This is a genomic window from Ruegeria sp. CDSC051 (assembly GCF_059610665.1).
This window is the reverse complement of sequence record NZ_JBXWOC010000007.1, coordinates 1-188,878: the sequence shown is the minus strand read 5'-3', so window position 1 is coordinate 188,878 and position 188,878 is coordinate 1. Positions and strand designations below refer to the sequence as shown.

Annotated in this window: 199 protein-coding genes; 90 read left to right on the top strand and 109 right to left on the bottom strand. The window is 57.9% G+C overall.

Annotated features, from left to right (window positions below; all coding sequences use genetic code 11):
• Positions 1 to 306: 306 nt before the first annotated feature.
• The 5 genes from AC2FH0_RS16625 to AC2FH0_RS16605 are packed head-to-tail and all read left to right on the top strand — an operon-like array spanning position 307 to position 4,081.
• Positions 307 to 957, top strand: a complete 651-nt coding sequence (locus AC2FH0_RS16625) for a histidine phosphatase family protein (protein WP_142640087.1) — start codon at positions 307 to 309, stop codon at positions 955 to 957.
• A gap of 21 nt (positions 958 to 978) precedes the next feature.
• Positions 979 to 1,593 (top strand): glutathione S-transferase family protein, encoded by a 615-nt coding sequence (locus AC2FH0_RS16620; protein WP_271952162.1) that lies wholly within the window; start codon positions 979 to 981, stop codon positions 1,591 to 1,593.
• 15 nt (positions 1,594 to 1,608) lie between these two features.
• Positions 1,609 to 2,655 (top strand): saccharopine dehydrogenase, encoded by a 1,047-nt coding sequence (locus AC2FH0_RS16615; RefSeq protein WP_496709484.1) that lies wholly within the window; start codon positions 1,609 to 1,611, stop codon positions 2,653 to 2,655.
• A gap of 12 nt (positions 2,656 to 2,667) precedes the next feature.
• Positions 2,668 to 2,916, top strand: coding sequence for a SemiSWEET family sugar transporter (locus tag AC2FH0_RS16610; RefSeq protein WP_496709483.1), 249 nt, complete (start codon positions 2,668 to 2,670; stop codon positions 2,914 to 2,916).
• Between the two features lie 22 nt (positions 2,917 to 2,938).
• Positions 2,939 to 4,081, top strand: coding sequence for a saccharopine dehydrogenase family protein (locus AC2FH0_RS16605; protein WP_496693138.1), 1,143 nt, complete (start codon positions 2,939 to 2,941; stop codon positions 4,079 to 4,081).
• A 41-nt stretch (positions 4,082 to 4,122) separates the two neighbouring features.
• On the opposite strand, the gene AC2FH0_RS16600 is transcribed toward AC2FH0_RS16605, so the two are convergent.
• The 3 genes from AC2FH0_RS16600 to AC2FH0_RS16590 all read right to left on the bottom strand — a co-directional run bounded on the left by AC2FH0_RS16600 (position 4,123) and on the right by AC2FH0_RS16590 (position 6,501).
• Positions 4,123 to 5,070 carry a tetratricopeptide repeat protein gene (locus AC2FH0_RS16600; protein WP_496789871.1) on the bottom strand — a complete coding sequence of 316 codons (948 nt, stop codon included), beginning with the start codon at positions 5,068 to 5,070 and terminating at the stop codon, positions 4,123 to 4,125.
• 257 nt (positions 5,071 to 5,327) lie between these two features.
• Entirely contained in the window at positions 5,328 to 5,645 is a 318-nt protein-coding gene (locus AC2FH0_RS16595; RefSeq protein WP_142640076.1) for a DUF3775 domain-containing protein, read from the bottom strand.
• Positions 5,646 to 5,724: 79 nt separating this feature from the next.
• Positions 5,725 to 6,501 carry a DUF1365 domain-containing protein gene (locus AC2FH0_RS16590; RefSeq protein WP_496693140.1) on the bottom strand — a complete coding sequence of 259 codons (777 nt, stop codon included), beginning with the start codon at positions 6,499 to 6,501 and terminating at the stop codon, positions 5,725 to 5,727.
• 147 nt (positions 6,502 to 6,648) lie between these two features.
• Between AC2FH0_RS16590 and AC2FH0_RS16585 the strand changes: the two genes are divergently transcribed.
• Positions 6,649 to 7,305 carry a sigma-70 family RNA polymerase sigma factor gene (locus AC2FH0_RS16585; RefSeq protein ID WP_496789869.1) on the top strand — a complete coding sequence of 219 codons (657 nt, stop codon included), beginning with the start codon at positions 6,649 to 6,651 and terminating at the stop codon, positions 7,303 to 7,305.
• Positions 7,306 to 7,315: 10 nt separating this feature from the next.
• A complete protein-coding gene (locus tag AC2FH0_RS16580) occupies positions 7,316 to 7,966 on the top strand; it encodes a ChrR family anti-sigma-E factor (protein ID WP_496789866.1) in 651 nt (216 codons plus the stop codon).
• A 60-nt stretch (positions 7,967 to 8,026) separates the two neighbouring features.
• Here the strand turns inward: AC2FH0_RS16580 and AC2FH0_RS16575 are convergent, their stop codons facing one another.
• The 6 genes from AC2FH0_RS16575 to AC2FH0_RS16550 all read right to left on the bottom strand — a co-directional run bounded on the left by AC2FH0_RS16575 (position 8,027) and on the right by AC2FH0_RS16550 (position 15,337).
• On the bottom strand, positions 8,027 to 9,256 hold the full coding sequence (locus AC2FH0_RS16575; protein WP_142640068.1) for a DNA recombination protein RmuC: 1,230 nt from the start codon (positions 9,254 to 9,256) through the stop codon (positions 8,027 to 8,029).
• Between the two features lie 52 nt (positions 9,257 to 9,308).
• Positions 9,309 to 11,159 (bottom strand): DNA mismatch repair endonuclease MutL, encoded by a 1,851-nt coding sequence (mutL, locus tag AC2FH0_RS16570; protein WP_496789864.1) that lies wholly within the window; start codon positions 11,157 to 11,159, stop codon positions 9,309 to 9,311.
• 282 nt (positions 11,160 to 11,441) lie between these two features.
• Positions 11,442 to 12,371, bottom strand: coding sequence for a metal ABC transporter permease (locus AC2FH0_RS16565; protein WP_496709479.1), 930 nt, complete (start codon positions 12,369 to 12,371; stop codon positions 11,442 to 11,444).
• Complete coding sequence (locus AC2FH0_RS16560; RefSeq protein WP_281973767.1) at positions 12,368 to 13,573, bottom strand: metal ABC transporter permease; 1,206 nt, start codon at positions 13,571 to 13,573, stop codon at positions 12,368 to 12,370. The genes AC2FH0_RS16565 and AC2FH0_RS16560 overlap by 4 nt, the downstream gene beginning before the upstream one ends.
• A 3-nt stretch (positions 13,574 to 13,576) precedes the next feature.
• The gene (locus AC2FH0_RS16555; RefSeq protein ID WP_496789862.1) at positions 13,577 to 14,380 is read right to left on the bottom strand and encodes a metal ABC transporter ATP-binding protein; all 804 of its coding nucleotides are present in this window, start codon (positions 14,378 to 14,380) and stop codon (positions 13,577 to 13,579) included.
• A 3-nt stretch (positions 14,381 to 14,383) separates the two neighbouring features.
• Positions 14,384 to 15,337 carry a metal ABC transporter solute-binding protein, Zn/Mn family gene (locus AC2FH0_RS16550; RefSeq protein WP_271952144.1) on the bottom strand — a complete coding sequence of 318 codons (954 nt, stop codon included), beginning with the start codon at positions 15,335 to 15,337 and terminating at the stop codon, positions 14,384 to 14,386.
• 198 nt (positions 15,338 to 15,535) lie between these two features.
• On the opposite strand from AC2FH0_RS16550, the gene deoC reads away from it, so the two are divergent.
• From deoC to AC2FH0_RS16535, 3 genes are all read left to right on the top strand, one after another.
• Positions 15,536 to 16,534, top strand: a complete 999-nt coding sequence (gene deoC, locus AC2FH0_RS16545; protein ID WP_281973768.1) for a deoxyribose-phosphate aldolase — start codon at positions 15,536 to 15,538, stop codon at positions 16,532 to 16,534.
• An 11-nt stretch (positions 16,535 to 16,545) separates the two neighbouring features.
• On the top strand, positions 16,546 to 18,879 hold the full coding sequence (locus tag AC2FH0_RS16540) for an aldehyde dehydrogenase family protein (protein WP_496789860.1): 2,334 nt from the start codon (positions 16,546 to 16,548) through the stop codon (positions 18,877 to 18,879).
• Between the two features lie 176 nt (positions 18,880 to 19,055).
• Complete coding sequence (locus AC2FH0_RS16535) at positions 19,056 to 19,787, top strand: Crp/Fnr family transcriptional regulator (RefSeq protein WP_281996041.1); 732 nt, start codon at positions 19,056 to 19,058, stop codon at positions 19,785 to 19,787.
• Positions 19,788 to 19,790: 3 nt separating this feature from the next.
• Here AC2FH0_RS16535 and AC2FH0_RS16530 read toward each other — a convergent pair whose 3' ends face one another.
• From AC2FH0_RS16530 to AC2FH0_RS16500, 7 genes are all read right to left on the bottom strand, one after another.
• The gene (locus AC2FH0_RS16530; RefSeq protein ID WP_496789858.1) at positions 19,791 to 21,095 is read right to left on the bottom strand and encodes a M16 family metallopeptidase; all 1,305 of its coding nucleotides are present in this window, start codon (positions 21,093 to 21,095) and stop codon (positions 19,791 to 19,793) included.
• Complete coding sequence (locus AC2FH0_RS16525) at positions 21,092 to 22,432, bottom strand: M16 family metallopeptidase (RefSeq protein ID WP_142640049.1); 1,341 nt, start codon at positions 22,430 to 22,432, stop codon at positions 21,092 to 21,094. The genes AC2FH0_RS16530 and AC2FH0_RS16525 overlap by 4 nt, the downstream gene beginning before the upstream one ends.
• A gap of 81 nt (positions 22,433 to 22,513) precedes the next feature.
• Positions 22,514 to 23,032, bottom strand: coding sequence for a DUF3035 domain-containing protein (locus AC2FH0_RS16520; protein ID WP_496709476.1), 519 nt, complete (start codon positions 23,030 to 23,032; stop codon positions 22,514 to 22,516).
• A gap of 50 nt (positions 23,033 to 23,082) precedes the next feature.
• On the bottom strand, positions 23,083 to 23,553 hold the full coding sequence (gene lspA, locus AC2FH0_RS16515) for a signal peptidase II (RefSeq protein ID WP_496709475.1): 471 nt from the start codon (positions 23,551 to 23,553) through the stop codon (positions 23,083 to 23,085).
• Entirely contained in the window at positions 23,553 to 25,142 is a 1,590-nt protein-coding gene (gene purH, locus AC2FH0_RS16510) for a bifunctional phosphoribosylaminoimidazolecarboxamide formyltransferase/IMP cyclohydrolase (RefSeq protein ID WP_496789856.1), read from the bottom strand. The genes lspA and purH overlap by 1 nt, the downstream gene beginning before the upstream one ends.
• A 22-nt stretch (positions 25,143 to 25,164) precedes the next feature.
• Entirely contained in the window at positions 25,165 to 26,904 is a 1,740-nt protein-coding gene (locus AC2FH0_RS16505; protein WP_496693042.1) for a heparinase II/III family protein, read from the bottom strand.
• A 90-nt stretch (positions 26,905 to 26,994) separates the two neighbouring features.
• Complete coding sequence (locus tag AC2FH0_RS16500; RefSeq protein WP_496789855.1) at positions 26,995 to 28,251, bottom strand: RsmB/NOP family class I SAM-dependent RNA methyltransferase; 1,257 nt, start codon at positions 28,249 to 28,251, stop codon at positions 26,995 to 26,997.
• 89 nt (positions 28,252 to 28,340) lie between these two features.
• Here AC2FH0_RS16500 and AC2FH0_RS16495 point away from each other — a divergent pair, with 89 nt between their 5' ends.
• Positions 28,341 to 28,523 (top strand): DUF1674 domain-containing protein, encoded by a 183-nt coding sequence (locus AC2FH0_RS16495; protein WP_496787002.1) that lies wholly within the window; start codon positions 28,341 to 28,343, stop codon positions 28,521 to 28,523.
• Here the strand turns inward: AC2FH0_RS16495 and AC2FH0_RS16490 are convergent, their stop codons facing one another.
• Positions 28,524 to 29,381, bottom strand: a complete 858-nt coding sequence (locus tag AC2FH0_RS16490) for a LysR family transcriptional regulator (RefSeq protein ID WP_496787001.1) — start codon at positions 29,379 to 29,381, stop codon at positions 28,524 to 28,526.
• 98 nt (positions 29,382 to 29,479) lie between these two features.
• Here AC2FH0_RS16490 and tmpA point away from each other — a divergent pair, with 98 nt between their 5' ends.
• The 3 genes from tmpA to AC2FH0_RS16475 are packed head-to-tail and all read left to right on the top strand — an operon-like array spanning position 29,480 to position 31,868.
• Complete coding sequence (gene tmpA, locus AC2FH0_RS16485) at positions 29,480 to 30,616, top strand: 2-trimethylaminoethylphosphonate dioxygenase (RefSeq protein WP_282022384.1); 1,137 nt, start codon at positions 29,480 to 29,482, stop codon at positions 30,614 to 30,616.
• Entirely contained in the window at positions 30,613 to 31,203 is a 591-nt protein-coding gene (gene tmpB, locus AC2FH0_RS16480; protein ID WP_142640030.1) for a (R)-1-hydroxy-2-trimethylaminoethylphosphonate oxygenase, read from the top strand. Before tmpA ends, tmpB begins: the two co-directional genes overlap by 4 nt.
• Positions 31,200 to 31,868, top strand: a complete 669-nt coding sequence (locus tag AC2FH0_RS16475) for an ureidoglycolate lyase (protein WP_496789853.1) — start codon at positions 31,200 to 31,202, stop codon at positions 31,866 to 31,868. The genes tmpB and AC2FH0_RS16475 overlap by 4 nt, the downstream gene beginning before the upstream one ends.
• A gap of 25 nt (positions 31,869 to 31,893) precedes the next feature.
• Here the strand turns inward: AC2FH0_RS16475 and dapB are convergent, their stop codons facing one another.
• Complete coding sequence (dapB, locus tag AC2FH0_RS16470) at positions 31,894 to 32,703, bottom strand: 4-hydroxy-tetrahydrodipicolinate reductase (protein WP_142640026.1); 810 nt, start codon at positions 32,701 to 32,703, stop codon at positions 31,894 to 31,896.
• Between the two features lie 91 nt (positions 32,704 to 32,794).
• On the opposite strand from dapB, the gene rbfA reads away from it, so the two are divergent.
• From rbfA to AC2FH0_RS16400, 14 genes are all read left to right on the top strand, one after another.
• Complete coding sequence (gene rbfA / locus AC2FH0_RS16465) at positions 32,795 to 33,190, top strand: 30S ribosome-binding factor RbfA (RefSeq protein WP_142640024.1); 396 nt, start codon at positions 32,795 to 32,797, stop codon at positions 33,188 to 33,190.
• Positions 33,187 to 33,924, top strand: coding sequence for a phosphodiester glycosidase family protein (locus AC2FH0_RS16460; RefSeq protein WP_496789851.1), 738 nt, complete (start codon positions 33,187 to 33,189; stop codon positions 33,922 to 33,924). Before rbfA ends, AC2FH0_RS16460 begins: the two co-directional genes overlap by 4 nt.
• Before the next feature lie 60 nt (positions 33,925 to 33,984).
• Positions 33,985 to 34,890 carry a tRNA pseudouridine(55) synthase TruB gene (gene truB / locus AC2FH0_RS16455; RefSeq protein ID WP_496789850.1) on the top strand — a complete coding sequence of 302 codons (906 nt, stop codon included), beginning with the start codon at positions 33,985 to 33,987 and terminating at the stop codon, positions 34,888 to 34,890.
• 21 nt (positions 34,891 to 34,911) lie between these two features.
• Entirely contained in the window at positions 34,912 to 35,415 is a 504-nt protein-coding gene (locus AC2FH0_RS16450) for a DUF1643 domain-containing protein (RefSeq protein WP_496707055.1), read from the top strand.
• Between the two features lie 94 nt (positions 35,416 to 35,509).
• Positions 35,510 to 36,523, top strand: a complete 1,014-nt coding sequence (locus AC2FH0_RS16445) for a calcium-binding protein (RefSeq protein ID WP_496789848.1) — start codon at positions 35,510 to 35,512, stop codon at positions 36,521 to 36,523.
• Positions 36,524 to 36,668: 145 nt separating this feature from the next.
• Complete coding sequence (gene rpsO / locus AC2FH0_RS16440; protein ID WP_142640015.1) at positions 36,669 to 36,938, top strand: 30S ribosomal protein S15; 270 nt, start codon at positions 36,669 to 36,671, stop codon at positions 36,936 to 36,938.
• A gap of 689 nt (positions 36,939 to 37,627) precedes the next feature.
• Entirely contained in the window at positions 37,628 to 37,837 is a 210-nt protein-coding gene (locus AC2FH0_RS16435; RefSeq protein WP_142640013.1) for a hypothetical protein, read from the top strand.
• Positions 37,838 to 38,153: 316 nt separating this feature from the next.
• A complete protein-coding gene (locus tag AC2FH0_RS16430) occupies positions 38,154 to 38,507 on the top strand; it encodes an ArsR/SmtB family transcription factor (RefSeq protein WP_142640011.1) in 354 nt (117 codons plus the stop codon).
• Positions 38,488 to 38,910, top strand: a complete 423-nt coding sequence (locus AC2FH0_RS16425) for an SRPBCC family protein (RefSeq protein WP_496789846.1) — start codon at positions 38,488 to 38,490, stop codon at positions 38,908 to 38,910. Before AC2FH0_RS16430 ends, AC2FH0_RS16425 begins: the two co-directional genes overlap by 20 nt.
• Positions 38,907 to 39,275, top strand: coding sequence for a DUF1761 family protein (locus AC2FH0_RS16420; RefSeq protein WP_142640007.1), 369 nt, complete (start codon positions 38,907 to 38,909; stop codon positions 39,273 to 39,275). Before AC2FH0_RS16425 ends, AC2FH0_RS16420 begins: the two co-directional genes overlap by 4 nt.
• A gap of 236 nt (positions 39,276 to 39,511) precedes the next feature.
• Positions 39,512 to 41,662: a polyribonucleotide nucleotidyltransferase gene (gene pnp, locus AC2FH0_RS16415; RefSeq protein WP_281973783.1), complete on the top strand. Its 2,151-nt coding sequence runs from the start codon at positions 39,512 to 39,514 to the stop codon at positions 41,660 to 41,662.
• A 175-nt stretch (positions 41,663 to 41,837) separates the two neighbouring features.
• The gene (locus AC2FH0_RS16410; RefSeq protein WP_496789844.1) at positions 41,838 to 42,110 is read left to right on the top strand and encodes a PepSY domain-containing protein; all 273 of its coding nucleotides are present in this window, start codon (positions 41,838 to 41,840) and stop codon (positions 42,108 to 42,110) included.
• 23 nt (positions 42,111 to 42,133) lie between these two features.
• A complete protein-coding gene (locus AC2FH0_RS16405) occupies positions 42,134 to 42,664 on the top strand; it encodes a helix-turn-helix transcriptional regulator (protein ID WP_282027883.1) in 531 nt (176 codons plus the stop codon).
• A gap of 48 nt (positions 42,665 to 42,712) precedes the next feature.
• Positions 42,713 to 43,444, top strand: a complete 732-nt coding sequence (locus tag AC2FH0_RS16400) for a glycosyltransferase family 25 protein (RefSeq protein ID WP_282027884.1) — start codon at positions 42,713 to 42,715, stop codon at positions 43,442 to 43,444.
• Positions 43,445 to 43,515: 71 nt separating this feature from the next.
• Here AC2FH0_RS16400 and AC2FH0_RS16395 read toward each other — a convergent pair whose 3' ends face one another.
• Entirely contained in the window at positions 43,516 to 44,166 is a 651-nt protein-coding gene (locus AC2FH0_RS16395; RefSeq protein ID WP_142639998.1) for a peroxiredoxin, read from the bottom strand.
• A 207-nt stretch (positions 44,167 to 44,373) separates the two neighbouring features.
• Here AC2FH0_RS16395 and AC2FH0_RS16390 point away from each other — a divergent pair, with 207 nt between their 5' ends.
• Complete coding sequence (locus AC2FH0_RS16390; RefSeq protein ID WP_496702571.1) at positions 44,374 to 45,813, top strand: aldehyde dehydrogenase family protein; 1,440 nt, start codon at positions 44,374 to 44,376, stop codon at positions 45,811 to 45,813.
• 12 nt (positions 45,814 to 45,825) lie between these two features.
• Here AC2FH0_RS16390 and AC2FH0_RS16385 read toward each other — a convergent pair whose 3' ends face one another.
• From AC2FH0_RS16385 to AC2FH0_RS16375, 3 genes are all read right to left on the bottom strand, one after another.
• On the bottom strand, positions 45,826 to 46,725 hold the full coding sequence (locus AC2FH0_RS16385; RefSeq protein WP_142639994.1) for a cation diffusion facilitator family transporter: 900 nt from the start codon (positions 46,723 to 46,725) through the stop codon (positions 45,826 to 45,828).
• 76 nt (positions 46,726 to 46,801) lie between these two features.
• Complete coding sequence (locus AC2FH0_RS16380) at positions 46,802 to 47,653, bottom strand: bifunctional helix-turn-helix domain-containing protein/methylated-DNA--[protein]-cysteine S-methyltransferase (RefSeq protein WP_281973788.1); 852 nt, start codon at positions 47,651 to 47,653, stop codon at positions 46,802 to 46,804.
• Between the two features lie 76 nt (positions 47,654 to 47,729).
• Positions 47,730 to 48,746 carry a heme-binding protein gene (locus tag AC2FH0_RS16375; RefSeq protein ID WP_496789843.1) on the bottom strand — a complete coding sequence of 339 codons (1,017 nt, stop codon included), beginning with the start codon at positions 48,744 to 48,746 and terminating at the stop codon, positions 47,730 to 47,732.
• A 237-nt stretch (positions 48,747 to 48,983) separates the two neighbouring features.
• Here AC2FH0_RS16375 and nth point away from each other — a divergent pair, with 237 nt between their 5' ends.
• Both nth and AC2FH0_RS16365 read left to right on the top strand, forming a co-directional pair.
• Positions 48,984 to 49,628 (top strand): endonuclease III, encoded by a 645-nt coding sequence (gene nth / locus AC2FH0_RS16370; protein WP_271952085.1) that lies wholly within the window; start codon positions 48,984 to 48,986, stop codon positions 49,626 to 49,628.
• Entirely contained in the window at positions 49,625 to 50,614 is a 990-nt protein-coding gene (locus AC2FH0_RS16365; RefSeq protein ID WP_496789840.1) for an adenosine kinase, read from the top strand. Before nth ends, AC2FH0_RS16365 begins: the two co-directional genes overlap by 4 nt.
• Before the next feature lie 56 nt (positions 50,615 to 50,670).
• Here the strand turns inward: AC2FH0_RS16365 and trhA are convergent, their stop codons facing one another.
• Together trhA and AC2FH0_RS16355 are read right to left on the bottom strand one after the other, a co-directional pair.
• A complete protein-coding gene (gene trhA / locus AC2FH0_RS16360; protein ID WP_496693056.1) occupies positions 50,671 to 51,318 on the bottom strand; it encodes a PAQR family membrane homeostasis protein TrhA in 648 nt (215 codons plus the stop codon).
• Between the two features lies 1 nt (position 51,319).
• Positions 51,320 to 51,805 carry an RNA pyrophosphohydrolase gene (locus tag AC2FH0_RS16355; protein ID WP_496789838.1) on the bottom strand — a complete coding sequence of 162 codons (486 nt, stop codon included), beginning with the start codon at positions 51,803 to 51,805 and terminating at the stop codon, positions 51,320 to 51,322.
• Between the two features lie 138 nt (positions 51,806 to 51,943).
• Between AC2FH0_RS16355 and AC2FH0_RS16350 the strand changes: the two genes are divergently transcribed.
• Positions 51,944 to 53,971, top strand: coding sequence for an NADPH-dependent 2,4-dienoyl-CoA reductase (locus AC2FH0_RS16350; protein ID WP_142639981.1), 2,028 nt, complete (start codon positions 51,944 to 51,946; stop codon positions 53,969 to 53,971).
• Between the two features lie 51 nt (positions 53,972 to 54,022).
• Here AC2FH0_RS16350 and AC2FH0_RS16345 read toward each other — a convergent pair whose 3' ends face one another.
• Both AC2FH0_RS16345 and AC2FH0_RS16340 read right to left on the bottom strand, forming a co-directional pair.
• A complete protein-coding gene (locus tag AC2FH0_RS16345; RefSeq protein WP_142639979.1) occupies positions 54,023 to 54,631 on the bottom strand; it encodes a LysE family translocator in 609 nt (202 codons plus the stop codon).
• A 127-nt stretch (positions 54,632 to 54,758) separates the two neighbouring features.
• Positions 54,759 to 55,199 carry a DUF4399 domain-containing protein gene (locus tag AC2FH0_RS16340; RefSeq protein ID WP_281973795.1) on the bottom strand — a complete coding sequence of 147 codons (441 nt, stop codon included), beginning with the start codon at positions 55,197 to 55,199 and terminating at the stop codon, positions 54,759 to 54,761.
• Positions 55,200 to 55,427: 228 nt separating this feature from the next.
• Between AC2FH0_RS16340 and AC2FH0_RS16335 the strand changes: the two genes are divergently transcribed.
• Positions 55,428 to 56,333: a LysR family transcriptional regulator gene (locus AC2FH0_RS16335; RefSeq protein ID WP_496789836.1), complete on the top strand. Its 906-nt coding sequence runs from the start codon at positions 55,428 to 55,430 to the stop codon at positions 56,331 to 56,333.
• Between the two features lie 50 nt (positions 56,334 to 56,383).
• On the opposite strand, the gene AC2FH0_RS16330 is transcribed toward AC2FH0_RS16335, so the two are convergent.
• Complete coding sequence (locus AC2FH0_RS16330; RefSeq protein ID WP_271952069.1) at positions 56,384 to 57,301, bottom strand: hydrogen peroxide-inducible genes activator; 918 nt, start codon at positions 57,299 to 57,301, stop codon at positions 56,384 to 56,386.
• Positions 57,302 to 57,398: 97 nt separating this feature from the next.
• Here AC2FH0_RS16330 and AC2FH0_RS16325 point away from each other — a divergent pair, with 97 nt between their 5' ends.
• Complete coding sequence (locus tag AC2FH0_RS16325) at positions 57,399 to 58,361, top strand: sodium-dependent bicarbonate transport family permease (RefSeq protein ID WP_496707036.1); 963 nt, start codon at positions 57,399 to 57,401, stop codon at positions 58,359 to 58,361.
• Between the two features lie 3 nt (positions 58,362 to 58,364).
• On the opposite strand, the gene AC2FH0_RS16320 is transcribed toward AC2FH0_RS16325, so the two are convergent.
• From AC2FH0_RS16320 to AC2FH0_RS16305, 4 genes are read right to left on the bottom strand one after another with little or no spacing between them, the layout of a single operon-like run.
• On the bottom strand, positions 58,365 to 59,234 hold the full coding sequence (locus tag AC2FH0_RS16320) for an OmpA family protein (protein WP_496789834.1): 870 nt from the start codon (positions 59,232 to 59,234) through the stop codon (positions 58,365 to 58,367).
• A gap of 29 nt (positions 59,235 to 59,263) precedes the next feature.
• On the bottom strand, positions 59,264 to 59,836 hold the full coding sequence (locus tag AC2FH0_RS16315) for a peroxidase-related enzyme (RefSeq protein ID WP_496692746.1): 573 nt from the start codon (positions 59,834 to 59,836) through the stop codon (positions 59,264 to 59,266).
• Positions 59,833 to 60,561, bottom strand: coding sequence for a GNAT family N-acetyltransferase (locus AC2FH0_RS16310; RefSeq protein ID WP_496714243.1), 729 nt, complete (start codon positions 60,559 to 60,561; stop codon positions 59,833 to 59,835). Before AC2FH0_RS16310 ends, AC2FH0_RS16315 begins: the two co-directional genes overlap by 4 nt.
• Complete coding sequence (locus AC2FH0_RS16305; RefSeq protein ID WP_496703584.1) at positions 60,558 to 61,280, bottom strand: competence/damage-inducible protein A; 723 nt, start codon at positions 61,278 to 61,280, stop codon at positions 60,558 to 60,560. Before AC2FH0_RS16305 ends, AC2FH0_RS16310 begins: the two co-directional genes overlap by 4 nt.
• 49 nt (positions 61,281 to 61,329) lie before the next feature.
• Between AC2FH0_RS16305 and sfsA the strand changes: the two genes are divergently transcribed.
• Complete coding sequence (gene sfsA / locus AC2FH0_RS16300) at positions 61,330 to 62,046, top strand: DNA/RNA nuclease SfsA (protein ID WP_496789833.1); 717 nt, start codon at positions 61,330 to 61,332, stop codon at positions 62,044 to 62,046.
• On the opposite strand, the gene AC2FH0_RS16295 is transcribed toward sfsA, so the two are convergent.
• The 4 genes from AC2FH0_RS16295 to AC2FH0_RS16280 form a co-directional block, all read right to left on the bottom strand.
• A complete protein-coding gene (locus AC2FH0_RS16295) occupies positions 61,971 to 62,273 on the bottom strand; it encodes a GFA family protein (protein ID WP_496789830.1) in 303 nt (100 codons plus the stop codon). The genes sfsA and AC2FH0_RS16295 overlap by 76 nt on opposite strands.
• Before the next feature lie 64 nt (positions 62,274 to 62,337).
• Positions 62,338 to 62,874, bottom strand: a complete 537-nt coding sequence (locus AC2FH0_RS16290) for a GNAT family N-acetyltransferase (protein ID WP_496692751.1) — start codon at positions 62,872 to 62,874, stop codon at positions 62,338 to 62,340.
• A complete protein-coding gene (locus AC2FH0_RS16285; RefSeq protein ID WP_496789829.1) occupies positions 62,871 to 63,278 on the bottom strand; it encodes a DUF6632 domain-containing protein in 408 nt (135 codons plus the stop codon). Before AC2FH0_RS16285 ends, AC2FH0_RS16290 begins: the two co-directional genes overlap by 4 nt.
• The gene (locus AC2FH0_RS16280; protein WP_496789828.1) at positions 63,275 to 63,835 is read right to left on the bottom strand and encodes a carboxymuconolactone decarboxylase family protein; all 561 of its coding nucleotides are present in this window, start codon (positions 63,833 to 63,835) and stop codon (positions 63,275 to 63,277) included. The genes AC2FH0_RS16285 and AC2FH0_RS16280 overlap by 4 nt, the downstream gene beginning before the upstream one ends.
• Positions 63,836 to 63,980: 145 nt before the next feature.
• Between AC2FH0_RS16280 and AC2FH0_RS16275 the strand changes: the two genes are divergently transcribed.
• The gene (locus AC2FH0_RS16275; protein WP_496703513.1) at positions 63,981 to 64,682 is read left to right on the top strand and encodes a winged helix-turn-helix transcriptional regulator; all 702 of its coding nucleotides are present in this window, start codon (positions 63,981 to 63,983) and stop codon (positions 64,680 to 64,682) included.
• On the opposite strand, the gene AC2FH0_RS16270 is transcribed toward AC2FH0_RS16275, so the two are convergent.
• From AC2FH0_RS16270 to AC2FH0_RS16255, 4 genes are all read right to left on the bottom strand, one after another.
• Positions 64,679 to 65,686, bottom strand: coding sequence for an NAD(P)H-dependent flavin oxidoreductase (locus AC2FH0_RS16270; protein ID WP_496789827.1), 1,008 nt, complete (start codon positions 65,684 to 65,686; stop codon positions 64,679 to 64,681). The two genes, AC2FH0_RS16275 and AC2FH0_RS16270, sit on opposite strands and share 4 nt — an antisense overlap.
• Positions 65,687 to 65,698: 12 nt before the next feature.
• A complete protein-coding gene (locus AC2FH0_RS16265; RefSeq protein ID WP_496709454.1) occupies positions 65,699 to 66,934 on the bottom strand; it encodes an NAD(P)-binding domain-containing protein in 1,236 nt (411 codons plus the stop codon).
• A 27-nt stretch (positions 66,935 to 66,961) separates the two neighbouring features.
• The gene (locus AC2FH0_RS16260; RefSeq protein ID WP_496692757.1) at positions 66,962 to 67,528 is read right to left on the bottom strand and encodes an OsmC family protein; all 567 of its coding nucleotides are present in this window, start codon (positions 67,526 to 67,528) and stop codon (positions 66,962 to 66,964) included.
• Between the two features lie 1,061 nt (positions 67,529 to 68,589).
• Positions 68,590 to 69,117: a hypothetical protein gene (locus tag AC2FH0_RS16255; protein ID WP_496789825.1), complete on the bottom strand. Its 528-nt coding sequence runs from the start codon at positions 69,115 to 69,117 to the stop codon at positions 68,590 to 68,592.
• A gap of 46 nt (positions 69,118 to 69,163) precedes the next feature.
• On the opposite strand from AC2FH0_RS16255, the gene AC2FH0_RS16250 reads away from it, so the two are divergent.
• The gene (locus AC2FH0_RS16250) at positions 69,164 to 69,313 is read left to right on the top strand and encodes a hypothetical protein (protein ID WP_496692760.1); all 150 of its coding nucleotides are present in this window, start codon (positions 69,164 to 69,166) and stop codon (positions 69,311 to 69,313) included.
• A 221-nt stretch (positions 69,314 to 69,534) separates the two neighbouring features.
• Here the strand turns inward: AC2FH0_RS16250 and AC2FH0_RS16245 are convergent, their stop codons facing one another.
• Positions 69,535 to 70,194, bottom strand: a complete 660-nt coding sequence (locus AC2FH0_RS16245; protein ID WP_496692761.1) for a sulfotransferase family 2 domain-containing protein — start codon at positions 70,192 to 70,194, stop codon at positions 69,535 to 69,537.
• A gap of 590 nt (positions 70,195 to 70,784) precedes the next feature.
• Between AC2FH0_RS16245 and map the strand changes: the two genes are divergently transcribed.
• A complete protein-coding gene (gene map, locus AC2FH0_RS16240; RefSeq protein ID WP_271952408.1) occupies positions 70,785 to 71,597 on the top strand; it encodes a type I methionyl aminopeptidase in 813 nt (270 codons plus the stop codon).
• Here the strand turns inward: map and AC2FH0_RS16235 are convergent.
• Genes AC2FH0_RS16235 through AC2FH0_RS16220 form a run of 4 tightly spaced genes read right to left on the bottom strand, consistent with a single transcriptional unit; the run spans position 71,585 to position 74,185 of the window.
• Positions 71,585 to 71,764, bottom strand: a complete 180-nt coding sequence (locus AC2FH0_RS16235; RefSeq protein WP_496678387.1) for a hypothetical protein — start codon at positions 71,762 to 71,764, stop codon at positions 71,585 to 71,587. The two genes, map and AC2FH0_RS16235, sit on opposite strands and share 13 nt — an antisense overlap.
• A 24-nt stretch (positions 71,765 to 71,788) precedes the next feature.
• Positions 71,789 to 72,436 carry an HAD family hydrolase gene (locus AC2FH0_RS16230; RefSeq protein WP_496678389.1) on the bottom strand — a complete coding sequence of 216 codons (648 nt, stop codon included), beginning with the start codon at positions 72,434 to 72,436 and terminating at the stop codon, positions 71,789 to 71,791.
• Entirely contained in the window at positions 72,417 to 72,977 is a 561-nt protein-coding gene (gene rsmD / locus AC2FH0_RS16225) for a 16S rRNA (guanine(966)-N(2))-methyltransferase RsmD (protein ID WP_496692762.1), read from the bottom strand. The genes AC2FH0_RS16230 and rsmD overlap by 20 nt, the downstream gene beginning before the upstream one ends.
• Positions 72,974 to 74,185 carry an NAD(P)/FAD-dependent oxidoreductase gene (locus tag AC2FH0_RS16220; RefSeq protein WP_496692763.1) on the bottom strand — a complete coding sequence of 404 codons (1,212 nt, stop codon included), beginning with the start codon at positions 74,183 to 74,185 and terminating at the stop codon, positions 72,974 to 72,976. The genes rsmD and AC2FH0_RS16220 overlap by 4 nt, the downstream gene beginning before the upstream one ends.
• 99 nt (positions 74,186 to 74,284) lie before the next feature.
• Between AC2FH0_RS16220 and AC2FH0_RS16215 the strand changes: the two genes are divergently transcribed.
• From AC2FH0_RS16215 to AC2FH0_RS16200, 4 genes are all read left to right on the top strand, one after another.
• Positions 74,285 to 74,770 (top strand): peroxiredoxin, encoded by a 486-nt coding sequence (locus AC2FH0_RS16215; protein WP_142638675.1) that lies wholly within the window; start codon positions 74,285 to 74,287, stop codon positions 74,768 to 74,770.
• A gap of 102 nt (positions 74,771 to 74,872) precedes the next feature.
• Positions 74,873 to 75,118, top strand: a complete 246-nt coding sequence (locus AC2FH0_RS16210) for a glycine zipper 2TM domain-containing protein (protein WP_271952399.1) — start codon at positions 74,873 to 74,875, stop codon at positions 75,116 to 75,118.
• An 11-nt stretch (positions 75,119 to 75,129) separates the two neighbouring features.
• Positions 75,130 to 75,474 carry an EF-hand domain-containing protein gene (locus AC2FH0_RS16205; RefSeq protein WP_142638671.1) on the top strand — a complete coding sequence of 115 codons (345 nt, stop codon included), beginning with the start codon at positions 75,130 to 75,132 and terminating at the stop codon, positions 75,472 to 75,474.
• A gap of 33 nt (positions 75,475 to 75,507) precedes the next feature.
• Entirely contained in the window at positions 75,508 to 75,819 is a 312-nt protein-coding gene (locus AC2FH0_RS16200; RefSeq protein WP_281973287.1) for a hypothetical protein, read from the top strand.
• Here AC2FH0_RS16200 and AC2FH0_RS16195 read toward each other — a convergent pair.
• From AC2FH0_RS16195 to AC2FH0_RS16180, 4 genes are read right to left on the bottom strand one after another with little or no spacing between them, the layout of a single operon-like run.
• Entirely contained in the window at positions 75,816 to 76,109 is a 294-nt protein-coding gene (locus AC2FH0_RS16195; protein ID WP_142638667.1) for a 4a-hydroxytetrahydrobiopterin dehydratase, read from the bottom strand. The two genes, AC2FH0_RS16200 and AC2FH0_RS16195, sit on opposite strands and share 4 nt — an antisense overlap.
• Entirely contained in the window at positions 76,106 to 77,293 is a 1,188-nt protein-coding gene (locus tag AC2FH0_RS16190) for a GNAT family N-acetyltransferase (RefSeq protein ID WP_496789823.1), read from the bottom strand. The genes AC2FH0_RS16195 and AC2FH0_RS16190 overlap by 4 nt, the downstream gene beginning before the upstream one ends.
• 45 nt (positions 77,294 to 77,338) lie before the next feature.
• A complete protein-coding gene (locus AC2FH0_RS16185; RefSeq protein ID WP_496789821.1) occupies positions 77,339 to 78,106 on the bottom strand; it encodes a glycerophosphodiester phosphodiesterase family protein in 768 nt (255 codons plus the stop codon).
• Complete coding sequence (locus AC2FH0_RS16180) at positions 78,103 to 78,558, bottom strand: RidA family protein (protein WP_142638661.1); 456 nt, start codon at positions 78,556 to 78,558, stop codon at positions 78,103 to 78,105. Before AC2FH0_RS16180 ends, AC2FH0_RS16185 begins: the two co-directional genes overlap by 4 nt.
• A gap of 345 nt (positions 78,559 to 78,903) precedes the next feature.
• Here AC2FH0_RS16180 and AC2FH0_RS16175 point away from each other — a divergent pair, with 345 nt between their 5' ends.
• On the top strand, positions 78,904 to 79,674 hold the full coding sequence (locus AC2FH0_RS16175; protein ID WP_142638706.1) for an MlaA family lipoprotein: 771 nt from the start codon (positions 78,904 to 78,906) through the stop codon (positions 79,672 to 79,674).
• Positions 79,664 to 80,272: an MlaC/ttg2D family ABC transporter substrate-binding protein gene (locus tag AC2FH0_RS16170; RefSeq protein WP_271952395.1), complete on the top strand. Its 609-nt coding sequence runs from the start codon at positions 79,664 to 79,666 to the stop codon at positions 80,270 to 80,272. Before AC2FH0_RS16175 ends, AC2FH0_RS16170 begins: the two co-directional genes overlap by 11 nt.
• Before the next feature lie 2 nt (positions 80,273 to 80,274).
• On the opposite strand, the gene AC2FH0_RS16165 is transcribed toward AC2FH0_RS16170, so the two are convergent.
• The 5 genes from AC2FH0_RS16165 to AC2FH0_RS16145 all read right to left on the bottom strand — a co-directional run bounded on the left by AC2FH0_RS16165 (position 80,275) and on the right by AC2FH0_RS16145 (position 84,868).
• Positions 80,275 to 80,607, bottom strand: coding sequence for a putative quinol monooxygenase (locus tag AC2FH0_RS16165; RefSeq protein ID WP_271952393.1), 333 nt, complete (start codon positions 80,605 to 80,607; stop codon positions 80,275 to 80,277).
• A 92-nt stretch (positions 80,608 to 80,699) separates the two neighbouring features.
• Entirely contained in the window at positions 80,700 to 81,797 is a 1,098-nt protein-coding gene (locus tag AC2FH0_RS16160; protein ID WP_496703496.1) for an ABC transporter ATP-binding protein, read from the bottom strand.
• Positions 81,798 to 81,801: 4 nt separating this feature from the next.
• A complete protein-coding gene (locus AC2FH0_RS16155; RefSeq protein ID WP_142638654.1) occupies positions 81,802 to 82,701 on the bottom strand; it encodes a carbohydrate ABC transporter permease in 900 nt (299 codons plus the stop codon).
• Complete coding sequence (locus AC2FH0_RS16150; protein ID WP_142638652.1) at positions 82,694 to 83,566, bottom strand: carbohydrate ABC transporter permease; 873 nt, start codon at positions 83,564 to 83,566, stop codon at positions 82,694 to 82,696. The genes AC2FH0_RS16155 and AC2FH0_RS16150 overlap by 8 nt, the downstream gene beginning before the upstream one ends.
• Positions 83,567 to 83,623: 57 nt before the next feature.
• Positions 83,624 to 84,868, bottom strand: a complete 1,245-nt coding sequence (locus AC2FH0_RS16145) for an ABC transporter substrate-binding protein (protein WP_496703494.1) — start codon at positions 84,866 to 84,868, stop codon at positions 83,624 to 83,626.
• A 214-nt stretch (positions 84,869 to 85,082) separates the two neighbouring features.
• Between AC2FH0_RS16145 and AC2FH0_RS16140 the strand changes: the two genes are divergently transcribed.
• Together AC2FH0_RS16140 and AC2FH0_RS16135 are read left to right on the top strand one after the other, a co-directional pair.
• Entirely contained in the window at positions 85,083 to 85,820 is a 738-nt protein-coding gene (locus AC2FH0_RS16140; protein WP_496702522.1) for a response regulator transcription factor, read from the top strand.
• Positions 85,817 to 87,268 (top strand): sensor histidine kinase, encoded by a 1,452-nt coding sequence (locus AC2FH0_RS16135; RefSeq protein WP_496789820.1) that lies wholly within the window; start codon positions 85,817 to 85,819, stop codon positions 87,266 to 87,268. Before AC2FH0_RS16140 ends, AC2FH0_RS16135 begins: the two co-directional genes overlap by 4 nt.
• Before the next feature lie 4 nt (positions 87,269 to 87,272).
• Here AC2FH0_RS16135 and fliP read toward each other — a convergent pair whose 3' ends face one another.
• From fliP to fliF, 4 genes are read right to left on the bottom strand one after another with little or no spacing between them, the layout of a single operon-like run.
• A complete protein-coding gene (gene fliP / locus AC2FH0_RS16130; protein ID WP_496692770.1) occupies positions 87,273 to 88,001 on the bottom strand; it encodes a flagellar type III secretion system pore protein FliP in 729 nt (242 codons plus the stop codon).
• Positions 88,001 to 88,288 carry a FliM/FliN family flagellar motor switch protein gene (locus tag AC2FH0_RS16125; RefSeq protein WP_496750640.1) on the bottom strand — a complete coding sequence of 96 codons (288 nt, stop codon included), beginning with the start codon at positions 88,286 to 88,288 and terminating at the stop codon, positions 88,001 to 88,003. The genes fliP and AC2FH0_RS16125 overlap by 1 nt, the downstream gene beginning before the upstream one ends.
• A complete protein-coding gene (locus AC2FH0_RS16120; protein ID WP_496789818.1) occupies positions 88,281 to 88,877 on the bottom strand; it encodes a FliH/SctL family protein in 597 nt (198 codons plus the stop codon). Before AC2FH0_RS16120 ends, AC2FH0_RS16125 begins: the two co-directional genes overlap by 8 nt.
• The gene (gene fliF, locus AC2FH0_RS16115) at positions 88,877 to 90,463 is read right to left on the bottom strand and encodes a flagellar basal-body MS-ring/collar protein FliF (RefSeq protein ID WP_496789816.1); all 1,587 of its coding nucleotides are present in this window, start codon (positions 90,461 to 90,463) and stop codon (positions 88,877 to 88,879) included. The genes AC2FH0_RS16120 and fliF overlap by 1 nt, the downstream gene beginning before the upstream one ends.
• A 119-nt stretch (positions 90,464 to 90,582) precedes the next feature.
• On the opposite strand from fliF, the gene AC2FH0_RS16110 reads away from it, so the two are divergent.
• The 5 genes from AC2FH0_RS16110 to AC2FH0_RS16090 are packed head-to-tail and all read left to right on the top strand — an operon-like array spanning position 90,583 to position 95,216.
• Entirely contained in the window at positions 90,583 to 91,080 is a 498-nt protein-coding gene (locus tag AC2FH0_RS16110; protein ID WP_496789814.1) for a flagellar basal body-associated FliL family protein, read from the top strand.
• A 9-nt stretch (positions 91,081 to 91,089) separates the two neighbouring features.
• On the top strand, positions 91,090 to 91,596 hold the full coding sequence (locus AC2FH0_RS16105; protein WP_496789812.1) for a hypothetical protein: 507 nt from the start codon (positions 91,090 to 91,092) through the stop codon (positions 91,594 to 91,596).
• Positions 91,593 to 92,168, top strand: a complete 576-nt coding sequence (locus AC2FH0_RS16100; RefSeq protein ID WP_496692775.1) for a MotE family protein — start codon at positions 91,593 to 91,595, stop codon at positions 92,166 to 92,168. Before AC2FH0_RS16105 ends, AC2FH0_RS16100 begins: the two co-directional genes overlap by 4 nt.
• Positions 92,169 to 92,214: 46 nt before the next feature.
• Positions 92,215 to 93,084: a flagellar motor stator protein MotA gene (gene motA / locus AC2FH0_RS16095; RefSeq protein WP_496678419.1), complete on the top strand. Its 870-nt coding sequence runs from the start codon at positions 92,215 to 92,217 to the stop codon at positions 93,082 to 93,084.
• A complete protein-coding gene (locus AC2FH0_RS16090) occupies positions 93,081 to 95,216 on the top strand; it encodes a hypothetical protein (RefSeq protein ID WP_496789810.1) in 2,136 nt (711 codons plus the stop codon). Before motA ends, AC2FH0_RS16090 begins: the two co-directional genes overlap by 4 nt.
• Before the next feature lie 122 nt (positions 95,217 to 95,338).
• Here AC2FH0_RS16090 and betB read toward each other — a convergent pair whose 3' ends face one another.
• A complete protein-coding gene (gene betB, locus AC2FH0_RS16085) occupies positions 95,339 to 96,793 on the bottom strand; it encodes a betaine-aldehyde dehydrogenase (protein ID WP_281995702.1) in 1,455 nt (484 codons plus the stop codon).
• Positions 96,794 to 96,959: 166 nt separating this feature from the next.
• Here betB and AC2FH0_RS16080 point away from each other — a divergent pair, with 166 nt between their 5' ends.
• Positions 96,960 to 97,289 carry a hypothetical protein gene (locus tag AC2FH0_RS16080; protein ID WP_496789809.1) on the top strand — a complete coding sequence of 110 codons (330 nt, stop codon included), beginning with the start codon at positions 96,960 to 96,962 and terminating at the stop codon, positions 97,287 to 97,289.
• A gap of 13 nt (positions 97,290 to 97,302) precedes the next feature.
• Here AC2FH0_RS16080 and AC2FH0_RS16075 read toward each other — a convergent pair whose 3' ends face one another.
• Together AC2FH0_RS16075 and trhO are read right to left on the bottom strand one after the other, a co-directional pair.
• Positions 97,303 to 97,806 carry a potassium channel family protein gene (locus AC2FH0_RS16075; protein ID WP_281973307.1) on the bottom strand — a complete coding sequence of 168 codons (504 nt, stop codon included), beginning with the start codon at positions 97,804 to 97,806 and terminating at the stop codon, positions 97,303 to 97,305.
• Between the two features lie 73 nt (positions 97,807 to 97,879).
• Positions 97,880 to 98,785: an oxygen-dependent tRNA uridine(34) hydroxylase TrhO gene (gene trhO, locus AC2FH0_RS16070; RefSeq protein ID WP_496789807.1), complete on the bottom strand. Its 906-nt coding sequence runs from the start codon at positions 98,783 to 98,785 to the stop codon at positions 97,880 to 97,882.
• A 96-nt stretch (positions 98,786 to 98,881) separates the two neighbouring features.
• Between trhO and pncA the strand changes: the two genes are divergently transcribed.
• Positions 98,882 to 99,475 (top strand): bifunctional nicotinamidase/pyrazinamidase, encoded by a 594-nt coding sequence (pncA, locus tag AC2FH0_RS16065; protein WP_496789806.1) that lies wholly within the window; start codon positions 98,882 to 98,884, stop codon positions 99,473 to 99,475.
• On the opposite strand, the gene AC2FH0_RS16060 is transcribed toward pncA, so the two are convergent.
• Complete coding sequence (locus AC2FH0_RS16060; protein WP_281973310.1) at positions 99,472 to 100,005, bottom strand: hypothetical protein; 534 nt, start codon at positions 100,003 to 100,005, stop codon at positions 99,472 to 99,474. The genes pncA and AC2FH0_RS16060 overlap by 4 nt on opposite strands.
• A gap of 165 nt (positions 100,006 to 100,170) precedes the next feature.
• Between AC2FH0_RS16060 and pncB the strand changes: the two genes are divergently transcribed.
• Complete coding sequence (pncB, locus tag AC2FH0_RS16055; RefSeq protein WP_496789804.1) at positions 100,171 to 101,463, top strand: nicotinate phosphoribosyltransferase; 1,293 nt, start codon at positions 100,171 to 100,173, stop codon at positions 101,461 to 101,463.
• A 3-nt stretch (positions 101,464 to 101,466) separates the two neighbouring features.
• On the opposite strand, the gene AC2FH0_RS16050 is transcribed toward pncB, so the two are convergent.
• From AC2FH0_RS16050 to AC2FH0_RS16025, 6 genes are read right to left on the bottom strand one after another with little or no spacing between them, the layout of a single operon-like run.
• Positions 101,467 to 102,918, bottom strand: a complete 1,452-nt coding sequence (locus tag AC2FH0_RS16050; protein WP_496789803.1) for an aldehyde dehydrogenase family protein — start codon at positions 102,916 to 102,918, stop codon at positions 101,467 to 101,469.
• Between the two features lie 32 nt (positions 102,919 to 102,950).
• Entirely contained in the window at positions 102,951 to 104,549 is a 1,599-nt protein-coding gene (locus tag AC2FH0_RS16045; protein WP_496789802.1) for an ABC transporter ATP-binding protein, read from the bottom strand.
• Positions 104,546 to 105,361, bottom strand: coding sequence for an ABC transporter permease (locus tag AC2FH0_RS16040; RefSeq protein WP_496690260.1), 816 nt, complete (start codon positions 105,359 to 105,361; stop codon positions 104,546 to 104,548). The genes AC2FH0_RS16045 and AC2FH0_RS16040 overlap by 4 nt, the downstream gene beginning before the upstream one ends.
• Positions 105,358 to 106,305 (bottom strand): ABC transporter permease, encoded by a 948-nt coding sequence (locus AC2FH0_RS16035; protein WP_496697863.1) that lies wholly within the window; start codon positions 106,303 to 106,305, stop codon positions 105,358 to 105,360. Before AC2FH0_RS16035 ends, AC2FH0_RS16040 begins: the two co-directional genes overlap by 4 nt.
• A 40-nt stretch (positions 106,306 to 106,345) precedes the next feature.
• Entirely contained in the window at positions 106,346 to 107,365 is a 1,020-nt protein-coding gene (locus AC2FH0_RS16030) for a hypothetical protein (RefSeq protein WP_142638606.1), read from the bottom strand.
• Positions 107,366 to 107,392: 27 nt separating this feature from the next.
• Positions 107,393 to 108,880, bottom strand: a complete 1,488-nt coding sequence (locus AC2FH0_RS16025) for an ABC transporter substrate-binding protein (protein ID WP_142638604.1) — start codon at positions 108,878 to 108,880, stop codon at positions 107,393 to 107,395.
• A gap of 170 nt (positions 108,881 to 109,050) precedes the next feature.
• On the opposite strand from AC2FH0_RS16025, the gene panB reads away from it, so the two are divergent.
• From panB to glpK, 3 genes are all read left to right on the top strand, one after another.
• Positions 109,051 to 109,890, top strand: a complete 840-nt coding sequence (gene panB / locus AC2FH0_RS16020) for a 3-methyl-2-oxobutanoate hydroxymethyltransferase (RefSeq protein ID WP_496789801.1) — start codon at positions 109,051 to 109,053, stop codon at positions 109,888 to 109,890.
• Positions 109,887 to 110,729, top strand: a complete 843-nt coding sequence (panC, locus tag AC2FH0_RS16015) for a pantoate--beta-alanine ligase (RefSeq protein ID WP_496789799.1) — start codon at positions 109,887 to 109,889, stop codon at positions 110,727 to 110,729. Before panB ends, panC begins: the two co-directional genes overlap by 4 nt.
• A gap of 69 nt (positions 110,730 to 110,798) precedes the next feature.
• Positions 110,799 to 112,277: a glycerol kinase GlpK gene (gene glpK, locus AC2FH0_RS16010; protein ID WP_496789798.1), complete on the top strand. Its 1,479-nt coding sequence runs from the start codon at positions 110,799 to 110,801 to the stop codon at positions 112,275 to 112,277.
• Between the two features lie 180 nt (positions 112,278 to 112,457).
• Here glpK and AC2FH0_RS16005 read toward each other — a convergent pair whose 3' ends face one another.
• From AC2FH0_RS16005 to AC2FH0_RS15995, 3 genes are all read right to left on the bottom strand, one after another.
• The gene (locus AC2FH0_RS16005) at positions 112,458 to 113,303 is read right to left on the bottom strand and encodes an enoyl-CoA hydratase/isomerase family protein (protein WP_142640334.1); all 846 of its coding nucleotides are present in this window, start codon (positions 113,301 to 113,303) and stop codon (positions 112,458 to 112,460) included.
• 99 nt (positions 113,304 to 113,402) lie between these two features.
• Positions 113,403 to 114,191 carry an SDR family NAD(P)-dependent oxidoreductase gene (locus AC2FH0_RS16000; protein ID WP_496789797.1) on the bottom strand — a complete coding sequence of 263 codons (789 nt, stop codon included), beginning with the start codon at positions 114,189 to 114,191 and terminating at the stop codon, positions 113,403 to 113,405.
• Positions 114,192 to 114,238: 47 nt separating this feature from the next.
• Positions 114,239 to 115,021 (bottom strand): CmcJ/NvfI family oxidoreductase, encoded by a 783-nt coding sequence (locus AC2FH0_RS15995; RefSeq protein ID WP_496692789.1) that lies wholly within the window; start codon positions 115,019 to 115,021, stop codon positions 114,239 to 114,241.
• A 96-nt stretch (positions 115,022 to 115,117) separates the two neighbouring features.
• Here AC2FH0_RS15995 and AC2FH0_RS15990 point away from each other — a divergent pair, with 96 nt between their 5' ends.
• Positions 115,118 to 116,026: a LysR family transcriptional regulator gene (locus tag AC2FH0_RS15990; RefSeq protein ID WP_271951652.1), complete on the top strand. Its 909-nt coding sequence runs from the start codon at positions 115,118 to 115,120 to the stop codon at positions 116,024 to 116,026.
• A 130-nt stretch (positions 116,027 to 116,156) separates the two neighbouring features.
• The gene (locus tag AC2FH0_RS15985) at positions 116,157 to 117,059 is read left to right on the top strand and encodes a 2OG-Fe(II) oxygenase family protein (RefSeq protein WP_496692791.1); all 903 of its coding nucleotides are present in this window, start codon (positions 116,157 to 116,159) and stop codon (positions 117,057 to 117,059) included.
• Between the two features lie 221 nt (positions 117,060 to 117,280).
• Here the strand turns inward: AC2FH0_RS15985 and smpB are convergent, their stop codons facing one another.
• From smpB to AC2FH0_RS15935, 10 genes are all read right to left on the bottom strand, one after another.
• Complete coding sequence (smpB, locus tag AC2FH0_RS15980) at positions 117,281 to 117,757, bottom strand: SsrA-binding protein SmpB (protein ID WP_496692792.1); 477 nt, start codon at positions 117,755 to 117,757, stop codon at positions 117,281 to 117,283.
• Between the two features lie 46 nt (positions 117,758 to 117,803).
• On the bottom strand, positions 117,804 to 118,346 hold the full coding sequence (gene idi, locus AC2FH0_RS15975; RefSeq protein ID WP_271951847.1) for an isopentenyl-diphosphate Delta-isomerase: 543 nt from the start codon (positions 118,344 to 118,346) through the stop codon (positions 117,804 to 117,806).
• Between the two features lie 199 nt (positions 118,347 to 118,545).
• Positions 118,546 to 118,959, bottom strand: a complete 414-nt coding sequence (locus tag AC2FH0_RS15970) for a c-type cytochrome (protein ID WP_142638581.1) — start codon at positions 118,957 to 118,959, stop codon at positions 118,546 to 118,548.
• 113 nt (positions 118,960 to 119,072) lie between these two features.
• Positions 119,073 to 120,086: a P1 family peptidase gene (locus AC2FH0_RS15965; protein WP_496692793.1), complete on the bottom strand. Its 1,014-nt coding sequence runs from the start codon at positions 120,084 to 120,086 to the stop codon at positions 119,073 to 119,075.
• An 82-nt stretch (positions 120,087 to 120,168) separates the two neighbouring features.
• On the bottom strand, positions 120,169 to 120,915 hold the full coding sequence (locus tag AC2FH0_RS15960) for an SDR family oxidoreductase (RefSeq protein ID WP_496789796.1): 747 nt from the start codon (positions 120,913 to 120,915) through the stop codon (positions 120,169 to 120,171).
• Between the two features lie 59 nt (positions 120,916 to 120,974).
• A complete protein-coding gene (gene arfB, locus AC2FH0_RS15955; RefSeq protein WP_142638575.1) occupies positions 120,975 to 121,394 on the bottom strand; it encodes an alternative ribosome rescue aminoacyl-tRNA hydrolase ArfB in 420 nt (139 codons plus the stop codon).
• 262 nt (positions 121,395 to 121,656) lie between these two features.
• On the bottom strand, positions 121,657 to 122,301 hold the full coding sequence (locus AC2FH0_RS15950; protein WP_496789794.1) for a queuosine precursor transporter: 645 nt from the start codon (positions 122,299 to 122,301) through the stop codon (positions 121,657 to 121,659).
• A 91-nt stretch (positions 122,302 to 122,392) separates the two neighbouring features.
• On the bottom strand, positions 122,393 to 123,277 hold the full coding sequence (locus AC2FH0_RS15945) for an esterase-like activity of phytase family protein (RefSeq protein ID WP_496789793.1): 885 nt from the start codon (positions 123,275 to 123,277) through the stop codon (positions 122,393 to 122,395).
• Entirely contained in the window at positions 123,250 to 124,113 is an 864-nt protein-coding gene (mepA, locus tag AC2FH0_RS15940; RefSeq protein ID WP_271951836.1) for a penicillin-insensitive murein endopeptidase, read from the bottom strand. Before mepA ends, AC2FH0_RS15945 begins: the two co-directional genes overlap by 28 nt.
• Entirely contained in the window at positions 124,110 to 125,477 is a 1,368-nt protein-coding gene (locus AC2FH0_RS15935) for an MFS transporter (protein WP_496789876.1), read from the bottom strand. The genes mepA and AC2FH0_RS15935 overlap by 4 nt, the downstream gene beginning before the upstream one ends.
• Before the next feature lie 132 nt (positions 125,478 to 125,609).
• Here AC2FH0_RS15935 and AC2FH0_RS15930 point away from each other — a divergent pair, with 132 nt between their 5' ends.
• The 3 genes from AC2FH0_RS15930 to yaaA all read left to right on the top strand — a co-directional run bounded on the left by AC2FH0_RS15930 (position 125,610) and on the right by yaaA (position 128,840).
• The gene (locus tag AC2FH0_RS15930; RefSeq protein ID WP_271951835.1) at positions 125,610 to 125,897 is read left to right on the top strand and encodes a YggT family protein; all 288 of its coding nucleotides are present in this window, start codon (positions 125,610 to 125,612) and stop codon (positions 125,895 to 125,897) included.
• A gap of 78 nt (positions 125,898 to 125,975) precedes the next feature.
• Positions 125,976 to 128,015, top strand: a complete 2,040-nt coding sequence (gene recQ / locus AC2FH0_RS15925; protein ID WP_496692798.1) for a DNA helicase RecQ — start codon at positions 125,976 to 125,978, stop codon at positions 128,013 to 128,015.
• A 33-nt stretch (positions 128,016 to 128,048) separates the two neighbouring features.
• Positions 128,049 to 128,840, top strand: coding sequence for a peroxide stress protein YaaA (yaaA, locus tag AC2FH0_RS15920; RefSeq protein WP_496789792.1), 792 nt, complete (start codon positions 128,049 to 128,051; stop codon positions 128,838 to 128,840).
• Here the strand turns inward: yaaA and AC2FH0_RS15915 are convergent.
• The 6 genes from AC2FH0_RS15915 to AC2FH0_RS15890 form a co-directional block, all read right to left on the bottom strand.
• Complete coding sequence (locus AC2FH0_RS15915; protein WP_496709434.1) at positions 128,810 to 129,271, bottom strand: VOC family protein; 462 nt, start codon at positions 129,269 to 129,271, stop codon at positions 128,810 to 128,812. The two genes, yaaA and AC2FH0_RS15915, sit on opposite strands and share 31 nt — an antisense overlap.
• 9 nt (positions 129,272 to 129,280) lie before the next feature.
• Positions 129,281 to 131,497, bottom strand: a complete 2,217-nt coding sequence (locus AC2FH0_RS15910) for a response regulator (protein WP_496789791.1) — start codon at positions 131,495 to 131,497, stop codon at positions 129,281 to 129,283.
• Positions 131,498 to 131,810: 313 nt separating this feature from the next.
• Positions 131,811 to 133,853, bottom strand: a complete 2,043-nt coding sequence (locus AC2FH0_RS15905; RefSeq protein ID WP_496789789.1) for a hypothetical protein — start codon at positions 133,851 to 133,853, stop codon at positions 131,811 to 131,813.
• Positions 133,850 to 136,612, bottom strand: coding sequence for a DUF4159 domain-containing protein (locus tag AC2FH0_RS15900; RefSeq protein WP_496789788.1), 2,763 nt, complete (start codon positions 136,610 to 136,612; stop codon positions 133,850 to 133,852). The genes AC2FH0_RS15905 and AC2FH0_RS15900 overlap by 4 nt, the downstream gene beginning before the upstream one ends.
• Complete coding sequence (locus AC2FH0_RS15895) at positions 136,609 to 137,484, bottom strand: DUF58 domain-containing protein (RefSeq protein WP_496697902.1); 876 nt, start codon at positions 137,482 to 137,484, stop codon at positions 136,609 to 136,611. Before AC2FH0_RS15895 ends, AC2FH0_RS15900 begins: the two co-directional genes overlap by 4 nt.
• The gene (locus tag AC2FH0_RS15890; RefSeq protein WP_271951824.1) at positions 137,481 to 138,488 is read right to left on the bottom strand and encodes an AAA family ATPase; all 1,008 of its coding nucleotides are present in this window, start codon (positions 138,486 to 138,488) and stop codon (positions 137,481 to 137,483) included. The genes AC2FH0_RS15895 and AC2FH0_RS15890 overlap by 4 nt, the downstream gene beginning before the upstream one ends.
• 64 nt (positions 138,489 to 138,552) lie before the next feature.
• Here AC2FH0_RS15890 and AC2FH0_RS15885 point away from each other — a divergent pair, with 64 nt between their 5' ends.
• A complete protein-coding gene (locus tag AC2FH0_RS15885; RefSeq protein ID WP_496789786.1) occupies positions 138,553 to 139,128 on the top strand; it encodes a DUF1285 domain-containing protein in 576 nt (191 codons plus the stop codon).
• Here the strand turns inward: AC2FH0_RS15885 and AC2FH0_RS15880 are convergent.
• A complete protein-coding gene (locus AC2FH0_RS15880; protein WP_496789785.1) occupies positions 139,111 to 140,055 on the bottom strand; it encodes a DMT family transporter in 945 nt (314 codons plus the stop codon). The two genes, AC2FH0_RS15885 and AC2FH0_RS15880, sit on opposite strands and share 18 nt — an antisense overlap.
• Before the next feature lie 178 nt (positions 140,056 to 140,233).
• Here AC2FH0_RS15880 and AC2FH0_RS15875 point away from each other — a divergent pair, with 178 nt between their 5' ends.
• Positions 140,234 to 140,989, top strand: coding sequence for a hydroxypyruvate isomerase family protein (locus tag AC2FH0_RS15875; RefSeq protein WP_496789784.1), 756 nt, complete (start codon positions 140,234 to 140,236; stop codon positions 140,987 to 140,989).
• 71 nt (positions 140,990 to 141,060) lie between these two features.
• Positions 141,061 to 141,291 (top strand): DUF2798 domain-containing protein, encoded by a 231-nt coding sequence (locus AC2FH0_RS15870; RefSeq protein ID WP_496789783.1) that lies wholly within the window; start codon positions 141,061 to 141,063, stop codon positions 141,289 to 141,291.
• A gap of 42 nt (positions 141,292 to 141,333) precedes the next feature.
• Here AC2FH0_RS15870 and polA read toward each other — a convergent pair whose 3' ends face one another.
• The 3 genes from polA to AC2FH0_RS15855 form a co-directional block, all read right to left on the bottom strand.
• Entirely contained in the window at positions 141,334 to 144,132 is a 2,799-nt protein-coding gene (polA, locus tag AC2FH0_RS15865) for a DNA polymerase I (RefSeq protein WP_496789781.1), read from the bottom strand.
• A 70-nt stretch (positions 144,133 to 144,202) separates the two neighbouring features.
• Positions 144,203 to 144,670: a hypothetical protein gene (locus tag AC2FH0_RS15860; protein ID WP_281973333.1), complete on the bottom strand. Its 468-nt coding sequence runs from the start codon at positions 144,668 to 144,670 to the stop codon at positions 144,203 to 144,205.
• A gap of 411 nt (positions 144,671 to 145,081) precedes the next feature.
• Positions 145,082 to 145,261 carry a zinc-finger domain-containing protein gene (locus AC2FH0_RS15855; RefSeq protein WP_142638543.1) on the bottom strand — a complete coding sequence of 60 codons (180 nt, stop codon included), beginning with the start codon at positions 145,259 to 145,261 and terminating at the stop codon, positions 145,082 to 145,084.
• Positions 145,262 to 145,348: 87 nt separating this feature from the next.
• Between AC2FH0_RS15855 and AC2FH0_RS15850 the strand changes: the two genes are divergently transcribed.
• Positions 145,349 to 146,341, top strand: coding sequence for an ABC transporter ATP-binding protein (locus AC2FH0_RS15850; protein WP_142638697.1), 993 nt, complete (start codon positions 145,349 to 145,351; stop codon positions 146,339 to 146,341).
• Here the strand turns inward: AC2FH0_RS15850 and AC2FH0_RS15845 are convergent.
• Positions 146,338 to 146,805: a DUF1203 domain-containing protein gene (locus AC2FH0_RS15845; RefSeq protein WP_142638541.1), complete on the bottom strand. Its 468-nt coding sequence runs from the start codon at positions 146,803 to 146,805 to the stop codon at positions 146,338 to 146,340. The two genes, AC2FH0_RS15850 and AC2FH0_RS15845, sit on opposite strands and share 4 nt — an antisense overlap.
• Positions 146,806 to 146,970: 165 nt before the next feature.
• Here AC2FH0_RS15845 and AC2FH0_RS15840 point away from each other — a divergent pair, with 165 nt between their 5' ends.
• Entirely contained in the window at positions 146,971 to 147,402 is a 432-nt protein-coding gene (locus AC2FH0_RS15840) for a group III truncated hemoglobin (RefSeq protein ID WP_142638539.1), read from the top strand.
• Positions 147,403 to 147,514: 112 nt separating this feature from the next.
• Positions 147,515 to 148,453, top strand: a complete 939-nt coding sequence (locus AC2FH0_RS15835; protein ID WP_496706935.1) for a DMT family transporter — start codon at positions 147,515 to 147,517, stop codon at positions 148,451 to 148,453.
• Between the two features lie 9 nt (positions 148,454 to 148,462).
• Here AC2FH0_RS15835 and AC2FH0_RS15830 read toward each other — a convergent pair whose 3' ends face one another.
• Together AC2FH0_RS15830 and AC2FH0_RS15825 are read right to left on the bottom strand one after the other, a co-directional pair.
• A complete protein-coding gene (locus tag AC2FH0_RS15830; protein ID WP_496692811.1) occupies positions 148,463 to 149,188 on the bottom strand; it encodes an NYN domain-containing protein in 726 nt (241 codons plus the stop codon).
• A gap of 95 nt (positions 149,189 to 149,283) precedes the next feature.
• Positions 149,284 to 150,396, bottom strand: coding sequence for an S-(hydroxymethyl)glutathione dehydrogenase/class III alcohol dehydrogenase (locus AC2FH0_RS15825; protein ID WP_496697919.1), 1,113 nt, complete (start codon positions 150,394 to 150,396; stop codon positions 149,284 to 149,286).
• Between the two features lie 130 nt (positions 150,397 to 150,526).
• Here AC2FH0_RS15825 and AC2FH0_RS15820 point away from each other — a divergent pair, with 130 nt between their 5' ends.
• Complete coding sequence (locus tag AC2FH0_RS15820) at positions 150,527 to 150,814, top strand: I78 family peptidase inhibitor (RefSeq protein ID WP_496678465.1); 288 nt, start codon at positions 150,527 to 150,529, stop codon at positions 150,812 to 150,814.
• 34 nt (positions 150,815 to 150,848) lie between these two features.
• Here the strand turns inward: AC2FH0_RS15820 and AC2FH0_RS15815 are convergent, their stop codons facing one another.
• Positions 150,849 to 151,574: an SDR family NAD(P)-dependent oxidoreductase gene (locus tag AC2FH0_RS15815; protein WP_496789874.1), complete on the bottom strand. Its 726-nt coding sequence runs from the start codon at positions 151,572 to 151,574 to the stop codon at positions 150,849 to 150,851.
• Between the two features lie 178 nt (positions 151,575 to 151,752).
• On the opposite strand from AC2FH0_RS15815, the gene AC2FH0_RS15810 reads away from it, so the two are divergent.
• The 5 genes from AC2FH0_RS15810 to AC2FH0_RS15790 are packed head-to-tail and all read left to right on the top strand — an operon-like array spanning position 151,753 to position 155,959.
• The gene (locus AC2FH0_RS15810; protein ID WP_496789779.1) at positions 151,753 to 153,087 is read left to right on the top strand and encodes an NAD(P)/FAD-dependent oxidoreductase; all 1,335 of its coding nucleotides are present in this window, start codon (positions 151,753 to 151,755) and stop codon (positions 153,085 to 153,087) included.
• On the top strand, positions 153,038 to 153,583 hold the full coding sequence (locus AC2FH0_RS15805) for a hypothetical protein (RefSeq protein ID WP_496789778.1): 546 nt from the start codon (positions 153,038 to 153,040) through the stop codon (positions 153,581 to 153,583). Before AC2FH0_RS15810 ends, AC2FH0_RS15805 begins: the two co-directional genes overlap by 50 nt.
• On the top strand, positions 153,583 to 154,806 hold the full coding sequence (locus AC2FH0_RS15800; RefSeq protein WP_496692816.1) for an MFS transporter: 1,224 nt from the start codon (positions 153,583 to 153,585) through the stop codon (positions 154,804 to 154,806). Before AC2FH0_RS15805 ends, AC2FH0_RS15800 begins: the two co-directional genes overlap by 1 nt.
• On the top strand, positions 154,803 to 155,420 hold the full coding sequence (locus tag AC2FH0_RS15795) for a DUF3833 domain-containing protein (protein ID WP_496706926.1): 618 nt from the start codon (positions 154,803 to 154,805) through the stop codon (positions 155,418 to 155,420). The genes AC2FH0_RS15800 and AC2FH0_RS15795 overlap by 4 nt, the downstream gene beginning before the upstream one ends.
• Positions 155,417 to 155,959 carry a DUF3833 domain-containing protein gene (locus AC2FH0_RS15790; RefSeq protein ID WP_496706924.1) on the top strand — a complete coding sequence of 181 codons (543 nt, stop codon included), beginning with the start codon at positions 155,417 to 155,419 and terminating at the stop codon, positions 155,957 to 155,959. The genes AC2FH0_RS15795 and AC2FH0_RS15790 overlap by 4 nt, the downstream gene beginning before the upstream one ends.
• A 60-nt stretch (positions 155,960 to 156,019) precedes the next feature.
• Here AC2FH0_RS15790 and AC2FH0_RS15785 read toward each other — a convergent pair whose 3' ends face one another.
• From AC2FH0_RS15785 to AC2FH0_RS15760, 6 genes are all read right to left on the bottom strand, one after another.
• Complete coding sequence (locus AC2FH0_RS15785) at positions 156,020 to 157,027, bottom strand: porin (RefSeq protein ID WP_496678480.1); 1,008 nt, start codon at positions 157,025 to 157,027, stop codon at positions 156,020 to 156,022.
• A 442-nt stretch (positions 157,028 to 157,469) separates the two neighbouring features.
• A complete protein-coding gene (locus AC2FH0_RS15780) occupies positions 157,470 to 158,603 on the bottom strand; it encodes an energy transducer TonB family protein (protein WP_496706922.1) in 1,134 nt (377 codons plus the stop codon).
• Positions 158,600 to 158,977 (bottom strand): ExbD/TolR family protein, encoded by a 378-nt coding sequence (locus tag AC2FH0_RS15775; RefSeq protein WP_271951792.1) that lies wholly within the window; start codon positions 158,975 to 158,977, stop codon positions 158,600 to 158,602. Before AC2FH0_RS15775 ends, AC2FH0_RS15780 begins: the two co-directional genes overlap by 4 nt.
• 4 nt (positions 158,978 to 158,981) lie before the next feature.
• The gene (locus AC2FH0_RS15770) at positions 158,982 to 159,347 is read right to left on the bottom strand and encodes a biopolymer transporter ExbD (RefSeq protein WP_496692820.1); all 366 of its coding nucleotides are present in this window, start codon (positions 159,345 to 159,347) and stop codon (positions 158,982 to 158,984) included.
• Complete coding sequence (locus AC2FH0_RS15765) at positions 159,340 to 160,005, bottom strand: MotA/TolQ/ExbB proton channel family protein (RefSeq protein WP_496692821.1); 666 nt, start codon at positions 160,003 to 160,005, stop codon at positions 159,340 to 159,342. The genes AC2FH0_RS15770 and AC2FH0_RS15765 overlap by 8 nt, the downstream gene beginning before the upstream one ends.
• Positions 160,002 to 160,436, bottom strand: a complete 435-nt coding sequence (locus AC2FH0_RS15760) for a hypothetical protein (protein ID WP_496692822.1) — start codon at positions 160,434 to 160,436, stop codon at positions 160,002 to 160,004. The genes AC2FH0_RS15765 and AC2FH0_RS15760 overlap by 4 nt, the downstream gene beginning before the upstream one ends.
• A gap of 448 nt (positions 160,437 to 160,884) precedes the next feature.
• Between AC2FH0_RS15760 and AC2FH0_RS15755 the strand changes: the two genes are divergently transcribed.
• The 6 genes from AC2FH0_RS15755 to AC2FH0_RS15730 all read left to right on the top strand — a co-directional run bounded on the left by AC2FH0_RS15755 (position 160,885) and on the right by AC2FH0_RS15730 (position 169,565).
• Positions 160,885 to 164,088, top strand: a complete 3,204-nt coding sequence (locus AC2FH0_RS15755; protein ID WP_496789774.1) for an adenylate/guanylate cyclase domain-containing protein — start codon at positions 160,885 to 160,887, stop codon at positions 164,086 to 164,088.
• A gap of 53 nt (positions 164,089 to 164,141) precedes the next feature.
• The gene (locus AC2FH0_RS15750) at positions 164,142 to 165,023 is read left to right on the top strand and encodes an encapsulin (protein ID WP_271951782.1); all 882 of its coding nucleotides are present in this window, start codon (positions 164,142 to 164,144) and stop codon (positions 165,021 to 165,023) included.
• A 14-nt stretch (positions 165,024 to 165,037) separates the two neighbouring features.
• Positions 165,038 to 165,865, top strand: a complete 828-nt coding sequence (locus AC2FH0_RS15745; RefSeq protein ID WP_496692824.1) for a DUF3237 domain-containing protein — start codon at positions 165,038 to 165,040, stop codon at positions 165,863 to 165,865.
• A complete protein-coding gene (locus AC2FH0_RS15740) occupies positions 165,858 to 167,906 on the top strand; it encodes a hydroxysqualene dehydroxylase (protein WP_142638506.1) in 2,049 nt (682 codons plus the stop codon). The genes AC2FH0_RS15745 and AC2FH0_RS15740 overlap by 8 nt, the downstream gene beginning before the upstream one ends.
• A 3-nt stretch (positions 167,907 to 167,909) precedes the next feature.
• Positions 167,910 to 168,980, top strand: a complete 1,071-nt coding sequence (locus tag AC2FH0_RS15735) for a polyprenyl synthetase family protein (RefSeq protein WP_496789772.1) — start codon at positions 167,910 to 167,912, stop codon at positions 168,978 to 168,980.
• Positions 168,981 to 169,100: 120 nt separating this feature from the next.
• Positions 169,101 to 169,565: a hypothetical protein gene (locus tag AC2FH0_RS15730; RefSeq protein ID WP_496789770.1), complete on the top strand. Its 465-nt coding sequence runs from the start codon at positions 169,101 to 169,103 to the stop codon at positions 169,563 to 169,565.
• A gap of 498 nt (positions 169,566 to 170,063) precedes the next feature.
• Here the strand turns inward: AC2FH0_RS15730 and AC2FH0_RS15725 are convergent, their stop codons facing one another.
• The gene (locus AC2FH0_RS15725) at positions 170,064 to 170,960 is read right to left on the bottom strand and encodes an alpha/beta fold hydrolase (protein WP_496789769.1); all 897 of its coding nucleotides are present in this window, start codon (positions 170,958 to 170,960) and stop codon (positions 170,064 to 170,066) included.
• A 23-nt stretch (positions 170,961 to 170,983) separates the two neighbouring features.
• Positions 170,984 to 172,234 carry an MFS transporter gene (locus AC2FH0_RS15720; protein WP_496789767.1) on the bottom strand — a complete coding sequence of 417 codons (1,251 nt, stop codon included), beginning with the start codon at positions 172,232 to 172,234 and terminating at the stop codon, positions 170,984 to 170,986.
• A 70-nt stretch (positions 172,235 to 172,304) separates the two neighbouring features.
• Here AC2FH0_RS15720 and AC2FH0_RS15715 point away from each other — a divergent pair, with 70 nt between their 5' ends.
• Positions 172,305 to 172,721, top strand: a complete 417-nt coding sequence (locus tag AC2FH0_RS15715; protein WP_496789766.1) for a helix-turn-helix domain-containing protein — start codon at positions 172,305 to 172,307, stop codon at positions 172,719 to 172,721.
• Positions 172,722 to 172,816: 95 nt separating this feature from the next.
• Here the strand turns inward: AC2FH0_RS15715 and AC2FH0_RS15710 are convergent, their stop codons facing one another.
• The gene (locus tag AC2FH0_RS15710) at positions 172,817 to 173,839 is read right to left on the bottom strand and encodes an alpha/beta hydrolase family protein (protein ID WP_496789765.1); all 1,023 of its coding nucleotides are present in this window, start codon (positions 173,837 to 173,839) and stop codon (positions 172,817 to 172,819) included.
• A gap of 138 nt (positions 173,840 to 173,977) precedes the next feature.
• Between AC2FH0_RS15710 and AC2FH0_RS15705 the strand changes: the two genes are divergently transcribed.
• Together AC2FH0_RS15705 and AC2FH0_RS15700 are read left to right on the top strand one after the other, a co-directional pair.
• Positions 173,978 to 175,000 (top strand): helix-turn-helix domain-containing protein, encoded by a 1,023-nt coding sequence (locus tag AC2FH0_RS15705; RefSeq protein ID WP_496692830.1) that lies wholly within the window; start codon positions 173,978 to 173,980, stop codon positions 174,998 to 175,000.
• A gap of 237 nt (positions 175,001 to 175,237) precedes the next feature.
• Positions 175,238 to 175,894, top strand: coding sequence for a helix-turn-helix domain-containing protein (locus tag AC2FH0_RS15700; protein ID WP_496692831.1), 657 nt, complete (start codon positions 175,238 to 175,240; stop codon positions 175,892 to 175,894).
• Here the strand turns inward: AC2FH0_RS15700 and AC2FH0_RS15695 are convergent.
• Genes AC2FH0_RS15695 through AC2FH0_RS15675 form a run of 5 tightly spaced genes read right to left on the bottom strand, consistent with a single transcriptional unit; the run spans position 175,872 to position 180,234 of the window.
• Positions 175,872 to 176,369, bottom strand: a complete 498-nt coding sequence (locus tag AC2FH0_RS15695; RefSeq protein ID WP_496692832.1) for a GNAT family N-acetyltransferase — start codon at positions 176,367 to 176,369, stop codon at positions 175,872 to 175,874. The two genes, AC2FH0_RS15700 and AC2FH0_RS15695, sit on opposite strands and share 23 nt — an antisense overlap.
• A gap of 28 nt (positions 176,370 to 176,397) precedes the next feature.
• Positions 176,398 to 177,465: a heme-dependent oxidative N-demethylase family protein gene (locus tag AC2FH0_RS15690; protein ID WP_142638490.1), complete on the bottom strand. Its 1,068-nt coding sequence runs from the start codon at positions 177,463 to 177,465 to the stop codon at positions 176,398 to 176,400.
• Between the two features lie 13 nt (positions 177,466 to 177,478).
• Positions 177,479 to 178,441, bottom strand: coding sequence for a PDR/VanB family oxidoreductase (locus tag AC2FH0_RS15685; protein WP_281973362.1), 963 nt, complete (start codon positions 178,439 to 178,441; stop codon positions 177,479 to 177,481).
• Entirely contained in the window at positions 178,438 to 179,034 is a 597-nt protein-coding gene (locus tag AC2FH0_RS15680) for a dimethylamine monooxygenase subunit DmmA family protein (protein ID WP_496692834.1), read from the bottom strand. Before AC2FH0_RS15680 ends, AC2FH0_RS15685 begins: the two co-directional genes overlap by 4 nt.
• A 54-nt stretch (positions 179,035 to 179,088) precedes the next feature.
• Positions 179,089 to 180,234, bottom strand: coding sequence for an aminomethyl transferase family protein (locus AC2FH0_RS15675; RefSeq protein ID WP_496703398.1), 1,146 nt, complete (start codon positions 180,232 to 180,234; stop codon positions 179,089 to 179,091).
• A gap of 339 nt (positions 180,235 to 180,573) precedes the next feature.
• On the opposite strand from AC2FH0_RS15675, the gene AC2FH0_RS15670 reads away from it, so the two are divergent.
• The 6 genes from AC2FH0_RS15670 to glnT all read left to right on the top strand — a co-directional run bounded on the left by AC2FH0_RS15670 (position 180,574) and on the right by glnT (position 186,695).
• Entirely contained in the window at positions 180,574 to 181,947 is a 1,374-nt protein-coding gene (locus tag AC2FH0_RS15670) for an ammonium transporter (protein WP_271951763.1), read from the top strand.
• A gap of 11 nt (positions 181,948 to 181,958) precedes the next feature.
• Positions 181,959 to 182,174 (top strand): hypothetical protein, encoded by a 216-nt coding sequence (locus tag AC2FH0_RS15665; RefSeq protein WP_142638480.1) that lies wholly within the window; start codon positions 181,959 to 181,961, stop codon positions 182,172 to 182,174.
• A 148-nt stretch (positions 182,175 to 182,322) separates the two neighbouring features.
• A complete protein-coding gene (locus AC2FH0_RS15660; protein ID WP_496789763.1) occupies positions 182,323 to 183,252 on the top strand; it encodes a class II glutamine amidotransferase in 930 nt (309 codons plus the stop codon).
• 1 nt (position 183,253) lies between these two features.
• A complete protein-coding gene (locus tag AC2FH0_RS15655) occupies positions 183,254 to 183,937 on the top strand; it encodes a protein GlxC (RefSeq protein WP_496678512.1) in 684 nt (227 codons plus the stop codon).
• A gap of 20 nt (positions 183,938 to 183,957) precedes the next feature.
• Entirely contained in the window at positions 183,958 to 185,286 is a 1,329-nt protein-coding gene (locus tag AC2FH0_RS15650) for an FMN-binding glutamate synthase family protein (protein ID WP_496678521.1), read from the top strand.
• Between the two features lie 80 nt (positions 185,287 to 185,366).
• Positions 185,367 to 186,695, top strand: a complete 1,329-nt coding sequence (gene glnT / locus AC2FH0_RS15645) for a type III glutamate--ammonia ligase (RefSeq protein ID WP_142638474.1) — start codon at positions 185,367 to 185,369, stop codon at positions 186,693 to 186,695.
• A gap of 431 nt (positions 186,696 to 187,126) precedes the next feature.
• On the opposite strand, the gene AC2FH0_RS15640 is transcribed toward glnT, so the two are convergent.
• The gene (locus tag AC2FH0_RS15640; RefSeq protein WP_496708238.1) at positions 187,127 to 187,561 is read right to left on the bottom strand and encodes a group II truncated hemoglobin; all 435 of its coding nucleotides are present in this window, start codon (positions 187,559 to 187,561) and stop codon (positions 187,127 to 187,129) included.
• Positions 187,562 to 187,700: 139 nt separating this feature from the next.
• Between AC2FH0_RS15640 and AC2FH0_RS15635 the strand changes: the two genes are divergently transcribed.
• On the top strand, positions 187,701 to 188,546 hold the full coding sequence (locus AC2FH0_RS15635) for an EamA family transporter (protein ID WP_142638470.1): 846 nt from the start codon (positions 187,701 to 187,703) through the stop codon (positions 188,544 to 188,546).
• The last annotated feature ends 332 nt before the right edge of the window (positions 188,547 to 188,878 follow it).

Below are 188,878 nucleotides of genomic sequence, written 5' to 3'. Positions count from 1 at the left end.
CAGCCCGCAAAATCAACCAACTTCCCACCCAACTCAACATGCAAACCATGCAAAGGCGTGCGCTTAATATCCGTCATAAATAAACCCTTTCCCAAGCTAGTTTTCCGAGGTCATCGAATAGCTTGCAACGATGAATTTGCAGGACAGTCTGATATCACCAAGGTTCCTGTGGACGGTCTTGCGAGTCAACAACAATACCGCCCGGCCAGATTCGGGGGTGTGCGAGAATAATTTCCAAACCGCAACGAACGGCTCTGGCCCCGGACCTAGACCTGTCCTAAGACTTGCCACGCAAGAGGGACCGACATGTCACATATCACACTGGTGCGTCACGGGCAGGCCAACACCACCGCGCGCGACGAAAAGAACTATGACAAGCTCAGCGATCTGGGACATCAGCAGGCCCGCTGGCTGGGGGCGCATCTGCAGGACACACGCAGCCATTTTCCCCGGGTCTATTGCGGCACCCTGATCCGCCACGCCGAGACCACCGCCAGCATGGGGCTGACTGATCCGATCCGCGATCCGCGGCTGAACGAGATCGAGTATTTCACCATCGCGCAGCTGTTCGAGGAACAGCACGGAGTGAAAGTGCCCACTGATCGCGAAGGTTTTGTCGAGCATCTGCCCCGCACCTTTGCCGCCTGGGCCGATGGCGCCATCAAAAACACACCGGAAACCTTCGAGGAATTCGAAACCCGGGTGCGCGACGCGCTGACCGATATCGGAACCGAAGGCGGCCCTGCCATCGTTGTGACCTCGGGCGGGTTGATTTCGATGGTTGTCCGGCAGGCGATGGGGCTGGATATCCCGGCCATGGCGCGGGTGGCTCTTGCCATCATGAACACGTCAATGCACCGTTTATACCCGATAGGTACACAGCTCAGCCCGGTTCTGTTCAATGCCGTTCCGCATCTGGAAGCACCAGACCGGCAGTTTGCACAGACCCACTTGTAACCCCAAACCAGAGGCTTTGTGATGCAACTTTACTATGCCCCTCGCACGATTTCGGTCGCCGTTGCGATTGCACTGGAAGAGGCCGGGCTGGACTATGAAGCGATCCAACTGGACTTTGCCGGTGGAGAGCAAACCAAATCCGCCTACAAGCAGATCAACCCAAAAGGCCGGGTTCCGGCGCTGGTGGTAGACGGTGGGATTTTGACCGAAACCGGGGCACTTTTGGAGTTCATCGCAGCAATGGCTCCGAAGGCCGGGCTGGTGCCTGCGGACCCGATCATGGCCGCCCGGATGCGCGAGGTGATGTATTACCTTGCCTCGACCATGCATGTGAACCACGCCCATAAGCTGCGCGGCGCGCGGTGGGCCGACAAGAAATCCAGCTGGAAGGATATGACGGCAAAAGTCGCGCAGACCATGGCAGCGTCCTGCGACTATATCTGTTCGAACGGTCTGCGTGGACCGTTTGTGCTGGGCGAGGCGTTCTCGCTGGCCGATGCCTATTTGTATGTGGTTTGCAGTTGGTTGGAAGGCGACGGCGTCGACGTTGCAACCTACCCCAAGATCGTCGCCTTTCGTGAGGCGGCAGAGGCGCGCGCTTCACTGAAAGCCGTGCGTGCCGCCGGAATGCTCTGATAAAGGGGACAAAATATGACGCATCTATGGGTCCGGGCCGAACAGCGCCCGAACGAAGAACGGGTCGGGCTGACCCCTGAAGGCGCTTTGGCGTTGATCGCTGCTGGCATCCGCGTAACGGTCGAGGTAAGCCATGTTCGCGCCATCCCCATCGACGGTTACAAGGCTGCTGGCTGCGAGATCGCGCCCGAGAATTCCTGGCCAGATGCACCTAAGGACGCGATCATCTTTGGCCTCAAGGAACTGCCCGAGGATGGCACGCCCCTGCCTCACCGCCACATCATGTTCGGCCATGCCTATAAGGGTCAGCATTCCGGCCGGGCGCTGCTAGAACGGTTCAAGGCCGGGGGCGGAACGCTGTATGATCTGGAATATCTAGTCGACGAAAACGACCGCCGAGTCGCCGCCTTTGGCTATTGGGCCGGCTATGCCGGGGCTGCGGTGACACTCAAGACTTGGGCCGCGCAGCAGCGGGGCGCGGAATGCCCTCCGGTTGGTGTCTATCCCAGCAAGGACGCGTTGAATTCCGAGCTTCTGGCTGAACTAGATGCCATCGTGGCCAATAGACCAAGGGCCATCGTCATCGGTGCTCTTGGCCGCGTGGGTACCGGCGCCAGCGACCTTTGCACGGCGATGGGTGTCAGTGTCACCAAGTGGGACATGGCCGAAACCGCCAGCGGCGGGCCGTTCCCTGAAATCCTCGACCACGACCTGTTCCTGAACTGTATCTTCGCGCGCCCAGGTACGCCGATTTTTGTCCCGCAAAAGGCACTGGCCGCTGACCGCAAGCTGACCGCCATCGGCGATGTCGCCTGTGACCCTGACAGCGATTATAACCCTGTTCCGGTTTATGACCGAGCAACCACTTGGGACGCACCTGCCCTGCGCGTGGCGACCAATCCGGTTCTTGATGTAGTTGCAATCGACAATCTGCCGTCGATGCTACCGGTCGAAAGCTCGGAAGATTATGCAGCACAGCTTTTGCCTTCTCTGCTGACCTTGACCGATCTGGACAGCGGCGTCTGGGGCCGGGCCCGCGAGACGTTCGACAACCATGTCTAGGAGTAGCCACGCATGGAACACCTGATCGGAGGCGCGGCAGCAGTTCTAGGCACTGTATGTTGGCTTCCTCAAACCCTAAAGACCTGGCGCTCCCGCGAGACCAAGGATCTGTCTATGCCAGCGAACCTGTTGATTCTGGCCACGTTGAGCATGTGGCTGATTTACGGAGTGATGATTGCGGCATGGCCGCTGATATTGGGTAATGTGATCTCGATCCTGCTTGTCAGCGCGATCGTGATTGCAAAACTGAGGTTTGGCTGAACAGCCGTAAAGGAGTTTTCACATGACGATTCACTGGTGTGGCACCGGCCTGTCGGCCATTCCCGGCTTACGCCGCCTGATCGAAGGCGGGCAAAAGGTCACAGTCTGGAACCGGACAATCGAAAAGGCCAAGGCCGAAGTTGGTGATCTGACCAGCGATATCCGCGTTTTTGATATCGACGCCTTGGCGGCGGTGCTGGAACAGGGCGATGTCATCGTTTCGATGTTGCCCGGCGATTGGCACGTGCCCTTGGCCGAGCTTGCAATCGCGAAACAGGCGAATTTCGTCTCATCCTCCTATATCGCCCCCGAGATGCGCGCGTTGGACGGCGCGGCCCGCGAAGCCGGGGTGGCGCTGGTCAACGAGGTCGGGCTGGACCCGGGCATCGATCACCTGATGGCTCATGCACTGATCGACGACTATCGCGCTTCGGACGCCTTCGACCCGCAGAACCACCTGAGTTTCATCTCTTATTGCGGTGGTATCCCCAAGCATCCGAACCCGTTCCGGTACAAGTTCAGCTGGTCACCGCTGGGTGTGCTCAAGGCGTTGCGTTCACCATCGAAATCAATTCGCAATTATGCTCCGCTGGACGTGGCGCGCCCATGGGATGCGATTACCAGCTATATCGCACCCCTGCCCACACCCGAAAGCTTTGAGGTCTACCCGAACCGCGACTCGATCCCGTTCATGGCGCAGTACCATTTCGAGGATCACTGGCCGGTCAAGGAATTCGTCCGCGGTACCCTGCGCCTGAACGGTTGGGCCGGCGCCTGGTCGGGTGTGTTTTCCGAAATCGAAACCCTGTCCGGGCCCGAAGGCGATGCACGCCTGAAGGAGATGTCGGACCAGTTCTGGGCCGAAAACGCCTATGACGAGGGTGAGCCGGACCGTGTGGTTCTGTGTGTGGGCCTGAAGGCGGAAAAAGACGGCGTTCCGGTCTGGCACAAAACCTATGTGATGGATGCCTGGGGTGACGACCGCGGCACGGCGATGGCGCGGCTGGTCTCGGTCCCGGTTTCACTGGCTGTCGAAGCCGTCTTGAACCGCGCTATCCCGGCAGGCGTTCATGCGGCCCCCAATGATCCAAAGCTGGTGCAGAGTTGGATGGCTGAAATTGACCGGCTGGCGCAGCATCTGCAGGTGGTGGATCATGCGGGCTGAAAACTAAGCCCGCACCAACCTGGATTGGCCGGGTTGGTACATCAATTCAGATGCGTATACGCGAGATCGACAAGGTTTCTACGCAATTCCGGTCCAAACAAGTGTTCAGCTGCATAGCGGTGTTCTTCGGAGCCCTTATCCGAGCCCGAAAAGTAATATTCGCCACCCGAAACACACTCAAACATGGCGCTGTCTACTATCAACCTATTTGCATATTCTTTTGACGCAGTCTGTTCGAATCCGATTGCTGTGCCGAGGTAAACAACCTGCACCAGGACCTTTGCACGCCAATCACCTTGGTCGATCAGGTCATACGGCGTATCAAAACCAGCTCCGCTGTCAAAACCTGGATATTGCTCTGCAAACTGCAATGCAATGTCTTCGCAGCTAAGCTCAGCATAGCTCGCGCGTTTTTCAGGAAACAGAGGCGGGCAATCTGGGCCAGCAAGTCGGCAGGCCTCAAGGAACTTGCGGCGATCATATGCATTGTGTGGATCGGCATGTAACGCTTCGGAAAAGGCCAAAGCCGAGGGTCTATACTCCTTTGCCCGCAATCTGAAATAGCCAGCATAGCTCCAGGCCCACGGGCCCACTTTATGGTTGGCTATGGCGTCTTCAACCAGAGGCTCAACCTCTGACAACCGATCCATCCGGCGCAAGAGTTTGGCTTTTGTCTCTAGCGAATAGTCATTACCCGGGGCAATCTCCAGCGCGGCCTCAATTGCCTCCATCGCCGCTGGGTATTCTTCGGCGCGGGCGTGGGCCAGCGCCTTCCACTGCCACGGCACGCGGCTTTCAGGGTCTTCTGCAATAGCCAGATCAGCCTCGCTTTGGGCAGCCTCCCAGTCTCTATTCCACATATGTGCCCGCATCTTGTGTCGATGGATCAGCGACCGGGTTGACGGGTTATATGCCGCCCATATCAACAACGTATCACAGGCGGCCAACTTGTCTTCCAAGTCAGCCTTACTGAAGTTGCAGGTAGCCATCAGCTTTTTACGTTCTTGGCCTAGCACCAAAACCCCAGCGATTGCGATCAAGACAATACCGGTTAGAACACGGGCGAGCTTCGATTTTCTGTGTCGCAAAGAAGCTGGGGTATCGGATGTCATTCATTCAACCAAAAGTAGTTCACCCGAACCTAAATCAAACCTGGCTGAAATTGTCCACGACCATCCCTTTATCCGATTAAACCGCCAGACAAGAAGGTGTGGAAAACTCTGTCCTCGATCCGTTGCGCAATCGCCTACATCAGATCGTTTTCCACATCTTCCGCCGATACCCCCAGCGCATCCAAACCATTTTCCAGATGATCTGACATGTGCGGCGTGCCGATCAGGTAATCAGCGCAGGGGGTTGAGGCTTCGGCCCTTGCGGTGGCGATGGCTTCGACCAGATCCTCGGCGAAGAAGCTTTCACGCCCGATCCACATGATAGCCACCAGTTCGGCCTGTTCGTCCTCGCTCATGTGATCAATGAACGCGCGCAACTCGCCCTCGGCCCGATTCAGCTCGCGCCCCATCAGCGCAACCTGAGCAACTTTTCTTGCTGAAATTTCCAACATGACCCGACTCCTGTGTTCGCGGCTTTCGAATGAAACAACCACTAGGCAGAGCCCGAGTCTTTGATCTTGAACAAACGCGTTAGCGCAGGCGCACACGCGAAACCGGCTGATCCGGCACCGGTGCGGTTCTGAACGGGCGAAAGGTGGCTTTTTTCACCCAAAGTTTAAGTGCCTGCCAGATGATCAGCGCAAAGGTCCGCCGCGCACCAAATGGGCGGCGCAGCAGCGACCACAGGATCACCCGGTTGGTCAGCGGACGGCGTGTCCCGGTTAACGTCGCGATCAAACCGCCCTCGGGGCGGGCATAGTCGATCCACACGCCAACACGTTCGGGGCGATAGTCAAAACGGAAGGTGTAACTTCCTTCGATTTTCTGGAAGGGCGAGACATGCAGCAGCTTGTCAGCCACCATCCTGTCGGTTGCCTTGATGGGTGAAAAGCCGGGATTGTGGCACAGATAGCTGTGGCGCGTGCCAAAGGTGTTGGTCACCTCGGCCACCACCGCATTAAGCACATCCTGTCCATCAAAACAGAACCAGAAGCTGACCGGGTTGAACACATGCCCCAGAACCCGAGGCTGGGTCAGCAACATCAGGCGCGCCGGTTGCGCCACCTGCAACTGATCAAACCGCGCGCGCAGCCAGGCGGCACCGTCGCCCTGGCCCGGCTCACCCCCGTGATCCTGCGACCGCCAGTTGGCAAGATTGGCCCGGTTCACCGAAAATAGCGCCGGAGTGGTCAGATCGCTTTCAGGGTTCAGAAGAATGTAGTCGACCGAATAGCGGAAGGCGTTTTCGATCGCCCCCTTGCGCCCGTGAAAGGTATGGCCCGCAACATGATCAACGGTTTGTGTCATTCAGTATGGTCCGGCCCGCTTGTAACCGCCCGGAGGGGCGTGGTTTTCTGAAGGTTTCTGTTACTTAGAATACGGCATCCAGCCAGGATTGGATCAAAAATATCGCTTCAGAGTGATCCGGCTTGGGACACCAACCGTATTGTGGTTATGTTTACCGAGATAGACACCGTGACCTTGGACGAGCTGGCGGCTACACCCGCCGTCCTCAAGCCATGGCGCGCAAGAAAACGCATCAAGGGTAAACAGGTGAACGGAACACAAAGCAGTTGCGACACCAGGATTGAGTGGGTGGACCATGTCAGGCGCATTCGGGATGCGCAGGATCAGGCGGCTTTTGCCGAGCTGTTCCAGCATTTTGCGCCGCGGATCAAGGCGTTCCTGATGAAGTCAGGCTCGGACGCGACTATGTCCGAGGAATGTGCGCAAGAGGTGATGGCGACCTTGTGGCACAAGGCCCATCTGTTCGATCCGACCCGGGCAACGGTGGCCACATGGGTGTTCACCATCGCACGGAACAAACGCATCGACGCCCTGCGCAAGCAACGGCGCCCCGAACCGGAAGAACTGGGCTGGGGCCCCGAGTCCGAACCTGATCAGGACGACGTGATCGTCTTGCAACAAGAAACCGCGCAGCTACGCACTGCCTTGATGGCGTTGCCTGACGCGCAAAGAGACTTGATCGAAAAGGCCTATTTCGGAGACCTGAGTCACCGGGAAATTGCATCTCAGACTGGGTTGCCTCTGGGAACGATCAAATCAAGAATTAGGCTGGCGCTGGATCGCCTGCGCCACGCAATGAACTGAGACAGAGACGATGAGCAAACAGATTAAGCATCACCTGACGGAAGATCTGCTGATGGCATATGCCGCCGGCAGCCTGCCCGAAGCGTTCGATCTGATGGTCGCGACCCATCTGTCGCTGTGTGACCATTGCCGCGCGCAGGCTGAAAGCTTTGATGCGGTTGGCGGACAGATACTGGACGAGCTGCCCTATCCTGCCCAAATGAGCGACAGCGCGCTGGCTGCGACGATGGCGCTGATCGCCCAAGGCGCACCGACCCCCAAGCCAGTGAACAAGAGCTGCGCCGTCCTACCTGCCCCCCTGCAGGGCTACGTCGGCGGCACTGTCAATGACATCCGATGGCGTCCCATCGGAATGGGCGTCAGACAAGCTATCTTGCCGACGAGCGGCGACGCTTCGGCACGTCTGCTGTTCATTCCGGCCGGAACCGCAGTTCCGGATCACAGCCATAACGGTATGGAATTGACCATGGTTCTGCAGGGTGCGTTCTCGGATGAGGTTGATCACTTTGCACGCGGCGATGTCGAGATTGCCGATGAAGATCTGCATCACACCCCGACCGCAGACATTACCGCAGATTGCATCTGTCTGGCCGTTACCGACGCGCCGCTGAAATTCACCAAGCTCATGCCCCGCTTGTTCCAGCCCTTCCTGCGTATCTGATCTCTGGGACCTGACGCGGTGCGCTGGCCAATTCCGGCCAATGTCGCATCGAACGGCTTGTCAGATTTCGTGCCGCGCCAGCGGTACAACGCCCGGTGTGTCGTCAGGTGCGATCTCTTCGAAATCGAAATTGTCCAGCCGCTGCGCCCGGCGCCCTGCCTTTTCAGCGCTGATCTTGATTTCCGAGATATCCTTGGCCGCCTGCCCGAAATGACGGTCCAGATTGGAAACCCGATCGCCCAGGCGATCTACATCCTTGTGCAGCAGACCCAGCTCTTTGCGGATAGCACCCGCCTGTTCCCGCATCCTTGCGTCCTTCAGGATCGCGCGCATCGTGTTCAGCGTTGCCATGCAGGTGGTGGGCGAGACGATCCAAACGCGTTTGGTAAAGCTCTCCTGCACCAATTCGGGAAACTTGGCGTGCAACTCGGCATAAACCGCTTCGGAAGGTAGGAACATCAACGCGCCATCGGCGGTTTCCCCGTCCAGAATGTACTTCTCGGAGATGTCGTTGATATGCTTGCGCACAGTTGTTCGGAACATCTGCACCGCCGCTTTCAGCTCCGTATCATTGGTCGACCCGATCAGCGCCTCATACGCTTCCAACGGGAATTTGCTGTCGATCACAATGGGGCCAGGTGGGTTGGGCAGGTGGATCAAGCAATCCGCCCGACGCCCGTTCGACAAGGTCGCCTGCAGCTTGAAACTGTCCGAGGGCAACGCCTTGGAGACGATATCGTTCAACTGAATCTCTCCGAACGCACCGCGCGTCTGTTTGTTCGACAGAATATCCTGAAGCGACAGCACATCGCCCGACAGTTTGGTGATGTTATCCTGCGCCTTGTCGATGGCCGCCAGGCGCTCCTGCAACTGGGTCAGTGACGTCGCCGTCTGTTTCGACGAGCCGTGCAGCGATTCCTTCATCCGCTCCTGCATCTCGGCCAGCGCACGTGCGGATTTCATCGCATTATCTGCCAGCCGATCGTTCATCTGCTGCTGCACCGAAGACAGGCGGGATTCAACCGTCTGGATCACCTGCAGCTGCGCATTGGCCTGCGTGTCCGAGACATGCTGCAGTCCACCGCGCAGCTGCTCTTGTCCTTGTCCCAACTGCTGAACATGCTGACCCAGATGCGCCATTTGCCGCGACAGTGGCTCGGCCATCCTGGCTGACCGGTTGGCCGCTCGCAAAGACAGGAACAGCAGCAACAGGATCAATGCCACCACCCCGCCAACGATCAGAATCACGGGGTCGTTCAATGCAAATTGGGTTCCTGCAATCTCGATCATATCGCCTCGGGTGTTCTTGTTTTATTCTTCATAGCCCGCGCACCCCGCGGGATCAACTGCGTCCGAACAATCGTTCGATATCGGCCAGTTTCAGTTCCACGTAGGTTGGCCGCCCGTGGTTGCATTGGCCGGAATGGGGTGTCGCCTCCATCTCGCGCAGCAGGGCGTTCATCTCTTCGGCCCGCATTCGGCGGCCCGAGCGGATCGAACCATGACAGGCGACACGGCTGAGGATCGCCTCAATCCGCGCCTGCACCATCTGGCTTTCACCCTGATCGGACAGCTCATCCAGAATATCCAGAATCATTGCGCGGGCGTTGACCTCACCCAGAATGGCCGGGGTTTCACGCACGGCAACCGCACCGCCGCCGAAGGGCTCGAGCGTCAGGCCAAAGCGAGAAAGGTCATCTGCCACCGCCATAAGTCGCGCGCAGTCGCCTTCAGACAACTCTACGATCTCGGGGATCAGCAGCGCCTGCGCCGCCACGCCGTTCGCCGCCATCTGGGCTTTCAGCTTTTCATAGACCAACCGCTCATGCGCGGCGTGCTGATCGACAATCACCATACCATCAGCGGTCTGGGCGATAATGTAGTTTTCATGCACCTGCCCGCGTGCAGCCCCCAAAGGCAGGTCTTCTACCGGCGCCTCGGAAACAGATTCCGCGACCGGCTCGACCACGCTGCCGCTGTAATCGCGGGTCAGTTCAGCAAAGCCCGGTGCCTGCGCCTGATAGGCCATCTGGCGCGCGGCGGGTGAAGGGCGGTCCATCTGGTAGACCCGCGCCGGGGTGGAGTGAGACGGCTCGGGTCGCATCGCGCCAAGCGTCGCGTTTGCGACGGTCGAGGACGCCCGGTGCCCCGCTTCGGCCAGTGCGTGCCGCAGGGCCGAGACGATCAGCCCGCGTGCGACGCCGGGATCGCGGAACCGGACCTCGGATTTCGCGGGGTGCACGTTCACATCCACCAGCGTCGGATCACAGTCGATGAACAGAGCCGCCGCCGGATGTCGATCACGGCTGAGAAAGTCGAAATAGGCCGCCCGCAATGCACCGGTCAGCATCTTGTCACGCACAGGCCGTCCATTGACGAACAGGTACTGCGCCACCGCTGCGCCCCGAGAATAGGTCGGCAGAGCGGCATAGCCATACAACCGGATACCCTCACGCGTTGCGTCAATTTGCAACGCGTTCTCGGCAAACTCGCGCCCGATCACGCGGGCCAGTCGGGCATGCAACGCGTCAAACAGATCACCATTCTCGCGGTCAGCACGGAAGGTTACGCGCCCCTCGCCGCCGCCCGAGACATCGCGCAGGGTAAAGGTGACCGAGGGCTCGGCCATGGCCAGACGTTTAACCGTATCGGCGATGGCCTGCGTCTCGGCGCGGTCGGTACGCATGAATTTCAAACGCGCAGGCGTGGCAAAGAACAGATCGCGCAACTCGACCACGGTACCCGCGCGCAGAGCCGCGGGTTTCACCGCGGACATTGTGCCACCAGCGACCTGAATCTGCGCCGCATCCGCCCCCGGAACACGACTGGTTATGGTCAAACGCCCGACCGCGCCCAGCGACGGCAACGCCTCACCGCGAAAGCCGAAAGTATGAATGTTCAGCAGATCCGACCCGTCGATTTTCGAGGTTGCGTGGCGGGACAAAGCCAACGGCAAGTCCGCCGCCGCAATACCACAGCCGTCATCGGTGACGCGAATCAGCGTCTTGCCCCCATCGGCGATCTCTATCGCAACCCGCGTGGCACCTGCATCAATGGCGTTCTCGATCAATTCCTTGACCGCAGAGGCCGGTCGCTCGACCACTTCGCCGGCTGCGATCCGGTTGATTGCAGCATCGTCCAACTGCCGAATTACCGGTCGAAACTCGTTGATATTGGGGTTTGCCTGCTCCATACCCCTAGACCTAGCACATGCGCACACGATTCTGCCACTGCTATGGTATTCAGATTTTGTGCAAGAGGGGGGCGTTCGGACAATCGCGCCGTGTCGGCCCGCAAGGCGACGACCTTGATCACGATTGCCCGAACAAGCCGGGGTGAGTGGTGGTCAGTTGCTTAACAATACAACAACCTTAGCACGATCTGCAGATTAAGGCTCATTAACTCTGGTCGTGCTGTTCGCGTTGGCAAAGTTCAGCCGAAATACGGCATCAGCCAACAGCAGGAATATGCCGGATCAAACAGTGCCTGGAGCACCCGCGCGGGTCCGGCAGGGGCCGAAAACAGCCGCAAGCGCCAGAATCACACCAGATACCGTTGCGATCATTCCGGCGGCACTCACGGCATCGCGGGCACCCAGCCATAATGGGCCATAACCCGCCAGAACATAGCCCATCACCGCCGAAACCACGGCAAATACAACGCTCCATGCGATTTGAGATTCCAATCGGTTGGTCATCAACCGCGCCGCAGCGGGGGGGCAGATGAACATGGCAATCACGATGATCGAGCCAACCGCGTCGAAGGATGCGACGGCAGCTATCGCCGCTGTGATCACCAGCGCAAACCCCAAAGGACCGGTCCGAATACCAACCGTGCTGGCAAAACCTTCGTCAAAGGTCGAAATCTTCAATGGTCGCCAGAATATCCAGGTAAACAGGGAAACCCCCGCAAGCGTCAGCGCGATACGCGGCAATTCCGGGGGCAACCCCGCAAGCGCGGCCGGGTTCCACAGCGAGACCCATCCCGTTGCGTCCAGCCAGATCAGACTTTCGAGATTGCCATACAGCGCGTGTTCCACATCCAGATGCACGGTCGAGGTGTCCGTCTGCTCCAACAAAAGAACACCCGCCGCAAATAGGGTAGTAAAGACCACGCCCATTGCCGCACCGGGTTCGATCTGACCCAGCCTGCGGATCGCTTCGATCATCACAACGGCAACCACGGCAGCACCCGCCGCGCCCAGCATCATCGGCCAGGTCGAGATCGCGCCGGTCAGCAGAAAGGCCACCACGATGCCCGGCAACACTACATGGCTGATGGCATCCCCGATCAGCGCCTGTTTGCGCAGAACCAGAAAGTTCCCCGGAAGGGCGCAGGCGATGGCGGCAAATGTCCCGATCAGCAGCGGTGTCAGTGACAGGGGAACGAATTCTTCGCCGCTCATGGTGCTATCCCCTGCGGGCCGCCGATCTGGCGGTCGATCTCGGTAATCTGGTCGCGGGTCAGCACGGTTTCGATATCGCGCAGCCCGTCATAAAGCGCCGCCGTTGCTTCGTGGGCCTGGTCCGTGCGAACGACCTCCCACCGCTTTTCGTCGCGCAGGGCTTTGGCGGCGCGGGCCTTGCCAGCCTCGGTTGCCACGCCGTCGGGGCGTGCCAACCCGGCCCGGCGCAACAAACGCAGGGTCAGCGGCTCATAGATTTTCTGCCCTTGTGCCAACGCAAGCAAGCCCTGCCGGATATGAACCCGACGCTGGAATTGCAGGTGCCGCAACACCGCCGCCAGAACACCGCGAACCGGCGCCAACAGCAACGACAGGACAAACACGGCAAAACTGACAAGAACGATAAGCGGACCCGTCGGCAGATTGGGAGCCGCCGCCGACAGTGCCGCACCGATATAACCCGAGACGCCCCCGATCAGACCCGCCAGCAACACTACTCTTTCGGACCGCTCAGTCCAAAACCGGGCTGTCACCGGCGGAATGATCAAAAGCGCAACGATCAGGATCAACCCGACAACTTTCAGGCCAACCACTGTGACGGCCATAACCAGACCCATCATTGCAAGGTCAATGCGATGCACCGGCAGGCCCCTGGCTGCTGCAAATTCAGGGTCAAAGGCCACGATCGTCATTGGACGGCGGATAATCATGACAAGCGCCAGCGTTGCCGCGCCTCCGATCGCAATGATCATCGCATCTGTCCAAAGCATTCCTGCGGTCGAGCCCAGCAGAAACCCTTCGAGCCCCGCCTGTCGGCCCACACCCATGGTCTGGATCACCGTCAGCAGCACAATGCCGAAACCAAAGAATACAGATAGGACCGCTCCGATCGCGGCATCCTCGGCCAGCCGCGTGTGCCGCGTCAGCCAGTTCATACACAAAAGGCCGATCCAAGCGGATATTGCCGACCCGACGAGCAGGCCGATCAGGTTTCTGCCGTCCCCACCGAGGGCCACAAGTACCATAAAGGCCAGACACACACCCGGCAATGTCGCATGGCTGATCGCATCGCTGACCAGTGCACGTTTGCGCAAGAACAGAAATGTGCCGGTTACCCCGGCGGAAATGCCCAGCAGGCTGGCGCCGATTGCGACCAGCGTGGCGTTATAGCCAAGCTGAAGGGTCAGAGCATCCCAATGCATGACTCACCCCAGCGCGCGTGAGATCTGGTCGATCTGCGCCGTAGCCAGACGGCCGCCATAGGCAGATTGCAATGTCTTGGCCGTAAAAGCCTCGGCCACGGGCCCCTCGGCGACTTTGCGCGTGTTGATCAGGAAAACATGGTCGAAATAGTCGGTGACGGTCGCCAGGTCATGATGCACCGCAACCACAGTCTTGCCCGCCTCTTTCAGCGATTTCAGGACGGAAATGATGGCCTTTTCCGTTGCCGCATCAACCCCGGCAAAAGGTTCGTCCAGCAGATACAGATCGGCGGCCTGCGCCAAGGCGCGCGCCAGAAAGACCCTCTGCTGCTGGCCGCCTGACAACTGGCCGATCTGCCGGTCGGCAAAGTCACGCATCCCTACACGGTGCAGACAATCCATCGCCTGCGCCTTATGCCGGGCGCGCACCCGTCCCAACAGCCCCAGTTCGCGCGACAAGCCCATCAGAACCACGTCAATCACGCGCGTCGGGAAGTCCCAGTCCACGCTGGCCCGCTGCGGCACATATGCGATCCGGGACCGCTGTCGATCCAGCCGATCGCCAAACACCGTCACCTGACCGGACAGGGGTGAGACAATCCCCAAAGCCGCCTTCAACAGGGTCGATTTACCTGCACCGTTTGGCCCGATGATCGCTGTCATGGCACCCGGTTGCACGGTCATATCAACCGAGAAAACCGCCGGCTTCTGCCCGTACGAGACGGTCAGGCCACGAATGGCCAGCGGACTTTCTCCAATGTCGTTTTCCGGAAGGGGGATGCCCTGATGTGCCGCCAGTTCCAGCATCTCTTAAAACCCCGCCGACAGATTGCCGCTCATGCCAGTTTTGGGAATATCAGCCCCCAGAGCGCCTGCGATTACTGTGATATTGTGATCCAGCATCCCGATGTAGGTACCCTCATAGGTGCCGGGCTCGCCCATCGCGTCCGAATAAAGCTGTCCACCGACTTCGACCTGATGTCCCCTGGCCGCTGCGCCCTCGATCAGCGCACGCATCGACCGATCCGAGACCGAGCTTTCCACGAAAACTGCCGTCAGTTGCCGGTCAACCAGCGTATCGACCAATTCGCTAATCCGGTTCAGTCCCGCCTCGGATTGGGTTGAAATACCCTGAATTCCAAGCACATCGTACCCGTATTCAGCACCGAAATACCCAAAGGCATCATGTGCCGTCACCAGAACACGGTTGTTTTCCGGGACCGCTGCAAGCACTTGCTTGCCATAAGTCTCCAGTTCCGCGATCTGCGCAAGAAAGGCCTCTGCGTTTGCCGCAAAGGTGTCCGCGGCCTCGGGGCGCGCTTGTGTCAGGGCTTTTTGCACCTCGACCACGACATCGCGCCACAGGGCCGGGCTCATCCAAAGATGGGGATCGTATTTGTCAGCATAATTGTCATGCGCGTGCAGCTTTGACTTATCAACGCCTTCGGCTACCGCAACGACCATGCGTTTACGCCCTAGGTCATGGAAGAACTCTTCCATCTGCGCCTCAAGATACAGACCATGCCACAGGATCAGATCGGACCTGGTCATAGCGACGATATCACTGCGGGTCTGACGATAGGCATGCGGGTCGACGCCGGGGCCCATAAGGCCCTTCACCTCGACCTGATCACCTCCGACCTGACGGGCGGCATCGGCAATCATACCGGTCGTGGCCACCACTTTCAGCGGCGCATCGGCCCAGGCCGAGAATGGGAATACAGCGGCGAATGCCAGCGCTGCAAGGAAACTACGACGAATCATATCAGACCCCGGAAATGGTATCTTGCTAAGATGAATATGAGAACCGCTCGCAACTAAGTCAATGCTATTGAGAATTATTCGCAAGAAAACGCCTATTTTGTCCATTTGGTCAAAAAATTTACCCTTCCAATGCCGGATGGCCTTCCATTTGCATCTTACCCGTGCGAATTTGATACAAACCTCCCAAAGGATGTGAAAATGGAAACGCAGAGCTCAGAAAGCCCCGTGCGCACCGCGCATCTGCCGCAAGTGACCGAGCCCCGGAACCCTGGAATGGAGCTTGATCTGGATTGGGTGCGGGCCGTACAGGTCAACACCTCGGCCGTTGAGCGCCGCGCAGCCACCCTGCCGGGTCGGCGCTCGGTGAAAAAGGACTACCAGGCGGCGTGGCTGCTCAAGGCGATCACCCTGATCGACCTGACCACCCTATCGGGAGACGATACCGTCGGCCGTGTCCGGCGCCTGTGCGCCAAAGCGCGGCAACCCGTGGCTTCTGCAACACTTCAGGCGTTGGACATGCCACCGATCACCACCGGCGCGGTCTGTGTCTATCACGACATGATCGAAACCGCTGTGGATGCGCTGAAGGGCACCGGGATTCCGGTGGCCGCCGTATCGACCGGATTCCCTGCAGGCTTGTCCCCGTTCCACCTGCGCGTGGCAGAGATCGAAGAAAGCGTCAAAGCCGGAGCCGAGGAAATCGACATCGTAATCTCTCGGCGTCATGTGCTGTCGGGCGACTGGCAGGCCTTGTATGACGAGATGAAAGCGTTCCGCGTGGCTTGTGGCGACGCGCATGTCAAAGCCATCCTTGCAACCGGCGAACTGGGCAGCCTACGCAACGTGGCGCGCGCCTCGCTGGTCTGCATGATGGCGGGGGCGGATTTCATCAAGACTTCGACCGGTAAGGAAAGCGTCAACGCCACGCTGCCCGTGTCGCTGGTGATGATCCGGGCGATCCGCGATTACTATGACCGCACCGGGTATCGTGTCGGATATAAACCCGCAGGCGGGATTTCCAAAGCCAAGGACGCACTAGTTTACCTGTCGCTGATCAAGGATGAGTTGGGCGACCGTTGGCTGGAGCCGGACCTGTTTCGCTTTGGCGCGTCGTCGCTGTTGGGCGATATCGAACGGCAGCTAGAACATTTCGTAACGGGTGCTTATTCCGCCGGTTACAGGCACTCGATGGGCTGAGGACGAAAACAATGACAGTCAAAGAGATTTTCGAGACCATGGATTACGGCCCTGCCCCCGAAAGCTCAGCCGAAGCGCTGGCCTGGCTGGTCGATCAGGGTGACAAATTTGGTCACTATATCGACGGGGCCTTCACCAAACCGGGCAAGGGGTTCGACAGCCGCAACCCGGCGACCGGAGAGGTTTTGGCCAAGCTGACCCAAGCCAAGCAAGCCGATGTCGACGCCGCCGTATCCGCCGCCCGCAAGGCGCAGCCAAAATGGGAGAAGATGGGCGGTGCGGGTCGTGCGCGCTACCTCTATGCCATCGCGCGCCTGCTGCAAAAGCACTCGCGCCTGTTTGCAGTGCTGGAAAGCTTGGATAACGGCAAGCCGATCCGTGAATCGCGCGACATCGACATCCCTCTGGTACAGCGCCATTTTTACTACCACGCCGGCATGGCGCAGTTGATGGAAAGCGAACTACCCAACGCCGAAGCGCTGGGAGTGTGTGGACAAATCGTTCCTTGGAACTTCCCGCTGCTGATGCTGGCTTGGAAGATTGCTCCGGCGCTGGCCATGGGTAACACGGTCGTTCTGAAACCTGCCGAATATACCTCTCTGACCGCGCTGCTGTTTGCCGATATCTGCTCACAGGCCGGGCTGCCCAAGGGTGTGGTCAACATCGTCACGGGCGATGGCGCGGTGGGTGAGATGATCGTGGCCTCGGACGTGGACAAGATCGCCTTTACCGGCTCAACCGCAGTGGGTCGGCGCATCCGTGAGGCGACCGCCGGTTCGGGTAAGGCGCTGACTTTGGAGCTGGGCGGCAAGTCCGCCTATATCGTCTTTGACGACGCCGATATCGATTCCGCCATCGAAGGGCTGGTCGACGCGATCTGGTTCAATCAGGGTCAGGTTTGTTGCGCAGGTTCGCGTCTGTTGGTTCAGGAAGGCATCGCCGATCGGTTCCACGAGAAACTGCGCGCCCGAATGGACACTCTGCGCATCGGTGATCCATTGGACAAATGCATCGACGTGGGTGCTGTGGTCGACCCGGTCCAGTTGCAGACCATCAAGAGCATGGTCGACAGCAACTCCGCGGGTCACGTTTATCAGGCGGCTGGCGCGCTGCCCGAAAATGGCTGTTTCTACCCGCCAACGCTGATCTCGGGCCTCGAAACCTCCGATCAACTGATGCAGGAGGAAATTTTCGGTCCGGTGCTGGTGTCCTCGACCTTCCGTACTCCGGAAGAGGCGGTTGAGCTGGCCAACAACACCCGTTACGGGCTGGCGGCGACGGTATGGACCGAGAACGTGAACCTTGCACTGGATATCGCACCGAAGCTGGTCGCGGGCGTTGTCTGGGTGAATGCCACCAATCTGTTCGATGCCGCAGCCGGGTTCGGCGGTGTGCGCGAAAGCGGCTTTGGCCGCGAAGGTGGCTGGGAAGGTCTGACCGCTTACACCAAGCATAAAGGCAAAGGCAAGCCATTGGCCAAGGCCGAGGCCGCGATGGGCGAAGGTGCCCCGGTCGATCCGATTGACCGTACTGCCAAAATGTATGTCGGCGGCAAACAGGCCCGTCCTGACAGCGGATATTCGAAACCCGTCTGGGGCAAGTCTGGACTGCTGGGCCATGTGGGTCTGGCCAACCGCAAAGACGTCCGCAACGCGGTCGAGGCCGCAGCGGGGGCCAAGGGTTGGTCCAAGACCACCGGCCATCTGCGGGCACAGATCCTGTATTACATCGGCGAAAACCTCTCGGCCCGCGCGGGTGAATTCGCTGCGCGCCTTGATGCCATGACCGGCAGGAAAGACGGTGCGAAAGAGGTCGAAGCCGCGATCCAGCGCCTGTTCACCGCCGCTGCCTGGGCCGACAAGTATGACGGCCAGGTGCACGGCGTTCCGATCCGGGGCGTGGCCATTGCCATGAAAGAACCTGTCGGCGTGATCGGCGCGCTCTGTGCTGACGAGGCGCCGCTGCTGGGTCTGGTCTCGGCCATGGCGCCTGCTGTTGCGATGGGCAACCGGGTGGTTCTTGCGGCAAGCGAGCCTTACCCGCTGGCGGCGACGGATTTCTACCAAATCCTCGAAACCTCGGACGTGCCCGCTGGCGTGGTCAACATCCTGACTGGCAGCCACACGGAACTGGCGAAGCCGCTGGCTTCGCATCTGAATGTGGATGCGATCTGGTCATTCTCGTCTACCGATCTGTCGGCCGAGATCGAGCGGGCTTCGGCCGGGAACCTGAAACGGAGTTGGGTTAATAACGCCATGGCAACCGACTGGCACGAGGATCAGACTCGCCGCTTCCTGCAGGCTGCGACCGAGGTTAAAAACATCTGGGTGCCCTACGGCGAGTAGGGCCCCAGCCCTGGAAAACCCAGGGTGCAAACAGTTTGTTCGGGTACAGATGGCGCGCTGCTGCATAGAGTGATCATTGAATGAACATAACGATGATTAACATGTGACATTGTTCATATACAGCGCCGCCACTATCCCTCAGCTTGGACCCAGTCTTAACAAGGTTGGATCGGTCCATGCTGAGTTTTCCATACGAGTTTCCTGAACTGGTACAGGTCGCCACGATGATCGGCGTCTTTGGCGCGGGCCTCTACATCACCAGCTACTTTCTGCTGCAGATGGGGATCATCCGGGGCAACGGCAGCCTCTACCCCCTGCTTGTGATCGCCGCAGCCGGATGTGTTCTATTCAGCATGTCGGAAGAGTTCAATCTGGCGGGCTCGATCATTCAGCTGGCCTATATCTCGATCTCGATCCTGGGCCTGCTGCGCGGGTTTCTGTCCCGGCATCTGCTTCGGTTTTCAGATGACGAACGTCAGTTCATCGCCCTGCACCTTGAATCGCTGAAACCCCACCAGGCCCGGAAACTGTTGAACACCGCCGCCGTCAAGACCTATGAAAACGGTGACATCCTGATCGAAGAAGGCAAGACAACCGACTTTTTGGGCTTTGTCCTGAAGGGGCGGACCACGATCCTGAAAAACGGCCGGGTCATCAACCAATGTGGAGAAGATGAGATTTTGGGAGAGCTGACCTTTGGCCTTGGGCTGCCTGCCACAGCCACGGTAATAGCCACCGAACCCACCAAATGCCTGGTCTTCGACAATATCAGCCTGATGCGCTTGCTGCGGCGGAGCCGCCATATCGACGATGCATTGAAAGCAGCGCATTTCCGACATACACGGCAAAAGCTGTTGAACAGCAACAAGCACACGCTGCAGGCCCAGAGAAGACCTGCAGCGGCCTAAGGGTCAGCCGTCCAGACCTTCGGGTTTGCCAACGATGGTAAAGTGTAAACCATCTGGGTCCAGCAGTTCGGACGCCACCCGGTTCACATCCTCAAGCGTCACTGCATTCACCTTGTCATTGCGTGTGGCGATATAGTCGATAGGCAAATCCTCCATCTGCATACCCACCATGATCCCGGCGATCTGGCTGTTGCCATCAAAGCGCAGCGGATAGGCACCGGTCAGATAGGTCTTGGCGTCGTCCAACTCCTTCTGAGTGACCCCTTCGGATGCGGCGCGCGCCCATTCGTTGCGGATCACATCAACGGCTTCGGCGATACGGTCATTGGCCGAGGACACCGACCCAAGATACACAGAGGCCAGATCCTTTGGCACCAGATAGGTCGCCACGCCATAGGTCAGACCGCGTTTTTCGCGCACTTCCTGCATCAGGCGACTTTCGAAACCCCCGCCGCCAAGAATGTGGTTCAACAGATAGGCGGAAAAGAAATCCGGGTCGTCGCGGTCGATCCCGGCATGGCCGAACAGAGCCACCGATTGCGGCGTATCGAACTCGATCACGCTCACTCCGCCAGTGATCGTCACATCGGCCCGCTTAGGGATCGGTTTGCCGGTATCCGGCAGATCAAGCAAGAGCTCGTCCAGCACCGCGCCCAGTTCCTCTGGGGTGATATCGCCGACCGCGCCTACATACAGTCGATCCTTGGTAAACACGTTCTCATATGCCGTGACCACATCATCGCGGGTCAAGGCGCTGACACTCTCGATCGTGCCCTTGCCTTCGGAGCCGTAGGGATGATCGCCATAGGCCATTTCCGCAAAGCTGCGCCCGGCAATGTCACTGGGGCTGGTCTGATCTGACCGCAGACCCGACAGAACCTGAGCGCGAACACGGTCTACTGCATCCTGATCGAAACGCGGTTCGTGAATCGTGGTCCGCAGCAGGTCAATCACCTCATCCCTGTTTTCGGTCAGAAACTGTGCCGAGATCGACACTGAATCGTCCGAGGCGCTATACCCGAACGACGCGGCCAGAGATTCCAGCTCGCGCGCATAGGTGCGGGCATCCATCTCGCCTGCGCCTTCTTCGATCAGGCCGCTCATCAGATACACCGCGCCGCGCTTTGTCGGGTCGTCCAGCGACGTGCCACCGCGGAACCGCAGCTCCAGGGCGGTGAAGGGGATCGAGTGATCCTCGACCAGCCATGCGGTGATGCCACCCGGCGAGGTGACTTCTTCAATCTTGATCTCGGCCCATGCAGGAACTGCGATGACCAAAGCAATCAGAGTTACAAATATCCGCTTCATTGCGTTACCTCATCGTCTCGCATCAGCCAGCCCGTGACCGAGGTTTCAGGCTGCAGCACCTCGCGCGCGGCGGCGATGATCTGATCACCGGTCACCGCCTGCAGGACATCAGGCCAAGCCTGTACATCTTCGACCGTCAGCCCGCTGGTCAGGGCACGGCCATAGCGATTGCCGATCCCGTCCACATTGTCACGCGCATAGGTCTGCGCGGCGCGCAGCTGCATCTTGATCCGATCCAGATCCTCTTCGTTCACACCTTCGGCGATGAAATCGGTCACGGCCTGATCCATCGCATCCTCGGCCTCTTGCAGCGACACGCCTTCGGCCGGAACAACCAGCAGATCAAATGTGGTATCGTCAAGCGACACGCCTCGGTAGAACGCACCGGTATAGACGACCTTTTGCTGCTCGAACTGCAGTTTTTCATTCAGGTACGACGTCGTGCTGCCTCCCAGTAATTCAGCCAGAAGGAACAGGGCGGCGGCTTTTTCCTGCGCACCTGCGTCCCGTTCGGGTGCAAGATAGCTGCGCTGAACATAGGGCTGCGATACGCGCGCATCCTTAAAGGTCAGACGGCGTTCAGCGGTTTGTGGCGGCTCCTGTGATCGCACCCGTTCGGGCAGGTCCGGGTTTGCCGGGATTACCCCGTAATATTGCTCGGCCAGGGATTTGACCTCGTCTGGCTCAACATCGCCGGTCACCACCAGGATGGCGTTATTTGGCGAATAGTGGATCTGATAGAAGGACAGTGCATCGTCCAGGTCCAGCGTTTCCATCTCATGTTTCCAACCGATAACGGGGACACCATAGCGGTGGTTGAGGTATTGCGCCGCGCTGACCTGTTCACCGAACAGGGCGCGCGGGTTGTTTTCGGTACGCTGGTTACGCTCTTCCAGGATCACGTCGCGCTCGGTGGCGATGTCGTCATCGGACAGGCGGATATTGCGCATCCTGTCTGACTCCATCCGCATCATCAACTCAAGCCGGTCGGCAGCAACACGCTGAAAATAGGCGGTGTAATCATACGAGGTGAACGCGTTGTCATTGCCGCCATTGGCCGCGACGGTGGCAGAAAACTCGCCCGCCTCCAGCGTGTCGGTGGCCTTGAACAACAGGTGTTCCAGAAAATGCGCCACACCGGACGAACCAACCGGCTCATCCGCCGATCCGGCGCGATACCAGACCATGTGCTGCACGACTGGGGCGCGGTGATCCTCGATCACGACAACGTCCATACCGTTATCCAGCGTAAAGGTGGTGACCGCCTCGTGCCCATCTTCGGCAAAAACCGGGGTGGCGGCGATCAGAGCAGCCGACAGTGCCAGAGCCCGAACCATGGGGCATCCTCCGTTTCGTTTCTGGTGTTCAAACTACGGTGGTGCCGCGCGGGTTCAACCCCGATGACGGAAAGTTAAGAATTATTCATTGACCGGCGGCGCCGATGGCGTTTCGATCCCAGCGTTCCGCGCAGCCTGGGTTTGCTTGTTCGGGTCGATAGCCCAGCGACGGTAAACCTGCGAATATCGGTCTACGTTGAACAGCCGCAAACGGGTCCAGCGCCCCTGACGCTTGCGGAAATCCGCATCTTCTTGGTTGACGACCTGCCGTGTGTTTGACGGAACGCCATATCGGCTGGAGGCCGTGACAAGCGCGCCATCAGAGGCAGGCACAGCGGTATTTGGATTCGAAGCAGCCGGATTCCCGCCCAGCGCGGCAATAGCATCCCCTGTGGGATTGGCATCGGTCAGGTTTGTGCCACCCGGTGTCGGTGCGGGCAAGGAGTTGTAGTTCTCGGGCTGGGTCAGAGGTTTGACCGGCAAAATCGCAAACTCGTCCGGGCCCGGGCCCGGCGGCTCGAGGTGGCGCAGACCGATATCCGAACATCCCGCAACCGCAAGACTCAAAGTCACAACAAATATGGAACGCGGCAACCGCATGAAAGTCTCCAGCCTGTTTCAGGCGCTTTTATCGTATTTCCAAACCCGCGTCACGAGGGCTTTTTCCTATCAAACAGCACCAACCCGAACGCACCTGCGAATATGAATACATCGGCCAGATTGAACACATAGGGGTTGTCGAAACCACAGCAGGACATGTTCAGAAAATCCAGCACATATCCGTACAACACGCGGTCCACCACATTGCCAAGCGCACCGCCGATCAGCAGGCCGCCACAGACCAACATGAGCTTTGAGGGGGCCGAGCGCATCAACCAAATCAACACGCCCACTGAAATCACCAGTGAAACTCCGATCAGAGCCCAGCGCGCGGCGTCGCCATTGCCCTGAAACAGGCCGAAATTGATGCCGCGATTCTCGCCATATCTGAACACCAGAAAGGGCGGTAGAACGCTGATCGGCCCTTCGGCCACGCGCATCACATGAACGACCAGGTACTTGCTGATCTGGTCGATCAGAAACGCGGTCAGCGCCGCCCAGAGGAGCAATCGGGCACGCATCAGTGACGGAAATGCCGCATGCCGGTAAAGACCATGGCCAGACCGGCCTCATTTGCGGCGGCGATCACGTCGTCATCCCGCATCGAGCCGCCAGGCTGAATCACGCAGGTGGCCCCGGCCTCTGCGGCCTCCATCAAACCGTCGGGAAAGGGGAAGAACGCGTCCGAAGCCACCGCTGAGCCGATGGTCAGCGGCTGTGGCAGGCCCAGAACATCGGCCATGCGCTCGGCCTTCTTGGCCGCGATCAGCGCCGAATCCACGCGGCTCATCTGGCCAGCGCCGACACCCACGGTCGCGCCGTCCTTAACATAGACGATGGCGTTGGATTTCACGTGCTTTGCCACCTTCCAGGCAAACAGAAGGTCGCGCATCTGTTCATCCGTCGGGGCCTTCTTGGTGACAACCGTCAGGTCATCCATGCCGACGAAACCGTTATCCTTGTCTTGTACCAACAGACCGCCCGCGACCTGACGCACGGTTTTGCCACCGGCGGTCACATCCGGCAGGCCTTCGGTCGTCAGAAGGCGCAGGTTTTTCTTGGCGGCAAAGATCGCCTTGGCCTCATCCGAGGCGCCAGGCGCGATCACAACCTCGGTGAAAATCCCTGTGATTTCCTGCGCAGTTTCAGCGTCCAGCGGCTGATTCAGGGCCACGATCCCGCCAAAGGCCGAGGTACGATCACAGTCGAACGCGGCCTTATAGGCGTCCAGCAGCGTGCCTCCTGTCGCAACGCCACACGGGTTGGCATGTTTGATGATGGCACAGGCCGCACTCTTGACGGGATCGAATTCCGCCACCAGCTCAAACGCCGCATCGGTGTCGTTAATGTTGTTATAGCTCAGTTCCTTGCCCTGATGCTGAAGGGCGGTCGCCACACCGGGTCGGTTGGTACCGTCGGTATAAAATGCAGCGGTCTGATGGCTGTTCTCGCCATAGCGCAGTGTCTGTTTCAACTCGCCAGCAAAAGCGCGGCGTTTGGGGGCCTCAAGCTGCAGCGCATCGGCCATCCAGTTCGACACGGCGGTATCGTAAGCAGCGGTGCGGGCATAGGCCTTTTGGGCCAACCACTGACGGAAACCATATGCGGTCTTGCCGTAATTCTCGTCCAGCTGATCCAACAGCGACGAGTAATCCTCGACATCGACCACGACATTGACAAACGCGTGGTTCTTGGAGGCGGCGCGGATCATCGCTGGGCCGCCGATGTCGATATTCTCGATACATTCGTCATAGCCAGCGCCTTTAGCCACGGTCGCCTCGAACGGATAGAGGTTCACCACCAGCAAGTCGATCGCGTCGATGCCGTGTTCGTTCATCGCGGCGATATGGGTGTCATTGTCACGCAAGGCCAGCAAGCCGCCATGCACCATAGGGTGCAGCGTCTTGACCCGGCCATCCATCATCTCGGGGAAACCGGTGATCTCGCTGACATCCTTCACCTCCAACCCCGCATCGCGCAACGCTTTTGCTGTGCCGCCGGTCGACAACAGCTCGACCCCGCGGTCGGCTAGCGCCTTACCCAGCTCGATCAGCCCGGTCTTGTCGGATACGGAAAGCAACGCGCGGCGCACGGGGTGAAGATCGGTCATGGGTCCAAAGGTCCTTTTGGCGTCAGTCAAACTCGGGCTCGTCCCGGTGCAAGTCGCGCACGGCAAAGGCTGTATCCTGCGCCTTGCTCAACGTCCACCGGATGCGCGTCGCATACTCCATTGCGCGGCCAGATAGAACGATCTGTTTTGTCGCGCGTGGCTTCAAACGGCCCTTTTCAAGATAAACACTTGGCTCGATTGACAATTTCCCCACACCATCATGGCGGAACACCCAAATCTCACCGCTTTTGAGCGCCATGGACACCGCCGCACCGCCCAAATCTATCGCCGCATCCACGTCCGGATGCAGATGGAACCGTATGTCAAAGCCGATACCAGTCAGGTTCGACGCATCCAGCGCCTTGTCAAATTGCCGCTTGGCCCTGTCACTTGTGGTAAGCAGAATATCTTCGCCGGTCAGCTCCCGCCCGTCAAAGCGCAGCTCGAACGTTCGGGCGTGGGTCAGGCCGAACACTTTGGTATAGCCATCGTGCCCGGCCATGAACCGGGTTCCCTCGAACGCGTCTTCGAACTCGACCGGAACATCCTTTGGCGCGTCGACCAGCCCTTCACGTTCCGTACCAGGAACAGCTGAGGTCAGACGCGCACTTGAAAAGCCGTCAAGACAAAGTGTCGAATGCGACGGCGTGGCGCGCCCGGCCCGACGCCATTCCAGCCCAAAGGTTTCCCCAGACCCACAATTCACAATCAGAGGTCGGCGGCCCGAGGTCAGCTCGAACGCCAAGGTCGACGCATGTGCGTTATATGACGCATCCCCTTTGGGCGGCGAACTGGCGTCAATTATCACACTGGTCCGTGCCGCATAGAGACGGGCAAATCCCATGGACAGGCCGTTCTCGCTCTGCGGTCTGACGCCGCTTTGCGCCAGAGCCTGATCCAGACGACCCTCGACCCCGCGCCCGCCCCCGTGGAAACGGGCCAGTGCACCATCCGAATGACGCAGATTACGCATGGTCGGGGCCATCCGTTTAATCGCATTCGCCTGCGCCCCAGGTGTACCCCGCCCCAAATCGCTAAGTGCTGCCGATGTCCAGGCGAGCAGCGTGAAGACTTCCAGCAGCTCCTCGGGGTTGCGCGTGGAGATACCACCTTTTTGATCTATCTGACTGTCACATTCCCGCGCCAGAGCGCGCAGGGCGGGCTCTGCCATCTGCTCAAGCCCTTCCAAAGCCAAACCAGCCTGCACCAGACCGGCTAGCGCCTCGAACCGGGGCAGGCCAGGCGTCGCAGCATGCCAGCGTTTCGACAGGAACCAGGCCTGCTGAGATAGCGAACTGAAAAAGACCTTGCTTTGTTGCTCATCCACACCGCGCAGCAAAAAGATCGCGTGATTGATCCAACGCATCACTCGCCGGCCTGTCAGATCAGGTGCCCAACCGGGCCCGTGCCCGCGCCCATGTGCTTCGATCCAGCCCCAGACCCAGCGTTGCGCCTTTTCGCGCGCCCGGATGTCGCCAACAGCCGCCAGATCATCCAGCCAGGCAAAACCGTGGCGTTCATCATCGAATCCGGTGCTGGGCGCGGTGACATCCCATAAGCCTGTATCCTGCGCCTCAACCAGATAGCCCGAGAACAGCAGGTTCCCAGCCACCAACTGACGCCCGCGCGCAAATGATCCAACCGTGCGTGGTTCCGGATCGCCCACAAATCCGGTAACGGCCTTGCGCCGCTGACTGAGCCGCGCATAAAGCCGGTTCTGAAACCGCGACCATCGGTTTGCCATGGTGTCCGAATTTGACATGACGCTTGTTACTCTGCCCCTTGCGCTCTGCTGGCGCCTGAGACCCAACGATAGACCGGAGCAATCGTCAAGTCATCGAAAAGCGTGCCTTTAGGTCGATTTCGTCAGACAGGCGATATAGAACCCGTCCATGCCGCCCGTGCCCGGCCAATAGTCAGGCCGCAGACGCAAACCGCCCTCTTCCGTGATCCAGCTGGTTTCGATCCCTGCGACCTGCAAAGCGGCCCGGTCCACCTGCATGTCCGGATACATCTGCAGCGCCTCTTCGACCTGCACCTCGCCCTCATCCGGCAGCAGGGAACAGGTGCAGTATACCAGCCGCCCGCCGGGTTTCAGCAAGGTCCAGGCATGGGCAAGCATCTGCGTTTGCAGCTCGATCAGTGCGCCGAATTCCGACCCGTCCTTGGCAAAGGGCAGATCGGGATGGCGGCGGATCGTGCCGGTGGCGGAACAGGGCGCATCCAGCAGGATGGCGTCATACTGACCCTGGTGTTCCAGCGCGTCAGCCGCGATGACCGTAGCCATCAGGCCCGTCCGCGTCAGGTTCTCGCGGACTCGTTCCAGCCGCGATTCCGAGATATCCAGCGCAGTCACATCGGCCCCCGCAGCCGCCAGCTGCAACGACTTGCCACCGGGCGCAGCGCACAGGTCCAGAATTTTCTCTCCGGCCTTGGGCGCCAGTACACGGGCGGGCAGCGCGGCGGCGGCATCCTGAACCCACCAGTCACCGCGATCATATCCCGGCAGAGCGGACACCTGCCCCGCATCCCGAACCCGCATCGAACCGGTCGGAAGCATCTCACCCGGCGCTGTTGCCCCGGGCTTGACCGAAAGATCCAGCGGCGCGCCCTCGAAATGCGCCAGCTCCATGCCGGTCACGGCCTCGGCACCCCAGGCCATGATCAACGGATCGCGCAGCCACTCGGGTAGGCGCGGCACGCGCATTTTCGGCCAAGCCTCTGGCCCTTCTGCCGCGACCTTGCGCAGAACCGCGTTCACCAACCCCTTAAGCCGCCCATGCTTGCGCGAGCGACCGACAATCTCAACCATGGAATTTACGACGCCATGCGCTGCCTCGCCATGGCACAGCTCAACCGCTCCCAGACGCAGGGCATTATGCACGGTCAGGGCGGGGGTGCGGTTCAGGTGATTGTCCAACAGACGGTCGGCGCGTTCGAGCCCACGCAGCGTTTGCAACGCCAGCCGCTGTGCCCGCGCCCGGTCTTCTGGTGCCAATCGCTCCAGCGCACCTGCAGCCAGACATTCTGACATCAGCCGCCCCTCACCCAAGATCTGATCCAGAAGGTAGATTGCGCTGCGTCGCGCGGCCGTTGCGTTATCGGACATTGAATCGCCTTTGATGTGACCCTCGTCCGCATTGCCAAGGGCGGACGGGGGCGTATATCAAGCCAATGCACTGAAAGGAACCCGATGTCATGAATGACGAGCCCAAAGACCTGCCGCCTGCCGCACAACGCGCGCTGGCCGAGGCGGAGGACCGCCACCGCAAGGCCGAAGCCGACGCAAAAGCGCGACCCAAAGAGCTGGGCGGACGCGACGGCCCCGATCCTGCACGTTATGGCGATTGGGAAAAGAAAGGCATCGCGATAGATTTCTGATCAGTCCCCGCGCAGGGCCTGCAGAAAATCCGCGATGAGCGCCCGTTGCTTATTGGATTTCGCACGCTCTTCGGGCCAGGTCAGCCAATAGCCATCTTTTGCGTTCAATTCGGGCAAATCCAGTCGACGCAACCGCCCCGCTCGCAAGTCCGATTGCGCCAAGGGCATGGATCCCAACACAACGCCCAAACCCTGCCGAGCCGCCGAAATCGCATGTTCCATCGAATCGAAGCTCATTTTCGAGGGCGGCAGGTCGGTCTGAGTGGTGTTTTTCGCCCAATCACGCCAGCCGGGCCTTTCACCGCGCAGATCAATCAAGGGCGCGGACCAATCCACACCCGGCGCGGCCATCGGCACCAGCACTTCGGCGGCAATCAGTTCGGAATCTCGCCCGGGCCACGCCCCACGCCCATAGCGGATTTGAAGCCAAGTCCTTTCTTCATCCAGCGAAGACCGTCGCGCCACAGAATCTGTCAGCACCCGAACTTTGGGGCGCAGGTCGTGAAAACGTGCAAGAGCGGGTATGACGAGGGCCTTAATATGGGAAGACAGGCCAGCCACCCGCAATTCGCGCGGGGATTTTCCGAAAAGGTCTTCGGTATTGCGCTCGAGCGCTTGCAAGCTGTCCTGAACCAGCGGTAGATAGCTTTCGCCCTCGACGGTCAGCGATACACCGCGCGCCTCGCGCACAAACAGCGTGCGGCCCAACCAGGCCTCAAGGTTGCCGATGCGCTGACTGACGGCAGCCTGTGTTAGCCCAAACTCGCGCGCCGCTGCCGAGAATCCACCCAACCGCCCCGCCGCTTCGAATACGCGCAACCAGTCTAGCGGGGGCAAGCCGATCTTCTTTTTATCCATAAGTTTTTCCAGGCCTCAGCAGCAACAAGGATTAATTGTCGTAATGCCATAGGGGGCGTATATCCTCAAGCAAAGCCCGCGCGAACAGGAGAAACCCCATGCTGCGCTCTGCCACCCATACTCCGTCAATCGTCACCGTGGAATTCGATACAGGCCCAAGTGCCCGCTTTCACGCCATCTGGCTACGCGACAACGCGCTTGATCCTGACACACGGGCACCGGGCAACGGACAGCGCCTGATCACCATTGGCGATATCCCCGCCGATACCATGGTCAGCGCTGCCTCAGTGGCCAACGGCGACCTCACTGTCACATTTCAACCCGAAAACAAGACTGTCACTTTCCCCGCCGATTGGCTGGCTGCGCATAGCTATGACCAAGAGGACAGCCGCACCTTTGGCCGCACCGCGCCCGGGATCACCACCTGGGAGCAAGGGCTCGACGCGCCCAGCGCCGACTGGAGCGACGTCCACGCCAACCCCGCAGCCAAGCGCGGCTGGCTGGCAATGGTCGCCGAATACGGGTTTGCCAAACTGACCAGTGGCCCGACCGAACCGGAATCCCTGTTGAAGGTGGCTGATCTGTTCGGATACGTCCGTCAGACCAACTATGGCCCCTATTTCGAGGTTCGAACCGAGGTGAACCCGACCAACCTGGCCTTTACAGGGCTTGGCCTGCAGGCGCACACGGACAACCCTTATCGCGACCCGGTACCGACATTGCAGATCCTGTACTGCCTGGAGAACAGCGCCGAGGGTGGAGATTCCATTGTTGTGGACGGGTTCCGGGCGGCGGAGAAACTGCGCGATCAGAACCCCGATGGATTTGCCCTGTTGGCAGGTTTCCCGGCCCGGTTCGAATACAAGGGCTCGGACGGGGTCTGCCTGCGGTCGCGCCGCCCAATGATTGAGCTATCGCCCGATGGCGAGTTGATCGGTATCCGCTTTAACAACCGCTCGTCGGCTCCGTTTGTGGACATCCCTTTCGACCTGATGGAGGCCTATTACGCCGCCTATCGCCAGTTGGGTGAGATAATCGACGATCCGGCCATGGGCGTGTCGTTCAAGCTGGAGCCGGGCGAAAGCTTCATCGTTGACAACACCCGCGTCCTGCACGCGCGTCTGGGCTATTCCGGCGCCGGGTCGCGGTGGTTGCAAGGCTGCTATGCCGACAAGGACGGCTTACTGTCAACGCTGGCGGCGATGGAACTGGCGACACTGGAGGCGGCGGAATGAAACCTGATTTCTCGACCCTGACCCCCGACAATATCGTGGCCTTCATCGGGGATATCTTTGACCGCCGCGGCGGCGAGGAATATCTGGGCGAACCCGTCACCATGGCAGAACACATGCTGCAGGGCGCGACCATTGCCGAACAGAACGGCATGCCCGAAGAGATCATCGTAGGGGCATTGCTGCATGATATCGGTCATTTCACATCCGAATTCGGCACGTACCACCCTGACGACACCGAAGACCGCCATCACGAAGATGCAGGCGCCGAGGTGCTGGAACAGTTCTTCCCGTCAGTTATCACCGATTGCTGCCGCTATCACGTGGCGGCCAAACGGTATCTTTGCGCTACCAAGCCCGAATATTTCAACCGCCTGTCCACGGCTTCGGTTCATACACTGGAACTGCAAGGCGGGCCGATGAGTGCCAGAGAAGTTGCCGAATTCGAGCAGAACCCGAACCTGAAAGAGATCATTCAGGTGCGTTATCTGGACGAAGCAGGTAAACGTGCAGACATGGAAACCCCCGATTTCAACCATTTTGCGCCGATGGTGCAGCGAATGGTCGAAAAATATCAGGAGCTCACATGAACGCCCCAGAATACATTTTTGAGGCCAACACCAAACCCTCCCTGCCTTGGCACGAGGTCCCCTTGATCCGTGCTACAGACAAGTCGGTCAAGGACTATGGCTGTCTGGTCGACGACCCCGAAGAATTCGAAATTGAAATCGTCCGTTGGCCGCAACAGGGTTGGCGGTCCATCGACGAAGGTACCGGTGATGAGGCCGGTTGGGTCGAAGGCACATTTCATGGTGAGTGGAAAGGGGACGTCCTTTACGGTGAGAACGAAGCGGTCAACGGCCACTATGTCCTCGGCTGGTCCACTGATCCGCAACAGGCCAACGCCAACCGGCAAACTGCTCCGCGTGATCAAGTTCTGCTTTGGCACATGAACTATCACCCCGATGGCGGACAGATGTTCTGGCCGATCGACAACAAGCCTTTCATCATCCCTGCCGCATTGCCGGGCGACAATCTGACACCGGAAAAGGTGGTGGCCTTTTGGTGTGATGGGTCACGCGGGCTGTATATCCATCCTGGCATCTGGCACGAGGGGATATTCCCGGTTGAGGACAATCAGCGTTTTCTTGATCGGCAGGGCAAGGTTCACGCGCGGGTCAGTGCGGATATCGGCAAAGAATTCGGCGTCTATCTCGCCTGCCCTTTGCGCGCAGATAAGATCCGAGAGTTGTAGTCGGTCTGTCGGCTCCCGGGTGGTGTCAAAGCCCCAGAACGTCCACCATGTCATATTGGCCAGGCGCTTTACCCTGCCCCCAAAGTGCGGCTTTCAGGGCGCCGCGCGCGAAAATGGCGCGGTCAGTGGCCAGGTGGCGCAACACGATGCGTTCGCCCGGTGCCGCGAATAGCACGTCATGCTCACCCACGATGTCGCCGCCGCGAATGGCATGGAACCCGATATCGCCCCGTTTGCGCGCGCCGGTCATACCATCGCGGCCCCGATCGGACACCTCAGCCAGATCTACACCACGCCCTTCGGCAGCGGCCTCGCCCAGCATCAGCGCGGTGCCCGAGGGCGCATCGACCTTGTGGTGGTGATGCCCTTCGATCACCTCGATATCGAAATCTTCATCCAACGCGGCAGCGACCTTTTTGGTCAGCTGTACCAGCAGGTTCACACCCAGGCTCATATTTCCCGCCCGCACGATCACCGCATGACGTGAGGCCGGCTCCAAAGCGGCAATCTGCTCGTCACTCATCCCGGTAGTGCCGATCACATGCACACAGCGCGCCTGCGCCGCCAACGCGGCGAATTCCAGCGTCGCCTCGGGTGCGGTGAAATCAATCACGGCCTGCGCCTGGGCAAAGGCCTCCAGCGGATCGTCGGTCACCGTAACGCCCAGCGCTGCACCGCCCATGGCCACGCCCACATCCTGCCCAACCCAATCATGACCCGTGCGCTCGACCACGCCGACCAGGCGGGCCTGATCACTGTCGGTCACGGTCCTGATCAACATCTGACCCATACGGCCCGAAGCCCCTGTGATGACGATCCCCGGAATATGGGTCATTGCGCTGGTCCTTTCGCATTGATTGGCTCAAAGCCTCCTACCCGGTTCGCACCCGCTTGGCAAAGCCCCGCTTTGCGCTTAGATCGGGGATATGGCTAAGAACAAATTCCACGATGGCCCCGGCCCGTCCCAACGACAGCTGCGTGTCGGCGAACTGATCCGCCGCACCCTGTCCGAGGTTCTGGCGCGCGGAGATGTCCACGATCCCGACCTGAATCGCATGTCAATCACCGTGGGTGAGGTGCGCACCTCACCCGATCTGAAGATCGCCACCGCCTTTGTGCTGCCCCTGGGCGGCAAAGGGCAGGAGGATGTAATCGAACTGCTGGCCCGCAACAAACACGAGCTGCGGCGCATGGTTGGTAAAAAGGTCGGGCTAAAATTCTCCCCCGATCTGCGATTCCGGCTGGATGACACATTCGACCGTTTGGATGACACCCGCCGCATGTTCGATCAGGACGCGGTGCGCCGCGATCTCGACGAGTGATCCGGGCATTTGCCACTTTGGGCGCTTTCCTGTGGGCGGCGCAAGCCGGGGCAGTGACATGCGAAAAGGTCACGCATAGTGACAAACGCTACACTGTCTGCGAGGTGGATGCCGCGAATGAGGACATGCGCTTGTTCCTCAATGACGAGAATGGCGACCTGCTAGGGCATTTCTCGGCGGTGAATGAGGCGCTGGAGCCCGTTGGCAAGCGTCTGGCCTTTGCGATGAACGCAGGCATGTATCACGACGACCGCTCTCCCGTTGGCCATTATGTCGAAGACGGGCAGGAGCAGATGCGTGTGATCCCGAACCCCGGTCCCGGAAACTTCGGCCTTCTGCCCAACGGGGTGTTCTGCATCCGCGAGGGCCGCGCCGACGTGTTCGAGACGCTGGACTTTATAGATCAAGCCCCGGATTGCCGCTTTGCCAGCCAATCCGGCCCGATGCTGGTGATCGACGGAGAGCTGCACCCAAGGTTCCTGCCTGATTCGACGTCGGTTTACGTCCGCAATGGCGTGGGCACCAGCGATGATGGCACCCGCGCGGTGTTTGCCATTTCCGAAGATTACGTAACCTTCCACCAATTCGGCAGCCTGTTCCGCGACGTACTGGAAACTCCGAATGCGCTGTTCTTTGATGGCAATATCTCACGTATGTATGACCGGGCGAATAATCGATCCGATGTCGGGTTTTCACTGGGGCCGATTGTTGGTGTGGTCGAAGACACGCCCTGAAATTGACAGGGCCCGACCGATCCGCTAACTCGCGCGCCTCAGCAAAGAACAAGGTGCACAATGGGACGCAAACGCAAGGGTCGCGACATTTCCGGTTGGCTGGTGGTGGACAAGCCCGCGGGCATGACCTCGACCGCCGTGGTCAACAAGGTGCGCTGGGCAATGGACGCAAAGAAGGCGGGCCATGCGGGCACGCTGGACCCCGAGGCCACCGGCGTTCTGGCCGTGGCTTTGGGTGAGGCGACCAAAACCGTTCCCTATATCACCGACGCACTCAAGGCCTATACCTTCACCGTGCGACTGGGTCAGGCCACCAATACCGATGACGCCGAGGGCGAGGTAATCGCAAGCAGCGATGCGCGCCCTTCGGATGATGACATCAAAGAGGCCCTCGCGCCCTTTATTGGTGAAATCATGCAAGTCCCGCCGAAATTCTCGGCGGTGAAGATCGACGGGCAACGTGCCTATAAGCTGGCCCGCGATGGCGAGGATGTGGAACTCGCTGCGCGCCCTCTGTGGGTCGAGGAACTGGTTCTGGTTGATCGCCCAGATGCCGACCACGTCATGCTGGAAATGACCTGCGGCAAGGGTGGTTATGTCCGATCGATCGCGCGTGATCTGGGCGCGGCGCTGGGATGCTACGGCCATGTCCGCGAGCTGCGCCGTATCTGGTCCGGCCCGTTCGAGACCAAAGACGGACTGAGCATTGAACAGATCGACGAGATGGCCAAAACCACCGCGCTGGATGATTACCTGCACCCGCTGGAAACTGGCCTATCGGACCTGCCCGAACTGAAATGCACCCCCGAAGGTGCGACCCGTCTGCGTAACGGCAACCCTGGTATGGTTCTGGCGTCCGATGTGGAATACGGGGATGAGGCCTGGGCCTCGCTGGATGGTCAGGCTGTGGCGGTCGGCATCTATAAATCCGGCGAATTGCATCCCAGCCGGGTGTTCGTCAGGTAATCTGCGTGCTAGTCGAAACCCATGATCACGCGCACACATACCAAGGGCGACGCGCCCTCGACCGCTGTTTATTCAGATTGCGAGAGATACCGCTATAGCCTGACGCGCATCTGGGATCCGGCCGGGCGCAAGGCGCTGTTTGTGATGCTGAATCCCTCCACCGCGACCGAGGTGCAGAACGATCCCACGGTTGAACGCTGCGAACGCCGGGCGCGCGCGCTGGGGTTCGGCGCGTTTCAGGTCACCAATATCTTTGCATGGCGCGATACTGATCCACGCAAGATGCGGGCCGCCGCCGATCCAGTGGGGCCAGAGAATGACATGGCCATTCTGAATGGCGTGGGCTGGGCCGATCACGTCATCGCTGCCTGGGGCACCCATGGCGCGCATTTGGATCGAGGCACCGCCGTCGAAACCCTGCTGCGCGGCACCGGTCAGCCGGTGTACCACCTTGGGCTTACCAAGGACGGCCACCCCAAGCATCCGCTCTATATCGCTTACACCCAAAACCCCGAACCCTGGTGACAAAGGGTTAACCACAAGCTCAGCTAAGCTTTGACCAAAGCCCTGATTGCATGAGACATTTCACCCTCGAAGCAATGCGTTCAAGGAGGTTGTCATGTTTCTGATCGGATTGCTGAGTCTGGCGGCTGTCGGCGGGGCCGCCTATGCCATCGGCGATGTCTTTGACATAGATGAAGATCCTGGTGAGGACGATGTCGTCGACGACCAGCCTCCTGCGGTCGAAACCGGCGAATTCCTTGACGTCGGTGAGAATGTCGAGGAACCCGAAGCGCCCGAGATTTCGACCGGGACGGTGATCTCGGAAATTGAGGGCGACATGATCATCGCGGGTACAGAGGATCTGGACATCCTGACCGGCCAGGACGGCGACGATCAGATCAATGGATATGCGGGGGATGACACGATTTATGGTGGCGAAGGCGATGACACCCTGCATGGGGGAGGAGGCGCTGATACGATCTTTGGCGGCACTGGCCAGGATTTCCTTCACGGAGAGGCGGGCGACGATCAAATCTCGGGCGATGAGGGGGATGATGCACTATACGGGCATTTCGGCGCAGATCACCTGGACGGCGGGATGGGCGAGGATGAGCTGTATGGCGGGCAGGATGACGACATTCTGACCGGCGGTGAGGGCGATGACGCACTGCATGGCGGGTTTGGTGATGACCGGTTGAGCGGTGGCGAAGGCGAGGACGTGCTGTTCGGCGGTGATGGCGACGATATTCTGGACGGTCAGGATGGAGAGCACCCCGACGCGGTGGATTTCCTGAACGGTGGCGCCGGGGATGATACGATCATTGCTGAAAGCGGGGATATCGTAACCGGAGGCGAAGGCGATGATGACATCGCTGTTTCGCCCGAACCGGATGACGACGCCGTAACCGTCATGGATTTTCAGCCCGGTCAAGACAAGCTGCTGATCTCATGGGAAGGTCAGGAAAACCCGGACATCCAGATCGAGACAGACACCGAAGACGAGAACCTGACCCATGTAATTGTCGACGGGCAGAACGTGGTGCAGCTGATCGGGGCAGACGGAATCAGCGCCGATGACATTCAACTGATATCCTCAGGCGATCTGGCGCAGCTCTGCGCGCTGGGCTGAATTTCCAGAATCCCTTTGCCATTGACCGCAAATGCGCCTATACGCGCGCATCCGTGTCGGAATCGATGCGGTTTTCTCCATGGGCCTGCGCTGGACGACATCCCGGCCTGTGCCATCAACCCTAACCTTTTCAAAGGAGACCCCGATGTCGATTACTGCCGCTGAAAAAGATCGCGTCATGAAAGAATTCGCAACCAAGGACGGCGATACCGGTTCGCCAGAAGTCCAGGTTGCCATCCTGACCTCGCGTATCACCACCCTGACCGAGCACTTCAAGACCCACAAGAAAGACAACCACGGTCGCCGTGGTCTTCTGAAGATGGTTGCCCAGCGCCGTAAGCTGCTGGACTATCTGAAAGGCAAAGAAGAAGCACGGTACCAGGACCTGATCAAAAAGCTGGGCATCCGCCGCTAAGCGCGCGCTGCTGTTTTTGATACAGACGCTGAAAAGCCAATAGATCATGATACGCTCGCCATTCGGCGGGCGTATTTGGTTTTGGGGTTCTCTCCGACCTTGAAGCAAAGCCTTTCGCTGCCTTCTCGATGACCGATCACGACAACATCTAGGACGATGGAAACTTTTTTCGCGCCGTGTGATCCACTTCACCGACAAGCTGCTCAAATCGCTGCAGTCTAGGAACTGTAGTGAGTAGGCGCTTATTTTTTTTCGAGCGTTAGGTTTTTCATAGTCCTCCCTTTTCAAGGCGCGCCCACAATGGGCGCGCCCGTTTTTATTGGGAGCCACGGTTCCGCCTGCTTGCACGATAGAATCGCCCCTAAAGACGGCCGCTTTTTTGCCTTCAGGACCGTTGAATTTGCCCGTGATGAACAGGTGTCAAATTGTGACGTTGCGTCGCAGAATCTCAGCGCTGGTTTAGAAAGTTGACGTAAACGTAAGCAACGTCGTGTTTTTTTATCAGAGAGTCAAAAAATGACGCGAAAGGCCAATATCTTCCCCCTTTGCACAGGATCGGTCGGTTCCTAAATGCCGCCTGTCGCTGCGGGTACACACTCACGGCAAACGGTCTTTGAGCCCTCCCACCCTCGTGGTTCGGACTGGCCCGCAGCGACAGTGTCTGACGACTATTTTACTGGAGTTTAACAATGCCTCTAAAATCAGTTTTGAACCGCGTTTTTGCAGCTAATCTTTCCCAGGCTCCTAAATCAGAAAAAAAGTCAACAATGGTCTCTGGCACAGATGGCATCGTAAAAAGAATGTCCGAGGTGGAAACTGCCGCAATCCTCCGCGGCATACTGAAAGAAGAAGAACTGGGGTCTCCCCAACCGCGTAGCAAAGAAGATTCGTTGCAATAGGCCCAGACCCGCTTTGATCCCGGATATATGAAAACCGCTTTCTGCACGATCATAATAGAATGGATCTTCTTCTTTAAGCTGGAGACGGGGCCAATACGGTCCGATCTCACCCGTAATCAGTGGCTCCACCAACATCGTTAGCCACACAAGTCCTCCCCAAATTTTACCTGACTCAGACTGTATTCGGCCACATCTGCACCGATCAGGGCCAAACCCTTATCCAACAGGGTGCATTTGGCGACTGGTCAATCAGGGTTTCAACATGTTATTCACCCAAATGGTTGACTGAAGCAGAATAAGGTTGTAATTCATCCAAATGGTTGAACGAGAGAGTCGATATGACCTCAATGCAATATTGAAGGCCGCGTCCGACCCGACCCGCCGCGCTATTCTGACGATGCTTGCGCAGCAGGGACCATTGCGGGTGACGGACATTGCGCGGCAATTCGATATGAGCCTCAACTCGGTCTCCAAGCACATCAAGGTGCTGGAAAACGCCGAGCTGGTGCAGCGCCGGACCGAATGGCGCGAACATCTGATCGAGGTTCAGATGGCTCCTTTATCAGCCGTTGATTCTTGGTTTGCCGGGTTGCGTTCGATTTGGGCGCTTCGGCTGGACGCCTTGGAAACTGCTTTGGAGGACCCAGAAGATGACGGACCTGTCACTTGAAATAACGCGCGCCATTCCACATCCACCCGAAAAGGTGTTTGATGCCTGGCTCAACCCCGAGATGCTGGCAAAATTCATGCTGCCGGCACCGGGCATGACCGTGCCCGAAGCGCATTCCGACGCCAAGGTCGGCGGCCGGTTCAAAATCATCATGCGCGCGCCCGAGTCTGGCGATTTGCCGCATGAGGGCGAATACAAGATCATCGACCGCCCCAACCGGCTGCAATTCACCTGGAATTCGCCCTACAGCCAAGACGATTCCACGGTCACACTGGATTTCACACCCACCGAAAAGGGTACCGAGCTGCGGCTGCACCACATCCGCTTTCCCTCGCAGGAAAGCCGGGACAATCACGAGGGCGGCTGGTCCGCTATCCTTGCGGCGCTGGAGACGGCACTATGATCAACTGGCTGGCCCTCGGTGCAGGGGTGGTCGCTGCCTTTTTGTTGGGCTGGCTGGTCTACGGCCCTATGGGCTTTCAGAAACGCTGGGCCGAGGGCACCCGCATCGACCCGACGCCGCCCGAAACCCCGCCACTGGGCGCGATGGCCACACAGATCGTGTTCCTGATCCTGCTGGCTGCGGTAATCGCGGTGACCGAGACCACCAATAGCCTGGGCGTCGCCCTGCTTGCGATCCTTGCGGTGGCGGCGCAGACAGCCTCGGTCGGGACATGGGCGCAAAAAAGCGGCTTCGCCATTGCGGTCGACACCGGCTATGCGCTGGGCTGTGGTATCGTCATGATCCTGGCCCACGCGATCCTGTAGGATCGCAGCGCATGCCCGATCCTCGATGGATCGGGCATGCGCCCTTTATACCCTTACTCTTCCTCGGAACTCCTGCCTTTCCAAAGCCCCCAAACTGCTGTATGGGCGGTCCATCTGAGACGTTGTGCTCTGACTCCGGCACTCGAATGGAAGATAAAGTGGGGTCGGCGGCAATGGGGCCGCCACGCAAACGGGAGACCCGCAGGGGCGGGAGTGCTCCCTTCTAGGATACGCAAATGTTTGATGTAACAAAGAAATCAATTCAGTGGGGCGAAGAGACGCTGACACTGGAAACCGGCAAGGTTGCCCGTCAGGCGGACGGCAGTGTGATTGCCACGCTGGGCGAGACCAGCGTGATGGCAAACGTGACCTTTGCGCGGAAGCAAAAACCCGGTCAGGACTTTTTCCCGCTGACCGTCCACTACCAAGAGAAATATTATGCCGCCGGTAAAGTTCCGGGTGGCTTTTTCAAGCGCGAGGCGCGCCCGACTGAAAAAGAGACGCTGACCGCGCGTCTGATCGACCGGCCGATCCGCCCGCTGTTTGTTGACGGCTTCAAAAACGAAGTTCTGGTGATGTGCACCGTCCTCAGCCACGATCTGGTCAACGACCCCGACATGGTTGCGATGATCGCAGCCTCTGCCGCGCTGACCATTTCCGGCGCACCGTTCAGAGGCCCGATTGCTGGGTGCCGCGTTGGTTTCGAGGATGGCGAATACATTCTGAACCCGACTGTGGACGACATGCAGGACCTGCGCCTGAACCCTGAACAGCGTCTGGATCTGGTTGTTGCCGGCACCAAAGACGCCGTGATGATGGTTGAATCGGAAGCCTACGAACTGTCCGAGGCCGAGATGCTGGGTGCGGTCAAATTCGCACACGAGCAGATTCAGCCGGTGATCGACCTGATCATCTCGTTGGCCGAAGACGCGGCAAAAGAGCCGTTTGATTTCCAAGCGCCCGATTATTCTGAGCTTTCCGCTGCCGTTAAGGCCGCAGGTGAAGAGCAGATGCGCGCAGCCTTCGCGATCACCGACAAGCAAGAGCGCACTGCCGCTGTTTCCGCTGCCCGCGACGCAATCAAGGAAGCCCTGACCGAGGAACAGCTGGAAGACGCGAACCTTGGCTCGGCGATGAAAAAGCTGGAAGCAGGCATCCTGCGCGGCGACGTCGTCAAAGGCGGCAAGCGGATCGACGGTCGTTCGACCACCGATATCCGTTCGATCGTTGCAGAAACCTCGATGCTGCCGCGGACACACGGCTCGGCCCTGTTCACCCGTGGTGAAACACAGGCGCTGGCCGTAACCACGCTGGGCACCGGTGATGATGAGCAGTTCATCGACGCCCTGCACGGCAACTTCAAATCGAACTTCCTGCTGCATTACAACTTCCCTCCTTATTCGGTTGGTGAAGCGGGTCGCGTGGGCCCTCCGGGACGTCGTGAGATTGGTCACGGCAAACTGGCATGGCGCGCGTTGCAGGCGGTTCTGCCTGCGGCAACCGACTTCCCCTACACGATCCGCATCGTGTCCGAGATCACCGAATCCAACGGATCAAGCTCGATGGCTTCTGTTTGCGGCGGTTCGCTGTCGATGATGGATGCGGGCGTTCCGCTGAAAGCACCGGTTGCCGGTGTTGCCATGGGTCTGATCCTGGAAGATGACGGCGATTACGCGATCCTGTCGGACATTCTGGGTGACGAAGACCACCTGGGCGACATGGACTTCAAGGTTGCGGGTACCGAAAACGGCATCACCTCTCTGCAGATGGACATCAAGGTTGCGGGCATCACGCCCGAGATCATGGAGAAAGCCCTGGCGCAAGCCAAGGACGGCCGGATGCACATCCTGGGCGAGATGGGCAAAGCCCTGTCCGAGACCAATGATTTCTCGGTCCACGCACCGCGCATCGAAACCATGAACATCCCGACCGACAAGATCCGTGAAGTGATCGGTTCCGGCGGCAAGGTCATCCGCGAAATCGTCGAAGTTTCGGGTGCCAAGGTCGACATCAACGACGATGGCGTGATCAAGATCGCCTCGCCCGATGGTGAATCGATCAAGAAGGCATACGAGATGATCCATTCGATCGTTGCCGAACCCGAAGAAGGCCAGATCTACACCGGTAAAGTGGTCAAGATCGTCGACTTCGGCGCCTTCGTGAACTTCTTTGGCAAGCGCGACGGTCTGGTCCATGTGTCCCAGATCGAAAACCGTCGCCTGAACCATCCGTCGGATGTTCTGAAGGAAGGCCAGGAAGTGAAGGTCAAGCTGCTGGGCTTTGACGATCGCGGCAAGGTGCGCCTGTCGATGAAAATCGTCGATCAGGAAACCGGCGAAGAGATCGCACCTGAGAAGAAAGAAAAGAAAGAGGAAGGCGCAGAATAATCTGCTCGCCCCTTTGATTTCTCGAAAGACCCCGGCTTTGTCCGGGGTCTTTTTTTTTGTTCAGTCAGCATAAACCTTGGGCCAATTCCGCCCAATTCAACCGAAATCCAATCGCACCACCGGCCAGGCGAACCCACGTCTCCTACATCGACGCAACAAATCTAGGAGATGCGAAATGGAGACTTTCAAAATGCTGACTCTGACCGGACTGATCGCGACCGCCCCGGTGCTGGCTTTTGCCAACGTGACAGTCGGGGACAAGCTGGGCACCACCGAGACCGATATCCGCACCACTCTCGAGGCGCAGGGATACCAGATCAAAGAGATCGAATTCGAAGATGGCGAGATCGAGGTTGAACTCGTCAAGGATGGCGTGGAAACTGAACTGGTCCTGAACAAGACCGATGGCGTTGTCACCGCGATCGAGCTTGAAGATGACGACGACTGACCAGAAAACTTTAAAGGAGCGCTATGAAGATTTCACAGACGTCTTTACTTTGGCTCCTTCTGGTGGTGCAGGCTGTCTGCGCCACCTTTTTCCTGACCGATGCGGCGCTTGACTGGTTTGGTGGCGAAACTGCCGGGTTCCGGCATCTGCACGAGTTCGAGCTGTTCCTGTCCCTGGCTCTGATTGGTGGTCTGATTGCAACAATCACGCTGATCCGGGCGCAAGGCCTGCGCGTACAGGACATGCAGCGTCAATTGGGCGTGGCGCAGGGCGCGTTTTCGCAGGTCATCGAAAATCAATTCACGCAGTGGCAGCTCAGCAATGCGGAACGCGATGTCGCAATCTTGTCTATCAAAGGTCTGTCGATCGCAGAAATCGCCGAGCTGAGACAGACGAAAGAAGGGACTATCAAGGCACAAAGCGCTGCGATTTACCGCAAGGCGGGTGTCTCGGGACGGCTTCAACTGCTCAGCTTTTTTGTCGAAGAGCTTTTGTCCGAACCCCTAGTCAACACGTCCTCATCGTCAGAACCCGCCGACCAGAGCCAGGCTTAATCCACGGTTGCTCTTTCCCCGCCTGACGCGGTGTTCTATGCACGGGGCATGCGATCCTTTGTCATCCATATGTCCTCGAGCACCGCGCGCCGTCCCAATGCTGATCAGCTCTGCGCGGCCCTGCCCAATGCTGAACTGTTTGAGGCCGTAAATGGCCGCGACCCTGACCAGATTTCCGGTGTCGAACTGCATTCCGGAAATCTGCACCGCCCGCATTACCCATTCCCCTTGCGACCCGCAGAAATCGGCGTGTTCGAAAGCCATCGACGCATCTGGCGCAAGCTGGTCGAGGACGATATCGACCTGGCCATCATCACCGAGGATGACCTGCGCATAGATCGGGCGCGAATGGAACAGGCGCTTGGGTTGCTGGCCTCAATCGCCACCCCCGATCACTATATCCGCATCCCCGTAAAACAGCGCGAAGTACCGGCAGAGGTCTTGGCAGAACAAGATGGCCTGCGGCTGATCCTACCCAAGGTGATCGGCCTGCAATGCGTATGTCAGATGGTGGGGAAAAACGCCGCCGAACGCCTTTTGGCGACCACCGACCAAATCGACCGCCCTGTCGATACCTTCTTGCAGATGCACTGGCTGACAGACCAGCCGGTTCACGCCTTGCAAGGCAGCGGAAATCAGGAAGTGGCACAGGAAATCGGCGGCTCGACCATTCAGACAAAACCGCCCCTGTCAGACAAATTAACCCGAGAGTTCAAGCGCGCAGCCTACCGCGCCAAGCTGCACCTGCACCCGCAGCGCCCGCCTGCTTCATCTGGCTGAAAATACCTTCCGGGGGGAATCGCGCCGCGAGGCGCGATGGGGGGCAGACAGCCCCCCTGACCTTGGCCGTCTTACGACGGCGCCTTGGTCTTGCGCAGATAGGGGAAGATGGTCTCGAACTCGCCAAACTTTGCTTTGGCGTCGTCGTTTGAGACAGCAGGCGGAATGATTACGTCTTCGCCAGGCACCCAGTTCGCCGGGGTAGCCACGCCTTTCGACGACATCTGCAACCCGTCCAGTGCACGCAAAATCTCGGCAAAGTTACGTCCCACAGTCATAGGATAGGTCATCGACAGCTTCAGTTGCTTGTCCGGCCCGATGATAAAGACCGACCGCACGGTCGCGCTGTCGGCCGGGGTACGCCCGTCCGGCAAATAGGCCTCGGCGGGCAGCATGTCGAAGGCCTTTGAAACGGCCAGTCCATCATCGGCAATGATTGGAAAACCGGGATGCGCGTTGCCATAGGCCTCGATATCCTTTTTCCACTTCTTGTGGTCTTCGACGCCGTCAACCGAAACGCCCAGGACCTTGGTGTTGCGCGCGGCCCACTCATCGCTTAGCTGCGCGACGGCCGAAAACTCGGTGGTGCAGACAGGAGTGAAATCCTTTGGGTGCGAGAACAGAATGGCCCAGCTATCCCCAATCCAGTCGTGGAACTGAATGGTGCCCTGATCCGTTTCTGCAGTGAAATTGGGGACTGTGTCGTTGATGCGCAAACCCATGAAGCATCTCCTTTGCTAATTACAAAACCGAGTTGGTTGTTCAGAACCTAATCACTTTGCGCCGATGTTAAACAGTCAGCAAGTCACTTTAGCCCTAGGCCAGACCTCAAAATCTCATTTGATCAAATCGCGCTTGCCGGTTTCCTGAAGGCCTGACACAGTGGCGCCGAACCAAGAATCCCCGTCGCATGGTCAGGAGGATGCACCATGATCGAGAAACGCAATTTTTACATCAACGGTCAGTGGGTTGCCCCATCGGTTACGCATGATTTTCAGGTCATCAACCCCTCGACCGAAGAACCATGTGCCGTGATTTCGCTGGGCGATCAGGCCGATACGGACGCGGCTGTTGCAGCGGCCAAGGCGGCGTTGCCCGGCTGGATGGAAACCCCGGCGGAAACCCGCATCGCGATGGTCGAAAAGCTGATCGCGCTTTATGCCGAACGGTCCGAGGATCTGGCCCAGGCAATGTCGTTAGAGATGGGCGCCCCGATCGACATGGCGCGTAGCCAGCAAGTCGGAGCAGGCAGTTGGCACCTGGCAAATTTCATCCGCGCCGCCAAAGCGTTTCCTTTTGAGCGGCCGCTGGGCGATCACGCTCCCAACGACCAAATCATCTATGAGGCCGTCGGTGTCGCCGCCCTGATCACACCGTGGAATTGGCCAATGAACCAGGTCACGCTGAAGGTCGGTGCGGCTGCGATTGCGGGCTGCACAATGGTTCTGAAACCCTCGGAGCAAAGCCCGCTGAACGCGATGATCTTTGCTGAGCTGATGGATGAGGCCGGATTCCCGCCCGGTGTCTTCAACCTTGTCAACGGTGACGGGGTTGGCGTCGGATCTCAGCTGTCCACGCACCCCGATGTGGATATGGTCAGCTTTACGGGATCCACCCGCGCGGGCACGGCGATTTCCAAAGCCGCAGCCGATACACTGAAGAAGGTGCATTTGGAACTGGGCGGCAAGGGTGCAAATGTGGTCTTTGCCGATGCGGATGAAAAGGCCGTCAAACGTGGCGTGCTGCACATGATGAACAACACCGGTCAAAGCTGTAACGCCCCTAGCCGGATGCTGGTTCAGCGTCCCATCTATGACGCGGCGGTGGAAACCGCAGCTGAGATTGCCAAAGGTGTCACCGTTGGCCCGGCGATGGAAGAAGGTCGCCATATCGGCCCGGTTGTGAACGAGCTGCAATGGAGCAAGATTCAGGACCTGATCCAAAAGGGTATCGACGAAGGCGCGCGCCTTGTCGCTGGTGGCACTGGCAGGCCCGAAGGGCTGAACAAGGGCTATTACGTGCGGCCCACGGTCTTTGCCGACGTCAACAACCAGATGACCGTCGCCCGCGAAGAGATCTTTGGACCGGTTCTGACCATGATCCCTTTCGATACCGAGGAAGAGGCCATCGAAATCGCCAATGACACACCTTATGGGCTGACCAACTATGTCCAGACGCAGGATAACGTCCGTGCCAACCGCATGGCCCGCGCTCTGCGGTCGGGTATGGTCGAGATGAATGGCAAATCCCGCAGCGCGGGTTCCCCGTTCGGCGGCATGAAACAATCCGGCAACGGGCGCGAAGGCGGCGTCTGGGGGCTGGAGGATTTCCTTGAGGTCAAGGCCGTCGGCGGCTGGGCTGCCGAGTAACCCACCTGCCGTCTAACCTGTTTTCGGGGCCCGTGCGCTATCTGCGCCGGGCCCTTTAGACTCTGAATCCGGCTCGAGATGAATCACAAAAACCGATCCGGGGAACTGATCGGTCAAAGCGTCTTCGATATCGTCACAGATATCATGGGCCGTCGCCACGCTCATGCCACCGTCAACGACCAGATGGAACTCGACAAAGATCATGCTGGCGGATCGACGGCCCCGCAGGTCGTGATATTCCAGCGCCCGGCCCAGATTCGCATCGATGATGCTCCGCACCTCATCCAGTTCGGGATCAGTAAGGGACACGTCCATCAGACCGTCAATCGACTTGCGAATGACCTTCCATCCCTCCCACAGAATGTTCAGGGCGACCAGAATGGCCAGGATCGGGTCCAGGATCAGCCAGCCGGTGGCAAGGGCCAAAACCAATCCGATGACAACGCCCACCGAGGTGAACACATCGGTAAAGATATGCTTTGCGCTGGCCTCAAGCGCCGGAGAGGCGTACTGCCGCCCGACCCGCAGCAACATATAGGCCCAGGCACCGTTCAAAGCGGTTGCCAGCACATTGATTGCCACCCCGGTCAGCGGGGCCTGGTCCAGATGCGACGATGACAGCGCGGCAACGGCCTCTCGCAGGATTAGAAGCGCCGCCAGCACGATCAGCACACCTTCGACAACAGCAGACAGGTATTCGGCTTTCTTGTGCCCAAAGGGGTGATTATCGTCAGGAGGTTTGCCGCCGATCGAAACCGCAAAGAACGCCAGCAAGGCCGCGACCACATTGACCACGGATTCCATCGCATCGGACAACAAGGCGACCGAGCCCGTCAGCCACCAGGCCAACAGTTTCAAGGCCAGAACCGCGATGGAAATCGGGATCGACCACAGGGCAAATTTCTGGATCATCGCTTTGGTGTCCTGCAACCTTGGGACAGGTCTATCACTTTGTTCGATGATCCCTATGGCTTTTTCTGATCAGAAATCAAGCGTCTGCTTGTGCCGCCTCATAGGCCAGCATGGCGCGTTTCACCGGCAGGCCCCAATGATACCCACCCAGCCCCCCGGATTTTCGCAGCGCGCGGTGGCAAGGGATCAGCCAACTGACCGGGTTTCGACCCACGGCCGTCCCGACGGCGCGCACAGCTTGCGGTGATCCCACCCGTTGCGCGATCTCGGAATAGGTTGTGACCTGGCCCGAAGGGATATGCATCAGCGCTTCCCACACTTTGATCTGCAGGGGCGAGCCTATCAGATACAGAGGCGTTGGTTCCAATCGGTCGCTCACCGCGCCAAATGCACTGAGCGCCCAGGGCCGCAGGCGCATCGGGTCCTCGACGAAATTGGCATTGGGCCAACGCGACAACATATCCGCCATGGCATTTTCTTCGCCGGTTTCGGCCCCAAAGGCCATTCCGCAGATGCCCTTGTCGGTGCCCATCACCAAAGCAGGACCAAAAGGACATTCAAACCATCCCCAATAGATGGTCAAACCGGCACCCCTACGGGCATATTCGCCGGGGCTCATGGATTCCCATTTCAGGAACAGATCATGCAGGCGACCGCTGCCGGACAGGCCAACATTCAGAGCGGTTTCCAGTGTCGTGAACCGCTCGCGCAGCAACGCCTTGGCATGGCCTAGCGTCAGATATTGCTGATACCGCTTGGGCGATACCCCGGTCCAACGTGAGAACAGGCGCTGGAAATGCGCGGGGCTCATATCCATCTGCTGTGCCAGTTCCTCAAGACTCAGGGCCTCTCCACCCTGATCAATCAGGTCAATCGCCCGGCGCATGACATTATAATGATAGCCGCTTTCTGGGGTCTGGACATTCATGGTCGCACTCCTTCGATAGACAGAAGATGGCCTGTTACCGACCAGAGTGCGACCCGATTCTTGCGCTATCTGCCCCTCAGACCTGCGGGATAACGGTATAGGGTGCCGCCTCTTCCGGGGGTGCAACCTTTTCCATGACGTTGATGCTGACATGCGGCCAGCGGATCAGACCGGGCTTCCCGTCAAAGCGTGGGAAGAAATCCAGACCGACATTCTGCAGATACATCATCAGCAGCTTGGGTTCACCGCCAATTCCCGGCTCGTCCAGCTCCATGATCCAAAAGATCGAATCCATAACCGCCGCGTTGGCTTGTTTGACAACAAACGGAATGTTGACGATCCCGGCATCCTCAAGCGCGGTGTTGAACGGCAATATCGTAGTTTTTTTCACATTGTTCGGTATTCCAGCTGCCAGCAATAGATGCGGGTGCACAGGATCGAAGCCTGGGAACCCCGGGGCGGTCACAACGCCGTTGAACGGATTATCGTGATAATGTTTGTAGGGCGAAAGATATCCGCTGTTCAGGTCTTTTGTGGCCCCTTCGGGCAGCCCGTCGACCACCGGAATCGTTGGCGGTCCATCGATCTCGCTCGCTTCTCCAAGACCTAACAACGAGTCGCCATGTGGCACCGTTCCCAAACGTGCAACGTTCAGATTGTTTGTGGTCAGATTGGTCATATGCAGAAACAGACCGGGCTCGTGATGGATGGCCAGATCGGCAGGTCCCGCCAGTCCGCTGTCGGGGCGATCTTCAGCCGAGAGCTGCGCGATGGACTGCTGATAATCCAGCGTAACCACAAACTGATCGGTGTTAATGGTCGGGTCTCCTGAGGCCGGGTTCGGACGCTCAATCCCGCGGTTTGGAACCGCTTTGTCAACGGTCGTGAATTGAAGCGTTTCCTCGAATTGATTAACCAGCAGACGATAGTTGAGACGGCTGCTAGGCTCGGTCGCAAACGGAAGCGCGATCATGTTCCAGCCACGTCCGCGCGTGCTGTCGCCGTTCTTCCAAACTCCGGGCAGTAATTTCAGGGGGCCGAGGTCTTCGTCGCCTTGATGGGCCAGCTCAACAGACCGATAACGGGACTGCATTTTTGCGGCAAGATCTGGGTTCGCCATGGATCAACCTTTCAATAATTAAATAAAATATCCGCCAATGCGGGAAAAATGCGCTGAAATAAGAATTGGCTGCGCATCGCGAGAATAACACGAATCAGGCTTACCCTACGTAATCCAAAACCCACAGCTATCCGCTAAGCAGATTCTTGCTTGTGTGGTTACCCGAGCCATCGGCTTGCCCTGCGCCGCAATACGTGCATACGTCGCCGCATGGCCAAGCAACTTGATTACCACACTATCCGAGAGATTTTTACCCGCTTTCAGCAGGCTGACCCGGAACCTGAGGGTGAGCTAGAGCATGTGAATGTCTATACTCTGGTCGTAGCGGTGGCGCTGTCTGCACAGGCCACCGATGTCGGCGTCAACAAGGCTACGCGCGCCCTTTTCAAAACCGCCGACACCCCGCAAAAGATGCTGGACCTGGGCGAAGATGGCCTGATCGAGCATATCAAAACCATCGGTCTATTCCGCCAAAAGGCAAAGAACGTCATCAAGCTCAGCCGTATTCTGGTCGAAGAGTATGACGGCGAAGTTCCCAATTCCCGCGCCGCGTTGCAATCGCTGCCGGGCGTCGGGCGTAAGACCGCCAATGTGGTGTTGAACATGTGGTGGCGCTATCCGGCGCAGGCCGTGGATACGCATATTTTCCGTGTCGGAAACCGAACAGGCATCTGTCCGGGAAAACATGTGGATGCGGTTGAACGCGCAATCGAAGATAACATCCCGACCGACTTCCAACTGCACGCACATCACTGGCTTATCTTGCATGGCCGGTATCACTGCAAAGCACGCAAACCTATGTGCGGAACCTGTATCATCCGCGATCTCTGCCAATTCGAGGACAAGAACCTATGAAAACCTACCAGCTCACCGGTATTGGAAACGCCGTTGTGGACGTGATCTCTCAGGCCGATGACAGTTTTCTGGAACTGATGGGCATCGAGAAGGGCATCATGCAGCTGATAGAACAGGAGCGGGGTGAACTTCTTTACGCCGCTATGGAAGGCCGCGTGCAAACGCCGGGCGGATCCGTTGCTAACACGATTGCCGGTGCCGGCGCACTGGGACTGAGCGCAGCCTTTATCGGACGCGTACATGATGATGCGTTGGGACGATTCTACGCAGAGGCGATGCACGAGGACGGTGTGGATTTCGTGAATCCGCCCGTACCGGGTGGAGAGCTTCCGACTTCGCGCTCGATGATTTTTGTCTCACCCGACGGTGAACGGTCGATGAACACCTATCTGGGGATTTCCTCGGAGCTTTCCTCGGCGGATGTGTCAGCCGGGGTCGCGGGTAACAGCCAGATCATGTTCCTTGAAGGCTATTTGTTCGACAAGGAAAAAGGCAAAGCTGCGTTCCTTCAGGCCGCACGGGATTGCCACAAGGGCGGCGGCAAGGCCGGGATCGCCATTTCTGACCCGTTCTGTGTTGAACGGCACCGGGTCGATTTCCTACTGCTGATCGAAAATGAACTGGATTTTGTGATCGGCAACGAGGCCGAGATCAAATCCCTGTTCGAAACCGACGATCTTGAGGATGCACTGGCGAAAACCGCCGATATCTGCCATCTGGTGGTCTGCACCCGGTCAGGCGACGGGGTAACTGTGCTGAATGAAGGTCAGCGCTTTGACATTCCGGTGGAAAAAATCGTTCCCGTCGACGCCACCGGCGCAGGCGACCAATTCGCAGCCGGGTTCCTGTTTGGCATGGCCACTGGGCGCGACTATGAGACCTGCGCCAAGATGGGCAATGTCTGCGCCCGTGAGGTGATCAGCCATATCGGCCCGCGCCCCAAGGCGGATATGATCGATTTGCTCAAGCAGGGCGGCTTGCTTTAATCGGATCAGGACTGGCCTATAATATGTGGGAGGGGGCAGAGCCCCTCCCCTCACAGTTATCCCTGCACGAACATGGCGATCCAGATGCCTACGAACATGAATATGCCGCCAAGATTGACCCAAGCGTGCCAAATCGCATAGCGGAAAGGCAGTGTCTTGCGGGCATAAAAGACTGTTCCGATCACATAGCTTGCCGCCCCGGCCAGAATGCACCACAGGACTGAAACGGGGACATCTTTCAGATCGGGTATGGCGCACAGCCCCAGCGCGCCCAAACCCAGATAAGATGCTGTTGACCATCGGGACTTGACCGTCTTGTTGGCGATCTTGTTCCAGATGGCCACCACAGTCAGCCCCCAGCACAACCAGAGCAAAGTCATGGTCCAGCCGGTACCGGCCAGCAGGAAAAAGGGTGTGAAGGTGCCGCAGATACTGGAATAGATTGCGGCATGGTCTATGCGTCGCAGCAGCTGCCGACGCTGGTGCCAGCGGGAAAAGTGATAAAAACACGAGGCCAGATTAGAGCCCAACGCACAGGCTACATAAACCAGAACCGCAAGAATAAGCCCGCTGTCGAGCATCAGGTACGATTTGCGGATCAGCGCTCCGCCAGCGGTCAAAATCAACGCCAGACCGATAAGATGCACGACCAGATCGGCGCGGCGGTGGCATGGGTCCGGACTGGGATAGGTCTGTGGGATCATGTCAGTTCAGGTGATCCGAAAACGCTGCAACCACGTGTTCATACACGTCGCGTTTGAACGGCACGATTTCGGCAACCAGCTGGCCCGGTTTCTGCCATTTCCAGTGGGTGAATTCGGGATGCTCAGTCTGAATGTCGATCTGATCGTCGCGGCCAGAGAACCGCATCAGATACCATTTCTGCTCTTGACCCCGATACCGACCTTTCCAGATCTTCGGCACGATGTCATGCGGCAGATCATAGGGCAACCACCCCTCGGTCTCGGCGATGATCTCGACCAGATCTGCCGTGACGCCGGTTTCTTCCCACAGCTCGCGCAGCGCCGCATCGCGCGGGTCTTCACCCTGGTCCACACCCCCCTGAGGCATCTGCCAGGCGTCCTTGTGGCGGTCGTTGCGCTGGCCGACGAATATCTTACCCTCGGCATTCATCAACATCAGCCCGACGCAGGGGCGGTAGGGCAGTTTGGCAATCTCTTCGGGGGTCATACGCGGCCTCGTAAACATGCTTTGGAGCGTCTGTAACAAGCAGCGGGCCCAAGGCAAAGGGTATGACGTTAGGTTTCGCGTGACAAAGATGACGCGAAGGTCAATCTGGCAGCCAAATTCTATAAGGGAGAGTTCTGGATGACTGCATACCCAAACATGCTGGCCCCGCTGGATCTGGGCTTTACCACGCTGAAGAACCGCGTGCTGATGGGCTCGATGCATACCGGGCTTGAGGAGACCGGCGATTGGAATCGGGTGGCCGAGTTCTATGCCGACCGCGCGCGCGGTGGCGTGGCGCTGATGGTGACTGGTGGGATCGGACCAAATCTTGAAGGTTCGGTACTGCCGGGGGCATCAATGATGACCAACGACAAAGAAGTGGCAAACCACTCCATCGTCACCCAACGGGTGCATGAGGCCGGTGGCAAGATCGCGATGCAGATCCTGCATGCGGGGCGCTATGCCTACGGGCCGAAATGTGTCGCACCCAGCCCAGTGAAATCTCCGATCTCTCCTTTCCCGCCGACCGAGCTGGACGAAGAGGGTATCGAGAAACAGATCAGCGATATCGTGAACGCCGCGGTCCTGGCCCAGAAAGCGGGCTATGACGGGGTCGAGATCATGGGGTCCGAAGGGTATTTCCTCAACCAGTTTCTGGTGACTCACACCAACAAGCGCGAGGACCGTTGGGGTGGCTCTTACGAGAACCGGATGCGCCTGCCGATCGAGGTCGTGCGCCGCACGCGCGAGGCCGTCGGCACGGAATTCATCATCATCTACCGCTTGTCGATGATTGACCTGGTTCCCAACGGATCTACTCATGATGAGGTTGTGGAACTGGCGCAGCGGATCGAACAGGCCGGCGCCACGATCATCAACACCGGCATCGGCTGGCACGAGGCGCGGATTCCCACCATTGCCACCAGCGTTCCGCGCGCGGCCTTTGCTTGGGTGACCAAAAAGCTGATGGGCAAGGTCTCGATCCCGGTCATTACGTCAAACCGGATTAACACGCCGGAGGTCGCCGAAGAAGTTCTTGCCACGGGGTGCGCCGACATGGTCTCGCTGGCCCGCCCGATGCTGGCAGATGCGGATTTCGTCAACAAAGCCATCGCTGCTGAGGCGGCGACGATTGCACCCTGCATCGCTTGCAACCAGGCCTGTCTGGATCACACATTCCAGGGCAAACTGACCTCGTGCCTGGTAAACCCGCGCGCTTGTCACGAAACCGAACTGGTGATCACACAGGCCGACAGCGTGAAGAAAATCGCCATCGTAGGGGCGGGCCCGGCAGGCCTGTCCACCGCAATGACCGCCGCGCAGCGTGGCCATGACGTGACCATTTTTGACCGTGCCCGTGAGATCGGCGGCCAGTTGAACATGGCCAAGCAGGTTCCGGGCAAAGAGGAATTCTGGGGTCTGGTCGAATGGTACCGCACCATGATTGCCGATTTGGGCATTAAGGTAGTGCTTGAGCGCGAAGTGGGCGCCGACGATCTGACTGGTTATGACGAGGTGGTAATTGCCACCGGTGTCGTTCCGCGTGATCCGAAAATCCCTGGTCAGGACCGAGACAATGTCGTCGATTATATCGACGTCCTGCGCCACAAGACCCCGGTTGGCAAATCAGTGGCCGTGATCGGAGCAGGTGGGATTGGCTTTGACGTGTCCGAATTCCTGCTGGAAGAAGGCCACAGCATCACCACCGACTTGCCTGCCTGGATGAAGGAATGGGGCGTTACCGACCCGGCCGAGCATCGCTCGGGGCTGGCACCTGAAGGGCCACAACCTGCCGCCCCCGCGCGCCAGGTGACTTTGCTGCAGCGCAAGGCGCAAGCCCATGGCAAAGGGTTGGGCAAGACCACCGGCTGGATTCATCGCGCAACGCTGAAGATGAAAAACGTCAATTTCGTCGGTGGCGTGAATTATGAGCGGATCGACGATGACGGGCTGCATGTGAGTTTCGGCGAAGCACGCGAGAACCCGACAGTAATTGCGGTGGATACGATTGTTCTGTGCTCGGGCCAGATCTCGGACCGCAGCCTGGCCGATACGTTGATCGAACGTGGCATCACCCCACATGTGATCGGCGGCGCGGATGTTGCAGCCGAATTGGACGCCAAACGGGCCATCAATCAGGGCACGCGGCTGGCAACCACTTTCTGATTTGCCTTGGCCCGGTCCAGAACCGGGCCAATCGCTCTGCTGGTATTGGGGTCAGTCGGCCAGCGCCAGCTTTGCACCCAATGCCCCAAAGGCCCCGGCGAAACAGCGCCTGACCCAAGCCATGACAGTGGGCCGCTGGATCACATAGTCGCGTGCCACCGCAGCGAAAGCGCCATAGCCAACAAAGACGACAAAGGTCATGGCCATGAAGGACAAGGCCAACTTGATCAGCTCTGCTTCGGCGGCACCTGTACCGGCGGGAATGAATTGCGGCAGAAAGGCCAGAAAGAACAAAGATAGCTTGGGGTTCAACACATTGATCAAGGTGCCCGTGATTGCAATCTTCACATACCCTTTTGCGGGTTTCTGGCTCTGTACATCCAATGCTCCGCCTTGCCGGACGATCCCCCAGGCCATGTAAAACAGATACAGCACCCCAAGGTATTTTAGCACCAGAAAGGCCAGCGCGCTGGTATGCAGCAGGGCCGCAAGACCGACGATACTGGCCAGCGCAGCAGGTACGATCCCTATGGTACAGCCAATCGCCGCCGCAAAACTGGCCCAAAAGCCACGCCCCAACCCAACCGCAAGCGTATAGATCACGCCGGTGCCCGGTAAAAGCACAACGATCAGAGACGTCAGTAGGAACTCTGTCGACATCCCAGCCCTCCCTTTCCTAGCACGCAGAATTTCCGGTTCGAAAGGAAAAGTAAACGCCATACATCACTGTGGCCCGGCGATATTCCTGAAAGCCCGCCGGATACCAACAGCAGAAGTCTCTTATCGCTTATTCAACGGTTATCGTAATCACCTCAGACACGATGGGCGTGGAATGCGGTACATGACCTGCATCGCCCAGCACTAGCTGAAGCGTATGTTCGCCTGCAGCCATTTCCAGCGTCACCTCGGTCTGACCGCCGCCAAAATGGATATGATTGTCATCCGCGGGCAGACCATAAGACAACTCATCCGCACCGTCCTCTCCCTGCCCCAAAGGCGGTCGGTCGATCAGCAGATGATGATGCCCGGTGTTTTCCTTTTCAGTACCCGCCGGCGCGACCCCCATGCCGCTGAGGCCAAAGACCACGGTGACCGGAGATTGGACAACGTCGCCGTCAGACAATTTCACAAAATAGACCTGCGCTTCGGGGTTTGATGGTGTTTCACCCCCGGCCAGAGCAAATGTCGCCGACAGGCAGGTTGCGGCAATAGCTAAAACAGCTTTCATAATCTTCTCCGTTGTCACAAATTTGCCATCCTCATGGTAGCATGTTTCGGCCCGAAATCGAGGATACCCGTTGTCAAAAGGCTTGTGGCCCATATGGAAACCACTGTTTCAGAGTTTCCCAAGCGCAAACGATCCGATTCAAATCCCTGATATTATCCCATGTCCGCCCTGTTTCCGCCCAGATTTGACGTAAAGATCAGTTAAAGAACCTACACCTGGGGAACAAGAATGGACCGACTGACCGAAATGGAAGCCTTCGCCAACGTGGTGGACCAAGGCGGTTTCACCGACGCGGCCAAGAAAATGGGCATCTCAAAATCGGCTGTGTCCAAGCACGTTTCCAGCCTGGAAGCACGCCTGGGCGCAAGACTGCTGAACCGCACGACGCGCCGCGTGTCACCAACCGAAATCGGGCTGGCCTATTATGACCGGGCCCGCCGCGTTCTGAATGACGCGGGCGAGGCTGATGCGCTGGTCACCTCGATGCAATCTGCCCCCTCTGGTCTGCTGCGGATCAGTGTAGCGACAGATTTCGGCGTGAATCACCTGTCTCCGGTTCTGTCGGGATTTCTAGCTGCCTATCCCGACATCACGGTGAATATGGTGCTGAACAATCGCTATGTTGAGCTGATCTCGGAAGGGTTCGACGTTGCCGTGCGGATTGGTGAGCTGGAAGACAGCACATTGCGCGCCCGCAAGCTGACCGAAACCGTCAAGCGGATGGTCGCCGCGCCCACCTATATCGAGAAATTCGGGCGTCCGCAAAAGATCGACGACCTGAACGAACACAAGCTGTTACATTATTCCAGCCAGTCTTCGGGCAATGTGTGGAAACTGACCGCGCCTTCGGGTGAAAAACGTCAGGTCCGCACCGCCGGGTGGCTCAGCGTGAATGATGGGCAATCCTTGTTGAACGCTGCGGTCTCGGGGCTTGGGATCGCGCATCTGCCCAGCTATCTCTATGCCGACGCGCTGAAGTCGGGCGAAGTTGTCGACGCAATGCCGTCGCTGCCCGATGAAGTGCAAGGCGTTTATGCCGTCTACCCGCCCGGTCGCTTTACGCAGCCCAAGGTGCGGGCATTCATTGATTTCCTCGTCGATGCCTTCAACGAAAAAGGCCCGATGGACTGGTAATTTCTCCCGGTGGAAACTGAACGGCCCGCACAAGTAGTGTGGGCCTTTTTTTATTCGCTTAACACGGCCAGCCCCATACTCTGCGCGACCGTACGCAAGGATTGGATCAGGATATTCTGTCCGGGCAGATCAGCTTCTTTTCTGCGGGAAAGAAGCGCGATATCGCGGTTGGCATTTGTTATGGTCAACGGGCGCAAATGGACTTCATCGCGGTAAATCCCCTGACGTCTTGCATACAGGTCCGGCAACACCGCAACCCCAACCCCCGAAGCCGCCATCAGCACGATGGAATCAAGCGTGGTGCCCTCGTATTCATCCGACACCACCCCGCCGCATTCCGCCGCAAGCGCATAGACGATCCGGGACAAACGGTGGCTTTGGTCCAGGGTCAGGATCAGCCGGTCGCGCAAATCCTGGGCGGTGACACCCTGGGTATCACCCGCCAGCACATCATCCACAGCGACCCCGATCCACAGGGATTCGTTGAACAGGCGCTGCTGGATTGTGTTCGGATGGTCCTCGGGCGTGGACAGGATCAGATCGAACCGACCGGATTTCAGCCCTTGTTCCAGATCACGGGTGTTTTCCTCGCGCACGACAATGCGCAGACCGGGGCGGTCCTGATGGACCTTTTTGATGACCTGAGGCAGCAGGTAGGGCCCGATTGAGGGCAACACGCCCAGCCTTAGCCGTCCTGAGACCGGTGTCTCGCTGCTCATCGCGTGGCGCAGATCCCGGACATCGGCAAGGATCTTCTGGGCGCGCTCGATGAACTCTTGGCCTTTGGCAGTCACCTGAACACCACCCCGGTTACGATCAAAGATGCGCAGGCCAAGTTCTTGTTCTACAGAGGCAATTTGCGCCGAGAGGCTGGGCTGGCTGACATTCAGAACCTCAGCTGCCAATCCAAATCGACCCAGTCGGCTGACCGTAACGATATATTCCAGTTGCCTTAGTGTTGGGCGCATTTCATAGCTTTAAACTATCCAAAATTTAGAAAGATAATATTTGGATAACAAATATAGGCAAGGCACTTAGCCCGCACTACCGGGACAGGAGCCAAAAATGCCCAGCGTGATCGAAACCCTTTCCAGCAACCTGCTGGTCCCAACCATCCTTTTCTTCGTCCTCGGGCTGCTAGCAGCTCTTGCCCGCAGCGATCTGTCGATCCCCGGTGGGGCAGCCAAGTTCATGTCGCTGTATCTGCTGTTGGCCATCGGCTTCAAAGGCGGCAGCAGCCTGGCCGAGCATGGCATCCACATGGATCTGTTCCTGACTTTGCTAGGCGGTGTGGCGTTGTCTTTTGTCATCCCCTTTGTGGCATTCGGCCTGCTCCGGGTCATGACACGGCTGGACGCGTTGAATGCGGCGGCTGTTGCCGGGCATTATGGATCAATCTCAATCGTGACCTTCGTCACCGCAACCAGCCTGCTGGATTTGGTGGGTCTTGATCATGACGGCTTCATGGTTGCTGTCGCCGCCGCGATGGAGGTTCCCGCCATCCTTTCGGCCCTTTGGCTGGCGCATAAAACCAGCAGCAAGGGCGTCAATGACAATGGGCTGTGGCGCGATCTGTTGGCAAACGGGTCGATTGTCCTGCTGACCGGGGCTTTCCTGATCGGCGCGGTCACGGGTGGCGAAGGGATGCAGATGATTGCGCCCTTCATCGTCACACCCTTCACCGGCATCCTGTGCCTTTTCCTGCTGGATATGGGCATTTCCGCGGGGCGCAGCCTGATCAAGAACCGCGACAAGCTCTCGCTGGGTCTGTTTGCCTTTGGAATGCTGATGCCCCTGATCGGCGCTGCGATGGCCTGGGTGGTCGGGGCGGTGATCGGCCTGCCCGAAGGCAGCCTGTTCCTGTTCATGGTCCTGTCTGCATCCGCCTCGTATATCGCTGTGCCCGCGGCGATGAAGATCGCGCTGCCAAAGGCCGAGGCCGGGATCTATCTGACCCTGTCGCTGGGTGTGTCCTTCCCGTTCAACATCACGATCGGGCTGCCGCTGTACCTGTGGTGGGTGATGTAGGGATCAGTTGATCAGCAGAACCGCCTCGACCCGGCGGTTCAAATCGCGACCTTCGGCCGTTGCATTCGAGGTGATCGGAGCCAGATAGCCGATCCCCCGCGCCTCGACCCGGTCGGAGGCCACGCCGTATTTCTCGATCAGCCGGGCGCGCACGGTCTGCGCCCGGCCGGTGCTGACCGAAATATTGGCCTCGAGTGCGCCAGTATCATCCGTGTGCCCGACCAGAGCCAGCCGCGTTCCGGGATTGTCCGACAAATACTGCGCAATCTCCTTCAGAGAGCCGAAAGGCCCCTCACCCAAGGTTATTTCGCCCGTGCGAAAATGCAGATCACCCAGAATCACATGGCCCTCCTGTGTAAGCTCTGCCAACAGCCCCTGCGCCTGATCGACCTCTTCTTCGATCACCAACGGAGGCGCGGCTTCGGCCCCTTCAGGTGACACGCGGATCATCTGCACATAGCCATCGGGCGGGTTTCGGCTGACCAACAGGCTCAGGACTTCGTCGCCCTTGGCAGCGGACAAAAAGCGATAGTCCTGGATAGCCACATACATGTCAGGCGTGGGGACAACTTCGGTTCCAAAGCGAAAATCGAAGCCGCCGCAGCTGCGGGCTTCGCAGTCAAAGAGAACCTCAAACCCCTGGGCTTTGATCTGCTCCCTCAGAGGGGCCAGCAGCTGTAAAGTAGTGCTCGCCCCGGCCTGCAGCCGCCAGGTATAGCGCTCGACACGTCCTTCAACCCGGCGCGCCGGTACCGTCCCGTCAGTATAGGAGCCAGTGGGCAGGTCATAGCTGTCCAACGGGCTTGTGCGGTCGCTGACCAAACGCGTACCCGAAGGAAGCGTCAGCTCCTGCCCGACAACAGGTGATGCCATGAGCAACAAGAATATAACGAGACGGCGGATCATCTTGATTGGGCGTGATACTCGGGGTTGGGGGACATCGCGGTCGCGCTTGCAACACGGTTCGACATGTTGAAAAAGCCGGTCACGTTGGCAATGTCCCAGATATCGCGGTCGCTAAACCCGGCATCCCGCAGGACCTGTCGGTCGGGCTCTTCGATCTTGGTGCTTTCGGTGGTCATTTTGGCCGCGAAATCCAGCATGGCACGCTGCCGCTGATCCAAAGGCGCAACCCGGTAGTTCATGACCAGCATTTCGCCCAGTTGCGGATCACCCGACAACTGCCTGACAGCCGCCCCATGTGCGACAAGGCAATAGAAACACTTGTTTATTGCCGACACGACCACCGCGATCATCTCGCGTTCAAGCTTGGACAACCCACTATCCGCTAGCATCAGATCATTATACATCGCGGTGAACGCGTTCAGCTTGTCGATGTCAAAGGCATAGGCCCGCAGAACGTTGGGCACAAAACCCAGCTTTTCGACGCAAATGTCGAAATATTTCTGCGTCTCCGGCGGCAGCGGATCCACCATCGGAAGGTTCAGCGCGGTGGGTAGGGTAAGATCGGTCACTTTGGGTTCTCTCCTTCAGCCAGCTGACGGTAATGGTATTCTCCGGCAAGCTCCATCCCAAGCGCGCGATAAAGGCCATTGGCACCCGCATTCGCCTTGGTGCAAATCACGCTGAGCGTCCCGGCGCCCTGATCCTGTGCCCAGAGCGCAGCCGCGCGCATCGCCCATTGGCCCAGGCCCTGACGGCGATGAGCGGGCAAAATCTCAAGTGCGTGGACCATGGCCACGTCCCCGTGCATCGCAACAAACCCGGTACCAGCAGGTTGGTCACTATGGCGAAGCAGCAGGCCGGTCTTGGGACCCGGGGCTCGCGCCATCACGGCCAGCCGCTCTGGGCCAATCCCGCCCTCGGCCCAGATCTCACGCATGATTGCCAGCGGCTCCCATATCGAGAACACCGTTACGCGGGGGAGCGGAAGATCAGTCAGATGCTCAACCGGGCAGGTGTAAATATTGACCGGATCCAACACGGAATAGCCCCGGCCTTCAAGCTGCGCATCCAGCGCCTCGTCCCCTGGCCACAGGCAAAAGATGCGCTTTTGTCCCAGTGCCTGCATCGCGACCTCGGCCGCCGCAATATCCTCATCCGAGGCAGGCCCCAGCGCATTGGCCGCACTTACCCGCGATCCGCCGCCCAGACCCTGACGCACCAGAAACGGCCCCAGCTTTTGGCGCTGCGCAGATGGCCATGTACCCTCGACGACGTCAGGCCAGGTAACGCTCACAGACCAAGCTCTTTCGCCAACCGGGTTGAGGCCGCGTCGATCCGGGCACCTTCGGTTCCGCGAATGACCACATTGGCGCCAAACACACCGTTGATCTGAAACGGATAACACCCGATGGACAAATCCTGAAAATCCGCTGCTAGTGCCGCAAGGGGGGCGGCGATATCGCCTTCGCCGCGATCCACCCGCAAGGTCTGGGACAGCAGAGGAACACCGCCGGTCAGACCCGGCAATACACTCGCTACCATCGCCTGAAAGACCGAGGGCACTCCAGCCATCACATGAACATTGCCGATGGTAAAGCCTGGCGCGGTCGAAACCGGATTGTCGATCAGCGCGGCACCATCAGGGATGCGCGCCATGCGCAAACGGGCAGCGTTCAGTTCCAGCCCGGATTTCTCGTAATGCGCTTCAAGCAAAGCGCGGGCATCGTCGCGGATGTCGATATGCGCGCCAAAGGCACGGGCGATGCAATCGGCGGTGATATCATCATGGGTCGGTCCAATCCCGCCGCTGGTGAAGACATGATCAAAATTTTCCGACAACGCCTGAACGGCGGCTTCGATTGCAGCGGCGTCATCGCTGACCACACGGACCTCTTTCAGGTCGATCCCTTGCTTGGTCAGCTCCTGCGCGAGATAATGCATGTTTGCGTCGCGGGTGCGACCCGACAGGATTTCATCCCCGATCACCAGCATGGCTGCGGTTGGATTTTGCATGGCCTGCGCCCCCTTGATCGACCCTTTCGGCAGGTATAGGCCCTGAAGCATGCGATTTGAAACCCCTCTTGTCCCCGCCCACCTGATCCGCCGCTATAAACGCTTTCTAGCCGATTGCAGGCTTGAGGACGGGCGCGAGGTGACAGCGCATTGCGCCAATCCCGGCTCGATGATGGGACTGGCCGAACCGGGCGAGAAAATATGGTTGGAGCCCAATGACGACCCGAAGAAAAAGCTGAAATACGGATGGCGGCTGGTCGATCACGAAAACGGGCATTTCACCGGCGTGGATACATCCGTCCCGAACCGGGCGTTGCGCGCGGCATTGATCGCGCGGGAGATCCCTGAACTGGCAATCTATGAAACTGTGCGCCCCGAGGTGAAATACGGCGAGAACAGCCGCGTTGATTTCCTGCTGACCCAGCCGGGCCTTCAGGACGCTTATGTCGAGGTCAAATGCGTGACCCTGTCTCGCGAACCCGGTCTGGCCGAATTCCCCGACAGCGTCACAGCGCGCGGAACCAAACATCTAAGGGAACTGACAGCTATGGTGGACGAGGGGCATCGCGCAATCCTGCTGTATCTGGTCCAGCGCACCGATTGTGAGCGAATTGCATTGGCCGCAGATATCGACCCGACCTATGCAGCGGCGTTCGAGGCGGCCCAAGCTAGGGGTGTCGAGAAACTGGTCTACGGCACACGGATATCGCCTGAAGGGGTTTGGGTAAACGTGACCGAAAGCCAATCGTTCATGCAGAAGCGTTGAAAAGGCCCTTTGATCCCATCCTGTGAATTCGACCTTCTAGCAACGTGGGATTCTCTGCGTGAGCAAGAAAACCGGGGCGCTGGCCCATCCTGATCTGAACACCCATTGTCTGCCGTAAGAAGTGGGATTGCGGCGAATGCGCTGCCTGTTTGCCGCTGGCACATCCGGCAATGACAACAATGTACGATCATTGGGTCTGCAGTCACGACCAGGCAGATATCTTCCATGAGTATCTGAGAAATGCGTCATTACACGCAGTGCTGTCATAGTCAGTCCCCAACCTTGATCCAGTCATTGTGGGTCGAGTTGCAGGACCATGAAGGTTAGCCAATCCGCCATTTCCTCGCTGACATCATAATAGGGTTTGATCGGCTTAAAACCGAGCTTTTGATACAATCCTCGTGCCTCAATTTGTTCTGGCCCGGTATCAAGATACATTCTTGAGTACCCAAATTCGCGGGCACGGTGGGTAAGATGCGTTGCAAGAGCCTGACCTACGCCTTGCCCGTGAAATTTCGGATCGACGAACATGCGCTTCATTTCGCAATTTTCTGAATCGAGTGCGCGCAGTCCGACACACCCAACGAATTCCTTATCAATGGTTGCGATTAACAGCGTTCCTGTGGGCGCTCCATATATGCGATGCAGGTCTGAGAGCTCTCGTTCAAATTCAACCGGGTCGAAATAACGAGCGACAAGATCGCGATAGGCGTGATGGCGCACGAACAACCAATCAACCAAGGCGCGCATCATGTTTTGTATGGCGGCGATTTCAGCGGGTGTCTGGGCGGTCTTGACGGCCACGCGCTGCAGAGCTGCGGTTTTCATTTGGGTGTTCCTTCGCTGGTTCTGTGTGTCTCTGATCGGCATGGCGACAGATACCAAAGCACCGCAGCCATAATGATCAAGGCTGGGATATCGCCCACCAAATGACCGATCTCCATATGGTCCCGGCTGACTTGAGCGGCCATAATCGCTGCGTGGACGACACTTGACCAAATGGCAAAACTGATCAGACTCATATGGTTTTGCGGGGCTGAGGATGCCCGGATCAGGAACCATCCCAGAACCGCGTAAATACCGCAGATCATCTGGAAATAGTGCTGACCTCCGCCACCATACCAGACCCAACCCGAAGGCCAAACAAGGGCCAGTGGATAGATCAGAAAACAGATGGACCCAAACAGGACCAAGGCGATCTTTAATCCCTTTGCGCGGTTTTGAGGGCTCATGCTGCGTCCGCCTTAGGAATCCATGCATAGGGCGCAAATTCCGCGTCTAGCGGCAGGTCCAGTAAGTTGGCTGTCATGTTGCTTAGCGTCTTGTTTGCAACGCCTATGATTACCTCCAACGCCTGCTCTGGGTGATACCCCGCCGCCAAAAACCCCGCGTATTCTGCGGTGCAGTCGCGACCACGGTCTGTTGTGAGTTTCCGGGAAAACCGTGCCAGAGCACCAAGACGATCGTCTTCAGGGTCGCGCCCCGCACGCATCGCTTGAACATGGCTGTCACTCAGTTCGGCATCAGCAGCAAAAGCTGTGTGACCCGCGACGCAGTAGCGGCACTTGTTGGCCACGCTAACCGCAAGTTGGATCACCTCGCGTTCGGCGGGCGACAGGCTGCTGTTCCCAAAGGCGCCGGTCAGCCCGGCAAACCCGGTCATCGCATCAGGAAGACCGCCATAGACGGCATAAACGTTAGGAACAAAGCCACGTGCCTGCGTGATCGCGTTGAATATCGGACGTGATTGTGGGGCCGCTGTCTGGGGCGTGTGTATGGATAGGGACATAAGCACTCTCTGTTTTGCAGATCCGCAGTTGGGCTGCTTGATGTCATGAGATCTATCTGACGGCGTCCCTACGCGATGCTTTACAGATTGGAGCAAAGCACTATACCGATTGGAGTGCCTTACTACACTTTCTGGAGTAACTTTGATGTCGCACAGCTATGGCCAATGGTGCCCCATCGCCAAATCAACTGAAATCTTGGGCGAAAAATGGACCATGCTGATTGTACGCGAACTGTTGATGGGCAGCACACGTTTTTCAGAGCTCCAGCGTGGGTTGGGCGCGATCTCTCCCACGCTTTTGACGCGCAGATTGGTCACGCTCGAGGAATATGACCTTGTCTATAAGCGTCGTATTCAAGGCGGTCGGGGGCACGAATACCTACCAACCGCAAGCTGCCGGCAGCTGCAGCCAATCCTACTGGCACTTGGAAGTTGGGGCATGGAATGGTCAAAGGCGTTTATGAGCGACGCGGATTACGACGTCGAGCTTTTGATGCTTTATCTTCAACGAAGTATTGTTCCCGAGAACCTGCCCGGCAGCAGGACGGTCGTGTTGTTCCAGTTTACGGATTTCGCTGAGCAACCTAAATGGTGGATCACGGTTGAAGGTGGCAATGTTGATGTCTGCACAACCGACCCCGGTCTGGACGTGGACGTATTCATCACAACCAAGGTGCGCGCGATGGCGGATGCATGGTTGGGTCACACGACCTATAAGGCTGCCAAAGCCTCTGGCGCGATGGAGATCATCGGACCGGCGGCTCTGACACGTAATATATCAAGCTGGCTTTCCGATTGCATTTTCGCAAGCTTGCCGAATGCCGAAGAGATTTTGGCGGCACGTTAGGACAATCTTAGCGCAGCGCCGGCCTGTGCCGTAATACTGTCGATAATCGTTCCAGCGGGTTCAGTGCTGTTAACCAGGCCAACGCTTTGACCTGCCCACATCGATAACGCTTCAATCTCACCGGTCATCGAATGATGGGGTGTCGTGGATTGATAGGCCTTGATTGGTGCGATGCCTCGCATTGCAACCGTTTCACCGGACCGGTGACGTGCCCGATTGCCGGGGCGACCCTCTGCTAGCCAACGATCCGCTATGGCGTTACGCAGCACGCGATGTGCAGCATTTGACCATCCAACATTATAAAGATCGGTCTCATGGACTGTGTCTGAATGCTGGGCCGCTAAAAGCTGTGCGATGTATTCGGAATGCGCCGCACTTTCTGGGGTTGCCAGAAAACGAGTTCCCATGACAACGCCGCTGGCCCCCAAACAGAGGACCGCAGCCAACCCGCGCCCGTCCGAGATACCTCCGGCCGCCAGAACTGGCACCGATCCTGCCACATCCACGACGGCCGGGATCAGCGGCAGGGTCGCAACGGTCCCACGAACATGCCCTCCTGCTTCCCAACCCTGCGCGACCAATACATCAACGCCCGCATCAACGGCGCGTTTTGCCTCATTCGCAGACGAGACGGTTTGGATTACCAATGCCCCGCTGGCATGCACTTGTTTTACGAAGGGCGCTGCATCCCCCCAGAAGAAATGCACAGCATGAGGGCGATGCGATAGGCAAAGCTCTAATCGGGCTTCTTGCGGCATGTCGAGGCAAAGGTTTACGGCAAATGGCGCGCCGGTCTTTGCCCGCAGGTTTGTAAGTTCAGCCTCAATAGTCTCTCTGCTGCTCCACGAGAAGGGCATGATCGGATAGCCGCCTGCATTGCCAACAGCAGCAGCCAAGTCGCTTTCCACGGCGCCGGCCATGGGGGCCAGCGCGATAGGGTGATCAACCGCAACCAGATCTGTAAACGCCGTCGAAATTGCGCGGGTTTTGATCGCCTTGTTCATGATTGAACTCCTTCAAGCCGCGTGGCGGTTTCGATTGGCAATAAGGTGATCGGAAAGGGCCTGCGCATCACCGCCCACGCCATCAATCAGCGCCGACTTCCGACGCCGCATGAAGGGCAATCCCAGGACGTATAGACCGGGTGCAACGATGCCCTGATCGTGGACCAAAATGCTCTTCCGGTCGAACACAGGAAGCTTCAGCCAACTGAATTCGGGGGAATAACCCGTTGCCCAGATGATGGTGCAGATCGCTCCGTTTCTCAGATTGGACATGAGGTGTGGCGGGTTGGACAATAACGTCGGGGGCAACAGCTGCGCCTCGGGAAGGCCTGTAATGTTCACGCGTTCGGCCCAGTCGTCGAAATGCTTAAGAAGGCGGCCGATCTTCAAGTCCGACATGGCACAGTGATTGGCAACTGAGCCGGAAAACTGCGCCATACCGTTTTGAATGCCGACCAGTCGACCCGTTACTGCAACCCCCATCGCCTGAAGCGTATTCAGGTCAATGGAGCCTATTCCAGAATCACCCATCAGTTGGAACGAGGGCACGCGGCGGGCGCGTTCGATATCGTCCACATCCTTGACGCGGACGTCCAGAATGCCGCTACGATCCATCCACCATTGAATATCCCGCCCACGATAACGCCGCGGCGCACGGATATGCTCCCCAACGGCAAGGGTCACAGCATGCCCCGCTTTGCAGAGTTCAGCGGCAACCTGCACGCCGCTGGCTGACCCTCCAACCACCAGCACACCGCCCTTTGCAACTTGATCAGGCGATTTATACGTTCCGAGCGACAGCTGCGTGACGCCTTCCGGAACAGCGCCCGCCAACTGAGGCAGTTTAGGCCGTGCGCAAGCCCCACTGGCGACAACGACATGGTCGCAGATCCAATCGCCCTTGTTGGTGCGAACCAGATAGTTGTTCCCGTGAGAGGTCACAGAATGAACAGCTGTGTGCTCTTCGACCGGGGCATCGATCGCATGGGCATAGTCACGCAGATAACCAGTGATCTGGGGCATGTTCATATACCCGTCCAGATCAGGTCCTTTATACCCATACCCCGGCAACCTTGACTGCCAATTTGGAGTAAGCAGCCGCAGGCTGTCCCACCTGTCTTTCATCCAGGACTGCGCCACCTCGCCCCGCTCCACCACAACATGCGCAACGGAACGGTCCGAAAGACACTTGCTCATTGCGAGCCCGGCTTGCCCGGCGCCAATGATGACAGTCGAAATATGTCGCATGACGCTCGCTCCTGTAGCAATCGCGGCCTAGGCGACGACCACATGTACGTTGGTCGGATTGGTCATAAGATCAAAAACAGTGGATCGTTTTTGTGACTGTGCGACCAAAGCGCGAATGTCATCGTCGCTTGCGTCAGCATCGATATCAAAGGTCACACGGACTGCACTGAAGCCGTTGCGAATGTCGGGGTCCATGCCCAATATCCCGCGCATATCCATATCACCCTCGACAACGCATTGTACGTCATGCAGTTGGATGCCCCGATGTTGCGCGACTGCAGCGATGCCACCGGTCAGGCAGCTCGCCAATGCGGACAATGCGATTTCCGGGGGGGTCGGCGCGCTGTCACGAGCAGCGAAAACTTCTGGATGGTCCGAGCAAATTGAAAAAGTTTCTTTGCGTGTGTGTTCTTCACCCAGGCCAAAATAGCCATTGATGGTATTGCGGCTTTCACTGCCGTCGACCCAGTCGCAAGTGCTGCGGAATGTGAAGGACGCAGCTTTTGGCATCTCGGCAAATGCGCCCCGTGCCCCGATCAGGGCCTCGGTATTTACGCCATTTGAAACGGGCTTGTCTTGGGGTTGCGTGGTCATTGTGTTGTTCCTTTAGAAGTGTGTGAGCTGTCGGTGCGGCTCGATACGACGACTTCTAGGGAACACGCGCTCTGCGTGATACTTCACGGTCGAAAGCAATCCACTACATATTTGATAGTAAGAAAAAGAAGCTAACGCCGCTAGCATTGCGAAGGATGGATCTGGCGAAATTGGCTATTTGCCTAAGCCGATTTGTTCTGTGCCTTTTTGCCTGTTTTGGTAGGCCGCTCCCCATGTTGTCCGGCAGTACCGTTGAGCGCTTGATGCCAAGCAGGCTTCTTGACAGGGTTTGCACCCGGGCGCCTCGCCTTGGGCTTTTTGGATTTAGGCATTGGGTGTCCTCTCTTGGTTGCAGGCAGGCATATTAGGTTTGCAACCGGATTGATACCACCGAGTTCAGGCTTGGACATGATGTTAGGCAACTGGAATCAAATCAATCCGATCGTACCCTTAAGTAGAAACGCATCAGGGATTGATTTGCCCCAACAACAAAACTGATCCTTTGTGAATGCTGCGCCATGTATCAACGGTGGCAATGGCGGGCTGCGACGCAGCATGACAGGGCCGGATCGAGTGGCTGCTCTAGGCTGTCCTCATCCAAGTAAATGTGTCTGAACCCCGAATTTCCTTCTGCCTCCGAGGTCTGGTCCAGCCCTACAAAGTCGAAAGCAATTTCTATACTTAAGTTCAACTGGGCAAACCGGCTGCGCCTAGGCCAGCAGCAAGGTGTTCGAAATCATCTGGTTGCCGCCACATCGTCTGAAACCCATGAGCGAGAGTGGAAACGGTTTCTTCATTCACTCGGATACCTCGGCTCATGAGTTCGTCGCGACGCTCGGCTGTAAAATTCAACGAGGGCTGCTTCGGCCTCTGCCTGACGATCTAGCTTTGCGTAGGAGGCCGCCGCCAGTGCCGTCGCCAAGGAATTGAGCCGAGCCTCTCCCATCAACAAACCGAGTGCCGCTTAGAAGTCTTCGCAGAAGAATTGTATCTGTCCCATAATCCAATCGATGGCCGGGGGGGGGTGCAAAGGATCCAACTGCATTGCCTCAGATACGACGTCACGAAAGGTACATGAACGATCGCGCGATTGTCGTGTCGAGGATTACTGCCCGTTCTAGCAGGGCCCGTGCCTTTGCCGTATCTCGGGCATTCAGGCCCTCGCGAAGGGCTTTGCCCTTTAGTATTAGCTCGTAAGCCTTCATTTCCTTTTCTGGCTTTCGGGTCGAACGATCGTCAACATCGTGCTGAACCCGCCCGGGGAGGACCGCCACGATGCTTCGTGTCACATCGTCTTGAACCTCCAAAATATCCTCTAATTCACGATCATTTCGATCCGACCACAACTGCGATCCCGAAATTGAGTCGGAGAGCTGCACCGAAACTCTGACCCGGCTCCCTGCTTTTCGCACACTACCTTCGACAAGATAATCCGCGCCCAAAGTCGCTGCAATTTCAGCTGGATCGGCTTCCTTGCCTCGGAAGCGAAAAGAGGCGTTCCTTGAGACCAACTGAAGCGTGCAAAAGCGCGACAATCCTGTGATGATGTCTTCTGTAATACCATCACTGAAAAAACTGTTCTGGATCATCGCTCAGGTTGTGGAATGGCAAAACGGCGATTGTGGACGAATTGCCATGGCCGCAGATATCGACCCGACCTATGCAGCGGCGTTCGAGGCGGCGCAGCTAGGGGTGTCGAGAAACTGGTCTACGGCACGCGGATATCGCCTGAGGGCGATTTGGGTGAACTTAGCCGAAAAACTATCGTTCATGCAGAAGCGTTGAAGGGGTAGTTTGAGCCCTGGGTGACCAATTTTGCATGACGAACGGACTGGCGCAATGCGCGGAAGGCCGCCTCCTCGTTTCATTAGTACGGTCCAATCCAAACGCACAGATCTGCTATTTTCGCCGCGATGCAGCTTTCGCATTCCTGCCGTTCGTCCCATCTCCTGTAATATTGCGTCGGTAATGACTCGGTCGTGGACTGAGCTGAGTCTCTGGGCGGCTTAGTCAACGGCGCGTGTTTCAAACTCGTACTCAAATCGTTCAATGTCGAGTTTATAAACTTGGTCGACTATCTCTCTTTCACGGGGGCCGTAGTAGCTTGAATAGTGAACTTTCTCAGTGCTGCTCTTATTAAGGTGCGGTGGTGTGCTTCTCACATCGAAAAGACCATATTCGAGCGCAACTTGTTCAACGACCTCGAAGTCGGATGCGAAGTTCTCCAGTTTCCCTAAGAAATCCAACTCCAAAGGTACGTAAAGAGATTGAGGAAGCCAATGATGATTGACCTTCTCTTTCGAGAATTGAAGGAACTGCAGAAAGTCCATGTCTTCTCGCCCACCCATAGAACGCAGTTGATTCACGCGAAAAGGCTGCGTCGTAAACATCTTCCAATTCGACACAGCTCTGGACCAAGGGTTCCGGACAAAAGAAAATCGAAAAAGGTTCTTTGAAAAAAGGGGCAGATGACGAAGGCTTTTGCTTTCATCTTCTCCAAAGAAAGATCTGCGGATAGAACTAGAAGCACTCTTGGGGACGTCAAAATAGACCAAAGGTGCGTTTACATACCGAAAAGTATAGTTTCCTCGTCCTCCGGAACCTGGGCAGCCGCACGTCGGACAGTCGCATTTGATGCGTCTTGCCGTAAAAAAGCTAAGTAACATATGGGCTTCCCTCCCGTGTCGATAGCGCCGCGTTTTCTAGCAAGATCGTTGATAGAGAGAAAGCAATAACTTTGTTTCGCCTATTGAAGAGACCGCGAATGAGGGCGGTTTTGCACTCCCGATTAACTGGGTCGAACACCTTGCAAGAAGCTTCGGTTGTCGCTTTAGTCAGGCTAGCAGACGGTTGTGCTTTTTGCGGGATTAGTCAAAAACGGGGCCACCCGGCGCAGTAAGTTTGAAAATGTGAGTTTGAACGACCGCTCTCGGATCTGCCCTATGTGTCCTTTCGCATCCGCAGCAATCCATAGTTCGTTGCATCGGGTCTTTTTCGAGATGGGCACAGAAAGCAACCACCAGCCGCTCACCAAGGGAGGATGACCCGCAAGATGTCTGCCAAGCCGACATTGGCGGAACCTCTCTGGCTGGGCATAGAGCTCAGAAAAAGGATCCGCCCAAACAAAGGCGATCCGACCAATCCTTGAAGCCACGGCATTGATCCCCATCTTAACCCGCGACCGTGCGCCCTCTGGTACTTTCTGCACAAGCAGCGTAAAAAGGGTGCTGCGCGAAATATTTGGAGCCTCGCATCGATGAAAGAACATCGTGGCCGTCTGACCAAGGACGGTATCCGTATCTATGAACAGGGTGACTTTGCCGGCATGCAGGCGGCAGGGGCTTTGGCTGCGCGGATATTGGATGATATTGCCGATCATGTGTTCGTCGGCCAGACCACTGGCGCGATTGACGGGCTCATCACGCAGATGGTCGAGGATGCGGGCGCAACTTCGGCCACGATTGGATATAAGGGCTATCAGCATGCCAGCTGTATCAGCGTCAATCATGTGGTCTGCCACGGCATTCCCGGCGACAAAAAGCTGAAGGATGGCGATATCCTGAATATCGACGTGACCGTTATTGTCGACGGCTGGTTCGGGGATACCTCGCGCATGTATGTAGCGGGAAAGCTGCCGCGCAAAGCCGAACGGTTGATCCAGATCACTCATGATGCCCTGTTCAAGGGCATCGAGATGGTCAAACCCGGCAACACGTTCGGCGATATCGGCCACGCGATTCAATCATTTGTCGAGGCACACCGGATGAGCGTAGTCCGCGATTTTTGCGGCCACGGGCTGGGCCGGGTCTTCCATGCACCGCCAAACGTTCTGCACTATGGCCGTCCGGGCACTGGTGCGGTTCTGGAAGAGGGCATGTTCTTTACCATCGAGCCGATGGTCAATCTGGGCCGCCCCGAGACCAAGACGTTGGCCGATGACTGGACCGCCGTGACGCGCGACAAGTCACTGTCGGCACAGTTTGAGCACTCGGTCGGTGTAACGGCAGATGGGGTCGAGATCTTTACCCTGTCGCCAGGCGGCAAGTACCACCCGACCTATTCTTCCTGATCCGCCGCCTGATCCCGTAGCAGCTTTAGCAGCAGGGTTTCCTGCCCCCATGGCGTGACCGCATCATGGATGAAAACCGGCGCGCGCAGAGGCGTGCGCTGGGGATCGGTTGCGGTGTCAGCCTCTTGCGGAAGTGACCAATTCGACGGGGTCAGTGCACGGTCCATGCCCCGCAGGGTAACATGACCGGGTCAAATCCCCAAAAGCGCCGGAACCTGCGCCATGTCAGAGAAGACTTCGCCCCCCGCAGCGGCCAGTTTTTTACCGCCACCATGCGGTGCATAGGCCAAACAGCGCATATGTGCCCTGCTTGCTGCGGTCACGCCGCTGAGGCTGTCCTCGATCACCAGAGGGTTTGACGCGTTGAAGCGTTCAGCCGCAGTCAGAAACAATGTCGGGTCCGGCTTGGCCGTTCTCAGGACATGGGCCGAAAAGGCGACATCGCGAAACCGATCCCATAACCCGTTCTGACCCAAAGTGATCTGCATCTTGTCCGGGCTGCCGTTCGAGGCGACACAGAAGGGCAGCCCGTTTGCCTCGAGAACCGCCAGCAGGTCCGCCACGCCGGGCATCAGCTGCACGCCAAGTCGGAGCCGGTCATAGGTTTCCGCATAGACCTCATCAACCCAGCCTGTGGGCAGCTCCGCGCCCAGCGCCCGGGCTTTGTCCCGCACCCCGGTCATGGTGCCCCCAACGAACAGCTTCATACTGTCTTCGATTGTCAGGTTCAGGCCATAACGGGCAAGATTGTCGACCAGTACCTGATTGGACAGCGGCTCACTGTCGACCAGGACTCCGTCGCAATCAAAGATCACCAGATCATGCATCCGGATCGCCATTCCACATCAGGGTGATATGCGTGTCGCCATATTTGCGGCTGTTATGCAACACGAACCCGTCGGGCGGCTGCATGGGCGCGTTTTCCTCCCAGACGACAAGGGCGCCTTGTGCGAACCAGCCGTCAGAAAGAGCCGCAATCGCCTTTTGCCCAAGGGATTTGCCATAGGGCGGGTCCAGGAAGATCAGGTCATAAGGCGCGTCGGGATTGGCCCCCAGCCGCGTTGCGTCGCGACGGATCAGCTCGGTACAGTCAGAGCTGCGGGTCAGGTCGATATTCTTGCGGATCAGGCCCTGTGACACGCGGCCATCATCGACAAAGCTCACATGTGCCGCACCGCGCGACAAGGCCTCAAGCCCCAGCGCACCGGTGCCTGCGAACAGGTCCAACACGCGCAGCCCGTCAAAATCAATCTGATGGGCCAGTACGTTGAACAGGCTTTCGCGTACCCGGTCTGTGGTCGGGCGCAGATGCGCGCCGGCGTCCCCCTTGCCGACCGAGGCCAAAGCCCGACCTCGGAAGGCTCCGGCGATGATCCTCACGCTCTGAGCAGCGGTTTCAGGTCCGCATCCGGGTCGGCCACAATAGCAGGATCAGCTGTTTTTCCGCTTTCAATCAGACGCTTACCAACCATATAGGCACGCGGATCGTTCATCGCGTCGACCGCGATCAGCTGATCGCCCTTATAGTACCAGAAGGACACGGTCTGCCCGTCACCATTGCGGGTCACCACCCGGTCATACCCGGTGTTCAAGCCCGCGATCTGCAGTTTGACGTCATACTGATCCGACCAGAACCACGGGGTCGCGGTATAATCCTTTGCCGCGCCCAACATGTTCTGGGCAACAATCTCGGCCTGATCAATCGCGTTTGGCACGCTTTCCAGACGGATACGCCCGCCAGCATGCGGGAATGAGGCGCAATCGCCCGCCGCCCAGATCGACGGATCAGAGGTGCGCCCATGCGCATCGGTCTTGATGCCATTGTCCAGCTCAAGCCCGGCCATCTCGGCCAGTTGGGTTGCAGGAGCGATGCCAACGCCGACAACAACGAAATCGACCGCCAGTTCTGTTCCATCGGTCAGCACCGCGCCGGTGACCTTGCCGTTTTCACCCAGCAGTCGGTCCAACCCGACACCTTCGCGGATATCGGCGCCATATTCGGAATGCAGCGTTCTGAAATAGTCACTGGTTTCAGGGGCGGCGACCCGTTGCAGAATGCGGTTGGCCATTTCAACCAGGGTCACCTTGACCCCGCGCTTGGCGCAAACGGCTGCGGCCTCAAGCCCGATGTATCCTCCGCCCACGATCAGCGCACGCGCGCCTTCGGACACATAGGGTTCCATTTCGTCCACATGGGCCAGATCACGCACCACATGCACCCCGTCCAGATCGCCACCGATAGCAGCAGGAAGGCGGCGCGGGTCCGATCCAGTGGTCAGGGCCAGCTCATCATAAGAAACAACCTCATCACCCAGCGTCACCGTCTTGGCCTGCGGGTCAATACCGGTCACACGCTGACCAAGGCGCAGGGTGATGTTGTTTTCGGCATAGAAATTCTCGGGGCGCAGGAAGAGGCGCTCTAGCCCCATCTCACCCAAAAGATAGGCCTTGGACAAAGGCGGTCTCTGATAGGGCAAATGCGGCTCTGCGCCGATCAGAGTAATCTCGCCGTCGAACCCATCTTTGCGCAGCCGGGCGACAAGCGAAGCACCTGCCTGGCCAGCGCCAATCACGACAATATGGCTCATATTCCCCTCACCCTGTCGAATTCCCGTGGTCACTTTTGTTAGCTCACCTATATTGCGGCTAGGCCCGACTCTGCAAATCCAAATGACAGGAGCGAAAAAATGATTTCAACAGGTGACACTCTGCCCGACGCCACATTGACCCAAATGGGGGCAAATGGCCCTGAAGAGGTCCGCGTTTCGGACAAGACCAAAGGGCGCAAGGTTGTCATTTTCGCCGTGCCCGGCGCCTATACCGGCACGTGCACAACGGCGCATGTTCCAAGCTTTATGCGTACCAAAGACCAGTTCGATGCAAAAGGCGTGGAAGAAATCATCTGCATCTCGGTCAACGATCCCTTTGTCATGAGCGCCTGGGGTGAGTCCACCGGCGCAACTGCGACTGGCCTAACCATGTTGGCCGATGCGGCGTCAGAATTCACCAAAGCCATCGGGATGGATTTCGACGCCCCGCCCGTTGGTCTGATCGGCAGGTCCAAGCGCTATGCGATGCTGGTCGAAGACGGCAAAGTGGTCGCCATGAACCTGGAGGAAAATCCCGGCGTCTGCGAGATTTCCGCAGGTGAAGGGCTGTTAGAGGTTATCTGACTTGATCTGGCCCCAGTGCTGCTGGGGCCATTTTCGCAATTTAACTTGCGGCACTCTCATGATGGGCGAATACTTGGTACATATTCATCAGGGAGTTTGTTTATGAACCTAAAGACATTTACCTTTCTTTTAGGTCTGACCGGCGCACTTGGCGCTTGTGGACCGGCCCCTACCCCGCAGCAACAGGCCGCACGACAGCATGAGATCGCCTGCCTGAGCGGCACAGTGGGTGGTGCCTTGCTGGGCGGCGTCATCGGCAATCAGTTTGGCGGCGGTTCCGGGAAAACCATCCTGACGGCAGCGGGTGCTGCGGTCGGCGGCGTTGAAGGTCAGAGGTTCGCATGTTGAGAGGGATGAAGATGAAAACCGCAATCGTCCTGTCGATGTTGTCCCTGGCGGGTGCCGCAACGGCCGAAACCGTGGCAGAGCTGCATGAGAATGAGCTTAAGGCCATCGACACCAATAATGACGGCTTCCTGTCGAAAGATGAGTTCGACGCCTTTTCCGACTATGCGTTCCAGACGATGGATGAGGACAAGAACGGCACATTGGGCCTGGATGAAGCCAAGCCGTTTCTGGATATAAAGCAATTCCAAAAGGTTGACCGGGACCGGGATAGTAATATTTCAAGAACGGAATACGATCAGCATATGACCGAAGATTTTATTTCTGCTGATCAGAACAGCAACGGTCAACTGGATTAGGCTCTGCGGCCTTGGGCCAGACAGGAGTATGCAATGACCAAATGGAGCGCTCTTTTTGCGTTGGGGTTGCTTGCGGCATGTGATGTGCCGCAGGCCCCTATTGTGACCGGCCCTGATGGCCAACCGAGGATAGAGATCAGTACCAATGGCCTGACCTGCTATGACCGGCGTTGTCTCGACATCAACCCCGCAGCACGGTCCGTGCGCATGATCGGCAACAGAACTACCCGGATACCTGCCGAAATCGATGTTAGTGACAACCTGGTCACCCCAGCCGAGTTCAGGCGGCTGGGTCAGGTTGCCAGCCTTGCCGGTGGTGTCGGATCACGCGGTGACAGCGGCTAGACCAGGCTGTCCATCTTGCGGGCCAGTTTGGCGTCCAGCGCCGAAAGCCCGCCGACATCATGGGTGGACAGCGTCACCTCGACCGTGCGGTAGACATTGAACCATTCGGGATGATGGTTCCATTTCTCGGCAAACATAGACACTTGGGTCATCCAACCAAAGGCGTGGACGAAGTCCTCGAACATAAAGGTTTTGGTGATCGCATCCCGGTCCTTGACCATGGTCCAGCCGCTTTTGAACAGCGGGTCCAGCAAGGGGCCACGGGTCTCGGTCGACAGAAGTTCAGTCATTGGTGTTCCTCCGGGTTCGACTTTCTGAACGGGCCATAATCAGTCAGAATCTCGATTTCTTCTCCCACTGCTTGGGCCTCGGCGTCCAGATATTTTTTGATCGCATCGGCAAAGCTTGGGTCATTGACCCAGTGCAGGCTGTGCGTGCGCGTGGGAAGATAGCCGCGCGCCAGCTTGTGTTCGCCCTGCGCCCCAGCCTCGACCCGAGCCAGGCCTTGCGCAATAGCAAAGTCGATTGCCCTATAATAGCACAGTTCGAAATGCAGGCAGGCATGATGTTCGACGCAGCCCCAGTAACGGCCATAAAGCGTCTCGCGCCCGATAAAGTTCAGCGCGCCCGCAATCGGATACCCGCCGCGCTCGGCCAGAACCAATGCCATGTCATCCGCCATGGTTTCCTGAGCGATATCAAAGAATTGCCGCGTCAGATAGGGCACGCCCCATTTCCGAGCGCCGGTATCCTGATAGAACTCCCAGAACGCATCCCAATGTTCAGGGCGCAGGTCATCACCCGTCAACGCGCGGATTTCACCGCCAAAGGCGCAGGCCTGCGCGCGTTCCTTGCGAATGTTCTTGCGTTTGCGCGAGGACAAAGCGGCCAGAAATCCATCGAAATTCGCATACCCGTCGTTCAGCCAGTGAAATTGCTGGGAATGGCGCAGCATCAGGCCCATCTGCGCGCCCGCCAACGCCTCATCTTCAGTGCAAAAGGTCGCATGGACCGACGATACCTGATTATCCACCGCCAGCTGCACCGCCCCCTGCACCAAGGCGGACATGCCCACCGCCTGATATCCCGGCCGCAGCAGAAAGCGGCGCCCGGTGGCCGGGGTGAACGGCACGGCAATCTGCAGTTTGGGATAATACCGCCCGCCGGCGTTTTCATAGGCATGCGCCCAGTTGTGGTCGAAGATATATTCACCCTGACTATGCGATTTTGCGTACATCGGGGCGGCCCCGATCAACATTCCGTCCAGATAAACCGTCAGGTATTGCGGCTGCCAACCGGTACCCGGCCCGACCGATCCGCTTTCCTCCAAAGCCAAAAGAAAGCGATGAGTGGTAAAGGGATCAAGCGGACGGCCCCCATCCGCAGCCTCGGGGCAGGCACAGCTGTCCCACTCTGCCGCAGTAATCTGCGAGAGCGATCCAAGTACCCGAACCTCGATTTGTGCCTGATCCATGTGCCCTCTGCGTTTGATCTTTATCTGTGACGGAAGGGGCGCGGTTCAACCCGGATGCGCGGCTAAGTACCCTTCGAAAGTCACATTATCGGCAATCTTGCGAGCCTCGGCCTCTTGCGCAGCCGAGCGAACGGTCCAGCACAGGACCGGAACACCCTGCGCCTTCAGCTCGGCAACCCTTGGGCGGGACAAGTCTTCGGCTTCGTGGCTGATGAAACTGGCCCCGACCCTTGCGAAATCCGGGATGTCCCGCAGGTAATCGCACACCGCCGCAGGCAAAAGTTCGACTTTGGGCTGATACGAACAGGTCGTGATCCCCCTGGGCAAATGCGGCGCCAACCGCGCCAGTTCAGCCACCGAATTGGGGTTGAACGACATCAGCGCCACCGGACCTTCATAACCCTCAAGGGCTCGTACAGTATCACGCTCGAGCGGGCCCACATTCAGGCCCATCACACCGTCCTGATCCTTAAGCTCGATCAGCAGGGGTACCTTGCCCGCCACGATTTCCAGCACATCATCCAGTGTCGGAATGCCGTCATCAGCGTGCAACAGCTGTGTCTCGGACGCTACCTGCGCCGAAATCTGCCGAACTGGCCCCGGTCGCCCGGTCAGTCGCCCCAGGTCATAGTCGTGAAAGACCAAAGCCCGGTTGTCGGCGCTCAACTGCAGATCAATCTCAATCCCGTAACCGGCCTTAACAGCGGCACGAACCGCCGCCCGGCTGTTTTCCGGGCGGTTGTCCAATTTGTCGTGCAGGGCCCGATGCGTGATCGGGGCCTGTAGGAACGTAGCGGGCAGTACCGGGGTCATGCGATCTCGAAGATGCCTTCGATCTCAACCGCGACGCCCAACGGCAACGACGCTGCACTCACGGCCGAGCGCGAATGGCGACCAGCCTCGCCCAGCGCCTCGACCAGAAAGTCCGACGCACCATTGATCACCTGCGGCTGGTCGGTGAAATCGGCGGTTGAATTCACAAACCCTGTCAGTTTGATCACACGCACCAGCTTTTCTATATCGCCACCGCAAGCGGCCTTGACCTGCGCCAGAAGATTGATCGCGCAGACCTTGGCAGCCGCAGCACCGGCTGCAACATCCATGTTATCACCCAGCTTGCCGGTGATCAGTTCCGCATCCTTGGAAATCTGTCCTGAAACGTAGACGATATTGCCGACCCGCACGAAAGGCACATAGTTGGCGGCGGGCGCCGGCCCGTCCGGCAGACTGATTCCCAAGCTTTCCAGTTTTGCTGCGATACTCATCTGTTGATCCTCACCTGATATAGACTCGGCGGGACGCTATCCGGGATCGTTCGGCTGGAAAAGTGTGAAACCAGTAAAACTGCGGTCAGTGGCGTATTAAGCGTAACTTCTCTTATCCCGAGGTGTTGAACTTGTGTCACTTTACCAGATGCAGTCGGCCGGGTTAAACGCGAACTGTTTCAAAATGGGCCCAAAACCTTTATGTGACGACAGATTGAGCCGCAAAATGGCCGCAGGCATTATTGATTGAGCGTCCAGCCCCACTCACAAAACGGCTGGCGCGTTTGGAGTTGAAATACCGTGTTGAGCAAGATCAGATTCAAGCCCCTGATTGTCGTGACCCTGATGACCGTTCTTGGCGCTTGTGCGTCCCAACCCGCCGATCAGGCCGCGCGCGGCGATACTTTCGATCCCTACGAGAATACAAACCGCGGCATTCACAAGTTCAATCTGGGCGTCGACCGGTTCCTGTTCCGTCCGGCCTCGAAGGGCTATGTGAAGATCGTGCCCGATCCGATGGTGACCAGTTTCAACCATTTTGCCGAAAACCTGACTATGCCGGGTCAGGCTCTGGATTATCTGCTGCAGGGCAATCTGAAGCAGTCGGGCAATGCCCTACTGCGGTTCCTCATCAATACGACCGTTGGTGGCGCGGGTCTGTCTGACCCGGCCAGCGAATTGAACCTGCCGCCCGTGGATACCGATTTCGGTGAAACCCTGCACGTCTGGGGTTTTGGCGAAGGCGCCTATGTGGAATTGCCTTTCTATGGCCCCTCAACATCCAGGGATGCGGTCGGCGTCGTCGTCAACCTGTTTTCGAACCCGATCAACTTCACACCGGTGCGCCCGGTCGAGAATATCGGCGTCTACGCCGAAATCGTAAGGCGGATGGGCGACCGTGGACGGTTCTCGGACACAGTCGATTCCATCCTCTATGAAAGTGCTGACAGCTATAAGCAGGCACAAACAATTTACCTGCAAAATCGACGTTTCGAACTGGCACGCGATGATGAGGACGCCTATCTGGGATTGTATGACGATCCCTATGCAGATATCGGGACCGACCCTGTCAGAGACCCCTACCTTGACCCCTACGAGGATCCATATGCCGAGTAATTATTTGAAGAGAAGAGAGTTTATTGCATCTGGCATCGCCGGCCTGGCGCTAGCCACCCTCCCCTTGCCAGGCTTTGCCCAGACAGAGGCCAGTGCAAAAGCGTTGGTCGTTAGCGTTGTGGATGACATCAACCGCGTCATCAGTTCAGGAAAATCCGAAAAGAGCATGATCCGCGATTTTGAAAAGATCTTCGTGCAATATGCTGACGTTCCGATCATGGCCCGCTATGTGCTGGGGGCCGATGGCCGCTCGGCCAGTGCGTCACAGATAAAGCAGTTCACCGACGCGTTTCAGGGCTATATCTCGAACAAATACGGACGTCGCTTTCGCGAGTTCATTGGCGGCGAGGTGACCGTTCGAAATGCGCGCAAGATCAAAGCCGGATACGAGGTGCGTACCTCGGTCAAGCTGCAAGGCTCCTCGCCCTTCGAGGTGACCTTCCTGGTGTCCGATAAATCCGGCCGCGACAAATTCTTCAACATGTTTATCGAAGGCGTGAACATGCTGCTGACCGAACGTACCGAGATTGGCGCCATGCTGGACGCGCGCGGCGGTGATCTGAACCGTCTGATCAAGGATATGAAGCGAACCGGGTGAATTCACAGCGATTTGCTGCAGTCAAAACTCTCAAATCCGCTCGTAGTTTCGACCAGTTCGGCCTCATAGTGTGCGATCATTGGCATTGCAATGGGTTCGATCTGGTCATTCCAGACCGCCTCACCATAGAAGCTGTCCTTTATCCTGTCGCGTTCTTCCAACGAAGAGAACGCGCGCATCCAATGCACTTTGTCAGGATTTTCCAGATCTCTGAGCGGCCCAAACACAAGCATTCCTGCATCCCGCAACGCAGCGCGATTGTGTTTCTCAAAGAATTCTATGAACGCTTCTCGGCGGCCCGGTTTTAGTGTGTAATGTCGAATTTCCAGTATCATCGATATTCCCCGGGCAATCTCGTTGGCCTGACATGGCGTCAGTACTTGGCGAAATTGCCCGAGTTTAGCAAGAACAAGTCCTGCGCAGTGCGCTAGTTCAACCGCTCGCCGGTTTCCTTGGCAAAATAGGACACTTTGCTCATGTCAAAGGCCAGGTTCAGCTCTTGCCCGGCCTGGGCGCTGGTTTCCGCGTGCAGGCGCGCAGTGACCTGTTTGCCGCCCAGTTCGGACACTACATAGGTGTCAGCTCCGGCAGGTTCGACCATGTCGACCATGCAAACCGCTTCCTGCACGCCGTCCCCGGCGCGGAAACCGGCTTCGGCGATATCCTCGGGGCGCAGGCCCAGAATGACATCCTGCGGCAGTGACAGATCACGGGCATCCTTCAGGACTAGCGTTTCACCGGATGACCGCTCAATGGCGATTTCGGTGCCCGTGCCGTTCTTGGTGGCCTTTGCAGGGATCAGGTTCATCGCAGGTGAGCCCATGAAATCAGCCACGAACAGGTTGGCGGGGTTGTTATAGATCTCGGCCGGGCTGCCGATCTGTTGCACGATCCCGCCTTTCAGAACCACAATCTTGGTGGCCAGCGTCATCGCCTCGATCTGGTCGTGGGTCACATAAACGATAGAGGCATCCAGAGTCTGGTGCAGCTTCTTGATTTCTGTCCGCATCTCGACCCGCAGCTTGGCGTCGAGATTCGACAGCGGCTCGTCAAACAGGAACAGTTTGGGGTCGCGCACCAGCGCCCGTCCCATCGCCACCCGCTGACGCTGACCACCGGACAGCTGGCTGGGACGACGGTTCAGCAAGGGTTCAATCTGCAGCAGGGACGCGACCTCTTTCAGCTTGGCGTCCTGCGTGGGCTGATCAACCCCGCGCACCTTCATGCCAAAGGTGATGTTCTTGGCCACCGACATGGTCGGGTACAGAGCATAGGACTGGAACACCATGGCAATGTCGCGATCCTTGGGGCTGACATGGGTCATGTCCTTGCCGCCAATGGCCAGCGTGCCGCCGGTGATCGGTTCAAGCCCGGCAATACAGTTCAGCAAGGTGGATTTGCCACAACCCGAGGGGCCAACCAGCACCAGAAAGTCGCCCGGTTCGATCGAGATATTGATATCTTTCAGGATCTCGGTTGCGCCGTAATTCTTGTACAGCTTGTTGATATCAAGGATGGGAGCCATCATTCTATCCCTTCACAGAGCCAGCGGTCAGGCCGCGGATGAAATACTTACCGGCAACGACATAGACGAGCAGCGTCGGCAGACCCGCGATGATCGCGGCGGCCATGTCGACATTGTATTCTTTGACACCGGTGGTGGAGTTTACGATGTTGTTAAGCGCCACGGTCACAGGCTGTGTGCCCGCCTGGCTGAACGACACGCCGAACAAGAAATCATTCCAGATCTGCGTGAATTGCCAGATCACGGTTACCACGATGATCGGCAGTGACAGTGGCAGGAAGATCGACCAGAAAATCCGCAGGAACCCGGCCCCATCGACGCGGGCGGCCTTGGTTAGCTCGGCCGGGATAGAGACATAATAGTTGCGGAAAAACAGCGTGGTGAAGCCAAGACCATAGATTACGTGGACAAAGATCAGGCCCGGAATGGTTCCGGCAATACCCATCATGCCCAGAAGGCGCGCCATCGGCAGCAGGACGACCTGAAACGGAATGAAGCAACCAAACAGCATCAGCGAGAAGATGATGTTAGCCCCTTTGAACCGCCACTGCGCGACAACATAACCATTCAGCGCGCCCAGCAGGGTCGAGATGGCCACCGCAGGCACCGCAATCAGGACCGAGTTCCAGAAGTAAGGCCGCAGACCTTCGCATTGGATACCCGTGCAGGCGCCCGACCAAGCGGTTTGCCAGGCTTCGAAACTCACCTCACGCGGTAACGATATCAGGCTACCGGTACGGATTTCCTCGAGGCTTTTCAGCGATGTCGTCAACATCACAAATAATGGCATCAGATAGTACAGCGCGAACAGGCACAGCACCACGTAAAGCAGCCAGCGCAGGGCGATTTTGCTCATGTTACTTTGGCTGCGGGTTTGGGTGTGGGGCATCGACAGATCAGTCATTTTTAGCCCTCAATTCTGAGTAGAGATAAGGAACCACGATGGCAAAGACGACCAGCATCATGATCATTGCAGACGACGCCGCCTGACCGATATCGCCGCGCGAAAAGGCCATCGCATACATGTAGGTGGCGGGCAGATCGGTCGCATAGCCCGGACCGCCTCCGGTCAGGGCAATGACAAGGTCAAAGCTCTTGATTGCCAGATGCGCCAACACGATGAAAGCGGACAGGAAAATCGGGGCCATCGACGGGATGATGATCGCGGTATAGATACGCCATGTTGGAATACCATCGACCTGTGCGGCCTTGATGATCTCGCCATCAACCGAGCGCAGACCGGCCAGAAACAGCGCCATCACAAAGCCCGAGCTTTGCCAGAGTGCGGCAATGACGATGGTGTAGATCGCGTAATCGGGATTCACAAGCCAATCGAATTCGAAGTTGGGAAAGCCCCAACCCTGCACCATGGACTCAATCCCCAGACCGGGGTTCAGGATCCACTTCCACGCCGTGCCCGTGACGATCATCGACAGCGCCATGGGGTAGAGATAGATTGTTCGGATCGCTCCTTCGACGCGGATTTTCTGATCCAGCAGGATGGCCAGCAGCAGGCCCAGCAGCATCGCGATCACGATGAACAGAGTACCAAAGATATACAGGTTGCCAATCGCCGTATCCCAGCGAGGAGAGTCGAACAGGCGCTCATATTGGATGAAGCCATGGATCTCGTATTTCGGCAGCAGTTTTGAGCGTGTAAGCGACACCCATGCGGTCCATCCGATAAATCCGTAGACAAAGATCAATACGGCGATGAACGACGGTGCCAGCACCACCTTGGGCAGGTGGTTTTCCAGCCATTCGGACATGTTTTCCTCCGGGGAAAGATGCTCTGCCCCACACCTTGGGGGGCAGAGCGTTTTGGATCAGTAGCTGTTGGCCACCGCGTCCGCCAGTTGCTGAACCGCGTCAGCCGAGGACATATCCGAGTTGAAATGCGCGGTCACAACATCTGTGATCGCACCAGCCTGCGACCCGCGCAGCGCCATGCCATGGGCATAAGATGGCAGCAGCGAACCACCTGCCGAGGTCGAGCCCATGTCTTCGGCCGAGATTTGCGCACAGATGTCAAAGGCATCCAGCGACACATCGGTCCGGGCCGGGATCGAACCCTTGTTCAGGTTGAACACTTCCTGAAAGTTCGGTGCAACAATCAGCTTGGCCAGCAATTCCTGACCGGCGCGATTGTCGTCGCCCTCAACCTCGAACATGGCAAAGCTGTCGACATTGTACAGATATCCATCGCCGGGGGTCGAGGCGCACAGGAAATCCTCACCAGGCTTTTTGCCCGCTGCCAGGAATTCGCCCTTGGCCCAGTCACCCATGATCTGAAAGGCCGCTTCGCCGTTCATCACCATCGCGGTGGCCAGGTTCCAGTCGCGGCCCGAGAAATTCTCGTCCACATAACCACGCAGGGTGCGCATCTGGTCAAAGACCTGGATCATTGTGTCCGAGGTCAACGCCTCGGGGTCCAGATCGACCAGGGCTTTCTGATAGAACTCGGGTCCGCCAAGACCCAGTGCAACGGCTTCGAAAACCGTGGCGTCCTGCCAGGCCTGACCGCCATGGGCCAGTGGGATCACACCGGCGGCCTGCAGTTTCTCGGCAGCGGCGTTGAACTCATCCCATGTGGTGGGCATTTCGATGCCATTCGCAGCCAGCACATCGGCATTGGCCCAGATCCAGTCGATGCGGTGAACGTTCACAGGCGCCGCGCACCAAGTGCCTTCGCACATCATGTGACCAGCGATCGACGCGGGCAGAACGTCGGCCCAGCCTTCGGCGGCGGCCACGTTCGAGATATCGGCCAGAACGCCCTCTTCATACCATTCCTGAATCGCCGGGCCTTTCAGCTGAACCGCTGTCGGCGCGTTGCCTGCCAGAACCCGCGCCCGCAGCGCCGTCATGGCTGCATCACCGCCGCCGCCTGCGACAGGCATATCGGTCCATGTGCCCCCGTTCGAGGCAAACTCTTCCTGAAGCACGGCCACCGATTTGGCCTCGCCACCGGATGTCCACCAATGCAAGACCTCCGCCTGTGGTTCGGCCACCACAGATGATCCGGCCGCGACGGCCAATGCGGACACAGTCGCAAAAGAAAATCGTTTCATGTTTTCTCCTCCCTGAGAATTCGGTGCCAGTCAAATTGGCAATGCCGCAATACTGTGCCCCTATCTGAGTCTGACAACGCTTAATCCGGGCCAATACCCGGGAAAGGCGCAAATTTTCACCGCTTTTGTTACAGCGTGTTACGTTAGCATTGAATCTGTTTCCGTTCGTTACAATGGACGAAGTTTGGGGCCAGAGAACAGGAGGAAGAACACTGTGAGCATTCCGCGGCTGTTGGTGGTGGATGACGACCCTGAAATGCGGTCGATGATGACCCAGTTCCTGCAACAGAATGGCTTCATTGCGCTGCCCGCCAGTTCCGAAAGCGAAATCCGCGCCCATCTCAAGTCGGGTCGGATCGACCTGATTCTATTGGATGTGATGCTGGGGGATGAAAACGGCGTTGATATCTGTGCCCGCCTGCGGGCCGAACAGGACGTGCCGATCATTCTGGTCTCGGCCTTGTCCGCCGATCATCAACGCATGGCCGGGTATGAGGTAGGCGCCGACGATTACATCGCCAAGCCTTTTAATCCGCAACTGATGCTGGCTCGCGTACGCGCCGTCATGCAACGGGCGCGTCGTACACCTTCGCTTGCCTATCGCCGTCGGACAAAAAGCTTTCGCTTTGACGGCTGGCTCTATGATGGCAAGCGCGACGAAGTGCATTCGCCGGACGGATATCTGGTTTCCCTGTCCCAACGCGAAACGGCGATGCTCAAGGTGTTTCTGGCCAACCCGCATATTCCGCTGACCCGGGATGAAATCGCCGCCGCCCTGGATGTAACCGGCGCGGCTGACAAGACCGAAAGCCAGGGACGCGCCATCGACATGCTGGTCGGGCGGCTGCGGTCCAAGATCGAAGCCAACCCCAAAGACCCGCAAATGCTGAAAACCGAACGCGGGGTGGGGTATATATTTGCCGCAGAGGTCTCTGTGGATGAAACCGCATGACAGCCCGCGCGACGCGCCTGCGCAGCCTGGGCTGGATCTGGACCTGCGCCGCTTTTACCTCGGGGTTGCTGGCCGCAGGGCTTTGGTTCGCCTCGGCCCGCGCATGGCAGGAATTCCAGACACGCGCCTATGTTGCCGGGTTCGCGGTCTATGAGGATTTGCGCATCGGTAAATCCCCACCGCCGGGCATCACCATTACTCCATTGCCACCCAAATCCGCCAGCCTGGCGGACGCCGGGCAGTTCGAACAACTCCCCGGGTTTTCGGATCGCAGCTTTGTCACCAACCTGTCGATCCTGACCGACAGCTCGGCACCGGTTTCGGGCCGAGAGTTGACGCTGGCTGTGATGTCAGACCGGCTGGTTTACCCGGTGTCCGACATCCTCTCCGGCATCGACCAGACCGGCCCAGAGAAAATGGGCAACCTGACCCGGCTTTTGGCGACCTATTGCAGCGAACCGATACTGATCGCCCGCTATGGGCGCGGCGCATGGCAACAGGTGGACGGGACAGATATCTGGGGATGCCGTGCAGCCCCAACCGACCTGCGTCTGCCTACGATTCTGGTCGCTATTGTCGCGCTGGCGGTGATCCTTACCTCGGTCGGCAATGTATCGGACAGTTTCACCCGCTTCTCTACTGCCTTGCGCGACCGCAAAAGACGGGGCGGGCCGAACAGCTATGAGGCCGATGGCCCGGCCGAGTTGCGCGACATCGTCTCGGCCGTGAACGAGCATCTGGACGCCGAGCGCATGCAGCTGGAAAAGCGCGCCACTGTCTTGTCGGGTGTCAGCCACGATCTGGGCACCCCGGCCACCCGCGTCCGGTTGCGTGCCGCTTTGATCCCGGATGTAGAGCTGCGCGAAAAGCTTGAGGCCGATGTCGATCAGATGACCGGCATGATCGAAAGCGTTCTGACCTACACAAGGTCCGAGCTGAGCATCGAAGAACCGCGCCAGATTTCACTGACATCGCTGGTCGAAGCCTTGGTGGCGGATTATCAGGATATGGATCTGCCGGTGACCCTGAAAAAGCTGACCCCGGTGGCGGTTCAGGGGGGCACCTCCGTTTTCATGTCGCGCCGAGGGCATGGATCCCTGCCCGAGACCCGGAGAATGCTGGTCGTCGGCAGGCCAATTTCGCTGAAGCGCGCCCTGACCAACCTGATCGACAATGCGCTGAAATATGGTCGCCATGCCGAGGTTCAGCTGGAAACCGATGCCAAAATAGCAACCATCACCGTCGAGGACAAAGGGGCCGATCTGTCCGTCTCGGATATCGAAGCCCTGATGGCCCCGTTCCGGCGCGGGTCAAACACCGGGTCTTCGGATGGGTTTGGTCTGGGTCTGACAATCGCGGCGACAATCGCGGAACAGCATGGCGGCACCCTCAGCTTCGAAGCCGGAGAGCAAGGCCTGCGCGCACGTCTGCAGATCACCAGGCAGTGACGATTCATGTCATATAGCTACGCACCAGCGCGCTTGCGATCAGCGACCAGCCGTCGGCAATGACAAAGAAGGCTAGTTTGAACGGCAGCGACACTGTTGCAGGCGGAACCATCATCATCCCCATCGACATCAGCACAGCGGCCACCACAAGATCAATGATCAGAAACGGCAGGAAGATCAGAAACCCGATCTGAAAGGCCCGCGCTATCTCAGAGAGCATGAAAGACGGCATCAAGATCGACAAGGGTGCCTCGGCCGACAAGGAAACCGTATCACCCCCGGGTCGCAATGCTGCCATGGCGTGGAAAGTATCCGGATCAACTCGCCCTGCCATAAAGGCACGAAACGGCTGCAACGCGCGCTCCAACGCTGGTTCGACCTCCATCGTTTCTTCGACCATGGGGCGAATACCTGTGGTCCAGGCCTCCGAAAAGACCGGCTCCATGATGAAATAGGTCAGAAACAGTGCGAGGCTGACGATCAGCATGTTGGGGGGGGATTGCTGCAATCCGATCCCTTGCCGCAAGATGGCCAGAACGGTGATCAGGAACGGGAAACAGGTGATCATGATCGCCAGCCCAGGCGCGAGGCTGAGCACGGTAATAAGCAAAATCAACTGAATGGTGCGCGCGGAAATCGACCCGCCTTCGCCCAGTGACAGCGACACCTCTTGCGCGGCGGCCAGAGACGGCGTCAGCGTCAGCAGCACCGCCACCCAAAACAGGAAACGCATTACCCGATCCCGTTCTGCAGATCCGCGATTTCGGTTAGGCGCACGGCCAGTTGCCCGGCTTGATCACCCTCCATCTCTTCCAGCAGACCGCGTGCCACCAGTTGATCGCCAACATATAGGTCCACAGGATCTTCGATCCGTTTGTCCAGGGTGAGAACAGCGTTTTCCCCCATATTCAGCAGATCTCGGATTAGCGGGCGCGCCCGACCGACTGACACGGTTACCTCGATCGGAACGGTATCAAACGGGCTGGCTTTTTCGGGTTTGGGGGATTGCGGGTCACTCATTGTTCAATGCCTCTTTTGCCTCATACACGTAAGCGTCAAATGCTGAACGGATCGTCTCAAGCAGGGCGCTGCAATCGACCTCTCGCTGCGAAGTACCAACCTGCAGACGTGCCTGACCGGCCCCAAGAGACGGGTCCTCGACAACGCGGGTCGGGGTGGTCAATTCAGGGGGCAACAGCCCTTCGACAACACTCGCGCACCCCGAAGGCACAAAGATTTGCATCGGTTGGCCAATCTGTTCACCGGCCATTTCTGTAAGCTGTTCGACCAGCCGCGTGGCCTGCCCCCGATCCAGGGTGTTCGGCAACACCAGATTGACGAGGCTCTGGAACATGGGCTCCAACGACATTGTCATCCGGCTCGTCGCCTCATGATAAGTAAAGGACATATCCTCGAGCGCGCGGGCGAGGTTGGCCGATACCTGTCCACGACCCTGTTCCAGGGCCTGAAGGGCATCGTCCCATCCGGCGCTATAGCCGTGTTCGAAGGCGCCTAGCCGCTGTTCCTCCAGCGCCTCTTCGTCCAGCAAATGAACTTTGCCGCCGCCTGCCTGTACGGTGAAATCCTCAAGAAGATGGGCTATCGACATCACGCACGCTCCTCACTTTCTTCAAGCCAACTGCGCAGGATTTCCACGGTCTCCTCCTGCTTGTCGCCGATCATGGCCCGCAGCCGATCAACCGGATCAGCGCCCGGATTTGCCGCCAGCGCGGGTACATCCACCGGGGTATGTCCCGGAATAGCGGCGAATTGCCCGCCCTCTTCGGTCGCGATCTCACCGGTCAGAACCGCCTCGGGCTCTGGCGGTGTTCCCGCCGGCAAAAGGGCGGGGGCAAGGGCCGGTTTCATCAGGATCGGACGGATCACGAACAATCCCAGCACCAGCATCACAATCGCCAGAACCGCCATTTGAACCAGCGACATGGCGTCGAAATGAATCTGCTGCCAGATCGAAGCGGAAACCACAGTTCCACCAGGCTCTACTGCGGGCAGATCCAGCGATTTAAGGGTGATGACATCACCTCGTTCTGCATCGAACCCAACGGCCGAGGCCACAAGCTCACCCAATGCATCAAGCTCGGTCTGGGGCAAGGGCGTAAAGCTTTCGGCACCCGAGGCATCAACCGTCCGCGTTCCATTCACCAGAACTGCAACGGTCAGGCGCTTGATCGCACCGGGTGCGGTATGAACCTCTAGCTCCGTCTCGGACACCTCATAATTGACCCGTTCCCGTGTCTGTGTGGCATTCGAATTGGATGCATCCCCACCTGCGCCGTCGCCATCGGGCAGGTTCGACGCCACCGTGACATCGGACGATTGGTTCCGGGCGCTGTCAGACCGTTCCTCGACATCGGTGCTGATGGCCACGCGTCCCTTAGGATCAAAGCGCCTTTCGCGGATGGATTCGGTTTTGGTGACCGTATCAACACTGACCTCAACGACTGCATTTCCGGCCCCCACTCGGGCCTCAATCAGACGCAGGACCCGTTCGCGCAGCTGGCGCGACTTGTCATCCGCGGTATCTGCTGCCACCGCAGTCTCTTTTGCGCCAATGACCGCACCATTGGAATCAATCACCGCCACATTCTCGGGTGCGAGGCCACTGACGGCGGAAGAGACCAGAAACCGGATCGCCTTGGCCTGATCCGAAGTGATATCCGCACCCGAGGACACCAGATAGACCGACGCCGTCGGCGCGACGCTGCGCTGAAACGGATTCGTCGACTCGTTGGCAATATGCACGCGCGCCTGGCTTATATGAGGGCTGCCGACAATCGTGCGCGCAAGCTCACCCTCTTTCGCACGCCAATAGGCCGCATCGAACATTTGCGAGGTGGTGCCAAACCCGCTGAGTGAATCCAAAAGCTCATACCCGCGGTTTCCGTTCGCAGGCAGGCCTTCGCTGGCCAGAGTCATGCGCAATTCGTCCCGCTGCGAGCCGGGCACGTAAATCGAACCGCCCCGAATCTCATACTGTACGCCGCGCTGATCCAGTGATCGAACGATATCCCCCGCCGCGCCGCTTTCCAGCCCGGCATAGAGTAGGGTCATCGACGGCGCCGTCGCCAACCGCGACATCGCTAGGACCCCCAAAAACACCAGCACGACTGCACCGGCGACAATGATTTGCTTTCGCCTGTCCAAACTTGCCCAGACAGTTCCGATCTGCTGCACGCTCACCTCCGACTCACCGACATTCTGCCCGGCGCACCCCCTGTTTGGACGATTGCCCTTAACAATCGGTTAGTCCCTGCCGGGTTATGACATCCCCAGACTGAATGAATGAGGACGTCATGACTGACGCGACTGCAGAACAGGCAGAAGCCTCGGAAAAATCGGGGAAAAAAGGATTGGTCATTGGGGTGATTCTGGCCGTTGCCGGGGCTGCGGGCGGGTATTTCCTGACCACTTCGGGGCTACTGCCATTTGGCGGGCAACCAGCCGCGGAAGACGCCAAGGAAAAAGACAAAGGGACCGAGGTTAAAGCCCTGCCTGAGGTTGGTTTTATCGACCTGCCGGCGGTGATCGTCTCGGTCAATGCCGGCGATTCGCGGCACCTGAAATTCCATGCCCAGCTTGAGGTGAACAGCAGCTACGCCTCGGATGTCGAGAAGATGAAGCCGCGAATCATGGATGTTCTGAACGGGTATCTGCGGGCGGTCGAAGTGTCGGATCTGGAGGATTCGCTCGCACTGATGCGCATCCGCGGTCACCTTTTGCGCCGCATTGAAATCGTCGTCGGGGAAGGACGCGTGCGCGATGTCCTCGTGATGGAATTCGTATTGAATTAGGAGGCCGAGATGGAGCTGATTGCAGATATTTTGCTGGTCGCAGGTGCGCTGGGTGCGGGTCTTTACTGTTTCGTGCTGTCCCGTCGGTTAAAGCGGTTCACTAATCTGGAACAAGGTGTCGGTGGCGCGGTCGCTGTCCTGTCATCTCAGGCGGATGAGTTGAAGAAATCGCTTGATTCGGCACGAACTGCTTCGGACCAGTCGGGCCTTGTACTTGAGGCACTGACCCAAAGGGCGGAATCGGTTGCTCAGCGGCTCGAACTGATGATGGCTTCGATGCATGATGTCATTCCGGCCGAAGAACCCGCCAATGACATCAAGGTTGAAGATCCCAAGCCGCAAGAACCCAAGGCCGAGGAACCAACGACGGATCGTGTGCCTGAAGAGGTTCCAATCGAGGCGGTGGAAAAGCCAGAGGATCCTACGGCGTCCAAATTTGAGGACACTCAGGAAAAACGCCCGGGCGGGCTGATGTTTTTCCGCCACGACCGCAATAGCGGAGAGGCCGCGACATGAGCGGACACATTGAAGAGAAACGACCAAGAAGCGGTGTCCTGACAGTTATTTCACTGTTGATGCTTGGGTCAGCCGCGATTCGGCTGGGGTTTGAGGCTGCACCAGCCCTGGCAAAAGGGGCCGAGCAGGCAGAAGCAAAACCGAAAGAGACCCCAGCAGAGCTGCCCGGAGCCCGGATACTGCTGACCGAATTGCTGCGGCGCGAAGAAGCGTTGAAAAAACGCGAAGCCACAGCCATTGATCGGGAAAAGGCGCTGGCCATTGCCGATGAGGCCATCGAGACCCGCCTGGCCGCCCTGCAGCAGGCAGAAGAGGCGCTGCGTGAGACGTTGGCCATTGCAGAAAAAGCGGCTGAGACAGACCTTACGCGCCTGACGGATGTCTATCAGAACATGAAGCCGAAAGATGCGGCCGCCCTGTTTGAAACGATGGACCCGACCTTTGCCGCCGGATTCCTGTCACGGATGCCGCCCGATGCCGCAGCCGGTGTTTTGGCAGGCCTGAACCCCGAGGCTGCCTATACAATCAGCGTGATTATGGCCGGGCGAAACGCTTCGGCTCCGCAGGAGTAGCCCCCATGATTTTCAACCCTGCATCGGAATTCGCCGGAGACCTCTTATGATCGGAATTGTCGGAATTGTCGTTATTTTCGTCATGGTGTTCGGCGGCTATTTGGCGGCTGGCGGGAAAATGACCATCATCATGAAATCCCTGCCGTTTGAAATGATGATGATTGGTGGCGCTGCGGTCGGCGCATTTATGATCAGCAATGACCTGAGCGCCGTGAAGCACACGATCAAGGATATGGCAAAAGTATTCAAAGGGCCGAAGTGGAAACCAGATGACTACCGTGACCTGCTGTGCCTGTTGTTTTCGCTGATCCGTATCGCCAAGGCCAACCCGGTCGAGGTTGAACAACATATTGAAGACCCCGAAAACTCGCCTCTGTTTTCGACATATCCGAAAATTCAGGCCGACAAAGAAGCCGTCGACTTGATCTGCGACACGATGCGGGCGGCCTCTTTGAATTATGACGATCCCCACCAGGTCGAAGAGGTGCTGGAAAAGCGGATGGAGGCGAATTTTCACCACGCCATGCACTCTAGCCACGCGCTACAGACTGTTGCTGACGGCCTGCCCGCACTTGGAATTGTTGCGGCAGTTCTGGGCGTTATCAAAACGATGGGCTCGATTGATCAACCCCCAGAAGTGTTGGGAAAGCTGATCGGTGGCGCTTTGGTCGGGACGTTCCTGGGGGTCTTTCTGGCTTATGGGCTGGTCGGCCCATTTGCAGGAAAACTCAAATCCGTGGTGGAGGAAGACAATCATTTCTATCAGTTGATCAAAGAGGTTCTGGTTGCCAACCTGCACAACCACAACCCTGCCATGTGCATCGAAGTCGGACGGCAGAACACTCCCACCCATAACAGGCCGGGTTTCTCAGAACTTGAAGAGGCCTTGAAAGAGCTAAAGCAGGCAGCGGCATGATCCGATACGCCCTAATGGTTTCAGCGGCGCTTACGGCCGCTGGACAGGCTGGCGCGCGCGACATTTCTGTGCGATCGGGCGAGCATGACGGATATACGCGTCTTGTTGTGCAGGTGCCCCCGGGTACGGAATGGGGTCTGAAGCAAACGAAGAATGGCGCAAGACTCGACATAGCGCTTTTTGATGCCGAATTTCAGACCGGGGCAGTGTTTCAGCGGCTGTCGCAGAACCGTCTGTCTGCGATCTCACAGACCAACCCGGGTGATGCGTTAGAGATGGAATTCGGCTGCGACTGCTTTGCCACCGCATTTCTGCATCAAAACACGATGATCGTTGTGGATATTGCGCCGGGGGCAGCCCTTCCACCGATCAGCAGCGACATTCCACCCCCAACGCTGCCCAAAACGGCAGTGGTAAACGCCCCGCTGCCCGGGCCACAGGCGCTTGATCCTTTGGTATTGCCGCTTTTGAATCTCAATGCGCAGGTAATTGAGGACCAGCTATCGACGCGATTGTTGCAGGGCGCTGACCGAGATCTGGTTGATCTTGAACTGTCCCAGATCGGCCCACGAGATTCGAACGGCAATCAATCACTGAACATGCCGCCACGCATGGACCTGAACATCGCGGTCACTTCGGTACTGGATGATCTGGATGGCTTGCTGGGACCATCCATTCCACAACTGGAAAAGAAACCAGCCTGCATTTCCAGCGCCGAGCTAGGCTTTGACAGCTGGTCCGATGGGCGCCTGTTCCCCGAACAGGTGGCAGAGCTGCGCACTGGCCTGTTTCAGGAGTTCGATCGCGTCGACAAAGAACGGGCCATGAAGCTTGCCAAGCTCTATGCGTATTTCGGCTTCGGTGCCGAGGCGGTTCGCAGCCTTGGCTGGATTGGTGAAGAGACGCCGGAAACGAACCGGATTTCTGCGATTGCCGCTGTTCTGGACGACCGGCCACTGAAAGGGTCAAATCCATTCCGCGACCTACAGCGTTGCGAAAGTGACGCCGCAATCTGGGCCGCTCTGACCGAGGGTAAGCTCGCCGAAGATGCCCAGATAAGGGTTATGGAACAATCGTTTGCGCGACTACCGGATCATCTGCGCCGGCAAGTCGGACCTATGCTGTCCGACATTTTCGTTGCAGCCCAAAAACTTGAAGCCGCGCGGCGCGTCTTGCGGGCTGTTGATCGCATCGAAACCAAACCCAGCCCCGGCGCGATTCAGGCCGAGGCCGGTGTTGCAAAGGCCGAAGGTAATCAGGAAAAATCCGAAACCTTGCTGAAAGACGTGGTGGGCAGCTCGGAAGCGGGGCTCGAAGCGCCTCTGGCACTGGCGCGACTGATTGAACAGCGGTGGGCGGAACGCGGGTCAGCCTCCGCCCGGGAGCTCGAACTTGCCGCATCTTACACCGTCGAATTGCGCCGATCTGAGATCGGCCCACTTATGCAACGGACATATGCGCTGGCGCTAAGTTTGGGCCAAGAGTTCGACCAGTCTTTTGATCTGTTAGAAGATATTCCGAATTCAGCTGAAACGCTGGACCGGGCCGTTCAAGTACTGACTGCGCGCGCCGACGACGATACTTTTTTGCGGCGCATCTTCAACCTGCCCGAACCGATGGCACAATCGCTGAAAACCGAAACCGCAATCTCCATTGCCGAAAGGTTGGCATCGCTGGGGTTTGCCCGTCCAACGCTATTTTGGTCCAACCGACCTCAGGACACTATCAGGCGAAAGGACCGAGCCCTTTTGCGCGCGCAGGCGGCATTGTTGTCCGGCCAGCCACACAAAGCCTTGCTGGAGTTAGGGGATGACCCCTCGGACAAGGCCATGTCACTGCGGGCGCAGGCCGATCTGGATATAGGTGAGTTTGAAAATGCAGGGCGGGTATTGTTGCAGTTTGACAGGGTGAACGAAGCAGAAAGATTGTTCTGGCTTTCTGATATGGAAGACGTCCCGCAGCCTGAGGTCGACCAAAAATTCGGACAGGTCAGGCGGGCGACTCTGGCATTGGCAGAACCTGTAACCAGGATTGAAGAACGACCATTGGCGGATGCAACTGCCCTGCTTGAAAACACGGCCAACGCCCGAGAGAACATCGCTCAGCTTCTCGCACTTGTGAGGGCGGACTGAAACGTCTGGGAAAAACTCAGGGTGGCCACTTAGTCAGGGCTGATCTCCTGACGAACCGCGGCATTCAATGCCCTGTTCCCGAGGGAAAACCCCATGAACAGAGCCTGAATTGGTGGATTTAGTCAGTAAGGCGCCTCGACGTCATTCATCGAGACATAGACCGTTTTCATCTCGCTGAAATGATTGATTGCCAATTTCGAGTTTTCCCGCCCGACCCCAGACATTTTTGACCCGCCAAACGGGGCTTCAACCGGTGCGAGGTTGTAGGTGTTGATATAGCAGGTGCCCGCCTCGAACGCGGCCACGATACGATGGGCTCGGGTCAGATCTTTGGTGAACACACCGGCTGCCAGACCGAATTCGGTGTTATTGGCGCGGGCCATCACCTCTTCCTCGGTTTCGAAATCCAACACTGACATAACCGGGCCGAAGATTTCCTCGCGCGCGATGGCCATGTCATCGGTCACATCGGCAAAGACGGCGGGCTGAATGTAGAACCCGTCGCCTTCGATACGCGCACCGCCATAGACCAAACGCGCACCTTCTGCCTTGCCTTTTTCAACATAACCCAGAGCGATATTCATCTGGTTTTCGCTAACCATCGGACCGAAATTAACCTCTTCATCCATCGGGTCGCCGATTTTCACATTCGCCAGACGCTGGGACAGGCGATCGAGGAAGGCTTCTTTGATGCCTTTGTGTACAAAAACGCGGGTGCCGTTGGAACAGACCTGACCCGAGGAGTAGAAATTCCCCAAAATGGCGCCAGACACGGCGTTTTCGATATCTGCATCGTCGAACACGATCATGGGGGACTTGCCGCCTAGTTCCATCGTGACATGCTTCATGCCATCGGCTGCTGCGGCATAAACCTTGCGCCCTGTCGGTACCGATCCGGTCAGCGAGACCTTGGCAACACGGGGGTCCGTCACAAGTGATGCGCCCACATCGCCATAACCCTGAATTACGTTATAGACACCCTTTGGTGCCCCGGCCTCGACCAGGATTTCGGCCACTTGCAGAGCAGACAAGGGCGTGGTCTCGGAAGGCTTGAATACCATCGTGTTGCCGCAGGCCAAAGCCGGCGCGCCTTTCCAGCAGGCAATCTGGGTTGGATAGTTCCACGCGCCGATTCCGACGCAAACCCCAAGCGCCTCACGGATCGTATAGACGAAATCCCCACCACCCAGCGGGATATGCTCGCCGGTCAGCGAGGCCGCCAAACCTCCGAAATACTCCAACGCATCAGCCCCGCTAGTAGCGTCGGCAACCAAAGTTTCCTGCAGCGGTTTTCCAGTATCGTGGGTTTCGATGATCGACAGATCACGATTGCGTTCGCGCATGATGTCCGCGGCGCGGCGCAGAACACGGCCCCTTTCGGTCCCAGACATCGCGGCCCAGTCTGCCTGTGCCGATTTTGCACTGTTTAGAGCCTGATCTATGATCTGCGGAGTAGCAGAATGCAGCCGTGCGATCACTTCCCCTGTTGCGGGGTAGATCACGTCTATGGGTGCTCCGGTCGTGTCGTCGACATATTCACCGTTGATGAAATGGCTCGCCTTGGGCTGAAATCTCATTGTGGGGATTCCCTGATCAGAAGCTGTTTCCTCCGCGTTTATATTTTATTGACTCAGCAGTCAATAAAACTGATCCAGAGCGATTTCCTGCCAATTCCAACAGGCCACGGCTTGAAATTTTCGGTTAATGTTCTATTTATGTTCTACATAGTCAGAGGATCAACCGATGGCCCATTCATTGCCAAACACCGCCCCGCACGGCCCGACAAACGACTATCACCTGCTGCCCGCCACCGATCGGCAGATACGCTATGCCCGCGCCATTGCGGAGCAAACTGCACTTGAGATTCCGGTCGAGGCGCAGCGCGACCGTCAGTCCATGTCTGCCTGGATTTCCAAACACAAACCTGATGATCCCTCACCATTTGCAAATTACCCGACCGGCAAGCAGGTTGCCTTTGCCGAACGTATCTCGCGCAGCAAACGCCGCCCAATCCCGTCGGAGTGCTTTCGCGACAAACAGATGATGTCGCGTTGGATAGATCAAAACAAATAGACAAAATCAGAGCCTAATCCGGACTATGATTGCGGGCATACAACGCCACCGCCGCCGCGACGAACAGGCCCAGTAGGATATAGCCGGTCACCGCCTCGGCCACGGCCAGGGCGCGGCACAGCCCGGTTGGGGACATATCGCCGTACCCAACGGTGGTGAAGGTAACATAAGAAAAATACAGGATATCAGCGGGCCCTTGCGCCCCGATGACGCAATTATCCTGGTACCCGAATGCGCCATAGGCAGCGGCGAACAGGAACGGAACGACCTGAATAAAGGACACACCCATCAAAAACAGAATGCGGCGCGGTGATTTCACCTGAGTCATATAGAACCAGGATTGAGACACCATCCACACAACCAGCCCCACAGAGGCGATCGTACCGATCGTGTCACCTGCGGTGCCCTCGCTCAGACGGGACAGACCGAACCAAGCGAGGAAACTGGCAACCACCATTGCGGCTGCCGCCAGCAGCGTTGATTTCCATTCTTCCAAAGTCGTGGGTTTTCGGGACATGGAACCTCCAACGCGCTGAAATCTCCGGGATTATCCGGTGGACTGTCCTGCGTGGCAACCAGATTTCAGAAAATCAGTCCGTGCCCAGATGTTCCTGTCCCCGCTGACGTGCCAGCAGGATCTGTTTTTCACGTTCCCGGAACCGGGTTTTGTCGACCTCAGAGGTTTCCTCTATGCATTGATGGCAGGACACGCCGTGTTCGTATTCGGCACGTTTCACATCCTCAGGCAGGATCGGGCGACGGCAGCCATGGCACAGGTTGTGCGGCCCTTCGACCAGCCCATGCCCAACGGATACGCGGTTGTCGAACACAAAGCATTCACCCTGCCAGGTGCTGTTCTCGACGGGCATTTCCTCGAGATACCGCAGGATGCCACCTTTCAGGTGATAGACATCCTCGACCCCCTGACCCAACAGGTAATTGGTGGATTTCTCACACCGGATGCCACCCGTGCAGAACATCGCCACACGCTTATTGTGGAACCGGTCCTTGTTTTCTTCCCACCAGGTGGGGAATTCACGAAAACTGCTTGTTTCAGGGTCTAACGCGCCCTCAAACGTACCGATTGCCACCTCGTAATCATTTCGGGTGTCGATCACCACCACATCATCCGAGCGGATCAGATCATTCCAGTCTTCGGGCTCGACATAATTGCCGACACGGGCTCGCGGATCGATATCCGGTTGGCCCATGGTCACGATCTCTTTTTTCAGGCGTACCTTGATCTTGCCAAATGGCGGTTGGTCAGACGTGGCCTCTTTCCACTCCAGATCAGCACAGCCGGGCAGCGCACGGATATGGGCCAGAACCGCGTTAATGCCAGCGCTGGGTCCGGCAATAGTGCCATTGATCCCTTCCTGTGCCAGCAAGAGCGTCCCTTTGACCGATTGCGCGCGGCACAGCTCAAGCAAGGGCGCACGAAGGGCTTCGTGGTTGGCGAACCGGGTGAAATGATAGAGAGCAGCGATCGTATACATGCGCGCGGTCTAAACCCGCGCGGACAGAGTCGCAAGAGACCGGATTGACGCCCCTTGTCGCGCCCACTACCGATAACGCAATCGAAGGAGGTCCCCATGACCCATGCCCTTATTGTGATCGATGTTCAGAACGATTTCTGTCCCGGCGGTGCGTTGGCGGTTCCCGGCGGGGATGAGATCGTGGCTCCGATCAACGCGATGATGCCAGATTTTGACACGGTGATCCTGACTCAAGACTGGCACCCTGCGGGGCATTCGTCCTTTGCCAGCAGCCATGCGGGCAAAAACCCCTATGACATGACCGAGATGCCTTATGGGCCTCAGGTTTTGTGGCCCGATCACTGCGTGCAGGGAACAAATGGGGCAGCATTTCATGCGAACCTGCGTACGGATGGCGATCTGATCCTGCGCAAAGGGTTCCGCAGCAAAATCGATAGCTATTCGGCGTTCTTTGAGAACGACCAGACCACGCCCACCGGGTTGGAAGGGTATCTGCGCACCCGTGAAATCGAGAGACTGACACTCGTCGGGCTGGCCACGGATTTCTGCGTCTACTACTCTGCGGTTGACGCAGCGCGGCTGGGTTTCGACGTGTCAGTTCAGATGAGAGCCTGCAGGGCAATTAACCTGGATGGGTCATTGGCCTCGGCAGAGACCGCGATGAAAGATGCTGGCGTTCGGCTGATTTAAGGGGTTGCCCCCGCAGCCGCCAGATACTTGAGCAGCGCAAAGATAATCACCGCCAACCCCAAAGCAAACCCAACCCGGCCTGGTACAGTTCGGCGATTTGGTCCGGCCGATTCCGCCTGCTGTGGCCTGGGTTTCCACATCGGAACCTCTTTGGGCAACCCGGCGCGCGGCTTGGCGGCTTTTACATCGTTCATGAACTTCAGGAAATCAAACTCGCCGCAATATTCGCCTTTGACTCCCGTCGTCCGGATATTGTGAAACAAGGCTCGCAGAATGCGATCCCTGTCCGCCGTATCCTGTGGACGGTAATATCCATGGGTAATCTCGCTGCGCGTCGAATCCAGACCAAAACCGGCATCATGAAAAATTTTGCGTATTTTGGGTGACGCTGCCCGCAATGCATCGGCTGTTTTCACATTCCGAAACAGCGCACGCACTTTGCGTCCGTTTTGCGCCCCTGACGGGGTCGCCTCCGGATCGTTTTCCCCCGAAGCGATCGTTACAATATCAAAGTCGTACTCGAGAACCATTCACTAACTAAACCTCGACTATCCATCCCCCTCTTTCCACTAACCGGTGAAAAGACCCCACAATATGCTCGCATTGTGACTTGACCTTGTCATTGTCATCAATTTAGCGACTCTTGCCATTCCACGCACCTATTGATCTAACAACGGAAATCGCAGGAGTTCCCAATGGTCGATATTGCGACGCGAGTATACAATCACAAATGGAAGATTGACCCGATTGTCCGGTCTTTAATCGACACAGACTTCTACAAACTGCTGATGTGCCAGTCAGTGTTTCGAAATAAGCCCCAAACGGATGTGGTGTTTTCACTAATTAACCGGTCGAATCACATTCCATTGGCTGAATTGATTGATGAGGGGGAGCTGCGCGAACAGCTGGACCACATTCGGTCACTCAGCCTGAGCCGGGGGGAAAGCACTTGGCTGCGCGGCAATACCTTTTATGGCAAACGTCAGATGTTCCGTTCGGATTTCATGGGGTGGTTCGAGAACCTGCGACTGCCGCCCTATCACCTTGAACGCAAAGGTGATCAGTACGAATTGACCTTTGAAGGCAAATGGCACGAGGTCATGCTGTGGGAAATTCCCGCATTGGCAGTCCTGATGGAGCTGCGATCCCGCTCGGTGCTGAATGCGATGCGGCGGTTCGAGCTACAAATTCTCTATGCTCGTGCGATGACCCGTGTATGGGAGAAAATCGAACATCTACGAGGGATTCAGGGGCTGGGCATCGCCGATTTCGGCACCAGACGGCGGCATTCCTTTCTATGGCAGGACTGGTGCGTCCAAGCCATGATCGAAGGTCTGGGCCCTGCATTTACCGGCACCTCGAACTGCCTGATCGCCATGCGGCGCGAGGTCGAGGCCATCGGCACCAATGCCCACGAGTTGCCCATGGTTTACTCTGCGCTGGCTGATACTGATGAGAAACTGGCGCAGGCACCCTATGACGTGCTTAGCGATTGGCACGAGGAACATGACGGCAACCTACGGATCATCCTGCCTGATACCTATGGCACCAAGGGTTTTCTGGACGACGCGCCAGATTGGTTGGCGGGATGGACTGGCATCAGAATCGACAGCGGTGATCCGGCAACCGGTGCAGAAACTGCGATCAAATGGTGGCAATCACGCGGTGAGGATCCCAAACAGAAACGCGTGATCTTTTCTGACGGTCTGGATGTCGACAAAATCCGCGAACTGCAAAGTCAGTTTGCAGGCCGCACCAAAGTATCCTTCGGCTGGGGCACGCTACTGACCAATGATTTCAGAGGGCTGGTTCCCGATGACGCGCTGGCACCCTTCTCGTTGGTCTGCAAGGCGGTTTCGGCCAATGGTCGCCCGACGGTCAAACTGTCGGACAACCCGGAAAAAGCGATGGGTCCGGCGGATCAGATCGAGCGCTACAAACGTGTCTTTGGCGTTGGCGTGCAACAGCCAATCGAGGTCATCGTTTAGGCCCTAACCATGGAACGCGGCTACGGTTTTCACCTGTGAGAATCCGTACAGCGCCTCGAACCCTTTTTCGCGACCATGGCCGGATTTCCCGACACCGCCAAAGGGCAGCTCCACACCGCCGCCAGCGCCGTAATTGTTGATAAACACCTGCCCCGACCGCAACTTCTTCGCCAGCCGCATCTGCCGCGCGCCATCGCGTGTCCAAATGCTGGCAACCAGCCCGTAATCGGTGGAGTTGGCGATCTGCAGGGCCTCTTCCTCGGTCTCAAAGGGGATCAGCACTTGGACTGGGCCGAAAATCTCATCCTGTGCCAAAACATGATCAGGGGGTACGTCGGCAAACAGGGTTGGTTGCACATAGGCGCCAGCCTCGGGTGCGTGGCCAACAATCGGCCCCTGGCCCACGATATTCAGATCTGCGCCTTTGTTGATAAATCCGGTCACGATGTCCTTCTGGCGTGCTGAAATCAGGGGCCCCAGGCGCAAATCTTCGGACGCGGGCCCAACGGTCAACTCGGAATAGGCCGAGGCCATGCGCGATTTGACCTGCTCATACACTGCGCGTTGCACCAGAACGCGGGAGGAGGCCGAACAGGTCTGCCCTGCGTTCTGAACGCCCGCATTCACCAGAAACGGCAGGGCCGCATCCAGATCTGCATCGTCGAACACCAGCTGCGGGGATTTCCCGCCCAGCTCCAGCGTCACTGGCACCACGTTATGCCCAGCGGCCTGTTGCACCAACGCGCCGGTGGCAACGGAGCCGGTGAAGGATACAAGCTGAATCCCCGGATGCGCCGACAGCGCCGCCCCGGCCTCGGCCCCCAGCCCCGGAACCACGTTCAAAGCGCCCGCCGGCAACCCGGCCTGCTGCGCCAGATGGGCAAAGGCAAGCGCGGTCAAACAGGCCTCTTCCGCTGGTTTCAGCACACAGGCATTGCCCATTGCCAAAGCCGCCCCGACAGAACGGCCGATGATCTGCATAGGATAATTCCACGGCACAATGTGGCCCGTCACACCATGCGGTTCGCGCAGCGTGTAGACGGTATAGCCATCCAGATAAGGGATCGTTTCGCCCATCACCTTATCCGCCGCGCCTCCGTAAAACTCACAATACCGCGCCAGTGCCACCGCATCGGCGCGCGCCTGTGTCAGGGGTTTGCCGACATCCATCGCCTCCAACGCAGCCAGATCATCGACACGTTCCAGCACCATCTGGCCCAATCGGGTCAGAATGCGGCCCCTCTCCAGTGCGGTTTTGCGGCCCCAGTCCCCATCCAGCGCCTTTTGCGCCGCGTTCACCGCAGCATCGATGTCATCAGCATCCCCGCGCGCGATCCGACATAGCTCGGACCCGTCCGACGGGTTGATCAGCGGCAAATCGGCCTGAGACGCAGGCCGCTGCCACGCGCCGCCAATCAGGCACAAGCTGGGATCGAACCACAGGGGATTGGTCATGTCAGGCTCCATTTCGTCTCTAACATTGAAGTTTACGCCACATCTTGACCGACATCCGGCAGGATAGGTGCAGCGGCAATCAGGGTTTGGGTATAAACGTGCTGCGGGTTGGAAAAGACCTGTTCGGTTTCACCCTGTTCGACAATCTGCCCCGCCTGCATCACCAAAACCCGGTCGGTAATGGTGCGCACGACGCTTAGATCGTGGCTGATGAACAGATAGGTGAGGTCATAAGCAGCGCAGAGCTCGGCCATCAGATCCAAGATCTGCGCCCGGACAGAAACATCAAGGGCCGAGACCGCCTCATCAAACAGGATCAGTTCGGGCCGGATGATCAGGGCACGGGCGATGGCAATACGCTGCCTTTGCCCGCCCGAGAATTCGTGAATGTACCGACCCGCGTCATCGGGGCTGAGACCTACGGCTGTCAGAATCTCGGCGATCCGATCCTGCTGCTCGGACCCGGTTGGGGGATGTTCGAGCAGGTGAAACGGCTCGGTGATCAGGCGCGTGACCCGGTGTCGGGGGTTGAAGCTGCCATAGGGGTCCTGGAACACAACCTGCATCTTACGCCGGACGGCCAGATTGGGTTTGTGCCCGGTGAATACTGGCTGCCCGTCCAGCAGAATCTGGCCGCTCTGCACCTCTTCCAGCCCCAGGATAGCCCGTGTTAGGGTCGTTTTTCCGCACCCGGACTCTCCGACTAGGCCCAAGCGCTCGCCTTTGTTCAGTGTAAAGCTGACCCCAGCCACAGCCCTGTGGTGTCGCGGCGCATCAAACAAGCCCTTTCGGGGCAAACGGTAATCCCGGACCACCTGTGCAACCTCAAGCAAAGGCTGTGCCTGTTTGGGTTCCGGCAGGTCAACCTGATGGCCCGAGGCCCGGAACAGCATGCGTGTATAGGGATGCTGCATGTTCCGCAGCAAGGGTTCGGTGGCGCCGGCCTCGACGACTTCGCCATAGCGCATGACGATGATCCGGTCGGCCATATCGGCCACAACCGCCAGATCATGGGTGATCATTAGCAATCCCATGTCATATTCGCGCACCAACCCCGTGAGCAGGTCTAAAATCTGCGCCTGCGTAGTGACGTCCAGCGCCGTCGTAGGTTCGTCCGCGATCAGCAACCTTGGGCGCAACGCGATGGCCATGGCGATCACCACGCGCTGACGCTGACCACCGGACAGCTCATGCGGATACCGGGACAGAGGGAACCTTTCGGGCGGAAGGCCGACGCGCGTCAGCACTTCTTCGGCACGGGACCCGGCCTGTGCAGTAGGCATGGCTTTGTGGATCAGGATTGTCTCCATCACCTGATCCCCGATGGTTTTGACTGGGTTGAGCGCGGTCATGGGTTCCTGAAACACCATTCCGACCGAGGCGCCACGCAGGGCGCACATCTCATCCTCGGAACAGTTCAGCAGGTCCAGCCCGTCCAACCGGATCGCGCCCGCGGCATCCGCACCGTTTGGCAGCAGTTGCATCACCGCCAACGCCGTCATGGACTTGCCCGAACCGCTTTCACCGGTGACGGCGACGATCTCACCCGACGCAACAGACAGGCTGACCTGTTTGAGGATGTCCATGCCATGAATCGACAGGTTGAGATTTTCGATTTCCAGCAAGCTCATGCACGCGCCACCCGTATTCGGGGGTCCAGCCAATCCCGCAAACCGTCGCCCAGCAGGTTCAGCCCCAAAACAGTGACAATGATTGCGAGCCCCGGAATCAGAGCCAAATGCGGGGCAAAACTGACCATCGTCTGCGCATCTGCCAACATCCGGCCCCAACTGGGCGTAGGCGGTTGCGCACCCAACCCGACATAGGACAGGCCTGCCTCGGCAAGAATGCCAAGGCTGAACTGGATGGTGCCCTGTACGATCAGCAAGTTCGCCACATTCGGCAGGATATGTTCCGCCGATATCCGCGCCGCGCCCTTGCCCGAGACCCGGGCGGCCAGGATGAACTCTCGCTCCCACAGGGACAGCGCAGCGCCACGGGTGATACGGGCAAAGACCGGAATGTTGAAGATACCGATGGCAATGATGGCGTTGACCGCCCCGGCACCGAAAACGGCAGTGATCAGGATGGCGATGACCAACGACGGGAAAGCAAAAACCAGATCGTTGCCGCGCATGATCACCTCATCCAGCCACGTGCCTTTGCGCGCCGCTGCCGCCAGACCAAGTGGCACGCCCAATGTCATGCCGATCCCCACCGCCACCAAGGCCACAGCGATTGAAGTGCGCGCACCCACCATGATCATTGAGAACATGTCCCGCCCAAAATGATCGGTGCCAAACCAGTGCTGCGCGTTGGGTGGTTGCAGCTTGGCGGGAATATTCAGCGCGGCGTGCGCGTAGGGCGTCCAGACAAAGGAAAGTGCAGCCGCCAAGACCACCAGCGAGGAGAGTACTGCACCAAGGATGAGGTTACGGCTCATGTCCTGCTCCTCAGACGGGGGTCAACGGCGGCATAGGCGAGGTCAACTAGAAAATTCACCGTGATCACTGCAAAAACCAGCAGCATGACCACCGATTCCACCACGATCAGATCGCGGGCAGAAATCGCTTGAAACACCAGCCGCCCGAGGCCGGGCAGGTAAAACACCTGTTCGATAATGATGGACCCGGCCAGAAGAAAGGAAAACTGCAGCCCGATGATAGTCAGCACCGGGATCAGCGCATTGCGCACCCCGTGACGCCACAGCGCCTGTCGGCGGGACAGGCCCTTGGCCCGTGCGGTGCGCATGAAATCCTCACCCAGAATATCCAGCAGGGCCGACCGCATGACCCTTGCAAGAATCGCCGCCTGTGGCAGAGCCAGCGCTATGGCTGGCAGGGTCAGCGAGTGCAGACCGGTCCAAAACCCGCCGTCCCAGCCTGCGAACCCTCCAGCGTTGAACCAGCGCAGATTGATGGCAAAGACCAGCACCAGCATCATGGCGAACCAGAAATTGGGCACGGCGATGCCGAGCTGTGTGGCCCCCATGACCGCCACATCGCCGGGCCGCCCCCGGCGCGCAGCAGCGTAAATCCCTGCGGGAAAGGCGATCAGGGTCGATAGGGTCAGTGCATAAAGCGCCAGCGGCAGCGACACCCAAAGTCGGTCCGCAATCATCTGAGACACCGGCGTGCGATAGGTGTATGAAGTGCCGAAATCCCCGACCAGCATTCCGCTGACCCAGTTGAAATATCGCTGCGGTTTGGACACATCCAACCCCAGCTCGACCCGCAGCGCGGCCAGCGTGTCAGCCTGCACGTTGACGCCAAGCATGAAGGATGCCGGATCGCCCGGCGCGACCTCGATCACTGCAAAAATGACCACCGAGGCGATAGCCAGGCTGATCACCAGTGAAATCAGACGTTTGAGGGCATAGCGTAGCATTACAAACAGGTTACGGGTGCGAGCCGCGCATACGCAACAGCTACTTGTAGGACTGCTGCTCTTGCCGGACCAAATCAGTCGCGCAGGTCGAAAGCTTCGCCGCGGGTGCGCTGTCCACCAGCGTTTCCAGATTTGTCTCGGTCCGGGCCAGTGCCGCCCGACGAAGGACCATCAGGCGCGCGCGAGGGCTGTCCAGAAACTGCTCCTGCGGGATCAGCGTTTCCAGCGGGCTGTCGATGCGGATGACCTCGAAATAGCCGCCAAACAGGGCAAGGAAGGCAAAGGCGCAGTTTGGTGCCTCGGCCCCGCATTGGTCAGAACAGAGCCGCGCGATGGGGCGGGTCGACTGGGATGTCATTAACCAGTTTTCCACCGCCGGGCGCCAGCTATTGTCCACAGACAGATCGCCATATCCCAGCCCCAGGGCCAGCAACCCCGCCATGCCCAGCGCCTGATCGGAATTCATGTCAACTGGATCAGGCTGAATGTGGCGCAGCGCGGCCAGACCGTCGCCACGCGGCTCGGGATTGACCGTCAGATAACTCAGGTAAGGTTTGAGGTCCTGCATCAGCTGCCCATCCGCCAAAAGATCGCCGCGCATTTCTGGATCGCCATAGAGCGCCACAATTCGCGTCGGGTAGTCCGTAGCTTGATGTTCTCCCAACGCATTGAGCTGTGCAATCAGCTTCGGGTCTGGTGTGGGGCGTTTGGCATCCAACAGCGCTTGGGCAAGCTCATTTCCACCTTTCGCCTCAACCAACAGCCAGGATCGGCCAAAGGCCGTCAGGTCTTTTTGACGAAACAGCTTGCGCGAACCCTTTCGGCCCAGCGATTGGCGGAACGGAGATGGTCCAAGATCGGCGGTTTCAATTCGCCCCAACAGCAGACGTGCCTGCGCGTCACCATCAGCCGCCAGTTCTGCCAGCAGTGGCAGAGCGCGTTCATCATCGCCCTCCAGCCACAGTGTCACCGCCTGTTCAAGCGGCGTATCCCCTTTGGCGACCGGCGCAATCACGGCTAAAACCGCGATCATCAACGCAACGAGGGTTGATCTTCTCATGCGCCGGTCTCCTCTCTGGAACTGGTCTTATTCCGCCCAACTGATGGCGGTCAGGTCGATGGCCGCTGTGGGTGCGTTTTCCCAAAGGCCCTGAACGCCAGCCTTGGCAACGCCAAGCTTGGCCAGCTGGAACAGATACCCGTTGACGTAATCATTTGCGATCAGACGCTGCGCTTCGCCCAACAGGCGGGTACGCTCATCAGGGTCGGTGGTGGCGTTCAACGTCTCCATCAGCGTCTGAAAGTCGATGCTGTCATACTGGAAATAATAGTCGGGCCGCGCATAGATGCCGATATCCATCGGCTCGGTATGGCTGACGATAGTCAGACCAAAATCCTTGCCCTTGAACACCGATTCCAGCCACTGCGCCCATTCGACATTGATGATTTCAGCCTCGATCCCGACCTCGGCCAGTTGCGCGGCGATGATCTCGCCTCCGCGGCGAGCATAAGAAGGCGGCGGCAGGTGCAGAGTGGTCTTGAACCCTTCGGCATAGCCCGCATCGGCCAGCAACTGCGCGGCCTTCTTGGGGTCATACGCCGAATTGCCGGTCAGATCGACATAGGCCGGGTTGTGCGGGGCAAAATGCGTTCCGATGGGCGTGCCATAGCCGAACATCGCGCCGTCAATAATTGCCTGACGGTCGATGGCATGGGCCAGCGCCTGCCGCACCCGGATGTCGTCAAAGGGCGGCTGTTTGTTGTTGGTGGACAGAATCGTCTCACCCTCGGTCGAGCCGACAAGCACCTGAAAGCGCGGATCAGCCTCGAACTGCGGCATGTTCTCAGGCGCCGGGAAAATGTCGAACACATCCACATCCTCGGCCATCATGGCGGCAAAGGCGGCGGTCGGGTCCGAGATGAACTTGAATGTAGCAGACTCTAACGCGGGCTGATCACCCCAATAGTCGGGGTTTCGCGTCAGCGTGATGCTGTCCCCCTGCACCCAGTCCCCAAAGGCAAACGCGCCGGTGCCGACCGGGTTGGTCTTGATCGCCTCTATGCTTTCGGGGGCGACAATCACCGCATCCCCCCAGGCCATATTGAACAGGAAATTCCCGTTTGGCCCTGACAGGGTGACCTTGACGGTCAGCGGATCCACGACCTCAACGCTTTCGATCCCGGCAAACAGGGCCTTTTGTGCATTGGCGCTGTCTTCAGCGCGGGCACGGTCAAGGCTGAATTTGACGTCCTCGGCATCCATGGTGGTGCCATCGTGGAAGGTCACACCATCGCGCAGCTTAAAGGTATAGACGGTGCCGTCGTCTGATATCTCCCAGCTTTCCGCCAGCCCGGGCACGACCGATCCGTCGCCCATGAACCGGGTCAGACCTTCGAAGATATTGGTATAGACAACCGAATCGATGGCCTGTGCCGCAGCGCTGGTCGGGTCCAGATGCGGCGGCTCAAGCTGCATTGCGATGGTGATGTCGGATTTGGCCAGGGCTTGGGTGGCTATCAAACTGGCTCCAATCGCCAGCGCCGATGCAAAAGACCGAAACATCTGCTTTGTCATATCGTTGTCTCCCCACTGAAACTGCGTGGTCCTGCATGTCGCGGACCGGTCTGCGGACCAATGTCCCTTTAAACCTTAGGTCAATCAAGGAAATGTTCGCGCAACCGGGCTATCTTTGGCCCGGTCCAATCTGCTATGCCGCACCGCAACATGAACCGCGAGGAGCGAGCATGAGCGCCACCGCCCGCAAAAGAGCCCCGAATGCCGTGGATATTCGCGCCCGAAAAGGTGGCGAGCCACTGGTCAGTCTGACCGCATATACAACTCCGATGGCCCGGCTGATGGATGATCATTGCGACTTTGTTCTGGTCGGTGACAGTGTCGGCATGGTGCTACACGGGTTGGAATCCACCCTTGGCGTGACGATGGAGATGATGATCCTGCATGGTCAGGCTGTTGCTCGCGGGCTGGACAAGGCGATGATGGTCATCGACATGCCCTTTGCCAGTTACGAGGAAAGCCCCGCACAGGCGTTCCGCAATGCCGCCCGCCTGATGGCCGAAACCGGTGCCGGTGCCGTCAAGCTTGAGGGCGGTGTCGAAATGGCCGAGACCATCCGCTTTCTGGTCAAGCGCGGCATCCCGGTGATGGCGCATATCGGCCTGACCCCACAGTCGATCAACACGCTAGGTGGATATAAGGTGCAGGGCCGTGATGATCAGGCACAGACGGTACTGGCCGATGCCCATGCCGTGGCTGATGCAGGCGCCTTTTCCCTTGTGTTAGAGAAGGTCCCGCAGAGTCTAGCCAACCAAATCACTGCCGAGGTCGCCATCCCTACTATCGGCATTGGCGCGTCCGCCGGATGTGACGGGCAAATACTGGTGGTGGACGACATGGTCGGCTTTTTCACCGCTTTCAAACCGAAATTCGTCAAACGATATGCCGAGCTGGGGCCACTGGCCGAGGCCGCCATCGCCGAGTACGCCGCCGAAGTGCGCGCACGCGCTTTCCCCGCCGATGAACATGTCTTTGCCGATCAGGCTCCGTCACAGGGCTCAGCTAAATGACCGCTCCGATCCTGCGTCGCCTCTCCGATCTGCACGCCTTGACCGCCAACTGGCACAAGAAAGGTGAGGCAATCGGCGTCGTCCCAACTATGGGCGCGTTGCATCCGGGGCATCTGTCTCTGGTTGAGGCGGCCAAAAATGGCACCGACAGAGTTATCGTGACGATTTTCGTGAACCCAAAGCAGTTTAACAACCCCGAGGATCTGGCCAATTATCCGCGCACCGAAATCGAAGATGCTCAGAAACTGGCGCCCTATGGCGTTGATGCGATTTATGTGCCGGACCCGGACGAGATCTACCCGCAAGGCTTTGCCACCACCGTATCTGTAACTGGCCTGACAAATGTGATGGAGGGCGAATTCCGCCCCGGTCATTTCGATGGCGTCGCCACTGTGGTCGCCAAACTGTTCCTGCAAACCCAGGCAGACAGAGCCTATTTTGGGGAAAAAGACTATCAACAGCTGCTGGTCGTGCGCCGCATGGCGCGCGATCTGGATATCCCGATCGAAGTGATCGGCTGCCCCACGGTGCGTGAACCCTCGGGTCTGGCCATGTCCTCACGCAATCAGCGCCTCTCGCCCGAGGGGATGGAGATTGCAGCGCACAAACACCGCATCATGCTGGATCTTGCCAACGCGCTAAAGAACGGCGCCCCGTTCGACACACTGGCAGCACAGGCCAGTACCGATCTTTTGGCCGCAGGTTTTACACAAGTGGAATATATCCAACTGCGCTGTGCGGAATCTCTGAACCCGCTGACACATGCCGACCGACCCGCCCGCCTGTTTGCCGCGGCCTGGGCGGATGGAGTGCGTCTAATCGACAATATTCCCGTCTGAACACTCTGGTACGCAACCGACTGTTTGCGCTAAAGTCTCGCAAAACCAAATGCGAAGGGGGGCGCAGGCGTGACCTATATTCTTGCCATTGATCAGGGCACCACATCATCACGGGCCATTCTGTTCGACGCGGACATGCAACGGGCAGGCACCGCGCAGCATGAATTCACGCAGCATTTCCCACAAGAAGGCTGGGTCGAACACGATCCCGAGGAAATCTGGGACAGCGTCCTACGTGTCTGCCGCGAGGTGATGCAGAGCGTTGGCGCAACCCCCGATCAGATCGCCGGTATCGGCATCACCAACCAGCGTGAAACAACCGTGGTCTGGGATAAACAGACCGGCGAGCCGATCCACAACGCAATCGTCTGGCAGGATCGACGCACTGCCGATATCTGCGCCCGCTACAAACAAGCCGGTTGCGAGGATGACGTGACCCAGCAGACCGGGCTGTTGCTGGACCCGTATTTTTCGGGAACCAAAGTCAAATGGCTACTGGATAATGTCCCCGGCGCCCGCGATCGCGCCGAGGCAGGAGAGCTACTGTTCGGTACCATCGATAGTTTCCTGATCTGGCGCCTGACCGAAGGCCGCAACCATGTGACAGACGCCACCAACGCTGCCCGCACACTGCTGTTCGACATCCACAAAGGCTGTTGGAGCACCGAGATTTGCGATCTGTTGGATGTGCCCATGTCCATGCTGCCCGAGGTACAGGATTGCGCCTCGGATTTCGGAAAAACGACTCTGATTGGGGGAAAAATCCCGATTCTGGGTGTTGCGGGCGATCAGCAGGCCGCAACCATCGGGCAGGCCTGTTTTCAGCCCGGCATGATGAAATCGACCTATGGGACAGGCTGTTTTGCGCTGTTGAATACCGGGCCACAGCCGGTCGCCTCGAAGAACCGCCTACTGACGACGATCGCCTATCAGTTGGACGGGCAAAAAACCTATGCCCTTGAGGGTTCGATCTTTGTCGCAGGCGCAGCAGTCCAATGGCTGCGCGATGCGCTGCAGATCATCGAAACCGCCCCGGAAAGTGGCGAGCTGGCGCAGCAGGCCGACCCCAACCAGCATGTTGTGCTGGTGCCCGCGTTTACCGGATTGGGCGCGCCTTATTGGAAACCAGATTGTCGGGGCGCGGTCTTTGGCCTGACCCGCAATTCCGGGCGGGCAGAATTTGCCAAGGCAACACTGGAAAGCATCGCCTATCAGACCCGAGACCTTTGGCATGCCATGCAGGGCGACTGGGGCGCAGATACCGATGTCATCTTACGCGTCGACGGCGGTGCCAGCGCATCTGATTGGGCGATGCAAGGCCTGTCGGATTACCTCGGCGCCGAGGTCGACCGACCCGTGATGCAGGAAACCACCGCACTGGGCGCGGCCTGGCTGGCGGGTATGCGCGCAGGCATCTACCCTGATCAACAGGAGTTCGCGGAAACCTGGGCGCTGGATCGCCGGTTCGAACCCAAACTCTCCACAGAGGAACGCGACGCCGCCTATGACCGCTGGCAACGCGCTGTTCAGGCGGCCATGGCGTTCTGATCGCAGCCGCATTTGGGCTCTGCTTTGTTCAAAGTTGGGTTCTTATGGGGCCACCTGTGCGAACGGTGAATTTCTACGGCAAGTCAGTGCTGCGAGTAAGGCTGTTGGTCAATGTCGGGACCGCGGGACAAAACGGACATCCGACGCACAAGGCCGAATGTCCGCTTAATCCAATCAATCTCAGTTGATATCCTGAACATCCATGACCAGGTTTTCCCAGTTCCGCTGGTTTTCCATGTCGTGCTCTAGGCCCTGCTCGTCTGCGATCGTGAAGCGTTTAACGGCTGATGTTTTGCTCGTTGCCTGGTAGAGCCAATAGGCCTCGGCCTTCAGGGCCTCATCGATAGGCTTGTCGATCGACTCGTAGACCATCTGCTTGCAGGCATTGATGGACTCTGCCGGGAACTTGGAAATCCGCTGCGCCAAGGTGTTTACGTAGTCGTCGATCTCATCAGCATCCAACGCTTTATTGATCGTGCCCATTGCCTCGGCTTCATCGGCGTCAAAGTCTCGGGCACTCAGGATGATTTCCAGCGCGCGGCCCAGACCGGTCTGACGGGCCATGCGGGACGCACCGCCGCCGCAGGGCAGGATACCCATGCCGACTTCCATCTGCATGAACTTGAATTTGCCACGCGCCGCAAAGCGCATGTCCAGCGCCAGGGCCAACTCGTGGCCACCACCGCGTGCGAAGCCTTCCAGCTTCGCGATCGTGGCCTGAGGCACCTTGCTGATGCGTTCGCAGACCGCTTGCAAATCGAGCAGCTGGGCTTCATCGCGGGAGACAGCTTCGGTCGACATGTCCTTGAGCAGCTCGGTGTCGTAGTGGCAGACCCAAACCTCGGGGTTCGCGGATTGGAAGATGACCACCTTGGTATCGCGGTCCCGCTCCAGCCGCATGGCAAGGCTGTTGAGGTCGGCCAGCATTTCCTGGCCTTGCACATTCACTGTTCCAAAATCGAATGCCACCGTTGCGATGGCGTCTTGGACCTTCACGTCAAAGGTTTGAAAATTCTCGTATTTCATCAGTCCGTCCTTTCTTGGGTCCGGACAACGCATGTCGCCGGAGGGTTGCAGCTTCAGGTGGTGTAAAAGACGCCCGACGTCAGACGGGCGTCAGTGGGATCAGCTGAGAGATTTCAAAGCATCTTCGATGCCTTGCATCACCTGCGCCGAATGAGTTGCGTCCAGTGCAGCCACATGTGGCTGCGCGAACTGGCCGCTGTCATTGTCAAAATACTTGCCCGAAACATCCGCGAACGACGACCCGAGCGCCGCTTCACGCAGGATGTTCGCGCCGATGGACAGATCGTTGCCCGCGATGCCGTAGCCTTCCTTGACCATCTTCGAAGCCAACAACGATCCGGGATTGACGGCGACGACGACGGGTCCGTCGGTCAACACCTTCGCCAATTCGCGGGTCCAGATCGTGATGCCGAGCTTGCTTTGCGCGTAGGCGTCATTGTGGCCAAGCTGTTTTTCCCCGCGCATGGCAGCCAAATCAATCGGCGCTTGCGCGGCAGAGGATAGATTCACGATCCGCCCGTCTTTCGGAATGATCGGCAGAAGCGCGCGGGTCAGCGCATAGGGCGCCAAGGTGTTGACCATGAACCGCACATCATGGCCGGCCTCGGTCTGGGTCTCCGCGACTTTCAGCACGCCCGCGTTATTGATCAGCACATCAAGGCGGTCGTGTTTCTCGCGCACCTCTGCCGCGAAGGTTTGGATATCGGCCATACGCGACAGGTCAGCGGCATAGGTTTCGACGTCGCCGCCGACCTCGTTGACGGCGGCTTCCAGTTTGGCTGCACCGCGTCCATGAAGCAGAATTTTGTGCCCCTCTTTTGCGAGGGTCTGCGCCGTCAAAAGACCGATGCCGTCTGTTGATCCGGTGATAAGAATTGTCTTGGTCATGATTGTCTCTCTCCGTTTGCTCGTGTTTCGTGGGTCCGATGATGGGATCAGGCAAAACGCACTAGGGTGCGGCTCTCAATGCTTTTGCGGATGGTCATGACGTTTGGGTCTTCGACCATGTCCAACGCGGAGTGCCCGATGGAGGGCCGTCCCTGATTGTCGAAGATGTTGAAGTAGGCGACCTCATCCGGGGTCATCTTCGACATGTAGATCCACTGATGATTCGGGTTTGCCGCCAACCCCATGATCTGTCCTTTGCGGTCGGGATAGATCAGATCAAGCAGGATCCAGTCTTCCGGGGCGACGCTCGACGGCAGGATAAACCCGAGCGGGGCTGAGTTGATCGCCGCCTCGATCGGTCGCCAGATGTTAATGAAGGCGTAGTGCCCCGCGCTCCATTTTGCCGCTGTATCAGCACCAAGAATGTCGATCAGTCGCTGTTCTGCGCCGTCAGGGCTGTAGTCGCTGTGGACGTTTCGCGCGGGCTTGCGCGCGGCGTCAGGGTCATCCACCCGGATCGTGTGATCAAAGATGATCACCTCCTGCGCGTCCAGCTTGGTCGTCAGAAGCGACGTCAGCTCTGCGTCGTACTCCGCTTGCCAGGCATCATCGTCTTGCGCGAACGAGACCGCTGTTGGGACGAAAGAAAACGCGACAGCGTCATCCTCGAATGATGGGTCTGTGGCTGACCTGCGCGCGTCGCGCACTTTCACTTCGGTTGGGGTGAGTTCTGGCGCGATCAGATTGCCAACGATGCCACCGGCATCAAGCTCGAACGCCTGACGCTCCGGTTTGTGGACGTGATAATTCACTGTCGCTGTCTGAGTCATTCCGCTCTCCGCTCTGTCTTGAGCTTTGACCTATACCGCTGCGCAGATATATAAACGGTAGATAATCGAATTCAGTTTTCTGGAAAAATATACAATATGGATACGCAAAGCCTCCGCCTCTTCGTCCTTGCTACTGAAACGCTGAACATCAGCGCGGCGGGCCGAACGCTAGGGATGGCACCGGCGGTAGCCAGCGCGCGGCTCGCAAAGCTTGAAAAACTGCTGGGCGCCGAATTGTTGCATCGATCCACGCGGAAAGTCTCGGTGTCCCTAGAGGGGCAGGACTTCTTGCCGTACGCCCGAGAGATGATCGAACAGGAAGAAGCGGCCCTCGCCGCATTCGGCAAAGGCAAGGCCGAGGTGAGCGGGACATTGCGCTTTGCCGCTCCAAGCACCTTTGCCCAGCTCTATATCGCGCCCCTGTTGCCCGCTTTTATGGATGCCTATCCAGACCTGACGCTCGATTTGCATTTATCAGATACCCAGTTCAACCTGATTGAGGGCAGCTATGATCTGGCCCTCCGCAATTCTATTCTGGAGGACAGCAGTCTGACGGCGCGCAAACTGGCAAACGACACACGTATTCTTTGTGCAGCACCAGACTATCTGGAAACACATGGGGTGCCCGGCACACCGGATGACCTCGCGGCGCACCGTCTGGTCGCCTTCAAGGATCTGGAGCCGCGCGCCTTGGTGTCAGATGACGGAGCCAAAGCAACATTCGACCTCCACAAAGCCTCCCACAGGCTGATCGTGAACGACGGGCTGACACAAGTGCGTGTCACGCTCAAGGGTGCCGGCATTTCGATTAACTCCCTCTGGGCAGTCCACAGCGAGCTGAATGATGGGTCCCTTGTGCAGGTGCTGCCCGGGTACACACTGGCGGACAATCCGGCGCTTTGGCTGATCTACCCCAAAAGCAACGTAGTCTCCGCAAAGGTCCGCGTCTTCATGGACTATCTGATCCAACAGATCGGACGGTCAGCGGCTTGGGCCGGGTCCTAGGCGCCACACCTCTATTATGTAGAGAAAACGAATTCTGTTATCAAAAATATGTCCATTCATACGCAATCTAAGCGTAATATCTGATGTCTCGGAAGCAACAGGCTTGACCATCAGAAAGTTGAGACAGGACATGACACAATCTGCATTAGAGCGCGCACGCGCCGTGGAACGCCCCACACGCGAAGCAATGCTGCAACGCGCCCCGCAAGTCGCGCAATTCTGGAATGACAACCAGGAGCTGTTCAAACACGCATGGAAGGAATGGGAGCAGACCAATCAAACCGCCTTGGATGCATCTGTTCATGACGACCGTCTCCGCGCAGCGGTCGAGGGGGCCTGGAAAGACCCGGCAACCGAAGGCGAAGTGAAAAAACTATGGGAAGAGGTCTTCCCCGGTGTCTACAAAACCCAGTTCTTTGACCCCGAACGGCTGTTCGTTTTGCGCAGCTATCTGGACAGCGTCGCCGATGCAGGCATTCCGCTGCGCCCACCCTATGGCATTTCCCTCAACCGGGGCGGTGCAATGCTTGACCCGCGCTCGGAAGGGCATCTAGGGGCCTCAGCCTTCCAGACGTTCTACCGCGACCTCATGAACACCTATATGCGGCCCATCTCACGGCTCTTGTTCCCGGATGTGATAGGATACGACACGCAGACCTTCGGGTTTTCCATCCAGTGGCAAGCAGATAAGGACACGTCGCTCCGGCCTCACTCAGACGCATCATCGGTCACGCTGAATATCAATCTAAATCTACCGGACGAGGCCTTTTCTGGCTCCGCTGTCAGCTTCATTGATCCCGCGTCGCGACGGGTCGAAAAACTGCACTTTGAGCCCGGCACGGCCTTGATCCACCACGGCAGCGTCCCCCATGCGTCTGAACCGATCACCGAAGGTCAACGCTCCAATTTCGTGCTGTGGCTCTACGGTCAAAACGGCCAGATCCCGCATCCTGGTGCGTTCGCGCCCACAATCGATCCGCGCGCGCGCTGGACGGTCCCGACCGATCCATCGGACGGGTTTGCGCCCTTCTGATCCGCGGACCTCGACAGGTTGGTTGGGTGATAGACGTCGCCCAGCCAACATAGCGGAGGCTCGTTGGCCGCTTTTTCAGATAATCTCGAAGCAGCCATTGGTGCAGGTTGCAGCATTCGTTGTTTTGGGCTCAAACCTGACATCTGCCGTATCTGTAGCCCCGGTAGCCTGATTGAGAACGCGAGGATCAAATCCATCCGACAACCGATAGTCGAGCGCCTTTAGCTGTGATCTTTCAGCAAGCGTTGCTTTTGCCGTGACCAGTCGCGCTTGGCCTGGGTTTCGCGCTTGTCGTGGTTTTTCTTACCCTTAGCGATGCCGATCTTAATCTTGGCCAGGCCCTTGTGGTTGAAATACAGGACCAGCGGCACAAGCGTCATGCCTTTGCGTTGGGTCGCGTTCCACAGATTAGACAGCTCTTTGCGCGACACCAATAGCTTACGGCGACGACGTTCTTCGTGTTTGAAGACCTTGGCCTGGTCGTAAGGGGCGACATAGCTGTTGACCAACCACAGCTCTCCGTCGTCAACCGTGGCATAGCTTTCGGCGATGTTAGAACCGCCTGCCCGCAGGGATTTGACCTCGGACCCGTGCAGCATGATGCCGCACTCGATATCCTCTTCGATCGCGTAATCGAAGCGGGCACGCCGGTTTTCGGCGATGACTTTGTAATTCGGGTCTGTCTTCTGCTTGGCCATGACGGGTTGATTTAGGCCCCTTGGGCGGGCCTTGCAAGCAGGTGCATCAGGATTTGGCCGAGATAATCAGATCGGGGCCGAAAATCGTGTCGGCGTGGTTGTGCAGGTAGATCTTCAGCCAGGGTGTAAACCGGTCGGGATGGCGCTGCACTTCGGCCAGCAGATCGTGGTAGTCGATCCAGCGGATATCCATCACTTCCTCGGGGTTCGGCTCGATCTTCAATGGCCCGCGGACATGAGCGAGGAAAACATCCACCACCTCATGCTCGATCAGGGAATTGCCGACATCGGCATGATATTCCAGCCGGTGACGATATTCGGGATACAGCCCAGTGATCCCCAGTTCCTCTTGCAGGCGACGCACTGCACAGACCGAGGGCATCTCACCCCAGTCAGGATGGGTACAACAGGTATTCGCCCACAGGCCGGGCGTGTGGTATTTGCCCATCGCCCGGCGCTGCAGCAAAATCTCGGTGCCGCGCACAACAAAGACCGACACCGCCTTGTGCCGCAGACCCTTTTCATGGGCTTCAAGCTTTTCAACGGGGGTCAATTCACCATCAACCCAGGCCGGGATCATGATTCCCATTTGTCGTCTCCTGCTGCCGATCCGCCTGTGCGACCGGGAATTCCGGAATAGCTTTGGCCTGATAGGCTTGGCTGTGGTGCAAAGCGGGCAATGCACCACGCGATTCCAAACTGGCGTCTATTGATCCGGTTATCAACCGCACGAAAGGCCGCAGGGGCTGCGGCCTTTTCTGGTCTTACCGATTGCGTGGTTTCCCAGGTTATTCGCCCGAAACACTGACGATATAGGCGTAAACGTCCTCAGCGCCCTTTTTCAGCTTGAAGGTCATTTTGGACTTGGCCGAGGTCTGATCCAGATAGGATTGCAGGAAGGCTTTGGGGTCCTGGGCATATTCGACAAAGGTTGCCTCGTCCCAGACCAAGCCGTTTTCACCGGCTTCGACAATGCTGTCACCGTATTTGAACCCTTCGACCGTCCCAGCAGTACGGCCTGCAACCCCATAGAGGTTCGGGCCGGTTTTTCCGCCCTTTACGATCACCTCGCCATCGGGATCAGCAATCAGATGGCAGGATTTGCATTTGTTGAAGGCTTTCTTGCCAGCTTCGGTGTCACCTTCAGCATAGACTGGAAGGGCCAGTAGGCCGGCAATTGCGGTCGCGAGGATACGATTCATAACTTTTGCTCCGATACGAATTGGCTGCACAGAAAGGACCTCTGGCGCAGCAGAGAGTCAACGCGCAGATTGCCGCGCGATGGCACTGTGTCACAGCCGGGATCGGGTCGTCCTTAACTTAAGTCATGTACGTCTGCCCAACAGGGCAGAAGATCGCCTGCACTGGGTGACGCCAGATAAATCGCACGGGCGATCGCCCGCGACAGGCAAACCGAGGCTGCATGCGCGATCATAGGCAGCACGCTTGGGTCAACAGCTTGACCGGAGGTGCTGATGCCGAAAACCAGATCACCATCTTGTGAAGTATGCGCAGGCACAATCGCGCGAGCGATGCCATCATGAGCTGTCACCGCCAGGCGGTGGCACTGTGTCTTGGTTAACGCTGCATCAGTTGCGACAATTGCAATGGCCGTGTTGGCCCGGTCCGGGTCAACCTGCCCCATAGCTAGAGCTTTGCGGCTTTGCTGAATCTGTGCTTGACCCGATGAGAGGTCTGGCCCCAGGCCGCCAAATTCGTTGTCGATCTCGAATGGCGCCGCCCAAAAGTGGCGATCCCCAGGTGTCGTGACGCTGCCGACCGGATTGGCTGCCACAAGCGCGCCTACAGTGATGCCGTCGTCCAGAACCAACGATGCAGAACCCAGGCCACCTTTTTGCATAGCCGCCAATGCGCCGGTTCCTGCCCCGACTGAACCGAGCGCAAAACGTTCTGCGGCAGCGTGGTAGGCTGCCTTTCCGAGAGCGCGGTATGGATTCTCGGACCAAGTTTTATCGCCGCCATTGAGTAAATCGAACAGAATTGCTCCCGGCACGATGGGCACAATCGCATTCCCGACAGCAAAGCCGCGCCCGTCGGCCCGCAAACCATCCGTAACCCCTGAGCAGGCGTCCAACCCGAAAGCCGAGCCACCAGACAGCACGATCGCATCGATTTGATCAACGGTTTTATCCGGTGCCAACAAGTCAGTTTCACGCGTGCCCGGCGCGCCCCCCATTACATGGACAGAAGCAACAAAGGGTTTGTCCGCTGTCAGAACAGTTGTGCCCGATTTCAACGCCTCGTCCTGCGCGTTGCCGACCTTCAGCCCTGGGACATCGGTGATCAGGTTTTTGGATCCGGGAGTCATCGAAACCTCTGACGTTGGGCAGGGAAGCGCGCCTCGGCACGCTGCCTCTGGCGGAGATATTTTGAGCCAAATGAAGTCCGGATCAAATGCATCGGCCCCCGTCCACTTCGAGCGTGGTGCCCGTAATCATACTGGCTTCATCCGAGCACAGAAAGCAGGCGGCGTTGGCCATGTCTTCGGGAGTCGAGAAGCGACCCAATGGGATGGTCGACAGGAATTTGGCGCGAATCTCGGGGGTGTCTTCGCCCATGAAGGATTTCAGCAATGGGGTTTCGCCCGCAACTGGGCAGATCGCGTTGACACGCACGCCGGACGGGGCGAGTTCCACCGCCATGGTTTTGGTTGCGGTGATCATCCAACCCTTGGACGCGTTATACCAGTTCAGGTTGGGGCGCGGAGACAGCCCGGCGGTTGAGGCGACGTTCAGGATCGCCCCGGTTCCGCGTGCCTTCATCATCGGCACAAAGGCGCGGGCGGTCAGATAGACGGATTTCATGTTCACGTTGAAGACACGGTCGAAATCCTCTTCGGAGACGTCTTCTAGCGGTGTAGGCAGATGGGTCACTCCGGCATTGTTGACCAGGATGTCGAGCCTGCCAAAGGCGTCGTGGGCGGTGTCCGCCATTTCCTGAACCGATGCCGTGCTGGCCACATCAACCTGCTGCGCGATGGCCTGCGCGCCCAGCGTTTCTGCCATTTCGCGGGCCGCAGCGCCGTTGATATCCGCGATCATAACGCGTGCGCCCTCTGCATTGAACTTCTGCGCGATACCGGCCCCGAACCCGGACGCGCCGCCTGTTACGATTGCGGTTTTTCCCTCCAACCTCATAGCTTTGCCTCCTTGTCGCCTGTCAAGGCAGAGTAGCAAGGCGCAAAGAAGTTACCAGATCAATCTTCGTCGACCCTGCCGCGCAGAGATTTGACATCCGAACGGGCCTTTTTGGCGGCCAATCGACGTTTGACCGAGCCATAGGTGGGCTTGGTGGCGATACGCCGTTTGGGTTTGACCAGCGCACGGGTGATCAGTTCAGCCAATCGCACCCGCGCAATCTCGCGGTTGCGAGCCTGGCTACGCGTTTCCTCGCACTGGATGATGATCGCGCCCTCTTTGGTCCAGCGCCGCCCAGCCAACCGTTTCAGCCGCGCCTTGACCGGATCAGGCAGTGAGGGCGAGCGCGCCGCTTCGAACCGCAACTCGACTGCGGTCGAAACCTTGTTCACGTTCTGCCCGCCAGGGCCGGAAGAGCGCACAAAGCTTTCGGTCATTTCCCAGTCTTGCAGGGTGATATCGTCATTGATCCGCAACATGGGGCGGACCTTACAAGTGCTGTGCGGAAACAAAAAGGGCCGCCCTAGCAGGACGGCCCTTCGAAAGTTCAGGAGGTTGGGTCGGTTAGATCAATCGACCAGCCGGAGCGAGCGCTCCGCCAAGGGCTGCCCTAACGGGCGATCCCCCCGGTTGTTCCAACACCTCTCTCCAATCTCTTTCTCGACACTGGATCACCTCCTTTTCTATCTGTTGCGGTTAACTAGGATGGTGACACAAGCTGTGCCATTCTCAAAGCGTTTTTTACACGGGCTGCGCGGTCAGGCGCGCAACGATCACCTTGAAGGGGATCAGCGCAATCAGCGCCAGCGACAACTTTACCAGCCAGTCCGCAAAGGCCAGCGTGACCCATAGGGGTGCCATCGGGCCAGACAGCATGAAGGGAACAGGCTCCCACGCCCAGTTGATCGCGGCGTCTGCATTGGCGCCGAAGATCGCGATCGAGGCAGAAAAGGCGATAGTGAAGAACAATGCTGTATCCAGCGCCGAACCCACTAGGGTCGAGACCAGCGGTGCGCGCCACCAGCGACCCCCGCGCATTGCATTGAACACGGTGACATCGGTCAGCTGGGCGATCAGGAAAGCAGTGCCAGAGGCAACAGCGATCCGCAGCGGCACAGCGGCATAGGTGAACCCGTCGCCCTGCAGCATGATCTGGCTGCCGATCAGCGAGCAGATGATGCCGGTGACGAACCCGGCAAACACGACCTTGCGGGCGGTTGCCACGCCATAGACGCGGTTCATGATGTCGGTGACCAGAAAGGCCAGCGGATAGGTGAAAGCACCCCAGGTCAACAGCCCGTCAAGGATCAGGAACTGGACCAGAATGTTCGAAGCCACAACGATGGTGGCCATGGCAAGGATGCCGGGAATAAAAGCGCGTTGCATATTTTGATGCCCGTTTTGACAAGGTAGCGGCGACTTGGCCAAGGGACTGTCCCAAGGCAAGCCGTGCGTTTAGACCTTTGTTTCAGGCCTGTCAATCGGGCAGCAGATATTCCACCAGTTCCGTCCGCTGAAGGGCCAGAAAATTGTCATCCGAAATCATCGTAACCCGCAACCTTCCCTGATCGTCACGCCAGACCGACAGGCCTTCGAGGTTGTCATGCGTCCCACGCGCGGTTTGCAGCAAGATCTCTTCGGATTGCGGTGTGTCACCATTCAGTTCCCAACGCCTGAGCTGCGACCGAAAGCCTGTCAGGGACACCGATCGTTCCAGCACATAGAACCGCCCGTCGGGGCCAAAATCCGCCGCCACTGGCAGGAACTTGCCCCGTTGCGGCAGGACAAAAGGTGTCGACCAGGCCTGACCATCCCAACGATACACCGGTATGTCCCCCGATACGGTACGGCTCTTTTCGGTCAGGGTGTACAGCCGCCCAAGCCCGTCAATGGCCAGCCCCTCGAACGAGCCGTTATGGTCAAGAACCTCAAAGGCTTTGGGGCGTGGCAGGACCTGCGCCGGGCCTGTCGGGTTGGGGTAATAGGCCACCCGGTGCACCCCCTCGAATGAGATATAGACCCCACCGTCAGGGGCGATTGCCAGGCCTTCGGAATCGCCCGCTGTGCCCACCAGAACCTTGCCGGTGCTGGACAGGATGGGCCAGTGCCGCTGGATCTCGATGCCAGTAATCTCATTCTCGTTTCGATCAATACGAGCGTCCAACATCGTTGCGCGATCACTCAGCGCGATCATACGGGTCCCACCGTCAAAGATGTGAATGCCCGAATATCCGCCGAACCAATCCGCCTGATGTCGCCAGGCAAAATTGTTCAGCAAAGCGGCAGGCTTTGCTCCCTCGGCCCAGACCATACCTGTCAGCAGCAGCGCCGCGATCAGTTGGATTGCAAGACGTTTGTGCATTGCTTGGGCAGATCGGCCAGCCGGTATTCGCGTCGTTTCTTGGGTGCTGGCGCGTTTGGATCGGGCGGCGGCGGGTTGAGGATGTTGTTCACCCATTGCTGTGCTTCGGCGCAACCATCACCCTTGGGCGGCGGATCCTGGTTCACGCAGCCGCTTGATCCCCTTGGACAGGCCAGCCGCACGTGGAAATGATAGTGATGGCCCCACCACGGCCGGATTTTACGCAGGTAAGCGCGGTTTCCCTTTTCGTCATTGCACATCTGCACCTTGGCACCGGGAAAGACGAATATCCGCGCCACGCGCTTGTCTTTTGCCGCTGCACGCAGCACTGCGTGATGCTGTTTGGTCCAGTTGCCGTTGACGAAGGCACCGTTCGAGCGGCGCAGGGAAATCGAAGAGATATTCTCGCGCGCCTTGCGGGAAAGACGCATGTTGTCACCGGGCAGCATCCAGATATCGATGTCCAGACCCAGCTGGTGGCTGCGGTGGCCCGATGTCATCGGCCCGCCGCGCGGCTGGCTGATATCGCCTATATAGAGACCATTCCATCCTGACTGCTTGGCCGCAAACCGGCTCAGATCCTGAACATAGTCGATCGCCTGCGGATGGCCCCAGTTGCGGTTGCGTGACAGGCGCATAGCCTGCCATGTGGGTCCGGTTTCGGGCAGTTGTACCGCCCCCGCCGCACAGCCGCGCGAATAACTGCCGAAAGCGGCCGGTTTTTGTTGTGAACTTTGCTTTTGGCCTCCGAATAACTGCTTGGCCAGCGGCTCTGAACCTGCGGTACCGGCGAATGTTATTGCCGCAATGACCGCGAAAAAACGTAATAAAATCATCTGCTCTGATCCCCTTCCGGTTTCACCCAGCGCATTAGGAACAGTCCCAGAATAAACAACAGAACTATGGGTGACACCCCCAGTCGCGCACTACCGGTCACAGTTGTGGCAATCCCGATCAACAACGGGGCCGCAAATGCGGTGGCGCGGCCGGACAAGCCATACAGGCCAAAGCTCTCGACCGGGGCAGCGGGATCGGTGTGGCGCACCATCAGAGAACGGCTGGCCGATTGTAGGATACCTCCCATGCCGCCGATCAGAACACCGCAACCAAAGAACACCAGATCCGGCAGGCCCGACCCTTCGGGCAGGGTGATGCCGTAGATCTGGGTCCGGTCCATCATCACGACGGTGATACAGACAAAGATCAGCACCCAGATCGCAACCAGAATGACAGGTTTGGGGCCGTATTTCTTGTCCAGCTTGCCGCCAAGCCAGGCAAAGGCTGCCGCAGCCAGAACGCTGACAATCCCGAATACGCCGATCTTGATCAGATCCCATTCCAGCACCAGCCGCGCATAAACGCCGCCAAAGGTATACAGCCCGTTCAGCGCATCGCGATAGAACATGGACGAGCCCAGATAGCTGGCCAGACTGACGCGATTGCGCAGGTTAGAGACTGATTTGACCAGCAGCTGCAGCGCCTCTTTGACGCTGCCTTTCTTTTCGACATCTGGATCGTCGCGCACCCACAGGAAATAGGGGATCATGAACAGAATGAACCACACGGCGGTGAACGGCCCGACAAATCGCGTGCCTTCGCGTGCTGCGGCGTCCAGACCAAAAACAGGGTCCATGCCGATCAGGGTCTTGCCATTACCCTGCTCAACAAACAGGGCCAGCATGATTGCCAGCGAGATAAGCCCGCCGAAATAGCCAAAGGCAAAACCCGAACCCGATATCTCGCCCACCTCACTGTCATCACCCAGATCGGGCAGCTGAGAATTGGCGAAGATCAGCGCGTATTCCGCCCCGACAAAACCCAGGCCAAAGGCCGACAGCATCAGCCACATGTTTGACCCGTCCGGCAACGTGTACCACAGCGCAGCAGAGCCCACCGCGTACATGATGGAAAAGCCGAATATCCATGGTATACGACGGCCCGAAACATCCGCCATCGCCCCCATCAGCGGGGCACCGAAGGCGATGATCAGCCCCACGATGGTCATGCAGTTCGCCCACACCGTCTGCGCCCGTGCGTCTGCGGCATCGGCGCCCAGACCGGCGTTCAGATAATACTCGGCGGCTACTCCGGCAAAATAGGGCCCAAAAACAAAGGTCACCAACAGCGTGTGATAGGGCTGACTTGCCCAGTCGAAGAACCACCAGCCCCAGATGCGTTTGCGCTTGGAAATCTCTGCCATACCTGCCCCGTTTTTTATTGTTGGCGTCATAAGACGGGGCTTTGGCTCAATTCGCAAGCGTTCTGTTGGCGCGGACTTGCTCTTTTGTGCAGGGGCGCTTAGGTCTCAGCAGATGCGAAATCCGGAGGCCCCATGCTGTCGTTGATCCAAATTCTGCTGCTGATTCTGGACATTGTCTGGTTCATCATTCTGGCCCATGTCATCATGAGCTGGCTGATCAATTTCCAGGTGCTGAACCTGCATCAACAGTTGGTTGCGCAGATCTGGTACGGGCTGAACCGCCTGTTAGAGCCGATTTACGGCCCGATCCGACGCGTTCTGCCTGCAATGGGCGGACTTGACCTGACGCCCCTGGTGGTTCTGATCGGTGTCTATGCGCTGCGTATTATCCTGATCAACAATATGGTCTATTTTGTCTGACCTCTTGTTCAGTGAATCTTAGTATGTGATTGTCCTGTCTTAAGAGCAGATAAACCTTAAAACAGGGCACCCCCGCACATGTTTGACGCCGCGCCTTTGCTGCGAGATGTCTTTGGATTCGACGACTTCCGTCCCGGTCAGGAAGAGATCGTCGATGCCGTCACGCTGGGCGAAAACGTGCTGGCCATCATGCCCACGGGCGGTGGCAAATCCCTGTGTTTCCAACTGCCTGCGCTGATGCGCGATGGGGTCACGGTGGTGATCTCTCCGCTGATTGCCCTGATGCGCGATCAGGTGCGCGGCTTGCAGGAAGCAGGCGTCGAGGCCGGCGCGCTAACATCCGGCAATACCCCCGAAGAAACCGATGCCGTGTGGGAAGCGTTGGAGGCCGGACGGCTCAAGCTGCTGTACATGGCTCCCGAACGTCTGGCCGCCGGATCGGCGCTGGGCATGTTGCGGCGGATCAATGTCAGCCTGATTGCGGTGGACGAGGCGCATTGCGTCAGTCAATGGGGCCATGATTTCCGCCCCGACTACCTTCGGATCGGAGAGCTGCGGCGTGCGCTGGATGTGCCTTTGGCCGCTTTCACCGCCACAGCAGATGCGGAAACGCAGGACGAGATTGTCGAAAAGCTGTTTGACGGCACGGCCCCGCGCAAATTTCTGCGCGGGTTCGACCGGCCCAACATCCACCTGGCCTTTGCCGCCAAGGATGGGCCCCGCAAACAGATCCTGGATTTTGCCGCCGCGCGCAAAACCCAATCCGGCATTGTCTATTGCGGCACTCGTAACAAGACCGAGGTTCTGGCACAGGCCCTGCGTGCCGAAGGCCACACCGCCTGTCACTATCACGGCGGCATGGATCCCGAGGATCGCCGCATCGTCGAGACCCGCTTTGCGCGCGAGGATGGTCTGATCGTGGTGGCCACGGTTGCCTTTGGCATGGGCATAGACAAGCCCGATATCCGCTGGGTCGCCCATGCGGACCTGCCCAAATCCATCGAAGCTTATTATCAGGAAATCGGCCGCGCCGGGCGTGATGGCGCCCCGGCAGAAACCCTGACCCTGTTTGGGGCAGATGACATTCGCCTGCGCCGGTCACAGATAGACGAGGGGCTTGCTCCCTCTGACCGGCGGATGGCCGATCACGCCCGTTTGAACGCCCTACTTGGCCTGGCCGAGGCGCTGGCCTGCCGCCGTCAGACTTTGCTGGGTTATTTCGGTGAACAGACCGAACCCTGTGGCAAATGCGATCTGTGTGACAGCCCGCCGGAAGTGTTCGATGGCACCACCCCGGTTCGTATGGCCCTGTCCGCGATCCTGCGCACCGAGGAATGGTTCGGCGCAGGCCATCTGATCGACATCCTGTTGGGCAACGAAACCGACAAGATCCGCGCCCGCCGACATGACAATCTGTCGACCTATGGCATTGGCAAGGACTGGTCGCGGCCCCAGTGGCAAGCGATTTTCCGGCAGATGATGGGCCATGATCTGGTCCGCCCTGATCCCGACCGCCACGGTGCGCTGCGCATGACTGAGGCCGCCAAGCCGATCCTGAAAGGCGAGGCGCAGATCAACCTGCGTAAGGACACGATCCGCAAAGCAACCCGTCGGCCTGCAGTCAAAGAGATGGTATCCGAAGAAGACGCACCGCTGCTGAGCGCACTGAAGGCGAAACGCCGTGCGCTGGCCGAATCCGCGCGGGTCCCGGCCTATGTTATTTTTCCCGATCGCACCCTGATCGAAATGGCGGAAACCCGCCCTGCAACGCTGGACGATATGGCCCGGATCAGCGGGATCGGTGCTAAAAAGCTGGAACGCTACGGGGCCACGTTTCTGGAGGTTCTGACCGGCGCGGTCGAAGAACTGCACCCGGCCCGCCGCAAACTGGCCGGGCGCGATCAGGGTGAGATTTACGACCGCCTGCTCGAAGTTCAGTCGCAACTGTCGCGCGGCCCTGATGGAATCGACAAGCCGCTGACCTGTACCGCCTCGCAACTGGCAAAGGTGGCGCAGTTGCGATCAGACGACCCACGCGCCATCGAACAGGTTCTGGGTGACCGCCGTCACGAAAGGTTTGGAGCCGCCTTTCTGGACGTGCTGCGTATGGCAAGCTAGATACCCACCAACAGGCAAGAAACGAGGGCGACTATGCTGGTAGTGATTTCCCCGGCCAAACGGCTGGATTGGGCAGAACGGAATGTTGAGGTCACGCAACCCGACTTTCAGGATGACGCGATCCGCCTGTCGAAAACCGCCCGCAATCTGACGCTGGGCGACCTGAAAAAGCTGATGGATCTGAGCGATGATCTGGCCCGCCTGAACCGCGACCGTTATCGCGCCTTTTCGGACGCCCCCGATGCTGTGGCGACACGCCCGGCCGCACTGGCCTTTGCCGGAGACACCTATCAGGGGCTCGAAGCGACTTCGCTGGATGCGGAAGAGATGGCCTGGGCCCAGGACCGCCTGCGTATCCTGTCCGGACTGTATGGCATATTGCGTCCGCTGGACGCCATTCAACCCTATCGGCTTGAGATGGGCAGTAGGCTGAAGACCCGGCGCGGCAAGAACCTGTACGATTATTGGCGCGACCAACTAAGCAAGGCGCTGAACGCTCAGGCAGCCGGGATCGGTAGCGATGTGCTGTTGAATTGCGCCAGTCAGGAATATTTCGGTGCAGTAGACCCCAAAGCGCTGAAATTACGGGTCATCACGCCGGTCTTCATGGAAGACAAGGGCGGCACGCCAAAGATCGTCAGCTTCTTTGCCAAAAAGGCACGCGGGGCGATGGCACGCTATGTCATTCAACACCGTCTGTCCGATCCCACCAGCCTGACAGAGTTCGACTCGGGCGGCTATGAATACCGCCCCGACCTGTCAGAGAACGACAAGCCGGTCTTTATCCGGCCCTATCAGGCCTCAGCCAGCATCGACGGGTCGTAAGAGACCAGTTCAACTGTGTTGCCTTCTGGGTCTTCGGTGAAAATTCCGCGCCAACCAACCCATCCGAACTGCTCGACGCGATAGGGTTGGCCGATCTTGTCATACCAACTCATGACCGCCGCCTGCTCGTCGAAGGGCAGCGACAATGCGATATGATGCAGCGACGATCCCGCTCCTGTTACGGGATCTTCGGCACCGGCCCGATGTTGCCCCGGTCGTGGCGCGGTGCTGTGGTGAAACAGGGCCAGAACTTGCGTATGGCCGCCAAACCCCTCGGCTATCCGGAAGAAGGTTATAGCGCTGTCATGGTCACCGCTCAGACGCTGCAGGCCGATCACCTGTTCATAGAACTGCACCATAGCGGCCATATCTGCGCAGCGAATGGCAATCTCGCCCAGCGCGCGGGGGTGAAATCCACGGTCATCAGTCATGTCGGCAGCCTAGAACGCTCGGGTTTCGTCATCAAGAACCGGTTGCGTTCCGTCTGGCCGATGGTCAAGGATCATCTGGTGGATTTTCTGTTTTTGCAGCGGTTTGGTCAGGTAGTAGTCCAATCCAGCCGATAAAATACCCTGATCATCTCCGCTCATTGCATGTGCGGTCAGGGCTACGATCGGGACGTGCTGATTGGTTTCAACCTCGCGGCGGCGGATTTCACCTGTGGCCTGTTTACCATCCATTCCGGGCATCGAGATATCCATGAATATCAAATCCGGGTCGAATTCCAGATGGGCGGCGACCGCCTCAAGCCCGTTGCCCGCAAAGCGAAGATCAATGTTCAGATCCTTGACCATTTTGCGCAGGATCAGCTGGTTGGTCTTGTTGTCCTCAGCAGCCAGAACCCGCATGAGCCTTTGATCCCCGGCAATCGGTCTGACCTGCGCAACCGTTGGGTTTTGCGTGTCGGAACCATTCGATATCGAATCCGCTGATCGTCCCAGAGCGGTCAGACGTGCATATAATTCTGAACGAGGGATCGGCTTTTGCAACACTCCGTCAATAAGCTCGCAGGCCGGATGAGCATGAATCACGCCGGGATTGGCCGACATGACCACGACAGAGGTATCCGTCCACCCCCGGCCCTTTATCGTGGCCGCCAAATCCAGCCCGTCCATGTCCGGCAGATCGTGATCGCACAGCACCAGATCTACCGTGTCATCAAGCTTAGCCAGCGCCTCGGTTCCGGTTGTACATTCGGTAACCTTGGCACCTAGGCGACCAAGTTGCTTTGACAGGATCGCTCGATTGACAGCCAGACCTTCAACCACAACCACATGGCGCAGACATCCTTCCATATTCGGTGGGGCGGGTTGCGGACCCTCGACCGTCGGCAGCGTTATCCGAAATCCAAAACAGGACCCCTGGCCCGGCTCGCTTTCGACCCAGATGGCACCGTCCATCAATTTGATCAGTCGTTTGGTGATGGCCAGACCCAACCCGGTCCCTTCAAACTGTCGGTTTTGTTCATCCTCGACCTGATTGAATTCACCAAAGATATGCGCCGCTTTATCCTCGGCAATACCGATACCGGTATCTTCTATGGCAACATGAATATCACAGGCCTGAGCCTCCACGCGGGGGACCCCCGTGACGCGGATCAAGACATGCCCTTCCGCCGTGAACTTGACCGCGTTTCCAACCAGATTGGTCAAGACCTGACGCACCCGGCCCGGATCGCCCACGAACAGGGTTGGCAAAAACAGGTCATAGTCGACTAAAAGGCTTAAACCCTTGTCACGAACACTGGGCTGCAGCAGCATCGCCACCTCAAGGATACAGCGTTCGAAATCGAACTGTTCGGGGTGTAGGACCAGCTTATCCGCCTCAATCTTCGAGTAATCCAGAACATCGTTGATGATCACCAGCAAGGCTTCACCGGAATTGCGGATCGTGTTGAGATAGAGCCGTTGTTCTTCATCCAGCGCGGTTTCGGTCATCAACTCGGTCATGCCAACAATACCGTTCATAGGCGTGCGGATTTCATGGCTCATATTGGCCAGGAATGCAGATTTCGCGCGGTTTGCAGCCTCGGCCCGTTCGCGCGCAGCGGTCAGTTCGGCCTGATGCCGGACCGAGGCGGTTATATCAAGCGCAAGGCTGACCACATCGCCACCGCCACCGCGTTGATCAATCAGCTTGATATAGAGCCCGTTCCACAGCTTGACGATTTCTGACGGCGGGTTGGACAACTTCCAACGGGCCAGCATCCTGGCGCGCCAATCATCCTGCGCCTCGTCCACGGTATCAATCAGACCCTCCTGCGTGAGGGTTTCCAGAATTCTGCCATAGCTGATGCCGGGCGCTACTTCATCCAGCCCCTCAAACAGGCTGAAATATGAGGCATTTGCCCCGATCAACCGGCTCTCTTCGTCGAAGAATGCAAACCCGTCTGGGAAGGTCTGGATCGAATGCCATAGCCGCCGTTCGGCCACTTCGATCTTGGCATTGGCCAATGTCAGGTCCGATTTAACTTTTTCATTTTCATCGCGCACCGTCTCAACCTCGGCCCGCGTTTCACCAATGCGTTTAGTCAGAGCCATCGCGTGCAGGCCCAATTTCCGGTTGGCCGCTGATAGTTCGGCCTGTTTCATCTCCAGCAGACGTTCAGCGGCAAGCCGTGCGCGTCTTTCCTGTGCCAGTTTGGTTGCAAGACTCATCAAAGGTGATCCCGGTACAATCTGCCCACAGCATCCTGACAGAGCGTGAAAAAGTGTTTAAGCCGTGCCTGTTGCCACAGACCAATGGCAGGCTCAGAGGCCGCAAACGTCCAAAACTGCCTGCCTCGCCGGTACCTGCCTTTTCCTACTCAACGCAAAATCTGCGGTATCTGAATGCGCGAAAGGCGCTCAGATCAAAAAAACTGTGTGGGATTACACGACAAACCTGACGTAGCAAAGCCGGTTCAAACGGTGCTTTACCATGACATGATGCTGGTGAATGGGGCCACAATCAGCGTTGTGGTCGAATGACCTAACGCCGACCTTCGCGCAGCCAACCCGCCAGAAGGAAACCACCGGCCAGCAAAAGCACCAGCCAGGGCGGCAGAACACCAGCCTGTGTTACAGAGCTGGTCTGGTAGGCATCGCGCGGGGTCAGCCCGATCCAACCGCGCCCCGATGCTGGCCGCCCAGCGCGGACATTGCGGATCGAAGGCAAACCGTCCTCGACCCGGATCACACCGCCGCGCAATTCGGCCAGAACCGGCTCAAGGATCTGATCGGTAGCAATCGTGCGTTCAAATTCTTTGGGGGCCGCAGGGCCCAACCCGATCACCGCCGAATGTTCACCCTCTTGCAGACGATAGAGGCCAATCTCGGGGCCGAAGATCTGAGCTTCGAACCGCCCCGGAGAAACTTCGTTCAGCGTCACCTCAAGTGTTTCGCCATTGGGCTGCGTGATGGTAACCGCTCCGACGTCATCCCCCAGGGTTTGACGGATGACGCGCATGATTTGACCATTTGCTTCGGCCCACAGAGCCTCTTCCTCAAGCTCGGGTTCTTTCATCATCCAATGTGCCAATCGCCGTAGAAGTTCAAGCTGCGGACCACCGCCGTCGAAGCCACGGCTCCAGAGCCAAGCGTGGTCAGAGGCCAGCATTGCCACGCGCCCCTCTCCGACCCGGTCCAGCACCAGCAGCGGCCGGTCATCGACGCCGGTCATCAGCGTTTCACCTGATCGGAACAGGACATCAACCTGGCGCAACCATGCACCCCAATGCTCGGAATCGCCCAGATCCGTGGTCACCGGGTGCCGGTGCCCCATATCTGTAACTGTGGGCACAAAGCGTTCTTCGATGACCCGCGCGGTGGGTTGCGCCGGAAGAATCGGCGCCAGCGGCGAGCGGAAGATACTGTCGGCGCTGGCAAAATCAGGACCAGCCGCAATCAGAACCGCACCACCATCATTGATGTAATTGGTGACATTCTCCAGATAGACCGCAGGCAGAATACCGCGCCGCTTATAGCGATCAAAGATGATCAGATCGAAATCGTTGATCTTTTCCAGAAACAGTTCTCGAGTCGGAAAAGCGATCAAAGACAACTCGTCCACAGGCACACCATCCTGCTTTTCAGGCGGTCGCAGGATCGTGAAATGCACCAGATCAACCGAGCTGTCGGATTTCAGAAGGTTCCGCCAGGTCCGTCCACCTGGATGCGGTTCACCCGAAACCAGCAGCACCCGCAGACGGTCGCGCACACCGTTCATCTGAATCAGTGCGGTGTTGTTGCGGTCGGTCAACTCTCCTTCGACGCCGGGTACGGTAAACTGGATGACATTCCGCCCGCCATGGGACAGCTTGACCGGTAGCTCGACATCGACACCGATTGGAATGGTGAAATGCTCTGGCGCATTGCCATCAACCGAAATTTCCAAAGGCGCATTCGCAGCCGCAACAGGAACTGCGCCGCTATCCTCAACCCGCAACGTCAGCGTGACCGGCTCTCCGATAATGGCAAAAGCCGGTGCATTGCGGACGATCAGACGGCGGTCCCAGTCGCTGGCCCGCCCAGTCTGCAACAGGTGCATCGGTGCAGGCAGGTCAGGGGCCTGATCAACGTCATGCACGATCCCGTCCGAAAGCACGAGGATCCCCGCAATGCGCGCACGGGGTTCCTCGGCCAGGACTTTGTTCAGCGCAGCCATGACCTGTGTGCCCTCATCCCCATCGCTGTCACCCACCCGGATCCGGCGCAGCTCGGTATTGTCGCGCGCGTCGATCTCGGCCGCCAGTTCGGCAGCGGCCTGTGCGGTCTGTTCCGCGCGATCGGACAGGGTCTGGCTGGCGCTTTCATCCTCGATCATCACCACGATGTCGGTCAGCGGAGTGCGATCTTCGACCTGATAAACAGGCCCCGCCATGGCCACGATCACGACCAGGGCGGCCAACCCGCGCAAAGCCCAGCCAGACAGGCCCCGCCACAGGGCTAGAACAACGCCTGATATGGCAATCGCGGCAACGACCATCAGAACGGGCCACGGAATCAGAGGGGCAAAGATAACGGTTCCGGTCATTGTCCCAACCTGTCCAGCAGCGCAGGCACATGGACCTGATCCGATTTGTAATTCCCGGTCAGCACATGCATCACCAGATTGACGCCAAACCGATTGGCCAATTCCCGCTGCCGCTCACCGGCATATCCGCGCCCGACCGGCAACAAGGCCTGCGCGTTTCGGTCGACGGCCCAGGCTCCGGCCCAGTCATTCCCGCCGATCACTACCGGGGTCACATTGTCGTTGAGGTTGCGGAACGGCATGCCGTCGATTTGTTCCGCATCCGGCGGGGCGGCTTCGACCCAAATCTCGGTACCGGCATATCGGCCCGGGAAATCCTGCAGCAAATAGAAGGCCCGCGTCAGAACATGGTCATCCGGAACAGGCTCTAACGAAGGGATATTCAGCGGGGCGGCCAGTTGTTGCAGCTTGCGGCCGTTGGGGCTGGCTGCACCGAAACGCGCCACATCCGCGTCGCGCGTGTCGAACAGGATCATGCCGCCCGAGCGGAGATAGGCATTCAGCTTGGCATAGGCTTCGTCCGAGGGTTGCGGCTGTTCCGGCGTGATCGGCCAGTACAGCAGCGGGAAAAACGCCAGCTCGTCCCGTTCCAGATCAACGCCGATGGGCTCTGCCGGCTCGACCGAAGTGCGGAAGAACAAAGTTTGCGCCAAGCCACGCATCCCGGCGCCCGCGATATCGTCAACCTGCGCGTTTCCGGTCATGACATGAGCCAGTACCAGCTCTTGCGTTGCCATCAGGGCAAAATCGGTTTCCTCGGGCGTCTGAGCCTGAAGGTCAGGTGCAATCAGCAACGCACCCAGCGCCATCGCCGCGGCCCGGGCCAGCCCAAGTCGCCCCGACAACAGAAGTGACGCAATGACGTCCACCGTCAGCAAGATCAGCGCGAGGCTAAGCAAAATGCCCCCGACCGGCGTTTCGGCGCTGATTTCCTGCCCTTTGATCGGCACATCAGATGGCCAGATGGCTGGCGTCAGCACCGTATCCGCATCCAGTACATTCAGCGCCAGTTTTTGCTTGCCGCTTTCATACAGGCCCGGCCGCAGGTCCGGCCCGATTGCGCCCGAGGCCAGATCAACCCCATCGACACCGGCCAGGTTATCCGCATCCGACAAACCTCCGAACCCATCCATGACCTGCAGCGGTTCCCAGGTCGTGCCCTGTAGTTGCGATTCTTCCCGGGATTTCGCAGCCGAGGCAACGGCGAGCCGGTCCAGCATCTCGACAAACAGGCCCGAGAGGGGAAGGCTCGACCATTCGGCATCAGCGGTGACATGGAACAGCACCACCTGCCCCAACCCCAACGCCTTGCGCGTGACCAGAGGCGTGCCATCCGTCAGCGATGCAATCACCCGATCAGCCAAATTAGGGTCTGGTTGCGCCATGACCTGTGTGGTCACGGAAACATCCAGTGGCACGCGCAGCCCGTAGAAAGGAGACGTTTCGGGGAACGGAGCCAGACCTTTGGCCTCACCCCAGCTCATCGCGCCGCCGACCGAACGGCCACCGCTGCGCAGGCGCACCGGCAGCAAGGTATCCTCGACATCCCGCCCCAGATCGCTAGCGGCCATGCGCGGCCCGGCAAAGCGCAACAGCAGCCCGCCCTGTTCGACCCATTCGGTCACCGCCAGTTGTTCCGCTTCGGCCAATTTCGCCACATCCGCCAGAACAATCACATCCGGATTGGCGGGCAACACATCCATTAACCCGCCCTCGACAAAATCCGCGGTCGGGACCAAAACCTGCGTCAGATAATGTAGCGGCGACAACAGCTCTAACCCTTCACGGTTCAAACTGCCCGCAAGCAGGGCCACCTCACGCCTGCGCAGGCTGTCATCGGTCAGCGTTACGGCACCCGCCGTCCGCTGGCCCTGAATCTCGAACCGGGTGATTCTGGCCCGTAGTTCCGAGGGCAGCGCCAGCTCCACCTGAGCAAGCGTTTCGCCTTCAGCAAAGACGACATTGGCGGATTGCAGAACCCGCATTGCGCCCGCCGGATCGCGCCCCTGTGCCAAAATGGTCAGGATGTTTTCCGGACCAGCAGTGGCGCGTTGGGCCGTCAGTTGAATGACACCATCCTGATAGGCGGCGGGCAGAATCGCATAAACAGGCGAGCCTGACTGGTACACGGTCACTTCCCCGCGCGATTGCAACGCAGCCAGAACCGTTTCCCGACCCGCAAATCCCAGACCGTCGCTGAACCAATATGTATCAAAACCACCATCAAGCTGATCCAGCACATCGAGCACCTGATCCATCTGCAGCTGAGTTGGTTGCCAGGGCATCGGAGTCACCCCCGGAAGCCGACCCCGCCACGCTTCGGCGGCCTGAAAGACTGGGGCTTCTGGCTCCGTCAAGTTGAGCAAGGCCACCGTGCGTCCGGCGCGTCCGGCCTCGGTCAGCTGCGTATCAAGCTGGTCCTGAAGCGATGGCCAGCCGCTTGCACCTGCCCAGCTGGCATCCAGCACCAACAACAGCGGCCCCGAACCCACCTGATCCCGCGAGGGATTCAAAACCGGCCCGGCCAGACCGATAATGATCGCCGCCGCCGCCAGCATTCGCAACAGCAGCAGCCACCATGGTGTCCGATCCGAAACACTCTCGTCGTCCTTCAGCCCCAGCAGCAGCGTTACGGCCGGAAACATTCGCCGGATCGGCGCAGGCGGCACAGCGCGCAGGAACAGCCACAGGATGGGCAGGGTCAACAATCCCAGCAACACCCAGGGCGCGGTAAAGCCTATCCCAGCCAAAACCGTCATACTCTGCCCCCGTCCAAAGCGCGATACAGCCATAACAGAGCCGCCTGTGCGCTGTCGCCAGTGTGGTGCAGCCCCAGTTGCCATCCCGTCACCCGACACAAGCGCATCAAGGCATCCTTTCGTTCGGCAAGGCGCGCAAGATACCGGTCGCGAAGATCAGAAGCCTTGAGCGTTTCATGCCGGGCCGAGCCGCCCACGCTTTCGAAAATGGTACGCCCGCGATAGGGGAAATTCTCTTCACCGGGATCCAGCACCTGCAGGACCACCCCGCGCACGCCACGATCCGCAGCTTTGGACAGTGCCAGTTCAACCTCTTCCATCGGGCCAAGAAAATCAGAGATGAACACCGCCCGCGCATGGGGGATCATGGCGCGGTGCTCGGGTGGCGCATAGTCGGCTTGATCATCCTCGGACCAGGCCTGCGCAAGCCGGATGATCTGTGCGTTGCCGCGCCGGGGCGGCAGAGTTGTGCCCGTCAGGCCCACACGCTCACCACCGCGCGCCAGCAGGATCGAAGTTGCCAGGCCCAGCAACCGCGCCCGATCCGCCTTGGTCGGTAGCGCAGCGTCCGAGGCAAAGCGCATAGACGCGCCCTGATCCACCCACAGCATCACCGATTGGGCAATCTGCCATTCGCGTTCGCGCACAAATTGTTGATCGCCACGGGCCGAGCGGCGGTGGTCGATCATCCGGCGGCTGTCGCCAACCTGTGCCGGGCGGTATTGCCAGAAATCATCGCCCATCCCGGATCGGCGACGTCCATGGTCACCCAGCAGGACGGTTCCGGCCAGATGTTCCGCCCGCGCCAACAGGGGCGGCAACCGAGATGCCTCGGCCTCGGATCTTTCACGAAGGGTCAGCCCGGCATTCACGCCGCAGCCTCGGTTCGGATCAGCCCAAGCGCGGTCGAGTCAATCAGATCAGCCAGACTGTCACCGCGCGCCCGTGCCGCAAAGTTCAGCGCCATACGATGGCTGAGGACAGGGCGGGCCATCTCAAGAACATCTTCGGCGTTGGGGGCCAGTCGCCCCTGCAACATGGCGTTGGCACGCACCGTCATCATCAACGCCTGCGCCGCGCGGGGGCCAGGGCCCCAGGCCACGGTTTCGGCCACACGATCGGACACGCCTGCTTCGCCAGGGCGGAACGCGCGGACCAGATCCAGAATCAGTTCGACCACAGACTCGCCGACCGGCATCCGGCGCAACAGAAGCTGCGCCGCCAGCAATTCCTCTTTGGTGAAAATCTGATGGGCGTCGTCTTCTTCGACACCGGTCGTGGCCAGAAGGATATCCCGCTCGGTCTGACGATCCGGGTATTCGACGTCAATCTGCACCAAAAAGCGGTCCAACTGCGCCTCCGGCAGCGGATAGGTGCCTTCTTGTTCAATCGGGTTTTGCGTGGCCAGCACGTGAAAAGGCTCATCCAGCGCACGATCCTCGCCCGCAACGGTGACGGTGCGTTCCTGCATCGCTTGCAGCAAGGCCGACTGTGTGCGCGGGCTGGCGCGGTTGATCTCATCCGCCATCAGCAATTCACAGAAGATCGGTCCGGGAATGAACCGGAAGTGGCGACTGCCATCCTCGGCCGTATCCAGAACCTCGGACCCCAGAATATCAGCCGGCATCAGATCCGGCGTGAACTGGATACGGTTGCCATGCAGGCCCATCACGGTCGACAAAGTCTCAACCAGCCGGGTCTTGCCCAGCCCTGGCAATCCGATCAGCAATGCGTGCCCGCCGCATAACAGCGCGGCCAGCGTCAGGTCCACGACCCGCTCTTGCCCGATAAAGCGTCGGGTGATCGAGGCCTTGGCCTCTTGCAGTTTGGTTTCCAGCGCTTCGATCTCGGATACGAGGTCGGCAGGTTCGCTCATGACTTTCCCTTCCGTGGACGAGTATGGTTGAAGTGTATCGCGCGAAAAGGAAATGGCAAAAGTAATGAGCGGACAAATCCCTGTGACACCTTCTCCTGATGGCATTGCGGCATCAGTCAAAGCCGCGAAAACACGGGATTTACCCCCTGTTCACCTGTGGAATCCCCCGTTTTGTGGCGATCTGGACATCAGGATCGCAAAAGATGGTTCTTGGAGTTATTTAGGCTCGCCCATCAACAGGTTCGAGCTTGTGAAGCTTTTTTCCTCAATTCTTAAGAAAGAAGAAGGCAAATATTACCTGGTGACCCCGGTCGAAAAGGTGGGAATCACGGTTGAGGATGTCCCGTTCGTCGCTGTCGACTTTGATGCCGCAGGCTCAGGCGCGGCGCAGATTTTGACTTTCAGCACCCATGTGGGTGACACGGCCAAGGCCGGTCCGGATCACCCGATCCGTGTTGAGTTTGATCCGAAGACCCAGGAACCCTCGCCCTATATCCTGATCCGCGCAAATCTAGAGGCGCGCATTGACCGCAAAAGCTTTTACCGACTGGTCGAGATCGGCACCGATCATGAAGACTGGTTCGGGGTGTGGTCGGGAGGTCAGTTCTTTCCGCTGATCCGCTCAGCCGATCTGGGCTGAGCGCGGCCTGCGATCCTGCGCCAGAACAACGGCGACCGCCACGATGCCCGCGCCCAGTGCGCGGGTTGAATTCCACTCATCCCCCAGCACAATCATGATCAGCATCACGTAAAATGGCGCGATGTTCATATGGAATGAGGCCAGCGCCACGCCCAGCTTTCCAACCGAAGCAACGAACAGGATCTGGCTCAGCCCCAGCGAAATCAGCGCGTAAATCCCCAGCATCCCGATCTGCTGCCCGTCAATCGCAACCTTAGGCACCACATCCATACCCAGCAGCCCAGCGGCAAAGCACAAGATCACGGCCATGGCAAAGCCCCCGATCAACGTGATCGTCGCGCGCCCGGTCTGGCTGAGTTCGGGAAAATCGCGCGCTGTGGTCATGCTGCCCCAGCTGAAAAAGACGACCGACACGACCGCGCATAAGGCCCCAAGGCCCAGCTGCGCCGGGGCGACGGCGCTGGTGGCGATCAGCCCGCCGATAATTGAAACCAGAACGCCTAGGCCAAAATTCCAGCTCAGCCGACGTGTGCCCGCCTTAAGCTCCAGCAGGGTTGCGATTAGTGGCGCGCAAGAGGCGATGATGACGACGGTTACCGGATCGGTCAGCTTTTGCGCCAGGATCAGCAGAAACATCGGGCAGCCAAAGCCAAACGCCCCGACGATCATGGCCCATCCCCATCTGGCCCTTAGAATACGACTGGGACCGTCCAGCATCAGCCAGATCGGCAGCAGCACCAGAACCGCCAGACCCAGACGTGCCGCCAGCAAGCCCACTGGCGACCAGCTTTGCAACAAGACCTCTGCCGCCGGAAAGCCTGCGGCCCATGCCAGCATCGAGGCAACCGCCAACCCGTTGCCAGACAAGGCGGAGTTGCGGTCGGCGGACATAGAAATAGCGGTCCCGCGCACGGGGTCAGGGCTCATTGCCATGGGTCATACCTCTGGTCAAAGCGGCGCCAGAAATGATTCGCCGCATTGTCCCGAACGTCACTGAATTAAACCGGGTGATCTGGCCGATTTTCGACAATCTGTCGTTTTCAGTCCCTTTCGCTGAAATCACCCGACCGATATGGTCCGGCGAACAGACACGCAAAGGCCATCCATGCCCAAATTCGCTGCAAATATCTCATTGCTCTTTGCCGAACTGCCCTATCTCGACCGGTTTCAGGCCGCCGCGCAGGCCGGGTTCAAGGCTGTTGAGGTTCTGTTTCCCTATGATCTGGCTACCAAGGAAACCCACCGTGCTCTGCTGGCTAATGGGCTCGACCTGGTGCTGATCAACGCGCCGCCACCCAACTACACCGGCGGCACTCCCGGATATGCCGCCGTTCCGGGCGGTGAGGCGCGGTTCCAGTCCGACATCCGCCGTGTTCTACGCTATGCTCAGGCGCTACGGCCCGAAAAGATCCACATCATGTCCGGATATTCCTCGGGCGCGGATGCTATGGATTGCTTTGTTCAAAACCTGCAATGGGCCGCAGACCACGCGCCCCAACAGCCGTTCACGATCGAACCGCTCAACCCGGTGTCACAGCCTGAATATTTCCTGAACTCTTACGATCTGGCCGCCGAGGTTTTGGATCGTGTGAACCGGCCCAATGTTGGCCTGCAATATGACAGTTTTCACGCCCAGATGATCCATGGCAACGCGTTGCAGGTCTGGCAGCAGTTCCAAGCCCGCATCGTGCATGCCCAGATCGGAGCGGCACCGGATCGCTCAGAGCCCGGTCGAGGTGAGATGAATTTTGCGGAGCTGTTCCGAGCGATTGATGACAGCGGCTACACCGGCTGGGTCAGTGCTGAATATCAGCCATCGATCCAACGTACCGCCGAGACGCTCTGCTGGATGCACCTTTGATTGTCCGCTGGCACTGGTATTACCCGGAAAAATGGCGCAGATCATTGCCACCTCACACCAAGGATGTCCGGATGATCCCTGCCCGCTATGCCCGCGCCCTGTTCAGCCTGATCATGTCAGGCATGATGTCCTGCATCGTCACCGGTATCGCCACGGCCAAGGCCGTCGGCTTCGGTCCCGCGACGCTGGGCGACTGGATGGGCTCATGGGTTTTCTCCTGGCCCATCGCGTTCACAGTTATCCTACTGCTGGGCCCCAGCGTGCAACGGATGGTCAACCGCATAGTCAGACCACAGGGCTGACCCGCCGCGAAGAGGGCCCGCAGGGCTTGATGAACGGCGGCGCTAGTGCGCCTCGGCCCAATTCGCGCCCTGTCCCGCATCAACGCTGAGTTTCACATCCAGTTTCACCGCTGGGTCCGAGGCCTCCTCCATCACGTCGCGCGCCGCGTCGATCAGCGGGTCAACGGCGTCCTCGGATACTTCGAACAGCAATTCGTCATGCACTTGCAGCAACATTTTCGCAGGCAACCCATGGATCGCATCCGGCATCCGCACCATGGCGCGTCGGATCACGTCGGCCGCGGTGCCTTGAATCGGAGCGTTGATCGCCGCCCGACGCGAAAATCCCGCATGCGGCCCCTTGGCATTGATTTCGGGCGTATGGATTTTGCGCCCGAATAGGGTCTGCACATAGCCATTCTCTTTGGCAAAGGCGACGGTGTCGTCCATATAGGTCCGAATGCCGGGGAAGCGTTCGAAATAGCGGTCGATGAAGCCCTGCGCCTCGGCCCGTGGAATGCGCAGGTTGCGCGCCAGACCAAAACCCGAGATGCCATAGATCACACCGAAGTTGATCGCCTTGGCCTGACGGCGAATATCCGGCGTCATCTCATCCAGCGGCACTTCGAACATTTCCGACGCAGTCATGGCGTGAATGTCCAGCCCATCGGTAAACGCCTGCTTCAAGGCCGGAATATCGGCAATATGCGCCAGAATGCGCAGCTCGATCTGGCTATAGTCGAGGCTGACCAGCACATTTCCCGGTTCGGCAATGAACGCCTCGCGGATGCGACGGCCTTCCTCGGTACGCACGGGGATGTTCTGCAGGTTCGGATCGGTCGAGGCCAAACGACCGGTGTTCGCCCCGGTGATCGAATAGGATGTATGTACCCGGCCCGTATCGGGGTTGATATGGGTCTGCAGCGCGTCCGTATAGGTCGATTTCAGTTTCGACAGCTGCCGCCAATCCAGCACCCGACGCGGCAATTCATGCTCGGTCGCCAGATCCTCAAGGATATCGGCCCCGGTTGAATATTTACCGGTCTTGCCCTTCTTGCCGCCTTCCAGACTCATCTTGTCGAACAGAATCTCGCCCAGCTGAGCGGGCGAGCCTACATTGAAGCTTTCACCAGCCAACTCGTGGATTTCAGCCTCTAACCCGGCCATTTTCTGGGCAAACGCGTTGGACATGCGGCTGAGGACATCGCGGTCAACCTTGATGCCATGCATCTCCATTTCGGCCAGAACCGGCACCAGAGGGCGCTCCAACGTTTCATAGACGGTCGTTACCTGAACCTGATGCAGCTGAGGTTTGAACAGTTTCCACAGCCGCAGGGTGATATCGGCGTCCTCGGCGGCATAGGCCGTGGCCTCGTCAATCGGAACCTTGTCGAAGGTGATCGCGGATTTGCCGGATCCCAGCAGCGGTTTGATCGGAATCGGCTTGTGGTTCAGATAACGCTCGGACAGGGTGTCCATGCCATGCCCATGCTCGCCGCCATGCATCGCATAGGACATCAACATCGTGTCATCAATCGGCGCCACATCCACGCCATAGCGGGCAAAAATCTTGGCATCGTATTTCATGTTTTGCCCGATCTTGAGGATCGACGGGTCCTCTAACATCGGTTTCAGCTGTGTTAGAGCCTGATCCAGCGGCATTTGTCCCTCGGCCAGAGCGTCCGAGCCGAACAGATCGTCGGTGGCACTTTGACGATGGATCAATGGGATATAGCAGGCCTCGCCCGCCTCAATGCAGAGCGAAATGCCAACCAGATCTGCGATCATCTCGTTCAGCCCGGTGGTCTCGGTGTCCACTGCAACCCACCCACGCTCGTAGGCCTGGTCTATCCATTTCTGCAAAGCCCCCGCGTCGCGGACGCATTCATACTTCGACGCGTCGAATGGAATGTCTTCAGCATCGGCCACATCTGCAACGGGCGCAGGCGCGTCTGCAATCACCGGTGCCTCGGCCCCCAGCTTGTCCGCTATGCGCTTGGTGAGGGTGCGGAACTCCATCTCAGCCAGAAAGCCCAGCAGAGTGTCCGGTTCAGGGTCTTGCACCTCAAGATCGTCTAAGGTGAAATCCAGCGGCGTGTTCTCATCCAACTGCACCAGTCTTTTCGACAGTTCAATCTGGTCGCGTTTGTCGATCAGGGTTTGGCGGCGTTTGGGTTGTTTGATCTCTTCGGCGCGGTCCAGCAGGGTTTCCAGATCACCAAATTCATTGATCAAAAGCGCCGCCGTCTTGATCCCAATGCCCGGGGCCCCCGGCACATTGTCCACGCTGTCCCCGGCCAGCGCCTGCACGTCCACCACACGTTCCGGCCCGACGCCGAATTTCTCGAACACACCATCGCGGTCGATGCGCTTGTTCTTCATCGCATCCAGCATTTCGACCCCATCGCCGACCAGCTGCATCAGGTCCTTGTCGGAACTGACGATCGTGACGCGACCACCGGCCTCACGCGCCTGTATGGCAAGGGTGGCAATGATGTCGTCGGCCTCATAGCCCTCAAGCTCTTTGCAGGCGATATTGAAGGCGCGGGTCGCCTCGCGGGTCAGCGGCATCTGAGGGCGCAGATCCTCGGGCATGGCCTCGCGATTGGCCTTGTAAAGGTCATACATATCGTTGCGGAACGTATGAGAGCCCTTGTCAAAGATCACCGCCACATGGGTCGGCGCGTCTGGCCCAGTGTTCCCCTCGACATATTTCTGCAGCATGTTACAGAACCCAGACACGGCCCCAATCGGCAACCCATCGGACTTCCGCGTCAGCGGCGGCAGCGCGTGATAGGCCCTGAAGATAAAGGCCGATCCGTCAATAAGATGAAGGTGACACCCTTTTCCGAAATTGCTCATGCGCGCGCTCCCTGTCGGTCAGGGATGGTTCTGCCACAGGGGCGCACGGGTGACCAGTACAGAAGGTGAACTATCCGCCGAACAGGCCGCCAAATACATCCGAAAAGCTGTTGAGCAGCGCCATGATGACCAGCACACCGAGGAAAGCGAAAAACGCAAAAGCAAAGAACTGAAACAGGATTGCGCCGATGCCGATTGCGATACCCGCAATGGCCGGGCGCAGTTTTTCGTGGCGCAGAATGCCTATGGCCGACAGGATGACGGCCAATCCTCCCAAAAGGGCTACGCCGATCTGCAGAAAGTCGTCCAGATCACGGACCCGGGCCACCGGCTCGGGTTGGTCCAGCCCGGCGGCCGAGCGCAGGGTGGATTTTCCAAGCTCGGCTGCAAGCTCTCCCAAAGACACGCCAGTCGATTGTTGCGGTGCGAATGGCCCGGCCCAGAACAGGAACAGGGCGCCCAACAGGGCCATCGCGGAAACACTAAAACCAATCCATCCGAAGACCGGTTGGTTGGTATTTTGGATACTGGCGTCCATCAACACACTTCCTCCATTGAGCCGGCGCAAAGCTATCGTCAGAACACGACATTAGTTGGGCAGGTTAGACCTTGCCTGATTGGTTTATCAAGCGGGACAAAGTGATCGAGTAAGGCAATGGAACCCAAGTGCCGAAGTCTTCATTCGCAGCCCACAGCACCTCACCGGCCCAGACATGGCAGGTTCGCAGCGCGTTGAAACGCCCTCTGGCCTTAAAACTGATTGTGGTTGGAAAAACCCGGCAGCCAGGAGGCCTGTAGATCGGCCCGCTGACCAGGCGATTTCGATCGTATCATCGCCCTGCGCCCGATTTCCCGATCCGGTTAGAAGCATTCCGATAGCGGCGGCCAGAAAATAGCCAACAGCTCCAATGATTAGGCAGAGGTAAAACCTGCCCGCGGCTTTGCACATTCAGGCGCTGGCCTCGTGCCCTTTTAAGACAAATTTGCAGTCGCAATAGGGGCACTCGACCCAGCCGGTGTCTTCGGGGATCTGTAACCAAACACGTGGGTGGCCCAATGCACCTTCGCCGCCATCACAGGCGACACGAGAGGTTTCGACGATCTTGGTTTCCGGCGCTTCGATTGTCACGGCTGGCGATCCTTCACTGGTTGTCGGCCTCGCGGGCATGCATTAGGTGCGTTTATGAGCGATGAGCAAACCGGGGGCAAGAGCCACATGGACAATGCGGCAATCAGGATCGAAGGGCTGCGCAAGACCTATCGCGGCAGCAAGGGCCAGCCTGAAAAGCAGGCGCTGAAGGGTATCGACCTGACAATCCCGCGTGGTTCAGTCTTTGGATTGCTCGGGCCGAACGGGGCCGGGAAATCGACCCTGATCAACATTCTGGCCGGGCTGGTGGTTAAATCTGCAGGCCATGTGTCGATCTGGGGTCATGACCAAGACCGCAACCCGCGCCAATCTCGCGCTGCCATCGGCGTTATGCCGCAAGAGCTGAACCTGGACCCTTTCTTTACTCCGCGCGGTGCTTTGGAGGTTCAGGCTGGCCTATATGGTGTACCAAAGGCGCAGCGGCGCAGTGATGAAATCCTCGAACTGGTTGGCCTCAGCGACAAGGCCGAGGCCTATGCCCGCACCCTGTCCGGCGGTATGCGGCGCCGGTTGCTGTTGGCCAAGGCTTTGGTGCATAACCCCAAAGTGCTGGTTCTGGACGAACCCACAGCGGGCGTGGATATCGAGCTGCGCCAAATGCTCTGGGCCAACGTGCGCAAGCTGAACCAGCAGGGCATGACCATCATCCTGACGACGCATTACCTGGAAGAAGCACAGGAGATGTGCGACCAGATCGCCATCATCAATCATGGCGAAAAGATCGCACAGGACAGCACGGCAGACCTGCTGGGCCGCATGGATGGTCGGACGATGGTAATTATTCCGGATGGCCCCGTCACTGAACTGCCTGCGACCGAGGGAGTCGAGGCCACACTGCGCGACGATGGCAGCCTGGTGCTGCGCTATCGCAGTGCCCAGACCAGTGCCGAACAGGTTCTGGAATCCGTCAGGGCCGTGGGCATGCGTATCCGGGACGTTCGCACCGAAGAAGCAGATCTTGAGGATGTGTTCCTGGCCCTGACCTCGACCCGGGCGGGCGATGTCCCGGCAGCTGATCTTGATCAGCCGCGCCGGGGATTGCACCGGGTTAAGCTTTAGGCGCGGTCGATCCGCGCGTGATAGCAGTTATTCGACGCGGATCTGATGTGGATATAGGCGACATCCGCGCGGGCAAAGATATCCCCGGCAGCGTTTTGCAATTCCGCCTGCGGCGTAATGATCCCGGTGCCGTAAACAATCCTGTCGTCCGATCCGTACCCTTTAATCAGATAATTGGGTGAGGCGGTCAGCGCCTCGGGCAGGTTGGTGAGATCCTCATAGCGCTGACAATGCTCTACACAAAGGTAAATCGGCCCGGTTTCAGCAAAAGGTTGTGTCGCTGGAAAGGGCCGGTGGGCCAGCACCAGCATTTCCTTTCCCTTGGGAATATAGGTCAGGCAATGACGGCAGGGGTTTCCTTCCCCGTTCGATATCGCCCGTTCGGGCGGGTTGCCATAACCATCAGGCGCGCCTTGGCGATAGGCCTGAACCTGCGCGGTGGGGAGGGCAGATATTTTGTGCATGTTAGGTCTCCTTCTTTGTACAAAAGATGCCTGACCCGGCGAGGGGAACCGACCCGTTTCCTGCGCAAACGCTTCTTTGAGACAGCGCGACATATACGCGCCGTGGCTTGACAGCACGGGCTACAATCCGATCTGAACGGGACGCAATTCAGTTTCGGAACGCCCATGTCCAAACCTACCTCTCCTGCCCGCCCAGGAATTCCTCCGAGGTTTCCCGCCACCGCTGAACAGATCATGTCTCAGGTGAGCGCATTCTACGCCCGCGTCCGGCAGGACGAGGCACTGGCTCCGGTCTTTGCAAACCATGTCAGCGACTGGCCCCCGCACGAGAACAAGATCGCCGCGTTCTGGCGCAACGCCATTCTGCATGAGCGTTGTTATGACGGAAATCCGCAGCGTATTCACATCGAAAGGCCTGATATCAGGCCCGAATTGTTCGATCATTGGCTGGACCTGTTCGAGGAGGTGGCCCATAGCACCCTGCCCGCAGAAACCGCGCTGCCCTGGGTGGCGCTGGCCCGGCGCATCGGCGTAGGGATGAAAGTGGGTGTACAATCCGCGCGCCAGCCAAAGGACGCGCCACCGATCCTGCGATGATCTCAGATCATGGCCGGTTGCCATGTTAGCGGTAAAATAAGGGCTATCAGACTCTGAAAAATGGGTTTATGCAACGGATGAACCCACCATTCCGCTGCCCAAGGCCAGACCCATGAGCACTCAAAACACCACCCTCAGGGGCCTTGGCTATGCGTTTCTGGGCTTTGCTGTCTTTGCCAGCCACGATGCTCTGATCAAGGTGCTGGGCGGAACCTATTCGGTGATGCAAATCATCTTTTTCGCCACGCTGTTTTCCTTTGTGCCGATGGCCGTGACAATCCTGACAGACCGCTCTACCGGCAACTTCCTTCCGCACCATCCCTGGCTGGTCCTGCTGCGGTCGGGGTTGATGGTCACAGGCATGTCCTGCGCATTTTATTCCTTTTCGGTCCTGCCTTTGGCCGAGGTATATTCACTCCTGTTCTCTTTCCCGCTGATCGTCACGGTCCTGTCGATCCCCATATTGGGCGAGGTGGTCCGCGCCCAGCGTTGGGCCGCGGTTGGCGTGGGCCTGATCGGCGTGTTGATCGTTCTGCGCCCGGGTACCACGGACATCACGCTAGGCCATCTGGCGGCGCTGACGGCCGCGTTCTGCAGCGCTTTCGCGTCGGTTCTGGTCCGTAAGATCGGCAATGAGGAACGCTCGGCCGTTCTGATCCTTTATCCGATGCTGCTGGCCATAGTGGTCATGAGCATCGCGCAACCGGCCGTTTATCAGCCTCCGTCCTTGTTGCATCTGGCCATGATGGCACTGGTCGGAGTATTTTCTGTCATTGCCCAACACCTGATTATTCTGGCTTATCGTGCCGCGCCAGCGGGGGTCATCGCCCCCAGCCAATACAGCCAGATCATCTGGGCCACGATCTTTGGCATGGCGTTTTTCGGCGAAAAGCCAGACGGCTGGGTTGCCGTCGGCGCCAGCATCATCATCGCATCTGGTGTCTTCGTCGTCTGGCGCGAGAGCCGGTCGAACACCACCTCGGTCAATACCCCGGTTCTGCGGGTTCGCTCACCGCGTTCGGATACAGGGGCGACGCGACCAGGAGAATGACCCCTGCCTTTACGGCTCTTTGCATCTGATCCTGAGACCACCATTTTCGCCGCTCTTTTCAAACCGGTCTATGGCACGCACCAGATCGCTCAGCCTTTTGTGGCCATAAGAGCGGGAATCAAAATCCGGATACATCTTACCCAGCTGACTTCCGACAATCCCAAGGCTGGTCCAGCCGTCCGGCTCATTGGTATTCTGAACGACATTGCGAATAAGCTGATAGGCATGGTTCAGCTCTTGCTTTGGCTTTGGGCTTTCGGACTTTTTGGCCTGTGGGTTATGTGCCGCTGGCTTCTCAATATTATCAATATAGATGAACCGATTGCACGCTGCCACAAAGGCCTTGGGGGCTTTGCGTTCTCCTATTCCGAACACATCCAACCCCTGCTCGCGTATCCGACTGGCAAGGCGCGTGAAGTCGCTGTCTGACGAGACCAACACAAAGCCGCTGAACCGACCCGAATGTAGAATATCCATGGCATCAATGACCAAGGCAATGTCGCTGGAGTTCTTGCCGGATGTGTTGGCGAATTGCTGATGCGGAACGATGGCGTATTCGGCCAGAGATTTGGCCTCCCATCCCTGCGGTGATCCGTTCGAGAAATCCCCGTATATCCGCCTTAAACCAGCCTCACCGAGCGTGGCAATTTCTTCGAAAATCTCTGCTGCATGTTTTGCAGAGACATTGTCCGCATCGATCAGAACCGCCAGACGGTCTGTCTTTCCTGTCGTCACCTGAAATCCTCAACCTTAAATTTAATTCATAGTGAGGAATGTAAGACCCAAAAAGGGCGAGCAAAAGCCCGCCCTCGGAAACTATTTCGGTTTTCTCAGTAAACCACAACCGAGCGGATGCTTTCGCCCTTATGCATCAGGTCGAACCCATGGTTGATGTCGTCCAGGCCCATGGTGTGGGTGATCATCGGGTCGATCTCGATCTTACCTTCCATGTACCAATCGACGATCTTGGGCACATCCGTGCGGCCACGGGCGCCGCCAAAGGCCGTACCGCGCCAGGAACGACCAGTGACCAGCTGGAACGGGCGGGTCGAGATCTCGGCCCCTGCAGGTGCCACGCCGATGATGATCGATTCACCCCAGCCCTTATGGGCAGATTCCAGCGCCGTGCGCATCACGCCAACATTGCCGGTGGCGTCAAAGGTGTAATCCGCGCCGCCTTTGGTCAGGTTGACCAGATAGGGCACCAGATCGCCTTCAACCTCAGCCGGGTTGACGAAATCGGTCATACCGAACCGGGTGGCCATTTCCACCTTGGAGGGGTTCAGGTCGACGCCGACGATCTGGTCGGCGCCTGCCAATCGTAGACCTTGAATGACGTTCAAACCGATGCCACCCAGACCAAACACAATCGCACGGCTTCCGATTTCAACTTTGGCGGTGTTGATCACCGCGCCGATGCCGGTGGTCACACCACAACCGATATAGCAGATCTTATCGAAAGGCGCGTCCGGGCGCACTTTGGCAAGCGCGATTTCCGGCAGGACCGTGTGGTTGGCAAAGGTCGAGCAGCCCATGTAATGCAGGATCGGATCACCATCCAGCGTCGAGAACCGAGAGGTGCCATCGGGCATCAACCCTTGGCCCTGCGTCGAACGGATCGCCTGACACAGGTTGGTTTTGGGATGCAGGCAGTATTCACATTCGCGACACTCGGGGGTGTAAAGCGGGATCACGTGATCGCCCGGCTTCAGGCTGGTCACGCCCGGGCCGACATCGACCACCACACCTGCGCCTTCATGGCCCAGAATGGCGGGGAACAGGCCTTCGGGGTCTGCACCCGACAGGGTGAATTCGTCGGTGTGGCAAATGCCGGTCGCCTTGATCTCGACCAGAACCTCGCCCGCCTTGGGGCCTTCGAGGTTCACATCCATCACTTCCAAAGGTTTTCCGGCCTGAACGGCAACGGCGGCACGGGTGCGCATGATGTACTTCTCCCAGTCAAATTTGGCCTGACCCTGCGTTAAATGCAGGGTTTTTTCAACTGCGCTTTGATGGCAGCAATGCTAAATATTTGATATTACAGAAACGACATTGCCAGAAAGAGGAGCGCCAATGCGCCGTTTGACCCCTGTTTTGATTTTGCTGGTCGCATGTACGGAGTCGCCCGCTCCTGAGGACGCGCCACTGCCACTTGAACCCGCCCCGGTCGATTTGGCTTTTTGCAGAGGAGAGCCATTTGCCGATGCGATTGGCAAGCCTGTATCGACCATTCAGTCGCAATTACCCGAACGGTCGCGCGTTTTAGGCCCCGATGACATCGCCACACAGGATTATCGCATCGACCGGTTGAACGTCTTTGTGGACGGCTCAGGGATCATACAGAATCTGACCTGCGGTTAAGCCTGGCAGAAGCTCAAAACCCCAATGTTAGGGCCTATCTTCCGCGATATATCACCCAATCCGGCAAATAGCCCACAAGGCGGATCAGCCATGAAAACGGCGCTGGGAAGTCTGTGCGGAATCTGTGGCGGGATATTGCCCGAACCACATGCTGGGCCGCGCCCTGAGGCGTCATCAGCATCGGCATCCTGAAACTGTTCTTTTCGGTCAGGCGAGTCTTGATGAAGCCGGGATTTACGATCCGAACCGTGACGCCCGAACCCGCCAGATCATGCCGCATGGTTTCTGCCAGTGAAATCAAAGCCGCCTTGCTGGCACCATACCCGACTGCAGATGGCAGGCCATGATAGCCGGACAGCGACCCGATCAGCGTGATCTCCCCCTGCCCGGCCTTAACAAACCCAGGAAGTATTTCGCCCAGAACCCGCAAAGCGCCCTGAAAATTCACATCGGACATCCGAAGAGCGGCCTCGGTGTTCCACTCAGTGCTGCGCATCGGGTCATAAGCTCCGGCATTATAGATAAGGCCATCCACCTTTCCGGCAGCGGAAGCGGCACGTCGAACAGAGTCTAAATCGGCGACATCGCAACGAATGGCTTTTGAATTTGGCAGAATGCTGCAGATTTCATCCAGGCGTTTCGCGTTTCGCGCCGACAGGATCACCCGGGCGCCGCGATTGCTTAGAGCCTGCGCCAATGCACGACCCAGACCTTCGCTTGCGCCGACTATCCAATAAGTTTTCCCGTCAAAGCTGTTCATGCCGACCATTTCTGAATTGTGTTATTTCAATACGGTTACACGGCCAGTTTGGATCACCTTCGGTTGCTCGCGGTGAGGCCGCTAAATTGCAGCCGCACCTGAAAAACCCCTGTCTTGAATGATCCAATCCTGCTCCTACTGCGTATTCATTATCAAAACGTCACGTAACGAGGCTATCATGTTCGACGAAACCCAAAGGGGCAGGAAAAAAATCGCCATAGTTGGCGCAGGCATTTCAGGCCTTTCAGCGGCTTATTATCTTTCCGAAAACAATGACGTGACACTCTTTGAGGCTGAACCCAGGCTTGGCGGGCATGCCCGCACGGTCACGGCGGGAAAAAATGGCGATCAGCCCGTCGATACCGGTTTTATCGTCTTCAACTATGCCACCTACCCTTACCTGACACGGTTGTTCGATACGCTGAACGTGCCTGTCGAAAAATCCGAGATGAGCTTTGGTGCGACCATCGACAACGGGCGCATCGAATACGGGCTGAACAACCTGCGCACTCTTACGGCGCAGAAACGCAATCTTGCGCGGCCGGCCTATTACAAGATGATCGCCGACATCCTGCGTTTTGGCAGAGAGGCCCCGGACGCAGCCAAGGACGATGACACAACGATCGGAGAGCTGGTTGATCAGCTGCGGTTGGGGCACTGGTTTCGGCACAATTACCTGATGCCCATGTGCGGAGCGATCTGGTCGACCCCAGTTGAATTTGTGGATCAATTCCCGGCGCGGTCGCTGGTGCAGTTCTTTCGCAATCACGCTCTGCTGGCCAATGGCCGCGCCAATCAGCACCAATGGTACACCGTCAAGGGCGGCAGCATTGAATATGTCCGCCGGATTGACGCCACCCTGCGTGCCCGCGGGGCCGAAATACGTCTGGCCAGCCCCGTTCAGAGGGTTCAGCGCAATGAGATAGGCGTGACCGTTCACAGCCAAGGCCAGTCGGATCAGTATGATGAGATCATTCTGGCCACCCACTCGGATCAATCCCTTGCCATTCTGGGCCAGGATGCCACCCCAGCCGAAGCAGCCGCGCTTGGCGCGATCCAGTATCAGCCCAACACGGCCATCCTGCATTGCGATCCGTCGCAGATGCCCAAACGCCGAGCCTGTTGGTCCAGCTGGACCTATCGCTCGCAGGCCGGGAATGTCGGGGTGACCTATTGGATGAACAGGCTGCAGAATATTCCCGACAGTGACCCGCTGTTTGTGACGCTGAACGCCTCATCCGAGATCGCCGCCGACAAGATCTATGATCAGGTCGAATTCGCCCATCCGGTTTTTGACAAGGCCGCACTTTGGGCACAGGGGCAAATCCGCGAGATGCAGGGACAGAACCGCACCTGGTTTGCGGGCGCCTATAACCGGCACGGGTTTCACGAAGACGGGATTGCCAGCGCCATGCATGTCGTCGAGCGGATCGCTGGCGGCCCGCAAACCATCGGAGCAGACAATGGCACCCCCGAACAGATCGCGGCCATCCCTGTTGCGGCCGATCTTTGAGCTGTTGCGCCTGGCCATTCTGGCGCTGGCGATGGTGCTGCCCTGCGGTTTAGCGGCGTCACCTCTGGCTGAACGGTTGGGCGATCCACAGGTTCTGGGCAGCTCTACGTTCCGGTTTCTGGGTTTGCCCGTTTACGATGCTAGGCTTTATACGCCCGGCGGCGCACCGTTTAACTGGAATCAAGAGTTCGGACTGAAACTGACATACCGCAAATCCATCGCGCAGAAGGCTCTGATCAAGTCGACGCTTGACGAAATGGTGCGACAGGGCAACCCGACACCAACCGCCGATCAGTTGCAGGCCTGTTTTCAGGCCGTCAGCAAAGGCGACAGCTATCTGGCAATCCCGGAGGGTCCGGACAAGATCGGGTTCTGGCGCAATGGCAGCAGAACATGCACCTTGTCGAGCCCGGGCATCACGCGCGCATTCATATCGATCTTTCTTGGCAGCAACACCAGATCGGCCAACTTTACCCGGCAGTTGAAGGGTCAGTGATGCTGTATCCCCGGGTCAGTCTCTATGCGTTGATGCTCGCCGCTGCAGGCATCCCGCTTTACATTCACCTGCCGCGTTTTGCGGCGGTCAATCTGGGCATTGGCCTTGGGGTGATCGGCGCCGTCCTGTTGCTGATCCGTTTGGTTGACCTTGTGCAGGATCCCCTGATTGGCTGGGCGATTGACCGGTGGCCTGGTGGCCAGCTTTTGTTTGCTGCCCTCGCCGCACTTGGGCTGGCCGTTGGCTTCCCGCTGCTGTTCACTCTGTCTGAGGGTGCGTCCGTTGCCAGTTTGGTGGCCATCCTTATCCTGCTGTTTTCAGCCTACAGCCTGGGAACCATCCTGCTCTATGGCCGCAGCGCCACGTTGGCCAAAACGCCCACCCCGTCCGAGCTGATGACACTCGCCGCCTATCGCGAGGGCGGGCAGCTAACCGGCGTGATACTTGCCGCAAGTGCCCCCGCGCTGTTTGTCGCCTTTGGCGCGCAGGCGCAGGGCTATCCTGCGTTCGGGCTGTTTTTGGGCCTCATCGCCATTCTGACCTTTGTCCTGACGGCCCCGATCTGGCGACGCGCGCCGATAACCGGACAAGCCCTGACCTTTTCCGGGCTCGGCGATGCCGGTGCGTTGCGCCTGCTGGTTCTTGCGCTGATCAACAGCTTGCCGGTCGCCATCACCTCTACCCTGTTTCTGTTTTTTGTCGAAGACCGGCTGCAACTGCCAGGCATGGCAGGACCGCTGTTGATCTTGTTCTTCCTCAGCGCGGGGGCAAGCGTGCCCCTTTGGGCGCGGCTCAGCAATCGGATTGGCCCGAAACAGACCCTAATGATCGCCATGCCGCTGTCGATTGCGGCCTTTGTCAGCGCCGCGACGCTGTCAACCGGCAGCCTAGCCGGGTTCGCCCTGATCTGCATTGCATCGGGCGCCGCACTTGGGGCGGATATGGTGGTGCTGCCGGCCATGTTCTCGGTCGCTCTGACACGCGCAGGTCTGAACGCATCCGCCGCATTCGGCATCTGGTCATTCGCGGGCAAGCTGGGGCTGGCCCTGGCGGCCTTTTTCACCCTTCCATTGCTGGAACGCAGCGGATTCACTCCGGGACAGGCAAATTCAGCCGAGGCGCTGCGAACGCTCAACCTCGCCTATGCCATTTTGCCGTGCATCCTGAAACTCGGCGCGTTTGGAATGGTCCTGACGCTGCCAACTGAGGTCTCAGCCAAATGAAACTACTTGCTATAGCCCTGCTCATCATCTTCGCCCTGTCCATTGCAAAGGGGCGCTATCTTAGCTTTCGGGCCCAATCGCCTGAGGATTACAGCGGTACCGGCCCCGCCTTTGAAATGAAGGAAAACCTGAACGGGGAGATCCTGTCCGAAGGGCTGATCTATGGCCCCGACGGCAAGATGTCGAACAGCTTTGTCGCCCGTATGGTCGGGGAATGGGACGGCAACACAGGCACCCTGACCGAGAATTTCACCTATTCCAACGGCAAGAAGATGGCCCGCAAATGGTATCTGACTCTGGGCACAGGAAACACATTCATCGCGACAGCAGATGACATCGTGGGCGAAGGGCGCGGCACGGTCTCGGGCTCGACCGTAAAGCTGACCTACAAGATCATCCTGCCCGAGGACGCAGGGGGGCACACGCTGGACGTGACCGACTGGATGTACCTGACGGAAAGTGGCGTGATCATGAACCGATCCGAGATGCGAAAGTTCGGCATCAAAGTCGCCGAGCTGATAGCCACCATGCGCCCGGCGCCCTCCACCAAATCAACCTATCTGGACCGGGCGAATGGCCATGACACCGCCGCTGAAACACGGGTGCTGCAATGAAACCACGTCGTCTTGTCATCGCGGGCCTTGCTGTTCTGGGGCTGACCGTTCTGGCTGCCTGCTCTGCGAAACCCCGAACCCCCAAGACCTTTTTGTCCGATCGGCAGTTGAACCTGGAAGAGTTCTTTGAGGGTCAGACTGTGGCCTATGGTCAATTTCAGGATGTTCTGGGCAATGTGCCACGCCGGTTCACTGTTGATATCAATGGCACATGGGATGGCGAGACGCTGACCCTGATCGAGGATTTCGTCTATGACGACGGCGCAACCGAGCAGCGCGCCTGGACCCTGACCAAAACCGGCGAGGATACCTGGACCGGCACAGCCCCCGGCGTGCTGGGCACCGCCAGCGGGATCGAGCGTGGTGACACGTTCAACTGGACCTACAAGATCGACCTGCCCGTCAAGGATGGGACCATGCGGGTCGATTTCGATGACTGGATGTGGCTGCTGAGCGATGACCGGCTGCTAAACCGGGCCTATGTCTCGCGCTATGGCATCCGGCTGGGTGAGGTCATTTTGTTCTTTGAAAAGAAATAGTCAGACAGAAAAAGGGCGAACCCGAAGGCCCGCCCTTAGATCAATCTGGTTCAGATCAGCTTAGAAGTTGAACTGAGCACCAAAGTCGGCACGGATCTTGCCGTCGTCGTCGCCGTCTTTGATCTCGCCAACTGCACCACGCAGCGATACACCGCCGCCCAGGTCATAGATGGCGCCAACACCGATATTGCGGGTGTCGTCGTCAGCCGAACCGTCACCGTAAACCAGCTGCAGCGTGGTTGCCGCACCCAGATCATAGGCGACCGAGAAACCATAAGCGGTGCCATCTTCGGCGTCGTTGTTGACGTCATCGTCAGCCACGAACAGGGTGCCGTAGAAATCGCCCAGTTCTGCACCAAGGGTCAGAACAGTCAGGCTTTCCTTGTCAACGCCTGCGCCTTCATCAGTTTCACCATATGCCAGCGAGGCTGTGAAGTTGTTGAAGGTGTAAGATGCGCTTACGTCCCAGCGATCACGGTCGTCAGTGATGCCTGCGCCCAGGAATTTCGTGTCCTGGTCATAGGATGCCGAGAATGCCAGATCGCCAACGGTGTAGCGGAAGAACACAGCATTCGCGCCCGTGCCGGTTGAGCTGTATTCCAGGAAGGAATAGTTCACGCCCGAATACTGACCCAGGAATTCTTCCAGGCCCGGCTCGGTACCGAAGTAGTCATCCAGGTTGTCGAACGAACCCGAAACGTTACCGGCGTCAACACGCAGGCCGCCATAGATAACCGAGAAACGGGCGCCATTCAGGCCAGCTTCGTTCTGCTCGCCGGTGCTTGAATCGTCATCCGCCTGCAGACGAACACGGCCCTGGAATTCAACGCCGCCATCTGTTTCGGCACTGGCGTCGATGTTCAGACGAAAACGCGACACCAAAATGGTATCGTCGGTCGAGGCGTTGTTTGAATTGACCGCACCAGACGCGGTCGTTGTGGTGGTGGTTGCTGAACGGTCTTCTTCATAGCCCAGACCAAAGCGGCCATAGCCGCTGAATTTGACTTCCGCGGCAGCAACACTGGCGGTTGCAATCAGCGCGGTCGATGCGATGAGTACGTTTTTCATGGTTAATCCATAAGTTTTGAGAGGAGTAGTGCCACCGAAGCGGCGGCTAAATTCGTCGAATAATTTCAACATGGGCACAATAGCGAGACGGGATTTTCCACGCCCTCTGCCTGCAACGGTGTTGCCACTTTGCACCGGGCAAAAAGGCCGCAGGGCGCAGATATTCAAGCTTTTCGAGCACTTTGTTCGCCCATTGGAAACGTTACAAAAATTTGAACGCAAAAAAGCCAGACCACCTCTTTAAACCGGGAATTATTGACAGGTCGCATGATTCAGGGATTCTCGGTCCCTAGCCCTGTTGTGACTGCAGCCCAATTTCAGGTGAGTCGCAATCTGAGATTCCGCGTTCCGGGTATTGCCTCGTCCAAGACCACGCCCATTCAGACGGCATAATGCCCAGCCGCGCCTCGGGTCGGATGCGATCCTGCTACGGCACCATATGCTAGTTGCTGCTATAGAAAAATGACAGGCTGCGGCTGACACCGCCAGGGGGCAACGGGAAAGGCGACGCCGCGCGAACCTGCGCCTTGGCAGCACGGTCGACTTCGGGGGATCCAGAGCTGTCGACCACATCGACAAAGGCCAAGGTTCCATCCGGGTTGATCTGAAAAAAGACCTGAGCGAAACCGCGCGCCGAAACATAGACCAAAGGCGCCCGGTTCAGATGCATGAGCACACGGCCAGCATAATTGGTTTTGGTGGAATTGCCTGGCCCCCTTCCCCCTGAACCGGCACTGGTGTTGCCGCGTGTGAACGGGTCAATTCCCGCGCGTTTGTACTGCGACAGCGGGGATTCGACCTCTTTCTCAGGGAACCGCAGATCACTGAAATCGTTGGAGCCCGGCAAGACGCCCTGCGGTTTGGAACTAGGCCGTTGATCCGGTAGCTTCGGACGCACCGAAGAGGTCAGTGCCGTCTCTGTCTCTTCCTCCGCCTCAGGTTCGGGTTCGGGCTCGACAAGTGGGATGTCGACGTCGGGAATGTCAGCTATCAGCGGTATGTCGGGAACCGGCGATGGCTCGGGCGTGGGAACTTCAGCCGGGGCCGGGTCAACCGCTGCCTGTTCTTCGGCTTGCACCGGGCTGGCCTCGGGCACTCCTTCGGGTGTTTCGGCCTGCTCACTGGGTTCGGCCTGAGGCGTGGAATCTTCGTCCTGGCTGGCGGCTTCATTTGCGTCCGAAGGTGTCTCAGACGTGGTTTCCGACGGCTCAACCGTTTCCGTCACAACCGGGCGCACGATTTCGGACTTGCCCAGATCGGGTGAAGGGACCTGCTGAGGGTTATCAGAGGCGACCAATGCTTCGCTAACCGGCACTTCTTCGGGTTCGGGTGCCGGTTCGGGCTCCAGCGGCTCTTCCGGTTCCGGTTCGGATTCGGGGGCGGGCTCGGGCTCAACCGGGTCCGCAACGACATCGGCAATCTCTTCGAACTCATTGCCCAGCGCGATGGCATCGGCCGGGCCTGCGGGTTCTGCGGTTTCCGTCAGATGGGGCGCTGTCACGCTCAACCCGCCTAAGTGAATCAACAGCGACACCAGCACCGCAATAGTCGCAATGACAACCGAGCGTCTGATCATTCCAGCGCCTTTTCGGTCACGACAAAGACCGACGTCGCCCCCAACCGCCGCAGAGTACCTGTCACCTCGATCAGCCGGTGGCCGGGTGCATCCCGGTCGGGCACGATCCGCACCGGCGCGGGGTCACGGCCGGTCATATAGGCTTCGGGTGTCATCGGCTGGCCCCGAAAGCTGAGCAATCCGTTCTTGTGCAGAACCAATGCGTCGGGGGGCTCACTGCCCTCCAGTTCCGACGTATCCACAAGTTGCAGATCCGGATCCAGCGGCGGCGCGATGGTTCCGGTGATCAAAAAGAAGATCAGCATCAGAAACACGACATTGATCAAAGCAATGGTCGAATCGCGTTTGCGGCGGGGTCGAATATTGCGGATCATCGCCTCACTCCAGCACCAGAACGCTCAACCCGTCACGGCCACGCAGCCGCACCAGCAGATTGACCAGCCTTTGTGAGGTTGTATCGGGGTCAAGGCTGACCAGGACCTGCCCTGTGTTCACCTGCTCGACCACCTCGTCCAATGTGACCGGAACGCCGTTCAGGATCAGGCGCTCTGATCCCAGCTGCAGAAACACCCGCTGACCCGTAACTTCGTCGACAGAGGCGCCATCGGTGGCGCTGCTTAATTCGATCTCGGCATATTTCGAGAATGTCGAGGTTAGCATGAAAAAGAGCAACAAGAGAAATATGATGTCGATGAGCGGCGTCATCGACATTGGCCGTCGCACAAATGGTGCAGAATTACGCATGATCTGCTGTCGTTGGGACAGCGGCCACCTGGGCAGAGTCTGACGATCCCCGCCCCGGAACAAGAACGGTCCTCAAGGCCTTGTCGGCAAAAACCCGTTCGCGCGCAGTGCGACTTTCGAACCAGGACAGAACCATCGAGGTCGGCATCGCCACGGCCAGACCAACCGCTGTGGTGACCAGCGCTACCCAGATACCGCCCGCAAGCAGCGAGGGATCAACGGATGATCCGGCAGTCTGCAGGCTCTGGAACGCTTCGATCATGCCAAGTACGGTGCCGAACAGGCCCAGCAGCGGTGCCAGCTGTGCCACGGTGTCCAACAGACGAAAGCCGCGCTCAAGGCCCGCCAGGGCCAACCCGGCCTCGGCATCCAGCCTTTGGTCCAGCCCCGGCACGATGGGCGCATCCATGGCAGAGTTGACCAGCGGCGCAAGATAGCTGCGGCTTTCCGCCAGCTTGGCCCTTGCGGCCTGCGTGTCACCGGCATCCCAGGCCGCAAGCGCCTGGGACAGGATCTTGTGCCGACCGACACCGGAAACCGTGAATTGCCAAAGCTTGTACAGCGTGACGGCCAGCGTCACGATCGACATGGCGATCAGGACCGCAACCACCGGCCCGCCAAGGGCAACAATTTCACGCAAAGCATCAAGCGGGCTCATCTGAGAAACTCCACATCTGTTCGGTTGTTTAGCGTAAGGGCTTCGTCGCAAAGATCGCTTTCGGCGCCTTCGACCGTACATGTATTGGATCCGTTGATCAGAATCCGGCCAACATCGCCGCAGATCATGTCCGCGATGCTGAACTGCCGCACCCGCAGACGTCCCGCAGGAATATCGCGGAAATTATACAGCGACAGGCTGACAACATTGCCCTCCGCGTTAAAGATAACGGTTTCAAAATTGGCGGCCTCAATCTCGGCACCGGTCTGATTTTGCAACAGAAATGACAGTCGGCAGTTGCCTTCGACCTGTTGCAGATTGTTCAGTTCCATCAACAGCCCAGCGCTTGGGTCCTCGGCGGATTGCGCAGGGGACATGGTTGGAATGCCAAGACAAAGGATCGCGAGTTTCGCCAGGCGGAAAGACGTCACAGGTATTCTCCCGGTAATTCAATGAAGACATCGAAGGCCGGCGTTTCGGTGCTGGCGCGTTATTCTTTTATCCAAGAGCTATGGCCCGCGAAAGGGCTCGCGACGCATTTGTGACCAACCGGCATATTTACGGCCATCCGGTCAGGCCACTGGTTTCCGGCCGGATTAACCTGAAGCCCTGAGGCCTTGTACCTGGTGCCAATTAACCTCGGACCGACCGAAATTGCGTCTGAGTGGTGTGACCACACCGGGCTGGTTCCGATTTGACAACAAAACCATTCATTTGGGAGGCTTGACCGCAATATCATAGTAATTCGGCCTGACATCTGCCACACTTGTTACCAAATTGGTCTGATACCACGTCAATCTTTTGGATTCGGCGCGATATTGACGCGAAAGAGGCATGCAACGATGTGCCGAAGAAGTACCAGGGGGCAAGCGCTGATCAATGACGACTGTCATCGGGAAATCCACACGCCTTTCAACTATTCTGCAAAACGCCGATCTACATGACTTCAGCGCGCGGTTTCTCGAAGAAGGGATAGACGACGTAATATTGGACGAATTGACAGACCCGGAACTTCGAGATCTGGGTTTGACTGTCGGTCAAAGGAAACGTTTTCGGCAAACACAGGCACAACTGAAGCTTCAGGAAGCGTCCGACAGACCCGCAATGTCCCGCGTGGCCGAACGGCGACAGCTGACGCTTGTATTCTGCGATCTGGTCGGGTCCACACAATTAGCACAGCGGCATGATCCGGAAGAGTTGATGCAGATCATGAATCTGTATCTGGACACCGCCATCGGCACGATGAAACAACACGGATGCCACCTGGCTTATAAGCAGGGCGATGGCATCATGATGTATTTCGGATATCCGAAAGCCACTGAAGATGATACCGAGCGCGCGGTGCGTGCGGTTTTGGAAACCATCGAAGCGGTTCAGAATCTGGAAAACAAGTTCGGTGAAAACCTGGACCTGCGCGCGGGAATCGCAACCGGAGTTGTCGTTGTCGGGGTTGTTTCCTCTGCCAGCCTGGGAACACAGGATTTCATTGTTGGCGAAACGGCCAACCTTGCCTCACGCCTTCAGGGATTGGCCAATCCCGGTGAAGTTGTCGTCTCGTCCGAGACATGGCGCCTGACAAAAGGGGCCTTTAACTTTGAACCGCGCGGCAATCACGAATTGAAGGGATTTGATGGTGAGCGCTCGGTCTTCCGCGTTATTGACGAAAAGATCGCCGCCAGCCGGTTCGACGCGCGCACCGGCAAGTCCACGGTCAAATTGGTTGCCCGCGAAGACGACCTGACCGGCCTGACAGGGCTTTGGGATCATGTGCTGCGCGGATCGGGTCAGGTTGCGCTGGTTGGTGGCCCGGCCGGTATCGGGAAATCGCGCCTGATCAATTCCCTCAGCAAAACGCTGGGACAAAGGCCTATGACCCTGCAATGTGTCCCGCATCTTGCCAGTTTGCCCCTGCACCCGCTGCGTGCCGAGCTTCGGCGGTTTGCAGGGGATGAGACTGATACCGACAAGGTAACCGAGTCGATCAGGGAATACGCGAAAAACGCCTCTCGTTTGACCGAAGAAGATGCTGCGCTACTATTGGATTTGGCCGGGTTTGAAACTGACGCTCCGGTCGAACCCGATCCGATCAAGAAAGCCCGCAAATCTTTGGATTTGCTGATCCGCTGTGCCGGGAGCATCTGCGATGAACGCGGGTCATTGCTGTTGGTATTCGAAGATGTGCACTGGGCGGACGCAACCACGCTGGATGCCTTGGACGCGCTGATCGACGCCTTGGATCAGTTGCCCATCCTTGTGGTTCTGACGCACCGCCCTGAATACGAGCCTCCGGAACATTTTGAAGGCCGCGCGTCAATCGTCGAATTGACACCTCTTTCGGTTCTCGAAGCGTCTGAACTGGTGCGCCGTGTTGCCGTACCGCGCAGCCTGCCGGTCACTTTGGTCAGACAGATTGTCGAAAAAGCCGATGGTGTGCCGCTTTATATCGAGGAAATGACCAAGGCGGTTCTGGATCAGCTGCCGCAGGACGTACCCATCGACGCCGGGGTAATGGGAACCCTCAGTATCCCCGCAACTCTTCATGACTCGCTGATGTCGCGGCTGGACCGGATGGAAAATGCGCGACCTGTAGCGCAGTTGGGATCCGTGATTGGCCGCAGCTTCACGTCGGCGATGATCCATGCGGTAGCGCCCAAGGACACGGATGTGGAATCGGCATTGATCCAACTGATTGGTGCAGGTCTGGTATCCATCACCAGCGAAGCCGGGGCGCCGACTTACACGTTCCACCATGCGCTGGTGCAGGACACAGCGTACCAGTCGCTTTTACTTGAAGACCGGGAACAGATTCACCTGAAAATCGCCAAAGAATTGCTGGCCGGTCACAAGGCTTTTGGTAACCCTACACCGGATACCGTGGCGCATCACTGCGATCTAGGCGGTCTTAAGGGCGAGGCTGTTACCCACTGGGTTCTGGCGGGTGAACAGGCCCTCAGCCGCCTTGCGAACCTACCGGCGATTGCCGCTTTTCAGGCCGCATTGCGCAATATCGAAACGATGCCCGGCGGTCCCGAACGAGATGGGGTAGAGCTTGGCGTTCAGATGAATGTATTGCCTGCGTTCATGGCGATACACGGTTGGTCATCCACACAGGTTGGGCAGACCGCAGCCCGTGCGATGCATCTTGCACAGGCGCTGGGTGCGGGCGAAACCCTGTTTGCCGCGACCTTCTGCCGATGGACGCATTTCTTTGTGTCGGGCCAGATGAACCGCGCACTTGAGATGGCGCAGGCCCTTGACGGCATGGCCAGCCTTGCACCGGATCCGGTTACAAACGTCCTTGCTGCTCGGGCGCTCAGCTATACTCATTATTTCCGCGGTGAGTTTGCCGATTGCGAAAGACAGCTTGAACGGGGCCTTGCCCTGATCACGCCCGAGCTTGACATGGCCATGATGCCGATGACCCAGTCCTCGACCAGCGCGTCGTTCTTTGCCATTCAGGGCTGTCTTCTGTGGCAGCTTGGCAAATTCGACGAGGCCGAAGAGGCCCGCCTGAAGTCGATCGAAATCAGCAAGCCGTTCGAACACGCCCCCAACCTTGTCTACATTATGGGCGCGTCGTCGATGTTCCTTCCGTATGCGGGCGAATGGGACTTGCTGGACGATACGATGAACGAAGCGCGTCGGATCGCGGACGAAGAAGGGTTCCTGTATCTTCACGCAATGCAGGATATCTATCTGGGTCTGGCTCAGGCGGGCAAAGGTGACGTGATCGGGGGGGCTGCTCGTGTCGGGACCTATATGGACCTTGTGTCCCAGGCTGGCGGCAACTTTACCTTCCCGCAAAACCAGATTGTCCTGTCCGAGCTGTTGATCGATCAGGGTCATATCGAGGATGCCCTGAACCGGCTTGAACATGTTTGCACGCCCGGGTGGGAGCGTGGAGAGATGTTGAACAAGCCGGAATATCACCGTGTGCGCGCCAAAGCATTGGCCGCCCGTGGCGATCTTGACCAGGCTGTCACTGAGGCAAATCAAGCCCTGCAGCTTGCACGTGACATCGGGGCAGTTGTTCAGGAGAAACGCGCTCTGGATTGCCTGAACAATTTTGCTAAAACGTTATGAAATTAGATAGCTGCCAGATTTAACCGCGCAGTGCCATCCAGAAGGGGGAGACGATGACCGAAGCACTTGAATTGGACCAACAGCAGTGGGACGCTGTGAACAAGGCCGTCCACGATGAAGCGTTGCGCGCGCGTATTGCTGCCAGCTTTCTGCCGCTCTACGGCCCACTACCGGCTGATACCCAATCGGTTCCTCTGAACAAGCTTGAACTGGTTCCCGAAGCGACCGGTCCAAAGATGCGCTTTGGCGTGAATGATTTTGATACAACGCGGCTGTCGACAGTGTCCGTGAACGTACATGTCAAAGGCGCACAGCTTGCAGATCCCGAACTGGCCGCCGCGCTGATCATGTTCCGCCGGGCGGCTGCCATTGTCGCACGGGTCGAGGATGAGATCATTTTTAACGGTCAGGCCGGCACCGGTGAAGGCCCCCAACCCGCGCCCGGCGCACCCGTCACGCTGCCCCCAGTTTATACCGTAAGCGGTGGTGGAAAATACGAAGGCCTGCTGGAAGCGGGGGAGGCACAACCCATTTCCAGCGGTTCCAAGAAAAAGCCTACCGGCCCCGAGGTATTCGAGGCCGTGGTTGCGGGTATCAGTCAACTGGAATCCCTGGGTCATCTTGGACCCTATGCCTGTGTGATGGGTAACGGCCTGTTCCAGGCGGTCACGACACCGATGGAAAACTCGATGGTCCTGCCCCGCGACAGCATTCTGCCATTTCTGGACGGGCCGCTGCTGCGGTCTGGCGCATTTCCGGTGAACAAGGCCGTGCTGGTGTCTTTGCAGGGCGCACCGGTTGAGATTGTTGTGCCTTCTGACATTGCTGTCAAATATCTGCAGACCTCGGCAGATGGCGATCATATCTTCCGCGTTCAGCAGAAATTCCGCCTTAGGATCAAAGAAGCTCAGGCTATCTCGACCATCACGTGCTGACCGGCGCGATGGGTATGCGGGAATTCAGCGACGGCGGGGTCACCCTGCGCTGGTCCGAGGCCGCCTTTCAAGCAGCCACCGGGGTACAGCGGGTTCTGGTTGAGGCCGGGCCTGCGATATCTCCGCATGACACGCTGCGCCTGTTCTATCGCGAAGGCGGCGGACCTGAACGGGCTGTCCGTGGGTGGCCACTGGGTCAGGATCCACAAACGGGGTTGCAACAATTTGCAGCGGCCCTGCCCGTTCCCGCTGTGGGAAAACAGATGACCTGGCGGCCGGTTCTGACCTCGGGCGGGCGCGATTATGACCCCGGAAACGCGGTCGCGCCGAAACCAGAAGATCGCGCGCCAAAACACGAGACATCCAGTCCGGTGCTGGATCATATCGCCCATTTTGAGGTGCCGTTTTCGGGCAACTTCAACCCATCGGGTGAAACTCCCGATGGCATATGGCTGCATTTTGCGATCAAAGAAGGCGGTACCGTGACCGGCCCGAACCTGAACGGAACGATCGAGCCCGTGGGCGGAGACTGGATGCGCGTGCGCCCTGATGGCGTGGGTATTCTGCATGCCAAGGCGCTGATCAATCCGACAACCGGCGGTGCCCCGGTCATGTTCGACGATACCGGGATCTGCGATTTCGGTACGGATGGCTATGCCGCCCTTGCCAAGGGCAAGCTGCCACCCAGTGCCCCGGTTCGGCTGGCACCCCGGTATCTGACCTCGAATCCGCGTTATATGTGGATCAACCGTCTGCAGGGTTTCGGAATCGGAGAGGCCAGCCTGTCCGACATCACCCTGCGATTTGACGTCTATTCCGCGAAAGGAACATCCGATGGCTGAAAAGGTGGTCATATTAGGCGGAGGCGTCGGCGGGATGAGCGCCGCGCATGAGCTGATCGAACGGGGTTTCGAAGTCGAAGTGTATGAGCGTCAGCTTATCGCCGGCGGCAAGGCACGCAGCATTCCCGTGCTTGAAGGTGAAGACGATCACGGTTCGAAAGAGGAACATATCAGAGCGCTGAAAGACTGGATCGGGATGCACGGCTATGACCTGCCACCCGGTGTCAAACGCCCCTGGTTGCCCGGTGAACATGGGTTCCGGTTCTTCCCTAACTTCTACCGGCACATCACCAATACGATGTCGCGCACGCCCTATTATGACAAGGGCACCTGCTACGACAATCTGGTTCCGACAACCCAGGTATTGGTCAGCCAGTTCGACCACCCCGGTATCATCGTACCCGAGCGGTTTCCACAATCGCTAAAAGAGGTCGCCAATGCGCTCAAGACCTTTGCCTATACAATCTCGCCGCGCAACGAAATCGACTTTGAGGATATCGAACATTTCCTTGGTTGCATGTGGCGCATTGCGACCTCGTGCAAAGAGCGCCGGTTCGATGAGTATGAACGTATCGGCTGGTGGGAATTCATCGGCGCCGCGGAGCGGTCCGAAGCCTATCAGAAGTTTCTGGCAATCGGCCTGACCCGGTCACTGGTGGCGGCCAAAGCGACAACCGCAAGCACCAAGACCGTTGGCGATGTCGCCATTCAACTGCAGCTTGGGATCGCAACACCCGAGGCGACCAGCAACAGGCTGCTGAACGGGCCGACCAATCTGGTCTGGATTCAGCCTTGGCTGGAATATCTGAAAAGCCGGGGTGTGGTGTACCATTTCGATTCCAAGGTGACCGGGATTGAATGCCGAAACGGCCGAATTGCCAGCGCCACGGTTGAACAGGACGGCACGCAAAAGCAGGTCACCGGTGATTGGTTCATCAGCGCCTTGCCCATTGAACGCATTGCACCTTTGGTGACGCCGGCCATGACAAAGGTAGATCCGGGTCTGGCCAAGCTGCCATTGCTTGCCGAAGACGTGCAATGGATGAATGGCATACAGTTTTACCTGACCAAGGATGTTGAACTGGCCCATGGCCATGTGATCTTTATCGACAGCCCTTGGGCGCTGACGGCTGTTTCGCAAAAACAATTCTGGTCCCAGATAGATTTTGAAAACTGGGCCGACGGTAAGACCAAGGGATTGCTCTCGGTCGATATTTCCGAATGGGACAAGCCGGGCACAAACGGAAAAACCGCGCGCGACAGCTCTCGTGAAGAAATCGCCAAAGAAGTCTGGGAACAGCTCAAACGCAGCCTGAACGTTGATGGCAACATCGTCCTCAGGGATGAAGAACTGCACTATTGGTTCCTGGATCCCGACATCGTCGAGGACCCAGATCATCCTGCCCGAGAAAGCAATGTCGAACCGTTATTGGTAAACCGCATTAACAGCTGGCGGCTGCGGCCCGAAGCGGCGACGCTGATTCCGAACTTTATGCTTGCGTCCGACTACGTCCGGACCAACACCGACCTGGCCACCATGGAAGGCGCAAATGAGGCTGCCCGAAGAGCCGTCAATGCCATCCTGCGGCGCAGTGGTTCTGAGGCGCAGCCCTGTGAAATCTGGGATCTGCATGAGCCCGACATCCTGCAACCCCTGCGGGCCTATGACTATGCCCGATATCAGGCGGGTGAGCCCTGGGATGAACGCTTTGCCATCGCTGTCGAGGCCGCTTTGCGCATGGGACAAGACGCCACCGGCACCAAACGTGGTGGGCAAGGACCGCTGGCCGCGATTGGTCCGCTGACGGCCGAATACTCCAAGCCCGGCGGAATTGTCGAAGACCCTGCGATCTCGGACGCGTTGCGCATGGTCGCGGCACCTCCAGAGCTCTATAATCTGATGGCCGCGCATCTGCCGGGCCGGGACACACCGATCCCCGGCGCGGACTTTGCTGAAGATCTGGCGATCGGCATTGTTGAGGCGACCTCACCGCCAACCGACACGTCCGGTCGCAAAGTCATCATCACACAGAAGGGCTGACAGGTGACTGTTCCCAAGGCGCAGCCGGCATCCGCGGCCACGCAAGGCTTCCTTGAGCAACTGACGCGTTATGGCGATCAGGCGCGCAAGGTACTGTTAGACAAAATGCCAACGGGTGAGCCGCAAGCCCATCTCTATGGGCCTATGCGAGACTATATCGAAACCTCGGGCAAAGGACTTAGACCTGCCCTTCTTCTGGCCACGTGTGAAGCATTCGGCGGAAAGGCCGAGGATGCCGAAATTGCTGCTGCGGTCATCGAATTGCTGCACAATGCATTTCTGGTTCATGACGATATCGAAGACCTCAGCGATTTCCGAAGGGGTCGGGAATGTATGCACAAACGTCTTGGTGTGCCTTTGGCGATCAATATCGGCGACGGCATGCAATCTCTGGCGCTGAGCCTGCTGCGCCAGAACCTCGGCCCTCTGGGCCCGATGACCGGCGCGCGCGTGGTGGACGAGTTTGATCACCTGCTGAAAGAGTCGATCGAGGGCCAAGCTCTTGAATTGGGATGGATAAAAGACAATCGCCTTGACCTTAGCCCGTCCGACTACCTGACCATGTGTCTGAAGAAAACCTGCTGGTACAGCTTCATTCACCCGATGCGTATAGGTGCCCTGATCGCGCGCCCGGACGATGTCGCCTCCGGAGCGCTGAATCTGGATGACTTCAACGCGTTCGGCTTTTTTCTGGGGGCCGCCTTTCAGATCCAGGATGACGTTCTGAATCTTGTGGGAAGCCAGGGGAAATACGGCAAAGAGATCGGCGGGGATATCTACGAAGGCAAACGCACGCTGATGCTGGGACGTCTTGGGGCGCAGGCGGATCGGCAGGAACAGTCCCGACTGTCAGAGTTTCTGGAAAAGCCAAGAACGGCCCGTTCGGAACAAGAGGTCGAATGGGTATTGGCGCGGATGAACCACTATTCTTGCATTGAATATGCTCAGGCCGCAGCAAATGACCTGCTTGCGGCGGCCCGTCGGGAATTCGATCTTGTATTTGCAAATACCAACGCGGCGCCGCGCGCGTTTCTTGGTCAGTTCATGGATTATCTGGTGGCGCGTCAGGTCTAACACTCGCCCTATTTTTTTTGTAGATATTCAATATCTTAAATTTCGAAATCCCGTGAATCCAATACGCGTTCCTTTCAAGTTTGTCATTTACTAAACGCTGTAGGCTGTGCACATTAAGCTATGCCTTATTTCGAGCGAAAACCATTTGTCAGCGCTCTCCGCACGGCCACCAAGGCCGTTCCGGAGCAGGATACACTTCCGATATCTCAGATCGCACGGGGCATTCTGAATGCGGAAAACAGCACCACACAACAGCTGGACGGACCCTTTCACTGCCGCAAGCCCTGCAGGCCCGGTGAGACAGGAACCATTCTGTTATCCATTGCTGCACCTGCCGGAGCAAACGTTGTCGACTTGCAGTTCGAACCGGGCGACATGATCAGCCGCGACGGCAACGTGTTGCCAACCGACAAGATGAGCATCCAACCTTCCGCAGTCCGTATTCCCCCGGGACAGGCCGTCGAGGTTGCCGTAAGCCTCACCATTCATGATCTGGCAGAACCCGGCCAATATCAGGGGCGCGTATACACCAAAGGCAGCGAAAACACCGCCATCGTTGTGATCTTTGAGGTCGTGGCGGACTAAAGTGATCCTGCCCCGATGGTACGGTGCAGTATTGCCCGTGGTCGGAGTTTGCCATCTCGATTGCACATATGCAGAAAAATATTTCGAATAGCAATCATGTGCCTCATACGAAGCTGGCACCGGGCGAGGCTAAACATGCGCCTCATAGATAGCTTAACTATTCCTGCCATTGGGCTGTTAGGTGCCACAGCCAACGTGAACGCCGAGCAAGAACAAACAGCTTTTTTAATCGGGTGAGATGGGTCGCCTTGGCACAAAAATCGACCAAAAGATTACCGGGCAAACGATATAAACTGCTGAACAACATCGACGCGCGAAGCGAAATGACCAGCCAGGATTGTCCCCCGTCTCTCGCATACGGAATCGAAGGCGGTCAGGCATCGCGCTTTGCTTCAGCCACCTCACGCAGCCAAAAAAATGACGATGCCCTGAACCCAAATTCCGCGCACTCGGAATTGCCGCGATTGTCCGATTTGAGAACGCGCTTCTGTTCGATACTCAACCGCTCAAATCATCTACGGCTTGGCGCACAGCAGCGATCATCTGCGGCGCCAACCCGTTGTGACCCAGTCTCTCAATCTCCTCAAATTCAAGCTTTCCAGCTTGGGCAAAGGCACGGGCAGGTTCAATCGGGCATATTAGGTCATCCTCTCCATGGATCAAACGATGTGGGAGTACGGCGATTGTATTTGGATCTCCGGGGCCGGTAGCAGGTAGGAAGAAATTATTAAGCCAGTACCAAAGGTACACGCGGGTGCGATTTATGTCGCTTTGGGTGACGGCTGCCGGAAGCCGCACAGTGCCGGGTTGCGGTCCATGAAACGCATCTTCAAGGGCCATCACACGGCGGGCTGCCTCACGTGCTTGCGCGTCATTGTCTTCCATACGGGCAAACCATGCTATGGCAGGATGGAGCTGTTCAGTCTCGTCGAGAGGATCGAGAAACAGGCCGCGCGCACGCTGCCCGGCTTCGAAACGCTTTGCCCTATCGCGCAACATCCACTGGTCCATTGAAGGGCGGCAGATATGCGTGCTGCGCACGATCAATGCGCGTACCCGATCAGGATGAGCGGATGCGTAGGCCAATGCCAGTGCGCCCCCCCATGAACCACCCAGCACAATCCAATCTTCATATCCCAGGGCCATCCGGATGGCCTCGGCATCGCGTAGGGTGTGCTGAGTCGTGTTTGCTGTGACCCGACCAGCTCTGCCCGACAACCCTGTTCCGCGTTGGTCAAAAAGAACCACCCGATGGCGGTCGGCGTCGAAATAGGCTGTGTGCTGCGGGTTGAGACCCGACCCTGGCCCCCCATGGAAAATGAGCGCGGGCGTATCGCCATGCCCCCAAATCTGTACGTTCAAGCCGTCTATTGGGACAGGTTTAAAAGTGTTCATCGGTAGGACTGCGACCTCCTTTATCATTGTCTCGCGACTGTCTTACTGGTGATGCTCTTCAACGAAGTTCGACGCGAAAGCCAATACGCCACGATGGCCAATACCCCGCAGATTACAAAGGTGAGCTGCATCCCGTTGGCAATAGCTTCAGCAGATGCTGCCTCGACTGTGCGGGCGCCAATCCCAAAGGAAAAGACCGTCCCCATGACAGAGGCGCCGAAAATAAGGCCCAAATTACGCGACAAGCCAAGCAGCCCTGAAACTGTCCCCCGCTGATCTGTCCGAACCCCCACCATGATCATGGTGTTGTTGGCGGCCTGGAACAACTGGTATCCCGGTGTCAGGATGCTGATTGCGCCAATGTAACCAATAACACCAAATGCGACTGGCAGGACCGCAAGTGCAAAGGTCCCGGTGGTCAGAGCAATGAGCCCAAGCGACAGAACACGCGCCGCCCCCCATGCATCCACAAGCCGACCCGATGGGACGCCGAGGAAGATCGATATGATTGGTCCGACCGACATGACAAGCCCCACTTTCGCCGCGCTCAGCCCAAGAGACTGCCCCAGAAAGAAGGGGCCTATCAGCAAAGTGGTCAACATCACATTTGCCACCAGAAAATTTGCCGCAAGGCCGGGGATAGCGCCGCTCTTTCGCAGTGCAGTTAGTCCGACCAGAGGTGTTATCCCAGAGGAAACACTCGCGGGCAAAAGCCGAACGGCCAAAATGGCCGTAGTCAGGCTCATCGGCACCAGGACAAAGAACACTCCTTGCCACCCGAGTTTTCCAATCAGCACCCCACCCAACGAAGGTCCCAGTGCAGTTCCGACCGCCGACATCGTGCCCAACAGGCCCATGGCTTGCCCGACACGCTCTGTTTCAAAAATATCGCGAACAAGTGCGACGGTCAGCACCATGAGGAATGCAGCACCAATTCCCTGAAGAGACCGCGCGGCACTCAACACCTTGAGATTGGGCGCCAAGCCGCAAAACGCAGAGGCCAGCGCGAAAAGTATAAGCCCGAAGATCAGCATCTGCTGTCGTCCAAAGCGGTCCCCAAGTCGTCCAGCCAGCACAGAGAACAGCGTCAGTGTCGCGAGATATGCGATCACCACCCATTGCACTTGATGTACCGGCGCCTTCAGGTCCTGGGCGATTGCAGGCAAGGCAATATTGGCAATGCTGGTGCCCAATGAGGCCAGCAGCATGGACAGGGAGAAACACAACAAAGCGCCGGGTCTCGTTGTCTTCAATGCATTTGATTTGATGTGCACCACTATTTTCCTCTTGTCGGAATCGCTACAGAAGGCGACGTTACGAATTCAAGTCGACTTGAGGTCAAGCATGAAACTTTTGGATATAGGCGAGGTGTCGAAAAAGACCGGCACCCCAACTTCAACGCTGCGTTACTATGATGAGCTTGGCCTGATTTCGTCTGTTGCGCGGCACGGGCTTCGTCGGCAGTTCACGCCGGATGTCTTATTGCAACTAGCCCTGATCACGATGGGCAAATCTGCGGGGTTTTCACTTGAGGAAATCTCGGGGATGTTCGGCCTTGATGGAACTCCGAATATCCCCCGGCAAGAGTTTCACATTCGTGCGGATGCGCTGGATCGGCAAATCCGCGAGCTGACGGCGCTGCGCGATACCCTGCGACATGTGGCGGATTGCCCGGCGCCATCGCATTTGGAATGCCCAACATTCAAACGGCTCATCGACCTCGCCCATCACCGGGGCACGAAGAAAGCCAGTGGCAGGTAGCGGCAAGCCAACTACGAATTTTTGGTATACCGCTGAAGGGTATGGTCGGCCCGCACCATTGGATGCAATGCCGATATTTAAGTGTCCGAAATACACTAATTCAGATCGAAGTGAGCGGCCAAACTGTCAATTATCATGTCAAGAACTTGGGCGCGGTCCGTTCCCCCAGGATCAGTGCAAACAGGATCGTCCTGCTCTTCGATCAAAATCGCTTCACCGGCGGGCTTACATAATCCAAGCGCGGTGAAATGCATTGCGGGCGCGATCGTCATCACAGCGGCCTGAGGAACCAGCGCCTCAAAATTGCTTCCCAGGGCGCTCGTGTCTGTTGCATTCAGCCTGTCGGCCCCTTCACCCAATCCAATCAGAAAAAGCGAGGCTGTCACGTCCCGCACATCCTTATGCGCAAGATCCCAAGTTAGTCCCGGATCAATGGCTGCGACGGCACTGACCCGTGGATCCTTGTAAGATGCCTCATATTTTTCCTGGTCGATTGCGGTTACATCGACGCCCTCTGCCGTCAACTTTGCGCAAAATTGTGACCCTGCCCCTGCGGCCTCGCAATAATCGAAAAATCCGTCACGATTGCCCTGGACGCCCGCAAGCGAAAGGGCTGTCCAGCCACCATAAGAGAAGCCCGTGGCGTAGATCCGTGAAGTGTCGATGAGGGGGGCGAAATCCGGGTCTTGCAGCGCGTGATCCAACGCGGCGGACATGTCCTGGGCGCGGGTCCAATGATTAAATGCGGTATCGAAATCCAAATCTAAGGTCGTGCTGCCTGGATGGTTTACTGCCACTACGATTGCACCTTGCGAGACCAACCCCGCACTAAGCCACGCCATTCGTGCATAATTGCCGCCCCATCCGTGTGAGAGAAGAACAACCGGATGTTGCCCTGGCACCGGCTTGGCGTTTTCGACTACTGCTGTTCCATAGAACACTGCATTTTCTGCAAACATAGTCTGGCGCTGACCTGCCGCAGGGAACATGACAGCCATTTGCATGTCCTGATCATGATGAGGTGCGGCAATCGTCAATTCGACGAGGCCGACATCTTGTGCAGCAATTTCCGTGCCCGCCGAAAGGGTCATGACGAGGGTAAGAAGAGGAAGTTTCATGGCGCGCCTTTTTTTGTAGGGTGGCATTAGTGTCGGCCTACATTCAGACGCTGTCGGGATTTCATACGACCTGAATCCGGTTTAAGGTCGCGCAGATCAGGATTTAGGTCCTATGACAGACGAAAACGGACCCCCCTGATGCCAGTTCTACCGATACCAATGATTACTGCCCTGCTGCTTTCGGGCTTTCTTTTACATCGCTTTCTGACCCGCAAAACCCATCCCACGCTTTTGGTCCTCATCGGATGCTGCGCTGCACAAAGTGCGGTTATCGCGCTTGTGCAATATTATGGCTTTACGGGTCTCAGGGTCGTTCAGCCCATTCTTGCGACTGTAATTGCCGCATCCGCGTGGCTGTCCTTTCGTCAGGCCTCGGTGGGTTATCTGCGCAGACAGGACTTGTATTTGCATGCGGTAGGTCCGGCCCTTGCGATAAGTTTTCTGGCAACCCGACCCGAAGCGCTGGACGTGTTGATCCCCTTTATCTTTGCGGCATACGGTATCGCCATCGCGTTTATGCTCTTGCGCGGCGAAGATAGTTTGCCCCATAGCCGCTTAGAAAACGGGCGCATGATTGTTTGGGTTTGGCGTGTTCTGGCAATCGCTTTGATCGCCTCAGCAGGCAGCGACATATTCATTGCAGCCCGCCTTGCATCAGGAGACACCGAGGTCTTGCTCTGGCTGCCAAGCCTGTTTTCCGCAATCACATTGCTCATATTAGGGGCGCTCAGCCTATCGCATGCAATCGAAAGCCAGAGCATTGGTTCTGACACGCGCGATGCGTATTCCAAGCAAGATAAAACCCGTGACACCGCTATTGTCGAAAAGCTCGACGCTTATATGGAAACACATAAGCCATATCTCGATCCCGATCTCACACTGGCCCGGTTGGCCCGAAAGTTGCAGGTTCCAGAAAAGCAGCTTTCAAGCGCAATCAACAAAGGCAAAAGCGAGAATGTGTCTCGCTACATCAATAGGCATCGGATATCTCACGCTTGCGCCGTAATGAAGACTGGAAAATCGGTGACCGAGGCGATGCTGGCCAGCGGGTTTAACACCAAGTCGAACTTCAACCGCGAGTTCTTAAGGGTGATCGGCGTCAATCCGCGTCGCTGGTTGAGGTCTCTTGTGGAAGTGCCCGATGAAAGGGTCAAAACCTAAGACGTTCTGGTGTACCAAGCATCCTTGCCACAGCTGCCGAACCTTGATTTAGGACATCGGCGTCAGAGCCGTGAAAGCCGTCAAACAGTGAGAATCCGATCTCTATTCTGTTTTCTGCCAGCATGATTATATTACTATCAGGAAAAACTGATGCTATGGTAATCCGAATTGAATTGGGTATTGCGCCGCGCCTGCTTGCAGAACCGGTTTGGACACGTGTAGCAAGACGTTGAAAGAATGAAATTGAAAAAACGCGACAAAGAAATGGCAACAAACCTGACGCAGGACCCACATTCCGTTCGTTCGGGTGACAGAGAGAAAGTTCTTGAAGTTGCCATCGGCCGCGAGGTTCGTGCCTTTCGCAAACAGCAGAACATAACGGTCGCAGAGCTGGCCCAGTTGACCGGCCTCTCGATTGGCATGCTGTCCAAGATCGAAAACGGAAATACGTCACCGTCCTTGACGACTCTGCAATCGCTGGCGGATGCGCTTTCGGTTCCTTTGACAAGCTTTTTTCGACAGTTTGAAGAACGCCGCGAGGCGGTTCATACAAAAGCAGGAGAAGGCGTCGAACTGGAGCGTGAAGGAACACGTGCGAACCATCAGTATAACCTGTTGGGACATATTGGTGCCAACGGATCCGGCGTGATCGTCGAACCGTATCTGATTACCCTGACCGCTGAATCAGATGTGTTCCCAACTTTCCAACATGGCGGGATCGAGACGATTTACATGCTGGACGGTGAGGTGGATTACCGCCACGGGGACCAGATTTACCCGCTAAAACCCGGCGATACCCTGTTCTTTGATGCAGATGCTCCGCATGGGCCCGAACGGCTTGTCAGCCTGCCGGCGCGGTATATATCAGTGATCAGCTATCCGCAGACAAACTGATCGGTTTGCGCAATAAGAAATCTGTGGGTCTGTCATAACCTTCGCGACTGCCCGTGCTTACGATCGTGAACCCCAGCCTCGAAAATACGCGATGGTTTTCAGTAAGTTCCACGCGTGTTTCCAGTTCCAGCGCAGGTAAGCCAAGCTCTACTGCACGGCGTGCAGCATGATCCACCAACCTGCGGCCGATACCCTGACCCCGCAATCCATCCTTCACCGCAAGCTTTCCAAGGTACAAACTGTCGGGCTTGGGCGTCAGAAACATACACGCGAAAAGTGGTCGCCCAACAGCCCAGATTTCGCCGCCACCCTGACAATGCACCTGCATTCCTTCCACGTTCAGACTATGGATAGAAGACGGAGGGTCGATCCGGGCATCCATGTACTGAAATGACCCGCGAAGCAGCGCAAGCACGTCATACAATGCAAAATCGTTACTCGAGATGAGCCAAGGCGCTTCGCCCGGATCAATCATATGAGTTGAGAAATTTCGCAAGTCTCGCTTACTTAGACAAAGGTGGTTCCGTTTCCAAATCCGGCCAGATCCCCGGAGACGTGGGCAACCCGTCGTCAAACTGGCTGAGATAGTCCAACATCATGGGGCGGTTATCGATGAACCCTTTATAGGTTGCCAGCTCGACCGGCAGGTCCCGGATGACCCGATGCAGACGGCGGCCCCATTTGGGAACGGTCATCAGGTCCTGAAAACTACACAGGTAGCAGCGGATCGGGAATACCAGGGCGTTGGATCGCGGCAGGCGGAAAAAGGTTTGCAACTCGACCCGCAGATACTGTTTGTGCGCTATGTTTTCAGGTGTCAGCGTCGTCTTCTGGATACCCCATTTGTGATAGTTCTCCGGGCTGGTATCCAGCAGCGGATTCACTGTCATAGTCCAATTCAGACGCCGTGCTGGGGCACCCTGTTGAATGTTCAGCAGGAATTTCAGGGCGCGTTGGAAAATGCCCATTTCATGGGCTTTGGGAACCGGCGCGTGCCATTCGAAAAAGTTCATTCCGATGTCAAAATCCAGGCTCCAATCCGCTTGGGTCGTCACCATTCCCGCGTCCATCCACAGCATCTCGTCACGCTGATCCAGCACGGCGAAATCACCCTGTGCCTGACGGGTGATGTATTCCATCGGCCCGTACGGAAGCGTGGTTTCGTCCATGAAGGTAAAGCTGTGATCAATGCCCATCGGTTTGTTGACCCAGCGCCACTGGTTGCCATTGCGATGCAGTTCGAACAGATCGGGATAGTCTTCGGATTTGCTGACCATGATCAGCTCCAGCAAGTCCCAACCGGCCAAAGTCATATGCGGCAGTGACTGGCAGCGCAACGGATCCTGATCCAATACCATGGCGCGGTCTTTCATCTCGGACACATAGTGTTCGTCGACGTCGAATCGCATCTCGTAGACCGATCCTTTGGGCCCGCCGCGATGCTGTTCCATGTTGACCGAATACATATAGCTGTCTTCGTGAAACGGAAACGGAAAGCGTTTGATCGCCCAGTCCGAGTTGTGAAACGTATAGTCATCGCGGAAGGATTCGTCGTTGAATTGAATGGTCATGTTGGGCCTCCTCTCAACGGTCCAGCACGAGGGACTTGCCCTCGAAGCGCGATACACAGGGCATGATTTTCTTGCCCGCGGCCTTTTCTTCGCCGGTCAGCCAGTGATCGCGGTGAACGAAATTACCTTCATGGTCGAGCACAACGGTTTCGCACTGACCGCAGGCCCCTCCGCGGCACAGATACGGTGCGTCCACGCCTTCACGTTCGATGGCCTCCAGCAGGCTTTCGTTTTCACCCACATGAATGACCTTATCCGATGCCGCCAAGCGCACCTCGAACGGTTTACCGGGCTGAGGCGCCAGGAACTCTTCGTAGTGCACGCAATCTTCGGGCCAGCCTTCGGCGGCAGCCGTGTTTCGGACCCAGTCGATCATGCCCTTTGGACCACACACATACACATGCGTTCCCAAGGGTTGCCCGCTGAGCAGATTTTTCAGATCGATCGCCTGGCTCTGATCGTCATAGTACAGATGGGTTTCGTTCGGATGCCTGTCTGTCAGTTGCTCAGCATAAGATGCCAAGGCAGTGTTTCGGCACGCGTAATGCAACTCCCAATGCCCGTGCAGCAATTCCAACTGTTTGATCTGCGCCAGAAACGGGGTGATCCCGATGCCACCGGCCAGAAACAGATGCTTGCGGGCGCGCAAGTCCAGTGAAAACAAGTTGACCGGATAGCTGATGGTCATCTCGTCGCCCAGCTTGACCTGGCGGTGCATGAACAGCGACCCCCCCCTGCCCTCATCATCGCGTCGAACCGAAATTGTATAAGATGACTGATCAAACGGATCCGACATCAACGAATAGGGGTTAAGCCGTGTAATGGCACCATCCTGCATTTCGACCACAGTATGTGCCCCGCCCGAAAAGGTTGGTAATGGCGCGCCGTCGATACGTTCGAACCTGAACCGCGTCACCAATTCGTTCAGCGGAGTGATCTCGGTCACCTTGACCTGAATTTTCTCAGCACCGCTCATTCGTAAATCCCCTTCGACTCGGGCACATTACCATGATCCTCGGCGTCGATACGGACGCCCTGATAGGCGGCAAGACGGCGTGAGTAGTGATCGCGCACAAACAGGTTTAGGCCGCAATGTGAACAGACAAACGGGTCAATCTCGACGTCTTCGGTGATGCCCTTGCAATGCACGCATTGCATCCGACGGGCGACCGATCCGCGATGTTCGGTCTGAATCGCCGTGTGTGGCAGACCCACAGCCATCACTTCATTCATGGCCTGCCCCATCATGCCTTCGGTGCCGGTCAGGTAGACCTGCAATCCCATATGCGCGTCCTCCAGAACCCGGCGAATGCGCGTCAGAGACGCCTCGAAAGACGGGCCTTCATAGAACTGAGCAGGGTTCAATGCCCTTAGCTTTTCTGCGAAATCCGTGCCTTTCGGGATATAGATCAGATGGGTTTTGGCCATCAGGTCAGGTGTTGCGATATCGAGAATGGCTTCGGCCCCTTCGGCCTCGGCTATCATGAGATGATGTTCGCCCTGGCGAACCTCTAGCGCGCCCCAGACCGGGCGGCTTGCGATTGACTTGGGAAATTCGAACTTTGACATTGTGCCCTCAATAGGAAAAGGGCGCCACGGTGTGTCCGTCGCGCCCCCTGAAACTCAGCCCTTTGCGGTTCTGATCGATTTGTCCTGATCGTAGAACGGCATCTCTTCCGCAGTTGCCGTTATTTCTGTCCCATCGCCGTTGCGCACCGTCAGCTTGGTACCGGGTGATGCACATGCGACCGGCATCCGCGCGATACCCACATTGTGACCATTGATATCAGAATACATGCCGAAGGTGACAACGCCGACTTTCTCGCCGTTTTGCAGCAGATCCGCGCCTTCATCCGCCGGCGTCGTGCCGTTCAGTTTGACGCCATAGATCTTAAACCGCTCTTTGCCTTGCGATGCATAGTGGTTCTCGGCGCCGATAAAGCCGGTTTTTCCAGGTGAGACAGTGAAATCCAGGCCCAGTTCCCACAGTGTATCACCACAGGTATCGCCATCGAACGGATAGGTTTCGGAATTGTCGCCGGGGTAAAACAGCAGGTAGCTTTCGGTGCGCAACAGGTCGAGCGTCGAAAACTGGACCGGGACGATGCCCATATCCTTGCCATCAACCAGAATGCTGTCCCACAAGTGAACGGCGTGCTTGGCCTGACAGAAGATCTCATACCCGCGCTCGCCGGTATAGCCGGTCCGCGAAATCATCACCGGGCAGCCATATAGCTTGGTCTGCATGATGCCGAAATAGGCCAGATCGCGAATTCCGGGGATGTGCTTAGCCAGGAAGTCTACAGCCACCGGACCCTGCAGCGACATGTCATGCATGTCATCATCAAAGATGACCGAACAATTCTTACCCGCCGCCACGGATGTCAGCTGCTCCATTCCGGTGCCTGTGCCATGCACCACCAGCCACGTGTTCACCGACAGGCGATAGATGATGCAATCATCAACAAACTTGCCTTCGGCATTCAGGATCGAGGCATAGGTCGACCGCCCCGGCATGATCTTTTCGACGTTCCGCGTGGTGACACGATCAATGACATAGGCGGCATCCTCACCAACCACGTGAACCTTTTTCAAACCGGAAACATCCATAAGACCAGCTTTGGTCCGAATTGCTTCGTAGTCAGCTTTGGCGCGTTCAGGGCTTTGGTCATAGAACCAAGCAGTCCCCATCCCGTTCCAGTCTTCAAGCTCGCCGCCGATCTCGGCGTGGCGCTGCGCAAGGGCCGACGTCCTCCAAAGAATGGCCATGGTTCGGTTCTCCCGTTGATCGTTTTTGTTGCCCATATTGAGGCCGATGTTGGGTTGAAAATCAACACTTGTGTGCAGAATTTTTTCCTGTTGGGAATATTTGCCTGCAATTTTTGCACCCTAAAAGCATCCGGGAGTATTGATATTTCTTTTCTTTATCTGTGGCTTAGTGCGTTTTTGGACGTGAGAGGACATACCTCAAGCACAGACCTTAAAGATGTTTGCCCCACATATCTATTGACAGGTCGCCAATGAGATTGTCCCCTTAGTATACAATTATTCCCAGCAGGAAATGCTTCGCAGAAAGACCTCCTGCTGCAACAACAGGGAGACTACGAAGTGGATGGCAATCTAAATGCACTTACGACGGTCTTTACCGAGTTTTATTACTGGGTAACGGTCGTCTTCATGTTCCTCATCCATGTGGGCTTTTGCATGTACGAAGTCGGCGCCAGCCGGGCCCGTAACCATATGCACACATTGATGAAAAACATCATGATCATCCCGCTGGTGACGGTCACGTTCTTCTTCTTTGGATGGTGGATCTACTGGGCGTTCCCGAACTTTCCGTTCTGGGGCGGTCTCGACACCGAAGCAGGTGCCGCAAATCTACCGTGGGCGAACACAATGGCAACCAATTTGGACGACAGAATCACAGGGGTCTTCTGGGCCGCGTTCCTTCTGTTCTCGTGGACAGCTGCCTCGATTGTTTCTGGTTCAGTGATCGAACGGATCAGGTCATCGGCTTTGTGGGTCCATGCAGTCATGATCGGGTCCGTCTGGTGGATCATCGACGCTGCTTGGGGCTGGCACTATGGTGGCTGGATGGTGCGCATCTTGGGGTATCACGATGCATATGCGTCAGGCGTTATCCATGCAATCGCAGGTGGTTACGCACTTGGTGTGATCATGGTACTGGGTCCACGACTTGGCAAGTTTGCCAAAGATGGAACGCCGCGGGATATTCCTCCGCATAATCCATGGTTGCTGACCATCGGAATTTTCCTGATCTATACCGGGTTCTGGGGCTTCTATGCCGCCTGTAACGTTCCGGTAATCTCGCCCGAGGTTATCGACGGTCAGATCGTTGGCGCCACCTGGACTGCAACCAACATCTATCTGGCCCCGACCACGCTGTCGGCGATTACCTTTAACTTCCTGATGTCGCTGTCGGGTGGGTTGATGGCAGCCTATGTCGTTTCGAAGGGAGATGCCTTCTGGACCTTCTCGGGCGGTCTGGCCGGTATCATCACCGCGTCTGCTGGAAACGATTTGTATCACCCGATCCAAGCGATGATCATTGCCGCAATCGGCGTCGTGATCGTCTATAATCTGCACTACTGGGTAGAGCGTCGGTTCAAGCTGGATGATGCTGTCGGTGCTGTAGCCGTGCATGGCTATGCAGGTGTCGTCGGGCTGGTCATCGCGGGCTTTGTCCTGTGGGGCGTGCCTTCGTCACCATATGAAGGTTATGCAACCATCAACCCAATCGGTCAGATCACGGGTGCCGTCATCATGTTCTTTGTCCTTGGGTTCCTGCCAGGCTGGGCTCTGGCGAAAATGCAATCCGCTGCCGGCGTACTGCGCATCCCGGAAGAAGTTGAACTTCAGGGTCTCGATTACGCTGAACACCATGCCTATGAGGACGCCAAAGCTGCCATTATCGAAGCCGATAAAGAAGAACTGGCCGCCCGTGGCGTAGCAGCGAAATGAGGGAGTAAGATATGTCTACGAATGGTTATACAAACTGGGCCGTGGATCTGGCCGAAGTCGGGCCGGTCTATCCCTTCCAAGGTTACGAAGTTCTAATGGTCATCATTGGTGTCGTCTTCTGGGTTGGCTGGCATCGCATCCAATTCGTCCGCGAAGCTGAGCACCTGGAAAAGGCGCGCCACACCGGTGACGAAGAAAAGGTGAAAGCACAGTTGGAGCGATATTGATCCAGCCTTGAATGCTTGCAATGGGCGCGAAAAACACAGGTCGCGCCCATTGCCTCTTAGGAAAAAAACTTTCCTATGATTATTGATGTCCCACTGATTTGTTGGTACCGTCGAATCATAATGAAACACATAAGGAGATCTGCCAGCCATGTGCGGAATTGTTGGATTATTCCTCAAAGACCAGTCTCTTGCGCCCCAACTGGGCAATATGCTGACAGACATGCTGATCACGATGACAGATCGTGGCCCCGATAGTGCCGGTATTGCAATCTACGGCTCTGAGTCCGATGGCAAAACCAAGATTACAGTTCAGTCCCCCAACCCCGAAACGGACTTTGTCGACTTGGCTGATGAGCTAGGCAAAAGTCTTGGCGTGACGGTTGGTCAGGCAGACAATGATACACATGCCGTCTTGGAAATTCCCGCCCGTCAGGTCGAAGCCGCGCGCGCCGCGCTGGCTGAAATCCGGCCGACGGTTCGTATCATGAGTCGTGGCGAAAGCCTCGAAATCTACAAGGAAGTTGGCCTGCCCAAGGATGTTGCAGACCGCTTCAGCCTCAGCGGCATGAGCGGCACTCATGGCATTGGACACACACGCATGGCGACGGAATCCGCCGTGACAACAATGGGCGCACATCCGTTCAACACGGGGTCCGATCAATGTCTGGTTCACAACGGGTCGCTGTCCAACCACAACTCGTTGCGCCGCAAGTTGCGCCGCGAAGGCGTTACCATCCAGACAGAGAACGACACCGAAGTTGGTGCCGCATACCTGACCTGGAAAATGATGAATGGCGCCACTTTAGGTGAAGCTCTGGAATCCAGCATTGATGATCTGGACGGGTTTTTCACCTTTGTAGTAGGGACCAAAGACGGGTTTGGCGTCGTACGTGACCCAATCGCTTGCAAGCCTGCAGTGATGGCAGAAACGGATCAATATGTTGCCTTTGGCAGCGAATACCGCGCCTTGGTGAACCTGCCAGGAATCGAAGACGCCCGAGTTTGGGAACCTGAACCGGCCACCGTATATTTCTGGTCGCACAACGACAGTCCAACAACCCACGAAAAGGCCGCCTGAAATGCAGACCTATGATTTAGAGGCAGACGGACTGCGTGGATTGAACTCGTCCCTGCAGGCGCAAAACGCCGAGACCAACCAAACCAGCTGGGAAATTGTAAATCCAAAAGGCAGCCATGCGATTGCTGTCGGACTGGACGCGCCGATCGAAGTGACGGTCAAGGGGTCTACCGGGTACTATTGTGCCGGCATGAACCAACAGGCGACCATCAAGGTTCACGGCTCAGTTGGTCCGGGTGTGGCTGAGAATATGATGTCCGGCCAGGTCATCGTCGATGGCGACGCCAGCCAGTATGCCGGGGCCACAGGCCATGGTGGGTTGCTGGTCATCAAGGGCAACGCAAGCTCGCGCTGCGGTATTTCGATGAAAGGTATCGACATCGTGGTGCATGGCAATATCGGCCACATGTCCGCCTTCATGGCACAGGCAGGAAATCTGGTCGTCTGCGGAGATGCGGGCGATGCGCTGGGGGATTCACTCTACGAGGCACGGCTGTTCGTGCGTGGTTCGGTCAAAAGCCTCGGTGCTGATTGCATCGAGAAAGAAATGCGCCCTGAGCATCTGGATATTCTGAGGGATCTGCTGGACCGCGCTGGCAGCGACGCCAAGCCGGAAGAGTTCAAACGCTATGGTTCGGCTCGTCAGCTTTACAATTTCGACATCGACAATTCCGCAGCTTACTGAGGAAGAAGGGTATGAAAGATATGGACGATCAGATCCCCCGCACCCTGCCGATTCAGTCGGCGACATTTACCAATCCGATCAATGCTGAGATCCGTCGCGCCGCTGCGACAGGTATCTATGACATTCGTGGCGGTGGCGCCAAACGGAAAGTTCCTCATTTCGACGATCTACTCTTTCTGGGTGCGTCGGTGTCGCGCTATCCGTTGGAAGGCTATCGGGAACGTTGCGATACCTCAGTTACGCTGGGCACACGCTTTGCCAAGAAACCGATCGAACTGGACATTCCGATCACCATTGCGGGTATGAGCTTTGGGGCTCTGTCCGGGCCAGCGAAAGAAGCTTTGGGCCGCGGCGCATCAGCTGCGGGCACGTCAACAACCACTGGTGATGGCGGCATGACGCCCGAGGAACGTGGCCACTCAACCAAGCTGGTGTATCAATACCTGCCCTCACGCTATGGCATGAATCCCAACGATCTGCGCAAGGCTGATGCGATTGAGATTGTGGTTGGCCAAGGCGCCAAACCCGGCGGGGGCGGTATGTTGTTGGGTCAAAAGATCAGTGACCGTGTGGCCGAGATGCGGACCCTGCCCAAAGGCATTGACCAACGGTCCGCTTGCCGCCATCCAGACTGGACAGGGCCGGACGACCTTGAGATCAAGATCCTCGAACTTCGGGAAATCACTGATTGGCAAGTACCTATCTATGTGAAAGTTGGCGCCACGCGCCCCTACTACGACACTGCATTGGCAGTGAAAGCCGGGGCGGACGTTGTCGTCATGGATGGCATGCAGGGCGGCACCGCTGCGACGCAAGACGTATTCATTGAACATGTCGGGTTGCCAACACTGTCATGCATCCGCCCTGCCGTTCAGGCATTGCAGGATCTGGGCGTACATCGTGAGGTTCAGTTGGTCATCTCGGGCGGCATTCGCACCGGGGCCGATGTGGCCAAGGCATTGGCACTGGGTGCAGATGCAGTTGCCATTGGCACGGCTGCTCTGGTGGCCCTTGGGGACAACGATCCCAAATGGGAATCCGAATACCAGAAGCTGGGCACAACCACTGGCGCTTATGACGATTGGCACGAAGGTCAGGACCCGGCAGGGATCACCACGCAAGACCCCGACCTGGCTTCGCGTCTTGACCCGGTTGCTGCGGGTCGCAGGCTGCGCAACTATTTGAAGGTGATGGCGCTTGAGGCCCAAACCATCGCGCGTGCATGTGGCCACAATCACCTGCACAATCTGGAACCTGAAGACCTGTGTGCCCTGACAATGGAGGCGGCCGCCATGGCGCGAGTCCCTTTGGCGGGCACCAGTTGGTACCCGGGCAAGGAAGGGTTCTGAACCGATGCTGCGCGGCTCCCTGATGGGGGCCGCGTTTTTGCTTTGAAAAACTAGAATTCAACAGGGAAAGGAAAGCAATCGTGACGACAGATCTCGCAGCTTTCGCAAAAGAAAAAGGCGTCAAATACTTCATGATCTCGTTCACCGACCTGTTCGGTGGACAACGGGCCAAGCTTGTGCCAGCGCAGGCGATTGCCGACATGCAGCAAGATGGTGCGGGCTTTGCCGGGTTCGCCACCTGGCTGGATATGACACCGGCTCATCCTGACATGCTGGCAGTTCCAGACCCATCATCGGTCATTCAGCTGCCCTGGAAGCCCGAAGTGGCTTGGGTTGCTGGCAACTGCGTTATGGAAGGCAGCGATGTCGCGCAAGCCCCTCGTAACGTATTGCGCCGCCTGATCGACGAAGCTGCAAGCGAAGGAATGCATGTCAAAACCGGTATCGAAGCCGAGTTCTTCCTGATGACGCCGGACGGAGAACAGATTAGCGATCCTTTTGATACAGCTGAAAAGCCTTGCTATGACCAACAGGCCGTGATGCGCCGGTATGATGTCGTGCGTGAAATCTGTGACTACATGCTGGAACTGGGCTGGGGACCTTATCAGAACGACCACGAGGACGCCAACGGCCAGTTCGAGATGAATTGGGAATTTGACGACGTTCTGCGCACTGCTGATAAACACTCTTTCTTCAAGTTCATGACCAAATCGGTAGCTGAAAAACACGGTCTGCGTGCGACGTTCATGCCAAAACCGGTGGAAGGCCTGACCGGTAATGGCTGTCATGCGCATATCTCGGTCTGGGATGCGCCAGGCGATGCGGCCAAGACCAACGTGTTTGCAGGCGAGGGCGACGGCCCGACCGGTGAGGTTGGTCTGGGAGAGCGTGGCAAGCACTTCCTCGGTGGCATCATGAAGCACGCGTCAGCACTGGCCGCGATCACCAACCCCACGGTGAACAGCTACAAACGCATCAACGCGCCGCGGACGATGTCGGGTGCTACATGGGCGCCCAACACCGTGACATGGACGGGCAACAACCGGACTCACATGGTGCGTGTGCCCGGCCCCGGGCGGTTTGAATTGCGTCTGCCGGACGGAGCAACCAACCCCTACCTGCTTCAGGCCGTGATCATTGCGGCTGGACTGTCAGGTATCCGATCCAAAGCAGACCCTGGCAAGCGCTGGGATATCGATATGTATGCCGAAGGCCATAAAGTGCGCGGAGCACCAAAGCTGCCGTTGAACATGCTTGATGCACTGCGCGAATACGACAAAGACAAAGACCTGAAGGGCATGATGGGCGCCGAATTCTCGTCTGCTTTCCTGAAGATGAAGCATCAGGAGTGGAATTCCTTCGTGTCGCATTTCTCGCGCTGGGAAAAGGAAAACACGCTGGATATCTGATCCGGTAAAACTGGAAGACATCGAGGTTGCGGCCTGTGCCGCGGCCTTGTTGTTCATTCACCAACAACGATCACGCCGGGATGTTTTTTCAGTCAACACGCGCCGGGCGAAGATCGAGGCGCGTCTTTTGCACACATATCGTCAAACGGGGATACCGTTGAAATTGTGCGCCTTTAAGACGGGAACCCAATCCCCGCATTGCACAGCTGCTTTAGGCGGCCCCATGGTTGTCTGGGAAATCGGAACCATCCCTGGCTTGCGGCCGAAAAGCAGTCAATCAGGGCATGGGCTAAGGGTGCTGTGCAAAAGATGACACCTAATCGACGATATCGCGATCGAGCAAATCTTTATGACGTTCAACACTTTAGACCAGCTTCATCTAATCTCAACGTCGGTTGTTTGACGACTGATTTCGAGACCCTGCAAATAGCCTATTCTGGGACTTCTTGTCCTTTTTTCCTATCCACCTCGATGCGCCAGTCGGGAACGTCGTTAACAAGCATCAATGCCGCACGTCGCAGGGAGGTTCGCATCTTTTCCACCGTCGGGCCACGCAGTTCACAATCTTTCAAAGCGGCATCAAAGGTTTCCAGCCAAAGCTCTGCATCGGCCTCGCGAATAGGCACATGGGCATGTATTTCCCGTAAATCCATGTGGCCAAATCGTTCCCGGTAATAAGCTCGCCCGCCCAAAAAACCGCTGAGGAACTCGAACTGCGCTTGTCTTGTATGGTTCAATCCGTGACCCCGAAAATGCAGCCGGTGCAAGGAATACACAGCCGGATCGGCCTCCATTCGATCATAAAATTGTTCGACAAGCGCGCGCAGGCTCTCTTCGCCTCCAAGTTGATCCAAAGCCGAGGACATAGTGGATTCTCCGGGTCTCCATTGCCTAATTTATTGCATAACAGGAATATTAGTTTATCAACAGTGACATCTTGGCGCTGTTGATATCTGGGACCGAACACATGCCAATATGGTCGACACTACAACAATCTTCCCTTACATGAGCGCCCTTGCACTCGGGTTGCTAGCTGCGTTGTGCTGGGGCATTCATGATCTCTCGGTCCGCTATATCAGCCAGTCCGTCAGCGTGGTCGCCTCGCTTATGTTTGTTTTGCTCTTTGGTGCCATCCTGCAGATCGGGATGGTTGCAGCCTGGGGCGACATCAACCCCATGTCGGGCAACGCGATGGCTTATGCGATTGCAGCAGGTTTTTTTTACCTCTTGGCCGGGCTCAGCATGTACGAGGCTTTTCATCGGGGGCCCGTGCGCTTGGTTGCGCCGCTAGTTGCCAGCTATCCGGTCTTGTCCGTCACCGTCGCAATTTGGCGCGGCTCGACTGTCAGTGCATGGCACTGGTTGGCCGTAATTGCGATCGGCCTCGGAGTATCCATCGTCGCAGCCCGCTCAGACAAAACCGAGACAACCTACCCTGCCCGTGGCCCAACCATTGTCTTGTCTTTGCTGGCCGCAACCGGGTTCGCCGCAGCATTTGCCCTGGGGCAATACGCGGCAGAGATCAGCGACGAATACACCGTGTCTCTAATCGGTCGACTTACGGCAATTCTGGTTCTGGCAGCGATAGCTTTTGCGTCTCGCAAGTCGATTTGGCCCGGCACAAAAGCACTGCCCCTTTTGTGCTTAATGGGTTTACTGGATGCGGTCGCAATTCTCAGTGTGGTCGCGGCCGGTAGGTTGCCCAATGCCCAATATGCATCCGTCGCGGCTTCGGTTTTTGGACTACTGACTGTTGTCCTTGCCTGGGCAATCTTGAAAGAGCGTATGTCACCAAGCCAGTGGCTTGGTTGTGTCGTCGCGTTTGCCGGAATCGGCTATCTCGCGCTCTGAGGACGGCCTTGCGAATTGACGTGCCTGATGGGCTGCAGCCGGGCTGTTTGGCAGGCACTCAATCTCGCCTGAGCGTGGCGGTCCGGATTCACACAACGCTCGTAGTAGGGGGATCGGAGGGAATTGGGAGGCGACACGCCAATGGATACGATCACCATGCACAAGTTACGACCTAGAAGGTCGCCAATACCTACCTAAATCAGAACGGAAAAAAGAACAGCCGCAGTTTGAACAGCGGCGGCCTCGTTTTAAGCCGTCAGGCCTTCTGGTTCGGGGAGTTTGTTTGCGCGGCATGCGGCGGTCAGGGTGTTGGCCAGCAGGCATGCGATTGT

Bases quoted from the DNA above. Each gene is read 5' to 3' on its own strand.
- AC2FH0_RS16625 (WP_142640087.1), top strand. From the start codon at position 307: ATGTCACATATCACACTGGTGCGTCACGGGCAGGCCAACACCACCGCG.
- AC2FH0_RS16620 (WP_271952162.1), top strand. From the start codon at position 979: ATGCAACTTTACTATGCCCCTCGCACGATTTCGGTCGCCGTTGCGATT.
- AC2FH0_RS16615 (WP_496709484.1), top strand. From the start codon at position 1,609: ATGACGCATCTATGGGTCCGGGCCGAACAGCGCCCGAACGAAGAACGG.
- AC2FH0_RS16610 (WP_496709483.1), top strand. From the start codon at position 2,668: ATGGAACACCTGATCGGAGGCGCGGCAGCAGTTCTAGGCACTGTATGT.
- AC2FH0_RS16605 (WP_496693138.1), top strand. From the start codon at position 2,939: ATGACGATTCACTGGTGTGGCACCGGCCTGTCGGCCATTCCCGGCTTA.
- AC2FH0_RS16600 (WP_496789871.1), bottom strand. From the start codon at position 5,070: ATGGCTACCTGCAACTTCAGTAAGGCTGACTTGGAAGACAAGTTGGCC.
- AC2FH0_RS16595 (WP_142640076.1), bottom strand. From the start codon at position 5,645: ATGTTGGAAATTTCAGCAAGAAAAGTTGCTCAGGTTGCGCTGATGGGG.
- AC2FH0_RS16590 (WP_496693140.1), bottom strand. From the start codon at position 6,501: ATGACACAAACCGTTGATCATGTTGCGGGCCATACCTTTCACGGGCGC.
- AC2FH0_RS16585 (WP_496789869.1), top strand. From the start codon at position 6,649: ATGTTTACCGAGATAGACACCGTGACCTTGGACGAGCTGGCGGCTACA.
- AC2FH0_RS16580 (WP_496789866.1), top strand. From the start codon at position 7,316: ATGAGCAAACAGATTAAGCATCACCTGACGGAAGATCTGCTGATGGCA.
- AC2FH0_RS16575 (WP_142640068.1), bottom strand. From the start codon at position 9,256: ATGATCGAGATTGCAGGAACCCAATTTGCATTGAACGACCCCGTGATT.
- mutL (WP_496789864.1), bottom strand. From the start codon at position 11,159: ATGGAGCAGGCAAACCCCAATATCAACGAGTTTCGACCGGTAATTCGG.
- AC2FH0_RS16565 (WP_496709479.1), bottom strand. From the start codon at position 12,371: ATGAGCGGCGAAGAATTCGTTCCCCTGTCACTGACACCGCTGCTGATC.
- AC2FH0_RS16560 (WP_281973767.1), bottom strand. From the start codon at position 13,573: ATGCATTGGGATGCTCTGACCCTTCAGCTTGGCTATAACGCCACGCTG.
- AC2FH0_RS16555 (WP_496789862.1), bottom strand. From the start codon at position 14,380: ATGCTGGAACTGGCGGCACATCAGGGCATCCCCCTTCCGGAAAACGAC.
- AC2FH0_RS16550 (WP_271952144.1), bottom strand. From the start codon at position 15,337: ATGATTCGTCGTAGTTTCCTTGCAGCGCTGGCATTCGCCGCTGTATTC.
- deoC (WP_281973768.1), top strand. From the start codon at position 15,536: ATGGAAACGCAGAGCTCAGAAAGCCCCGTGCGCACCGCGCATCTGCCG.
- AC2FH0_RS16540 (WP_496789860.1), top strand. From the start codon at position 16,546: ATGACAGTCAAAGAGATTTTCGAGACCATGGATTACGGCCCTGCCCCC.
- AC2FH0_RS16535 (WP_281996041.1), top strand. From the start codon at position 19,056: ATGCTGAGTTTTCCATACGAGTTTCCTGAACTGGTACAGGTCGCCACG.
- AC2FH0_RS16530 (WP_496789858.1), bottom strand. From the start codon at position 21,095: ATGAAGCGGATATTTGTAACTCTGATTGCTTTGGTCATCGCAGTTCCT.
- AC2FH0_RS16525 (WP_142640049.1), bottom strand. From the start codon at position 22,432: ATGGTTCGGGCTCTGGCACTGTCGGCTGCTCTGATCGCCGCCACCCCG.
- AC2FH0_RS16520 (WP_496709476.1), bottom strand. From the start codon at position 23,032: ATGCGGTTGCCGCGTTCCATATTTGTTGTGACTTTGAGTCTTGCGGTT.
- lspA (WP_496709475.1), bottom strand. From the start codon at position 23,553: ATGCGTGCCCGATTGCTCCTCTGGGCGGCGCTGACCGCGTTTCTGATC.
- purH (WP_496789856.1), bottom strand. From the start codon at position 25,142: ATGACCGATCTTCACCCCGTGCGCCGCGCGTTGCTTTCCGTATCCGAC.
- AC2FH0_RS16505 (WP_496693042.1), bottom strand. From the start codon at position 26,904: ATGTCAAATTCGGACACCATGGCAAACCGATGGTCGCGGTTTCAGAAC.
- AC2FH0_RS16500 (WP_496789855.1), bottom strand. From the start codon at position 28,251: ATGTCCGATAACGCAACGGCCGCGCGACGCAGCGCAATCTACCTTCTG.
- AC2FH0_RS16495 (WP_496787002.1), top strand. From the start codon at position 28,341: ATGAATGACGAGCCCAAAGACCTGCCGCCTGCCGCACAACGCGCGCTG.
- AC2FH0_RS16490 (WP_496787001.1), bottom strand. From the start codon at position 29,381: ATGGATAAAAAGAAGATCGGCTTGCCCCCGCTAGACTGGTTGCGCGTA.
- tmpA (WP_282022384.1), top strand. From the start codon at position 29,480: ATGCTGCGCTCTGCCACCCATACTCCGTCAATCGTCACCGTGGAATTC.
- tmpB (WP_142640030.1), top strand. From the start codon at position 30,613: ATGAAACCTGATTTCTCGACCCTGACCCCCGACAATATCGTGGCCTTC.
- AC2FH0_RS16475 (WP_496789853.1), top strand. From the start codon at position 31,200: ATGAACGCCCCAGAATACATTTTTGAGGCCAACACCAAACCCTCCCTG.
- dapB (WP_142640026.1), bottom strand. From the start codon at position 32,703: ATGACCCATATTCCGGGGATCGTCATCACAGGGGCTTCGGGCCGTATG.
- rbfA (WP_142640024.1), top strand. From the start codon at position 32,795: ATGGCTAAGAACAAATTCCACGATGGCCCCGGCCCGTCCCAACGACAG.
- truB (WP_496789850.1), top strand. From the start codon at position 33,985: ATGGGACGCAAACGCAAGGGTCGCGACATTTCCGGTTGGCTGGTGGTG.
- AC2FH0_RS16450 (WP_496707055.1), top strand. From the start codon at position 34,912: ATGATCACGCGCACACATACCAAGGGCGACGCGCCCTCGACCGCTGTT.
- AC2FH0_RS16445 (WP_496789848.1), top strand. From the start codon at position 35,510: ATGTTTCTGATCGGATTGCTGAGTCTGGCGGCTGTCGGCGGGGCCGCC.
- rpsO (WP_142640015.1), top strand. From the start codon at position 36,669: ATGTCGATTACTGCCGCTGAAAAAGATCGCGTCATGAAAGAATTCGCA.
- AC2FH0_RS16435 (WP_142640013.1), top strand. From the start codon at position 37,628: ATGCCTCTAAAATCAGTTTTGAACCGCGTTTTTGCAGCTAATCTTTCC.
- AC2FH0_RS16430 (WP_142640011.1), top strand. From the start codon at position 38,154: ATGGTTGAACGAGAGAGTCGATATGACCTCAATGCAATATTGAAGGCC.
- AC2FH0_RS16425 (WP_496789846.1), top strand. From the start codon at position 38,488: ATGACGGACCTGTCACTTGAAATAACGCGCGCCATTCCACATCCACCC.
- AC2FH0_RS16420 (WP_142640007.1), top strand. From the start codon at position 38,907: ATGATCAACTGGCTGGCCCTCGGTGCAGGGGTGGTCGCTGCCTTTTTG.
- pnp (WP_281973783.1), top strand. From the start codon at position 39,512: ATGTTTGATGTAACAAAGAAATCAATTCAGTGGGGCGAAGAGACGCTG.
- AC2FH0_RS16410 (WP_496789844.1), top strand. From the start codon at position 41,838: ATGGAGACTTTCAAAATGCTGACTCTGACCGGACTGATCGCGACCGCC.
- AC2FH0_RS16405 (WP_282027883.1), top strand. From the start codon at position 42,134: ATGAAGATTTCACAGACGTCTTTACTTTGGCTCCTTCTGGTGGTGCAG.
- AC2FH0_RS16400 (WP_282027884.1), top strand. From the start codon at position 42,713: ATGCGATCCTTTGTCATCCATATGTCCTCGAGCACCGCGCGCCGTCCC.
- AC2FH0_RS16395 (WP_142639998.1), bottom strand. From the start codon at position 44,166: ATGGGTTTGCGCATCAACGACACAGTCCCCAATTTCACTGCAGAAACG.
- AC2FH0_RS16390 (WP_496702571.1), top strand. From the start codon at position 44,374: ATGATCGAGAAACGCAATTTTTACATCAACGGTCAGTGGGTTGCCCCA.
- AC2FH0_RS16385 (WP_142639994.1), bottom strand. From the start codon at position 46,725: ATGATCCAGAAATTTGCCCTGTGGTCGATCCCGATTTCCATCGCGGTT.
- AC2FH0_RS16380 (WP_281973788.1), bottom strand. From the start codon at position 47,653: ATGAATGTCCAGACCCCAGAAAGCGGCTATCATTATAATGTCATGCGC.
- AC2FH0_RS16375 (WP_496789843.1), bottom strand. From the start codon at position 48,746: ATGCAGTCCCGTTATCGGTCTGTTGAGCTGGCCCATCAAGGCGACGAA.
- nth (WP_271952085.1), top strand. From the start codon at position 48,984: ATGGCCAAGCAACTTGATTACCACACTATCCGAGAGATTTTTACCCGC.
- AC2FH0_RS16365 (WP_496789840.1), top strand. From the start codon at position 49,625: ATGAAAACCTACCAGCTCACCGGTATTGGAAACGCCGTTGTGGACGTG.
- trhA (WP_496693056.1), bottom strand. From the start codon at position 51,318: ATGATCCCACAGACCTATCCCAGTCCGGACCCATGCCACCGCCGCGCC.
- AC2FH0_RS16355 (WP_496789838.1), bottom strand. From the start codon at position 51,805: ATGACCCCCGAAGAGATTGCCAAACTGCCCTACCGCCCCTGCGTCGGG.
- AC2FH0_RS16350 (WP_142639981.1), top strand. From the start codon at position 51,944: ATGACTGCATACCCAAACATGCTGGCCCCGCTGGATCTGGGCTTTACC.
- AC2FH0_RS16345 (WP_142639979.1), bottom strand. From the start codon at position 54,631: ATGTCGACAGAGTTCCTACTGACGTCTCTGATCGTTGTGCTTTTACCG.
- AC2FH0_RS16340 (WP_281973795.1), bottom strand. From the start codon at position 55,199: ATGAAAGCTGTTTTAGCTATTGCCGCAACCTGCCTGTCGGCGACATTT.
- AC2FH0_RS16335 (WP_496789836.1), top strand. From the start codon at position 55,428: ATGGACCGACTGACCGAAATGGAAGCCTTCGCCAACGTGGTGGACCAA.
- AC2FH0_RS16330 (WP_271952069.1), bottom strand. From the start codon at position 57,301: ATGCGCCCAACACTAAGGCAACTGGAATATATCGTTACGGTCAGCCGA.
- AC2FH0_RS16325 (WP_496707036.1), top strand. From the start codon at position 57,399: ATGCCCAGCGTGATCGAAACCCTTTCCAGCAACCTGCTGGTCCCAACC.
- AC2FH0_RS16320 (WP_496789834.1), bottom strand. From the start codon at position 59,234: ATGGCATCACCTGTTGTCGGGCAGGAGCTGACGCTTCCTTCGGGTACG.
- AC2FH0_RS16305 (WP_496703584.1), bottom strand. From the start codon at position 61,280: ATGCAAAATCCAACCGCAGCCATGCTGGTGATCGGGGATGAAATCCTG.
- sfsA (WP_496789833.1), top strand. From the start codon at position 61,330: ATGCGATTTGAAACCCCTCTTGTCCCCGCCCACCTGATCCGCCGCTAT.
- AC2FH0_RS16295 (WP_496789830.1), bottom strand. From the start codon at position 62,273: ATGGAAGATATCTGCCTGGTCGTGACTGCAGACCCAATGATCGTACAT.
- AC2FH0_RS16290 (WP_496692751.1), bottom strand. From the start codon at position 62,874: ATGAAAACCGCAGCTCTGCAGCGCGTGGCCGTCAAGACCGCCCAGACA.
- AC2FH0_RS16285 (WP_496789829.1), bottom strand. From the start codon at position 63,278: ATGAGCCCTCAAAACCGCGCAAAGGGATTAAAGATCGCCTTGGTCCTG.
- AC2FH0_RS16280 (WP_496789828.1), bottom strand. From the start codon at position 63,835: ATGTCCCTATCCATACACACGCCCCAGACAGCGGCCCCACAATCACGT.
- AC2FH0_RS16275 (WP_496703513.1), top strand. From the start codon at position 63,981: ATGTCGCACAGCTATGGCCAATGGTGCCCCATCGCCAAATCAACTGAA.
- AC2FH0_RS16270 (WP_496789827.1), bottom strand. From the start codon at position 65,686: ATGAACAAGGCGATCAAAACCCGCGCAATTTCGACGGCGTTTACAGAT.
- AC2FH0_RS16265 (WP_496709454.1), bottom strand. From the start codon at position 66,934: ATGCGACATATTTCGACTGTCATCATTGGCGCCGGGCAAGCCGGGCTC.
- AC2FH0_RS16260 (WP_496692757.1), bottom strand. From the start codon at position 67,528: ATGACCACGCAACCCCAAGACAAGCCCGTTTCAAATGGCGTAAATACC.
- AC2FH0_RS16255 (WP_496789825.1), bottom strand. From the start codon at position 69,117: ATGATCCAGAACAGTTTTTTCAGTGATGGTATTACAGAAGACATCATC.
- AC2FH0_RS16250 (WP_496692760.1), top strand. From the start codon at position 69,164: ATGGCCGCAGATATCGACCCGACCTATGCAGCGGCGTTCGAGGCGGCG.
- AC2FH0_RS16245 (WP_496692761.1), bottom strand. From the start codon at position 70,194: ATGTTACTTAGCTTTTTTACGGCAAGACGCATCAAATGCGACTGTCCG.
- map (WP_271952408.1), top strand. From the start codon at position 70,785: ATGAAAGAACATCGTGGCCGTCTGACCAAGGACGGTATCCGTATCTAT.
- AC2FH0_RS16235 (WP_496678387.1), bottom strand. From the start codon at position 71,764: ATGGACCGTGCACTGACCCCGTCGAATTGGTCACTTCCGCAAGAGGCT.
- AC2FH0_RS16230 (WP_496678389.1), bottom strand. From the start codon at position 72,436: ATGGCGATCCGGATGCATGATCTGGTGATCTTTGATTGCGACGGAGTC.
- AC2FH0_RS16220 (WP_496692763.1), bottom strand. From the start codon at position 74,185: ATGAGCCATATTGTCGTGATTGGCGCTGGCCAGGCAGGTGCTTCGCTT.
- AC2FH0_RS16215 (WP_142638675.1), top strand. From the start codon at position 74,285: ATGATTTCAACAGGTGACACTCTGCCCGACGCCACATTGACCCAAATG.
- AC2FH0_RS16210 (WP_271952399.1), top strand. From the start codon at position 74,873: ATGAACCTAAAGACATTTACCTTTCTTTTAGGTCTGACCGGCGCACTT.
- AC2FH0_RS16205 (WP_142638671.1), top strand. From the start codon at position 75,130: ATGAAAACCGCAATCGTCCTGTCGATGTTGTCCCTGGCGGGTGCCGCA.
- AC2FH0_RS16200 (WP_281973287.1), top strand. From the start codon at position 75,508: ATGACCAAATGGAGCGCTCTTTTTGCGTTGGGGTTGCTTGCGGCATGT.
- AC2FH0_RS16195 (WP_142638667.1), bottom strand. From the start codon at position 76,109: ATGACTGAACTTCTGTCGACCGAGACCCGTGGCCCCTTGCTGGACCCG.
- AC2FH0_RS16190 (WP_496789823.1), bottom strand. From the start codon at position 77,293: ATGGATCAGGCACAAATCGAGGTTCGGGTACTTGGATCGCTCTCGCAG.
- AC2FH0_RS16185 (WP_496789821.1), bottom strand. From the start codon at position 78,106: ATGACCCCGGTACTGCCCGCTACGTTCCTACAGGCCCCGATCACGCAT.
- AC2FH0_RS16180 (WP_142638661.1), bottom strand. From the start codon at position 78,558: ATGAGTATCGCAGCAAAACTGGAAAGCTTGGGAATCAGTCTGCCGGAC.
- AC2FH0_RS16175 (WP_142638706.1), top strand. From the start codon at position 78,904: ATGACCGTTCTTGGCGCTTGTGCGTCCCAACCCGCCGATCAGGCCGCG.
- AC2FH0_RS16170 (WP_271952395.1), top strand. From the start codon at position 79,664: ATGCCGAGTAATTATTTGAAGAGAAGAGAGTTTATTGCATCTGGCATC.
- AC2FH0_RS16165 (WP_271952393.1), bottom strand. From the start codon at position 80,607: ATGATACTGGAAATTCGACATTACACACTAAAACCGGGCCGCCGAGAA.
- AC2FH0_RS16160 (WP_496703496.1), bottom strand. From the start codon at position 81,797: ATGGCTCCCATCCTTGATATCAACAAGCTGTACAAGAATTACGGCGCA.
- AC2FH0_RS16155 (WP_142638654.1), bottom strand. From the start codon at position 82,701: ATGACTGATCTGTCGATGCCCCACACCCAAACCCGCAGCCAAAGTAAC.
- AC2FH0_RS16150 (WP_142638652.1), bottom strand. From the start codon at position 83,566: ATGTCCGAATGGCTGGAAAACCACCTGCCCAAGGTGGTGCTGGCACCG.
- AC2FH0_RS16145 (WP_496703494.1), bottom strand. From the start codon at position 84,868: ATGAAACGATTTTCTTTTGCGACTGTGTCCGCATTGGCCGTCGCGGCC.
- AC2FH0_RS16135 (WP_496789820.1), top strand. From the start codon at position 85,817: ATGACAGCCCGCGCGACGCGCCTGCGCAGCCTGGGCTGGATCTGGACC.
- fliP (WP_496692770.1), bottom strand. From the start codon at position 88,001: ATGCGTTTCCTGTTTTGGGTGGCGGTGCTGCTGACGCTGACGCCGTCT.
- AC2FH0_RS16125 (WP_496750640.1), bottom strand. From the start codon at position 88,288: ATGAGTGACCCGCAATCCCCCAAACCCGAAAAAGCCAGCCCGTTTGAT.
- AC2FH0_RS16120 (WP_496789818.1), bottom strand. From the start codon at position 88,877: ATGTCGATAGCCCATCTTCTTGAGGATTTCACCGTACAGGCAGGCGGC.
- AC2FH0_RS16110 (WP_496789814.1), top strand. From the start codon at position 90,583: ATGACTGACGCGACTGCAGAACAGGCAGAAGCCTCGGAAAAATCGGGG.
- AC2FH0_RS16105 (WP_496789812.1), top strand. From the start codon at position 91,090: ATGGAGCTGATTGCAGATATTTTGCTGGTCGCAGGTGCGCTGGGTGCG.
- AC2FH0_RS16100 (WP_496692775.1), top strand. From the start codon at position 91,593: ATGAGCGGACACATTGAAGAGAAACGACCAAGAAGCGGTGTCCTGACA.
- motA (WP_496678419.1), top strand. From the start codon at position 92,215: ATGATCGGAATTGTCGGAATTGTCGTTATTTTCGTCATGGTGTTCGGC.
- AC2FH0_RS16090 (WP_496789810.1), top strand. From the start codon at position 93,081: ATGATCCGATACGCCCTAATGGTTTCAGCGGCGCTTACGGCCGCTGGA.
- betB (WP_281995702.1), bottom strand. From the start codon at position 96,793: ATGAGATTTCAGCCCAAGGCGAGCCATTTCATCAACGGTGAATATGTC.
- AC2FH0_RS16080 (WP_496789809.1), top strand. From the start codon at position 96,960: ATGGCCCATTCATTGCCAAACACCGCCCCGCACGGCCCGACAAACGAC.
- AC2FH0_RS16075 (WP_281973307.1), bottom strand. From the start codon at position 97,806: ATGTCCCGAAAACCCACGACTTTGGAAGAATGGAAATCAACGCTGCTG.
- trhO (WP_496789807.1), bottom strand. From the start codon at position 98,785: ATGTATACGATCGCTGCTCTCTATCATTTCACCCGGTTCGCCAACCAC.
- pncA (WP_496789806.1), top strand. From the start codon at position 98,882: ATGACCCATGCCCTTATTGTGATCGATGTTCAGAACGATTTCTGTCCC.
- AC2FH0_RS16060 (WP_281973310.1), bottom strand. From the start codon at position 100,005: ATGGTTCTCGAGTACGACTTTGATATTGTAACGATCGCTTCGGGGGAA.
- pncB (WP_496789804.1), top strand. From the start codon at position 100,171: ATGGTCGATATTGCGACGCGAGTATACAATCACAAATGGAAGATTGAC.
- AC2FH0_RS16050 (WP_496789803.1), bottom strand. From the start codon at position 102,918: ATGACCAATCCCCTGTGGTTCGATCCCAGCTTGTGCCTGATTGGCGGC.
- AC2FH0_RS16045 (WP_496789802.1), bottom strand. From the start codon at position 104,549: ATGAGCTTGCTGGAAATCGAAAATCTCAACCTGTCGATTCATGGCATG.
- AC2FH0_RS16040 (WP_496690260.1), bottom strand. From the start codon at position 105,361: ATGAGCCGTAACCTCATCCTTGGTGCAGTACTCTCCTCGCTGGTGGTC.
- AC2FH0_RS16035 (WP_496697863.1), bottom strand. From the start codon at position 106,305: ATGCTACGCTATGCCCTCAAACGTCTGATTTCACTGGTGATCAGCCTG.
- AC2FH0_RS16030 (WP_142638606.1), bottom strand. From the start codon at position 107,365: ATGAGAAGATCAACCCTCGTTGCGTTGATGATCGCGGTTTTAGCCGTG.
- AC2FH0_RS16025 (WP_142638604.1), bottom strand. From the start codon at position 108,880: ATGACAAAGCAGATGTTTCGGTCTTTTGCATCGGCGCTGGCGATTGGA.
- panB (WP_496789801.1), top strand. From the start codon at position 109,051: ATGAGCGCCACCGCCCGCAAAAGAGCCCCGAATGCCGTGGATATTCGC.
- panC (WP_496789799.1), top strand. From the start codon at position 109,887: ATGACCGCTCCGATCCTGCGTCGCCTCTCCGATCTGCACGCCTTGACC.
- AC2FH0_RS16005 (WP_142640334.1), bottom strand. From the start codon at position 113,303: ATGAAATACGAGAATTTTCAAACCTTTGACGTGAAGGTCCAAGACGCC.
- AC2FH0_RS16000 (WP_496789797.1), bottom strand. From the start codon at position 114,191: ATGACCAAGACAATTCTTATCACCGGATCAACAGACGGCATCGGTCTT.
- AC2FH0_RS15995 (WP_496692789.1), bottom strand. From the start codon at position 115,021: ATGACTCAGACAGCGACAGTGAATTATCACGTCCACAAACCGGAGCGT.
- AC2FH0_RS15990 (WP_271951652.1), top strand. From the start codon at position 115,118: ATGGATACGCAAAGCCTCCGCCTCTTCGTCCTTGCTACTGAAACGCTG.
- AC2FH0_RS15985 (WP_496692791.1), top strand. From the start codon at position 116,157: ATGACACAATCTGCATTAGAGCGCGCACGCGCCGTGGAACGCCCCACA.
- smpB (WP_496692792.1), bottom strand. From the start codon at position 117,757: ATGGCCAAGCAGAAGACAGACCCGAATTACAAAGTCATCGCCGAAAAC.
- idi (WP_271951847.1), bottom strand. From the start codon at position 118,346: ATGGGAATCATGATCCCGGCCTGGGTTGATGGTGAATTGACCCCCGTT.
- AC2FH0_RS15970 (WP_142638581.1), bottom strand. From the start codon at position 118,959: ATGAATCGTATCCTCGCGACCGCAATTGCCGGCCTACTGGCCCTTCCA.
- AC2FH0_RS15965 (WP_496692793.1), bottom strand. From the start codon at position 120,086: ATGACTCCCGGATCCAAAAACCTGATCACCGATGTCCCAGGGCTGAAG.
- AC2FH0_RS15960 (WP_496789796.1), bottom strand. From the start codon at position 120,915: ATGAGGTTGGAGGGAAAAACCGCAATCGTAACAGGCGGCGCGTCCGGG.
- arfB (WP_142638575.1), bottom strand. From the start codon at position 121,394: ATGTTGCGGATCAATGACGATATCACCCTGCAAGACTGGGAAATGACC.
- AC2FH0_RS15950 (WP_496789794.1), bottom strand. From the start codon at position 122,301: ATGCAACGCGCTTTTATTCCCGGCATCCTTGCCATGGCCACCATCGTT.
- AC2FH0_RS15945 (WP_496789793.1), bottom strand. From the start codon at position 123,277: ATGCACAAACGTCTTGCAATCCAACTGATCGCGGCGCTGCTGCTGACA.
- mepA (WP_271951836.1), bottom strand. From the start codon at position 124,113: ATGATTTTATTACGTTTTTTCGCGGTCATTGCGGCAATAACATTCGCC.
- AC2FH0_RS15935 (WP_496789876.1), bottom strand. From the start codon at position 125,477: ATGGCAGAGATTTCCAAGCGCAAACGCATCTGGGGCTGGTGGTTCTTC.
- AC2FH0_RS15930 (WP_271951835.1), top strand. From the start codon at position 125,610: ATGCTGTCGTTGATCCAAATTCTGCTGCTGATTCTGGACATTGTCTGG.
- recQ (WP_496692798.1), top strand. From the start codon at position 125,976: ATGTTTGACGCCGCGCCTTTGCTGCGAGATGTCTTTGGATTCGACGAC.
- yaaA (WP_496789792.1), top strand. From the start codon at position 128,049: ATGCTGGTAGTGATTTCCCCGGCCAAACGGCTGGATTGGGCAGAACGG.
- AC2FH0_RS15915 (WP_496709434.1), bottom strand. From the start codon at position 129,271: ATGACTGATGACCGTGGATTTCACCCCCGCGCGCTGGGCGAGATTGCC.
- AC2FH0_RS15910 (WP_496789791.1), bottom strand. From the start codon at position 131,497: ATGAGTCTTGCAACCAAACTGGCACAGGAAAGACGCGCACGGCTTGCC.
- AC2FH0_RS15905 (WP_496789789.1), bottom strand. From the start codon at position 133,853: ATGACCGGAACCGTTATCTTTGCCCCTCTGATTCCGTGGCCCGTTCTG.
- AC2FH0_RS15900 (WP_496789788.1), bottom strand. From the start codon at position 136,612: ATGACGGTTTTGGCTGGGATAGGCTTTACCGCGCCCTGGGTGTTGCTG.
- AC2FH0_RS15890 (WP_271951824.1), bottom strand. From the start codon at position 138,488: ATGAGCGAACCTGCCGACCTCGTATCCGAGATCGAAGCGCTGGAAACC.
- AC2FH0_RS15885 (WP_496789786.1), top strand. From the start codon at position 138,553: ATGAGCGGACAAATCCCTGTGACACCTTCTCCTGATGGCATTGCGGCA.
- AC2FH0_RS15880 (WP_496789785.1), bottom strand. From the start codon at position 140,055: ATGAGCCCTGACCCCGTGCGCGGGACCGCTATTTCTATGTCCGCCGAC.
- AC2FH0_RS15875 (WP_496789784.1), top strand. From the start codon at position 140,234: ATGCCCAAATTCGCTGCAAATATCTCATTGCTCTTTGCCGAACTGCCC.
- AC2FH0_RS15870 (WP_496789783.1), top strand. From the start codon at position 141,061: ATGATCCCTGCCCGCTATGCCCGCGCCCTGTTCAGCCTGATCATGTCA.
- polA (WP_496789781.1), bottom strand. From the start codon at position 144,132: ATGAGCAATTTCGGAAAAGGGTGTCACCTTCATCTTATTGACGGATCG.
- AC2FH0_RS15860 (WP_281973333.1), bottom strand. From the start codon at position 144,670: ATGGACGCCAGTATCCAAAATACCAACCAACCGGTCTTCGGATGGATT.
- AC2FH0_RS15850 (WP_142638697.1), top strand. From the start codon at position 145,349: ATGGACAATGCGGCAATCAGGATCGAAGGGCTGCGCAAGACCTATCGC.
- AC2FH0_RS15845 (WP_142638541.1), bottom strand. From the start codon at position 146,805: ATGCACAAAATATCTGCCCTCCCCACCGCGCAGGTTCAGGCCTATCGC.
- AC2FH0_RS15840 (WP_142638539.1), top strand. From the start codon at position 146,971: ATGTCCAAACCTACCTCTCCTGCCCGCCCAGGAATTCCTCCGAGGTTT.
- AC2FH0_RS15835 (WP_496706935.1), top strand. From the start codon at position 147,515: ATGAGCACTCAAAACACCACCCTCAGGGGCCTTGGCTATGCGTTTCTG.
- AC2FH0_RS15825 (WP_496697919.1), bottom strand. From the start codon at position 150,396: ATGCGCACCCGTGCCGCCGTTGCCGTTCAGGCCGGAAAACCTTTGGAA.
- AC2FH0_RS15820 (WP_496678465.1), top strand. From the start codon at position 150,527: ATGCGCCGTTTGACCCCTGTTTTGATTTTGCTGGTCGCATGTACGGAG.
- AC2FH0_RS15815 (WP_496789874.1), bottom strand. From the start codon at position 151,574: ATGAACAGCTTTGACGGGAAAACTTATTGGATAGTCGGCGCAAGCGAA.
- AC2FH0_RS15810 (WP_496789779.1), top strand. From the start codon at position 151,753: ATGTTCGACGAAACCCAAAGGGGCAGGAAAAAAATCGCCATAGTTGGC.
- AC2FH0_RS15805 (WP_496789778.1), top strand. From the start codon at position 153,038: ATGGCACCCCCGAACAGATCGCGGCCATCCCTGTTGCGGCCGATCTTT.
- AC2FH0_RS15800 (WP_496692816.1), top strand. From the start codon at position 153,583: ATGCTGTATCCCCGGGTCAGTCTCTATGCGTTGATGCTCGCCGCTGCA.
- AC2FH0_RS15795 (WP_496706926.1), top strand. From the start codon at position 154,803: ATGAAACTACTTGCTATAGCCCTGCTCATCATCTTCGCCCTGTCCATT.
- AC2FH0_RS15790 (WP_496706924.1), top strand. From the start codon at position 155,417: ATGAAACCACGTCGTCTTGTCATCGCGGGCCTTGCTGTTCTGGGGCTG.
- AC2FH0_RS15785 (WP_496678480.1), bottom strand. From the start codon at position 157,027: ATGAAAAACGTACTCATCGCATCGACCGCGCTGATTGCAACCGCCAGT.
- AC2FH0_RS15780 (WP_496706922.1), bottom strand. From the start codon at position 158,603: ATGATCAGACGCTCGGTTGTCATTGCGACTATTGCGGTGCTGGTGTCG.
- AC2FH0_RS15775 (WP_271951792.1), bottom strand. From the start codon at position 158,977: ATGATCCGCAATATTCGACCCCGCCGCAAACGCGATTCGACCATTGCT.
- AC2FH0_RS15770 (WP_496692820.1), bottom strand. From the start codon at position 159,347: ATGCGTAATTCTGCACCATTTGTGCGACGGCCAATGTCGATGACGCCG.
- AC2FH0_RS15765 (WP_496692821.1), bottom strand. From the start codon at position 160,005: ATGAGCCCGCTTGATGCTTTGCGTGAAATTGTTGCCCTTGGCGGGCCG.
- AC2FH0_RS15755 (WP_496789774.1), top strand. From the start codon at position 160,885: ATGACGACTGTCATCGGGAAATCCACACGCCTTTCAACTATTCTGCAA.
- AC2FH0_RS15750 (WP_271951782.1), top strand. From the start codon at position 164,142: ATGACCGAAGCACTTGAATTGGACCAACAGCAGTGGGACGCTGTGAAC.
- AC2FH0_RS15745 (WP_496692824.1), top strand. From the start codon at position 165,038: ATGCGGGAATTCAGCGACGGCGGGGTCACCCTGCGCTGGTCCGAGGCC.
- AC2FH0_RS15740 (WP_142638506.1), top strand. From the start codon at position 165,858: ATGGCTGAAAAGGTGGTCATATTAGGCGGAGGCGTCGGCGGGATGAGC.
- AC2FH0_RS15730 (WP_496789770.1), top strand. From the start codon at position 169,101: ATGCCTTATTTCGAGCGAAAACCATTTGTCAGCGCTCTCCGCACGGCC.
- AC2FH0_RS15725 (WP_496789769.1), bottom strand. From the start codon at position 170,960: ATGAACACTTTTAAACCTGTCCCAATAGACGGCTTGAACGTACAGATT.
- AC2FH0_RS15715 (WP_496789766.1), top strand. From the start codon at position 172,305: ATGAAACTTTTGGATATAGGCGAGGTGTCGAAAAAGACCGGCACCCCA.
- AC2FH0_RS15710 (WP_496789765.1), bottom strand. From the start codon at position 173,839: ATGAAACTTCCTCTTCTTACCCTCGTCATGACCCTTTCGGCGGGCACG.
- AC2FH0_RS15705 (WP_496692830.1), top strand. From the start codon at position 173,978: ATGCCAGTTCTACCGATACCAATGATTACTGCCCTGCTGCTTTCGGGC.
- AC2FH0_RS15700 (WP_496692831.1), top strand. From the start codon at position 175,238: ATGAAATTGAAAAAACGCGACAAAGAAATGGCAACAAACCTGACGCAG.
- AC2FH0_RS15695 (WP_496692832.1), bottom strand. From the start codon at position 176,369: ATGATTGATCCGGGCGAAGCGCCTTGGCTCATCTCGAGTAACGATTTT.
- AC2FH0_RS15690 (WP_142638490.1), bottom strand. From the start codon at position 177,465: ATGACCATTCAATTCAACGACGAATCCTTCCGCGATGACTATACGTTT.
- AC2FH0_RS15685 (WP_281973362.1), bottom strand. From the start codon at position 178,441: ATGAGCGGTGCTGAGAAAATTCAGGTCAAGGTGACCGAGATCACTCCG.
- AC2FH0_RS15680 (WP_496692834.1), bottom strand. From the start codon at position 179,034: ATGTCAAAGTTCGAATTTCCCAAGTCAATCGCAAGCCGCCCGGTCTGG.
- AC2FH0_RS15675 (WP_496703398.1), bottom strand. From the start codon at position 180,234: ATGGCCATTCTTTGGAGGACGTCGGCCCTTGCGCAGCGCCACGCCGAG.
- AC2FH0_RS15665 (WP_142638480.1), top strand. From the start codon at position 181,959: ATGTCTACGAATGGTTATACAAACTGGGCCGTGGATCTGGCCGAAGTC.
- AC2FH0_RS15660 (WP_496789763.1), top strand. From the start codon at position 182,323: ATGTGCGGAATTGTTGGATTATTCCTCAAAGACCAGTCTCTTGCGCCC.
- AC2FH0_RS15655 (WP_496678512.1), top strand. From the start codon at position 183,254: ATGCAGACCTATGATTTAGAGGCAGACGGACTGCGTGGATTGAACTCG.
- AC2FH0_RS15650 (WP_496678521.1), top strand. From the start codon at position 183,958: ATGGACGATCAGATCCCCCGCACCCTGCCGATTCAGTCGGCGACATTT.
- AC2FH0_RS15640 (WP_496708238.1), bottom strand. From the start codon at position 187,561: ATGTCCTCGGCTTTGGATCAACTTGGAGGCGAAGAGAGCCTGCGCGCG.
- AC2FH0_RS15635 (WP_142638470.1), top strand. From the start codon at position 187,701: ATGAGCGCCCTTGCACTCGGGTTGCTAGCTGCGTTGTGCTGGGGCATT.